General features: G+C 37.6%; 174 protein-coding genes, 12 tRNA genes, 1 rRNA gene, 4 riboswitches and 1 other annotated feature. Of the genes, 50 read left to right on the forward strand and 137 right to left on the reverse strand.

Translation table 11 applies throughout. The annotated features are described in order from the left end of the window. The 14 genes from JOC48_RS07560 to JOC48_RS07625 all read right to left on the reverse strand — a co-directional run. Positions 1 to 94, reverse strand: a 16S ribosomal RNA gene (locus JOC48_RS07560); the annotation flags it as partial. An 87-nt stretch (positions 95 to 181) separates the two neighbouring features. Further along, positions 182 to 258: transfer RNA gene (locus tag JOC48_RS07565), tRNA-Ile, on the reverse strand. A gap of 6 nt (positions 259 to 264) precedes the next feature. Further along, a tRNA-Gly gene (locus JOC48_RS07570) sits at positions 265 to 338 on the reverse strand. A 19-nt stretch (positions 339 to 357) separates the two neighbouring features. Beyond that, positions 358 to 434 (reverse strand) — tRNA-Pro (locus JOC48_RS07575). Positions 435 to 438: 4 nt separating this feature from the next. Beyond that, positions 439 to 512, reverse strand: a tRNA-Arg gene (locus tag JOC48_RS07580). Between the two features lie 58 nt (positions 513 to 570). Next, positions 571 to 657, reverse strand: a tRNA-Leu gene (locus JOC48_RS07585). A 38-nt stretch (positions 658 to 695) separates the two neighbouring features. Continuing rightward, a tRNA-Leu gene (locus JOC48_RS07590) sits at positions 696 to 780 on the reverse strand. Positions 781 to 815: 35 nt separating this feature from the next. Then, a tRNA-Lys gene (locus tag JOC48_RS07595) sits at positions 816 to 888 on the reverse strand. A 329-nt stretch (positions 889 to 1,217) separates the two neighbouring features. Next, positions 1,218 to 1,292, reverse strand: a tRNA-Gln gene (locus JOC48_RS07600). Positions 1,293 to 1,296: 4 nt separating this feature from the next. Beyond that, a tRNA-Asp gene (locus JOC48_RS07605) sits at positions 1,297 to 1,373 on the reverse strand. 48 nt (positions 1,374 to 1,421) lie between these two features. Continuing rightward, positions 1,422 to 1,493: transfer RNA gene (locus JOC48_RS07610), tRNA-Glu, on the reverse strand. A gap of 8 nt (positions 1,494 to 1,501) precedes the next feature. Then, positions 1,502 to 1,592 (reverse strand) — tRNA-Ser (locus JOC48_RS07615). 2 nt (positions 1,593 to 1,594) lie between these two features. Then, positions 1,595 to 1,669 (reverse strand) — tRNA-Asn (locus JOC48_RS07620). 273 nt (positions 1,670 to 1,942) lie between these two features. After that, a complete protein-coding gene (locus JOC48_RS07625) occupies positions 1,943 to 2,407 on the reverse strand; it encodes a SprT family protein (RefSeq protein WP_204498482.1) in 465 nt (154 codons plus the stop codon). Positions 2,408 to 2,496: 89 nt separating this feature from the next. On the opposite strand from JOC48_RS07625, the gene cmpA reads away from it, so the two are divergent. Next, the gene (cmpA, locus tag JOC48_RS07630) at positions 2,497 to 2,607 is read left to right on the forward strand and encodes a cortex morphogenetic protein CmpA (protein WP_204498483.1); all 111 of its coding nucleotides are present in this window, start codon (positions 2,497 to 2,499) and stop codon (positions 2,605 to 2,607) included. Between the two features lie 83 nt (positions 2,608 to 2,690). Here the strand turns inward: cmpA and JOC48_RS07635 are convergent, their stop codons facing one another. The 15 genes from JOC48_RS07635 to acpS form a co-directional block, all read right to left on the reverse strand. Further along, positions 2,691 to 4,829, reverse strand: coding sequence for a Tex family protein (locus tag JOC48_RS07635; protein WP_204498716.1), 2,139 nt, complete (start codon positions 4,827 to 4,829; stop codon positions 2,691 to 2,693). Between the two features lie 165 nt (positions 4,830 to 4,994). Next, a complete protein-coding gene (locus JOC48_RS07640) occupies positions 4,995 to 5,588 on the reverse strand; it encodes a PP2C family serine/threonine-protein phosphatase (protein WP_204498484.1) in 594 nt (197 codons plus the stop codon). Continuing rightward, a complete protein-coding gene (sigB, locus tag JOC48_RS07645) occupies positions 5,588 to 6,379 on the reverse strand; it encodes an RNA polymerase sigma factor SigB (RefSeq protein WP_204498485.1) in 792 nt (263 codons plus the stop codon). The genes JOC48_RS07640 and sigB overlap by 1 nt, the downstream gene beginning before the upstream one ends. Beyond that, positions 6,351 to 6,827: an anti-sigma B factor RsbW gene (gene rsbW / locus JOC48_RS07650; protein WP_204498486.1), complete on the reverse strand. Its 477-nt coding sequence runs from the start codon at positions 6,825 to 6,827 to the stop codon at positions 6,351 to 6,353. Before rsbW ends, sigB begins: the two co-directional genes overlap by 29 nt. A gap of 1 nt (position 6,828) precedes the next feature. After that, positions 6,829 to 7,161, reverse strand: coding sequence for an anti-sigma factor antagonist (locus JOC48_RS07655; protein ID WP_204498717.1), 333 nt, complete (start codon positions 7,159 to 7,161; stop codon positions 6,829 to 6,831). A gap of 59 nt (positions 7,162 to 7,220) precedes the next feature. After that, positions 7,221 to 8,231, reverse strand: a complete 1,011-nt coding sequence (locus JOC48_RS07660; RefSeq protein WP_204498487.1) for a PP2C family protein-serine/threonine phosphatase — start codon at positions 8,229 to 8,231, stop codon at positions 7,221 to 7,223. A gap of 16 nt (positions 8,232 to 8,247) precedes the next feature. Further along, positions 8,248 to 8,649: an anti-sigma regulatory factor gene (locus JOC48_RS07665; RefSeq protein WP_204498488.1), complete on the reverse strand. Its 402-nt coding sequence runs from the start codon at positions 8,647 to 8,649 to the stop codon at positions 8,248 to 8,250. 2 nt (positions 8,650 to 8,651) lie between these two features. Beyond that, entirely contained in the window at positions 8,652 to 9,008 is a 357-nt protein-coding gene (locus tag JOC48_RS07670) for an STAS domain-containing protein (RefSeq protein ID WP_239584249.1), read from the reverse strand. A 5-nt stretch (positions 9,009 to 9,013) separates the two neighbouring features. After that, positions 9,014 to 9,883, reverse strand: coding sequence for an RsbT co-antagonist protein RsbRA (locus JOC48_RS07675; protein WP_204498490.1), 870 nt, complete (start codon positions 9,881 to 9,883; stop codon positions 9,014 to 9,016). A gap of 168 nt (positions 9,884 to 10,051) precedes the next feature. After that, the gene (locus JOC48_RS07680; RefSeq protein WP_204498491.1) at positions 10,052 to 10,402 is read right to left on the reverse strand and encodes a type II toxin-antitoxin system PemK/MazF family toxin; all 351 of its coding nucleotides are present in this window, start codon (positions 10,400 to 10,402) and stop codon (positions 10,052 to 10,054) included. A gap of 4 nt (positions 10,403 to 10,406) precedes the next feature. Further along, complete coding sequence (locus JOC48_RS07685) at positions 10,407 to 10,682, reverse strand: CopG family ribbon-helix-helix protein (protein WP_275580726.1); 276 nt, start codon at positions 10,680 to 10,682, stop codon at positions 10,407 to 10,409. A 584-nt stretch (positions 10,683 to 11,266) separates the two neighbouring features. Next, positions 11,267 to 12,409 carry an alanine racemase gene (gene alr, locus JOC48_RS07690; RefSeq protein ID WP_204498493.1) on the reverse strand — a complete coding sequence of 381 codons (1,143 nt, stop codon included), beginning with the start codon at positions 12,407 to 12,409 and terminating at the stop codon, positions 11,267 to 11,269. Positions 12,410 to 12,619: 210 nt separating this feature from the next. After that, positions 12,620 to 13,642, reverse strand: coding sequence for a LolA family protein (locus JOC48_RS07695; protein ID WP_204498494.1), 1,023 nt, complete (start codon positions 13,640 to 13,642; stop codon positions 12,620 to 12,622). A gap of 57 nt (positions 13,643 to 13,699) precedes the next feature. Further along, positions 13,700 to 15,217: an NAD(P)H-hydrate dehydratase gene (locus JOC48_RS07700; RefSeq protein WP_204498495.1), complete on the reverse strand. Its 1,518-nt coding sequence runs from the start codon at positions 15,215 to 15,217 to the stop codon at positions 13,700 to 13,702. Positions 15,218 to 15,352: 135 nt separating this feature from the next. Beyond that, positions 15,353 to 15,709: a holo-ACP synthase gene (acpS, locus tag JOC48_RS07705; RefSeq protein WP_204498496.1), complete on the reverse strand. Its 357-nt coding sequence runs from the start codon at positions 15,707 to 15,709 to the stop codon at positions 15,353 to 15,355. A gap of 227 nt (positions 15,710 to 15,936) precedes the next feature. Between acpS and JOC48_RS07710 the strand changes: the two genes are divergently transcribed. After that, positions 15,937 to 16,731, forward strand: a complete 795-nt coding sequence (locus JOC48_RS07710; RefSeq protein WP_204498497.1) for a rhomboid family intramembrane serine protease — start codon at positions 15,937 to 15,939, stop codon at positions 16,729 to 16,731. 87 nt (positions 16,732 to 16,818) lie between these two features. Here JOC48_RS07710 and cshA read toward each other — a convergent pair whose 3' ends face one another. Continuing rightward, positions 16,819 to 18,285 (reverse strand): degradosome RNA helicase CshA, encoded by a 1,467-nt coding sequence (cshA, locus tag JOC48_RS07715; RefSeq protein ID WP_338024246.1) that lies wholly within the window; start codon positions 18,283 to 18,285, stop codon positions 16,819 to 16,821. Positions 18,286 to 18,606: 321 nt separating this feature from the next. Here cshA and JOC48_RS07720 point away from each other — a divergent pair, with 321 nt between their 5' ends. Next, positions 18,607 to 19,560: a DMT family transporter gene (locus tag JOC48_RS07720; protein ID WP_204498498.1), complete on the forward strand. Its 954-nt coding sequence runs from the start codon at positions 18,607 to 18,609 to the stop codon at positions 19,558 to 19,560. Here the strand turns inward: JOC48_RS07720 and JOC48_RS07725 are convergent. The 9 genes from JOC48_RS07725 to JOC48_RS07760 all read right to left on the reverse strand — a co-directional run bounded on the left by JOC48_RS07725 (position 19,533) and on the right by JOC48_RS07760 (position 25,253). Further along, complete coding sequence (locus tag JOC48_RS07725; protein WP_204498499.1) at positions 19,533 to 20,222, reverse strand: alpha/beta hydrolase; 690 nt, start codon at positions 20,220 to 20,222, stop codon at positions 19,533 to 19,535. The genes JOC48_RS07720 and JOC48_RS07725 overlap by 28 nt on opposite strands. A gap of 239 nt (positions 20,223 to 20,461) precedes the next feature. After that, positions 20,462 to 20,857: a YppG family protein gene (locus JOC48_RS07730; RefSeq protein ID WP_204498500.1), complete on the reverse strand. Its 396-nt coding sequence runs from the start codon at positions 20,855 to 20,857 to the stop codon at positions 20,462 to 20,464. A gap of 98 nt (positions 20,858 to 20,955) precedes the next feature. Beyond that, the gene (locus JOC48_RS07735) at positions 20,956 to 21,195 is read right to left on the reverse strand and encodes a glutaredoxin family protein (RefSeq protein ID WP_204498501.1); all 240 of its coding nucleotides are present in this window, start codon (positions 21,193 to 21,195) and stop codon (positions 20,956 to 20,958) included. A gap of 244 nt (positions 21,196 to 21,439) precedes the next feature. After that, the gene (locus tag JOC48_RS21755) at positions 21,440 to 21,529 is read right to left on the reverse strand and encodes an RAxF-45 family protein (RefSeq protein ID WP_420829213.1); all 90 of its coding nucleotides are present in this window, start codon (positions 21,527 to 21,529) and stop codon (positions 21,440 to 21,442) included. 85 nt (positions 21,530 to 21,614) lie between these two features. After that, entirely contained in the window at positions 21,615 to 22,076 is a 462-nt protein-coding gene (locus tag JOC48_RS07740; protein ID WP_204498502.1) for a MarR family winged helix-turn-helix transcriptional regulator, read from the reverse strand. A 96-nt stretch (positions 22,077 to 22,172) separates the two neighbouring features. After that, positions 22,173 to 22,553 carry a cupredoxin domain-containing protein gene (locus JOC48_RS07745; RefSeq protein WP_204498503.1) on the reverse strand — a complete coding sequence of 127 codons (381 nt, stop codon included), beginning with the start codon at positions 22,551 to 22,553 and terminating at the stop codon, positions 22,173 to 22,175. 221 nt (positions 22,554 to 22,774) lie between these two features. Continuing rightward, positions 22,775 to 23,095, reverse strand: coding sequence for a thioredoxin family protein (locus tag JOC48_RS07750; RefSeq protein ID WP_204498504.1), 321 nt, complete (start codon positions 23,093 to 23,095; stop codon positions 22,775 to 22,777). 109 nt (positions 23,096 to 23,204) lie between these two features. Continuing rightward, entirely contained in the window at positions 23,205 to 24,020 is an 816-nt protein-coding gene (locus tag JOC48_RS07755) for a DUF368 domain-containing protein (RefSeq protein ID WP_204498505.1), read from the reverse strand. A 24-nt stretch (positions 24,021 to 24,044) separates the two neighbouring features. Next, complete coding sequence (locus JOC48_RS07760) at positions 24,045 to 25,253, reverse strand: CapA family protein (protein WP_204498506.1); 1,209 nt, start codon at positions 25,251 to 25,253, stop codon at positions 24,045 to 24,047. A gap of 241 nt (positions 25,254 to 25,494) precedes the next feature. Here JOC48_RS07760 and JOC48_RS07765 point away from each other — a divergent pair, with 241 nt between their 5' ends. Both JOC48_RS07765 and JOC48_RS07770 read left to right on the forward strand, forming a co-directional pair. Continuing rightward, entirely contained in the window at positions 25,495 to 26,304 is an 810-nt protein-coding gene (locus tag JOC48_RS07765; protein ID WP_204498507.1) for a DUF2935 domain-containing protein, read from the forward strand. 146 nt (positions 26,305 to 26,450) lie between these two features. Then, a complete protein-coding gene (locus JOC48_RS07770) occupies positions 26,451 to 26,993 on the forward strand; it encodes an HD domain-containing protein (RefSeq protein WP_204498508.1) in 543 nt (180 codons plus the stop codon). A 26-nt stretch (positions 26,994 to 27,019) separates the two neighbouring features. On the opposite strand, the gene JOC48_RS07775 is transcribed toward JOC48_RS07770, so the two are convergent. Beyond that, on the reverse strand, positions 27,020 to 27,418 hold the full coding sequence (locus JOC48_RS07775; RefSeq protein ID WP_204498509.1) for a DUF4870 domain-containing protein: 399 nt from the start codon (positions 27,416 to 27,418) through the stop codon (positions 27,020 to 27,022). A gap of 100 nt (positions 27,419 to 27,518) precedes the next feature. On the opposite strand from JOC48_RS07775, the gene JOC48_RS07780 reads away from it, so the two are divergent. Next, entirely contained in the window at positions 27,519 to 28,022 is a 504-nt protein-coding gene (locus JOC48_RS07780; RefSeq protein WP_338024247.1) for a cupin domain-containing protein, read from the forward strand. Between the two features lie 25 nt (positions 28,023 to 28,047). Here the strand turns inward: JOC48_RS07780 and argS are convergent, their stop codons facing one another. Then, complete coding sequence (gene argS, locus JOC48_RS07785) at positions 28,048 to 29,739, reverse strand: arginine--tRNA ligase (protein WP_204498510.1); 1,692 nt, start codon at positions 29,737 to 29,739, stop codon at positions 28,048 to 28,050. A gap of 71 nt (positions 29,740 to 29,810) precedes the next feature. Next, positions 29,811 to 30,049 (reverse strand) — a binding site (T-box leader). 147 nt (positions 30,050 to 30,196) lie between these two features. Between argS and JOC48_RS07790 the strand changes: the two genes are divergently transcribed. Beyond that, positions 30,197 to 30,340, forward strand: coding sequence for a YfhE family protein (locus JOC48_RS07790; RefSeq protein ID WP_204498511.1), 144 nt, complete (start codon positions 30,197 to 30,199; stop codon positions 30,338 to 30,340). 316 nt (positions 30,341 to 30,656) lie between these two features. Here the strand turns inward: JOC48_RS07790 and JOC48_RS07795 are convergent, their stop codons facing one another. The 5 genes from JOC48_RS07795 to JOC48_RS07815 all read right to left on the reverse strand — a co-directional run bounded on the left by JOC48_RS07795 (position 30,657) and on the right by JOC48_RS07815 (position 36,236). Further along, entirely contained in the window at positions 30,657 to 30,947 is a 291-nt protein-coding gene (locus tag JOC48_RS07795; protein WP_204498512.1) for a YkvA family protein, read from the reverse strand. A 10-nt stretch (positions 30,948 to 30,957) separates the two neighbouring features. Continuing rightward, complete coding sequence (locus JOC48_RS07800; RefSeq protein WP_204498513.1) at positions 30,958 to 32,040, reverse strand: PQQ-dependent sugar dehydrogenase; 1,083 nt, start codon at positions 32,038 to 32,040, stop codon at positions 30,958 to 30,960. Positions 32,041 to 32,297: 257 nt separating this feature from the next. Next, positions 32,298 to 34,124 carry a translational GTPase TypA gene (gene typA, locus JOC48_RS07805; protein ID WP_204498514.1) on the reverse strand — a complete coding sequence of 609 codons (1,827 nt, stop codon included), beginning with the start codon at positions 34,122 to 34,124 and terminating at the stop codon, positions 32,298 to 32,300. A gap of 85 nt (positions 34,125 to 34,209) precedes the next feature. Beyond that, entirely contained in the window at positions 34,210 to 35,544 is a 1,335-nt protein-coding gene (locus tag JOC48_RS07810) for a sensor histidine kinase (RefSeq protein ID WP_204498515.1), read from the reverse strand. Beyond that, positions 35,541 to 36,236 (reverse strand): response regulator transcription factor, encoded by a 696-nt coding sequence (locus JOC48_RS07815; protein WP_204498516.1) that lies wholly within the window; start codon positions 36,234 to 36,236, stop codon positions 35,541 to 35,543. Before JOC48_RS07815 ends, JOC48_RS07810 begins: the two co-directional genes overlap by 4 nt. A gap of 207 nt (positions 36,237 to 36,443) precedes the next feature. Between JOC48_RS07815 and JOC48_RS07820 the strand changes: the two genes are divergently transcribed. After that, on the forward strand, positions 36,444 to 37,766 hold the full coding sequence (locus JOC48_RS07820; protein ID WP_204498519.1) for a S1C family serine protease: 1,323 nt from the start codon (positions 36,444 to 36,446) through the stop codon (positions 37,764 to 37,766). Between the two features lie 106 nt (positions 37,767 to 37,872). On the opposite strand, the gene JOC48_RS07825 is transcribed toward JOC48_RS07820, so the two are convergent. Then, on the reverse strand, positions 37,873 to 38,079 hold the full coding sequence (locus JOC48_RS07825) for a zinc ribbon domain-containing protein (protein WP_204498521.1): 207 nt from the start codon (positions 38,077 to 38,079) through the stop codon (positions 37,873 to 37,875). A gap of 140 nt (positions 38,080 to 38,219) precedes the next feature. Here JOC48_RS07825 and JOC48_RS07830 point away from each other — a divergent pair, with 140 nt between their 5' ends. The 3 genes from JOC48_RS07830 to JOC48_RS07840 are packed head-to-tail and all read left to right on the forward strand — an operon-like array spanning position 38,220 to position 40,741. Then, a complete protein-coding gene (locus JOC48_RS07830) occupies positions 38,220 to 39,104 on the forward strand; it encodes an ABC transporter ATP-binding protein (RefSeq protein WP_204498524.1) in 885 nt (294 codons plus the stop codon). 5 nt (positions 39,105 to 39,109) lie between these two features. Next, positions 39,110 to 39,907: an ABC transporter permease subunit gene (locus JOC48_RS07835; RefSeq protein WP_204498526.1), complete on the forward strand. Its 798-nt coding sequence runs from the start codon at positions 39,110 to 39,112 to the stop codon at positions 39,905 to 39,907. Positions 39,908 to 39,940: 33 nt separating this feature from the next. Next, positions 39,941 to 40,741, forward strand: coding sequence for an ABC transporter permease subunit (locus tag JOC48_RS07840; protein WP_204498527.1), 801 nt, complete (start codon positions 39,941 to 39,943; stop codon positions 40,739 to 40,741). Positions 40,742 to 40,783: 42 nt separating this feature from the next. On the opposite strand, the gene JOC48_RS07845 is transcribed toward JOC48_RS07840, so the two are convergent. The 4 genes from JOC48_RS07845 to JOC48_RS07860 all read right to left on the reverse strand — a co-directional run bounded on the left by JOC48_RS07845 (position 40,784) and on the right by JOC48_RS07860 (position 45,517). Beyond that, positions 40,784 to 41,485, reverse strand: coding sequence for a TraR/DksA C4-type zinc finger protein (locus tag JOC48_RS07845; RefSeq protein ID WP_204498528.1), 702 nt, complete (start codon positions 41,483 to 41,485; stop codon positions 40,784 to 40,786). Between the two features lie 137 nt (positions 41,486 to 41,622). Further along, positions 41,623 to 42,087, reverse strand: a complete 465-nt coding sequence (locus JOC48_RS07850) for a GNAT family N-acetyltransferase (RefSeq protein ID WP_204498722.1) — start codon at positions 42,085 to 42,087, stop codon at positions 41,623 to 41,625. 190 nt (positions 42,088 to 42,277) lie between these two features. Next, on the reverse strand, positions 42,278 to 43,321 hold the full coding sequence (locus JOC48_RS07855) for a ribonucleotide-diphosphate reductase subunit beta (RefSeq protein WP_204498529.1): 1,044 nt from the start codon (positions 43,319 to 43,321) through the stop codon (positions 42,278 to 42,280). An 18-nt stretch (positions 43,322 to 43,339) separates the two neighbouring features. Continuing rightward, positions 43,340 to 45,517, reverse strand: coding sequence for a ribonucleoside-diphosphate reductase subunit alpha (locus JOC48_RS07860; protein ID WP_420829214.1), 2,178 nt, complete (start codon positions 45,515 to 45,517; stop codon positions 43,340 to 43,342). A 497-nt stretch (positions 45,518 to 46,014) separates the two neighbouring features. Continuing rightward, a riboswitch (cobalamin riboswitch) is annotated at positions 46,015 to 46,226 on the reverse strand. A 178-nt stretch (positions 46,227 to 46,404) separates the two neighbouring features. On the opposite strand from JOC48_RS07860, the gene JOC48_RS07865 reads away from it, so the two are divergent. After that, on the forward strand, positions 46,405 to 47,283 hold the full coding sequence (locus JOC48_RS07865; RefSeq protein WP_204498531.1) for an NAD(P)-dependent oxidoreductase: 879 nt from the start codon (positions 46,405 to 46,407) through the stop codon (positions 47,281 to 47,283). A gap of 60 nt (positions 47,284 to 47,343) precedes the next feature. Here JOC48_RS07865 and uraH read toward each other — a convergent pair whose 3' ends face one another. From uraH to JOC48_RS07880, 3 genes are all read right to left on the reverse strand, one after another. Beyond that, positions 47,344 to 47,697, reverse strand: a complete 354-nt coding sequence (uraH, locus tag JOC48_RS07870; RefSeq protein WP_204498533.1) for a hydroxyisourate hydrolase — start codon at positions 47,695 to 47,697, stop codon at positions 47,344 to 47,346. A gap of 41 nt (positions 47,698 to 47,738) precedes the next feature. Next, positions 47,739 to 48,248, reverse strand: a complete 510-nt coding sequence (gene uraD / locus JOC48_RS07875) for a 2-oxo-4-hydroxy-4-carboxy-5-ureidoimidazoline decarboxylase (RefSeq protein WP_204498535.1) — start codon at positions 48,246 to 48,248, stop codon at positions 47,739 to 47,741. 155 nt (positions 48,249 to 48,403) lie between these two features. Beyond that, the gene (locus tag JOC48_RS07880; protein ID WP_204498538.1) at positions 48,404 to 50,017 is read right to left on the reverse strand and encodes a PucR family transcriptional regulator; all 1,614 of its coding nucleotides are present in this window, start codon (positions 50,015 to 50,017) and stop codon (positions 48,404 to 48,406) included. Positions 50,018 to 50,257: 240 nt separating this feature from the next. Between JOC48_RS07880 and allC the strand changes: the two genes are divergently transcribed. From allC to JOC48_RS07895, 3 genes are all read left to right on the forward strand, one after another. Then, positions 50,258 to 51,511, forward strand: coding sequence for an allantoate deiminase (gene allC / locus JOC48_RS07885; RefSeq protein ID WP_204498540.1), 1,254 nt, complete (start codon positions 50,258 to 50,260; stop codon positions 51,509 to 51,511). A gap of 57 nt (positions 51,512 to 51,568) precedes the next feature. After that, positions 51,569 to 52,831 (forward strand): pyridoxal-phosphate-dependent aminotransferase family protein, encoded by a 1,263-nt coding sequence (locus JOC48_RS07890; protein WP_204498542.1) that lies wholly within the window; start codon positions 51,569 to 51,571, stop codon positions 52,829 to 52,831. Positions 52,832 to 53,007: 176 nt separating this feature from the next. Next, the gene (locus tag JOC48_RS07895; protein WP_204498545.1) at positions 53,008 to 54,363 is read left to right on the forward strand and encodes an allantoinase; all 1,356 of its coding nucleotides are present in this window, start codon (positions 53,008 to 53,010) and stop codon (positions 54,361 to 54,363) included. Between the two features lie 51 nt (positions 54,364 to 54,414). On the opposite strand, the gene JOC48_RS07900 is transcribed toward JOC48_RS07895, so the two are convergent. The 11 genes from JOC48_RS07900 to JOC48_RS07950 all read right to left on the reverse strand — a co-directional run bounded on the left by JOC48_RS07900 (position 54,415) and on the right by JOC48_RS07950 (position 67,191). After that, positions 54,415 to 55,707 (reverse strand): D-alanyl-D-alanine carboxypeptidase family protein, encoded by a 1,293-nt coding sequence (locus JOC48_RS07900; RefSeq protein WP_204498547.1) that lies wholly within the window; start codon positions 55,705 to 55,707, stop codon positions 54,415 to 54,417. A gap of 247 nt (positions 55,708 to 55,954) precedes the next feature. Further along, complete coding sequence (locus JOC48_RS07905) at positions 55,955 to 57,151, reverse strand: amidase (protein WP_204498549.1); 1,197 nt, start codon at positions 57,149 to 57,151, stop codon at positions 55,955 to 55,957. A gap of 28 nt (positions 57,152 to 57,179) precedes the next feature. Continuing rightward, complete coding sequence (locus JOC48_RS07910; RefSeq protein ID WP_204498551.1) at positions 57,180 to 57,704, reverse strand: (2Fe-2S)-binding protein; 525 nt, start codon at positions 57,702 to 57,704, stop codon at positions 57,180 to 57,182. Next, positions 57,683 to 59,962 carry a xanthine dehydrogenase subunit D gene (gene pucD, locus JOC48_RS07915; protein WP_204498552.1) on the reverse strand — a complete coding sequence of 760 codons (2,280 nt, stop codon included), beginning with the start codon at positions 59,960 to 59,962 and terminating at the stop codon, positions 57,683 to 57,685. Before pucD ends, JOC48_RS07910 begins: the two co-directional genes overlap by 22 nt. A gap of 45 nt (positions 59,963 to 60,007) precedes the next feature. Beyond that, entirely contained in the window at positions 60,008 to 60,937 is a 930-nt protein-coding gene (locus JOC48_RS07920; protein ID WP_204498554.1) for an FAD binding domain-containing protein, read from the reverse strand. After that, entirely contained in the window at positions 60,904 to 61,539 is a 636-nt protein-coding gene (locus JOC48_RS07925) for a nucleotidyltransferase family protein (protein ID WP_204498556.1), read from the reverse strand. The genes JOC48_RS07920 and JOC48_RS07925 overlap by 34 nt, the downstream gene beginning before the upstream one ends. After that, the gene (locus tag JOC48_RS07930; protein WP_204498558.1) at positions 61,536 to 62,585 is read right to left on the reverse strand and encodes an XdhC family protein; all 1,050 of its coding nucleotides are present in this window, start codon (positions 62,583 to 62,585) and stop codon (positions 61,536 to 61,538) included. The genes JOC48_RS07925 and JOC48_RS07930 overlap by 4 nt, the downstream gene beginning before the upstream one ends. A gap of 208 nt (positions 62,586 to 62,793) precedes the next feature. After that, a complete protein-coding gene (locus JOC48_RS07935) occupies positions 62,794 to 63,858 on the reverse strand; it encodes an ABC transporter substrate-binding protein (RefSeq protein ID WP_204498559.1) in 1,065 nt (354 codons plus the stop codon). Positions 63,859 to 63,884: 26 nt separating this feature from the next. Beyond that, positions 63,885 to 64,745 (reverse strand): ABC transporter permease, encoded by an 861-nt coding sequence (locus JOC48_RS07940; RefSeq protein ID WP_204498560.1) that lies wholly within the window; start codon positions 64,743 to 64,745, stop codon positions 63,885 to 63,887. 1 nt (position 64,746) lies between these two features. Further along, positions 64,747 to 65,535 (reverse strand): ABC transporter ATP-binding protein, encoded by a 789-nt coding sequence (locus tag JOC48_RS07945; RefSeq protein WP_204498561.1) that lies wholly within the window; start codon positions 65,533 to 65,535, stop codon positions 64,747 to 64,749. Positions 65,536 to 65,772: 237 nt separating this feature from the next. Then, a complete protein-coding gene (locus JOC48_RS07950) occupies positions 65,773 to 67,191 on the reverse strand; it encodes an 8-oxoguanine deaminase (protein ID WP_204498562.1) in 1,419 nt (472 codons plus the stop codon). Between the two features lie 247 nt (positions 67,192 to 67,438). Between JOC48_RS07950 and trhO the strand changes: the two genes are divergently transcribed. After that, positions 67,439 to 68,413 (forward strand): oxygen-dependent tRNA uridine(34) hydroxylase TrhO, encoded by a 975-nt coding sequence (gene trhO / locus JOC48_RS07955; RefSeq protein WP_204498564.1) that lies wholly within the window; start codon positions 67,439 to 67,441, stop codon positions 68,411 to 68,413. A gap of 120 nt (positions 68,414 to 68,533) precedes the next feature. Then, entirely contained in the window at positions 68,534 to 69,073 is a 540-nt protein-coding gene (locus tag JOC48_RS07960) for a hypothetical protein (protein ID WP_204498566.1), read from the forward strand. 212 nt (positions 69,074 to 69,285) lie between these two features. Here the strand turns inward: JOC48_RS07960 and ribH are convergent, their stop codons facing one another. The 10 genes from ribH to JOC48_RS08010 form a co-directional block, all read right to left on the reverse strand. Then, positions 69,286 to 69,753 (reverse strand): 6,7-dimethyl-8-ribityllumazine synthase, encoded by a 468-nt coding sequence (gene ribH, locus JOC48_RS07965; RefSeq protein ID WP_204498568.1) that lies wholly within the window; start codon positions 69,751 to 69,753, stop codon positions 69,286 to 69,288. A 12-nt stretch (positions 69,754 to 69,765) separates the two neighbouring features. After that, complete coding sequence (locus JOC48_RS07970) at positions 69,766 to 70,959, reverse strand: bifunctional 3,4-dihydroxy-2-butanone-4-phosphate synthase/GTP cyclohydrolase II (RefSeq protein ID WP_204498571.1); 1,194 nt, start codon at positions 70,957 to 70,959, stop codon at positions 69,766 to 69,768. 18 nt (positions 70,960 to 70,977) lie between these two features. Beyond that, positions 70,978 to 71,628: a riboflavin synthase gene (gene ribE, locus JOC48_RS07975; RefSeq protein WP_204498573.1), complete on the reverse strand. Its 651-nt coding sequence runs from the start codon at positions 71,626 to 71,628 to the stop codon at positions 70,978 to 70,980. After that, positions 71,629 to 72,717 carry a bifunctional diaminohydroxyphosphoribosylaminopyrimidine deaminase/5-amino-6-(5-phosphoribosylamino)uracil reductase RibD gene (ribD, locus tag JOC48_RS07980; protein WP_204498575.1) on the reverse strand — a complete coding sequence of 363 codons (1,089 nt, stop codon included), beginning with the start codon at positions 72,715 to 72,717 and terminating at the stop codon, positions 71,629 to 71,631. Between the two features lie 110 nt (positions 72,718 to 72,827). Then, a riboswitch (FMN riboswitch) is annotated at positions 72,828 to 72,979 on the reverse strand. Positions 72,980 to 73,086: 107 nt separating this feature from the next. Further along, on the reverse strand, positions 73,087 to 74,010 hold the full coding sequence (gene murB / locus JOC48_RS07985) for a UDP-N-acetylmuramate dehydrogenase (protein WP_338024248.1): 924 nt from the start codon (positions 74,008 to 74,010) through the stop codon (positions 73,087 to 73,089). A 315-nt stretch (positions 74,011 to 74,325) separates the two neighbouring features. Further along, positions 74,326 to 75,285, reverse strand: coding sequence for an ornithine carbamoyltransferase (gene argF / locus JOC48_RS07990; protein ID WP_204498579.1), 960 nt, complete (start codon positions 75,283 to 75,285; stop codon positions 74,326 to 74,328). Beyond that, entirely contained in the window at positions 75,282 to 78,530 is a 3,249-nt protein-coding gene (carB, locus tag JOC48_RS07995) for a carbamoyl-phosphate synthase (glutamine-hydrolyzing) large subunit (protein WP_204498580.1), read from the reverse strand. Before carB ends, argF begins: the two co-directional genes overlap by 4 nt. Beyond that, positions 78,523 to 79,617 carry a carbamoyl phosphate synthase small subunit gene (locus tag JOC48_RS08000; protein WP_204498581.1) on the reverse strand — a complete coding sequence of 365 codons (1,095 nt, stop codon included), beginning with the start codon at positions 79,615 to 79,617 and terminating at the stop codon, positions 78,523 to 78,525. Before JOC48_RS08000 ends, carB begins: the two co-directional genes overlap by 8 nt. Before the next feature lie 172 nt (positions 79,618 to 79,789). Next, complete coding sequence (gene argH, locus JOC48_RS08005; protein WP_204498582.1) at positions 79,790 to 81,220, reverse strand: argininosuccinate lyase; 1,431 nt, start codon at positions 81,218 to 81,220, stop codon at positions 79,790 to 79,792. After that, positions 81,217 to 82,476 (reverse strand): argininosuccinate synthase, encoded by a 1,260-nt coding sequence (locus JOC48_RS08010; protein WP_204498583.1) that lies wholly within the window; start codon positions 82,474 to 82,476, stop codon positions 81,217 to 81,219. The genes argH and JOC48_RS08010 overlap by 4 nt, the downstream gene beginning before the upstream one ends. 252 nt (positions 82,477 to 82,728) lie before the next feature. Between JOC48_RS08010 and JOC48_RS08015 the strand changes: the two genes are divergently transcribed. Then, positions 82,729 to 83,658, forward strand: a complete 930-nt coding sequence (locus JOC48_RS08015) for a DUF4349 domain-containing protein (RefSeq protein ID WP_204498584.1) — start codon at positions 82,729 to 82,731, stop codon at positions 83,656 to 83,658. Positions 83,659 to 83,713: 55 nt separating this feature from the next. Here the strand turns inward: JOC48_RS08015 and JOC48_RS08020 are convergent, their stop codons facing one another. The 3 genes from JOC48_RS08020 to thiD (JOC48_RS08030) all read right to left on the reverse strand — a co-directional run bounded on the left by JOC48_RS08020 (position 83,714) and on the right by thiD (JOC48_RS08030) (position 86,362). Next, positions 83,714 to 83,911, reverse strand: coding sequence for a small, acid-soluble spore protein, alpha/beta type (locus tag JOC48_RS08020; RefSeq protein ID WP_204498586.1), 198 nt, complete (start codon positions 83,909 to 83,911; stop codon positions 83,714 to 83,716). A 106-nt stretch (positions 83,912 to 84,017) separates the two neighbouring features. Then, positions 84,018 to 85,121, reverse strand: a complete 1,104-nt coding sequence (gene ddlA / locus JOC48_RS08025) for a D-alanine--D-alanine ligase (RefSeq protein ID WP_204498588.1) — start codon at positions 85,119 to 85,121, stop codon at positions 84,018 to 84,020. Positions 85,122 to 85,558: 437 nt separating this feature from the next. After that, positions 85,559 to 86,362, reverse strand: coding sequence for a bifunctional hydroxymethylpyrimidine kinase/phosphomethylpyrimidine kinase (thiD, locus tag JOC48_RS08030; protein WP_204498590.1), 804 nt, complete (start codon positions 86,360 to 86,362; stop codon positions 85,559 to 85,561). 98 nt (positions 86,363 to 86,460) lie between these two features. Here thiD (JOC48_RS08030) and JOC48_RS08035 point away from each other — a divergent pair, with 98 nt between their 5' ends. Continuing rightward, positions 86,461 to 86,769 carry a DUF3817 domain-containing protein gene (locus tag JOC48_RS08035; protein WP_204498591.1) on the forward strand — a complete coding sequence of 103 codons (309 nt, stop codon included), beginning with the start codon at positions 86,461 to 86,463 and terminating at the stop codon, positions 86,767 to 86,769. Between the two features lie 25 nt (positions 86,770 to 86,794). Here the strand turns inward: JOC48_RS08035 and JOC48_RS08040 are convergent, their stop codons facing one another. From JOC48_RS08040 to lepB, 9 genes are all read right to left on the reverse strand, one after another. Further along, positions 86,795 to 87,268 carry a DUF456 domain-containing protein gene (locus JOC48_RS08040; RefSeq protein ID WP_204498592.1) on the reverse strand — a complete coding sequence of 158 codons (474 nt, stop codon included), beginning with the start codon at positions 87,266 to 87,268 and terminating at the stop codon, positions 86,795 to 86,797. 240 nt (positions 87,269 to 87,508) lie between these two features. Next, positions 87,509 to 88,033, reverse strand: a complete 525-nt coding sequence (locus tag JOC48_RS08045) for a type 1 glutamine amidotransferase domain-containing protein (RefSeq protein ID WP_204498593.1) — start codon at positions 88,031 to 88,033, stop codon at positions 87,509 to 87,511. Between the two features lie 117 nt (positions 88,034 to 88,150). Then, positions 88,151 to 88,699: a GNAT family N-acetyltransferase gene (locus JOC48_RS08050; RefSeq protein ID WP_204498594.1), complete on the reverse strand. Its 549-nt coding sequence runs from the start codon at positions 88,697 to 88,699 to the stop codon at positions 88,151 to 88,153. Between the two features lie 209 nt (positions 88,700 to 88,908). Further along, a complete protein-coding gene (thiE, locus tag JOC48_RS08055) occupies positions 88,909 to 89,550 on the reverse strand; it encodes a thiamine phosphate synthase (protein ID WP_204498595.1) in 642 nt (213 codons plus the stop codon). Beyond that, positions 89,551 to 90,363 (reverse strand): hydroxyethylthiazole kinase, encoded by an 813-nt coding sequence (gene thiM, locus JOC48_RS08060; protein WP_239584250.1) that lies wholly within the window; start codon positions 90,361 to 90,363, stop codon positions 89,551 to 89,553. Further along, positions 90,356 to 91,183: a bifunctional hydroxymethylpyrimidine kinase/phosphomethylpyrimidine kinase gene (gene thiD, locus JOC48_RS08065; RefSeq protein WP_204498596.1), complete on the reverse strand. Its 828-nt coding sequence runs from the start codon at positions 91,181 to 91,183 to the stop codon at positions 90,356 to 90,358. Before thiD (JOC48_RS08065) ends, thiM begins: the two co-directional genes overlap by 8 nt. A 3-nt stretch (positions 91,184 to 91,186) precedes the next feature. Then, positions 91,187 to 91,876, reverse strand: a complete 690-nt coding sequence (tenA, locus tag JOC48_RS08070; protein WP_204498598.1) for a thiaminase II — start codon at positions 91,874 to 91,876, stop codon at positions 91,187 to 91,189. A gap of 123 nt (positions 91,877 to 91,999) precedes the next feature. Next, positions 92,000 to 92,102, reverse strand: a riboswitch (TPP riboswitch). A 129-nt stretch (positions 92,103 to 92,231) separates the two neighbouring features. After that, positions 92,232 to 92,813, reverse strand: coding sequence for an LOG family protein (locus JOC48_RS08075; protein ID WP_204498728.1), 582 nt, complete (start codon positions 92,811 to 92,813; stop codon positions 92,232 to 92,234). A 211-nt stretch (positions 92,814 to 93,024) separates the two neighbouring features. Beyond that, positions 93,025 to 93,573, reverse strand: a complete 549-nt coding sequence (gene lepB, locus JOC48_RS08080; RefSeq protein ID WP_204498599.1) for a signal peptidase I — start codon at positions 93,571 to 93,573, stop codon at positions 93,025 to 93,027. A 169-nt stretch (positions 93,574 to 93,742) separates the two neighbouring features. On the opposite strand from lepB, the gene JOC48_RS08085 reads away from it, so the two are divergent. Next, a complete protein-coding gene (locus JOC48_RS08085) occupies positions 93,743 to 94,951 on the forward strand; it encodes a CynX/NimT family MFS transporter (protein ID WP_420829212.1) in 1,209 nt (402 codons plus the stop codon). A gap of 45 nt (positions 94,952 to 94,996) precedes the next feature. Here the strand turns inward: JOC48_RS08085 and JOC48_RS08090 are convergent, their stop codons facing one another. Beyond that, positions 94,997 to 96,166 (reverse strand): acyl-CoA dehydrogenase family protein, encoded by a 1,170-nt coding sequence (locus tag JOC48_RS08090; protein ID WP_204498600.1) that lies wholly within the window; start codon positions 96,164 to 96,166, stop codon positions 94,997 to 94,999. Between the two features lie 68 nt (positions 96,167 to 96,234). Then, positions 96,235 to 96,789 carry an NADPH-dependent FMN reductase gene (ssuE, locus tag JOC48_RS08095; RefSeq protein ID WP_204498601.1) on the reverse strand — a complete coding sequence of 185 codons (555 nt, stop codon included), beginning with the start codon at positions 96,787 to 96,789 and terminating at the stop codon, positions 96,235 to 96,237. 116 nt (positions 96,790 to 96,905) lie between these two features. Beyond that, positions 96,906 to 97,021: riboswitch (SAM riboswitch) on the reverse strand. Between the two features lie 413 nt (positions 97,022 to 97,434). Here ssuE and JOC48_RS08100 point away from each other — a divergent pair. Together JOC48_RS08100 and JOC48_RS08105 are read left to right on the forward strand one after the other, a co-directional pair. Further along, positions 97,435 to 97,932: an NfeD family membrane protein gene (locus JOC48_RS08100; RefSeq protein ID WP_476693105.1), complete on the forward strand. Its 498-nt coding sequence runs from the start codon at positions 97,435 to 97,437 to the stop codon at positions 97,930 to 97,932. Positions 97,933 to 97,948: 16 nt separating this feature from the next. Further along, entirely contained in the window at positions 97,949 to 99,394 is a 1,446-nt protein-coding gene (locus JOC48_RS08105) for a flotillin family protein (RefSeq protein ID WP_204498603.1), read from the forward strand. Between the two features lie 64 nt (positions 99,395 to 99,458). On the opposite strand, the gene proC is transcribed toward JOC48_RS08105, so the two are convergent. After that, a complete protein-coding gene (gene proC, locus JOC48_RS08110; RefSeq protein WP_204498605.1) occupies positions 99,459 to 100,259 on the reverse strand; it encodes a pyrroline-5-carboxylate reductase in 801 nt (266 codons plus the stop codon). A 227-nt stretch (positions 100,260 to 100,486) separates the two neighbouring features. Here proC and JOC48_RS08115 point away from each other — a divergent pair, with 227 nt between their 5' ends. After that, positions 100,487 to 101,272: an ion transporter gene (locus JOC48_RS08115; RefSeq protein WP_204498607.1), complete on the forward strand. Its 786-nt coding sequence runs from the start codon at positions 100,487 to 100,489 to the stop codon at positions 101,270 to 101,272. 164 nt (positions 101,273 to 101,436) lie between these two features. Here JOC48_RS08115 and JOC48_RS08120 read toward each other — a convergent pair whose 3' ends face one another. Then, positions 101,437 to 101,856 (reverse strand): organic hydroperoxide resistance protein, encoded by a 420-nt coding sequence (locus tag JOC48_RS08120; protein WP_204498609.1) that lies wholly within the window; start codon positions 101,854 to 101,856, stop codon positions 101,437 to 101,439. Between the two features lie 178 nt (positions 101,857 to 102,034). Between JOC48_RS08120 and JOC48_RS08125 the strand changes: the two genes are divergently transcribed. From JOC48_RS08125 to JOC48_RS08140, 4 genes are all read left to right on the forward strand, one after another. After that, positions 102,035 to 102,289 carry a DUF1292 domain-containing protein gene (locus JOC48_RS08125; RefSeq protein WP_204498611.1) on the forward strand — a complete coding sequence of 85 codons (255 nt, stop codon included), beginning with the start codon at positions 102,035 to 102,037 and terminating at the stop codon, positions 102,287 to 102,289. A gap of 1 nt (position 102,290) precedes the next feature. Next, the gene (locus tag JOC48_RS08130; protein WP_204498613.1) at positions 102,291 to 102,539 is read left to right on the forward strand and encodes a hypothetical protein; all 249 of its coding nucleotides are present in this window, start codon (positions 102,291 to 102,293) and stop codon (positions 102,537 to 102,539) included. 173 nt (positions 102,540 to 102,712) lie between these two features. After that, positions 102,713 to 103,345: a LysE family transporter gene (locus JOC48_RS08135; protein WP_204498615.1), complete on the forward strand. Its 633-nt coding sequence runs from the start codon at positions 102,713 to 102,715 to the stop codon at positions 103,343 to 103,345. Positions 103,346 to 103,436: 91 nt separating this feature from the next. Next, on the forward strand, positions 103,437 to 104,150 hold the full coding sequence (locus JOC48_RS08140; protein ID WP_204498617.1) for a YqcI/YcgG family protein: 714 nt from the start codon (positions 103,437 to 103,439) through the stop codon (positions 104,148 to 104,150). 30 nt (positions 104,151 to 104,180) lie between these two features. Here JOC48_RS08140 and JOC48_RS08145 read toward each other — a convergent pair whose 3' ends face one another. Beyond that, positions 104,181 to 105,551: an amino acid permease gene (locus JOC48_RS08145; protein ID WP_204498619.1), complete on the reverse strand. Its 1,371-nt coding sequence runs from the start codon at positions 105,549 to 105,551 to the stop codon at positions 104,181 to 104,183. A 221-nt stretch (positions 105,552 to 105,772) separates the two neighbouring features. On the opposite strand from JOC48_RS08145, the gene JOC48_RS08150 reads away from it, so the two are divergent. Continuing rightward, positions 105,773 to 106,939 carry an iron-containing alcohol dehydrogenase gene (locus JOC48_RS08150; protein WP_204498621.1) on the forward strand — a complete coding sequence of 389 codons (1,167 nt, stop codon included), beginning with the start codon at positions 105,773 to 105,775 and terminating at the stop codon, positions 106,937 to 106,939. Positions 106,940 to 106,991: 52 nt separating this feature from the next. Here JOC48_RS08150 and ytzI read toward each other — a convergent pair whose 3' ends face one another. The 13 genes from ytzI to JOC48_RS08215 all read right to left on the reverse strand — a co-directional run bounded on the left by ytzI (position 106,992) and on the right by JOC48_RS08215 (position 120,578). After that, positions 106,992 to 107,150 carry a YtzI protein gene (gene ytzI / locus JOC48_RS08155; protein WP_239584251.1) on the reverse strand — a complete coding sequence of 53 codons (159 nt, stop codon included), beginning with the start codon at positions 107,148 to 107,150 and terminating at the stop codon, positions 106,992 to 106,994. Positions 107,151 to 107,333: 183 nt separating this feature from the next. Beyond that, a complete protein-coding gene (ltaE, locus tag JOC48_RS08160; RefSeq protein WP_204498623.1) occupies positions 107,334 to 108,362 on the reverse strand; it encodes a low-specificity L-threonine aldolase in 1,029 nt (342 codons plus the stop codon). A gap of 187 nt (positions 108,363 to 108,549) precedes the next feature. Next, complete coding sequence (locus JOC48_RS08165; RefSeq protein WP_204498624.1) at positions 108,550 to 109,506, reverse strand: nucleoside hydrolase; 957 nt, start codon at positions 109,504 to 109,506, stop codon at positions 108,550 to 108,552. Then, the gene (locus JOC48_RS08170) at positions 109,503 to 110,447 is read right to left on the reverse strand and encodes a nucleoside hydrolase (protein WP_204498625.1); all 945 of its coding nucleotides are present in this window, start codon (positions 110,445 to 110,447) and stop codon (positions 109,503 to 109,505) included. Before JOC48_RS08170 ends, JOC48_RS08165 begins: the two co-directional genes overlap by 4 nt. Positions 110,448 to 110,517: 70 nt before the next feature. Continuing rightward, on the reverse strand, positions 110,518 to 111,465 hold the full coding sequence (locus JOC48_RS08175; RefSeq protein WP_204498626.1) for a threonine/serine dehydratase family protein: 948 nt from the start codon (positions 111,463 to 111,465) through the stop codon (positions 110,518 to 110,520). A gap of 172 nt (positions 111,466 to 111,637) precedes the next feature. After that, on the reverse strand, positions 111,638 to 113,251 hold the full coding sequence (locus JOC48_RS08180; protein WP_204498627.1) for a gamma-glutamyltransferase family protein: 1,614 nt from the start codon (positions 113,249 to 113,251) through the stop codon (positions 111,638 to 111,640). 31 nt (positions 113,252 to 113,282) lie between these two features. Continuing rightward, positions 113,283 to 114,254, reverse strand: coding sequence for an ABC transporter ATP-binding protein (locus JOC48_RS08185; protein WP_204498628.1), 972 nt, complete (start codon positions 114,252 to 114,254; stop codon positions 113,283 to 113,285). Next, on the reverse strand, positions 114,229 to 115,227 hold the full coding sequence (locus JOC48_RS08190; protein WP_204498630.1) for an ABC transporter ATP-binding protein: 999 nt from the start codon (positions 115,225 to 115,227) through the stop codon (positions 114,229 to 114,231). Before JOC48_RS08190 ends, JOC48_RS08185 begins: the two co-directional genes overlap by 26 nt. An 8-nt stretch (positions 115,228 to 115,235) precedes the next feature. Continuing rightward, on the reverse strand, positions 115,236 to 116,795 hold the full coding sequence (locus JOC48_RS08195; protein ID WP_239584253.1) for a glutathione ABC transporter substrate-binding protein: 1,560 nt from the start codon (positions 116,793 to 116,795) through the stop codon (positions 115,236 to 115,238). A gap of 50 nt (positions 116,796 to 116,845) precedes the next feature. Then, positions 116,846 to 117,736 carry an ABC transporter permease gene (locus JOC48_RS08200; RefSeq protein WP_204498631.1) on the reverse strand — a complete coding sequence of 297 codons (891 nt, stop codon included), beginning with the start codon at positions 117,734 to 117,736 and terminating at the stop codon, positions 116,846 to 116,848. A 16-nt stretch (positions 117,737 to 117,752) separates the two neighbouring features. Then, positions 117,753 to 118,694, reverse strand: a complete 942-nt coding sequence (nikB, locus tag JOC48_RS08205; protein WP_204498632.1) for a nickel ABC transporter permease — start codon at positions 118,692 to 118,694, stop codon at positions 117,753 to 117,755. 572 nt (positions 118,695 to 119,266) lie between these two features. Next, entirely contained in the window at positions 119,267 to 119,617 is a 351-nt protein-coding gene (locus JOC48_RS08210; RefSeq protein WP_204498633.1) for a DUF1360 domain-containing protein, read from the reverse strand. Positions 119,618 to 119,798: 181 nt separating this feature from the next. After that, complete coding sequence (locus JOC48_RS08215; protein ID WP_204498732.1) at positions 119,799 to 120,578, reverse strand: ATP-binding cassette domain-containing protein; 780 nt, start codon at positions 120,576 to 120,578, stop codon at positions 119,799 to 119,801. Positions 120,579 to 121,086: 508 nt separating this feature from the next. Here JOC48_RS08215 and katA point away from each other — a divergent pair. The 6 genes from katA to JOC48_RS08245 all read left to right on the forward strand — a co-directional run bounded on the left by katA (position 121,087) and on the right by JOC48_RS08245 (position 126,141). After that, on the forward strand, positions 121,087 to 122,547 hold the full coding sequence (katA, locus tag JOC48_RS08220; RefSeq protein WP_204498634.1) for a catalase: 1,461 nt from the start codon (positions 121,087 to 121,089) through the stop codon (positions 122,545 to 122,547). A gap of 141 nt (positions 122,548 to 122,688) precedes the next feature. Further along, a complete protein-coding gene (locus JOC48_RS08225) occupies positions 122,689 to 123,300 on the forward strand; it encodes a DNA-3-methyladenine glycosylase (RefSeq protein ID WP_204498635.1) in 612 nt (203 codons plus the stop codon). An 84-nt stretch (positions 123,301 to 123,384) separates the two neighbouring features. Beyond that, positions 123,385 to 123,528 (forward strand): YfhD family protein, encoded by a 144-nt coding sequence (locus JOC48_RS08230; protein ID WP_204498636.1) that lies wholly within the window; start codon positions 123,385 to 123,387, stop codon positions 123,526 to 123,528. 314 nt (positions 123,529 to 123,842) lie between these two features. Continuing rightward, positions 123,843 to 124,373: a diaminobutyrate acetyltransferase gene (gene ectA, locus JOC48_RS08235; RefSeq protein WP_204498638.1), complete on the forward strand. Its 531-nt coding sequence runs from the start codon at positions 123,843 to 123,845 to the stop codon at positions 124,371 to 124,373. Positions 124,374 to 124,467: 94 nt separating this feature from the next. Further along, positions 124,468 to 125,727, forward strand: coding sequence for a diaminobutyrate--2-oxoglutarate transaminase (gene ectB / locus JOC48_RS08240; protein ID WP_239584265.1), 1,260 nt, complete (start codon positions 124,468 to 124,470; stop codon positions 125,725 to 125,727). 27 nt (positions 125,728 to 125,754) lie between these two features. Then, complete coding sequence (locus tag JOC48_RS08245) at positions 125,755 to 126,141, forward strand: ectoine synthase (RefSeq protein ID WP_204498642.1); 387 nt, start codon at positions 125,755 to 125,757, stop codon at positions 126,139 to 126,141. A gap of 76 nt (positions 126,142 to 126,217) precedes the next feature. On the opposite strand, the gene JOC48_RS08250 is transcribed toward JOC48_RS08245, so the two are convergent. Then, positions 126,218 to 126,775 (reverse strand): CBO0543 family protein, encoded by a 558-nt coding sequence (locus tag JOC48_RS08250; protein ID WP_204498644.1) that lies wholly within the window; start codon positions 126,773 to 126,775, stop codon positions 126,218 to 126,220. A gap of 170 nt (positions 126,776 to 126,945) precedes the next feature. Continuing rightward, positions 126,946 to 127,449 (reverse strand): large conductance mechanosensitive channel protein MscL, encoded by a 504-nt coding sequence (gene mscL, locus JOC48_RS08255; RefSeq protein ID WP_204498733.1) that lies wholly within the window; start codon positions 127,447 to 127,449, stop codon positions 126,946 to 126,948. A gap of 154 nt (positions 127,450 to 127,603) precedes the next feature. Between mscL and JOC48_RS08260 the strand changes: the two genes are divergently transcribed. Next, positions 127,604 to 128,035, forward strand: coding sequence for a YueI family protein (locus tag JOC48_RS08260; protein WP_204498646.1), 432 nt, complete (start codon positions 127,604 to 127,606; stop codon positions 128,033 to 128,035). A gap of 388 nt (positions 128,036 to 128,423) precedes the next feature. On the opposite strand, the gene JOC48_RS08265 is transcribed toward JOC48_RS08260, so the two are convergent. The 9 genes from JOC48_RS08265 to JOC48_RS08300 all read right to left on the reverse strand — a co-directional run bounded on the left by JOC48_RS08265 (position 128,424) and on the right by JOC48_RS08300 (position 136,372). Further along, positions 128,424 to 128,903: a hypothetical protein gene (locus JOC48_RS08265; protein WP_204498648.1), complete on the reverse strand. Its 480-nt coding sequence runs from the start codon at positions 128,901 to 128,903 to the stop codon at positions 128,424 to 128,426. Positions 128,904 to 128,913: 10 nt separating this feature from the next. Beyond that, complete coding sequence (locus JOC48_RS08270) at positions 128,914 to 129,921, reverse strand: DUF3231 family protein (RefSeq protein ID WP_204498650.1); 1,008 nt, start codon at positions 129,919 to 129,921, stop codon at positions 128,914 to 128,916. 304 nt (positions 129,922 to 130,225) lie between these two features. Next, positions 130,226 to 131,590, reverse strand: coding sequence for an insertion element protein (locus JOC48_RS08275; RefSeq protein ID WP_239584255.1), 1,365 nt, complete (start codon positions 131,588 to 131,590; stop codon positions 130,226 to 130,228). A gap of 15 nt (positions 131,591 to 131,605) precedes the next feature. Further along, positions 131,606 to 132,178, reverse strand: coding sequence for a hypothetical protein (locus tag JOC48_RS21230; protein ID WP_239584256.1), 573 nt, complete (start codon positions 132,176 to 132,178; stop codon positions 131,606 to 131,608). Then, positions 132,165 to 132,419, reverse strand: coding sequence for a hypothetical protein (locus tag JOC48_RS08280; RefSeq protein ID WP_204498653.1), 255 nt, complete (start codon positions 132,417 to 132,419; stop codon positions 132,165 to 132,167). Before JOC48_RS08280 ends, JOC48_RS21230 begins: the two co-directional genes overlap by 14 nt. Before the next feature lie 286 nt (positions 132,420 to 132,705). Beyond that, a complete protein-coding gene (locus JOC48_RS08285) occupies positions 132,706 to 133,902 on the reverse strand; it encodes an aminotransferase class I/II-fold pyridoxal phosphate-dependent enzyme (RefSeq protein WP_204498655.1) in 1,197 nt (398 codons plus the stop codon). 201 nt (positions 133,903 to 134,103) lie between these two features. Further along, positions 134,104 to 134,850: an amino acid ABC transporter ATP-binding protein gene (locus tag JOC48_RS08290; RefSeq protein ID WP_204498657.1), complete on the reverse strand. Its 747-nt coding sequence runs from the start codon at positions 134,848 to 134,850 to the stop codon at positions 134,104 to 134,106. Positions 134,851 to 134,862: 12 nt separating this feature from the next. Beyond that, entirely contained in the window at positions 134,863 to 135,564 is a 702-nt protein-coding gene (locus tag JOC48_RS08295; RefSeq protein WP_204498659.1) for an amino acid ABC transporter permease, read from the reverse strand. Further along, positions 135,551 to 136,372: an amino acid ABC transporter substrate-binding protein gene (locus tag JOC48_RS08300; protein ID WP_204498660.1), complete on the reverse strand. Its 822-nt coding sequence runs from the start codon at positions 136,370 to 136,372 to the stop codon at positions 135,551 to 135,553. Before JOC48_RS08300 ends, JOC48_RS08295 begins: the two co-directional genes overlap by 14 nt. Positions 136,373 to 136,683: 311 nt before the next feature. On the opposite strand from JOC48_RS08300, the gene JOC48_RS08305 reads away from it, so the two are divergent. Further along, on the forward strand, positions 136,684 to 137,799 hold the full coding sequence (locus tag JOC48_RS08305; RefSeq protein WP_204498661.1) for an NAD(P)/FAD-dependent oxidoreductase: 1,116 nt from the start codon (positions 136,684 to 136,686) through the stop codon (positions 137,797 to 137,799). A gap of 50 nt (positions 137,800 to 137,849) precedes the next feature. Here the strand turns inward: JOC48_RS08305 and ilvD are convergent, their stop codons facing one another. Then, positions 137,850 to 139,532, reverse strand: coding sequence for a dihydroxy-acid dehydratase (ilvD, locus tag JOC48_RS08310; RefSeq protein ID WP_204498662.1), 1,683 nt, complete (start codon positions 139,530 to 139,532; stop codon positions 137,850 to 137,852). A gap of 202 nt (positions 139,533 to 139,734) precedes the next feature. Here ilvD and JOC48_RS08315 point away from each other — a divergent pair, with 202 nt between their 5' ends. Next, positions 139,735 to 140,295 (forward strand): M15 family metallopeptidase, encoded by a 561-nt coding sequence (locus JOC48_RS08315; protein WP_204498663.1) that lies wholly within the window; start codon positions 139,735 to 139,737, stop codon positions 140,293 to 140,295. Positions 140,296 to 140,339: 44 nt separating this feature from the next. Here the strand turns inward: JOC48_RS08315 and JOC48_RS08320 are convergent, their stop codons facing one another. The 4 genes from JOC48_RS08320 to JOC48_RS08335 all read right to left on the reverse strand — a co-directional run bounded on the left by JOC48_RS08320 (position 140,340) and on the right by JOC48_RS08335 (position 143,362). Beyond that, a complete protein-coding gene (locus JOC48_RS08320) occupies positions 140,340 to 140,918 on the reverse strand; it encodes a hypothetical protein (RefSeq protein WP_204498665.1) in 579 nt (192 codons plus the stop codon). Continuing rightward, entirely contained in the window at positions 140,915 to 141,853 is a 939-nt protein-coding gene (locus tag JOC48_RS08325; RefSeq protein ID WP_204498667.1) for a hypothetical protein, read from the reverse strand. Before JOC48_RS08325 ends, JOC48_RS08320 begins: the two co-directional genes overlap by 4 nt. A 121-nt stretch (positions 141,854 to 141,974) precedes the next feature. Continuing rightward, complete coding sequence (gene fni / locus JOC48_RS08330; RefSeq protein ID WP_204498669.1) at positions 141,975 to 143,006, reverse strand: type 2 isopentenyl-diphosphate Delta-isomerase; 1,032 nt, start codon at positions 143,004 to 143,006, stop codon at positions 141,975 to 141,977. Between the two features lie 149 nt (positions 143,007 to 143,155). Further along, complete coding sequence (locus JOC48_RS08335) at positions 143,156 to 143,362, reverse strand: hypothetical protein (RefSeq protein ID WP_239584257.1); 207 nt, start codon at positions 143,360 to 143,362, stop codon at positions 143,156 to 143,158. A 112-nt stretch (positions 143,363 to 143,474) separates the two neighbouring features. On the opposite strand from JOC48_RS08335, the gene pepT reads away from it, so the two are divergent. Together pepT and JOC48_RS08345 are read left to right on the forward strand one after the other, a co-directional pair. Next, positions 143,475 to 144,707 carry a peptidase T gene (gene pepT / locus JOC48_RS08340; protein ID WP_204498672.1) on the forward strand — a complete coding sequence of 411 codons (1,233 nt, stop codon included), beginning with the start codon at positions 143,475 to 143,477 and terminating at the stop codon, positions 144,705 to 144,707. A gap of 224 nt (positions 144,708 to 144,931) precedes the next feature. Next, positions 144,932 to 145,459: an HD domain-containing protein gene (locus JOC48_RS08345; protein ID WP_204498673.1), complete on the forward strand. Its 528-nt coding sequence runs from the start codon at positions 144,932 to 144,934 to the stop codon at positions 145,457 to 145,459. A 165-nt stretch (positions 145,460 to 145,624) separates the two neighbouring features. On the opposite strand, the gene JOC48_RS08350 is transcribed toward JOC48_RS08345, so the two are convergent. Further along, the gene (locus JOC48_RS08350; RefSeq protein WP_204498674.1) at positions 145,625 to 145,783 is read right to left on the reverse strand and encodes a hypothetical protein; all 159 of its coding nucleotides are present in this window, start codon (positions 145,781 to 145,783) and stop codon (positions 145,625 to 145,627) included. 284 nt (positions 145,784 to 146,067) lie between these two features. Here JOC48_RS08350 and JOC48_RS08355 point away from each other — a divergent pair, with 284 nt between their 5' ends. Further along, positions 146,068 to 146,523: a VOC family protein gene (locus JOC48_RS08355; protein ID WP_204498675.1), complete on the forward strand. Its 456-nt coding sequence runs from the start codon at positions 146,068 to 146,070 to the stop codon at positions 146,521 to 146,523. Positions 146,524 to 146,693: 170 nt separating this feature from the next. On the opposite strand, the gene JOC48_RS08360 is transcribed toward JOC48_RS08355, so the two are convergent. From JOC48_RS08360 to JOC48_RS08375, 4 genes are read right to left on the reverse strand one after another with little or no spacing between them, the layout of a single operon-like run. Continuing rightward, entirely contained in the window at positions 146,694 to 146,936 is a 243-nt protein-coding gene (locus tag JOC48_RS08360; protein ID WP_275580727.1) for a MerR family transcriptional regulator, read from the reverse strand. A gap of 28 nt (positions 146,937 to 146,964) precedes the next feature. Next, entirely contained in the window at positions 146,965 to 147,699 is a 735-nt protein-coding gene (locus JOC48_RS08365) for an exonuclease domain-containing protein (protein ID WP_204498679.1), read from the reverse strand. After that, positions 147,690 to 148,718: a DUF294 nucleotidyltransferase-like domain-containing protein gene (locus JOC48_RS08370; RefSeq protein ID WP_204498681.1), complete on the reverse strand. Its 1,029-nt coding sequence runs from the start codon at positions 148,716 to 148,718 to the stop codon at positions 147,690 to 147,692. The genes JOC48_RS08365 and JOC48_RS08370 overlap by 10 nt, the downstream gene beginning before the upstream one ends. Further along, positions 148,699 to 149,967 (reverse strand): ammonium transporter, encoded by a 1,269-nt coding sequence (locus JOC48_RS08375; protein WP_204498683.1) that lies wholly within the window; start codon positions 149,965 to 149,967, stop codon positions 148,699 to 148,701. Before JOC48_RS08375 ends, JOC48_RS08370 begins: the two co-directional genes overlap by 20 nt. A 380-nt stretch (positions 149,968 to 150,347) precedes the next feature. Here JOC48_RS08375 and JOC48_RS21660 point away from each other — a divergent pair, with 380 nt between their 5' ends. Further along, positions 150,348 to 151,832, forward strand: a complete 1,485-nt coding sequence (locus JOC48_RS21660) for a L,D-transpeptidase family protein (protein WP_204498684.1) — start codon at positions 150,348 to 150,350, stop codon at positions 151,830 to 151,832. Between the two features lie 63 nt (positions 151,833 to 151,895). Continuing rightward, complete coding sequence (locus JOC48_RS08385; protein ID WP_204498687.1) at positions 151,896 to 152,621, forward strand: hypothetical protein; 726 nt, start codon at positions 151,896 to 151,898, stop codon at positions 152,619 to 152,621. Positions 152,622 to 152,700: 79 nt separating this feature from the next. Here JOC48_RS08385 and JOC48_RS08390 read toward each other — a convergent pair whose 3' ends face one another. Next, the gene (locus JOC48_RS08390; RefSeq protein WP_204498689.1) at positions 152,701 to 152,913 is read right to left on the reverse strand and encodes a CDGSH iron-sulfur domain-containing protein; all 213 of its coding nucleotides are present in this window, start codon (positions 152,911 to 152,913) and stop codon (positions 152,701 to 152,703) included. Between the two features lie 213 nt (positions 152,914 to 153,126). Between JOC48_RS08390 and JOC48_RS08395 the strand changes: the two genes are divergently transcribed. Continuing rightward, complete coding sequence (locus JOC48_RS08395; RefSeq protein ID WP_204498738.1) at positions 153,127 to 153,495, forward strand: carboxymuconolactone decarboxylase family protein; 369 nt, start codon at positions 153,127 to 153,129, stop codon at positions 153,493 to 153,495. Positions 153,496 to 153,772: 277 nt separating this feature from the next. Here JOC48_RS08395 and metA read toward each other — a convergent pair whose 3' ends face one another. Beyond that, positions 153,773 to 154,678 carry a homoserine O-acetyltransferase MetA gene (gene metA, locus JOC48_RS08400; protein ID WP_204498691.1) on the reverse strand — a complete coding sequence of 302 codons (906 nt, stop codon included), beginning with the start codon at positions 154,676 to 154,678 and terminating at the stop codon, positions 153,773 to 153,775. A 196-nt stretch (positions 154,679 to 154,874) separates the two neighbouring features. Next, entirely contained in the window at positions 154,875 to 155,498 is a 624-nt protein-coding gene (locus JOC48_RS08405; RefSeq protein WP_204498694.1) for a YpjP family protein, read from the reverse strand. A 279-nt stretch (positions 155,499 to 155,777) separates the two neighbouring features. On the opposite strand from JOC48_RS08405, the gene JOC48_RS08410 reads away from it, so the two are divergent. Next, positions 155,778 to 156,611: an alpha/beta hydrolase gene (locus JOC48_RS08410; RefSeq protein WP_204498697.1), complete on the forward strand. Its 834-nt coding sequence runs from the start codon at positions 155,778 to 155,780 to the stop codon at positions 156,609 to 156,611. A 307-nt stretch (positions 156,612 to 156,918) separates the two neighbouring features. On the opposite strand, the gene JOC48_RS08415 is transcribed toward JOC48_RS08410, so the two are convergent. Further along, positions 156,919 to 157,842, reverse strand: a complete 924-nt coding sequence (locus JOC48_RS08415) for an AEC family transporter (RefSeq protein ID WP_204498698.1) — start codon at positions 157,840 to 157,842, stop codon at positions 156,919 to 156,921. Between the two features lie 84 nt (positions 157,843 to 157,926). Further along, positions 157,927 to 158,679 carry an HpcH/HpaI aldolase family protein gene (locus JOC48_RS08420; RefSeq protein ID WP_204498700.1) on the reverse strand — a complete coding sequence of 251 codons (753 nt, stop codon included), beginning with the start codon at positions 158,677 to 158,679 and terminating at the stop codon, positions 157,927 to 157,929. Positions 158,680 to 158,809: 130 nt separating this feature from the next. Here JOC48_RS08420 and JOC48_RS08425 point away from each other — a divergent pair, with 130 nt between their 5' ends. Then, entirely contained in the window at positions 158,810 to 159,634 is an 825-nt protein-coding gene (locus tag JOC48_RS08425; protein ID WP_338024250.1) for an MBL fold metallo-hydrolase, read from the forward strand. A gap of 53 nt (positions 159,635 to 159,687) precedes the next feature. Here the strand turns inward: JOC48_RS08425 and JOC48_RS08430 are convergent, their stop codons facing one another. After that, a complete protein-coding gene (locus JOC48_RS08430; protein ID WP_204498703.1) occupies positions 159,688 to 161,109 on the reverse strand; it encodes a DHA2 family efflux MFS transporter permease subunit in 1,422 nt (473 codons plus the stop codon). 420 nt (positions 161,110 to 161,529) lie between these two features. Between JOC48_RS08430 and JOC48_RS08435 the strand changes: the two genes are divergently transcribed. From JOC48_RS08435 to JOC48_RS08450, 4 genes are all read left to right on the forward strand, one after another. Next, positions 161,530 to 162,591 (forward strand): NAD(P)/FAD-dependent oxidoreductase, encoded by a 1,062-nt coding sequence (locus tag JOC48_RS08435; protein ID WP_204498704.1) that lies wholly within the window; start codon positions 161,530 to 161,532, stop codon positions 162,589 to 162,591. Between the two features lie 268 nt (positions 162,592 to 162,859). Further along, on the forward strand, positions 162,860 to 163,828 hold the full coding sequence (locus tag JOC48_RS08440; RefSeq protein WP_204498705.1) for a bile acid:sodium symporter family protein: 969 nt from the start codon (positions 162,860 to 162,862) through the stop codon (positions 163,826 to 163,828). A gap of 205 nt (positions 163,829 to 164,033) precedes the next feature. After that, positions 164,034 to 165,206: an MFS transporter gene (locus JOC48_RS08445; protein ID WP_338024251.1), complete on the forward strand. Its 1,173-nt coding sequence runs from the start codon at positions 164,034 to 164,036 to the stop codon at positions 165,204 to 165,206. 234 nt (positions 165,207 to 165,440) lie between these two features. Then, positions 165,441 to 165,587, forward strand: a complete 147-nt coding sequence (locus JOC48_RS08450) for a BH0509 family protein (protein WP_204498708.1) — start codon at positions 165,441 to 165,443, stop codon at positions 165,585 to 165,587. A 142-nt stretch (positions 165,588 to 165,729) separates the two neighbouring features. Here the strand turns inward: JOC48_RS08450 and JOC48_RS08455 are convergent, their stop codons facing one another. Next, positions 165,730 to 166,389, reverse strand: coding sequence for a DUF3889 domain-containing protein (locus JOC48_RS08455; protein WP_204498710.1), 660 nt, complete (start codon positions 166,387 to 166,389; stop codon positions 165,730 to 165,732). 113 nt (positions 166,390 to 166,502) lie between these two features. After that, positions 166,503 to 167,618, reverse strand: a complete 1,116-nt coding sequence (locus JOC48_RS08460) for an NAD(P)/FAD-dependent oxidoreductase (RefSeq protein ID WP_204498712.1) — start codon at positions 167,616 to 167,618, stop codon at positions 166,503 to 166,505. A 210-nt stretch (positions 167,619 to 167,828) separates the two neighbouring features. Here JOC48_RS08460 and JOC48_RS08465 point away from each other — a divergent pair, with 210 nt between their 5' ends. Beyond that, positions 167,829 to 169,091: a CYP152 family fatty-acid peroxygenase CypC gene (locus tag JOC48_RS08465; RefSeq protein ID WP_204498713.1), complete on the forward strand. Its 1,263-nt coding sequence runs from the start codon at positions 167,829 to 167,831 to the stop codon at positions 169,089 to 169,091. 16 nt (positions 169,092 to 169,107) lie between these two features. Here JOC48_RS08465 and JOC48_RS08470 read toward each other — a convergent pair whose 3' ends face one another. From JOC48_RS08470 to JOC48_RS08480, 3 genes are all read right to left on the reverse strand, one after another. Then, positions 169,108 to 169,794, reverse strand: coding sequence for an ABC transporter ATP-binding protein (locus JOC48_RS08470; protein WP_204498714.1), 687 nt, complete (start codon positions 169,792 to 169,794; stop codon positions 169,108 to 169,110). Continuing rightward, a complete protein-coding gene (locus JOC48_RS08475; protein WP_239584258.1) occupies positions 169,795 to 171,438 on the reverse strand; it encodes an ABC transporter permease in 1,644 nt (547 codons plus the stop codon). Between the two features lie 92 nt (positions 171,439 to 171,530). Further along, positions 171,531 to 172,667 carry a Fe(3+) ABC transporter substrate-binding protein gene (locus tag JOC48_RS08480; protein ID WP_204498715.1) on the reverse strand — a complete coding sequence of 379 codons (1,137 nt, stop codon included), beginning with the start codon at positions 172,665 to 172,667 and terminating at the stop codon, positions 171,531 to 171,533. Positions 172,668 to 172,914 lie beyond the last annotated feature (247 nt).

Below are 172,914 nucleotides of genomic sequence, written 5' to 3' on the forward strand. Positions count from 1 at the left end.
CCCGAAGGGCGATTGCTTGCTTCCCGCGCTCGACTTGCATGTATTAGGCACGCCGCCAGCGTTCGTCCTGAGCCAAGATCAAACTCTCCGATAAAGTTGAGTTTGCTTACTCAATAACTTGACTAGCTTTTCTTTCTTAACATACTGGTTGTTTTGTTCAGTTTTCAAAGATCAAATCTAATGGTGGGCCTGAGTGGACTCGAACCACCGACCTCACGCTTATCAGGCGTGCGCTCTAACCAGCTGAGCTACAGGCCCATTATTTGGAGCGGGTGAAGGGAATCGAACCCTCGACATCAGCTTGGAAGGCTGAGGTTTTACCACTAAACTACACCCGCATGATTTTATTAATTTAAATGGTCGGGAAGACAGGATTTGAACCTGCGACCCCTTGGTCCCAAACCAAGTGCTCTACCAAGCTGAGCTACTTCCCGGAAGCGCGCCCGAGAGGAGTCGAACCCCTAACCTTTTGATCCGTAGTCAAACGCTCTATCCAATTGAGCTACGGGCGCTTGTTAAAGCGACAATATTAAATATATCACATACAACGATTAATGTCAACACTTTTTTTGGTGCGGTCGAGAGGACTTGAACCTCCACGGGTTATTCACCCACTAGGCCCTCAACCTAGCGCGTCTGCCATTCCGCCACGACCGCATATATAATGATAGTTAATTTGCTACCACAAAAACCTTTGGTGCGGGTGGAGGGACTTGAACCCCCACGTCATAAGACACTAGATCCTAAGTCTAGCGCGTCTGCCAATTCCGCCACACCCGCTAATGATAGTTATTTTGCTATCGCAAATAACTTGATGAGCCATGGAGGATTCGAACCTCCGACCCTCTGATTAAAAGTCAGATGCTCTACCAACTGAGCTAATGGCTCCTGAAATGTATGCCCTTATTGTTTTGTAGCTTTTTCATTGGAGTGACCTCTGCATCTTCTAGCTTACTCGATGATGATTGATGCTTCGAGGTTACTCGTCGATTATTCATGGAAGCATCGCTCGTTGCTCTACCAACTGAGCTAATGGCTCCTAAAATGTATGTCCTTATTGTTGCGCTTATTCAGTAGAAGTATTGCTCGTTGTTCTACCAACTAAACAAAAAGTTAATAAAAACCCTATAAATAAGATAAAGCACATCAAAAGCTGTGCTTATCAGGTTTACTTTTATTCATGTGATTATGATTCGCATTTTGAATTGCATAAAAAATGGCTGGGCTAGCTGGATTCGAACCAGCGCATGACGGTACCAAAAACCGTTGCCTTACCGCTTGGCTATAGCCCAAAGATGGCGGTCCGGACGGGACTCGAACCCGCGACCTCCTGCGTGACAGGCAGGCATTCTAACCAACTGAACTACCGGACCAAAGATTTTTCGCAAAACGAAAATATCTTTCATTTTATGAAATAAAAGTGACCCGTACGGGATTCGAACCCGTGTTACCGCCGTGAAAGGGCGGTGTCTTAACCACTTGACCAACGGGCCATAAAAAATGGCGGAGGAGGAGGGATTTGAACCCTCGCGCCGCTTACACGACCTACACCCTTAGCAGGGGCGCCTCTTCAGCCACTTGAGTACTCCTCCACTGGCTCCACAGGTAGGATTCGAACCTACGACCGATCGGTTAACAGCCGATTGCTCTACCACTGAGCTACTGTGGAATAATAATTATTTAAGAGTTTGTCCATCTATCGACGCCACATTTATATCAGCGACGTTAAATATAATAACAAACAAACGAAAGTGTGTCAATAATTTTTTAAAACATTTTAGCAATCATTTTAACTAACAAATTTAATTAGCATAAGTACATGCATGAAAGACATAAATATAGTTTACAAATTCGCTTATGAATGGTCAAGTAACTATATTTTATTTCTTTTTTTCAAAGGCTTATTTAATTTAACATGGATAATAGTATTCGTCAATGCTTTTTACCCACTGTCTTTTTGCTTTAATTTTCCATTACACTTACCACATCTATATCGACTTACGTTAACAAATCGTTTCCTATTATATGCCTGTCCGCAACCTATACAAACATACGTATATTTGTATTTACCACGTGTCGACGGCAAAGGCTGACAATGCCTTGGCGATCCAGTTGCTTTTAGTAAATCCTTAAATGTTTTATCTCGATGATTATACCCTTTTCCTTCAATATGCAAGTGATAGTGACACAATTCATGTTTAATAATTCCTCGAAACTCTGCTTCACCTAACTCAACAAGATATTTTGGATTTAATTCTATTCTACGCTTTGCAGGTATGTACCTTCCACCAGTTGTTCGTAATCTGGGGTTAAATGCTACAGTATCCACAAACCTTTTTCCAAAGAATTCACTTGAAAGTTCATCGACTAATTGCTCTAGCTCTTCTTGGGTCATCAATACCGCCATTTTTCACACCAACCATTCTATTTGCATAAATTAAAATAGTCAAATAACATTCTGCAAAATCAAATATTTTGTCGAGGAGGACGGAAAAAATGCCTAGCTGGTTTAAAAATCAAATGTCCAAGGCCTTCCTTGCAAAAGATAAATATCAGATAAAAGTGTTGAATCAATGTTGGTTTTTTTATAGAGATAAAATTCTGTAAACTATCTAATCGCTAAGGACAGGGTGACAAAATAACCATACTTACCTTCCCTTTATTGTCGTTCCTTGTCACCCTTTTTTCTTTTATTCCTTAACCATGGATAAGGCTATTCTCTGCTTGTCAACATCAACATTCTCGACCCATACAGTTACCACGTCACCAACAGCAGCAATATCCATTGGATGTTTTACATACTGCTTTGACATTTTTGATATATGAACCAAACCATCCTGTTTTACCCCTATATCTACAAACACACCAAAATCAACAACGTTACGAACTGTTCCTTGTAGCTCCATACCTGGTTTTAAATCTTCCATTGCTATAACATCTTGCTTTAATAAAGGCTTTGGAAGGTCATCGCGAGGATCACGCCCAGGACTTATAAGTGATTTTAGAATATCCTTTAATGTTGGCTCACCAACGCCGATTCTCTCTGCTAAGTCGCTTACATTAATAGAAGATAATTGTTCCTTTAATGTATCAGAACCCAAATCAGCTGTAGTACAATCAATCATATTTAAAAGCTGTTTCGTCGCATCATAACTTTCCGGGTGAATCGGTGTGCGATCTAACGGTTCTTCTCCTTCTAACACTCTTAAGAAGCCTATACATTGCTCATACGTTTTTTCCCCTAATCTTGGGATTTTTTTTAGTTGCTTTCGATTCGTAAACCTACCTTCCTCGTTCCTTTGTTTAACGACATTGTTTGCAACAGTTTTACTTAAGCCCGATACATATTGAAGTAATGAAGGAGAAGCTGTGTTTACATTGACACCAACTTGGTTCACCGCTGTTTCCACTACAAATGTTAGAGACTCGTTTAAACTTTTCTGACTAACATCGTGCTGATATTGTCCAACCCCTATTGATTTTGGATCAATTTTTACTAACTCTGCCAATGGGTCCTGCACCCTTCTAGCAATCGATACAGCACTTCTTTCTTCTACTTGTAAATCAGGGAACTCTTCTCTTGCTAGCTTTGAAGCCGAGTAAACACTCGCCCCTGCTTCATTTACGATAAGGTAAGGTACATTTAATTTATGTTCATTGATCATATCAGCAACAAATTGCTCCGTCTCTCGTGAGGCAGTACCATTACCAATTGCGATAAGTTCAATGGAAAACTGTTCTAGGAATTTTAGAATAGTCGCTTCAGCACCCTTTTTATCATTTTTAGGAGCAGTTGGATAGATCACATCAATGGCATGGACTTTTCCAGTATCATCTATCACTGCAAGTTTACACCCTGTACGATAAGCCGGATCGACACCTAACACCGTTTTCCCCTTTAATGGCGGCTGTAACAATAAATTTTGTAAATTCTTTGAGAACACTTCAATTGCCTGCTGCTCTGCTTTTTCTGTTAGCGTATTTCTTATTTCTCGTTCAATAGAAGGTTGAATCAAGCGCTTATAGCTGTCTTCTATGGATTGCTGCAACAGCTCCTCCAATTCCTTACTACAATTTTTATCTATTACATTTTTATTTAAATAAGTAAGGATAATCTCCGTTGGTGGAAGTATAGCAACTTTTAAAGCATCTTCCTTTTCTCCACGGTTTAAGGCAAGGATACGATGGGCTACAATAGCACGAACAGGTTCTTCGTATGAATAGTACATTTCATAGACACCTTTTTCGTCCTTTTCCTTATTTTTAACCTCAGCCCGAATCGAACCTTCTTTAAAAGTCTTGTCTCTTATGTATTCACGATATTGCGGATCATCAGAGACCCATTCAGCAATAATATCATTGACGCCTGCAAGCACATCTTCAATTGTTGTTAGGTCGTGCTCCTCAGAAAGGTAGCCTTTTGCTTCTTCAACGATGGATGAAACACTCTGATCCCACACCAGCTTTGCAAGAGGTTCCAGTCCCTTTTCTTTAGCAATCGTTGCTCTCGTTCTTCGCTTTTGCTTGTAAGGCCGATAGAGATCTTCTACCTTCTGTAATTTATTCGCTTTTTGAATATCTGCTTTTAATTCCGGTGTTAATTTACCTTGATCGTCGATTAATCGAATTACCTCTTGCTTTCTTGCGGCTAATTGGAGTGCATAATCCCACTTATCCTGTATCGTTTTAATTTGCACTTCATCTAATGTACCTGTTTGTTCTTTTCTATATCTAGCAATAAAGGGGACCGTATTGCCCTTTTCTAACAAAGATATTACTTGTTTAATTGATGCAAAAGATATACCGGTTGACTGTGCGACTAACTGCATCAATTCATTTCTATTTATTTCTTCACTCACTGCTTGTCATCCTCCTAACTATTCATCCATTCATTTTACCAAACTATCCTTTACTTTCCCAACGACATAAAAAACTCGGCTTGTCCCAATAAGCAAGCCCCTACCGTATTTTTAGATAGGGGCCTTAGAAAAATTTCAAGAATATTTCATTGCAATTAAGGTCGTGTCGTCACTCTGTTTCGTGCCACCAGTTGAAGCAAATGTTTCTGTTATTTGATGCACATCTTTTCCAAAGAAGTATTTTTCCGATAATTCACTGGTTCGAACACCGTCTGAAAACATAATAAAAACCATACCTTCTTTCAAATCATCTCGTTGAACTTTAATCGGTCTTTGACAACCTCCGAGATAACCTGAATTCGGTATATTTCGCTTTTTCTCTAAATTGGATGAAATCGTCATTACGCCAATATTACCAATTGAAGTAAAGGTATATTTTTTATTAAGAAAGTCAATCTTCAATACACCTAATACCACTCCACGTTTCCCAACTAATGCTTTATTGCATAATTGGATAAGACGGTTTACAGATACATGCGTATTTTGTTCAATGATATCCATAACTGCCTGGGAAGACTCCTTGGCATACGGTCCACTCCCAAGCCCATCTGCTAATGCACAGACAAATTCCGAGTCATTTTCTTGAAAATAATAACTGTCACCACAACAATAGTTTCCTTGTTTTGCCTTTTGATAGACTGACACTTGGATACGTTTGTCTGCGTGCATTAATTTATTCCCTCCGAGCTGTCTGTTTGCAACGCTTCACGCAATTTCCTCAGCGCCCGTCTTTGTATTCGTGATACATGCATCTGGGAAATTCCTAATAAATCACCTGTTTCTTTTTGACTCATATTTTCATAATACGTGCATGTTAATATCTCTTGTTCACGATCCGTTAAAATTGGTAATACCTTTTCTAATAATAATTGTTGATCTATGTTTTCATATCCTTCATCCGGGTTACCAACTAGGTCAAGGATTGATACTGTGCTTCCATCTGAATCCGCTTCTATTTTTCGGTCGACAGATAAAGCTTTGTAGCTCCTACCCATCTCCATCGTTTCAAGTACATCCTCTTCACTAACTTCGAGATAATTTGCAATTTCTTTTATGGATGGAGATTTTTGTTTTTCTAATGTTAATTGTTCTGTTGCTTTCTTGATTTTTGGCCCAAGCTCCTTAATTCTTCTGGGAACGTGGACACTCCAGGTTTTATCTCTGATAAACCGTTTAATCTCACCAATTATGGTTGGGATGGCAAAAGATTCAAATGATTTACCGAGCGAAGGATCATATCTTTTAATTGCAGCTAATAAGCCCAGCATACCAACTTGAACAAGATCTTCATGAATCGAGCTGTTTTTAGAATATTTCCGCGCAATTGATTTAACTAGGTCCTGATATGCTAGTACTATCTTTTCTTGAATAATCTTATCTTGAGGATTCTCTTGTAGTTGTTCTATCCATCTGTAAACCTCATCCTCACGATTACTGTGTGGTTGAGATTTGGTCGTCATCGAACCCCACCTCATTCTTATGGAGAAACTTTGTCATCAATACAATTACTCCATAATCATTATTTATCTCAACCTTATCCATTAATGCATCAATTAAAAATAATCCAAAACCGCCTTCTCTTAACTCTTCAACTGATTCTGTCTGCCTATAGGGGCCGATATCAGCTTTTACTTTTGTTAAATCAAAACTCTCTCCTCGATCAGCAACCATTACTTCCAATCGATTTTTGTAAACACCAAACCCAACGGTAACCTCTCCGTCTTCCCTTTCATCATAGGCATGGGTTACTGCATTTGTCATCGCTTCTGAAATAGCAACCTTTAAATCCTCGATATCCTCATACGTAAACCCCATTCGGTTAGCAATCCCAGAAACACTTAAACGAACTACTCCTATATATTCAGCTTTGGCAGGAACTTTCAACTCTATGAAGTCAAAGTGTTTCATATCAATTTCCACCTCGTACTGTTGAGTCAATCGTAATAATGCTATCTAAACCTGTAATCTCGAATAATCTCAAAATTCTATCTTCTAAGTTCATGAGCTTTAGCTGGCTATTATTGGCTTTCGTAGACTTCAGTGCACTGATGAAAACTCCTAAACCAGTACTATCCATATAACTCACATTTTCTAAATTCACTTCAATTAATGTACCCTCTTTTTTAGTTAAAGGTAGCAAGTTTTCTTTTAATTTCGGAGCTGTGTAGGCATCGACTTCCCCAGTAAGTAAAACAAGAACAGTTGTTTTATTTTTTTCTGCCACTTCGACTTCCAGGTTCATATTCATGCGCTTACCTCCAAGATTATCGTTTGTGGTTTTTTTCCCCTATTTCCTTCTTATTAAACATTTTTACGAATGATAATCAACGTAAAATCATCTCTTAATTGGAATCCTTGTAATCGCTCAAAATGTTTATAAACCTGCTCTACAGCTTCTTGAGCAGGAAGATGTATGTATTTTTTAATAACCTCCAGCACTTCTTCACGTTCAATAAATCGGTTACCAACACGACATTCCGTTACTCCATCTGTCAGCAAAATAATCATGTCACCATGACTTATTTCTATTTCATATTGTTGATATGTTGTATCTTTTGAAACACCTAAAACAAGGCCTTTCGTTTTAATTTCTCTAAATTCGTTTGTTGATGCATGATAAAATAAGCCTGGCTCGTGTCCGGCTGAGGCGTAAGAAAAAGTTTCAGAATTCAAATTGTACAGCCCATAAAACATTGTAATAAACATTCCTTGATCAACGTTTCTTTCTACAACACGATTTAAATTTTCAAGGATTGAACATGGGTTTCGTTGGCTTTCAGAGAAACTATCCATTGAATATTTTATCATTGACATTGCTAACGCAGCAGGTATCCCTTTCCCTATCACATCAGCAATAGCAACCCCTATCGATTGCTGGTTATCCGACACAAAATGATAGTAATCACCATTCATCTGGTTAGCTGGAACACTTATAGCGCCAATATCTACTCCTTTTATGTTCGGTTTCTCCGTAGATAAAAGTGTTTGCTGCATGTTTGCTGCTACAGAAATTTCAGACTTTAATTCTAGTTGCTGCTCCCTTAATGATTGCATTTCCTGATAAGCTAATCCATAGGAAATCATCGTTTCAAGCAAGAAGTTAAGAGAATAATCCACTTCTTTTGGAAGATCTGGATATAACTCTTTTAATGCTTGAATATGAACATTTATTATTTCTTCAGGAGATATATTATGTTGAATAGATAACTTACTAAACTGTTCCGCTTGATAAAGCGCATTTTCATCTAAAAATTTAATATATTGCTTCAACAAGTTACGATAATTATCGATATCAAGCTTTAAGTTACGCAATCAAATCCCCCTCGCTTTATCGAACCCACTTTATGGCTCGTATCTCCGTCCCCTTTCCAGGATCAGAAATAATGTCAAATTCATCCATCAAACGCTTCACACCTGGGAGACCTGCACCAAGACCTCCAGATGTGGTATAACCATCTTCCATTACTTGACTAATATCTTTAATTCCCGGTCCATTATCAGTTGCAATCACTAACAAACCTTTTTGGTTTATATCGTTCATCATTTCAAAGCAAATTTTTCCGGTTCCTGCATATAAATATATATTCCTAGCAAGTTCGGATATAGCTGTAGCAATTCGTGCTTGATCAACGGTACCAAAACCAATTTCTTTTGCTCTGTCTCTACCTAATTGGCGAGCACCAACGATATCCCACTCTTTTTGTATGTTTACACAGGTTTGGAAGTTCATAGTTACTCCTCCAATTCCTGGCGCAGTTTAATCAATCCTTGTTCTAAGTCTAATGCAGTCGGGACATCCTGCAGATGGATACCTAGATCAATAAGTGTCATAGCTACAGCAGGCTGGATTCCAGTCAGAACAACCTTCGCCCCCATCAGGTCCGACATTGCAACAACATCACCAAGTACTTTAGCAATGAATGAATCAATAATCTCAACAGAAGTTAGATCAATAACTACTCCAGTAGCACCACTTTTATGAATCTTGCTAAGTAAATCTTCCTGAAACTGTATTGCAGTTTGATCATCCAAATCTATTTGTATCGTTATAAGCAAATAATTATGCAACTTTAGAATTGGAATCCTCAATATTATCACTCCTTATTTAGTGAGTCTAGTAGCTTTTCTACACCATCCTCTTTATTACCGGATTGAACAATTCTTCTATTCGTCAACTCTAATGCAGTCTGAACACCCTTCCGCAAAGAGCTTTTAGTAGGAAATTTCCTTAAATCTATTCCAAGGTTAACGATCGTTTGAGCAATTTCCGGACGTATTCCAACCAAGATACATGTAGCACCAATTAACCGAACAGCTTCAGCAGCCTGAATAATATGATGAGCTACCATTGTATCTACAACTGGAACTCCTGTAATATCAATGAGTACAACTTCAGCATTATGCTTAATTACACCGTCCAATAGGTTTTCCATAATTAATTTTGCCCGGTCCGTATCAATCGTCCCTATCAAAGGCATAACTGTGATATTATCCATAACCGGAATTAATGGGGCTGACAGTTCCTGCAAGGCTACTCTTTGCAAAGAAACCGTATGCTCCCAGCTTCCTGAGTATTCATTTACTAATTGATTAATAATCGGGTCCACCCAATTATCAACCATATCTAGTACGATAGCAAAATCCTCTGAATCTATTTTTTCAGATTGAGTAAGAATGAAATCAATGGTAACCCTTCGAAATGTTTGTAATCCATCTGTTATGTAGCTTAACGGCCAGCCGAGGTTAATCAGCCTTTCTGAAAAATCATCTAACTCACTTGTAATCCTTTGCTTGTCAACGCTAGTAAAAATGACATTAACAAATTCTCGATTGGTGCTTTCAAACAACTCCTCCGAAATAGTAGAAGTATATTCATTACTTCTGTTCTTTGAAATCTCTTCTAGCCATTTCTTAACAATTGAATCACTATTATTAAGAACAAGATTTTTTAATTGCTTATCCATATTCTCCCCTCCACGTTCCTAACGACAATATTATTTTCATTTTTACACGTTTACTTCATACAAGCAAATGTTTACACTCTTATCGATTACTTTTTAAAACGACAAAAAACCCTTGTCTATTATGGTGACAAGGGCGGCGAACAGTAGTCCATGAAAATTTTTAAATCATTAGAAATCAGCAAGTCCTAAACTTATTTCCAATGCTTTATTAATTTTTTCCATCATATTATTGTCCAACTGAGTGATTTTATCTGTTAAACGCTGTTTATCAATCGTTCTAATTTGTTCCAGCAAAATAACCGAATCACGTTCAAAACCATACTTTTCCGCATCTATTTCCACATGCGTTGGCAATTTTGCTTTTTGTATCTGCGCGGTTATCGCAGCTACAATAACCGTTGGACTAAAACGGTTACCAATATTATTTTGTAGGACCAACACTGGACGAACGCCCCCCTGCTCTGATCCAACTACAGGGGAAAGATCGGCGAAATAAACCTCGCCTCTTTTTACAATCAAACCTTTACACCCCGCTCACTAAGCGCTCAAGGGTGTTTTCGGCCTCCTCTTCAGCCTGGAAAGCTTCTGAAGCGATATTAAGATTAATTTTTGCCATTTCCATATAGCCTCTTTGCATGGATTCACGAATATGACGTTTTTTCTTTTCACGCAAATACGATTTTGTTGCCTGACAAATGAAGTCGCTTAGATCACTATTCTCACTTTTCATTAGACCGTCCACCTCATTGAGTAGGTTTTTTGGTAATCGTACTACAATCTCTTGTAAGCTTTCTGACAAAACCATACACCTCCACCATATATACAAGCCCAGTCTGTTTAAGTCCGTGTTCAAAAAGATAGCAAAGGCAAAACAAAAACAAGTCAAGGCGGGCAAACTTCTAAAAAACAAGGAAAGTCTCCTTGAATCTGCATTAACAATAAAAAAGCGATTTTTCTTTTATAGCGGAAGGCTATTTAAACTGGAAAATCCCTTCATTACCTTGCCTTGCACGAGGAATTCTGCTCCGTTCACTAAACTAGAGATACGCAAGTGTAACACACTTCTACTAGGGACGCAAAAACGAGCCAGTGAAGAGTGCCTCGCGTGTCACTTCATTCTTTTTGAACAACCTTTTTCATCCATTACTAATCATATCACTCAGTAAACTGCATTGCAAAGGCAATCCGCAATTTTTTTCAAGAAAAAAATATGGTATTTTCTCTTGTGCCTGATTTACGCTTTTTTAACGACTAAGAAATTATAACTGAACCTTTCTTAAATAATTAGGACACCTAAATATTAACTATTCGATAGAAAACGAAAAATTCCTCTTACCATTTTATACAATTATTATGTTTGTCATGCATTTTTTGTATATTTAATTACTCAATCTTTAAACCATTTTCAAAATAAAGTCTTGGAATACGATAACTAAGCATACAAGAAATTTCATAATTAATGGTATCCAGTTTTTCAGCCCAATCATCCATGGAAACTTCTGTATTATTTTGTTTACCAATTAATGTTACTTTTGTCCCAACTGGATATGGACTATCTAACCTTACCATTAACTGGTCCATGCAAATCCTACCAACGATTGGCATCAATTTCCCTTCGATCATTACATTTGAGCCTTGTAATTTTCTTTGAATTCCGTCTGCATAGCCAAGTGGGATTGTCCCTATCCATTCTTCCTCTTCAGTGGTATAGGTAGCCCCATAGCTTATGGATTCCCCAGGCGGCAGTCTTTTGACGTGTGTTAACCTGCTATATAAGGAGAGTGCAGGTTTTAAATCAATGGGTTTTTCTTTTTTTACATGTGGGGAAGGATATAATCCATACATACTAATCCCAAAACGAACATAGTGCCTCATGTGTTCAGGAAAACGCATACTAGCTGCACTATTACCAGTATGAACCTTAACATCGCTCTTTCCCCATCTGGATTCAAATGCCTGCATTAGGCGGTTAAAATGTTTTAATTGTTTTTGAAAATAAGATTCATCTTTCTCATCTGCAGTTGCGAAATGAGTAAAAATACCATCTAATTCAAAGCGTTCATCATCCAGTTCATCAAGTATTTCAAATAATTCCTGCTCTGTTCTTAGTCCGACTCTTCCCATTCCAGTATCCCATTTCATATGCAGCTTTAGATGATTGGTCCCTAAAACTTCTTTTACTTCTTTTAGCCATTCTTTTTGAAAAAATGTCACAGTAACATCATAGGACGCAGCAATCCCCGCGTCCTCAGGTCGAATCCACCCCATTACTAATATCGGAACAGTAATCCCAGCATGTCTTAGTTTTATAGCTTCATCCAGTATAGCAACTGCTAACCCGCTGGCCCCCGCTTCCATTGCCTTTTTTGCAACTTCCTTATCTCCGTGTCCATAGCCATTTGCTTTGACAACTGCATATATTTTCGTGTTTTTTGAAAGGCGAGTTTTCAATTGTCTAACGTTATAAGCGATGTGCTCTAATTCTATTTCAATCCAAGAATCTCTAAAAAATGTACGTTGCTTCATCTGGTTTACCTTCCCTTTTAATTATGAATAAAAGTTGGGACTACTATTTAACCCAATACTTTAACATCTATTTTCCGACTATTTTTCTCAATTATTTACTTGTAAAAGGGGAGTTGTCAAATAAAGAAGGCCAATAGGGGTCTGACCCCCCCTTTCGTTACAGGCAAAAAAATAAAAGCAGACCCTTCTGGCTGAGCCTGCTTGTTACGTTTATTTCTCTGATTGACCTGCTACGGAACTTGCTACATCAATCATTTCTTCTCTTGTTAACTCTTCACTTGCTAAATAGTAGTTCACTCCGTTATGTGTCCATTCTAGTGATTTATCTGTAAGTGCACCCATCGTAAAGTCAAGGCTTACTGGTTCACCACTTACTGTTTTCGGACTAGATGCGCTTGTAGGATAAACATCAACTCTTTCTTGAACAATCGTAAAATTCTTTTCCCCTTCATAGGTTAGAATTACTCGTTTCCCATTTTCCATTTCTACTTCTTTCGTTTCAACTAATTCTGAACCTATTGTTTCCGTAGGGTATAGAACAGTTAAATCTTTTGTTTCTACAGTTTCCTGATCTGCCATCACAGGTACACCTAGTAGACCACTAGTCATATTTTTTTCCATTTCAAAGGTGTCATCTGCTAATTCAGGGTTTAACTCAAAGTTAGAGAATTCCACTTCAACCACCGAATTGCTATCTTTATCTAACACCTTAACTAAAGCTGGGGTGAATGTTTTTTTGTCGAAATAAATTTCTTGGTAAGGTAAATTATTATTGTTTTGATAGTTCGTTTTTGTTTTAAACACATAGTAATTTTCCGTTGATTCAAATCCTGCCTCTGAATCATTTAACACGTCTTTCACTAAAGATTGATACAAATAAGGCTGACTACTATTGTTCGGCCAATCACTCTGAAATTTAAAGCTTTTATTTAATGCCGGAGTTAATACAAAGACCCCATCATCATTTCTTAAAATAACCTGACTACCTTCTTCATCTTTTTCATTTTTCAATACTACGCGATAATACTCTTTCTTTTTGTGCGCAATATCAATCTTATACGACTGACTTTCTTTTCCGGTGTTTAAACTCATACTGGCGTTTGCTTTATAACCGCTCATTTCTTCTACATTAGATTCTAGTTTTTTAATGACGTCTTCTTTAGATTTTTCCCCACAAGCCGCTAAAACCAACACCATTAAGACGATGATTCCGAAGCTGAAATATTTTCTCATGGTCACAACTCCTTTGTCTCATTTCAAAGGACAAAGGGAACGCACACACCTGCAAATCTAAGAAAATGTACGAAATACTGAAGCTAACCCTTGAATGACATCTGTCGCTAATAGATCTTGCTTAGAATGCTTGTTAACAATTAGATTGTCTGCAGCTTTCCCATGAATATAACAACCATTAGCCAATGCTTCTACTAATAATTGCGGCTGCATCACCATCGAAAGTAATATACCTGATAAAACATCACCGCTTCCACCCTTTGCTAACCCAGCGTTTCCAGAAGTATTCACCCACTGCTTACCTTTAGGGTCTGTAACAATGGTAAATGGCCCTTTCAGTATAAGGTGAACTTGATAGGTCTTGGAAAATTCCTCCGCTATACGAAACGGCTTTGATATAATTTCTTTCACTGGAATTCCAGTTAACCTCGACATTTCTCCTGGATGTGGCGTTAAGATTGAAGGGAATTCGCGTTGCTTTAAAAGTTCAAGGTCATCACTAATATGGTAAAGCCCATCTGCATCAACAATCACAGGGCAATTTGCTTCTTTGATTAATTGTCTCGTTAACTCAGCTGTATCTTCTGATCTTCCCATGCCCATACCGATGGCTATAGCATTGTAGACGGAGTAATCAAGGCATTGGGAACCTGTTATCACTCCCTTTTCACTATCCAAAGGAATAAAAGTTGCTTCCGCGCAATGGGAGACAATCGATGGTATAACCTCATTTACCGTTCCAACCGACACTAATCCTGCTCCTGACCTCAAGGAAGATAATGCTGTCATTGCAATAGAACCTGGCATTTCGCGACTTCCACCAACAATAAGGCCTTTTCCATGAGTACCCTTATGAGAATAATCATCTCTTTTTGGTAAGGTAAAATGCACTTGCTCCTCTGTCCAGACCTTACGTGCAGTTACTTGATCAAACGACGCTAGTGGTAAGCCAATTTTCACTACTTCCCACTTTCCATAATACTTAGCGGTGTGTTGTAAAAATGCACTCATTTTCGGCGCTTCGATAACAAAGGTATAATCGGCCCAAACCCCTGTATCAAAAGACACTCCCTCATCTGCAGGAATCCCACTTGGAATATCAACAGATAACTTTACCGTGTTTGATTGATTAACTGCTTCAATGATTTGATGAAAAGGTGGTCGCAATTTACCTTTTATGCCAATTCCAAAAATAGCATCAATAACCACAGTTGCCTCCTTCAAAAAGGCAGCTATTTCCTTTCCCTGATCGTCAACATGAACCTTACCACCAAAGTTTATATACAACTGTTTATGATACGCAGCATCACCTCTGATTTTCTCATCAGGAACGAGCTGTAAAACAGTTACATGAAACCTTTGATTACATAAAGTTCGTCCAATCACAAAGCCGTCTCCACCATTATTACCGGCACCAACTAAAATAAGAATCCGGCTGTTTTTGGCAAGCAGAGGAATCATACTTTCGGTAATTGATCTACCGGCATTTTCCATCAATATTCTTCCATCTATGCCCCCCTTTTCCATTGCAACACGATCCATTTCGTACATTTCATTTGCGGTGACTATGTGCACAATGTTCCCTCCTACCCGCACTAAAATATATGAGACAAACTATTCGAATATGCAGACTAGCCTGACAAGCTGCAAAAAGATTTCTAGGCAAGTACCATTTTTTTCACAATATCAACTCAAATAATGTCTATATTTCTATACCTCTATGACTACTTGTGCAACGGCATAGGCTTCACTATGAGAGATGGAGACAAACAGCTTATTCGAAGGATAATTTCTTATTACAATCTCTGGGGCACCCTTCTGATTAGGTAAAATTTCGATTTCCTGAAAACCTAGTGCTCCAATTCCAGTACCTGCTGCCTTAGCAAATGCTTCCTTTGCAGCAAACCTTCCAGCAATAAACTCCATTCTTCGCCTCTGGTTGGTAAAACCCTGTAAACATTCTCTTTCTTTTTGGGTTAGAATTCTTTCTGCTAACCGACTGTTTTTTTCCAGGCTTTTCTCTATTCGTTTCAGTTCTACAATATCGATTCCAATTCCTTTAATCATAATGAACCAACCCTTTATATGTTTATTGTACAAAAAGTCTTCCTCGAGGAGAACACGCACTTTTCAAAAACGACAAGTAAATATAGAACAAGTATAACGTAGAACATTTTTTACTTCTACGCTACATCCATACTCATACAATAGTGTTAGCAGAAATACTTGTTGTTTGTGAACCGTTAGTTAGATGAAGTATGATATAGAAAGAAAAAGTATAAAAGGAGTACATTATGTTTATTCGTACGGAAAGCTTGAGACAATTTATTCGCTTTTATCCAGTAGTCACTACAATCATAGCAATACAACTTGGGGTTTGGCTTATCGTTTTAATTTTTCCATTCATCCAAAGCCTATTGAGCCCATTTGGTGTAATCATCCCACCAATCGGAGATTTTTTATATCAGTGGGGAACAGGTGTAAACCTTTATATCAGTCAAGGGGAGTACTGGCGCCTAGTCACTTCCATCTTTCTACACAACCCATATGGTGTCATGCATGTATTGTTTAACTCTTTTTCCTTAGTATTATTTGGTCCGGCGTTAGAGCAAATGCTCGGGAAAGTGAAATTTATAACCGTTTACTTACTTGCTGGTATTATCGGAAATGTGTGTACTTGGCTAATGGATCCAAACGCCTTCTACTTTCATCTAGGGGCTTCAGGAGCTATTTATGGTTTATTTGGATTATATATGTTTATGATTTTCTTTGAAAAACATTTAATTGACCGTGCTAACGCTCAAATCATTATGATTATTTTAATAATAGGACTGGTAATGACGTTTCTGCGACCAGGTATTAATGTATATGCCCATGTGTTTGGATTTATTGGTGGTGTGGCATTAGGTCCAATCTTTTTACGGAACGCACAGCCCTTTTCTATTTGGAAAAATACAAGCAGTCCAAGAGATGACTCGATTCAATTTAATCCAAACCGTTGGAGGAAAAAGAGGTTTCCGCTAAAAAATGTTTTTTGGATCGTTATTATTATTTTGGTATTAATCGGCTTATTCGGCAGGTTCCTGTAATTGATTCAGGTTGCTGTTTCTTTGTAGACAGCAATTCTGAAAGAAAAAAAAGTGCTATCAGTTATATTGACAGCACTTCTAAGCATTTTAATAGCTCTGTTTTCGATTCGTGTTCGGATTTGCTCCCCGTTTATTTTTAAAATTACGATTTCGGGAAGGTTTTCCTTTTCTTGAAAAATTTCGGTTTTTGTCACCTCGGAAATTTTTCCCTTTATTGTTGGACGTCTTCTTGACGCTGACTGGCTGTACAGATGACAAGGTTACTGGAGCATTACGGCGCTCCTTCGTCATCATTTTTAATACTGCAGAAACAATGGTAATCGAATCGTATTGATCAAGTAATTCTACAGCTGTTTCTCTGTAATCACCCAAATCTTTTTTCTCAATCGTAGAGATAATATTATCAACGGTCACCTGCTGCTGACCTCGACGTGCTTCATCCACAGAAGGAGCCTGCATCCGTTTCACTTTACTTTTTGTTACCTTCTCAATTAAATGAAGATGTGGCATTTCTCTCGGTGTGATAAATGAAATTGCCTCTCCACCTTTACCTGCTCGACCTGTTCTTCCGATTCGGTGAACATAGCTTTCTGGATCCTGTGGAATATCGAAATTGTACACATGTGTAACCCCAGAAATATCAAGACCACGAGCAGCCACATCTGTCGCAACTAATATTTCAATTCGCCCGTTTTTAAATTTGTTTAACACAGACATCCTTTTTCCTTGTGTTAAATCACCATGGATCCCTTCAGCCCGAAAACCACGTGCATGAAGTCCTTCTGTTAATTCATCGACTCTTTTTTTCGTACGTCCAAAAATAATCGCTAATTCTGGTGCATGAACATCCAATAAATTTGTTAACGTATCAAACTTTTGTTTTTCATTTACCTCTACAAAAAATTGATCGATATTGGATACAGTCATTTCTTTTGATTTCACTTTGACTTCTTCCGGCTTTTTCATTAATGTTGTCGCAATATCCCTAATTTCCTTTGGCATTGTGGCTGAAAATAAAAGCGTCTGCCTTTGCTCAGGGATAGCCTTTAAAATATCTCTAATATCATCAATAAAGCCCATATTCAGCATTTCGTCCGCTTCATCCAGTACGGCTGTATGCACATTACTAGTATTAATTGTTTTCCTTCGAATATGGTCAAGAAGTCGCCCAGGCGTCGCAACAACAATGTGTGGACCATCCTTTAAAGCTCTTATTTGACGTTCCATGTGCTGGCCACCATAAACTGGAAGGGTTCGGACCCCTTTAAATTTACCGAGTCGATGAATTTCCTCAGACACTTGGATGGCAAGTTCTCTTGTAGGAGCAACCACCAATCCTTGAATTTTTTTCATGTCTTGATTTATCTTTTCTAACATAGGAATTCCAAAAGCAGCAGTTTTCCCCGTTCCAGTTTGGGCTTGTCCAATAACATCTTTTCCCTGTAATCCTAATGGAATTGTTTGTTCTTGAATCGGTGTTGCTTCTTCAAATCCCATCTTTTCTAAAGCCTTCATAATTGGTTTAGATATACCTAATGAATTAAAAGTTGTCACGTTCTTTTTCTACCCTTTCTTTTAAAAATCATGTATTTTACAATCGACACATGAATTTGCATTTATTCCAAAATCGAGCAATTAAACAAGAGTTATTATTTATTTTCAGTGATTTTGGTTTATACTATTCCCATTTAGGTTAGCTTTTTAAACATGAAAAAAGCCTTCCTCCACACCTTGGAAGAGGCCCTGTGCGAGCACTATAATGGATTCTCTCATGTTACCACACTCTAATTACTAATTCTACCTATATTAGAAATGATTTTCAAACAAATGAGTGTTAGAATAAGGTAAACAATTTTACAATGAAGGAGGAAAAGGATGAATAAACCTCCGTTAAATCCATATATAGCAATCATTATTGGTGTCATATCTGTTTCTACAGCTGCTGTTTTAGTTAAACTAGCAGCTGCAGCACCGGCCTCTATTATTGCCAATTATCGACTCTTATTTGCAGTAATTATAATGGCGCCCTATGTTCTGTGGAAATATCATAACGAATTTAAATGGATTTCTGCAAGAGATTGGTTATTTTCAATCCTCGCAGGAGTCTTTTTGGCTTTCCACTTTATTTTTTGGTTTGAGTCTTTAAATTATACATCAGTCGCCAGTTCCGTTGTATTAGTAACTCTACAGCCAATTTTTGCGTTTTTAGGAACTTATCTATTTTTTAAAGAGCGTTTTACTGCAGGCGCATTGATTAGTATGGTGATTGCACTTACCGGAAGTATTATTATCAGCTGGGGCGACTTTAAAATAAGTGGTCTAGCCCTGTTAGGTGACGTCCTTGCCGTTATTGGTGCTGTTATGATAACTGTATATTTTTTAATGGGACAAAACGTACGAAAAAGACTATCCCTAATGACTTATACATTTATCGTATATGCCATTAGCTCCATTACGTTAATTATTTACAATTTATTGCTTGGACATGCATTTACAGGCTACCCACTGGACAATTGGATTATCTTTCTTGCATTGGCAATTGTTCCAACCTTTCTCGGTCATACGTTGTTTAATTGGGCGATTCGATGGGTTAGTACATCAGTAATATCCATGAGTATTGTATTCGAGCCAGTTGGAGCTTCTATTCTTGCTTATTTTATTTTAGGTGAACTTATATCTTGGTCTCAATGGCTTGGCGGAATGATTGTAATGTTTGGTTTATTTTTATTTATTGTAAGTACATCAACAAAATCAAGGATCACATTAACGAAACGAAAAAAACATAAGGATTTACAAACGAATCACTTCTCATCCCTTAAAAAGGAATAAACAGCTTGATTTAGTGCATCCTTATCATCACCTAAGCAAATATGATGCTTAGAATCATGAAAAAACATCACTTGTGTATCGGAAGGTATTTCTTCCTCTAAAAAATAAGCGGCTTTATATGGAACCATTCCATCCTGAATACCTTGTGCAATTAATACAGGGCAAGAAACCTGTTGAAGATAAGGCTTCGTAAATTTCATACATTTTAAAAATTCAACTGTTGCTTTCACTGGAACAGAGCCTGTTTTCGAAATGTAGCGTTGAAATAATGGATTATCACTTAGCTGTTTGTTTAAACCATCTTTTACAAACTCAACAATATCTATCCCCATTTGTTTTATGCTGATGTATTTTCTTGATGGGGATAAGAGAACTAACCTGTTTATTTTATACTTTGCTGCAAGATAAGCAGCAATCATTCCCCCCATTGAAAAACCAATAATAAAGACCTTATCACATTTTTCATTTATTTTTAAAAATTCTTTTTCCGCTTTATCTATCCATTCTTCATAATGAACTGAGTCTAAAGCCAATTCTTTTCCATGACCAGGCAATGTTGGTGCTTCGATATACCAATTTGTACGTTGCAAAAGATATTCCTTCAATGGCTCAACTTCATAAGGTCCTCCTGTAAAGCCATGGATACATAAACATCCAATCATTTTAATGCTCCTTCAATTGGTAATTGGTTAATATGTATTTATACTTCCCTGAACAATGAAAGTGATGATGCTATAATCATATAGATAGGATCCTCTTTGGTCAAAGAAAAGACACTCGCTGACTTTCTTACAACTTTATTCCGTAAAATTTTTAACTGTATCGAATTACTTTTCGGCTAAAACTCCTAGCATACAAGTAAAAATCCTTGCCGATAAAAAGTCGACAAGGATTACAAGAATCATTTCATACCTTTAAGAAATGAACCAATCCCTTTAACGATAGGTGAAACCTGTTGATAGGTATTGGCCATTTGTCCAAAAGTAGATAGCATCTTATCAAGGTCAAGCTGACCATTATCATCATGGAAGTAGGATATTAATCCTTTAGGGATAGGCTGCCCAGGTGCACCGACCGGACCTCCCGCCCCCCATTGAGCTTGTTGATGGTAACCATTCCATTGCTGTGGATTTGGTGGTTGCGGTTGCTGCGGTTTTGCGAATTGTTGATAAGGAGTCATTGGCTGACTACTTAGCATGGAACCTTGTTGCATTTGAGTTGGTTGCTGAAACCCAAAAGGTGTTTGATAATAAGAACCTTGATTATACGAAAAATATGGCGCTCTCCAATTGTTCATGTGAACACCTCTTTCAACATTACTTAGTAATAACTTATGCTAAATATGCTGAACTGGTTAATTATCACGGAAATAATGTTGCCTTTCATGCTGAATACTTACGAAAATATTAGGGCATTGATTAATTTACTTTTTTGAAACCCCAAAATTTTATATTTTTTTGTGAAAATTGCCGGAGTGGCATAAACTCGCTCTTTTTGTAGCTCCTTTAAGTACTCTTTGTTTTTTGTTGTATTCTTTTTGGTATAAGAGATGTTCTGTTCATCTAACCAGGAGAGTACTTTTTCGCATTCCTTACACGAATCACTAACATATACGACTACTTCTTCTTGTTTCATAAAGTGCCCCCCCTTAGTTGGCTTCCTATACCATTTCCCATTGCTGTAACTTTTGAAACATATTTGTCATATTTTTGTGTTTTTATCGAAAATTAAAAGAATGTGCACCATTCTTTTTCATACGTTTTTCGGGAATTCTGAATCCCTTCCATAGTTTCTGACATACTAAAAATCCACACGAAAAGTGTGGATGATATTTTTTATAATATAAGTAAAGGGAGGGAAGATCCTACACGATTTTTCATTATTTAGTTGCTAAAAAGGGAATCCGTCTCCCATCAACAGCAAAATCATGAAAAATTGCACAATTAATACAAAGTAATTGCCTATATATTACCTACTATTTCACGTGTAGTATCTTCAAATCCTCCATCCAATCTATGAGTCCACTCCATTATAAATCAAATAGTAAAATTTGGCTACTTCAATTTTTCAGCATATGTACCCAATTTTTTCAGTAAATCAATTGCCTCCATTTTTTCTTCCTTTTCTAATCCACCCGTAATAGCTTCTATCTGCTCCCAATGGCTCGGGAAAATATCCGTTAGTAACTGCTGACCTTTTTCGGTAATCGATGCATACGTAATTCTTTTGTCACTTTCACACGGTACTCGCTTAACATAGCCTTTTTTTTCCAACTTATCGACTACATACGTAATACTACCACTTGCTAGTAATATTTTGTCTCCTATTTTTTGTAATGGCTGATCGCCTTGATGATATAATAACTCTAATACGCCGAATTCGGTCGTATTTAACCCCTTATTCCGTATATCTGCTGCAACTTGATCTGTTACTGATCGATAAGCTTTTGATAAGACAACAAACAATTTTAAAGAGGGGTCTTGCTTTTTTTGTTCGTATAAATCTCTATTATCCATCTCACTCACCCTCTCCTATGTACCTGAATTAAACGTATTATAGTTGAAGCGAGAATTGGATGTCAACTTAACCTTGTTACAAATAGTAGAGCTAAGTTACTGTACGATTAACGTTGCTACCATGTCAGAGTGACCGGCACCACACAGAACATTACAATAGATTTGATATTCCCCTGGTTCTTCCGGTGTAATAGTTGCACTACCATCTCCTTCAATATTCACGTTTAGTTCATTAATACTAATACCGTGGAGCCCTTCATCTGATGTGAAATTTAGCGTTACAGGTTCGCCAGCTTGTACAGTATATTCTTCTTGATTAAATTTGAAATTAGTAGCCACTATTTCAACACGATTACTAGATTCTGATGCCGAATGATCTAAATTATCCTGGGTTGTATCGTTATCCGTATCCGTACCGCATGCAGCCAGCAAAGCGAAGATACTTAATATAATAAAGATAGAAAATTGTTTTCTCATAATCTGTCACCCTCCTATTAATTGATTATTTATATAGTCTAACTGATTTTCTATTCGTCTAAACAAAGATTTTTTGACAGTTTATGAAACTTTTATATAGAAAAACTCCCAACTCATAATGAGCAGGGAGTTTTCTGATTGTCTGTTTTCTAAAAGGTTATTGCTTTATACAATAAGCCTAATTGTATAAAAAGTATATTGTGCAATAAAAGATAAATACGTTAACCTAATTGTTGTTGTAAAAAGGATTGTACGTCTTCTGGTGTTTTTGTATAAGCACTATGCTGATGTGCCAGCTTTTCTCCATTTTGGAAAATTAATAAACTTGGAATACCCATCACTTCATGTTCCTGAGCAATTCCTTCTACTTCATCACTGTTAATTTCATACCATTCATATTGACTATATTGCTCTAAAATATCCCCAATAAACATGTCCATACGCTTACAGTCTGGACACCAATCTGCGAAAAATTTAACAATCACTGGCTTTTCCGAATTTATCACTTCGTTAAATTGCTCTCTTGATTCGATTGGTTTCATTTTAATACATCCCTTCTTTATACTTCATCATTTTTAAGTTTAAGTCGATTGAAAGTATAAGTAAAAATCTATCATTCGTTGCTGATTCATTCAAGTAATTCGTCCTGCATTACTCCTTATACTCTACCCTTCCAAGTATGTAAGCTACAAATAGACCCAATGCAAACGTAAGTATGCTAACCATTACCTCTAGAGCCCCTGTTGGCCAGCCTGGAAAAATAACAACAGTGGAGCCGATAACAAGTCCAATGACCACAGCAAACGTTCCAGTTGTATAATTTTCTAAAAAGTAATGAATAATTTTACTCATTGTTATTAGACCTAAAACAACTCCAATAGCAACCACCAATATAATATCAAATTTAAATTCCGAAACGGCATTCAATATCGTTGTATAAGCGCCAATAATTAATAACAAAAATGATCCACTAATCCCCGGCAAGATCATCGCACTACTAGCTACAAACCCTGACATAAACAGCCAGGCATAGGAGGCTATCGTCAAGTTTTGAAGCGGTTCTGTCTCTCCAGAACGAAAAAATAGCATCGACGCAACAATCAAGGCACCAATTATCAATAGGAAAACATGCTGTGCTTTAAACGTATTTTTAGCATCAGACTGATGAAGCAGATATGGTAAAACACCGATGATTAATCCTAAAAATGCAAATTGTGTTGGACCAGGATAATGCTCAAATAACCATTCAATTAAATCCGCTAACAATATAATAGCTAGAACAACCCCGACACCTAAAGGAATTAAGAAGCCTAAATGCTTCTTCCAATCCTTCGTAAAAAAACCATTAATTGCTTCTATCAAACGATCGTAAATTCCTAATACAACAGCTATTGTTCCCCCACTAACGCCGGGAACAACATCACTTGCCCCCATGAGCATGCCACGGTAAATATTTTTCCACTCCATCCCCATTCTCCTTTTAACTATTTTTTAATGAGCTTCGATGAATTCTAAATCCGTTATCCATTGTGCCATATGCTCTTTCATTTCCTGATAATGCTTTTGAGCCCCTGGAAGCTGTTCATCTGTTAATTGGTACATCGGGATAATATCGTAGTTTCGCCAATTTTCATAGGACACATAAGTTGGTAAAAACGCAGGTGCCTTTACATTAATTGTTTCCTCTTTTCCTTTTACCGTTTTTTCGACTGTGAATCGAGCAATTCCACCTATTTGTCGATAAAACTTGTCCTGGCCAGACAAAAAATTTCCTAACGAATAAATGACAAGCGTTTGATTCCCGTCTTTTCCTTTAACCCAGTCCATTGGTTGTAGAACATGTGGGTGATGACCAATGACTGCATGTACTCCTAAATCAGCAGCATATTGAACAAGCTCCTTTTGTTCATTATTCGGCATTCGTTCATACTCATTACCAAAATGCAAACTCAAAACAACAACATCCGACTCTTGTTTCGCTCGTGTCACGTCGTTTGCCATTTTTTCTTTATCGATTAGATTAACTAGGTAATCTTTCCCCTGAGGGATTGGGATTCCATTTGTACCATACGTATAACTTAGGAAAGCAACGTCTATATCTTGATCTGTGTGAAAAATCGTAAGCTCTGCACTGGATGCTTCATCTTTATATGATCCCGTATATAACATACCTAACTCTTCCCAATGATTCAGCGCCCGTTGAACAGCTTCCTCCCCACGATCTATCGTATGATTGTTCGCTAACGATACTACATCCACGCCAGCATTATGTATTGCATCCCCTACTTCAAATGGGCTATTAAATCGAGGATATGAGGATAACCCTAACTCCTCTCCCCCTATCATTGTTTCTTGGTTTGCAAGTGTAATCGTTGCATCCCTTAAGAAAGGCTTAACCTTTTCAAACATCGGGGTAAAGTCATAGCCTTCATCTGTTTGTGCATCTTGATAAACACTACTATGGATTAATAGATCACCGATAGCAGCAATACTGATTTCCTTTGTAATTGTTTTTGATTCGATTAACTTCTCCGTATGTTCCGGAGGTTTTTGCAACATGCTTATCCCATCTTTATCTGGGTGATTTGCTGCAAAAAGATTGACATTATTAAGGGTACTTGCAGTCGTTACGTAGCTGCACGCCGTTAAAAGAAGGATAAATAACAGCAGGAAAACAAGCTTCATTTGATTGTTATTCATTGATTTTCTCCTTTTTTAGAAGATAATACAAATCTAGTATTCTATTTAATTTTACATGAAACGACATCGTTTTAAAACTTCTATTTCTCCATTTATGAGTAGGTTTATATATTGATAATAATTTGCGTTCATCTTGAATAAAATTGACTGGTATCACTCTTAAATATGCTATTTGTGTATGGATTTCAATGATTGTTTACATTCAAATAATGGATAAAAAGAGAAAAGGGGCTGATCAATTTTGGCTGATTTTATTAAAAGTGCTTCATTCGAGCATCAATTTTGGTTGCAAGTGTTGGGGGATCATTCTAGATTTATCCGAGATTCTTTGTACCCAAAAGAAACCGAGGATATTCAGTTAGCAAAAGAGTTTGTAAAAACATTTGATCAACTTCTTAAAAATTCCAAATCTATTAATAACTCTAATGCGATTGCCTTTACTAAACAAGCCGAATCAGCAACAGAGAAGATGAAGCAATTTAAACTCTCCCTTATCCAACGACAGTTAGTGGGGGCAATTGGTATTCACTTATCTCCTACCTTTATTAATCACATGGTAAATGAACTAGAAGAATACGAGCTTGTTTTGGAATATCTAAAGCAAGGAGAAGCTCCACCAATCTTTCATGAGCTTCACCACCACCTTCTTTGGTTGGCTGATGCTTCTGGCCATGCCGGGGCCATTAATGATCAATTAGATGGAGTGGAGAAGCGTTTAAAAAGGAAAAGTGATACGTTTGCCGATCACTTTGATGACTTCTATTTAAAAGCGGTTGAATTAACTGGCTATCTTCGTTCAAACATTCAATCGTTTCCAGCACTAAAGAGGTTTAACAAGGATGTTGAAGTAGAAATGAATCTATTTCGAACTTTTTTGCATGAGCTCGAGGAAATGGAATTATCTGAAACGGTTTTAGGTACTTTTTCCGGATTGATGGCTGATCACATGGCAAGGGAAGAATGCTATTACTTAATGAAACTTGCTCAGTCTACAAAAAACCCTCCTCCACAATGCGATCCAACAAAACCAAGGACAGAGGATCCCCATTAAGGATTAAGAATGGCTGATTAATCGATACTAGGCAGGTTTACTATACAGTCCAACTTTTATATCGAATTCAAAACCGTCTTATGATAACTAATCATCTAAGAAGCATCGTTCATCTGAAAAGTGTATAATAAAATAGAGGTGATGAAATGAAACTACTGGATGCAGTAACATATGCAGCAAAAAAACATGATGGACAAAGAAGAAAAGTCGACGGCCTGCCTTACATAACTCACCCTTATCGAGTAAGTATGCTCTTGTTGAATGATGGTTATAAAGAAGAGATTGTCATTGCTGGCTTGCTCCATGATGTAGTGGAGGATACAGACGGTACCTTAGAAGAAATAAATACCCTTTTTGGAGAAGAAGTTTCCAATCTTGTAAACTATGCGTCGGAGCCAGATAAATCACTGAGCTGGGAAGAGCGAAAAAAGCATACGATTGAAACGATCAAAACAGCCCCATTCGATGCAAAACTGGTCGTTTGTGCAGATAAAGTGGATAATTTAACTTCGATATTGGACAATGAACAGAAACTTGGTGCAAAAATCTGGGATTCCTTTAAAAAGGACAAAACTAGCCAACAATGGTACTATACAAGTGTTTATCAAAGCTTAATACACGGGGTGGATGAGAACAAGCACCCAACATTATTTAAGGACTTTAAAAATCTTATTGAACAATTCGCTTAGTCTATCAAGTAACATCGTTTAAAACATTATTTAATAAACCGTATCGTCAGCGGAAACCGGAATCGTTTCCCTAATACAGCACGTATGATAGCGATGATCATTGTGATGAACCAAAATAGTCCGGCAAAAATAATTAACCCAAACGCACCAAATAACACAATCACGTTAAACGGAATAGATGCCTCCGGTAAAATTGGAGCCAATTTTGAAAAGATATAGCCGATACCAAATAGTGAAAACAAATAAATCTGATAACTAATTTGGAAATTAACATTTTCCCTAGCGTGTTCATCAAAAAATATCGATTCTCCTCTAAATAGTAAATAATAGACTTGAATAGCAACAATGCTTAATAATGGTATTGGAAAAAAGATAGGTATCAGATAACCAAATACTGCCATTAATTTTTCTTTTGTTGAAACCATAAAATTAAATAACTCCCTTTGTAAAACAGATAAAATAAGTCTAACATTATTAAGCATAGATTGAGAAATGATAAACATGGTGCAAGTTAGGAGGTAAATTGTGAATTATAATTTGGAGCAAACATACTTGCTGAAAGATGATGGTCGGATACCAAATTCGGAGTTACCATTAATCATCTATCCAAAGGTATTGGAAAACCCGCGGAGCTGTACAGCTATATTCCAGCTCAATAACTGGAAAAATAATTGGACTGGCGGCGTATTTAGCTACCACCATTTTCATAGCAACTCTCATGAGGTTCTTGGTGTTGTTAGTGGCAATGCCATGATCATGTTCGGGGGTGAACATGGCTTGAACTTACGTGTATCTGCTGGAGATGTTGTTGTTATTCCTGCAGGAGTAGGTCACAAACATATCAAATCTAGTGAAGACTTTCTAGTTGCTGGTGGTTATCCAGATGGGATGGACTATGACATGAGAACGGGTGACCCGAAGGAACATGACAACGTTACAGAAAACATTGCTAACGTTCCTATGCCAAAACTGGATCCAATCTTTGGGGAAAATGGGCCGCTACAGGATATTTGGGGATCTGTTGACTAATTCAGCAAGAAGATCCCCTTTTTCATCACATTTCTTTTGGTGCACTAATTCCTAGCAAGCGTAACCCCTCTTTCAGCACAACCGATACAGCTTTTACTAGAGCCAACCGACTAAACTTCTGCTGTTCATCCTCCAAAATTCGAACATTCCCATAATATTTATTAAACGCTTGTGCTAAATCAATTACATATTTCGCCACCAGGGATGGATCATAAGATTTTACTGCCCGTTCGACAATTTCCGGGAACATCATTATTTCACTAATAACCGGCCAAGCTTCATCATCCTGTAACAAAATAGGTTGATTTACGTTTATCTTGGTCAATCCCTTGTCTAACAAGGAGGATGCTCTGGCATGCGTGTACTGGACATACGGACCTGTTGCTCCTTCTACACGGAGCATATCCTCCAAGGAAAATTCCACATCGTTGTTACGGTGATTTTTTAAATCGTGAAAAATCACTGCACCTACACCTACGGATTTAGCTACTTTGTTTTTATCCTCTATGTTTGGATTCTTCTGTTCAATATTTGTGTTTGCAAGTTCTATAGCTTCCTGAATAACCTCTTCTAACAAGACAACCTTTCCTTTTCTCGTCGACATTTTCTTTCCATCTTTTAAAATCATCCCGAAGGAAATATGATGCATTCCATCCGCCCAGTCATAACCAAGCTTTTTCAGCACTTTAATAAGTTGTTGAAAATGTAAGCTCTGTTCATTTCCAACCACATATAATGACTGTACAAAATGATATGTTTCTTTGCGATACAAAGCAGCTGCCAAATCTCTCGTTGCGTAAAGTGTTGCACCATCCGATTTTCGTATAAGGCACGGCGGCATTTCATCATCACTTAAATCAACAACCTGAGCTCCTTCTGATTCCGTTAGTAACTCATTACCCTCCAACAAATGAACCACTCGATCCATTTTGTCATTATAAAATGCCTCCCCTTGATTGGAATCAAAGGTAATCCCTAACAATTCGTAAATACGGTTAAATTCCTTTAACGACTCTTCTCGAAACCATTTCCAAAGCTCCATTGCTTCTGTATCTTGATCCTCTAATCTTTTAAACCATTGACGTCCTTCGTCCTCCAAAGAGGGGTTCTGATCCACTTTTTCATGAAAGGTAACATATAACTGTAGCAACTCTTTTATTGTATTTTTTCTGACTTTCTCTTCATTCCCCCACTTCTTGTAAGCAACAATTAACTTACCAAATTGTGTACCCCAATCTCCTAAATGATTGATTTTAACCGGCTTATAACCAGTTTTTTCTAATATTAATGCGATAGAATTTCCAATTACCGTTGAACGTAAATGCCCCATTGAAAAAGGCTTTGCAATGTTAGGAGAAGACATATCAATCGTAACTACCCCTCCATTTCCAATGTTCTGGCTGCCATAATTCTCTCGTTCATTTAACACATTTTTGATCACATCGGCAGCAACTTGTTGTTTATTTAAAAACACATTTAAATACGCACCATCTGCCTCTACTTTCACAAACAATGGATCATCAATGGCATTTGCCGTTTCCTCTGCTATTTTTTGTGGAGCTTTTCGGCGCAATTTCGCTAGAGCAAAACACGGAAAAGCCAAATCGCCATGACTCATTAGCTTCGGCTTTTCAATCATTTGATAAATCGTTTCTTCTTCTAACTGTTGGTCAAAAGCACCATACAAAATTGCTGCAAAGTGTTGTTTATATTCCATTTTCATTCTCCTTTAATTGATCTAATTCGACTTAACTGATGAAACTAAAAAAACTCTCATCCCTTCTATTATGAAGAGACGAGAGTTATCCCGCGTTGCCACTCTACTTGTTCCGAATTTGGAACCAGCTTTGTCTGCTATTAACGGTGCAGCGTCCGGCTAACCCTAATAAAAATTCGACAAACCTTTCGAAAATTGTTCAGGAAAGCATCGAGAAAGTCCGGTTCATTATCCTTTCCGTGTTAGGCTCTCACCAACCCCAACTCGCTTTGACTTCCAAGATAACTACTCTCTTTCTCATCGACGTTCGATATAAAGATTATCACCTATTATAGAGAATTTCTTCCGTTAGTCAAGTTTAATTTTTCATTTACGTTTTATTACGATTGTAACGGGTATACTGTAAACAAGTTGGAAAAATTGTTTCGTCAAAATAACAGTTGAAAGGATGTTTTTCATGGTAAAAAGAACTCAATATCAACCGACAAAACAACCCGGTGTTGATTTATCTGCTGCTCAGCAAGTCCGCTATAATAAAGAATTTAAACAAGCAGATATCGCTGGTGGATACCGTAAGCAACAAATAAACCGTAATTCATAAGCAAAAAGGTCAGATAACATAAGGCTGTCGAGAAAGTATCTCGACAGCTTTTTTGCGATTTTTTACTAGATTGGCGGATTCTCATTCCGTTATTTGCTCAAAAACCATCGTTTTGAGCATGGTTTAGGATCCTCTTTCCGTTATTTGCCTTTTTCAACCTCAAAAACTACTGATATTGTGCTATTAGCGGAACCAGGATCCGTTTCACCCCTCTTGTAACAGCCTTTTTTCGATTTAGCGGAATGAGGATCCGCTTTGTTAATCTAGCAAATTCTCATTCTGCTAATTTCTAACATTGATATATCAAATAACACATTTATCTGGCCTTTTTATCGTCTAATCCGTGCTTTAGTTTTAATGATTCGGGTGCGATTTTAACGATTTGTTGCAAAATGAAGCTAGCAATAGCAACATCATCTAAAACGCCGAAGATTAGAAAAAAATCTGGAATAATGTCGAACGGAAAAATAGCATACCCTACGATTAATAAAAGTGACAAAAGCTTCGTTGTTACTCGAACCTCAGTAGATAAGAAAAAATCCTTTAGAAATGGAATTGACTTATTAAATTGAAATAAAAACTTCACTCTTCTCCAAAATCGTATCATATAAATGCCCTCATTCATTGTTAAATTTTATGAACAGAAGCCGATCATCATCTGCTGATGGATTCCCTCTACCATCTGTATTATTGGTAATGAAGTACAACCCTTCTTCTGTAGCCAACACATCACGAATTCTACCATAGCCATCAAGCACTACCTCTTGTATTTGACCATCCGGATTAAACCGCCTAATCGATTCACCTCTTAAACTTGCAAAATAAAGATGATCTTGGTAGAAATCAGCGCCTGTTGGAGCCCACGTATTATCTCCCGAGTGAATAACCGGCTCTATTAGTCCTTCTTCCGTGTCATCTCCTTCAATTTCTGGCCAACCATAGTTGTTTCGCGGTTGAATGAAGTTAATCTCATCATGCGCACGGTTTCCATGCTCTGTCGCGTATAAGTTACCTTCTTCATCCCAAGCAAGGCCTTGTGGATTACGATGTCCGAGTGTGTAAATCGGCGAACCTTTTATTGGATTATCTTCAGGAATAGAGCCATCTAAGTTGATTCTTAAGATCTTCCCTGCTAAACTCTGTTGATCTTGTGCCAGTACTGGCTCCGTTGCATCTCCCGTTGTTATATATAATTTGTTGTCTGGTCCAATTTCAATTCTGCCACCTTGATGATACTGACCACCAGGAATACGATCGATAATAACGCCTGTTTCTATCCATTGTTCTGCTTCCTCTTTCATTGTAGCAACTCTCTGGAATACATCTTGTCCATCTATATAGGAATAATAGGCAAGGATGTCCCCTTCCTTTTCATAAGAGTCTGGAAAAGCAAGTCCCAGCAAACCAGCTTCCGGCCTTCCAGCTAGATCTTGATCAAAATCTACAGGCTTGCGCTTTGTGTCTTCCCTTGTTACTTCGACAATGGAACCATCACGTTCGCTTATAAAAATAGCATCGTCTGTTTTCACAATTTCCCAAGGTTCATTTAAATTAGTTGCAACTGTTTTTACTTCCATCGTTTTTTCAGTAGTGTCTAAGGATTCTTCTGTTTGACCTGTGTTTTGCTCTATTTGCGAATCACCGTTTGTACAAGCAGATAAGAACATAATCGATACGAAGGTACAAAAGTAAAATTTCATAGGAAGATTTCTCTCACCTCTTAATCAATAGTTAAGAAAATTTTACCATTCAAATGACTATATTTCCATTTGAACTAACCCTTATAACACTATGAATAACGAATCCTGTTGAGTTTCTGTCTCTTTGCCCTCTCCCAACAATTTAATCCCCTATTAGAGAATTTACTGAGTAGAATTCCTTCTTGGCCAACATTTATTAACGAAAAATAGAAAAACCGGTAAAATCACGTAAGATTTACCGGTTTCCACTTTATATTTTATACAGTTTTCTTCTTCGCTGCTTTTTCACGTTCGTTTTTATTTAAGATTTTCTTACGTAAACGAATCGTTTCTGGTGTTACCTCGCAATACTCATCATCATTTAAATATTCAATCGCTTCTTCTAACGATAATTTGCGCGTTTTTCTTATTGTTGCTGTTTGATCCTTCGTAGCTGAACGAACATTGGTAAGATGCTTTTCTTTTGTAATATTAACCGTTAAATCATTTTCACGGTTGTGTTCACCAACAATCATTCCTGCATACACTTCTGTACCTGGTTCAACAAAGATAATGCCTCGGTCCTCCAAGTTCATGATTCCATAAGTGGAAGCTTTTCCGTTTTCAAGCGCAACTAACACACCCTGTCTTCTTCCACCTACTTGACCTTGAACAAGTGGTTCATAGCTATCAAACGTATGATTAATAATTCCATACCCTCTTGTTTGGCTCATAAACTCGGTAGAATATCCGATTAGTCCTCGAGAAGGAACTTTAAATTCCATACGAACTTGGCCATTTCCATGGTTCACCATATCAATCATTTCACCTTTACGTGAGCCAAGTGATTCCATTACGGCACCAGTGTAATCCTCTGGAACATCGACTTGAACACGCTCCACCGGTTCACACTTAACACCATCAATTTCTTTAATAATGACCTGCGGCTTTGATAATTGCAGCTCGTATCCTTCTCGACGCATATTCTCAATTAGGATAGAAAGATGTAACTCTCCGCGACCAGAGACAATCCAAGCATCTGGAGAGTCTGTTGGATCTACTCGTAAGCTTACATCTGTTTCTAGTTGTGTCAACAAACGCTCTTCTATTTTTCTTGAAGTTACGTGTTTACCTTCTTTACCTGCAAACGGACTATTATTTACAACAAACGTCATTTGAAGCGTTGGTTCATCTATTCGTAAGATAGGAAGTGCTTCTTGGTGATCAGTAGGGCATACGGTCTCCCCTACGTTTATATCTTCCATTCCGGCTAAAGCAATAATATCTCCTGCTTTTGCCTCTTGGATTTCTATTCGCTTTAATCCAATAAAACCGAATAACTTCGTGACACGGAAGTTCTTCAATTCGCCATCTTTTTTCATTAAAGTTACCTGTTGACCAACTCTAATCGTTCCTCGGAAAACACGTCCTACACCAATTCTGCCAAGATAATCGTTGTAATCAAGTAAAGTAACCTGGAACTGTAACGGCTCCTCGGAGTTATCCTTTGGTGCTGGAATGTTTTCAATAATCGTTTCAAAAACAGGCTCCATCGTCTCATCTTGCTCCTCTGGCTCGTAACCAGAAGTTCCATTTAACGCGGATGTATAAACAACAGGAAATTCTAATTGCTCATCATCTGCTCCCAGCTCGATAAATAAATCAAGCACCTCGTCTATGACATGGCCAGGTCGAGCATTTGGGCGGTCGATTTTGTTTAGTACAACGACCGGATTTAATTTTTGTTCCAATGCTTTTTTAAGAACAAAACGTGTCTGTGGCATACATCCCTCGTAAGCGTCTACGACAAGAAGTACACCGTCAACCATTTTCATGATTCGTTCTACTTCTCCACCAAAGTCGGCGTGACCTGGAGTATCCATAATATTTATGTGTGTATCTTTGTAGTTAATGGCAGTATTTTTTGCTAAAATTGTAATTCCACGTTCTTTTTCTAAATCGTTCGAATCCATTGCACGCTCATCGACCTGTTCGTTTTCACGAAATGTACCTGAATAACGAAGTAGTTGATCGACTAACGTTGTTTTTCCATGGTCTACGTGGGCAATAATCGCTATGTTGCGAATGTCTTCTCTTAATTGCATATCATTTTCTCTCCTCTATCTAAGCGTTCTAACCGAACACAACTAGACTAGTATAGCATAAGGTGTGTACTTTCGTATATGTTTCTTATTGAAATTTAATTTTAAACAGTGCCCCACCTAGCGATGATTTGTCTACGGTTATCGTTCCACCAGATCGTTCAACGATTGCCCGTGCAATAGCCAATCCTAATCCCGTTTCACCGTCTTCACCTTTCACAAATCGTTGAAACAAATGGGGAATTAATTCCTCGGAAATACCTTTACCATCGTCTTCAACAATCAGATGAACCGTTCCCTCTTCTGTTTTTCTGGCAGAAATAACTACTGTAGAAGAAGCATGTCTAATGGCGTTTGTCGTTATATTCATCATCGCTTGTAGAAGTTTTTCTTTGTCCGCATATACATTTAATTCTTTCGAAGTTTGATTTTTCAAAAGTATTTTTTTCTGCTTCTCATTGGCTAGAGGTAAAGCACGATCTACGGTTAGTTTTAGTAATTCATCTATTTTTATTAACTCCTCTTGATATATATTTTCCTCACTATCTAGTTTGGCTAATAATATCATTTCATTAATAATTTTTTTCAACCGTTTAATCTCCTCGACAACGACGTCTAGTCCACGTTCAGATTCGTGGTTTGTAAAAATTCCATCGCGAATCCCTTCTGCATAACCTTGAATTGTCATTAAAGGGGTTTTTAATTCATGGCTCGCATTTTGAAAAAATTGTCGTTGTGACTGAATATACCGTTTTAACTCTGTTGCCATTTCAAGTACACTTCGCTCAACCTCTTTGATTTCCCCAGTTGCCTTAATTTCTTCTACTTCTTCAAACTTTCTTCTTTCTATTTTCTTCAATTGGTGCTGCAGTCTTGTTAGCGGCGTAACCAAACGTTTTGTTAAAAAATAGCTTAAAAGTACAGCGACAACAACACCTATAATTAGCACAAGTACTAATCGACCGAAAAATGTTTGTTGTACAGCTTGAAGATCATCTAAAGGAGTAACCAAAATTAATTCCGTCCCAGGTCGTTGTGAATAAAATGCAATACGGGATACAACATATTTTTCATCCCCAGCTTTCCAAAGTGGTTGCGTTGGGCTACTCAAGTCATACGTCTCCGCCCATTGCTGTACCATTGGTATAGGTAAAGTGGTAAATAGTAATTGGTTAGTGAAACGGTCATAAGCAAACACTTGTAAGTCCTGCTCATCGAACAACTGATATAATCGTTGGGCATTTGCTAAGTTATATTCCTCATTTAACAAGTTAACTAGAAGTTTACCATTATCCTGTAATTGCCGTTGTTCGTCTTGGATTAATAAATTTAAGATTAAAGAATAGATCGTTATTCCAGCAATGGTCATGATTACTACTAGTAGGGTGGTAAACGCAGCAGTTAATTGATACTGAAGTTTCATTTTTCATCCTCTTCTTGATGGCGTAATCGATAACCGTATCCCCAAACGGTTTCAATTGGTAATCCGTCTAATTTTTTTCGCAACCGTTTAATTAAATCATCAACAGCACGATCGCTTCCGAAATAATCGTCCCCCCAGACACGAGTTAGCAGTTCCTCTCGGGCAAACGCTCGGTTTTCATTACGGATAAGAATAGTTAACATATCAAACTCTTTGGCTGTTACTTCTACCTCTGTTCCCTGCCAAAATACACGACGATAGGATGGTTGAATGACTAAGCCACCTAACTTAAAATCTCCAGTCGTGTTAGAATCTGCTATTGGGGGTACTTTTACTCTTTTAAATAGCCGTTTCACCCTTGCTACAAGCTCTCTCGGGCTAAAAGGCTTCGTTAAATAGTCGTCACTTCCCAATTCTAATCCGAGTATTTTATCAACTTCATCATCTTTTGCAGAAATAATAATGATTGGAACTTCACTTTCTGTACGAATTTTTTTACAAAGCTCATAGCCATCCATTCCCGGTAGCATAATATCTAAAATCCACATATCAGGTGGAGTATTTTTTGCTAATTCCCAAGCATCCTCAGCATTGGTTGCCATCGACACATCGTAGCCCTCTTTTTTTAAATAGGCTGATACAATATCACTAATATTTGGATCATCCTCGACAATAAAGACACGATATTTCATGGTCGTACGCCTCCTTTATTCTACAACCATTTTCGCATAATAATTGAAAAGCGCAAGCAATAGAATAGTACAACTATAACTAGGAGTTTATTTGGAGCTATCACTCGTTATTACACACTTTTTACACAATTATACCGAAGTCCTGCCAAACCTACTGCGTACAATAAAATATGTAAACAAACTTCGTACAGAAAGGCGTGATATGAAATGACATATCATGATAATCAACATAATTATCATTCAACAGAAGAGAACGCTTTTGAAAAGAACAACACAGAAGTATCCTCTGAACGACATCAGGAAAATCAAACTATAACCCAACAACCACAAACAAGAAATAATCAACAAAAGCAAATCAACAAATTAGCACTATTTATTAGTGGATTAACAGGAGGACTTGTAGTTGCTGCTGTCGGTTGTCTTTTATTGTTCACTGGCATGCTTCCAACTCAGGTAGAAAATACGAGTCAGCCTGAATCAGAACCCGTCTCAGGTACTGGCGAAAATAATACGACACAAAGCGAAACCATTATTCCGACAGCAACCTCTCAAAATTACGGCAACACACTTACGAGTACACTGGAGAAGGTATCAGATGCTGTTGTCGGTGTTGCAAACATCCAACAAGCAGGTCTTTGGACAGAAGCACGAGAAGCTGGAGCAGGATCAGGGGTTATTTATAAAAAGGAAAATGGTAAAGCATATGTCGTTACCAACAATCATGTCGTAGAAGGAGCAAGTGAAGTAGAAGTTATTTTAGCTAATGGAGAGAAGGTTCCTGCAGAAGTATTAGGAGCAGATGAACTTAGTGACCTGGCTGTATTAGAGATGGATGGCAGTAAAGTAAATCAAGTTGCCACTTTAGGCTCCTCCAGTGAATTATCAGTTGGAGACACTGCGATTGCGATTGGAAATCCACTTGGGACCGAATTTGCTGGTTCTGTTACAAAAGGTATTATTAGTGGATTAGAAAGATCTGTAGAAATGGACCTTAACCGAGATGGTCAAGCGGACTGGACTACCGAAGTCATTCAAACAGATGCTGCCATTAACCCAGGAAACAGTGGTGGTGCTTTAATAAATAGTCGCGGGGAAGTTGTTGGAATTAATTCGATGAAAATCGCACAAGCAAATGTAGAAGGAATCGGATTTGCCATTCCAATCGATGAAGCCAAACCAATTATCGACCAGTTAGAAACAAATGGAGAAGTAGCTCGTCCATTTATGGGGATTAGTGCAGTAGGATTATCAACAGTTCCAGAAGTAAATAAAAGGCAAACATTAAAACTTGGGGATGAAGTAGATAATGGTGTAGTTATAGCAGAGGTTCAGAGTAACTCCCCAGCAAATCAGGCTGGCTTGCAGCGATACGATGTAATTACAACATTAAACGGGAAAGAGATTTCGTCTATGATCGACCTTAGACAAATACTTTATTCCGAAGTAAACATTGGCGATCAAGTAGATGTGACTTACTACCGAGAAGGAGAAAAACAAACTACTTCCATTACTCTCGGAGAGCAAGGCTGATGAATGACCTCCCTTAGATAAATAAATAGAATACAAAAACGAGGCTGTCCCAAGAGTAAAGGGTCAGCCTCGTTTTTGTAACGGAACAGTTGTCCGCTCCATATGTTTATCCAAAGAAGAAATCAAAAATATTGCTACCTGCGGAACTTTTCTTATTATAGAACTCAGAATAGCCGCAGTTTTTGCAAAACACAACAATAAATTGATTGTTCTGCACATCAAACATCTTAGATAAACCCGTTCCAGTCATCGCTACCTCTTTTTGATCCGCATCCGTACTTCCACACTTAATGCATCCCTTATTTTCAGCCAAATAAATCTCCTCCTCTTCATTCCTTTTCTTTTTATTACGATAAAACGCTTGATTATGTTTCAATTTTATATATAAAATTAGGTGACAGCCACCACCCGAATAAGCTCGAATTTTGTCGATAAGTAATTGGAGGGGATTGGATGAGTGTGATTGAGGTTAATGGTTTGACTAAGATGTATGGGCGTACGAAAGGGATTGAAAATGTTAGTTTTTCGGTGGAGGAAGGGGAAATATTTGGTTTCATTGGTCCAAATGGTGCGGGAAAGTCGACAACCATTCGCACACTGTTATCTCTTATTTATCCCACTAGTGGAAGCGCATCCATATTTGGAAAAGATTGTATGAAGCACGCACCAGAAATAAAAAAAGAAATAGGATACCTACCCTCTGAAGTTTTTTACTATGACAACATGAAGGTCATTGATTTACTGAACTATTCAGCTAGCTTTTATAAAAAGGATTGCAGTCATCGAATCCAAGAATTAGCAGATCGCATGGACCTTGATTTAAAAAAGAAAATAGACGATTTGTCCTTTGGCAATAAAAAGAAAGTTGGTATCGTTCAAGGTTTACTGCATAGTCCAAAACTTATCATTCTTGATGAACCTACAAGTGGATTAGATCCACTAATGCAACAAACCTTTTTTGAATTATTAAAAGAAGAAAATCAAAAAGGGGCAACCATCCTCTTCTCATCACATATTTTAAGTGAAGTTCAGCGACTGTGCGACCGCGTTGCAATTATTAAAGAAGGTTCATTAATCAAAGTGGAAAAGATAAGTACTTTAAAAGAAAATAATTACAAAAAGTTTAAAATAGAAACAAAAACGAAAATCGATCCCAATGTATTCTCAAAAGCAGGGATAAAAGAGTTAAAAACTGAAGGGAACGTTATAAGCTTTCTATTTAAAGGTAATTTAAATCCAATTCTGAAAGAAATCGCATCATTAGATGTGAACAATTTATGGATAGAAGAGCCAGATTTAGAGGAAATATTCATGCATTTTTATCAAAGGGAGAGTTGACGAAAATGAACATGTTTTGGCATGAAATGAAGGCAAATCAGCGGTCAAGCCTTCTTTGGACGTTAACATTAATGGTATTGATAAGTGTTTTCTTTTCCATGTTTCCTACTTTTTCCAAGGAAGTCGATAGCTTAAGAAAAGCACTAGAAGGGTTTCCAGATGCACTCCTTCGTTCACTCAATTTTGATGTGAACAATTTTTCATCGATTTTAGGTTTTTACGCCTATGTATTTGCGTATATCTCACTGTGTGGTGCGATTCAAGCGAGTAGTTTAGGTATTGGAATACTATCAAAGGAAACCCGAGAAAAAACAGCTGATTTTTTGTTAACTAAGCCGGTTACACGACAACAAGTCATCACAGCCAAATTATGTGCAGCCTTCTCTTCCATTCTTCTTACTAATATCGGGTTTATAGTAGCAGCAACCACTATGGCTCACATCGTTAAAAATAATCCTTTAAATGAGACTATATTTTTTATGATATCTATTTCATTATTTTTTATTCAGCTCATCTTTCTTGCCGTTGGTGCATTGGCAGCAACAATTATATCGAAAATTAAATCGGTCTTACCATATTCATTGGCGATTGTTTTTCTGTTTTTCATTATTAGTATGTTCGCATCCAGTACTGGAGATGACAAGCTACGCTATTTAACACCTTTTCAATATTTCGACGCGCTTTCGATTATAAAGCAGGAAGGGTACGATCTAACCTTTGTTCTTTTAAGTATTGTTGTCATAGCCTGTTCACTTACAGCTAGTTACGTGCTTTATCTGAAGAAGGACATACATGCCGTCTAAGAAGGAGCTGTTCAAAAAGGAGGGATAGAGAAGTTGAACATTATAAAAAGAGAGTTAAACGCGCATCGCAAGTCTTTCATTATTTGGTCAATCGGTGTATTTGTGTTGATTAGTACAGGGATGTCAAAATACGCTGGCATGGAAAATTCAACACAATCCATGAATCAAGTCATCGAAAGCCTACCTCGTATAATCAAAGTAATCTTAGGTACAGGATCATTAAATATAACAACTCCATTAGGATATTATGGGATGTTATACCTCTACTTATCAGTAATGTTATCGGTACATGCAGCAATGCTAGGAGCTACAATTGTTTCCAAAGAGGAACGGGATAAAACGGCTGAGTTTTTATTTTCTAAACCAATTACGAGAACCTATGTTATGACATCGAAGCTTATTGCTTCTAGTATTCAAATGATTCTTTTAAATATTATTTCTTTCATCTCCTCCTTCCTCTTCATTGAACCATATAATAATGAGACACAATCTTTAGGATCTGAAGTCTTTACTTTTACAGCGGGGTTATTGTTATTACAATTTATATTTTTGTCAATCGGCACAAGTACTGCTGCGATTAATAAAAAATCAAAAGCAGCACCTTCCATTGCAGCAGGTATTTTACTCTTTTGCTTTTTCTTATCTGTTTTTATTGATATAACAGGAAAATTAGACTTCTTCAGATACTTCACTCCTTTTAAGTATGTTGTTGCGGAAGAAATACTTAATACAGGTAGGATAGATACAATCTATGTCATTCTTTCCGTTGTGATTATGGTTTTGATGACAAGTATGACTTACGTGTTTTACCAAAGGCGAGACATTAACACATAATAAATAGGATGACACCAGCTAAGGGTGTCATCCAACATCCATTTACTCATATAGAATAGAACTTATATCATTTTCATCTAAATAAGCTTCATAATCTTCATGGTTTCCATTTACCCCGATATAATTTCCATCCATATCTGTTAATAGAAAGCCTTCAATTTCTTCGACGGATCCTACCAATTCATCAGAGTTGAAATACATATCTTGGTAATCCTTTTCTGTATCATAAAAATCAGATGGTCCATCCGAAGAACCAAATTGTTCTACTCGCTGCCAAGAATCCTCCGCATCAAAAATCGTTGATTCTTCCTCATCTATTTCTGTTTCCATTTCATTCACACTTGGGTGAATAACATCCTCTTCCACAGGTCTAATTTTGTTAATATCATGTTCCGCATGGTCCATACACCTTCGTGTGGTTGGCAATGCTTCCAATCTTTCACTAGGAATTTCAACACCACATACTTCACACGTTCCATACGTCCCATTTTCAATTGCACCTAATGCTTGTGTTATTTCTTTCATTTCATTTTCTGCATGTTCATTCAAAGCGATATCTTTTTCTCTTTCATATAATTCCGTCCCATGATCCCCTGGATGGTTATCATAATTGGATAATTCGCCCACTGATTCTTTGATTAATTCATAATGCAAGCCATAATGATCGTCTAAATGAGCTGCCAGCGCCAACTTTTGACTTAGTAATTCTGTTTTAATTGCTTGCATTTGCTGTTCAGATAACACGGATACTCGCCTCCTCCTTTTTTTATATAGGGGCTTTAGAACACTTGCTCAAAGGTGTGAAACCTTTTGAACGAGTACTCTTAGTATATCCGTTAAAATCCGCACAACTAGATAAGTTTTTGGAAGTACAGGAAACGTTACTTAGTCAAGTTTAATTTTTTGCATTCCAAAATCATATCGACATGTGGAATATTGTCTTCTAGATAAACTTCAGATATTTCTTTAAATCCAAAGGAGCCATAAAAATTTCGCAAATACTCCTGCCCATGAATTTTAATTTTTTCAACATGCCATTCCTGTTTAAGAATATCTATGGATTTATTCATTAACGTGCGGGCATATCCTTGGCTACGGTATTTTTCATTGACCAAAACTCGGCCAATCGAAGCTTCCTCATAAATGTTATTTTCTGGAATCAACCGAGCATAGGCAATAATTTCGCCGTTTTCTTCTAAGAATAAGTGAGAAGATGCTTGATCGTGATTATCTACTTCCGGATAAGGGCAATGCTGTTCCACTACAAAAACATCAACTCGTGCTTTTAGTATTTTATATAGTTCAATTGTTGATAATTCATCAAATGTTTTTAAATGCCATTCCATCTTTTTCACCTTCATTTTTCAAAATTACTTTTCATTTTAATTGAAATTCATCAATTTCACAAAAAGATTGCTTTTATAAAAGGCCGTTTTCTAAAGAATTGTTGTTTTTAATACAAAACAACGAACAATACGAAAAGATCCTAATTAAAAATGTCCTGCTCCTTATTATTGGGAACAGGACATTTTTTACTTACAAGTCGTCAAAGCCATTATCGGTATAATTTACCTTTGTATATTGTCTTGATTTCTGCTCAAAGAAGTCTGATTTACCCAAATCCACTTCTTCGTACGCTTTAATCCAGCGCAGTGGGTTTTTCTGTACATCCGGATACGGCTTTTCATATCCAAGCTGCTTACAACGTGTATTTGCCGTGAATCGAATATAGTACTCTACATCCTGTAAAAGGATACCATCAATTTTATTACCAATAATATGTCGGGCCCAATCAATTTCTAACTCGGTTGCTTTTATAAAAGTATCATATACGAATACCTCTAGGTCTTCTGTTTGGTATTCCGGGTTTTCAGCGAGAACTTCCTTAAAAATACGAACGAATAAATCAACATGGATTTGCTCATCACGATTTATGTAGTTAATCATCGTTGAGGTACCAACCATTTTTTGATTCCGAGCTAGATGGTAGAAGAACGCAAAGCCAGAATAAAAGAATAAACCTTCCAAAATCACATCATAAACCACTGATTTCAATAAATTTTCTACGGTAGGATTTTCCGCAAATTCCTGATAACCATCCGTCACAAAATCATTTCTCTTTTGTAAAATTGGTTCTGTTCTCCAAAAGTCGAATACTTCGTCCTGTTTTTGTTTAGAAACCAATGTAGATAAAATGTAGGAATACGAATGGTTATGGATAACCTCTTGCTGTGCCAAAATAATCATCAGTGCATTCAAACTGGAATCCGTTAAATAGTCTGCTACTTTTCCAGCGTAATCCGTTTGAATACTGTCTAATAAAGCTAATAAACCAATAATTTTTAAGAAAGCATCTTTTTCATCATCGCTTAGTTCAGGAAACTGCTTCATATCCTGAGACATGTTTATTTCAAAAGGTGTCCAAAAATTCGACAACATTTTTTTATACTTTGGATATGCCCAAGCAAACCGAACATCGTCCCAATTTAAAATATTGGAGCTCCGTCCATTGACGATATTCGTTGATTTGTTTGGAGCTGTTTGATCCATTAATTCACGTTTATTTAGTGTAGAAGCCATAACTAACCTCTCCCTTCATTAGCTTGAACACGATTCACATTCAATAAGGTCTGAAGATGTTGATCGCAAATAATACGTTGTTTTTAACCCTGATTTCCAAGCATTCAAATGGAGGCTTAATAATTCTTTAGCTTGAACCGTATTTGGAACATAAAGGTTAAAGGAAATACTTTGGTCAACGTGCTTTTGTCTTGCCGCATTTTGCTTAATACTCCAGTGCTGATCAATAAAATAAGCTGATTTATAATACCACGTAGTTTCTGAGTTTAAATCTGGTGCTGTTACCGGTATTTTATAATCCTTTTTCTCCTCCGCGTAAAACTTTTGAAAAATGGGATCAATACTTGCTGTACTGCCTGCAATAAGTGATGTAGAGGCATTAGGAGCAACAGCCATTAGATAGCTATTACGAATCCCGTTGTCTTGTATATCTTGCTTTAATCGATTCCAAGGAAGCTGGGTCTCTTCATTTGCTGTATAACCTTTTCGTTCAAAATATTCACCTGTTTGCCAATCAGATCCTTCAAACGCTTCATAAGCACCTTTTTCTTTTGCAAGCTCCATACTTGATTCAATCGTCAAATATGCTATTTTTTCATACAATTTGTCTGCATAATCAACAGCTTCATCACTTTCCCATTTCATTTTCTTCCGTGCAAGTAAATGGTGCCAGCCAAATGTGCCTAAACCAACGGCACGGTATTTTTTATTCGTTAACTGTGCCTGTAAAACAGGAATACTATTTAAATCAATGACATTATCTAGCATACGAACTTGAATAGGAATTAACCGATCTAACACATCATCAATTACTGCTCTTCCTAAGTTAACAGAAGAAAGGTTACAGACAACAAAGTCACCTGGCTGCTTCGTGATAACAATTTTTCCGTCAACGGTTACTTGCTCCTCTAACAATGTAGGACTTTGGTTTTGTGTAATTTCTGTACACAAATTACTGGAATAAACCATTCCTAAGTGACTATTCGGATTTTGACGGTTCACTTCATCACGATAGAACATAAAAGGACCACCGGTTTCGAGTTGACTTTTAAGAATTCGTTTCATAATTTCGATAGCCGGAACTTCTTCCTTGCTTAAATCCGGGTGATTCACACAATCCCAATACTTCTCTCTAAATGATCCATCACCTTTCGTCTCATCATAAAAGTCTTCCAGTGAATAACCCATAACAGTACGAACTTCATGTGGGTCAAACAAATACCAATTTTCACGAGCCTCAACTTGCTCCATAAATATATCTGGTAAGCAAATACCTGTAAATAAATCGTGTGTTCGATAACGCTCGTCCCCGTTATTTAATTTTGCATCTAAGAACGGAAATATATCTTTGTGCCAAATATCCAAGTAAGCACAAATTGCCCCTTTTCGTTGACCAAGCTGGTCGACACTAACTGCTGTATTATTCAGTTGCTTCATCCAAGGAAGCACGCCTGAAGATGCGCCTTTAAATCCTTTGATCGCACTACCTCTGCTTCTAATTTTTCCTAAATAAACGCCGATTCCGCCACCGTTTTTTGATAAGTTGGCAATATCGGTATTACTATCAAAAATTCCCTGCAGACTGTCATCAATCGTATCAATAAAACAGCTCGATAATTGTCCATAGCTCTTCCCTGCATTGGAAAGTGTTGGAGTAGCTACTGTCATATACAAATTACTTAATGCCCAATAGGCTTCTTTTGCGAGGTCGACACGATTTTCCTCAGGCTCCTTTTGCATCAGAGTCATTGCAATAATCATAAATCGCTCTTGAGGAAGTTCTTGTACACGCTTTTCATAATCCTTTGCAATATAACGATCTGCTAAAGTACGAATACCTATATAGGTGAATAATAAGTCTTTACTAGGGTCAATTGCTTTTCCTAATTCATTAATTTCTTTCTTACTGTAGGATTCAAGAACTGACGGATTATAAATCCCAATTTCTGTCAGTGACTGAATAAGATCAAAAAAGGACCCATATTTATTTTTATAGTTAAAATTTCTGTTATCTGCTGCATCTTTATAAAGCATTTCCAAGTACAAAGAGGAAGCTACATAAGTCCAATCTGGTTGGTTCTCATCTAAATAAGCTAAAGCCTCCAAAATCAACTGATATACCCACTCTTTTTCTTCTAACCATGGTTTTTGTTCTGAAAGCGTTTCCCCGAAGCTCAACAATGCCTGTACATCCATGTCAGGAAAATGTTTAACCATCTCATCCATAACATAACTTTTCCAGTCACTTGTTTTTGATTGTATCTCTATCACTTTCTCTTCCTCCCTTTATTTTTTAAAAATTTCAAAGATGTTAATTCCATATATATGTATATAAAGTGAAACTTCAATCAGTGGGGGTTTTCTTCATCCCCCACTGATTGTTAGTTGAACCAATCGGGCTTTTACGGGCAGTTTATCCCCCACCTATACTTCTCGTTTCTCTTAAGCCTTGAGGCGGGGGGTATTACTGCCCGTTAATGCGCGATAAAAATTAAAAACCGCTCATGAGGCGACATGAGCGGACAAAAAACGACAGATTTTGGATAATATAAAATCCCCTAACAGTTAGCGGATTCTTCATACTTATTATACTTTCACTGATTGTATTCAATATTTTTAAACATTTGAATACTACTTGAAAAGTAAATAATAAGCTCCATCTATCGTTTCCATGTCTCAATCCCCGAAGAAAAGAAACTATGACAAGTTAGGCAGGTCTACTGACTTATGCATCTTCCTACTAGAGGCCTTCCCAAATTGTAGTATTATGTATCAACTCAGACATGATATACTAAAATTCAGTGGCGTTCCCGTTCGTCCACAAATACAGTTGCGGGGACAGTCTCGGATTCTAACCGAGTTCCCTTTTAAGACTAAGGTGTCACCTAAACTCGTAAAAATTCTCAATATATAGTATTGATTTTTATTAATATTATCAATATCTTGAATTTAGCATAAATATAATGTTGTTGCAATGGATTTGAACTAACTTTTTATAATTTAATTTTGATTCATTAAATCGGAAGGAATCGTCCAACTATTCGCGAATATTCTATATAAAACAGAAAAGAGGAGGTCTACCATTGGCTTTTCATGTTAAAGATACACAAATAGGTTTTATCGGTACAGGGGTTATGGGAAAAAGTATGGCTGAAAATTTAATAAAAGCAGGATATCGAGTAAATACATATACAAGAACTAAAGCAAAAGCAAGTGAATTAATCGAACAAGGTGCCATTTGGAAAAATTCCGTGGCCGAACTAGCGGCGAGTTCTGATGTCATTATTACGATCGTCGGGTATCCAAAAGATGTTGAAGAAGTTTATTTAAGTGATTCTGGAATCCTTCAAAACGCTAAGTCAGGTTCTTATGTTATCGATATGACAACATCTAGTCCATTACTTGCAGAAAAGATATCTTCTGAAGCAAAAGAAAGAGAAATTCATGCACTGGATGCCCCAGTATCTGGTGGCGATGTCGGTGCAAAAAACGGAAAATTGGCGATTATGGTCGGCGGAGAAAAACAAGCGTTTGATCAAGTACTCCCACTTTTTGAAGCGATGGGGGAAAACATTGTTTTACAAGGGGATGCTGGTGCTGGTCAACATACAAAAATGTGTAACCAAATTACAATCGCCTCGAATATGATTGGCGTTTGTGAAGCAATCGTTTATGCCGAAAAAGCTGGATTAAACCCAGAGCGTGTGCTTGATAGTATTACAACAGGAGCCGCAGGTAGTTGGTCTCTTTCAAACCTGGCGCCTAGAATGATTGATGAAAATTATGATCCTGGATTTTATGTGAAACACTTTATTAAGGATATGACTATTGCTCTTGAATCAGCCAAAGAAATTGGATTAACGACACCTGGGCTGGAATTATCTTTATCCCTTTATAAGCAGCTAGCAGAACAAGGGGATGAAAATAGTGGTACACAAGCATTAATCAAGCTTTTTAAATAATTACTTAAAGCTAAAAAACCCATTACGAAAAAATTTGTTTGGGTTTTTTAGCTTTTATCCTTAGCTACCTCTATATACCTGATATCCCCATGGCGAGACTAAAAGAGGAACATGATAATGGGAATCTGTCTCACTTATTCCAAAACGAACAGGGACTTCTTCTAAGAAGTGAGGATCCTTCATCAGAACCTCTTTCCCTCGAAAATATTCACCAATATGGAATAATAGCTCATATTGTCCGTCAGCTATCTCTTCTTTTGTTAATAGTGGTGAATCTAATCGACCATCACTATTCGTAACACTAGTTTTTACGAATCGTTTTGTAACACCTTCAAAAGAAAATAACTCTACCTTCACATTAGCAGCAGGCTTTCCATGAGCCAAATCTAATATATGAGTAGTCAATCCTGCCATCTTTTACCTCCTCATCCTATAGCAAACAACCCTACTTACCTTCAAATCCGTTCCAATGTATCTTCCACCTTTTCCTCTAATCGAAAGCCAGCAATTTTATAAATTTCTGTTAGTGCTGTCTCAAATTCCTCTTCATACGTGCTATTTACTCGTTCTTTCAAGGATTGGTAGATATCATCTTTGTTTTTTCCTTTAACCGCAAAAATAAATGGAAATCCAAATTTTTGCATGTAAGTTTGATTCAAAGATTTAAAGCTTTCAAATTCATCCGCCGTTAAGTTCTGCAAACCCGCACCCTGTTGCTCCTTTGTTGAATCTGAACTCATCTTCAATTTTGCACCTAAATTTGGATGAGCACGTATTAACTCCAGCTTCTCTTCTTGAGGTGTGTTTGCTACAATCTCAGTCATTCGTTGATGAAGTGCTTGTCTTGAAGGGAAAGGTCTATATTCGGCTGCTTTTTTGGCAATCCATGGAGAATGTTCAAATACTTCTCCAAGTGTAGATACAAATTCTTGTTCGCTTATTTGATTTAATTCGGCTAATTCCATGATAATCTCTCCCTTTCATTACGTATTAGAATCGTGAACCAGGAAATATACTTACAATAATAAAGACTATTCTGACAATTGTCATTATAGATAATGCACAATTCCAACAATGAAAGTTTAGCCGTTTTGCATAATGGTTTACTAGCTTTCTAACCTTAAAGCTGCAGTATGGTTTTAATCTGTAATGCAATCCTTAATTGAAGAGTTGTTTCCGGATCATGTAGTTTTCTTCCTAGCAATTCTTCACATTTTTCAAGACGATATACGACAGTATTTCGGTGAACATATAACCGTTTTGCTGTTTCTGAAATTTGACAGTGTGATTCTAAATAAACAAATAATGTTTGTAAGAGTGCTTTGTCTTCCTTAAATTCTAATGATGCTAACTGATTTAATGCATGTTGATAAAAATCCTTTAAATCCTCCACAGGGATAATTCGAAGCAGCTCCATAATTCCTTTAGTGCGATAGCTTTGGATAAAGTTTTCTTTACCGGATAATAAACCTGCTTGTAAAGAGTCTTTCGCTTCTTTATATGCATTTTTCACATGAAGCAGGTTGGTGGATATATTACTTAAACCAAAGGAAATAGAAGTGTTAAATTGTCGTCTGATTTTCGATTGAATTTGTTCCAATGCAGGGATAACGGGACTATTTATTTGTGAAGCGTCCGTTATTTTCATCAAAAGAAAACACCCGTCTCCTTTCGTAAAAAAATGGGTCCGAACCGGAAAAACCTTCAATTCATCTTCTATATATTCAAAGATAGACTCGTTTTTTCGTTGATTTTTCACATAGCTGTCAAACGGATCGCCTTCGACCAACTTCCCTGCAATACAAAGGTAGGTTTGCTCGTTTTCCAACGAAAATTCTTTTGCTCTACTAACAATCTCTTCTTCGGATGAAAAGGCACCTTCAACAAAATTGAAAAAAAATTCATTTCGAACTCTCCGATCATACTGCTTCAATGCATGCTCTTTCATCAATTCGAACGAAATAACATTTGTAGCCTGTTCGATCGTTAATGTTGTTGAGTGGTCAATTGGCAAAACTTCACCTACAAGAACAAGAAATCCTGCCCTTTTTTGATGGGTATAAACGGAAAAAACGGAATAAGTTTGCTTTGTTTGGCGATCAGAAAACTGAAAGACGGCTGTATCAGGAAAATAAAAGTGTATATCACTCTTTTGCCACACTTCCATCTGTTGAATGTAGCTATCCTGAAATTCAGAATAGAAGATTGGTTTCGCATATTGGTCAATTAAAATGACTGGGTATCCAACTAAACTCGATAGACGCTTTATTAATTGGTTAATTCCTTTCCCACTCATAATATGATTCGTAAATTGCTTGTGGATATCAATCGCATGCTGTAATTCATTCGTTCTTTTATCCAATATACAGTTCAACGTATGATTTACAATATCGCCCAGGGAAGTATCTATTGAAAGTTCAATAATGGGGAATGACAATTTATCTGCAAGCTCCAGTACATCAGAAGGTATTTCCTGTAAAAACCTTTTTGTTTTAATTCCGAGCGCTGCACACCCCTGCTTATCCATTGCTTTTACTAAGTCAATCAACAAATGTGGTTGATCTTTTAAATGGTAAGCCGTTGTTACGAGCAATTCATTCTCTTTTAAAAAGGAGATGATGTCTGGTGCATCCATCATATTCACATGCAAAACTTCTCGGTTTAGCCCCAAATGACCAGCAACAATTTGACAGTTTTTCAACGCGTCAATTTGTAATACTTCAGCTACTTTCATCTACATCCACCCTTAGTTTTTTTATCTTTTATTTTATCACAATTTTTCGACTCTTTAGTTAAAAAGCACAAAAAATTGTTAGAATTATTACATTTCTGCCAATGAAGTAAAGCTAGCCAATTGATACACTTGTGTTAATAGACATTCGCAATTTAAACCATTCATTCGTGCATGTAACGGCGGACTTAAAACCTTCCCCCACATGCACTGACACAAACTCTCAACAAACAGATCGGAGGAATGACATTGACAACAGAATCACATTCTTTAATGAAAGAAATAGATCAAGTTGATTCAATGGTAAAGTGGCTAGCCTCCTTCGGCCAGTCAGACAGCGGTGGCGTAAACCGATTATTATACTCCCCTTCATGGGTCCAAGCACAACATGCTTTGGAAAATAAAATGAAATCATATGGATTCATCACTCACTTTGATAGTGTTGGTAATCTATTTGGCAAGTTACAAGGGAGCACCCCTAATACGAAGACGATTTTAACTGGGTCCCATATTGATTCTGTACTTAATGGCGGTATTTACGATGGTGTTTATGGCATTATTGCAAGTTTATTAGCTGTTAAAAAACTGCACGAAACATATGGTACGCCTAAAAAATCGATCGAGGTTGTTTCATTGTGTGAAGAGGAAGGAAGCAGATTCCCTTTAACGTTTTGGGGGTCCGGAAATATTACTGGAAAATATACTTTGGAGGATATAGAAGGAATAAAAGATACAGATGGTGTTCTTTTTTCAGAAGCTATGAAAAATGCCGGTTTTGACCCTGTGCAATATTCTTCCCCACAACGCAATGATATTGATTGCTTTATTGAACTTCATGTAGAACAAGGGATTGTGTTAGAGAAAAAAGGAAGCTCGATAGGAACTGTCAGTCACATCGTTGGGCAGCGCAGATATACCGTTACTATAACAGGTGAAAGCAACCACGCTGGCACTACTCCGATGCCCTACCGAAAGGATGCACTAGCAACAGCAGGCCATTTCATTTCATATATATCTGAAAAAGCAATCCAAACAGACCCACAGCTTGTTGCAACAGTTGGAAAAATTAACGCAAGTCCAAATGTACCGAATGTAATTGCTGGTGAGGCCCAATTTACATTAGATGTTCGCCATTTCAAAGAAGATGTTTTAGATGAGTTTTGCGATCACCTAGCTAATTATTTTAAACAGGTCGCACAAAAACGAGAAATGGAAATTACGATCGACCAATGGATGAACGTCCAAGCCGTTAAGATGGATCCATCATTAACCGAACTATCCAAATTAGCAGCGACTGAAAAAAACATTACCTTTGAACCGTTAATTAGTGGAGCGGGACATGACGCACAAGTATTCGGAACCTTTTGCCCTACTTCTTTACTATTTGTCCCTAGTGAAAAAGGGATTAGTCATTCCCCAAAAGAATCTACGAAAAAAGAAGATCTAGAAAAGGGGATAGAGCTTTTAACAGAGTTATTGTATCGATTAGCTTACTAAAAAACAGAGGAAAAAGATTCTTACATGAACTTTTACAAAGAGTGAAGGAGGAAGGTTATGACAACCTATACAGATTTAAATACACCACTACGGACAATTATGACACCAGGGCCCGTAGAAGTTGACCCACGTGTGCTGCGGGCAATGAGCACACCAATCGTAGGTCAGTTTGATCCGGCCTTTACACATATCATGAATGAAGTGATGGAAATGCTTCGTCATCTCTTTGAGACAAAAAATAAGTGGGCATTCCCCATTGATGGAACTTCCAGATCTGGTATTGAAGCATTACTTTGCAGCGTTATAGAACCAGGGGACAAAGTATTGGTACCCATCTTTGGTAGGTTTGGTCACTTACTAACAGAGATATGTGAAAGATATGGTGCAGAGGTACACACGATGGAATGCCGATGGGGGGAAGTATTTGACCAAGAAGACGTAATAAAGGAAATAAAACGAATTCAACCAAAAATAACTGCCATCGTTCATGGTGAAACATCTACTGGATGTATGCAGCCTTTAGATCAAATAGGTAAAGCTTGCCGCGACCAAGATGTCTTATTAATCGTTGATGCAGTTGCCTCTACAGGTGGAACCCCTGTCAAAGTTGATGAATGGTATATTGATGGTATTGTGGCCGGTACACAAAAGTGTTTATCCGTCCCATCTGGTATGGCACCACTTACCTACAATGATCGTATAGAAAAGGTGGTTCATGCTCGAAAAAAAGTAGAACGGGGTATTTCTACAGAGGAAGATCGTATAAATGAACAAACGAACAATCACCCCACCATCAAAAGCAACTACTTTGATATCAGCATGCTTCAAGATTATTGGGGACCCAGAAGATTAAACCACCATACAGAAGCAACATCGATGTTATACGCCTTACGAGAAGGATTAAGAATTGTCATTGAGGAAGGACTAGAAAACCGGTTTACTCGACATAAATACCACGAAAAAGCATTGATTGCTGGTCTAGAAGCAATGGGATTAAGTCTATTCGGAAACAGAGAATGTAAACTTCCGACTGTCACATGTGTGTCGATTCCTAATGGCGTTGATCCTGAATCAGTAAGAAGGATGCTTCTACAGCAGTTTGGAATTGAAATTGCCAGTTCTTTCGGACCACTACAAGGAAAAATTTGGCGGATTGGTTCGATGGGTTATAGCTGCCGAAAAGAAAACATCTTATTTGTCTTAGGAGCATTAGAAGCTGTCCTGATAAGACATGGCGTTGATATCAATATCGGAAAGGGACTTCAAGCTGCGTTAGAAGTCTATATCAATCAGCCCGCAACAGCATTAGTAACCCAATAACTGTGCTAAAGTGTGATGTCGATTTTGGCTGATTGTGTGATGTATCACTACGGTCCTTTAAGGGAGCCAACCTAATTAACAGGCCTATCGGTAAAGGGCCTTCCGTGCATCACCCAAAAGGTGGCTTGAGAACAAGAGCCACCTCTACTTATTCAAACAAAACAGGAGGCTCTTTCATGAATAAATATGACCTCATTATTAAAAATGGAAATGTCGTTTTTACAGATAAAATAGAACAGACAAGCCTTGGAATAAAAGACGGAAAAATCATAGCAATAGACAATAATATCACCAATGAAGCAAGTGAAATCTACGATGCAGAGGGGAATTATATTTTTCCCGGAATGATTGATGTTCATGTACACTTCAATGAACCAGGAAGATCCGATTGGGAAGGGTTTTCTACTGGTTCTTTTATGATAGCTGCCGGAGGGGGAACCGTATATTTTGATATGCCTTTAAACGGCGTTCCATCCACAACCAATCAAGATGCACTACAACAAAAAGTGAAACTCGGAAAAGAAAAATCATTTGTAGATTTTGGTTTATGGGGCGGATTAGTACCGGGTAATGTGGATGAACTAGCTAGCTTAGCTGCAAATGGAGTCGTAGGATTTAAAGCTTTTATATCTGATTCTGGTAATGAAGAATTTGAAGCCGCTGATGACATTACGCTTTTACAAGGGATGGAAGAAATTGCGAAGCTCAATAAAGTACTTGCCCTTCATTGTGAAAGCAAATCAATCACCAACTTTTTAACCGAACAAAAACAAAAACAAAAAGCCTATAGTCCAGATGATTATGCACAAACTCGACCGATCATCGCCGAAGTTGAAGCAGTAGAACGTGCCCTTGCTTTCGCTGAAATCACCGGTTGTCCACTACACTTTGTTCACATTAGCAGTGCACGAGCAATTGAAAAAATAGAAGAGGCTAAGCAAAATGGATTAGACGTAACGGTCGAAACATGTGCACATTACCTACTGTTCAACCATCAACACCTGATAGAAAAAGGGGCAGTTGCTAAGTGCGCACCACCTCTACGGGACAAAAACGAGCAAGAGAAACTAATTAAAATGCTAATCGATAATCGTATAGACATGATAACTTCTGATCACTCTCCATCTCCATATGATTTAAAAGACCCAAGTAAGTACCACTTGCTCGAAGCTTGGGGAGGGATAAGCAGTGGGCAATTTACGTTAATGTCCACGATTGAAGTAGCGATTAATCACGATATGCCATTAACTAAAGTTGCACAACTAACTGCGGAAGCTCCTGCAAAGAGATTTGGTCTATCTAAATCGAAAGGAAAAATTGACCTTGGATACGATGCAGATTTAGCAATTATTAGTCTTGATCAATCCTTTACAGTCGATGAAACAAACTATTTTGCTAAGCATAAACAAAGCTTATTCATTGACCATACTTTTCCTTGCCGAGTTGTTAAAACACTTAGTCGTGGCCAGCAGGTGTTTGAAGCAGCAGACCCTACTCCTAATAATCCAACAGGTCAATGGTTAAATGTATGATAAAAAATTAGAGGGAGAATCATCCCCCTCTAATTTTTAGATGAACAATGGTCAAGGTATTAAACACGATTGTCTCGTATCTATTGTACCAACTTTTCCCAAGTATTCTTCTAACGTTATATCATTACTCATCATTTGTTGAGCAGCACGGGAACCGACATACCGTATATGCCAAGGTTCATACTCATAACCAGTAATATGCTCTTTCCCTTTTAAATAGTGAATAATAAAGCCAAATTTCGCTGCATTTTTTTCTAACCACTTTCCTTCCCTTGTTCCCCCAAACCCTTGTGTTAATTGAAAATTCGCACTCTCACTTGTTACATCCATTGTTAATCCGGTTTGGTGTTCACTTTCGCCAGCTTTTGCACTTAACGTATTAGCTTGCCACATCCCTATATCCATCGCTTTAGAAGAAAAAATCCAGTGTTGCCGCTCAAAAGAACGATAACCGGAAACCGCGAACAATTGAATGCCTTCTCTTTGTGCTTGGTTAAATAACAATTCTAGTGCATCGGCTGCAACCTTTCGCATCAATTTTTTAGGATGATATTCATTAAAAAGAAATTTAACGTTTGGAACAACAAGGTTATTTGGTACATAATCCTTTGGTAGTCCATATTCCTTATTTACTAATACCAATGTATCATTGGGATTTGAAACAATGTATTTGTCCGTCAATATTTCCTGTTGAAGTACCTTCTTGGTATTTGGTCCATAAACTCCATCATTAACCAACGTTCCATGTTGGGATTGGAAGTCTTTGATCGCCTTTGTTGTTCGCCATCCATATATTCCATCTTCACTTAATGCGTAGCCATAATGATTCAACGCTTGCTGGACCAATTGAATATTTCGATTGTCAGCCCCGTTTTTATATAGCCCAATCGGTAATTGATTGATAATAGCAACCGTTTCCCTATCTGGGATATACAGCGTTTGCCCCACAAAGATATTGTTACTTGTTAATTTGTTCACTAACTTTAATTGACTGACGCTCAAATTAAACCAACCCGCAATCAAATATAACGTGTCATTTGGCTGAACAAGATAATATCTTCCTTTTTCATTAGGTATTTTTAATGGTTGTCCAACCATTAATAAGCTGTTTTTTAAATGATTAACCCTCATTAATTCTTCAATCGATGTATCGAATTTTTGCGCAATAAGATATAGTGTGTCTCCAGGATTTACATGGTACATACTATACAATTGCACTTCATTAATATCACTATTTTCCGCGGAGACTTTATCTTCATTTAATATATTTATATTTACTAAGACAAGCAAAACGACCAAGCACTTAACTATCTTCTGAAGTCCTATTTTCATATAGTTTTGCAAAGCAATACACTCTCCTTCATTCATAGAATGTGTAACTTTGCTCAATTATATATAACCAAATATAACTAAAGAAAACTTAGCTAGCGCCAAGCCTTTAGGCGCAGGTGATCGCCTAGTTGCGCTTATACTTAGTTCCTAAAAATTTTACTACGTCGATTAGCTCCAGCGCTAAAATTTTATACTTTCCTAACGTGCAATAAAAGACCGGGCAAAGAGCACCCGGTTATCGCGAATGTATTATTGCTTATCATTTTAATACTGATGAATGATTGCCTACTACTTTCACTGCAAAATCGATTAATTTTTTATCCATATGATGATTTGCTAGGAAGGATAACCCTATAGGTTTACCATTAACCTCAGCAACCGGAATCGTTACTTGAGGTAAACCACTTAGTCCGGCAATACAAGTTAATCTCATTGCCCTTGCTCGATAATCATCTAGCTCTTTCGACGGTAACCCTCTTAATGGGGCAATACCAGGAGCAGTAGGAATTACTAGAATACCACCTTTACCAAGCATAGAAGAAATTCGACTGCGTATCTTTTTTCGCAAATCGCATTTTTCTTCAAAACCTTGTTTTTCTACTTTACTCGCCATTTCAAAACGCTCGGCTATACCTGGTCCAAATGAAGGTTTTTCAACCTCTACCCACTGACCATGCTCCCTCCATATTTCTGCACCTTGTATAACACGGAATGCTTCCGCCCACACTGCTAATCCCTCTTCAGAAATCGTCACGGATTCGATTTCCATCTCACTATTTTTCAGTAGTGAATGGACCTCCGAAAATACATGCTTCGTTTCATCATCAAGAAGTTGAGACCAAGCATCTTCGGCATAAAGTATTTTAGTAAAAGAAGCCGATGTATCTGCTTGGTTTGTTAAAACTACGTCCCCAACTTGTTTTAATAAATCTGGTGAATTAGTCATCCACCCAACTGTATCAAAACTCTTCGCTAAAGGTATAACCCCATCAATCGATACATCCCCATGTGTTGGACGAATTCCATACAACCCACAATAAGATGAAGGGATTCGTACCGAACCACCAGTATCCGTACCTAAAGCAAAGTCAACTAACCCAGCCGATACAGCGACCGCTGAACCACTAGAAGATCCTCCAGGAATATGATCCGGAGCCTTTGGATTAATCGGTGTCCCGTAATGGTGGTTTTCTCCATTCAAACTATACATCAATTCATCTGTATGTGTTGTACCAATCATACGTGCTCCTGTTTTGATTAGTTGATCAATAACAGCAGCATTTACCTCAGATGGCTTGTGAGTACGAAGCCAGTCTGGATTACCAGCTGTGTTAGTATGTCCTTCAATAGCAAAAACATCCTTAACTGCAAAAGTTAAGTTATCTAACTTCCCTGATCCAGTTGGATTTAATGTAAGATGATCATCCATAAATGCATCGTATTTATCATGTAGCATGAAATACCCCCAGCTTTTTATCGAATCATTAATTTTTGTTCATTCCCTCTTTTATCGCTCTCTGAACCGACCGAATAATCCCTCCATAACCTGTACATCGGCACAAGTTACCAGATAATGCTTCTTTAATCTCCTCTTCCGTAGGATTACTATTTTCATAAATTAATGCCTTAACAGCCATGACCATCCCCGGGGTACAATATCCGCACTGAAAACCACCTTCCTCTAAAAAGGCCTTTTGTATGGTGTGTAATTGATTATTTGTATTTATTCCTTCAATTGTTGTTATCTGCGATTGATCTACTTGATAAGCCATAACAAGACATGCATTAACTAAGTGACCATCCATCATCACAGAACACGCTCCACATCGTCCAATACCACAAGAAATTTTTGTCCCTGTTAAGTCTAGCTGTCCCCTAATAATATCTATTAATCGCATGGTTGGCTCGACACTCAATTCAAGCATCCTACCATTCATATGAAAAGAAATTAAAATATGTCGATCGGTTGATTTATTTGTCAAAATATCTATTGTCCTACTTTCATCCATGATGTTACACTCCTTTTACCAGAAGCATTCAAAATTTCTTCTGATGAAATTGGCAATTTGTTTGCCCAATATCCGATCGCGTTATGAACAGCCTTTGTTATTGCTGGTGCAACGGCAACAGAGCCAATCTCACCAACTCCTCTAGGACCGTAAACATCACCATCATCCAACGACTCAATCGCTTCTACTCCTAAGGCAAACGGAACATCCTGTATGCTAGGTATTAAATAGGAATCTAAATTTTCGGTTATATACTTCCCTTCTTGCATGAAGGCCTCTTCCATCAGCGTATAACCTAATGACATGACCCCACCGCCTTCTATCTGGCCGCGGTACCCTATTTTATTAACAACAGGTCCAGCAGCTATCACTTGATCTAAATCAATCACTTTTACCTTTCCAGTTAATAAATCTATTTCAACCTGCGCCATTACACCACTAAACGTATAAAGAAAGTGGCCACCATCAACCTCATCTGGTGTCGTTGGAAAATCAAAGCTAGTATTCGTTACGATTGCACTAGACGTATGCTTCACTAGCTGTTTATAGGTTAATAAAGGTTTAGAATGGTATTGGTCAGAATATATGCCACCCTTCCCCATCCTTAAATGTTTTTGTGAAATATTTAATTGCTTTGCTGCGCTTTGAATAATCTCTTCTGTAAAGTGTGTTTTCATTCGTTGAACCGCGTGCCACACCATACTTGTACCTCGAGAAGCAGTTGTTGAACCGGATGGCGGTACTAGGGATGTATCCCCAATGACAATGGATAAATCATCGGCACTAACACCTAGTTCTTCCGTAACAATCATTTCAATCACAGCCAAAATACCTTGACCAAATTCCTCAAATCCAAAAGCAATTTCAATTTTTCCATCCTCATTTAATGAAAGTCGACCACCTGCAGGATCTAATCGACCATAGCCTAAGCCGCCACCATGCATGGTAATAGCTATTCCCGTTCCACGTTTTTTCCACCTCTCAGGCTCTTGATTCGTCTTTTTATCTTGATAGAGTGAAGCAATACCTTCAAGAACTTCAGAGGCTCCATTCGTTTTCGCAATCCGATGTCCTAACGGGCCGACATCATCACGTTTTCTTAAGTTCATTCTCCGAAAATCGATCGGGTCCATTTGAAGCTTTTCTGCCAAACGATCAATCTGACCCTCTAAAGCAAATGCCACTTGGTTTCCGCCAAAACCTCTAAATTCTCCGGATACTCCATTATTTGTAAAGACGGAAACTCCTTCTGTATTTACATTTTCAATCACATATGGTCCAGTTGCGTGTTCAACGGCAAAATCTAACACCGCTGGCCCTAGTGTAGAATACGCTCCGGTATCAGCAATTATTTTAACCTGGTGCGCAATAATTTTTCCATGTTCATCTACTCCAGTTTTCATCGTGATTTTCATTGGATGCCGCTTGATACCTGAAATAACGGATTCTTTTCTCGTTTGGTGAATTTTTACAGGCCGAGCCGTTTTAAGTGCTAGTATAGCTGCATACGGTTGTATATTTAGCTCATCTTTACCTCCAAATGATCCCCCTATCGGACTGGATACAATTCTGATTTTCTCTTCCGGTATATTTAAAATTCGAGATAATTGAAATCTATCTTTATATCCATGTTGTGTACCAACTAATACAGTAATTGCTCCATTTGCTTCAGGAACAATCACTCCACCCTCTGTTTCCATATACGTATGCATTTGCCGAGGAACATGATAGGTTTGTTCGACGATGTCTATACATTTTTCAAATCCTTTTTCCACATCCCCTTTTTGATAGGAAGCCTGATGAAGGATATTCCCCTTTTGGTGCAGTAAAGGAGCATCTACTTCTAAAGCTTTCTCTGGAGAATCCAACGTAGGTAGAGGGTCATATTCCACACGAATTAATTTCACGGCTCTTTCAGCTATTTCCGGAGATTTTGCAGCAACTGCAGCAACCGCATCCCCAACATAACGAACTTTATCTTGACAGAGTACGGGTTGATCAGGCATAACTATACCAAAACCGTTTAAGCCAGGTACGTCCTTATAAGTAATTACCGCTTCAACTCCAGGTAGTTGTTCAGCATCCTTTGTGTTAATCGATAAAATATTCGCATGCGGATAAGCACTTCTTACTATTTTTCCGTAAAGCATATGTTCACGTTTGAGGTCGGTTAAATATTTTAACTCTCCCGTTACCTTAGCAGCACCATCCGGCCGCACCCGATGGTTTCGTGTATATTTATTTGCTTGTTGACTCACGGACAGATAACTCCTTTCTGCAAATAATTAAACAATCGATTTTTCTTATCTATTCGCTTGCATTGTAAGTAATTCTGAAACGATAACATTGGCTGCAACTGTCCTTCTGTACTCACCAGAAACGAACGGATCTGAAATTGGATGAAATTCAGCATTGATAGCTTCATAAGCTTCTAACAGTAAATGATCTGTTATTTTAGAACCATATAATATATCTTCACATATTTTTAATCGTTGAGGATGATGGCTCCCTCCGCCTACCGCCAATTTAATATCGACAACCATTTGATCGTAATCACAAACACAATAACCAGCTATCGTAATTAGGGAAGGAATAAATGACTCTCGACGTCCCACCTTTTTAAACCAGCTTTTTTCCTGAATCGAAACTGATTTTTCTGGTAATAAAAGGCTTGTGATTATATGCTGGTTTGAAGCAAAGTTTTTCAAGTAACTCCACAGGGAATCGACTTGTAATTTCGTACCATCAAACCAAGATACCTTGGCATCGAGTACCAATAAAGCAGGAATAGAATCACCAACCCCGTAGACAATGTTGCCACCTATCGTTCCTCGATTTCTCACAGCAGGAGAAGCAATATCGCTGATAGACTCTGCGAGTAATTGCCATCCCTCTTGAATAAGAGGATCTTTTTTACAGACAGCCAGACTCGTCAATGCCCCAACCCGCAAATAGGCGTCGGAGCAGTTATCTTCCAGCTTACTAATTCCATTCATTTCTTGTATGTTTTCTAAACTTATTAAATGACCCGGAAAAGGAGTGCCCTGCTCACGTTGCATTTGCAGTAGCGTACCTCCCGAAATATATTTGGCATCATCACCAAAGCGTTTTTTCAGTTCCCACGCTTCTTCGACTTGCTTTGGCTTCCAGACCATTATGGATGTTTGTTCCTCTCCAGTAGTCGGCGGATCGGAATGACTTAACCTACTTCCATTACCTGTTGTTTTATCCATTGGTAATCTTCCTCTGTATCAATGTCATAAAAATATCGCTCCTTATCAAAGTCGATAGCTATCCCATTATTTTTCATTTGCGATCTTAAAATTTGTCGTGCTCCTTGATCTCCTTTTAGGCGTAATAATTGAGAGAACAAATGTTTAGAAAATAATATTGGAGGCTGGAATCTACCTTTATTATTAGAGGCTACAAACGAAATCCTATTATGATTCACTGATGCTTGAATAAAGCATTCAATCAACTGATCTAGCATCCCCTTTGTCACAAATGGTTGATCCGCTAATTGAACAAGAACCCCGTCAGCACTCATCTTAATAGCTCTCTTAACACCAGCTTGTAGAGAATATGCCTGCCCAAGATGTGCGTTTACACACGGTATGATTGATAATCTAGTTTCAGACGACGGAAAATCAATCCACGGATAAGAATGTTGAGGATTAGTAACTACTAGTATATGATCAAGCCTTGAGGCCAACGCCGATTGAAGTGACAGACTTCCAATTGCCGTTTCCCCAATGGAAAGCGACAATTTGTCTCTGCCCATCCGCTCACTTTTACCAGCAGCCAGTATAACTCCTATTAATTTCGGTGGATTCATAGACTTATAGCCCCTCTTAACTGTGCTTTATTAGAAAGTTGAATCAATTCTGCCACTACACTAATCGCGATTTGTTCTGCTCCAATTGCATCGATATTCAATCCGATTGGTGACGTTATTTTTGAAGGAATTTCTTCTCCTCCAAGTAATCTTTTTGTTCTTTGTCGAGATCCCAGTATTCCTAGATAACGTAATTCCAGATTTAGTAAAAAAGAAACAATTTGTTTATCCCTGTTGAAGTTATGGGTTAATATGACGACGAAATCATGAGAGGATATAGAAAGCTGGTTCATCACTTCATCCGGAAAACCTATCGTTATGTTGTCTGCAGTAGGAAAATATTTTTTATTACACAATGCTGGCCTCCAATCAATGACATGCACAGAAAAACCCGCTTTTGATGCAAAATCAACTAATGGCCTTGCATCAGTACCTGCCCCAAAAACAAACAGACGCGGCTTTGGTTGAATTTGATGAATATAAATAGTAGAGGATAACTCATTTATTTTTCTTATACCACTTTTAAAGAAAGGGGATGGAGTGTTTGAAGCTAATTGCTTTAATTCTGCTGGTATGTCGCCAATCCATTCTCCAAAGACTTCTTGACTGTCAACAAAAAATAAATATTCATTTTCATTTGTTTGACACTTAATCTTTTTAATGGATGTCACTGCTTTACCCAATTCCAGGTAATGTTTCAATTTCATCAGGTGCGACTTTAATGGAGCATCTACAACTTCCATGAGTACTCGAATAACGCCATTACATCCAGACCCTTCTCCCCATGACAACTCGTCAACACTTTTCATATTATAGGTAACAAGTGGGTCTGTATGATGTAACCCAACTTCAATCCTGGCGGCCAAATCTTCTTCAAGGCAACCCGCACTTAACATACCTACATGAGCACCATCCTGTTTAAACAACATAGATGCTCCTTCTTTTTTATAGGCAGATCCTTCTACATCAACGATTGTCGCTAAAACATGACCATCATTATCCGAAGAGACACAAACTTCATTTATAATGTCATACATATCTTCCATAACCCGAATCTCCCTTATCTTAAATCCAATAAAACAGCCAACTATTTTGGTTGTTCATTGCATGTTTCTAATCATCGTAAAATATTCTCACTTTAATCTCTATTACTTTGTAAGTTTTTCCTACATAGTAGTTGTAGGAAAGACCTTAGTTCCTAATTAAAACTAAGGTCTTTTCCATCGAACTGGTAAATGAATACTAATTATTAAACTAGTTTTCTGGTAAATATTCAGTTGTAAAGATTTCATTTGCATCAAACGTTTCTTCTAATAATCCAAGCTCTGCTAGCTGATCAATTAACGTTTGCCAGCGCTCTTCAGACATATACCCAACACCATGTTCAGCAGCATCGCCTCCATAAATAAATTCCTCTTGTGTTTCTTGCTCAAATTTGAAAGCCTCAAACGAAATATCAGGATTCGCTTCATTAATGACTTCCGTAATTTCATCTGGAGAATCTTTATAGCTGTTCCAACCCTTTACAAAGGAAGTAACCATTTTTTGTACAGTTTCCTCATTACTCTCTAAGTAATCTCTTGTAACATATAACACAATATTATACGGGTCATATCCAGCTTCAGAAATTAATAGTGTTTCTGTTTCAATACCTTCCTCACCCAAAAAGTATGGTTCTGACGTCACAAAGGCTTGGCTTACTGATGAAGGATCATTAATAAAATTAGCGTGATCACCTGTGTAGGATATCTCTTCTACACCACTCAAGTCATATTTGCTTTTGAGATAATCCCAATAAGTAATCCCAGGTTGAATATACGCTGTTCTGCCATTCAATTCTTCAAAGTCTGTTACACCTTCACCTTCATGGAACATGAATGCTTGCGGACTTCCTTGCATTGCTGTCGCAACTGCAACTAAATCAATTCCTTGGTTTTTTGCAATTACCATTTGGTCCGCATGGGCTAAACCAAATTCCGAACTACCGGATGCTACCATTTGAATAGAAGAAACTTGTGGACCACCAGGCTCAATCTCCACCTCTAAACCATTTTCTTCAAAAATCCCTCGCTCTCTTGCAGCATAAACACCACCATGCTGGGCCTTAGAAAACCAGTTTAAAACAATTTTAACCGACTCCAAGGATACCTCTTCAGAACCTTCTTGCGCTTCAGAATCGGAAGACGAGCTAGTATCTGTACCTTCTGATTCAGAAGAATCCGGTGAGCTGCTTTCAGCTTCACCGCTACAAGCTGCTAACAATAAAGCGAAAAGAATACTAACTAACAACAAATAAGACTTTTTAACCGTCACTTTCATACATAAATCCCCCTAATATTTATTTTCTATTTTTCAACTTTCATCGCAGACTCATGCCAAGACCTCAACATGAGATGCGAAAATAAACTAACGAGTAGATAGAAACTAATTCCTAATATTGCTGCTGCAATACCACAGGCAAATAAGTAAGGTGTTTTCACTTGAATTGCCGCTACCGTTATTGCATAACCCAATCCACCTTTTCCTCCACCAATACCTGCTACATATTCACCAACAATCGCCCCAACGATCGATAATGTACAAGATATCTTTAAACCCGCCATAATAAACGGTAAAGCGGCAGGTATTCTTAATTTCCACATTCGCTGCCATTTAGAAGCATTGTATAGGGTAAATAGCTCATCCATATTTTTATCAACGGAATTCAATCCCATTAATGTGTTTGAAATAATAGGGAAAAATCCAATCAAAAATGAGATTACGACAATCGCATTGAATCCAGCTCCAAACCAAATGACGACAATTGGTGCTACTGCAACTACAGGAATCGTTTGTAGAATAATAGCATAAGGATAGATACTTCTTTCTAAAATCTTAGAGCTTGCCAACAAAATTGAAATAAAAATACCTACAACTGCACTAACAAGGAATCCAGTGACAGACTCTATTACTGTTATCTGGACTGCCGGCCATAGTAAATCCCAATCTTTAATTGTCGCTTCAACGACATCTGTTGGCTTTGGCAATATATAGTGCTTTAAACCGAGTAAAACTGGAATTGCTTGCCACAGTGCAATAAAGATGATAAAGGCAACAATTGGCCCCAGATATACATTTTTAAACGTCATCCATATTTTTCTTTCCTTTGGTTTCTTTACTTTTGATACAACATTTTGTTTTGAGACTTGTAAGGAAGGTGACTCCATCTTAACCAATCTCCTTTCGATCTGAACTTGTTTCCAGATGATCAGAAGCTAAATCAACGTACTCCGTAAACGTTGGATTTGTTCTTACAGATAACTCCCTAGGATACGGAAGGTCAATATCGATCAACGATGACAAACGCCCCGGACGAGCGGACATAACTGCAATTCTCGATGAGAGAAATACCGCTTCGTACACGTTATGTGTGACGAATAAAACAGTCATATTTTCCTGTTGCCAAATATCTAAAAGCTCCATTTGCAATGTTTGTCGTGTAATTTCATCTAATGCACCAAAAGGCTCATCCATTAATAGCATTCTAGGCTTTGCGGCTAACGCACGAGCAATCGACACTCTCATCTTCATTCCACCTGATAATTGCCTAGGGTACGATTTTAGATGATCCTTCAGCCCCACCATCTCTAACACTCGTAATGCCGTTTGCTTACTTTCCTTTTTATTTCCTCCTCTTAGCTCCAGCGGAAGAAGCACATTATCTAGAACGTTTCGCCAAGGTAAAAGGTTAGCATCTTGAAAGACAAAGGCAATATCATTTGTCTGTTGAATCATTTCTTTTGGTTTCTTGTTAAAAACACTTACATCTCCATCAGTTGCTTCACCTAAACCCGCAACCATTCTTAATGCCGTAGATTTACCACACCCAGAGGGCCCGAGAAAACTTAGGAACTCCCCTTCCTTAACGGATAAATGAAAATCACTTAATGCAACTGTCCCACCAGTATATGTCTTACCAACATGATTAAAAGAAACTACTTCATTGGCAACACCCAATGTGATCCCTCCTAATAATTTCTGAAAAAATAGTCTTTTATTAATATTCAGATAATTTTAGTTATAAACATGAATATGTTATATTTCATAACATTTTTTGTTAGTTATTATTACTTAAATACCATCGTAATTTATTTCTAGTTTTTTGTCATTAGTTAAAATAAATGAATCGAAGGAAACTATTTAGACAACTTGACTAAAAATTCTTCCTTAAAACAAAAAAATAAAACGAAACTCCTAATTGAAGTTTCGCTTGATCCTAGACTTTCTATAATTTATTTTTGAGTGTTTCATAGCAGTTTCAACCATTCGGCTTGCTGAAGCTTGTGCTTGCCTAGCAATAAGCTGTTCATCAATCGTAACTAACTGCCCATCCTTTACAGCAACTTTTCCTCCAACGATGGTCATATCTACTTGCGGAGTACCAGTTAGTATCGGTAAAGAAACATCATCAAATAAGGCACCAGCAAATTCTAACCTGTTGGAATCAATGAAAAACATATCTGCTGCTTTTCCAACCTCCAAGGAACCGATCGCATCATCCCACCCTAATACTTTTGCCGATCCGTTAGTAGCTACAGCTAGACAATCCTCTGCACTAAGCGCTTTCGTACCATGTTGAAGATTATGAAGCAAATTCATTACTTTTGTCTCCATTAAAAGATTTGAGGAATCATTCGATGCAGACCCATCCACACCAAGACCAACTTTTACATTCGATTGGAGCATTTTCATGATTGGCATCGTTCCAGATTTCATTTTCATGTTACTACTTGGACAATGAGCAACACCACATCCGCATGAACCTAACTTCACAATCTCATCATCATTAAACCATATTCCGTGTGCGTACCAAACATCATCTCCTACCCAACCAGTACTTTCCATTAAATCCAAGGGCCGCATGGCTAATTTCTCCACGCAATATTCCTCTTCATCTCTTGTCTCAGCTAGGTGTGTGTGCATGCGAACACCATAACTCCTTGCTAATGCAGCAGATTCTTTTAGTAAATCAGGGCTAACAGAAAAAGGCGAGCATGGTGCTACACCAACCCTTAGCATCGAAAAACGACTTGAATCATGATATTGTTCAATCACTCTCATTGTATCCTTAAGAATGGTGTCTTCGGTTTGAACTACTTCATCTGGTGGTAGTCCCCCTTTTGATTTACCTAAACTCATTGACCCCCTTGTCGGGAAAAAACGAATACCTAGCTCCTGAGCAGCTTTTATTTCCTCATCAATAAGCTCACCGCTAACCCCATTTGGAAAAACATAAAAATGATCTGCTGCAGTTGTACATCCACTTTTCAATAATTCACCTAACCCTACCATAGCACTGAAATAAATATCCTCGGGCTTAAGATGACGCCATATATCATAAAGGGTGATCAACCAGTCAAACAACTCACAATTTTGTACGAATGGAATATTCCTAGTAAATGTTTGATACAAGTGATGATGTGTATTAATGAGGCCCGGATAAACAATTTTACCTCGAGCATCAATGACTGTATCTGCTGTTTCATATGGAAGGTCTGCTCCAATCGCTTTTATCTCCTGACCTTCGATGTAAATGCTACCACCAGGAAATTTCTCTTCCTTATCATTCATCGTAATTATGTTTCTTGCATTTTTAATAAGCATCGTTTTCATGAACATCACCTATTCTTTACATAATGGAATTGTTTAAGCGCAACTTAATAATAACTTCTATCTTATCGCAGTTTTCAGAAAATTCAATATGTAAGGTAGATTCTCCTTTAACGTTTTACCAATTATTCTCATGTTGTTTTTTACATGGGTTTTTGATAAAATATTAGCTTGCAAGAGAGATGTAAATAAATATCCGACCTAAACACATTTGTATCTTGCAAATATAAATTGATAGGTGGTAATAATAATGGAAAAGAAAGAAAAATATCAAGTATTACTTTATTACAACTATGTACCAATTGAGGATCCTGAAGCGTTTGCAGATGAACATTTGAAGTTTTGTAAAGACCTTGAATTGAAAGGTCGAGTGCTTGTCGCAGAAGAAGGGATCAACGGTACTGTATCTGGTACAGTAGAACAAACGAATAAGTATATGGAAGCAATGCACAATGATCCACGATTTGCTGACATGGTATTTAAGGTGGATGAATCGGATGGTCATGCATTCAAAAAAATGCACGTTCGACCTCGTCCTGAGCTTGTAACACTTCGCTTAGAAGATGATGTTAACCCGAAAGATACAACTGGAAAATATTTGAGTCCTAAAGAATTTTATGAAGCGATGCAAGATGAGGATACAGTTGTATTAGATGCAAGAAATGATTATGAATATGACCTAGGTCATTTCAGAGGTGCTATTCGTCCTGAAATTGAAACATTCCGTGAACTGCCTGAATGGGTAGAAGAAAATAAAGATAAACTAGAAGGAAAAAAAATATTAACGTATTGTACTGGTGGAATCCGCTGCGAAAAATTTTCTGGATGGCTTGTTGAAAAAGGATTTGAAGATGTAGGCCAATTGCACGGTGGTATCGTAACCTACGGAAAAGATCCAGAGGTTCAAGGAGAGCTTTGGGACGGACAGCTTTACGTGTTTGATGAACGAATTGCTGTTCCTGTAAATAAAAAAGAACATGTAGTCGTTGGTAAGGATTACTTTGACGGACAGCCATGTGAGCGTTATATCAATTGTGCAAATCCTGAGTGTAACAAACAGATTCTTTGTTCTGAAGAAAATGAACATAAATATATGCGCGGATGCTCACACGAGTGCCGCGTCTCTCCACGAAATATGTATGTAGAAGAACACAATCTTTCTCAGGAAGAAATTGATGAAAGACTAAAACGAATTGAACAAGAAGATAGGATTCCAGCTAAATAGGATTAAAAGGCAGCCAATTTGGCTGCCTTTTAATATATATATAAAATACATTTTTTTGGTTATGATTGTCCACTTACTAAAATATATTTTATCATACGCAACGATAGTAGGTGGGATTAAATGATTCAATTCATTATCGATCATAAATGGTATATACTTGTTTTATCAGAAGTAGGATTTTGGATAGCGTTCTTACTTTTTTTATGGCTTCGTTATTGGTTTGAGGCTAGAGGCCAGTTACTATGCCTGTATATTGCCATCATTAACCAACTACTCACTATTCCTCTTGCAGTAGTTGATTATATGTATTTCGGACAAGCTACATGGTTTCACCTGATTGTTATTGCTATTTACATATATGCTATTTTTCGTGGACCAATAGATATGCGTAAAATTGATAAATATATACAAAAGGTTGCATGGGAAATAAAAAATAAAACACCATTTCGATACTCTAGAAGCTCACAAACTAACTCCTCCACTTATTACAGGTATTTCAAGCGCAAAAAGTTTTACATGCATGTTACTTTGTTTATTAGCGTCTCAACTACATGCATCATAACACCCTATCACTACCCAGTTCATCTCATCTTCCTGTGGGCCATTCTGTTATTCATTGAAGGCAGTAAATCGATATCAAAATACACGCGGAGGCATTAGGGATATTCGTGTCGGAACAGGAAGAGATTATGCGGATGTAAATCCTCTACAATGGTTTATCAAGGTGGAAATCACAAGCTGGAAGTCAAGGTTTTTGACAAATTATTGGCACAGTAAAGGAAAAGACCGGACATTTGCCCGGTCTTTTTCAATAGAGAATCGAAATGATAGAGGTAAAAAGGTAAATCCGCTTTAAGACGTTACCAACCCTATTAACCAATATTCCTCAACAGGTTAGCCATTTCAATCGCTGATACAGCCGCTTCTGCACCTTTATTACCCGCTTTTGTACCTGCTCTTTCAATGGCTTGCTCAATTGTATCTGTTGTTAATACTCCAAAAATTACCGGTAAACCTTCATCCATTGATGCATTTGCTACACCTTTTGAAACTTCACTGCTAACATAATCAAAATGTGGAGTAGAGCCTCTTATAACCGTACCAAGTGTAATCACTGCATCATACTTGCCTGATGCTGCCATTTTTTTTGCAACTAATGGGATTTCAAATGCACCCGGAACCCATGCAATCGAAACATCCTCTTCCTTTACGCCATGACGTCTTAGTGTATCTTGAGCACCGCCTAATAATTTGCTCGTAATAAACTCGTTAAATCTACCAACTACGATACCTACTTTTAAGTCTGTGCCAACTAAATTTCCTTCAAAAACGTTACTCATTTTCGTTTCCCCCTAAAATTTTAATAAATGGTCTAATTTTGCAACTTTTGTTTTTAAATACTTTTCATTATCTTTATTTGCAGGTATTTGAATTGTTTCCCGTTTAACAACCTCTAATCCATAATCACCCATACTCGATATCTTTCGAGGATTATTTGTCAATAACCGAACCTTTTTAACTCCTAGGTCTTTAAGTATTTGCGCACTGACCGCATAATCACGTAAATCATCCGGGAATCCCAGCTGGTGATTGGCTTCTACAGTATCAAACCCTTGTTCTTGAAGCTTATAAGCCCGAAGCTTATTCAACAAGCCAATTCCTCTACCCTCCTGCCTCATATAAACGAGCACACCTTTTCCATCTGCTTCGATTTGATGTAGTGCTTTTGCTAATTGCGGACCGCAATCACATCGATAGGAACCAAACACATCCCCTGTTAAACATTCGGAATGAACCCTAACTAACACTGGATCATTCGGTTTGATTTCTCCTTTATATAAAGCAAGGTGTTCTAGACCGGTCACTTTTTCTGTATAAGCAGCAAGCTTAAAATCACCATATTCCGTTGGTAAGTTAATTTCAATTTCTTTATTTATTAACTTATCATGCTTCTTTCGATATGCAATTAAATCTTTAATCGTAATGATAGAAAGGTTATGTTTTTCAGCGAATTTTTCTAGTTGTGGTAATCGAGCCATTGTTCCATCTTCATTCATAATTTCACAAATGACACCAATTGGAGCAGATCCTGCTAATCGAGCTAAATCAACCGCCGCTTCCGTATGTCCTTGTCTTTCCAGGACTCCTGCATCTTTTGCAACTAACGGAAACACGTGTCCCGGTCTTTTAAAATCAGCGCCTGTTGTTTCTGGATCTAAAAACTTCTGAATCGTTAACGCACGTTCATAAGCGCTAATTCCAGTTTCTGTCAATTTATGATCAACACTTACCGTAAATGCTGTTCCATGTGCATCTGTATTATTTGTTACCATCGCATTTAATTCAAACATTTGAGCCATATTAGTTGACATCGGAGTACAGATTAATCCTTTTCCTTCAGAAGCCATAAAATTAATCGATTCCGGAGTTGCATGCTCAGCCAAAAGCACAAAGTCACCTTCATTTTCCCGATCTTCATCATCAACGACAATAATCATTTTTCCTGCTTTCAACTCTTCAATTGCCTTTTCGATTGTCTGTATCACTTGTGGTCCCTCCTATTCTTAGAAGCCGAACTGCTTAAGCTTTTCCTCCGTCAAGCCTTCCTTAGTCTCTTGAGAATCAGCTTTAGCAGTGAGTAACCGATCCATATATTTCGCTAACATATCGTATTCGACATTAACGACATCACCTAATTTTTTATTGCCTATCACCGTCGCTCTTCTTGTCTCCGGGATAAGCGAGATAACGAAACCATCCTCTTCCACTCCAAATACCGTAAGTGAAGTTCCATCCACACAAATTGAACCTTTGAGTGCGACAAATGGTAATCCTTCCGTTGGTATCGCAATAAAAATGTACTGAGCATTATCTTCTGTCCACGTTCTATCAATCGTACCTACTGCATCCACATGTCCTGATACAAAATGACCGCCAAACCTACCGGATGCGGACATCGCTCTTTCTAAATTCACTTCCGAACCAACTGTAACTTTGGCTAAAGAAGAACCTCGAAATGTTTCCGGAATCACATCAACTAAAAAACGGTCTTTATCATATGAAGTTACCGTTAAGCAAACACCATTTACCGAGATACTGTCACCAACCGCTACACCACTCGTTACTTTTGCAGCTTCAATCGTTAAGGATAAGGAACTTTTATTTCTAGCTATACTTATAACTTTCCCTTTTTCTTCTACAATACCAGTAAACATCTACACTTTCTCCTTTCTAGGATGCGCGGTAACCTTAATATCCGGACCAATTTGTTCAAGGGAAGTCACTTCAAGACTCACGGCTTCATTCATGAAAGCTGGAGAAGATCCTCCAATAGGCGTGAATGCATCACTACCGCCAAGTAGTTTCGGTGCGATATACCAATGGATGACTTGGAATAAACGATTATCTATAAACGACCGGTGAACTGCACTTCCACCCTCTACATACAACGATTGAATCTTCCGCTCTCCTAAAAGACTAAGCACATCATCAAGATTAATTTGTTTGGAGGTCATCTGAATAATATCTACGTGCGGGTATTGCTTCGAAAATTCAGTCGCATCCGCTTCTAAACCGCAAATAATCCAAGTCGGCGCTTCTTGATTTAAGACATGAACGTTCTCATTTATCTTTAAATGTGTATCTAAAACAATTCGAATGGGATTTTTTCCACCTTGGGGCAATCTGGTGGTTAACTGGGGATTATCCTGTAAAACCGTATTGATCCCAACTAGGATAGCATCATGGATGGAACGCTGGTAATGAACATCTTCTCTCGCTTGCTCCGACGTTACCCACTTACTATCTCCAGATGAGGTAGCAATTTTACCATCCAATGTCATCGCTGCTTTCAGCGTGACAAAAGGCTGCTTCCTTTGAATAAAATGGAAAAATTTACGGTTCAACTCTAAAGCTCTTGCTTCTTGAATACCAATTTCAACATCAATTCCAGCTTTTTGCAGCTTTTCTACTCCTTTTCCAGCGACATCTGGATTTGGATCTAAGCAGGCAATATAGGCTTTCTTTACCTTTCGTTCGATAATCAAATCTGCACAGGGTGGTGTTTTACCATGATGAGCACATGGCTCAAGCGTGACGTAGATATCTGCACCTTCTGCGTCTTCCCCTGCTTGCTCTAGCGCATGAACCTCCGCATGAGCTTTACCAGCTTGTAAGTGTGTACCGATTCCTAGAATCCTACCATCTTTTACAACTACCGCTCCTACAGATGGATTTGGACTTGTTTGACCAATTGTTTTTTCGGCCATTGTTAAAGCTAAATCCATATATTCTTCTTTTTTCAAGTAAACACATCCTTTCCATGGTTGGAAAGAAGCAAGAAGCCCCGGAATTCATATCCCGGGGCAATTTTTAGCAAATGGAAAAAACGTAACAAAGATAGATACGCCTCATTCATTTCCTTTTCCCATCCAGACTTTAACTGTCGGCTTTGGATTCACACCAAATCCACCATCGCATAAACATGCTCCGGGTCACGGACTTAAGGTACATACGATCATACCCATCACCGTCGGTCGGGATTTTCACCCTGCCCCAAAGGAAATCCTTATATTCGATTGTAATTATCATACCATTTTGCGAATGAAATTGCACATAAATAAACTAATTTTTTTGAAAAAAACTGTAACTGTGACCTGCATTAAGGTCCCAGCTTAATCTGATACATCCTCACCAATAATCCGAACTTCTCTTTCTAAGTCTACGCCAAACTTCTCTTTTACGGTTTTCTGCACCATTTCAATTACTGCAATATAATCCGATGCTGTTGCATTCCCTTTGTTTATAATAAATCCGGCGTGCTTTGTAGATACTTCCGCGTCACCGACCCCTTTTCCTTGCAGGTTACTATCCTGAATTAACTTCCCTGCAAAATAACCTGGTGGTCGCTTAAACACACTACCACATGATGGGTACTCTAATGGCTGCTTTGATTCACGTTTATAAGTTAAATCATCCATCACATCTTTAATTTCATGATAATTTCCTGGTTGTAAATCAAAGTGAGCTTCTAATACGATGTAGCCTTTATCTGGGATGTTACTCGTGCGGTAATCTAAATCTAAATCCTCCGCAACTAATTGAAGTAACTCTCCATTTCGATCAACTACAATGGTGTGCCGCAAAACATCCTTCACTTCGCCACCGTAGGCTCCAGCGTTCATATATAAGGCACCACCTACCGTCCCAGGAATCCCACATGCAAATTCCAACCCAGTCAAGTTTTCCTGTAGTGCTCTCCGAGATACATCGATAATTCGTGCTCCACTTTCCGCAATAAGACTATTCCCTTCTCGTTTGATGGCAGTAAACCGTTTTGGGCTTAATACGATACCACGAATACCACCATCTCTGACGATAAGGTTAGATCCATTTCCTAGCAATGTAAAAGGAACCTGTTCGTTATTTGCAAGCTTTACAATTTGTTGCACTTCCTCAATAGAAGAAGGTGTAACAAAAAAGTCTGCTTTTCCTCCAAGCCGTGTGTACATATGATTTCTCAACAGCTCATCAACCATCACATTTTCCTCAGATGTAATGGATATTAATTTATTGTATATATGATGGTTATTTCCCACTGCAATCATCCTTTTTCATCTACATAAGCAAACATCACAATTTTAATTATAGCAGTTGGATTAGCCCTGCTTCAACAAACATCTCTCTTGGTATAATATGCCCAATCATTAATCCAAGTTACCGGTCTAAAAGCTCCCCTACAGGAAGCACTTCGATGTTCTATTTACTTTTCCCATTCTAATAGTTGGTCAATTTTTTTAACAGCCTTTCCATCTCCGTCAAGAATCATTACGGAGACCAACATACGCTTTAAGTCTATAAAGAAAAAAGCACATGGTAATGAAATTAATAATTACCATGTGCTTCGTTTATTGTTATTCTCCCATCAAAGCCGTCATCAATGCCTTCTGAGCATGCAAGCGATTTTCTGCTTCTTGGAATACAACGGAATGTTTGCCATCAATAATTTCCGCTGTCACTTCCTCTTCCCGATGAGCTGGTAAGCAATGCATAAAAATATAATCAGATTTTGCATGGCTGACAAGCGCTTGATTCACTTGAAATGCTTCGAAAGCTTTCTCACGTTCCTTTTGCTCACTTTCCTGCCCCATACTAGCCCAAACATCTGTGTAAATGACATCAGCATCCTTAACCGCTTCGTACGGGTCTTCGGTAATTTGAATTTCTGAACCTTTTGCAAAGGATTTTGCTTTTTCCGTAGCTGCTGGATCAGGGTGATACCCAGCTGGTGCAGCAACACTTATGTTCATTCCAGTTTTCGCAGCACCAATCATAAGCGAATTGGCCATATTATTTCCATCACCAATGTAAGCCATTTTCAAACCAGCTAGCTGTCGCTTTTCTTCCTTGATTGTTTGCAGGTCAGCTAATACCTGGCACGGATGGTAAAGATCCGTTAACCCATTAATAACTGGGATAGACGCATTTTCAGCCAACTCCTCAACATCATCCTGCGAAAACGTACGAATCATAATACCATCTAGGTATCCAGATAACACCTTGGCCGTATCAGCTATCGGCTCTCCTCTTCCAATTTGAATATCTTTCGAGCTTAGAAAAAGACCAGTTCCACCTAACTGATAAATCCCTACTTCAAAGGATACGCGTGTACGAGTCGATGATTTCTCAAAAATCATTCCAAGTGTCTTCCCTTTTAACGGCTCATAAACAATTCCTTTTTTACGCTGTTCTTTTAAATAATTTGCTAAATCTAAAAGGTACTCTATTTCTTCCGTTGTATAATCAGCTAAAGTTAAAAAATCCTTACCATTAAGCTGGCCCTTCAAATTAGCTGAAGTCACTACTGTACTCATCGTAACACACGCTCCTTTTTATTCAGTGTATTCGCTTCTGCCCGATACTCATTCATGGAAAGCGGCTGGTCTTGTGTTTCGTTTGTCGCTTGCAAATAGACGAGTAATGTTTCTACCGAAGTTAGGCAATTCGTATCCGATTTAAGTGCATTTTCTCTTAAAATCACATGCTCATCGGCATCGCCACTTTGCTTCGTACTACAAACAAAAGCAAAATCGCCTTCCACACAAGCGTTTTGAGCATCCTCCAAAGTCATCGTATGACCAAGCTGAATACCATTTTCTTGTAACAATGCGACCGTAGATTCATCGGCTGTCACTTTTGCTTGGCAGTTTGACAATAATTCGATCAACTCTGATTTTTTATCTAATTCCAAATCCTGTAACGACAGATAAATCGTGTCTTCTCCTGACAACTGCTTCAGACCTTTTTCCTTCCAGCCAAAAGCTTTTGCCATTGCAGTCTCGACTGTCTTTCCAAGCCCGATTACTTCACCAGTAGATTTCATTTCAGGTCCAAGTAAAGGGTCCACACCAGGAAGCTTATTCGTGGAAAAGACAGGCAGTTTAACAGCATAAAACGGCACATCTTTATGAAGACCTAAGTCCCATTCCTGTTGTTCTAATGACTCACCCATCTGCACGCGTGTAGCCAAATCAACCATTGGAACACCAGTTACCTTGCTGGCAATCGGTACAGTCCTTGAAGCACGAGGATTTACCTCTAATACGTATATCGTTTGTCTATCCTCGCTAATAACAAATTGAATGTTCATAATTCCTTTTACACCTAACTGAGCGGAAATTTGTTGTGCATACTTCTCAATCAGCTGTTTCTGTTCCTCTGTTAAGTCAGGCGAAGGAAAGATTGCCGTACTGTCTCCAGAGTGAACACCCGCGCGCTCGACATGCTGGAATATTCCCGGAATCAGAATATCTTTCCCATCACATACAGCATCAATTTCGACTTCGTAACCAGAAATATAACGATCAATTAATAATGGGAAGATACGAGATTCTGGTGAAGTTTGCTCCAAGTTACTCAAATAATTTAGCAGCTGGGCTTCATTACGGACAATGACCATTCCACGTCCACCAATAACATAGGAAGGGCGAATTAACACAGGATAACCAATCTTTTCTGCTACATCCTTAGCATCCTTCGTGTCCATTACCGTTTCTCCAGGTATATGCGGAATATTTAATTGTTTTAATAACTGATAGAATTGATCACGATCTTCAACTGCTTCGATTGCAGTTAATGGCGTACCTGAAATAGAAACGCCTGCTTTCTCTAGTCCATCTGCCAAGTTAATTGCTGTTTGCCCGCCAAATTGAACGAGTACACCATCAGCATTTTCTTTGTCTACAACATGCAAGACATCTTCAACAGTTAATGGTTCAAAATATAAATGATCTGCTGTGTTAAAATCTGTACTGACTGTTTCCGGATTATTGTTAACAACAACAGCGTCTATCCCTTGATCCTGTAGAGACATTGCTGCATGAACGGAGCAATAATCGAATTCTACTCCTTGCCCAATCCGGATTGGTCCTGAGCCTAATACTACCATTCGTTTGTTGTCTGGTAAGGCTTCAACCTCATCTATTTCATTCCAAGAGCTATAAAAATATGGCGTATCCGCAGAAAACTCAGCTGCACACGTATCTACCATCTTGTAAGCAGGTGCAATATTGTTTGCTGTTAACTTGGTACGAACTTCCTCAACCTTGATATGAAATAGATTTGCTAATGTGTTATCTGAAAAACCAAATAATTTCGTTTTCTTTAAATCGTTAGCAGAAACATCTTGCCAGTCTTTTCGTTTTAATTCCATTTCCATTCCAATAATCAGTGCAATTTCATTCAAGAAGTATTTATTAATCGCAGTGATTTCATGGATCTGTTCAATTGTATAACCTCGGCGAAAAGCTTCTCCGACAACAAATAAGCGCTCATCTGTTGCTTGGTCTAATGCGAGATTAATCTCTTCATTTGATAGGTCATGTAATGACGGTAACTCCAAATGTTCTAAGCCAATCTCCAATGAGCGAATCGCTTTATGAATGGCTGCAGGGAAATTTCTTGCTAAAGCCATCACTTCACCCGTTGCCTTCATCTGTGTTCCTAACAACCGATCTGCATTGGCGAATTTATCAAACGGCCAACGAGGGATTTTTAACGCAATATAGTCAATTGCTGGCTCAAAACTCGCATACGTATCTCCCGTAATAGGGTTTAAAACTTCATCTAAATGATATCCTAATGCCAGTTTAGCAGCGATACGCGCAATTGGATAACCAGTAGCTTTGGAAGCTAGTGCACTCGATCGACTTACTCGTGGATTTACTTCAATAATGATATAGTCATTGCTTTCTGGGTTTAAAGCAAACTGAATGTTACAGCCACCAATGACCCCTAATTCACGAATCACTTTACAGGATGAAGTACGAAGCATTTGATATTGACGATCATTCAAGGTTTGAGAAGGTGCGACAACAATGCTGTCCCCTGTATGTACGCCAACAGGATCAACATTTTCCATGTTACACACAATGATACAAGTATCATTGGCGTCCCGCATCACTTCATACTCAACTTCTTTCCAACCTTTTACACTTTGTTCGATCAAAACTTGATTGATTGGACTAGCATCCAACCCATTTTTTACGATTCTGCGAAGCTCCTGTTCATCATTGGCAATCCCTCCACCAGCTCCACCTAACGTATATGCTGGACGAACAATTAACGGATATCCAACCACACTTGCAAATTGTAGAGCTTCAGCAAAAGAGCTAGTAGAGATACTTTCCGCTACCGGCTCATTCAAGTCCTTCATCATCGATTTAAAGATTTCACGGTCTTCTCCCTTTTGAATCGTATCCAACTGCGTACCAAGTAACTCTACATTATATTTTTGAAGAACTCCTTCGTTCGATAATAACATCGCCAAGTTTAAGCCCGTTTGTCCTCCAAGTGTTGGCAACAAGCCATCAGGCTGTTCTTTTTCGATAATTTTTGTGACGGACTCACAGGTTAATGGCTCCATATATACTTTGTCCGCAATATTTTCATCGGTCATGATGGTTGCTGGGTTATTGTTAACGAGAACAACTTCGATTCCTTCTTCTTTTAACGCCAGACAAGCTTGTGTTCCTGCATAGTCAAATTCGGCTGCTTGCCCAATGATGATTGGGCCAGAGCCGATAACTAATACTTTTTCTATACGAGTTAATTTAGGCATGTTGCTTCGCTCCCTTTGTCGCTATCTCGCCTACAAATTGTTCAAAAATGTTATGTGTATCGATTGGACCCGGATGTGCTTCAGGGTGGAATTGTACCGTTTTTATATGCTTCGAATGATGGACTAGCCCTTCGACAGAGCGATCATTCACATTCACATGAGATACTTTCCAATTTTTTTCATCCACCGAGTCCATATCCACGACATAACCGTGGTTTTGTGAAGTAATTAAAACTTTACCTGTTAAAAGATCTTTTACTGGATGATTGCTGCCTCTGTGACCATACGGCAGCTTCTTTGTCTTCGCACCATGCGCCAATGCAACCAGCTGATGGCCAAGACAAATGCCTAATGTATGGAACGATTCAGTAATTTCTTTAATATTGGTTGCTAAATGATTTAAGTCTTCAGGATTTCCTGGTCCATTTGATAATAAAATTCCATCCGGATCTATTTTTCTAATGGCTTCGACAGACGTATTATATGGAACAACTGTCACATCACAACCAAGATTTAATAGAGAATTCGTTATTGAATGTTTATATCCAAAGTCCATCAGTACCACATGCGGCTTCGGATAACTAGTTGGCATGGTAGTTTTATATTGTTTCATTTCCGTTACCGAAACTTGCGCTACGATATCTTGATCAACCGATTGTTTTTGAGGTAAATCTTTGGGGTCCGATGTTATTTTTCCGTACACTTCTCCTTTATCACGGATAATACGCGTTAATGCTCGTGTATCTATACCATATAATGTTGGAATCTGGTATTTTTTTACCATTTCTAATATCGTGAACGTAGATTGATAGTGTTCTGGTGTATGGCAAGGATATGAAATGATTAAACCTGAAAGTGATGGTTTGATACTTTCTGAATCAAACTCATTAAATCCATAATTTCCAATTAAAGGGTATGTCATCGTTACAATTTGTCCTGCATACGATGGATCTGTCATTACTTCTTGATAGCCAGTCATCGCCGTATTAAAAACCATTTCTCCTTCAACGGCGTTCAACGGCCCTAACCATTTTCCTTCTAATACATCCCCCGTATTCAGCACGAGATATCCTGTTTTTTCCATCATGTTTGCCCTCCCAAAACCAGATAAATATTTATACTCAATAATTAATAAATATACAAGTCCTTGTAAAAAAATGCTTAGCTTCTTTTCAAAGAAACCAAGTACATCCTTTTCCTTTTTACTTTATATTAGTAGTTGAGGATGTTCAAAAAGGCTGAACATCCTCCCATTGTGATTATTCTACTACAGAAAGCTCTTCTATTTTAGCTGCATGCTCTTTTATCCAGCCTATATTTTTTTCAAATAACATTTCAGCTTTGTTTATTTGCTCTTCAACGCGATTTTTAGCTGTACCACCTGCCACGTTTCGTGCATTGACAACTGCTTTTGGAGAAAGAACATCAAAGATATCTTCTTCGATTAATGACGAAAACTCTTGAAACTCTTCTAACGATAAATCTAATAAATATTTATTTTCATTAATACAAGATAAAACGACTTGCCCTACTACCGCATGTGCTTCTCTAAACGGAAGGTCTTTACCAACAAGATAATCTGCTAAATCCGTTGCATTCGAGTAATCTTTCGCAACAGCTTGATACATCGTGTCTTTTTTCACTTCCATTGTTTCAATCATCGGAGCAAATAGTCCCAATGCCCCTTTCAATGTTTCAACTGTATCAAACATGCCTTCCTTATCTTCTTGCATATCTTTGTTGTAAGCAAGTGGTAATCCTTTTAACGTCGTCAACATACCCATTAAATGGCCATATACACGTCCGGTTTTACCTCGAACTAATTCTGCCACATCTGGGTTTTTCTTTTGTGGCATCATGCTGCTTCCGGTACAAAACGCATCATCTAACTCAACGAAATTAAATTCTGCACTCGACCACTGGACAAGCTCTTCACAAAGACGAGACAAATGGGCAGTAACTAGAGAAGAATTGGATAGAAATTCAACAACAAAGTCTCGATCACTGACCGCATCCAAGCTATTATCACATATGCCATCAAAGTTTAATTTTTCTGCTACATAGTGCCGATCAATTGGAAAAGATGTCCCTGCAAGCGCGCCAGCTCCAAGTGGTGATTGGTTTACACGCTTCCAGCTATCTGCTAAACGTTCAACATCTCGTTGAAACATAAAAACATACGCCATCATATGATGAGCAAAGAGTACAGGTTGTGCACGCTGTAAATGCGTATAACCCGGTAACACTGTATCTAGATTAGCCTTTGCTTGTGTGTGCAATGCCTGTTGTAGTTCCACAAGCTGTTGACTAATCGTCACAAGCGCCTCACGCAAATACAAACGCATATCTAGTGCAACTTGGTCATTACGACTCCTGCCGGTGTGTAATTTCCCACCGACAGAGCCGACCTCATCAATTAAAAGTTTTTCCACATTCATATGAATGTCTTCGTTATCTTCTGTTAATTCCGCTTCACCAGAAGCAATCTTTTTAGCAACAGCCTTTAATCCTTCCGCGATTGTCGCAGCATCACTTTCTGAAATAATCTCACACTTTGCAAGCATTTCAACATGGGCTAGACTTCCTTGGATATCGTATTTAGCTAATTTTTGATCAAAACGGATCGAAGCCGTATATTCATCCACTAATTCATTGGTTGGTTTAGTGAATCGTCCGCCCCATAATTTCATTGTTTGACAGCTTCCTTTATATCAACATTTGCTTTCTCAATCGAATCAGACTTTTGTTCATGCACTTTATTAACTGTTGAGTGTACTTGTGTTGGCAAGCCCCAAAGCTTAATAAATCCAAGTGCAGCTTCATGATCAAACGCATCTTCTTTATTGTACGTTGCAAGATCAAAATCATATAGTGAATGTGCAGATTCACGGCCTATAACCTGTGCATGACCTTTGTATAATTTCACTTTAACCGTTCCAGATACATACGCTTGTGTCTGCTCAATAAACGCTTTTAATGCATCTGTTAACTGAGAATACCACAGGCCATTGTAAACTGTTTCAGCTAATTTATGCTCAATCATTGGCTTGAATGATGCAATCTCCCTTGGTAACGTAAGGGCTTCAAGCTCTTGGTGTGCAGCAATTAAAGTTAAAGCTGCTGGACACTCATAAATTTCACGAGATTTAATTCCTACTAAACGATTTTCTACGTGATCAATTCGACCAACACCATGCTTCCCTGCAACTTTATTCAATTCAAGGATAAGTTCTTCTAATGGATAAGACTTTCCATCAAGAGAAACTGGTTTACCTTGATCAAATGTAATTTGAATCGTTTGTGGCTCATCCGGTGCATCCTGTGGATCTACAGTTAGGTCAAACGCTTCTTTTGGTGCTTCTGCCCAAGGATCCTCTAGAATTCCACACTCATTACTACGTCCCCATAGGTTTTGGTCAACACTGTATGGATTATCATGGTCAACCGGTACAGGAATACCATTTTCTTTTGCATATGCAATTTCTTCATCTCTTGTCATTTTCCACTCACGCACTGGTGCAACAATCTTCAGGTGAGGGTTTAATGCAGTAAATGCAACATCAAAACGAACCTGATCATTTCCTTTCCCAGTACAGCCGTGTGCAACTGCAACCGCGCCTTCTTTTTCTGCAATATCAACTAGTACCTTTGCAATTAACGGACGAGATAGTGCAGATACTAAAGGATATTTCCCTTCATATAGAAGGTTCGCTTGAAGCGCCGGTAACACATATTCATTCGCATAAAGTGCTTTTGCATCTACTGTGTAAGATTTAATTGCACCAACGTCTAATGCCTTATTTTTTACAAATTCTAAATCCTTTCCTTCACCAACATCAAGACCTACAGCAATTACGTCATAATTATACTGATCTTGTAGCCATTTAATCGCAACAGAGGTATCTAATCCTCCAGAATAAGCTAATACAATCTTTTCTTTACTCATTTATTTTCTCCCCTTAAGCATTTATATTTGAATCTTTCCATTGTTTACTATTATCGTATGAATTATTATGCACTATTAAGTATATTAATTCAACCTTAAACAGTGATTTTTTTTTTATTTTTTTAAAAAAATTATTACCTAAACACTTAATAGTCCAAAACAATAAGATTCTATCTGTTTATTGTTACATTTTTGTAACATTATTATCCATGCAAACGACTATGTTAATAGAAAATAAAAAAGGGTGGTTAAATGAGAAGATGGTTCATTTATATAATGATGGTGATAAGCTTATTAACTGCATGCAGTAACAACAATGATACAAGTGAATCGGCGGATGCAGGAAACAACCAAGCTACTTATGACCAAAACGAGGAAGCTTCGACAGGTGAAATGAAGATGGAGATGGAGATGAGGTCCAATTCCGATGAAGCTGCAGACGATGCAGATGTAGAACAAGCTGCAGATTCCTCAACTGATTTATCCAATGCTATAGAAAGAAAGATTATTTACAATGCTCAACTACGAGTGGAAGTGAAAAATTACAGCCAAGCATTAAATGATATACAAACAGAAGTTAATAAAACAGGGGGTTATATTGTTCAATCCCAAACCTATGGCGGTTCTAGTGAAGAGCTTCAAGAAGGTATGATCAAAGTGCGGATTCCCCAAGAACAGTTTGATCAGTTCCTTGCTATTGTTGAAGAAGGAAGCGTAAAAGTAATCCAAAGGGACATCAATGGAAAAGATGTCACGGAGGAATACGTTGATTTAGAATCTCGCTTAACATCGAAGAGAGTAGTAGAGGAGAGACTCCTTTCCTTTATGGAAGCTGCAGAAGAAACAGAGGACCTATTAAAAATATCCAATGATCTTGCTGAAGTTCAAGCAGAAATTGAAGAAATCACAGGTAGGATGAATTATTTACAAAATCGGGCAAATTTAGCAACAGTTACGATTCACATTCACGAAAATCGAGTAACGATTCCAAATGTAAACGAAAATGAATTAAACACATGGGAAAAAACAAAACAACAGTTTATGGAAAGTATAAATTTCCTATTATTAACCGCTTCTGGATTATTTATATTTATTGGCGGAAACCTCCCAATTATCATTCTTTTAACGATTATCGGTTTGATTACTTATACAATTTACAAAAAGAAAAAACAAAGCGAATAAATAATAAGGGGTCAGACCCCAACTTAAAAGGGAACTCAAGTGAGTTCCCTTTTATTTATTGATTTTTATTTTGCATGCTTTGTTCAGCGATTCGAATCATTCGCTTCACCATTTCTCCACCCACGGATCCGTTTGCTCGTGCAGTGGTATCTGCTCCTAGCTCGACACCAAACTCATTTGCGATTTCTTCTTTCATGTTATCCATCGCTCTGTCTGCACCTGGCACTAACAATTTATTATTATTATTTGCCACAACTGATCACTCCTCGTGGGAAAGTTGAACAGCAAAAACTGTTCAATAGATAATTTGTGTAAAGTAAGCTGTTTCTAGTCTGGTAAAGTTAAGCAATTACTACCTATTAATCATCCCACACTGCACTTTTTAGTTGCTGATCTCGCTCATGGCGTTCCATCGCTAGCTCAATCAGTTTATTGATTAGTTCAGGATAAGAGATGCCACTAATTTCCCACAACTTCGGGTACATACTAATTCTTGTAAAACCAGGAAGTGTATTTACTTCATTAACTACTAACTCCCCATTCTTTTTTAAAAAGAAATCGACACGAGCCATTCCTTCACAATCAAGTGTTTGGAATATTTTAACCGAAGCCTCCTGCACTTTTTTTGTAAGGTCCTCGGACAAATCAGCAGGAATTGCTAAGTCAGCACCCTTTTCATCAATATACTTGGATTCATAGGAATAAAAATCAGTTTGCGGCAATATTTCTCCAGGCAATGAAGCGATAGGCTCCTCATTTCCAAGGACCGAGCACTCGATTTCACGTCCTTCAACGGCTTCTTCAACCAAAATTTTGTGGTCATATTGGAAAGCAGACTTTACACCATCGTAAAATTCACTTTCCGTTCTTACTTTACTAACACCAACAGACGAACCTTGGTTGGCAGGTTTAATGAACAAAGGCAACCCAAGTTTCTCCTTGACTTCTTCAAAACGAATCTTACTCATTGCTTGTTTTCTATAAGAAACAGCTTCAGCTACTTGAATGCCGGCTTCACGTAACAATCTTTTCGCAATATCTTTATCCATGCTAACAGCCGAACCCAGTACACTAGTACCTACAAATGGAAGATTCGCTATCCGCAACATCCCTTGAAGACTTCCATCTTCTCCTAATGTCCCATGAACAATCGGGAATACTACATCTAATTGGTCCAACCCACTAGAACCACTCAAGCTAACGAGTTGTTTCGAACTTTCACCAGGAACAACCGCTATACTTTTATTCGTTTTATTTAATTGAATTAACTTTGGATTTTCTTCATTAAGTAAATAGGAAGACTGGTCATTTAAATGCCACTTCCCTTCTTTATCAATCCCAAGTAATACAACATCATATTTATCCTTATCAATTGCATCAACAATGTTTTTTGCTGATTGCAAAGAAACTTCATGCTCAGCTGATTTACCACCGAAAATGATACCAACCTTTGCTTTCGTCATCTTATCTCCCTCTCCTAAGTATGGTTGCTCAAAAGGTTTCAAAAGCTAACAGATAAAGCCATTACTTTTGAACATATCTATGATGTTCTTTATTTTACGATAACAGATTAGTGCTTGTATATACTATGAAAAAATTACTTCTTAATAAAATTTAGCGATACGATGCACTGTGCAGGCGGAGCCTTTTCTTTTTTAGTCACTAACTGACTGAAAAGTATAAAAGTTCTTAAAAAACACTTGATATTTTACCCAATTCAGCATATGATAGTAAACATAACTTGTAATGTAAACAAAACTAACACGCAGTTCTGTTTTGTTAGGTTTTTTGTAAACTCCTAGAAGTAGAGGTTACACTTCTATTTCTAGTTAGTTTAATATTTCAATGTGTTTCCCACCTATTTCTTTTGGCGATTGCAAGAAGAGCAATCGCCCCTTTTTTAATCTTCACCGTACCGCCTCAAAGCACTATGATTCGTTGATCCAATTCCTTTTCCAAAAGACAATGCATGCTTAATGGAACTATTAATAAACAACTTCCCTATCTTAACCGCTTCTTCTACACTTTGTCCTTTTGCTAACTCAGCTGCAATCGCAGCCGAAAAACTACAACCAGCACCACTTGTATGAATGGTGTCCACCCTTTCCCCTTTCAACTCAAGCATTGTTTCTCCATCATACAAAATATCCGTTGCTTCTTTTGTCAAAGCCCCACCCTTTAACAGCACAAATCCAGGACCTAACTGATACAAAGCTTTTGCAGCATCCTTCATTTGTTCAACCGTGTTAATTTGCTGTCTACGCAATAACCTAGAAGCCTCATGTAAGTTAGGAGTAATTACTGTTGCTAGTGGAATTAATTTTTCTTTTACCGCATCAATCGCTTCATCCCTTAAGAGCTGAGAACCCATTTTACCAATCATCACAGGGTCAACAACAATATTTTTTGTTGGTGCTTGTTGAAAAAGGTCTACGACTAATTCAATTATCTCTTGAGAAAAAAGCATACCTGTCTTCATTGCATCGACACCAACATGTTCAATAGCTGCATAATACTGTGCTTGAATCTCATCAAGTGAGTGTATAAATATACCCTTTCCAGTAACCGGGTTATTCGCAACAATAGCTGTAATCGCAGCCATTCCATATACGTCACGCTCTTGAAATGTTTTAAGGTCTGCTTGAATGCCTGCACTTCCTTGAGCTGCAGATCCGGCAATTGTTAATACTCTTGGAATTTGCACTCAAAAACCTCCTTACATTTTTCAACGATAGAATATAAAAATTAAAATCATCTAGATACAAGCCGTGTTATAATAAAAGGAAAAAGGAGGAATTTGTCTTGTTCACATCCCCAATTCAGTTGTTTCGAGTAACAGGCTTTTTAGAAGGAACATCCTTAATTTTGTTACTTTTTATCGCAATGCCATTAAAATATATGGCTGGCCACCATGAAGTAGTTACAATTGTAGGATCCATTCACGGTGCACTTTTTTGCGTGTACATACTTGTGATTGGCTATACTACTCTTGCAACAAAATGGACATTAAAGTGGATTGCAGGATCGGTTATCGTCGCCTTCATTCCTTTTGGAAACTACTTTTTGGACAGCCGACTACAAAAATCACCTCTAGTAAAAAGCAGTACTTAGGGGCTGAACGGAAAAGCACTCCTATTTAAGCGGCTATAAAAAACCAAACAATCATAATGGTTTGAATAACTACTTTGGCTATTGAACCACCTAGAAATCCAAGCAACGAACCAATTGCTGCCCGAACAGACTCTTGCGGAGACCTTTTTTGAAGGAGTTCAGTAATTAACACAGCTACAAATGGAACAACAATAATTCCAAATGGGGGAACAATAAAAGAACCAACAATAACACCTACAGCCGCAATCCGCTCTCCCCATTTACTGCCGCCATATTTTTTCACAAAATAACTATTCGCTATGATATCGGAAACCACTAATATAATGGTTAGAATTACCATCGCACCCCAAAACAGTCCCGAAAGATTTCCTTCCAGAAAGAAAAAGTGCAACAGAAAACCAATCCACAGTACTAGTGGTGATGGAACTAGCGGGAAAATAATCCCTACAAAGCTTAAAATGAAACAAGCAATGATTAATAACCAAATGATTACATCCAAACAATCACTTCCTTTTTATTAATTCAAGTATTCCCTGTCACTGACTACAGTAATCCCTATCGAATATTAAGCGCTTAGAAAAACTCGACATTCGTCTCGTCCTATAACGAGTGTCGAAGTTTTCTTATACTTAGTTCCTAAAAATTTTACTACGTCGATTAACTTCAGCGCTAAAATTTTATACTTTCCTAGCGTGGAAAAAATAAGTCCCGTCCTATAGTCAGGAGGGACTTATGATCATTATTGTTCTGCTAATTTATCAGCAAACACTTTTACATATGGAGGCAAATCCGGCGGACGTCGACTAGAAACTAAGTGTCCATCAACTACTACCGCTTCATCACTCCATGATGCACCCGCATTTGTCATATCATCCTTGATACCCGGTGTACTTGTTACTTTTTTCCCTTGTAAAATGTCTGCAGAAATAAGCACCCAACCGGCATGACAAATTTGTCCAATCAGTTTTTGATGATCATTCATATGACGAACGAAGTCTAGTACTTCCGGGAAGCGTCTTAATTTATCCGGCGCCCATCCCCCTGGTACAAGAATCGCATCATAATCACTTGGGTCAACATCAGAGAATGCTTTATCCGACGTTGCAGGGACTCCATATTTCCCTATGTACTTTTGATTTGCTTCTTTGCCAACTAAATCAACTTCAGCACCCTCTTCTCTTAGTCGAAGAACTGGGTACCATAGCTCTAAATCTTCAAAGTCTTCATCCACTAAGGCAATTACCTTTTTATCTTCTAAACGCATCAAATACCCTCCTTATTTATTCATTTTAGTTTACGAAAGAAAACTTGGCAATCACCAAGGTTTTAGGTGAAGGTAATTGCCATCGTTGCACTATTACTTGGGATTTTGCCATAGCAATTATCCTTTCACTTTCCATTCATTCGCTAACATTCCATATACGGCGTGGTCAACATAATGATCGTACAACCATTCAGATTGACGGATGCAACCTTCGTATTTAAAACCAAGCCTCTCTGGTACAGCTCTACTTTTCATATTTTCAAATGCAGCTCTTATATCAACACGGTTGATTTCCAATTCTCGGATAGCGTAATCTGTCAAGGCTTCAGCTACCTTTGTCATAATACCATTCCCTTGATATTCCTCGGCTAGCCAGTAACCAATATAAGCTACTTTATTCGACCAATCTAACTCGTTATAGCCAGCTACCCCAACAATTTCCCCCTTAAACTGAACAGCTGTTGTAATAGATTTATTATTAGCAAAACCCTCTAAACAGGATTGAATGAATACTTCTGTGTCCTCTACTTTCCTTGTCTCGTCAACCCAAGGCAACCATTTTCTTAAGTAACTTCTATTACTCTCTGTTAATTCAAATATGCGTTTAGCATCTTTCTTTTCTATTAGTTTTAATGAGATTCCCTGGTCAACTTTGTGTTCAAACATCATATTCCTCCCCCCCATGATTGAATTACTATGTATATTAGCATATTTTTTGTTCATTAAGAAAAAGAGACAATACATTACACAATCATTTTCTAGATTATCTTAAACCGACCTAGCGACGTAGAGTTCTTCCTTAATCGCTGTTTCGTGTTCCTTGAAAGTGTAAAAAAATGTTTGGATAACTCCTCTGTTATCCAAACATTTTTCATTCATTCACCTATTTTTTCTTTTATTTCCCGAGCTGCCGCTTCCGGAGATGCAGCTGCACTTATCGCTGTAATAACAGATACTCCATCTGCGCCAGCATCAATAATATCTGAAGCATGTACGGCCTTAATCCCACCAATCGCCACCATTGGTATATCGCCAACAAGCTTTCTAATGCGGGAGACCCCCTCCAAACCAATTGGCTTCTTCGCATCAACTTTTGTATCTGTTGAAAAAATTGGCCCTACACCTATATAATCAGCACCATCTTTAACAGCTTCCACCGCTTCTTGACCATTAGTAGCGGAAACTCCGATAATCATACGTTCCGGGCACTTTTCCTTTATTTCACTCACAGGTTCATCGTCTTGTCCAACATGAATTCCATCTGCTTCTATTTCCAATGCTAAGGAAACATCATCATTCACCACAAACGGAACTTCATAACGGTGGCAGAGCTCTTTCATTTTTAATGCTAACTCTTTCTTTTTCTTCCCAGTCTTAGCATTTGCACCCTTTTCTCTCAACTGAAAAAGAGTTATTCCACCTTTTAACGCTGATTCTAACACTTCTAAAGGATCACCTGTGCAATTATTACTACCCATAATAAAATATACACGGAGCATTTCACTGATTTTCATCATTCACTCTTCCTTTTTCGTTATATCTAAGTGTTCAATTTTTGCCGTCTCACTTACAACATTACTTTTCAGTTGATATAGTGCATCCAAAAATGCTACTTGAAAGCTTCCAGGGGCACTCGTATGTTCAGCCGCAATTTCAGCTGCTATATTATAAAAACTAACAGCGCCTGCAGCGGCTTTTACGATAGAATCACTAGTCGATAGAAATGCTGCAATAACAGAGCTGAGTAAGCAACCCGTACCAGTCACTTTCGTCAACAATGGGTGACCATTATCCAATACAAACATCTGATTTCCATCCGTAATGACATCTTGTTTTCCCGTAACAATTACGGGTACTTGAAGTTGTTTAACTGCTGCTAAGGCAATTTCTTTGAAGTCTTCATCAGATGTACCATCTACACCTTTCATATTCGACTCCAGACCTGCTAAACTACTAATTTCTCCGGCATTTCCTCGAACAACTGATATCTTCACATTTTCCAGAATTTTTTTGGCAGCTTCTGTTCGAAAAGAAGTTGCACCTACTCCTACTGGATCTAGAACAACAGGAATTCCTTTTTCATTGGCTGATTTTCCCGCCAAAACCATCGCTTCCACTTGTGCAGTGGTCAATGTTCCGATATTCAGCAATAATGCATCTGCATTTTGAGCCATTTCTTTCGCCTCTTCAACCGCATTTGCCATTACCGGAGCAGCACCTAATGCATATAAACCATTAGCTGTGAAGTTAATAACTACTTGATTCGTGATGTTATGGACTAGCGGTTGCTTTGTTCTTACCGAATCAATTAATGCTGTAATGTCACTCAACTTTTTCCCCTCCTAGATTAGGTAGGCCTTGTAATCGATGGCCCCAATGATTCGTTGGACCATTTCCTTTCCCAACACCTAACGTATACTTAATCGCATCCGTTATAAACGCTTTACCAGTCGCAACTGCATCAGCCATTGACTTACCCTTGGCTAGCTCCGCAGTAATAACAGCGGAAAATGTACAACCAGTTCCGTGTGTATGCTTCGTGTTCGTCCGCTCCGATTTAAAATAATGATATCCACTTTTATCATATAAAACATCCACCGCTTCACCGGTCAAATGTCCTCCTTTAACAACTGCCGCACCTGCACCAAGCTCCTCCACTATGGTTCTGGCTGCTTTTTTAGCATCGTCTGTACTCGAAATCTCAAAATCTACTAGAATTTCTGCTTCAGGTACATTTGGTGTTACTAATGAAGCCAATGGAACTAATGTGTCTCGAATAACTTTTCTTGAAGATTCCTCCATTAATGGATCGCCACTTTTAGCTACCATAACAGGGTCGATAACGTAGTGAGTGGATTTACCTTTTAACACACTCGCAACTAATTCCATCATTTCAATCGTTGCAATCATCCCTGTCTTTACTGCATCTGGTTCAATATCTTGAAAAACCGCATGTAACTGTTGTTCGATAAAAGATACCGGCAAATGATGCACGCCATTTACCCCAAACGTATTTTGAGCAACAACAGATGTTACAACACTCATTCCATAAACTTCTCGTTCTTGAAAAGATTTTAAATCAGCTTGGATACCTGCACCACCAGTCGGATCCGTACCTGCAATCGTTAGTGCACTTGCTACTTTTGACATAAATTAAACCTCCTCAGTAACCAGATTGAACGGCCATTCTTCTAGTGTATAACTCATCTCCCAAAAATTATATTCTAGTTGACAGCTCTTAATAAAAGCTTGACGCGCCTTATCTTTTTCAGTTTCCCCGACTGTTTCAGCCCATTGATCTAATTTTCTACGTAGCTCTGTTGTTACAGAATCCGTCTCTTCCTTTGCATAGAAAGTAATCCACTCATAAAAAGGGTGATTAGGATCTGGTTTAATTGTGTCCTGTAAGTAGTGACCAATTTCTAAATACGTCCATGGACAAGGAAGTAGAGCTGCTAATAGTTCTCCCATACTCCCCTGTTGCGCAGTACTTTTCATATGGCTGACATAATGATCCGCTGTTGGAGGTAAAGGGAAACCTTTTAGGTCGTCATAATCCACTCCAGCAACTTGACAAAGATTGTTGTGTGGATGAATTTCACTATTTAATATGAAACCAATCTTATCTTGAAAATATGCCATATCTTCCCGGTTTGAACTTTTCGCAATAGCAAGTCCATAAATATTAATAAATGCATTTAAATATTCAAAATCAGCTTTTACATAGTGAATCAGAGCTTCCTTTTTGAGATCTCCTTTTCCAAGACCCACTACAAATGGATGTTTAAAAATGCCTTCAAAAATAGTGTCTGCTTCCTTTCTTAATTGCAATGAAAATGACATACGAACTCCTCCTTAAAATTTTTAAAGAAGTCCAAAAGCAGCACAGGATAATTAGATAAAATCAAAAAAACGCTCCAGAAAACTGGAGCGGTTTTGTACATTACAAATAAAGTATATCCCTATACTATCCCGTCTCCACTTTCCTACGCTGGTACTAACCAGTTCAGGTTCAAAGGGACAAAGGCAAAAACCTTATCTCAGCCATTGGGCGCCCCTAGTGGACTTCCTATTTACTTACTTCTAATAAAACACTATATGCTTTTATTGTCAAACAAAGAACATGAATTGGATGACACGCACTTATAGTGGAATATTCCAACATCACGACTCAATGATGAACGGTACAGCTCTGATTTTATTTCTCCGTTAAATTCCACTTTTGATCGCCACCCTTTGGCTTATACGATTTAAGCATTTGAAGCAATGCTTGAGGTTCTGCAGATGATTGAATCAAGTCTCGATTGGAAGCTTTCGAAAACTGTTCTTCAATGCTATATTCCACCAACCTTAATAGTGGGTCGTAATATCCGTTTACATTTAGTACACCGATTGGTTTATCATGAATACCAATTTGAGCCCAGCATAAAACTTCAAATAATTCTTCAAAAGTGCCCAATCCACCAGGAAGGGCAATATAGCCATCAGCCAATTCACTCATTTTAGCCTTTCGTTCATGCATCGATTCAACTTCTATCAATTTCGTTAACTTATTATGTACAATTTCACCCTTGAACAAGCCTTTTGGCATGACACCAATTACTTCTCCACCAGATTCTAATACACTATTCGCTAAACTACCCATCAGTCCTGTGTTTGAACCACCATAAACCAACGTGTATCCATTATTCCCTAATTCTTTTCCTAGTTTCTTGGCATATAAATCATATTCTGGATGTTTACCAAAGCTAGATCCAGCAAATACACAAATAGACTTCATTTGGAACACCGTCACTTTCTAATGTTTTCACTAATTAATTAAGCAATATATTTATTACAAAATTACTAGAAAAATCACTTGCAAATTAGTATGCTTTTCTACCTTATATTCTTTCTTTATAGGCTTTACATGATTTTCCCCTGCATTCATTTAGTTTCAAAAATTTTTACACGTCTATTCAATAAAATTAGAAAAGCTTGTTTATTTTTTATCATTCAGGTATTCCAATACTATCTAACGGCCAAATGCGCATTTTCACATCTCCGATTATCGCATCCTCAGATACAAAGCCAAACGATCGACTGTCCTTACTAATTGTACGGTTGTCACCAAGTACAAAATAGTGTCCTTCTGGAACAACTGACTCACTAGTAACCTGCTCCAAAGTAAAATCTTCTGTTAATCTATCATTAGACTTTAACTTTCTTTTATAGCTGTCTAAATATGGTTCTTCAAATGGTTTACCATTTATAAAAAGAATATCTTCCTTTACTTTAATCGTATCTCCAGGTACACCAATCACTCTCTTCACGTAATTTTCACTTGAATCGGGAGCCTTAAAAGCAATCTCATCAAAGCGATCAATGGAGCTTATTTTGCTTAAAATAATTCGGTCCCCATCCTTAAGATTTGGCATCATTGACTCCCCTTGGACGATTGAAGGTGTCACTAAGAAATGTCTGCAAACCATAACAATTAACAAAGCTATAATTAATGCTTTTATCCAAGATAATACTTCCTCTAAAAAACCATTTTTCATTATTCACAATCCTTTTTTACTCTCATTTTATTAACATAATCATTATTTATTCTATCAAGTTATTGAACTCCACCTTCTATTATAACCAGACAAATATTTGATAGTACTATTTTGTTATTTTATACTTTGTAGATGGGAATGAAAACATTTTAACACAGGAGTCTTAAATGTGAATAAAATAAATGGTAGAAATAACCAAAAATTTACAAAAATCATTTTAATTGTAAGTATTATTCTTGTAGCATTTAATTTAAGACCAGCAATAACTTCCGTTGGCCCACTAATTGGAATAATTAAAGATGATCTTCATTTAGCCAACTGGAACGCCGGATTAATTACTAGCTTACCTCTATTGGCTTTTGCAACAATGTCTCCGATTGCACCTAAAATTGCAAATCGTTTTGGAAATGAACGAACATTGCTATTGGGGTTAATGATTTTATTTTTAGGAATTGTTACTCGTTCTATCGCTTTAACAATCACACTCTATATCGGAACAACACTCGTCGGCTTAGGTATTGCAATTTGTAATGTGTTGTTACCTGGATTAATCAAAGGAAAGTATCCCGAAAAAATAGGATTAATGACTTCTGTTTACACGACAAGCATGTCTATCTTGGCTGCGGCCGGATCAGGACTAAGTGTACCATTAGCAAAAGGTTTAGATTTGGGCTGGCAAAAATCGTTATTAAGTTGGGCATTACTTACGGGTATTAGTATTATCGTGTGGATCATTTTGATCAAAATACAAACAAACGAGGAAACAAAGAGAATTTATGAACCTTCTGCTACAAAGCTCTTATCATCTATGGTGGCATGGCAGGTTACATTGTTTATGGGGCTTCAATCCTTTTTATTCTATGTAACAATTGCCTGGTTACCAGAAATACTGCATCATTCAGGTTTTTCTATTGTTACTGGGGGATGGCTTCTTTCCTATATGCAGTTCATTAGTTTACCCGCAACCTTTCTAACTCCTATTCTGGCTGGTCGTGTTAAAAACCAACAAGGGATAGTAATAGGTATTGGTGTACTTGCAATTACGGGTTATAGTGGACTTTTAATTGGTGGAACACTAAGCATAATGTTCCTGTGGATTACATTAATTGGCTGTGCCTTAGGATCCAGTATTAGTTTGTCACTTGTATTATTGGGCCTACGTTCTACAAATTCCAGACAAGCCGCTGAGCTTTCAGGAATGGCTCAGTCGTTCGGCTATTTACTAGCTTCCATAGGACCGATATCTATCGGTTTTATTTATGATGTTACGAGTAATTGGTCTATTCCTCTTATTACTATTATTATCCTTGCTGTCTGCCTGATTATTTTCGGTCTTGGAGCGGGCAGAAACAAATATGTACTTAAAGCCGATAGTTAAGATGAATATACAATTAGTAGAACCGGGCAAAATATGCCCGGTTCTTTATACTTTGTATGTATATTCATCATTAAGTAACCAATTACCAATATTTTTCCGTTTATGATCAAGCGGATTTTGAAGGGTATAGGTTCGAACGTTTCTCCAAAAACGATCCAAGCCATATCGCTTATCAGCTGACCCTTCCCCCATCACTTCAAAAATATCATTGGTTATATCTAAACCTACTGTAGTGGCCGCAACATGGGCAGCATCCGTTTGCAGCAAACATTGCCCTCTTTCCTCTTCTGATAACGCGTGCTCTTTTTCCCATGCCACATCAATTAATCTACTAGCTTTCTCAACAATGCTTATGACACCTTGAAGCTTTATCCACAAATCCCCATATTTTCTTAATACAAAAGGGTCTCTATCATTTGATTCTGCTTCAGAAAGTGGATAAGGATGTGAAATTGATTTCGTATAAACCGCAGCATCAGTGAGTGATCCTTCAGCAGTTCCAGTAATAACGTTAGCTAATAGCAATTCATTAAGAACATCACCGATTGTAGAAAATGGTGAAATAGATGCATAATTACGATCGAGAATTTCATTTTTTTCCACTATTACATTAGTAAATGTAACAGTACCACTTTCTGTTTGCTTTTGTCCTATTCCATCCCAGTCATCATTTACGGTTACTCCCTCACGGTCGATGGGAATTACCGCTCCACCTATCCCAGCTTCATCCGATAACTCAAGCCATGATATTAATACTCGATCTGCATCTTGACTACCAACACTATACGTTTTCTTTCCATTTAAAATGACACGGTTACCTTCACTTATTCCTATAAGCTCCTTATTAAAGGGATAAAAACACCCGCCCCAAAACCAATCATTTTTCACAGATTCCTTATAAAAGTGCGCTTTTTGCTTGGAAGAACAAGTTAGATGTGGATTAACCAGCTGCAAAAAATGGTTGCCATATAAGTAAGCAATAGAAGGATCTGTTTTTGCAAATTCACGAACTAATCGAAAAACGGTGGACCAGCTTTCACCCTCACCACCGTACATTTGTGGCACAATCAAATGTAATAGGCCACTTTCACGGATTGCATCTTTTTCCTTCTTTGGTATTCCACCAATTCTATCACGCTCAACAGCATCCTCAGAAAAAATTCCCGCTAAAGCAGAGGCTTTTTCTAAGTAACATGTATTTGTTGCTATATTCATTCTTAGACTCCCCCCTTGACCAACATTGATTTTTCTATTTTTATCAATGTGTTCGTACCACCTTAAAATTAAGTCAAATATTCTGTCAGTGCTTTTTGTTTGTTTATAAACTGTACAAAGTAATCTAATTGCTTTTCTAATCGTTCAGCTGCTTCTGGATCAGTCACTGGATGCAGTGTATTTGCCTTATCAATTTGATTGTCAAGCAAATAAACCCCTTTTAAATTTTGTCCCTTCAATGAAGCTAACAATGGTTTTAGCGCATACTCAATTGCAAGCAAATGGGCTCCGCTACCACCAGTCATTATCGGAAAAACTGGCGTATCCTGTAAAACATCTTGAGGAAGCAAATCAATCAATGCCTTTAACACACCAGAATAGGAAGCCTTGTAAACTGGTGATCCTATAATGATACCTTTTGCATTCTGTAATGATTGTGCGATATGTTGAATATCCGGACTATCAAATCGGGCATAAAATAAATCCTCCGGCGAAAAATCTCTAACAGATATATTTATCGTTGAGAAACCTTCCTTTTCTAATAAGTCGCTTAAATACCTTAGTACTGATTCCGATCTTGACGGATATGTTGGACTTCCTGACAATAATACAATTTCACTCATTTGAAGTTCTCCCCTCGATTTTAAAAATTAAGTTAATCCAATGATGAAGCCTTATTTTCAGGCACTAAAAAACCTCTTTTCGTCCTTAGGAGAAAAGAGGTAACTGTATTTATCCATTCTTATCTCCCAAGAATATTACTCTATTCTTGCTGGAAGTAGCACCTTTCTGATCCACGTCAGAGGTTGCTGAAGCTTTCATCAGGCCAGTTCCCTCAGCTTCTCTTGATAAGACTCTATTCAATTGTGAATAAGCATAAATCCCTTTTATGGATAAGTCAACAAAAAATTCATCTTACGTGTTCAAGTTTTATTTAAAAATTCTAATTACTTTTCATAATAATAGCAATAGTTATTACTGTCAATGAAAAATTTTAAAGTGCCTTTTAAAAAGGGTCACTCTTGGCTCGTACAATAAAGTGCTATACACCATAAAAGCGTGGTTTATCTGATATAAAATGGTCATCTATTTAAATACCTTCTCGATGAAAAAACATTTCATTTTACTTGATAATACGTCAAATTACTACATTTTTTGCACCTATTTTATTTTATTTACAAAAAAATGGGAACTTTTTAATCGATAAGACGTATACATTACTGTGAACAAATAATGAAAGGGGTTGTGTTTGTATTGTAGCATTAGAAATTTATTGGTGGTTGTTATTTGGAAGCCTGGGTTTCGCAATCATTTCCATCTTTTTAGGAGATATTTTGGAAAGTGTTTTTGATGGCTTATCCGAGTTCCTCAATCCTTTATTATTATTTGGAACATTATCTGTTATTGGTGGATCAGGTGTACTATTAACAAAATATTCCGAATTAAACGGATTGATTGTGTTGCTCTCAAGCGTACTTATTGGAGGAGCTGCCTACTTTCTCATCTATTATTTCATGGTTATACCTATGGCAAATGCTGAATCTTCCACCTCTATTTCCATTAATGATTTAGAAGGAGCAATCGGCGAAGTAATTACAACTATTCCTGCTGATGGAATGGGTGAAGTGTTTATCCAATCACCCAATGGTAGTCGAAATGAAATTGCAAAAAGCTTTGATAAACAGGAGATTAAACAAGGAACAAAGATCCTAGTCATTCAAGTAGAGGATCAAATTTTGTTTGTATCTGAGTTAACAGAATTATAAATTTAGGAGGAGAAAGATGGATTTTCTTATTGTGATAGGTGTAGTGGTCGCTGTACTAGTAGCGTTCGGTATTCTTTTTGCTGCACGTTACAAAACAGTTGGCGCAGATGATGCAATGATTGTGACAGGTAGTTTTTTAGGAAACAAAAATGTACATAAGACGGATGACGGAAGTGGAATAAAAATCGTCCGTGGCGGTGGGGCATTTATTCTACCAATCTTTCAACAAGCGGAGATGATCAGTCTACGTTCTCATAGTTTAGATATCTCTACTCCAAATGTGTACACCGAAAACGGCGTTCCAGTTATGGCTGATGGAACAGCAATTATTAAAGTGCAAAGTACAACAGAAGGAATAGCTACTGCAGGGGAACAGTTTTTAGGGAAGGATAATTCTGAGTTACGTAAAGAAGCACAGGAAGTATTGGAAGGACACCTACGTGCAATCTTAGGTACGATGACAGTCGAAGAGATTTACAAAAATAGAGAAAGATTTGCTCAAGAAGTTCAAACACAAGCAGCCGTTGATTTAAAAAAGATGGGGCTGCAAATTGTTTCATTTACAATCAAAGATGTCCAAGATGAAAATGGTTATTTAGAAGCATTAGGGAAACCTCGAATCGCGGAAGTAAAACGCGATGCTCAAATCGCAGAAGCTAATGCTATGCGTGATGCTCGGATCCAAAAAGCACAAGCAGAACGCGAGAGCCAAGGTGCCGAGTTACTTAGTGAAACTCAAATTGCTGAGTCAACCAAAGATAAGGAATTAAAGGTTGCCGATTATAAACGCGAACAAGATACTGCAAAAGCAGAAGCAGACATGGCATACAAGTTACAAGGTGCCAAGTCGGAGCAGCAAGTTAAACAAGAAGAAATGCAAATCCAATTAGTTGAAAAGAATAAACAAATTGAGATTGACGAAAAAGAAGTGCTTCGTAAGCAACGTCAATATGAAGCAGAGATTTCGAAAAAGGCAGAAGCGGAACGTTATGCAGCTGAGCAACAAGCAGAGGCAGATAAAGTTACTCGTGTGAAAAAAGCAGAGGCAGAAGCAGCACAAATCCGTTTAGACGGGGAAGCAGAAGCAGAAGCAATCCGTCAAAAAGGTTTAGCAGAAGCGGAAGCAAAAGAGAAATTAGCCGATGCAATGGAAAAATACGGAGAAGCAGCAATCTTAGAAATGATTATCAAAATGCTTCCTGAATTTGCTGGTAAAATTGCAGAGCCAATTCAGTCTATTGATAAAGTAACCGTAGTGGATAATGGCAATGGTGAAGGTGATGGTGCTGCAAGAATGAGTAATTACGTCACAAAATTAATGAGCCAGTTGCCAGAAACATTAAAGGATGTATCCGGTGTTGACTTGAAAGGTATGCTAGATCGAGTGGCAGCAAATAGTGAGACAAAAATAAATGATAATTTATCAGTCTCCCAAACCAATAAAACAGAAACAAGTGAGTAGTAAATAAAAGAGGCTGACCCTTTGCTTTTGGGACGGCCTCTTTTCGCTTTCCCTGGGACCTAGTTTATTCATTAACATCCTTGCTCGCTTTTTTGCGACAGGCCTCAACAGCTTCACTTATAACCTCAGTAAAATGATGATAATCCAATACCTGTAAGCCAGCAGCAGTCGATCCTCCAGGTGTCGCCACCTCATCGATTAATTTTTGCGGGCTCTCACCTGTTTTTAGCATGGAAGCTGCACCTAAAATCATTTGGGCTACCATTCTTTTCGCTTGTTCTTCTGTAACACCAGATTGCTTTGCTGAGCTGACCAGTCCTTCTGCTAATTGATAAACAAACGCTGGAGAGCTGCCAGTAATTGCAGTTAGCTGGTGAACCTGGTGTTCCGAAACGATTTCATAGGATCCAATGTTTGTTAACAGTGATTTAATCATTTCCAGCTGTAGTTCGTCCACATGTTGACCAAGAGCACATAAGGTAGAGGATTGTCCAACTTTAGCAGCTGTATTAGGCATCAACCACACAACGGATGTTTGATGAGGCAACCTTTCTTCTAACCAACTAGGCCCAATGCCTGCAGCTACCGTAACAACCAACTGACTTTTTATCCATGGATTCATTTCCGCTATTATGGAAGCATGTACATCTGGAGGTGCTGCCAAAACAATTAAATCCACATTTTCAATAGATTCTTTCCAATTTTCGACTACCCTTACACCGTATGTCTCTTGAACATCCTTTAACCGCTGCTTGTTACCGCTGTTCGTAACAGTAATATTAAAACGCGAGTCGCCCATAAGACTACCAATAATCGCCTGAGCCATCCTTCCAGCACCAACAAATAAAATATTATTTTTCTTCATACAATCACCTTTCCTGCAGTTCAGTTTGCCATCCCCTGTTTCATCTGGATTATCTCATCGTCCCATGGCGGTAATACTATCTCCAATGAAAACTATTTTTTACTCAGCCAATTCTTCCCTCTTCTATCTTTTTGCTTTTCATATTATTATTAAGATTATATGCTTGTAATAACCAATGCAAGCATTTAAAAACTAGTGAAGATAGAGTTAGAAAGGGGAAACAACTAGTGAATGGAATACAATCTAGGTGCTCCAAAATCTCTGAACATCCATTATTTACCAATATTATTATAGGATTTATCTTAATCAACGCTATTATTGTAGGTTTGGAAACCTATTCTTATATTGCAGAGCGCTATGCTCCATGGTTGTATATAGCTGATCGACTTTTACTTTGGATATTTACGATAGAAATAATCATCCGCTTGGTTGGTAGTAAATCTATCGTATCTTTTTTCAAAGATCCATGGAATATCTTTGATTTTATCATCGTTGTTAGCGGTCATATACTCGTAGGAGCATACTATGTTACAGTGCTGCGGATTCTTAGAGTTTTGCGTGTGTTAAGAGCAATCTCAGTAATTCCTTCCCTGCGAAAAATCGTTAATGCACTCTTATCAACGATTCCATCTATGGGAACAATAATGTTACTGTTATGTATCTTTTTTTATATTTACGGTGTCATCGGGACGATGTTATTTCATTCGATCGCACCTGAGTATTTTGGTACATTACACGACTCTTTACTCACGCTATTTCAAGTCGTGACATTGGAATCCTGGGCAAGTGGAGTGATGAGGCCGATCTTAATAGAAAGTCCTGGGACTTGGTGGTTCTTTGTTAGCTTTATCCTGATTGGAACTTTTGTTATTTTTAACTTATTTGTGGGGGTAATTGTTAACAATGTGGAAGATGCCCATAAAGAGGACACTCCTTCACCAACAGACATTAAGCTTGCAGAAGTACAAACAGAGTTACAAGAGATAAAAAGATTACTTGACAAAAACAAGTGATCGACAATTTTAATGAATTTTAAGTCTTGATTGGTTATCTATTCAAACGAGCCATAGCATCCGTTATTTCTTTTATTACGCTGAATGACTTGTTAGTTGAAATTTTATCATTTCTTGACATGTAAAAGACGTGCCCTTCCTTATAAGGAAGGGCACGTCTTTTTTTATACTGCGGCAACTTTCAAATCAACATCAATGTTGCCTCGTGTAGCTTTGGAATAAGGGCAAAAATCATGGGCAGCTTTTGCTAACGATTCTGCTTCTTCCTGGCTAACACCTTTCACTTCCACGTTGAGTGTTACACCAATTTTAAAGCCGTTGTCCGCACTATCCTTAAGTAAGCTTACGTCTGCGGTTACCGAGGAATCAATTTCTTTTTTCTGTCTAGAAGCCATTAAGTTTAGTGCACCATCATAGCATGCTGAATATCCCGCAGCAAATAATTGCTCTGGATTCGAACCCTTTCCGTCTGAATCGCCTGCAGGATTTACTAATTTTAAGTCAATTAAACCATCATCCGATTTAACTTGTCCATCACGGCCACCTTTTGCTGTCGCATGAGATGTGAAAATTACATCACTCATTACTATCACTCCTTCTATAGAAAATTATTCCACTCGCACCTATCTTATATAACTATTCCTTAATATGACAAGGTATAAACCTTATAATCGAAAGTTTTTTCCGAAAAATAAGGAAAGAATAATCTTTAAAAAAACACGAATGCTAAGGTATGTTTAAAAATAGACGAGAGGTGAAAAAATGGAACATAATAATGCTTATGACATCGAGGATACAATTATCTTTGAAGAAGAAGATGGAACAGAAACGGAGTATAATGTAGATGCAATCATTGAGATGAATCAAAAAGAATATGTGCTCTATTCCAATGATGATGAAATGTTAATCAGTGAAGTAGTTAGCGAGAACGACGAAACGTTTTTACAAGAAATAAGTGAGAATGAAGTAGAGCAATTAATTGAAGCTTACGAGAAAGCAATTTCGGAGGATCAATAAATTGCCTGAACAATATTCCGTTGAAGATGCTTTCCAAGCAATGGATCATGCAAAAAGATGGGTAGCAAGGGCTCGTTTTGAACCAAATTATTTTACAGATGCTGAATTCTATTTAAATAAGGCAGAGAATATCTTAATCAATACGCAAACGGAATATGGAAATTTAGAAGAAAAGCATGATTTACAACAGGCTGCAGATTTTTTGCAAACACTGCAAGCCACATACCAATCCATTCAACATAAGTTATAAATAGAAGCAAAACGCATTATCTGTACCAGATAATGCGTTTTCTTTTTTTCATTTATGCTGTTTTTTTAATAATTTTTTAATAAGCATTGAGTCGGGTAAAAGTACAAATTTTTGTTTTATTGGACAACTGTACTGAATACAATGTACAAGCTGTTTAAAAAGGAGAGAGAAATGTGGGAGTATTTTTTAGCTATATTTTTTTAGGATTATCTTTAGCAGCACCCATTGGACCAATCAATGCTGCTCAACTAGATAGAGGGATTAAAAATGGATTTGTACATGCTTGGTTTATTGGCTTAGGGTCTGTTACGGCAGATATTCTACTTATGTTAGCGGTCTTCTTTGGAGTCGTTCACTTTTTAGAAATCCCTTTCATGCAAACCTTCCTTTGGTGTTTTGGCTGTTTTGTTCTTATCTATACTGGTGTAGAAAGCTTATTCAGTGCAAAATACGCGGCTGATACAAATTCAAGAAATATAAATGATTCGTTGGCCAAAACCTTTTTTACAGGCTTTTTCTTAGCGTTATCAAACCCTCTATCTATTCTTTTTTGGTTAGGTATTTATGGATCAGTATTAGCAAAAACAGTAGTAGAATACGATGTAACACATATTGCCCTTTATAGCTGTGCTGTAATTATCGGTCTAGTCATATGGGATTTTACGATGGCTATTGTTGCGAGTAGTTTTCGCAAAATTTTAACAAACAAAGTATTGGTACTTATCTCCGCTTTATCTGGTGTTTCACTGATAGGCTTTGGCTTTTATTTCGGCTATCATGCAACGAAGCTTTTGTTTCACTTTTAGTGCGTAATCAAAATGGAGTTCATTAGCTGCACTAGACTGTCACCCATTATCCCTTTCCCTAATACGCTATAAGGAAAGGGGAAAGATATAGATGCAGCTATTTCAATTAAAAGATTTTAATCCTCCGAATCCGAAACTAAGTAGTTGGATGATCGATGCCTATCATTGCTTTAATGAAAAGCTTACGAATAAAGAAAACAAATTCCCTTGTATTCCCGCAATAGCAGGTTACCAATTAGATCAATTCCGATATGGATTTACAGATGAACTAACAAAAGATACTACATGCAAAGATGTAGCTTCTCTTCTAAGCCATTTTGGGAAAGTTTATAAAGACATAGGAAAATATCCTTCACTTATTTTATTTTTCAACAATGAAAACAAATTAAAAATAAGTGATTATGAAAAGAAATTTTGGAATCTTTTAATTAAAGTAAGTGAACGCGATACGATTGCTTGGCCTAAAGAAATCCCTGAAAACCCGACTCATTCATTATGGGAATTTTGCTTTGAAGGAGAACGATATTTTGTATATACCGCTACTCCAAGTCACCAAAAACGGCAAAGCAGGAGTTTTCCTTATTTTATGCTTGGCATCACGCCACGGTGGGTATTTGATCAATTTCAACTGACAAAAACAGCTCCATCCCTAAAAAAAAGAATAAGGCAGCGGTTAAAAGAATATGATTCGATTGAACCTCATCCGGCTTTAAAATTATACGGGGATTCAGATAACTTTGAGGCAAAGCAATATTTCCTTCGAGATGACCAATCTTCTTTTTCTCAATGTCCATTCCACAAATAGAGGGACTATCCCTGAGCCCCTTTTCTACACCTAAACATCTTCATGTTTTTTAAACAAGGAAGTAGGACCATGTTTTTCTTCTTTTCCCTTCCACTTATTGCGCATCATATAAGTGACTAAAGCAATTAAAACAAGGAAAGCCAAGCTAACGAAAAATCCAGGTCTGCTAGATTTGTCGAATAACGTGCCTGAAACAGCTGCGATAATTAATAATACACCAACCCATTGTTTTAGATGTCCAAAGGCATGAGATTTTATAAGTTTTCCAAACGAAAATAAAATAAATAACCAAGTATAAAGTAACATTAAACCTGCTGCAGTAGTAAAGTATTCAAATATTTTGTCTGGAACTAACAAAGAAACAACAATCGAAATCACTAGTCCGGTAACAGTAAGACCCAATGCTCGAAAAGGAATATTATGTTTGCTTGTTCTTGAAAAAAACCCAGGTGCATCCCCATCTTTTGATAAGGTAACTAAAATCGTTGTAATTGCATAAAGAGAGGCAACCATTGTTGAGAAACCAGCAATCACCAATGCTCCATTAAAAAGATGTGGGACAAAATTCAATTGATAGCCGGCTAAAGCTGTTATAAATGGACTGTCTTCCGTAGTAAATTTATTCCATGGCACTAAATAAACAGCCAGTGCTAATGAAAGAACATAAATAGTAGCTAACGTAAATAACATAGCACTTCCAGCTTTAGGAGCTTGTTTTGGGTCTTTAAGGTCATTAGCCATAATACCCATCACTTCAATCCCTCCAAAAGCGTAAAAGGCATAAATCATTGCAGTCCAAAAGCCTAGCCAACCATTTGGGAAAATATCACCATAATGAAGGGCAAAGGATCGGTCTGGCGCTTTACCATCTAACACTCCGAAAATAGCTAACGTAGCAATGATAATAAACATTAAAATAGCAGCTACTTTAACAACAGCAGACACGTTTTCAAATTTTTCAAACCCACTAATACCAGTTAATAAAACAATAATTCCTAATACCCCATAAATAGATGCAAAAATCCAAAGTTCAATATTCGGAAACCAAAATTTTGAAAAAAGTCCTAGTGCAGTTAATTGACTCCCCATTATAAGTAGTTCTGATGACCAGTACACCCAGCCATTACTAAAACCAGCCCATCGTCCGAATGCTTTTTTCGCATACGACCGAAAAGAACCTTGCTCTGGATGCTTAGCGGTCATTTTTGCAAGAGAATCAAATACAATATAGGTACTTAAGGCAGCTAATAAAAAAGCAAAAATTGCCGATGGTCCAGCTTGCTTAAATGCAATACTTGATCCTAAAAAGAACCCCGTACCAATAATGGAGCCAATACCAACAAGTGAAAGCTGCCACCAGGATAAATGTTTATCTGATGCACTCTCTTGTTTATTAGCCATACAAATTCCTCCCTGATTAATCTCGGTTAGTCTGAGAAAAATAGCAGGAATTTATACTTTTTTCATGCCTATCTATAGTTATTTTCCCCTTCTTTCATCTATACGAAAAAGATATTTTTATCTACATAACCGCTATATTATAAACTCATCCTATAAGGAGTGTTAATTGCTTTACAATATGATAGAAACTTGCCATATTAAAAAGAGGAGGTTGATAATACATGCAAAATTTTACATATTATAATCCAACAAAATTAATTTTTGGAAAAGGCCAGCTTGATCAGCTAGTAGAAGAGGTACCAAAATACGGGAACAAAGTATTGATGGTATATGGTGGCGGTAGTATTAAACGAAATGGTTTATATGATGACGTTCAATCCATATTAAAAAAGATTGGCGCTGAAGTATTTGAACTCGGTGGTGTAGAACCAAACCCTCGTGTTACAACAGCAAGGAAAGGTATAGACATCTGTAAAACGGAAGGTATCGAATTCATCCTTGCTGTTGGCGGCGGTAGTACAATAGACTGCACAAAAGCGATAGCTGCTGGTGCAAAGTCTGAGCATGATATATGGGACATCGTTACGAAAAAAGCATCCGCTGAAGATGCACTGCCCTTCGGAACGGTGCTCACGTTAGCTGCTACAGGATCTGAAATGAATCCTGGCTCTGTCATAACCAATTGGGAAACGAACGAAAAACATGGATGGGGTAGCCCTCATACATATCCTCGTTTTTCCATTTTAGATCCAGTAAACACATTTACGGTTCCACGTGATCAAACAGTGTACGGAATCGTTGATATGATGTCACATGCATTCGAACATTATTTCCATCATGAAACAAATACCTTGCTTCAGGATCGCATGGTAGAAGCAATTTTGCGCACAGTTATCGAAACCGCACCAAAGCTCTTAGAGAATCTGGACAGCTATGATCATAGAGCAACTATTCTTTACAATGGCACCATGGCATTAAACGGAATGGTAAGCATGGGCTATCATGGAGATTGGGCAACACATAATCTTGAACATGCAGTTTCTGCCGTCCATGATATTCCTCATGGCGGAGGCCTTGCGATTATTTTCCCACATTGGATGGAATATTCAATTGACGAAAACGTGAATCGCTTTAAGCAATTGGCAGTACGTGTCTTTGATGTAAATCCAGAAGGAAAATCTGATCGCGAGGTAGGCCTAGAAGGTATCAAGAAGCTACGCGAATTTTGGAATAGCATTGGGGCACCTTCACGTTTGGCTGACTATCATATCGATGAAACGACTGTTGATTTGATGGCTGAAAAAACTGTTGTTGCGAATCCTTCCTTTGGTAATTTTAAAAAATTAGAAAAAGAAGATGCCGCCGCAATTTTCAAGGCTAGTTTGTAATAGGAAAGAAGGCAATCTCAAGCATGTGCGAGATTGCCTCTTTTTATATGTTCTACTCTTGTCTTTCCTTCTGATTTGAACCCTCATCGTCTTTCGGCAAAGGATCAACCGTTTGCTTATATGCATAGCCTTTATTTATAGTCATGATAGACAGGCCTAATACGAGTAAAGTAATTACTACACAAACGACAATAACAACAAACATAACCATTGATTTTACTCCTCATCTATCCTAATTCTTTGTTCATACATTTAAATGGCATATCAATAGGATAACGGTTAATCGTCCATGAAACAAGCACCTTTATCACCACAATCCTTGAAGGTGTATATGTTATATTCTTTTTTCTTGAAAAAAAACATGAGCTTGAACATAAGCTCATGTTTTCTACTATTATATTTCATTAACTAGTTGCTGTACTGCCAGCAACGCTTGATCGATATCATCCTTTGTTACACCATAATTTGTAACAAATCGAACCGTTGATGGTCCAAATGGAACAGCAAGTACCCCTTTATTTTTTAGTTCCTTTAAGAATGAGTCAGAAGTAAATCCAGCTTTTTCCACATTAACTAAAAGGATATTTGTTTCTACGTTATTTTCCACCACTAAACCACTAATGTTAGCTAGTCCTTCGGCTAAATAGTTAGCATTATGATGATCGTCTGCTAACCTTTCTACGTTTTCCTGTAAAGCGATTAACCCTGGAGCTGCAATAACACCAGCTTGTCTTAGACCTCCACCAAGTCGTTTTCTCCACTTTCTAGCCTTTTTAATAAACGGTTTCGATCCTGCAATAATTGATCCAACTGGTGCACCTAATCCTTTGGATAGACAAAACTGAACAGTGTCTGTATAACTTGCATATTCCTTTAAAGAAATACCAGAGGCTACTGATGCATTAAATAACCTCGCTCCATCAAGATGAACTGCAATATCTTTTTCTTTTGCAAGTTTATAAATTTCCTGCATATTCTCTAATGGTAATATTGCTCCTCCTGCCTTGTTATGCGTGTTTTCAAAACAAATCATCGTCGTATCAGGGAAATGGATATCTTCCGTGCGTATAGCTGCAGCTACATCCTGAGGATCCATCGCCCCTCTCACACCCTGTATTGGTCGAGGCTGAACGCCTGCAAAAGCAGAGATGGCAGCACCTTCAAAAAGATAAATGTGTGCATTTGCTTCTAAAATCACCTCATCACCAGGTCTGCAATGGGTTAAAGCAGCTATTTGGTTGCCTTGAGTTCCGCTAGTTACAAATAATGCCGCTTCTTTTCCTAGCATTTCAGCAGCTGTTTCTTCTAGTTTATTAACTGTTGGATCTTCACCATATACGTCATCACCAACCTCTGCTTCATAAGCTGCCTTTCTCATAGCTTCTGTTGGCTTTGTTACTGTATCACTTCGTAAGTCTATCACGTGTTGTCCCCCCAAAAAAATAAGATAAATTAATTCTACTATAAAAGAAAACATAGGAACACTAACTAGTTTAATTGCCATTTTTTACAATTATCGTAAAAAATAAGAATTTTATGGTTTGTTAACGTGCAAGAAAGTAAAAATCGACCCGCACCTCTCATCCTCGTGGGGTCGATTCCCTAAAACTCTATTCAATCGCCTTCAACACTTCTAATAAAGTCTGTTTAAATCCGTCTCGATCGACTTTCTCACATACTCTTACATTCGGTTCTTTCTCAAACCTACCATTCATATCAACAACACTGTACCCTCTTGTCCATTTACCTTTCGTCTCCACGTCAACAAAATACTTTCCTGACTCAAGCATGAGCTCTTCCCTTGATGCAACAGCCATTAACAACGCATCTGGATGTGTCGTTCCATTTAGTTTATGTACGTTTTTGTTAAATTCTTTTACGACTTTATTCACAGCCATAAAAAACTGTGATCCAGCTGTATCCAGCGCTCGTATATCTTGGTGGTCACTGTCATCCATCACTGAATATTGCACACACATTTCCCATCCGACCATTGTAATAGGAATACCTGAATTTAATACAATGGTTGCTGCCTCTGGATCTACATAAAAGTTGTATTCGGCTGCGGGGGTTATATTTCCCAGGTAATTGTTCGTACCTCCCATGATAAAAAGGTGGGGAATCTTTGGTACAATAGTCGGATCTTTTTTAATCGCCATCGCAATATTCGTTAGTGGAGCAATCGCAAGCAGGTTGATTTCTCCTGGATTTTCATGGACTTTTTCAATCAAAAAATCTATTGCATGCTTGGATTCAGGTCGCTGTTTAGACTTTGGGAAATTTGCCCCTCCCATGCCATCAGACCCATGGACATCCTCAACCGTACGATGAGTAGAGGTTCCCACTTGCATGATAGGACCTTCATACCCTTTAAAAATAGGAACTTGTCCACCTTTACCAGCAACCTGAACCGTATATAGTGCATTCTCCACCTGCTGATCAAACTGGACATTTCCTCCTGTTATCATAATTCCTTCTACATCGAAAAAATGCAGCGCAGTTAAAATGGCGATTGTATCATCCCCAGCCGTGTCCGTATCAATGATTACCCGCTTTTTCTCTGTCATTTTCTTTCCACCTTTTGAGCAAGATTCGTAATGTAATCGAAAAATGCTTCTGCTTTTACATCATACACAACACTTACTTCTCGCCCATTTTCTGAAAGAGCCGTTTTTCCTTGGCTCGGTACTTCTGTTATTACAGAGCTTTTGACTGTTTTAGATGTAACAAGCTCTGGCTTTCCAACGGATGCAGTTGTTAAGACATCCCAAAGAAAATAAGTGGAATTGGTTTCCATATGAACAAGCGGTGGAACCGCCGCATAGCATTGTCCGAGGAAATCAACCCCTTCATGTTTTCGTAAAGACGCCCAGCGATTTCGCACATCAAGGGTTAACGGTACCTGTTGTGTACTTTCGAGTGCAACCATCTCAATCGTAAGGCCACTAGCCCAAACCCGTTGAACAGCAGCCGGGTCCCAAAACGCATTCCACTCAGCTGTACCGTCATGTTCTGGCTCCTGTACATTTCCAACCTCTTGAAACGTACCGCCCATCCAGATTAGCTTCTCTATGTTGTCTTCAATTTCTGGCGCTTCATCTAAAGCCCTTGCTAAATCGGTTAATGGTCCCGTAAAAAGAAGTGTAACTTTTTCATCACTGTTTCTTAACTTTTCAATCATATGTTTGTGTGCGAATAAATCACTTAATGGTGCATCCATTTTTCCACTCTCATTAAGTATTGGTAGTGCATCCACAACAAATGTGTGCAATCTCCAATCACTAGGGAACGGATTTTCCCCGCGAGAATTAGACTTAGCCACTTCAATTGGATAGGAACTAAATCGATCAATAATTTTTCTGCTTGCGTTGGCTCCTGGCTCTAAATAGCCATCTGCAGGTAAAACAGATACACCAATCACTTCAATATCTTCCATTTGTGTTAATAAAAATAACGAAACTAAATCATCGATTCCTGCGTCATGATTAAAATAAACCTTTTTTGTCATTATGTAGTCTCCTTCACGTAATTAACTATTTACATCCTATTACATATAAAGAGTAAAATTCAAACGAGTTTTACTGAATCAAATCCTGTAAAGCTTTTAAATCAACATTTCCTCCCGATACAACTGCTACCACCTTTTTATTCTGTACTGCTAGCTTCCTTGATAAAACAGCAGCAATGGAAACAGCACTTGATGGCTCGATTACTTGCTTCATTCTTTCCATCACAAACCTGCATGCAGCTTTTATTTCTTCCTCTGATACTAACACAAGGTCATCCAAATGCTTCAACAAGATAGGAAATGTGACATCTCCTGGTTGTGAGGTACGCAGCCCATCAGCGATTGTTAACGTAGGTGGGATAGCTGTAATCTGCTTGTTTTGAAGAGATAAATAGGTGTCATTTGCTGTTTCCGGCTCAACTCCAATCACTTTTACTTTTGGATTTAGTTGTTTTACGGCAGATAGTATCCCAGATATTAGTCCACCACCGCCCACCGGAACTATAATAACGTCTACATCTGGTAATTGCTCGATAATTTCTAACCCAACAGTTCCTTGTCCAGCAATGATGTAAGAATCATCATACGGTGGGATATATGTACCTCCTGCCTCTTCTGCAAGTGCTATTGCTTTTGGAATACGCTCAGCTGAAGTTGTCCCACATTTTACAATTTTTCCGTTGTATGCTTCGATAGCATCAAGCTTGGCCGGATTCGCATCTTCCGGGACCACGATTGTTGCTGGTACATTTAATTGATTGGCAATGTAAGCAACTGCCTGGCCATGATTTCCGGATGAGGCAGCCGTTATATACTTTGCACCATCCAGTACTGCTTGCTTTACTTTATTCGTTGCTCCACGGATTTTAAATGCACCCGTTTTCTGCAAATGCTCTGATTTTAGTGAAACACGATTGCCACTTCTTTCATTTAATTGCTCAGAGGTTAGTAGAGGTGTTCGGTGAGCAATGTCCTTTATTGCTTCGCTGGCTTTCTTTATATCGGTTAATGGTATCATGTTCAAATTCGCTCCTTTTTACTATTCGACCACACTTTGAAACTTTAGCCTATAACTTCTGAAATTACAATAAAAAGACTGCCCCAGCAGTCAGTATTCACCAACTTATGGGACAGCCTTTTTTCAACTCATGAAAAAATTCTTTCTATGATATAGATTAAATTTCAAATCATCAATAAGATGCTATTGTTCCATCCGTTCGAGCTTCGGTTCCTCCATATAGAGTACCAGTTTGATTATCTCTAATAATCATTTGCCCTCTGCCGAAATGGCCTGATTCTAACTCCACTTGGATTTGATGACCTTTTCGAACTAGCGCCTCAGCTATATGGGTAGGAAAATGGGGTTCAACCATTATTTTCTTATCTTTTACCCATTGCCATCTAGGCGCATCTAAAGAAGCTTGTGGGTTTAAGCCAAAATCAATTAAATTAGATACGACCTGTAAATGCCCTTGTGGTTGCATGAACCCGCCCATCACTCCAAATGGACCAACAGCTTGATCATCTTTCGTCAAAAAGCCTGGGATAATTGTGTGGTACGTTCGCTTTCCACCTTCAAGAGCGTTATCGTGTTCTCGGTCAAGGGAGAAATTGTGGCCTCTATTTTGAAGAGCAATTCCTGTACCTGGTACAACCAAACCAGAGCCGAATCCCATGTAGTTACTTTGAATAAAAGAAACCATATTGCCTTCATTATCTGCAGTAGCTAAATATACCGTGCCACCTTTAGGAGGATTACCTGGTTCAGGAGAAATTGCTTGATCACCAATTAACGTTCTGCGTTGCTCTGCATAATCGTCTGATAACAGATTTTCTACCGAATGGGACATATGTTTCTCTTCGGTAATATATTTTTTACCATCTTCAAAGGCTAACTTCATCGCTTCCATTTGTTTATGGTACGTTGCTACGGATTCTTTTTCTGTTAGCTGATAACCTTTTAATGTGTTTAATGCCATTAACGCAATAAGACCCTGACCATTCGGAGGAATCTCCCACACATCATAACCACGATAATTAACGGAAATTGGATCGACCCATTCAGGCTTAAACTTAGTTAAATCTTCTTTTTTCAAAAACCCGTTATACTTCTCGGAAAAGTCAGCGATTTTATCTGCTATTTCTCCTTTATAAAAGGATTCTGCTTTTGTTTCCGCAATGGATCGAAGTGTTTGTGCATGGCCTGGTGACTTCCATACTTCTCCTACCTTTGGTGCTTCTCCATTTGGAGCAAAGGTTTCAAACCAATGCTTAAATTCATCATCTGTTAAAATTTCTTTGAATTTTTTTACAGCTCCATTCCAAAACTTACTTAAAACTGGAGATAATGGATAACCGTTTTCTGCATAATCAATAGCCGGTTGAAGAACCTCTGTTAATGGAAGTTTTCCAAATTGCTCTGACAATTCTGCCCATGTACCCGGAGCTCCCGGTACAGTTACTGGAATCCAACCGAACTTTGGGATTTCCTCATAGCCTTGCTCTTTTACCTTTTCAATCGAAATATCTTGTGGAGATGGACCACTACCGTTAAGTCCATGCAATTTACCCTTCGTCCAAACAAGCGCAAATGCATCTCCACCAATACCATTAGAAGTTGGCTCAACAACCGTTAATGCCGCTGCAGTTGCAATTGCAGCATCAATCGCATTTCCACCTTTTTTTAAAATATCCAACCCAGCTTGTGCTGCAAGTGGTTGAGAGGTAGCAACCATCCCTTTGTTTGCAACTGACGTCATCCGCTGGGACGGATATGGATAACTCAAGTTGTCAAAATCTATCATACTGGCGACTCCTTTCTACTAAAACCATCACTTACACTTCATGACAAGCAACAAAATGGCCATCTTCCACTTCACGCCATTCCGGTCTCTCTTGTTTACATTGCTCTGTTGCTAATGGGCACCGAGTATGAAATGGACAACCCTTCGGATAGTTCGATGGGTTAGGTAAATCTCCTTCTAATCGAATGCGCTCTTTTTTTCTGCCAGGAATAGGTCGTGGAATAGCAGATAACAATGCTTTCGTATAAGGATGTAACGGATTTTTATAAAGTTGATCGGATGTTGCTAATTCAGCAGTTGCACCTAAATACATTACTAAAACCCGATCGCAAACGTGCCTTACTACACCTAAGTCATGGGAAATAAATAAATAAGTCAGCTGATGTGATTGTTGTAATTTTTTCAGCAATTTAATAATTTGTGCTTGAACAGATACATCCAATGCAGATACAGCTTCATCACACACAATAAAAGATGGATTTAAAGCTATCGCACGTGCTATTCCAATACGTTGACGTTGTCCGCCACTAAATTCATGCGGGTATCTTTCATAGTACTCTTCTTTAAGTCCTACTTCGTTTAGCAATGCCTTTACTCGCTTGACTCTCTCTTTCTTCGACAAGTCTGTGTGAATAATGAATGCTTCTTCCAACGCATCTCCTATTCGTTGACGGGGATTCAGGGATGCATAAGGATCCTGAAAAATCATCTGCATTTCCCTCTTGAATTTTTTCAATTTCCGTTCAGATAATCCACCAATTTCTTCTCCCCGAAACGAAATGGATCCATCCGTTAAATCTTCTAATCCAAGCACAGTTCGTCCAAAAGTGGACTTACCACAACCAGATTCACCTACAACACCCAATGTTTCCCCTTCATATACATCGATACTAACATTTTCTACTGCTTGAACATTTCCTATTGTTCGTTTTAATAGACCACTTTTAATAGGAAAATATTTTTTTACGTTTTTTACTTCAAGAAGTGGCTGTTGATTTGTCATTTTCAGTCACCTCCTGTTGTAGCCAACATTTTGATTGATGCGTCTCTGAAACAGAAAATATCGGTGGTGATTGCTCCCGACACTGGTCTGTTGCTAATGGGCACCTTTTATGGAATCTACATCCATCTATTTTTTCATTAATATTTGGCAGGGATCCAGAAATAGACTCTAATTGATGGAATTCATCGTCTACATTCGGAACGGACGCAAGTAATCCCTTCGTATACGGGTGCTTTGGTGCATTAAAAACTTCTTCAACCTCACCAACTTCCACCACTTCTCCTGCATACATGACCATTACACGATCTGCTATTTCAGCTACTACTCCCATATCATGCGTAACAAAAATAACACCCATGTCCAATTCCTGCTTTAAATCATCAATTAAATCTAGTATTTGAGCTTGGATCGTTACATCTAGTGCTGTTGTTGGCTCATCAGCAATTAATAAGGAAGGTTTACATGCTAATGCCATTGCAATCATAACGCGTTGACGCATTCCCCCACTGAGTTCATGAGGATATTGTTTAAGCCTTTTTTTAGGATCCGGTATACCTACTTGGTTTAATAGGTCAAGTGCTTTCACATCTGCTTCACGCTTAGACATGTTTCTATGAATCATCAATGGCTCACGTAATTGATAACCAATCGTGAAAACTGGATTTAATGCTGTCATCGGTTCTTGGAAAATCATCGACATTTTATTTCCACGTAAACGTCGTAATTCTTCCTCCGTTTTTGATGTTAATTCTTCATCGTTAAGTTTAATAGACCCACTTGAGATACTGCCATTGGAAGGAAGCAGTCCCATTAACGATAGCGATGTAATACTTTTACCACACCCAGATTCTCCTACGATACAAAGTGTTTCTCCTTTATTAACCGAAAATGATATCCCCCGAACAGCGGTGAGATTATCCTCAGCTGTTCGGAATTGGGTTACCAAATTATTTACTTGAAGTAACTGTTCCATTTCATTACCTACTCTCTACTAACATTATAGAGTGACCATTTTCCTGTTGGGTCCATTTCTAAGCCTTTCACACTGCTATCAAATGCTGCTGATACTACACCGTGATTCATTGGAATCCATACCGCATCTTGAACGGCGATCATGTTTGCTTCATGAAGCTTTTCAAGACGTACTTCCTGATCTACGATATTACGAGATTCATTTACAAGTTTATCAAATTCAGGATTGTTGTAACCCATTCTGTTAGATGCTCCGATGTTATCTGAATGAAGGTTTGGATATAGTAGCTCACTACCGTCACCAGTACTGTTAGTCCAACCTAAGAATGTCATGTCAAAGTTACCCTCGAGCGTTGTATCTAAGAATGTACCCCATTCCATTGATTCAATCTCAACATTAAGACCCACTTCTGTAAGCTGTGCTTGTACAATTTCAGCCATCTTCATGTAGCTTCCTGTGTTAGCTGCTAATAACGTAATTGTTTCATCTGCAAATCCATTTTCTTCGATAATTTGCTTCGCTTTTTCTACATCTAAATCATAGCCAGCATCTGCTGCTTCTTCTTTATATCCGAATACTTTTGGACCAATGATACTATCGTTTTGTACTCCTAAACCTTTTAACTGATCTACATATGCTTGTGTATCTACCGCATGTGCTACAGCTTTACGGAATTCCAGGTTGCTGAATGGTTCTTTAGCCATGTTAAATCCAAGATAATAAACAGGAGTTCCTTCTTTTTTCTGAATGTCCACATTCTGAATCGATTCAAGTCTGGATAAATGTTCAGATGGAATTTTATCAATAAACTGTACTTCACCAGTTTCTAACATAGAAACAGCTGTTGAATATTCAGGAACAACTTTTAGTGTAACTGTTTCAAGTGTTGGTGCTCCCTGCCAATAATCTTCATTTCTCTTCAATGTTACGTGATCACCTTGAACCCACTCTTCAAATACGAATGGTCCAGTACCTGTAGGGTTTTCAGTGTTAATGTCACCTTCTTGGTCTGCTGTCGGACTAACAATGGCAGCATTGTTATGAGATAACGCAGCTAATAGTGGACCATAAGGATATTTCGTATTAATAACTACTGTGTATTCGTCTTGTACTTCAACAGATTCAATTGGCTCTAATAAAGATGCGCGAGGTGCAGCTCTTTCTGGATCAATAAATTGTTCGAATGTATATTTTACAGCTTCTGCGTTAAAATCTGTTCCATCGTGGAATTTAATACCTTCTTTTAACTTGATTACCCAAGTAGTTTCATCTGGTGTTTCATAAGATTCTGCTAAGTGTGGAACAACTTCCATCGTTTCTGAATCTCTAACAAACAACGTTTCATAGATTTGACCAATCATACTAGTTGAAACATTATCATTCGTATCAATTGGAGACAACCCTACGATATCTGACACGGAAGCGTAAGTAAGCTCTTGAGCTACATCACTTTCTCCATTACCTTCACCATCAGTAGTTTCTCCATCTGCTGTATTACTGCTACAACCAGCTACAACGATTACTAGAAGTAGTAGTGAACTTAACCAAAGTTTCATTTTGTTATTCATTGTAGTAAATTCCCCTTTATTAAAGTTATTTTTAGTTTGTTTTCATTATCTTATTTACCTAAATCCATATTTGGATCTAAAGCATCTCTTAAGCCATCACCAACAACGTTAAAAGCAAAAACAACAAGCATAATGGCAATACCAGGTACAATCGTCATATGTGGAGCTGACCACATAAAATCCTGACCTGCAGCAATCATTGCACCCCATTCAGCTGTAGGTGGTTGGGCACCTAACCCTAAGAAACTTAGAGCAGATGTTGATAAAATAGAAGTTGCCATCCGCATTGTCGCAAAAACGATAATTGGAGCGGTACAGTTAGGCAAAATGTGCTTCAATAGGATCCGGCTGTTACTGGCGCCTAGTGATTTCATCGCAAGGACGTATTCTTGCTTTTTGACGGAAAGAACACTCCCTCGAACAATTCTGGCACAACCAGGAATGGACCAGATACTAATTGCAATCACTACATTTACTAAGCTTGTACCTAACATTGCAATAATTAACATGGCTAGCAGAATTCCCGGGAAAGCGAACAGTAAATCAACAATCCGCATAATAATGCCATCTAGTTTTCTATAGTATCCTGCTAATAACCCTAGTGCTACACCACCGACTAAGCCGATTACCACGGAGGTTATACCAACAACTAAGGAAACTCTAGCACCATATACTAACCTAGACCACATATCTCGGCCGTAGTTATCTGTTCCCAACCAATGCCCCTCTGAACCTAACCCTAATTCAGCACTCGTTAAATCTTGTTCGATAGGGTCATACGTAGCGATAATCGGAGCAAATACTGCCATAATCGTTAGTAGGACGATGATAACCAATCCAAAAACAGCTAGTTTGTTTTTAACAAGTCGTCGAAATGTACGAAAGAACGCTATGTCTTTCTTCTTTTTTTGAACTTGATTATCTACTACGGCTTCAGCCATTTAACTCACCTTCTTTCTAATCATAACTAATCCGTGGATCAATTAATGCATAAATAATGTCAACAATTAGATTTACTATGACAAACAATGCAGCAACCAGTAGAACTGTTCCTTGTACAACCGGGAAATCTCTTGCTGCGATAGCGTCGATCATTAATCTACCAACACCGTTAATGGCAAAAACCTGTTCTGTAATAATCGTACCGCCAAGTAAAGCACCGAAGTTAACACCAATCACGGTAATCACTGGAATCATTGCATTACGTAAGGCATGAATCCAAATCACTGATTTTTGTTTGACTCCTTTCGCCTTCGCTGTACGAATATAATCAGCACGTATAACCTCAAGCATTGTTGAACGTGCCATTCTTGCAATCATTGCTGCAGAAGCAGTCCCAAGCGTGATTGCTGGTAATATCAGTTGTTTCATTCCTTCAATCGTATAAAACGGTGCACTCAACCCACCAACAGGTAACCACTTTAAGGTTACAGAGAACAAAAGAATCAACATTGTTCCTAGCCAGAAGTTTGGAATTGATATTCCTGCTAGAGCAAAAGTGGTGCTTGATACGTCAAACCAAGAATTTTGCTTAATAGCTGAAATTATCCCCGCAGCAACTCCGATAATAACCGCTACAATCATACTTGCAACTGCAAGATTGAGCGTGTTAGGGAATCTCGTAATGATGGCTTCAGTTACTGATTGATTATTTTGATAGGAAAAGCCAAGATTTCCCTGAAAAACACCTTTCATATAATCAATATACTGAACTAGCACTGGTTCATTTAGTCCCAAATCTTCTCTAATAGCTTCCAGGTCTGATTCACTGGCTGTTGGGCCACCGATAATTGACGCTGGATCTCCTGGTGCAATGTGCATACTCATAAAGACTAAAAATGATATACCAACTAGTAATAATAATAGTTGAAGCATCCGCTGAATAATTAAGCTGACCATTTAACCCCTCCTCTCAACAGGAAAAACGAATATTAATCGTTTTGTACACCCTTAAGTCTAATGGAATATTTTCCATAATTTTCTGAAACATTTGTTAATTATATTTTGTCGAATTATTAACAAACGATATTCACAGTTTCATATTATATAAAAACATTCACAAAATATAAAGGTTTTTTAAATAATTAATAATCTTTTGTTTTTTCAGAATAATAAAATATTTTATCTATTTTGTAATGAAGAATGTGAGGGAAAAGCATTTTAGTAAGGGGGATTTGCGTCGTCGTTTTGTTAAAATACGGAATCCGCCCTTGCAAGAAAGTCGCAACTCGCATATAAAGTATTAGTGATGGTATTGACTTCATAATGGGGTGATTTACATGACAAATGAAACAGTAAAGCGTAAACCAAAAAGAAGAAGAGCTGGCTGCAAATGCGGCACAGGCAGACGTAGGAAAAAGAAAGAATAAATGTGGATTATACGCATTATTCAAATCTAATGAAAGGGTCTTGTTCCCTCTTTTAACCTAAATAAGAGGGCTGACCCTTTGCTTTTGGGACAGCCCTCTTGCTTAATCAATGATACGAAGGAGAACTACTTCTATGAACGAAGCGACTCCTGCAACTGCTAAAATCACAATCAGTGGGATAAAAATCGATGGAATGTACATAAATCCAAAATATAAAAAACACGCACACCAAACACCGGTACACCAATGACAACTTAATAATTCACCGATAAACCTTCGTAGTCCCTCTCCTTTTATAGAGATGACTTCTTCAACTCTTCCGTCATCTAGTACCTCTTCCTTTATTTCATGGAATGGCGCACGGATAAAGCTTGTAATTTCATCAAATACCAATAAATGCGTAAGCCGAAATGTCGCGATACCTAATAGTATAAAACTAAACCAAGACAGCATATTCTCACCTCTTGTTTGTTCTTAATACAATGTATTCACTCGATTTGATATTGTATTAAATAAATAAACAATTGGTGTTAAATTATGCTAAAAGTATAGAAGAAAGGGGCTTAGCCTTCATTCTTAAGATACACCATATCTTTCTTCAACAATCTTACACTAAATCGGTATTTCTATTGCATCACCTTTGTTTTACTAAGGAAGGCCTTTCGGTGTACCACCGCACATCAACAGGTAACCCGAAGAAGTCGGAAAGAACCTGATTCGTAATGATTTTTGTAGTATCGTCGGCTGCAAACACTTCCCCCTCCTTTAAAAGAAGTGTCTTTTTAAAGCATGGTAGAATTTCCTCAACATGATGAGTAACATAGATAACCGTAGGTGCAGTCGGACTTAATGTAACCTGTTCAATCGACTCCAATAAACGTTCCCTCGCTAGAAAGTCCAAGCCATTCGTCGGTTCATCTAAAATAAGAAGCTCAGGATCTGCCATCAAAGATCTTGCAATTAATACACGCTGTCGCTCCCCCTGCGATAACGTGCGATAGCTTCGATCAGCATATTCAAAGCAACCAAGATCTCTTAACAATTGCTTTGCTTTTGCTCTCATTTCATCCGTAGGTGTCTCATATAAACCAATCGAAGCAAACCCGCCACTTAAAACAATCTGATAGGCACTATCTGAATCATAAATTCTGTTTTGTAAAGTTGAAGAAACTAATCCTATTTTTTGGCGAAGCTTCTCCCCCAAAGGATCTTTGCCAAACTCACGATTTAAAACAGTAACCTTTCCTTTCGTTGGAAAATAGAAGGCATAGAGCATATGTAATAGAGCTGTTTTTCCTGCTCCATTAAGTCCTAACAGTACCCAGTGTTCGCCTTTTTCAATTTTCCAATCAATGTTCTTTAATATCCAGTTTCCTTCTCGTATCAATGAAACATTTCGCAAATCCAGAACCACACTGATCCCCCCTAACAATCCTCTTCCATATTGATTAAAATCATTATCGCTCATTTTAAACAAAATTTCGAGTACGACAGATTTCTTTGTTTCTCACAAAAAAATAAACGCACCTCTTTATTTATCCAAATTCTCACTTAATTCCTCTTAAATAATAATCATAATACAAAATTTTATTTCAATTTTTATATTGAAAATGATTCTCATTATCATGTATAATGAGAATGTAATTTAATACTTACGAAACACCATCCGCCATACGTAACGTTTTGTTACCCCCAAAACCGTTTACTATTAAATGAGGTGTTTCCATATAAAGAGAGGACATTATTTTGTTCTCTCTCTTTTTTTATTCATAAAGGTTGTCTTTAAGGCATATAGTTTTATGACCAGAATAAGTTAGTTTAAAATAATTATAAATAAATATTGATTTTTATAAAGTTTGTATTATAATAAGACATGTATTATTTTCTAAGTTTAAAATTAAAAAGGGAGAGGTGTTAACATAGTGAGCAAAGAAAAAAAGTACTTAACAACGGCTTCAGGAGCACCAGTTGGAGATAACCAAAATTCAATAACTGCAGGCTACCGAGGACCTACATTAATTCAAGATGTTCACCTATTAGAAAAACTTGCACATTTTAACAGAGAAAGAGTACCAGAGCGTGTCGTACACGCCAAAGGGGCAGGGGCACATGGTTATTTTGAAGTTACAAATGATGTATCAAAATATACAAAAGCAGACTTTTTATCTGAAATAGGAAAACGCACACCGCTATTTATTCGGTTTTCAACGGTAGCTGGAGAGCTAGGATCTGCTGATACCGTTCGTGATCCACGAGGATTTGCGGTTAAGTTTTATACGGATGAAGGTAACTATGACCTAGTAGGGAACAATACACCGGTATTCTTTATCCGTGATGCGATTAAATTCCCTGATTTCATCCATACGCAAAAACGTAATCCGAAAACGCATCGCAAGGATGTTAATGCTGTGTGGGATTTCTGGTCATTATCACCTGAATCGTTGCACCAAGTTACCATTCTGCACTCCGACCGTGGTATCCCAGCCACATTACGTCATATGAATGGTTATGGAAGTCATACCTTCAAGTGGACAAACACAGACGGGGAATCTGTATGGGTAAAGTATCACTTCAAAACGGATCAGGGTATTAAAAACTTAGATGTTGATTTAGCAGCAAAATTAGCAGGAGAAAATCCTGATTATCATCTAGAAGATTTATATAACTCCATTGAAGATGGAGCCTATCCAACTTGGACACTTTACGTTCAAATCATGCCAGAAGAAGATGCTAATACGTATCGTTTCGATCCATTTGATGTAACTAAAGTTTGGTCTCAAAAAGATTATCCTTTAATTGAAGTAGGTCGCATGGTACTAGACCGTAACCCTGAAAACTATTTTGCTGAAGTAGAGCAAGCAGCGTTTTCTCCTGGACATTTCGTTCCAGGAATAGAAGCTTCTCCAGATAAAATGCTTCAAGGTCGTTTGTTTGCCTATTCAGACGCACACCGTTACCGAGTAGGTGCAAACCATGAGTTGTTACCAATAAATCGTCCAAAATCACAAGCGAACACATACCAGCGTGATGGGTCTATGCGTTTTGATGACAATGGTGGAGGTTCAGTAAACTACGAACCAAATAGCTTCGATGGGCCAAAAGAAACACCAGAAAACAAAACCAATCCATTTGAAGTTTCAGGTTTTGCAGACAGCGTTTCGTATGACCACGACGATCACTATACACAACCTGGGTATTTATATCGCCTGATGAGTGAAGATGAGCGCAAACGACTTGTTCAAAATGTGGTTGACCATATGAAGGATGTAGAAAAAGAAGAAATTAAGCTACGTCAAATTGAACATTTCTATAAAGCAGACCCTGAATACGGAACACGTGTAGCAGAAGGTTTAGGTTTGTCTGTACCTGAAACAGCAGAATAATAACGATTATCTAATCCATTCCATTATTTGATGGCCGTTCTTTGAGCGGCCATTTTTTTACATTTAAAGTATAAATACAAAACCTTTCTACTGCACAATATAGTTATATCTTTAACTATTCACTTTTCAGGAGATAACACTATGGTAGAAAAAATAAAAATTAATCAATTAAAACCAATTGAACGAGCTTTCTATAAACAGCCAACGCTACAGCTAGCTAAAGCTTTACTCGGCTGCATATTGATAAAGCGTACCGAAGAAGGAACGGCTGCGGGAATTATTACGGAGACAGAAGGATATATCGGACCAAATGACCGAGCAGCACATAGTTACAGAAACCGAAGAACGAAGCGTACGGAAATCATGTATGGTGAAGCTGGTCACGCCTATATATACACCATGCATACCCATAACCTTTTCAATGTAGTAAGTGGTGAACGCGATAAACCAGAAGCGGTCCTTGTACGGGGATTAGAACCTTTCTATAATAAGACATTAATGACCAAGAGGCGTCCAAAAGCACACAGTGACATTCAATTATGTAATGGCCCAGGCAAACTAACGAAAGCATTAGGAATTACCTTGGCAGACTACGGACACCTTCTTACAGAGGAACCGCTATGGCTTGCTTATGGAAACGATTCTTCGTTTCAGGTCGCCTCAGGTCCTCGAATAGGAATTGATAATGCTGGTGAAGCAAAGGATTACCCATGGCGGTTTTGGATTGAAGGCAACCGTTACATTTCTAAATAACCTTATAAGGTGAATACCTTTTCTTGAATGAAAACATACTAAAAGTGCTTTAAGTCAACTAAAAATAAAGAAAGGGTGGCATCAATGGCAAAAAAACGAGATCCAAAAGAAAAGTATGATGGAAAAGTAGAAGATGTGGAATTTTCCTATGAACTTGCCGACTCAGAAGATTTAGAGGCAATGGAACGAATGCAAGAAGCGGATAAGCGAGCGGAAAAGAAAAAATAACGAATTTTTAATTTGGTGTTTAATCCTTTGTATATAAGGGTTAGACACCTTTTTTATGTTGACAACAAATGCTTACTGACATGTATTCAAATTCAGATAAAATTGACTCTTTTGCATATTAAAAAATATCCAAATTTTTTATAATTGACAGAATTATTAACAAAACAGTAGCATTTATTAAATTCTAGAACCTTAACTCGTTTAATCGGGACTAACAACAATTAATGCTTGATTATCGAAGCAAAGCTCGTTTGCTAAAATTCCCAGTCCCCCTTATTATTAGAAATGGAAATAATACGTAAGCAAAAAAGCAATTGAAGGGAGAAATTACCATTAATAGTCAAATTGCAACTGTTCCTACAGAAACGGTTTCGTTCGAGCTACCAACTTTAGAAGATGGATCAGCGATGTGGGAGCTTGTAAACAACTCAACCTTAGATCAAAATTCCGCGTACAAGTACATTATGATGTGTGAGTATTTTGCAGAAACTTGTGTCGTAGCTAAGGAAAATGGCAAACTTGTTGGGTTTGTTACCGCATTTATCCCTCCAAAACGTCAGGATGTAATATTCGTTTGGCAGGTTGGTGTTGATCCTTCCCAAAGAGGAAAAGGGATAGCATCCAAGCTACTGAATGAATTAATCAACCGAAAAGCTTGTGAAAACATTCGCTTCGTGGAAGCAACTGTTACCCCATCAAACAAAGCGTCTCAATCATTATTTCGTAAGCTTGCACGAGAGTACAATACAAAATGTAGTGTGAGCGACTTATTTACAGAAGATCTATTTCCAAGTGATGATCACGAAGCAGAATTAAACTTTCGTGTTGGACCCATTCAAAAATAAATGGTTTAAATAGTTAAACATTAGGGAATAAATCACCATGCCAAAAATCTGGTATGCAAACAATTAAGGAGGAAATTATAACGTGACCCAAGATATGAAAGTTATTGAAACGTTAGAATCAGAAGTACGTAGTTATGTACGCAGCTTCCCTACAGTATTTACGAAAGCTAAGGGCTATAAAATGTGGGATAAAGCGGGTAAAGAGTATATTGATTTCTTTTCTGGTGCTGGTGCACTTAACTATGGTCACAATGATCCTAAAATGAAGGAAAAACTAGTTGAATATATAATGAGTGATGGTATTACTCACTCACTTGATATGGCATCAACAGCAAAAGCTGAATTTTTAAATACGTTTAATGAGGTTATACTAAAACCGCGTAACCTTGACTATAAAATTATGTTCCCTGGACCAACAGGAACAAATACAGTAGAAAGTGCGCTAAAACTTGCGCGTAAAGTGACAGGCAGAACAGATATTATTAGTTTTACAAATGGATTCCACGGTATGACCATTGGTTCACTTTCAGTCACAGGTAATGCTATGAAAAGAAAAGGCGCAGGAATTCCATTACAGAATACTGTTACAATGCCTTACGATAATTATGTAGACGATCATGACACATTGGAATATTTAGAGCGATTCCTTGAAGATAGTGGTAGTGGTGTTGATATTCCAGCTGCTATTATTGCAGAAACAGTCCAGGGTGAGGGTGGAATTAACGCTGCACGCTTTGAATGGCTAAAGAAACTAGAACAAATCTGTAAGCGTTGGGACATTCTACTCATAATTGATGATGTTCAAGCTGGTGTTGGACGTACAGGAACTTTCTTTAGTTTTGAACCGGCTGGACTTAAGCCAGACATTGTCTGTATGTCTAAATCACTTAGTGGATATGGAATCCCATTTGCTATCACACTTATTCGTCCGGACTTAGATATTTGGACACCAGGTGAGCATAATGGTACATTCCGTGGAAATAACCACGCATTTGTAACAGCTACCGCTTCGTTAGACTATTGGAAAGACGACACATTCGAAAAAGAAATTAAAGAGAAATCACAAATAATTTATGAATCACTTGAGAAAATTGTGAAAAACTATCCAGAGATCAAAGGTGAAGTTCGTGGGCGCGGCTTCATGGTTGGTATCGCATCAGAAGTTGAAGGACTGTCTGACAAAGTTGCCGCAAAAGCATTTGAACTTGGATTGATCATGGAAACTTCTGGACCTAAAGATGAAGTATTTAAACTATTCCCACCGTTAAATATCGATGAGGAAGGTTTAAAGAAAGGTTTAGCGATCATCGAAGAAAGCGTAAAAAGCTTAGTAAAAGAACCAATAACTAATTAATTCAATCTAACAGGAGGATCCGTAGTAATGAAAGTAATTTCTTTAAAAGACGTACAAGGAACAGAGCATGATGTAGATGGAGGAAATTGGGTCAGCAGAAGACTTATCTTAAAAAAAGATAACATGGGCTATTCTGTGCATGACACAATTATTAAAGCAGGTACAGAAACACATATTTGGTACCAAAATCATTTAGAGTCCGTTTATTGTATCGAAGGTGAAGGTGAAGTTGTTACCTTAAAAGACAATAAAGTATGGCCAATTTCAAAAGACACACTTTATGCACTAGATGAGAATGATGAACATCTTCTTCGTGCAAAAACAGATATGCGTATGATTTGCGTATTTAACCCTGCTATTACCGGTAAAGAGGTACATGATGAAAACGGCGTATATCCAGTAGTGGAAGAATAATATAGAACGAAAAAAAGAGCTTGGAGTTTCCAAGCTCTTTTTTCATTTATAGCAACGGACGAACCAGGTTAGTACTTTACGTAACCATCTTGAAATTTCTTTGCTTACTAAGGAAATGACTAATTAAATAAATAAGAAAAAAAATTGGAAAAGAGTAATAATGTCTCCAAGTTACTGGTTGATATAGACTTATCCATACAAATAAAGGTTCGACTACAAAAGCAATTACCACACTAAATATGAATGCTTTTATAATGGGATTTATTTGTGGTCTATACTCAATTAAAAACATAACAGATAAAGGAATAAGGGTTATATCCCAAGGCATAAACGCAGGTATAAAAGGAATCAAATCATAATAATAATACCATAACCCTAATTTTGTCCCTAGAAAATCCAAGATTATAGAGAGAATCATTACAAAAAAACCGACAAATAATAATCGGTTTGTACTTTCCTTTTTACGAAAGAATATCCACAAAATCCATGGTACAATGGTAAGTATAACACCAATCCACCAATGTCCAGTAAATACAACATGCTCTTTCCAAACATCCAATTTTAAATTATGAGCATGATTATTTAAGTCAATGATTTGATTTAATTCCTCTTTGTACTCTTTAGATGGATTCATAACAACACTCTCATTTCTTCCTTTTGCTAAGGATAACCTTTAACAATATCTTTTACAATAATGAACTTAATTATTAGATAGACATATTTCTTTTAGAAAAATCGGCTTGTGTTAAGCACATAAATAAACACATAGCAACTTTTTTCATTGCCATGTGTTTGAGGATTTTATTATTTAATTTTCAACCGTAAATTGGGACTGGTCTTTTTCCTTGAACGATTTTCTTTCCAATCATCTAAATCGGATGAGCAGTTCGGACATTTTATCGCTTTTGACGGTATAGCCGTTTTACAATAAGGGCATTCTTTTTTTGTCATAGCATCCATTGGGTGTTGATCCGGTTTCTTCCACCGATTCATTTGTCTAATGACGAGAAATATAACAAATACAATAATAAGAAAGCGAATAAATGATGTAATGAATAACCCATAGTTTATTGTTGCTGCACCAGCTTCCTGTGCTTCCGATAAAGAAGTGTAGTGACCCCCACCTAACGTAATAAATAAGTTAGAAAAGTTCATTTTAGCCAGAAATACCCCTACTGGTGGCAACAACATATCAGTAACTAATGAGTCGATAAGGCTGCTGAACGCAGCACCTAATACAATACCGATTCCAACCTCTGCCGCACTGCCTTTAAGAATAAACTGTTTGAACTCACGTATTATGCCGATTTTTCCTCATTCCTTTTTAAAATATAATCTTTATTTTTAGACACTACCCATTTATCATTTAATTGCTATATACTATGTCTATATTAGACATGCTATGATTAATTAGTACTGATAATTATGGATAATGAATGAGATCAGCTGGGGAGGTAATCACATGAAAAAAGATGTAGGGGATTATCTACAAGAAGGTATATATGGAGCAAAAGAAGTCAATCCATCAGAAAGAAAACTGTACTTGGGATCGCTACGCGAGAGAGTTATTTTGGCTTTGACAAAAGGACAGGTCATGAAATCAAAAGGACTAAAAGAATTAAATCAATGTATGAGAGAGAACAAAAGGGCAAAAATTTTATTCAATGGATCGATTCACTTTCGATATTTTAAAAAATATAAAAAGCTTGCAAATAAGCATAATATACGATATACATCTGTAGATAATAATAACGCTTATTCAAAATATGGGTTAATTTTCACTTATGACCATGCCATTGATAAAGAAAATATCTTATTGGAGGAAACAAACCATTCTGGGTTTGACAAAAAAGAAAAAACTCCATTTTTCAAGAGATTTTTTCAGTGGAAATAATATTGAAGCAACAGCGGGCTACCTTGTGATTTATTTTCTACCTATTTAAACGCGCTCATTAATAAAAAGAGCACCTTTCAAAAGTAACAGGTTCACTTTTGGGAGGGAAAATCTAAATTGACAGGTGAAATAGCAGTGCATTTAGCGTTCCAATCCTAAAAATATTATCACTTAAATTAGCATACAAAAACGCACAGAAACTAAAATCTGTGCGTTTTTACTCATATTTTCTTTCCTTATTGAACTAATGCTTCTATAGTTAAATAAGGATGATTAAAAATTTACTGAACAGTATCTTTGTACTGCGCAACAAAGGAAGCCTTTTAAAATCATTCCTTCTTCAACTAAAGCTCTCTTAGTTGAAAAGGCAGAAGTAACCTTTTAATGTCTAATGTCTTCTATAGTTCATTGTTAGAACAATGTGATAAATGATAAATCCTATCATTAGACCTGGTACTAAAGAAAGTATAGGTAGAATTACTGGACCTAATACGACACCCATTATTTTTAGTTTTGTTGAAAAAATCAACCCAATAGTTATAAAAAAAGCACCAAATACAAAGGGGATATACGAATATGGATTTATTTCTCCTTCTGCATCCCTATATGCATCCCACATGGCAAACATATACAAACAAGGATAGAACATAAGCCATTGAAAATTTGTAACATCAATGGCTTTTTGTATTTCTCCAGTAAATGAATATATAATCGCTAAGTTGAAGTTACTTAGTACATTTACAAGAAATTCTAAAAGAATGAATATACTCCCTTTAAAAAACCTTCTATTTAAGAACTGACCAAAACCTGGTAATGCTATGCTCCATAATAAAGCCTCATGTTTTTTAGGTTTCTTATAGTAGCTCACCCAATATCACTCAATTCATCTTTTGTTTACGGTCCTCCATTTGAGGTGGCTCTTCCATCCAACCATTTTTAATCATGATTTTCGCTCCCTTATGAGCATATTCAAAAATATCTTTCATAAAAATCGTATTTTTTGCGGGCAAGTCATTTCGTAAACTAAAAGCAGTTCCGAGTGAATTGCTTCCCATTGAAAAACTACAAAAAAGACTTGTACAATACATCATTAGCTTATCAGAAAATGGAGCCACTGTTGAATTAGTCGCATTCCCTCCTGGGGTTTGAGGAATTGAAAGGTTTGTTTGAATCATGACTTCACTTATTTCTTTTATAATACTTTTAGCAATCTCTGCACCTTCATTAAAGAACTTTTTCACCTCAGTATCATTAGCACACTGACCAAAACCTAAGATCATCTGCAATCCTGAAAGATTTGATTCAATAGCTTTATGAAGGTGAGCGACCTCTACCGTATTCAATGTTCTTTTTTGACTAAATGGATTGAGAGCTATCCCACCTAAATAACTATTATTTTTAATAAACTCAACTGATTTTGGCATCGATACATAAGGTGTTCTAACAAGTAATCCTTTTTCTAACAAATATTGAGAGCAAATCCTGAAATACTTTTGGGTGAGAGCAGTAAGGTCTTCAAAAAGCATGTTTATATCTTCTCGAAACGTCATTGTTAAATTTAATGAATGTAAACCCATACTGATTTCTTTTAAAAGGCGAACCAACATAATGTCAAAACCATTATCATATAGTTTCGGGACATCTTTATTTACATCTTGTGCTGTATATCCAACTGGTATAGCAGCACCTTCCTGTTCAAATATCTGAACTATTTTGCCAACATATATTTCAAGATCTTCATGCAAATCAGTCATAATACCCTTGGCTTTTTCATCATCTGCTTTCGCTATAAAATACTCTAACATTCGTAAAATCATTGTTTTTTCTTGATAGGTAAGCCATAACGTTCCTAATTCTGATGATGTAATTGATGCTTTTTCTGGCATAATTAACCCTCCCTAAAATGATTATTTTTAGGTCGTGTAAGTTATGGAAGATTTATACTATTGATACTCTTATTGAAAAATAATCTACCTCTTTTAGCTTCAGTACATTCTTTCACAAAGTCATCTAAAACAGAAATTGTTTATTACGCAGCAGTCTACTACGAAGTAGAGAATGACGGTTCTTATTCCACATTAGGATGCTCGTTAGTTAAAGAACATAATTTTTAAAATCTTTTAATTAATTTCAACAAAAAAACCCAAAACCTCTATAAAAAGAGATAACCCAAGTACAATATTGCGAGGGTTATCTTAAATAAATAATATCATTAAGGCTAAATTCTTTTTCAGTAAGCCCAAGTCGCTGTGCTGGTGTAGCAATAATCTCGCTCTTGCCGTTCTTTGTTTTAAACGGAACACAAAAGTTGTAGAACGTTCTCAAGATGGTTAAGGACATTTGGGCATATTTAGGATTAAAGTTTGAGTAAATATAACTTTTACCGTCTCCACGAGCTGTCATTAAAGGTCTTTCAAGGATAGAGAGTCTTCTACGAATGTTTTGGATAAACGTATTTACGGCATTATCGTTCACATTTAAGATCATATTAGCGACTTCATTTGGTTCCAAGGAGGACAAATTTGTGGTGCAATCAACTTGTCGAAACCCTCTATCGGGTGTAGCCAAAGGATGTTGAATAGGATTATCACCATAGATGTTATAAGAATTTGCTTTAGTAGTTACTTCCTTGTGAAACTTATGGGTTTTAAACTTCTCGGTGAGATAACGAAATGCCAATCGTTTAAGGGACCTTGTAGCGTGACCATTCCACAATCCCCAATCGAGTAGTTCTTTTTGGGCTTCTTTGAATTCTTCATACGCTTGTCTGCGAGTTTTAGCCTTATCTGTTTGACATAAGAAATGATGTGCATCGGTCAGTTGAAATTCCTTCGAGAAAACACGATAACAAGCCGTCATAAGTGAATGATCGTTGTCGGTCACAAAACGCCACTCTGAAGCTTTTACAAGCTTTTTAATAAGCCAAAACTGTGCCATAGCCGTATAAGTTGAATTAACGTGTAATCCTTGTATGTATTTATCCCGACGGCTAATCTCTGCAAGTTCTCGTTTATACTCTTCCTTAGCCTGGGTATCATTCTCAGAAGGCAGCTGCGGATAGTGAGAGAAACGCAATCTCGCGTGACGTTTAGCAAATTCGTTTAAGTGATCGTCTTTGAATAAACGGGTATCTAAATCCAGGTCATCTAAAGAAGCGTTCCAATCATAAGCAACATCCGAACGAAATACAAAACGTGAAAAAACATCAGCAGTGATCACAACATTAGTTGGAAAATGGAGATCTTCTAATTCACCATATCCACCTCCACCCATGCCTTTCCGTCGGACATTATTTAGAAGGTAGGTCATTTTGTCTGTATTTAACCACATTTCTTTAAAGGACATTTCCTTTAAAGGTCTCGTTTCGTGAATTTCTAAGAATTCCAGGCAATGGCGGTACAGCCACTCAAGATTTTTGTAATAGGTACCGTTCGCTATGCCTAATATCTCACAGGTCCGCTTAACAGGTGTTCGGTTAAGGATAAGCTTAGCAAAACTAGGAACAATTTCATTTCGTTTTTGATGGTAAACAACCGATTGCTTGGTTGTTGGCATCAAATTCGTTTTTTTCTAACAACTTTTACATTGCAAAACCGGTGCCCCGACTTTGCTTTTTCCTTGTTTGTAAAATGATTTTGGATCGCTAAAAGGTGTGAGCTCCTCTAATATACATCCCTCCTTATGAAATTCATACTCAGGTTCAATATTTTTTACAAATTCAATTTTAACTAGCCTCGAAATTTCCTCTGCAACTGACCAATTCGAAAATGGTCTTGTATGGCAACCTAATGTCATTCCGTAATTAGGATTAACGGGGTCAGAGTTACAATATATGGTTTTTGATTTCCCAGATCCGCTTAGTTTATATCGACTTGGTTTGCCTTTAGTTTCGTATTTCAATTGATCTAAACCAAACGATTTACAGTAAGGGTTTGTACAAAAATTCATTTGGATGTGATAGGTTTTATCGCCCCAAATAATATGAATTGGTTTAAATAAGGAATCGCTGAACTTAGTTGCAAAACGTTTGGGGTTCATAAGGGGATACTGTATTACCCTTTCTTTGATTTCGTTGTCTGAGATTGGAATAGGAACTTCAACAATTGAATCATCTGCAGTCGCCAAACGTTTAAGCTGTGCCATTTTCCTTCGCCACCTTATCTTCAATTTCTAATTGTTTAACAATTCGTTTGTTATTTCGACGACTTTCTATCCATTCAATAAACTTTTTATCTTCTAAGAGGTTGGATAAGAAAACCTCGACAACTTCACTCTCGCTGTATTCAGTGTACTCCGAATAATATTTAACAGTTGATCGGACCTTTTCGGAGATTTCCCAATCAACCTTTTCCGCATTTTTATTCTTGGGTTTAATAAACTGCAATTAAATCACCTCTCTAACCCTAGTATTGCCAAATTAGCACTGTTATCAACATACAAATTAACATAAAAATTAGCACATCCGTTAGCATAAGTACAAAATTTATTGTACCTATGCTAATTAATGTGCTAAATAGTATGCTAATTAGGTTGTTAAAAACTCAAAAACTTGATATATCAATAAAAATAGGGATACCAATCACTATGTGAAAAGTATCCCTAATTAGTATGTTATTTTAAGTTTTCTCTCCCAAAAGTGAACCTGTTATTTCAAAAGGAGCTCTTTTTATTTAGACCATAACAGTCTCATATTCGTGTTGATTAATTACCTTTACGAGCCTTTCCATTCCATCCCTAATCAAGTCTGGGGATGCATTGGTAAAGTTTAAACGCATTGTGTTCTGCTGGGGATCAGATACATAGAATGGTGTACCCGGTACAAATGCTACACCCTCTTCTACCGCAACTTCTAATAGATCCGTTGTATTGATTTGCTTAGGCATGTTAACCCAGAAAAACATACCGCCTTTAGGCGTGATATACGTTAATTCCTCGTTTTTCACACCATCTAGAAGGCCCTTCATGATATGCATTCGTTCTAAATACGTATTTCTTATCGTTTGGATATGTCCGTCCAGATCAAAGTCATTGAGTAAATGCACTAAAGCATGTTGACTTATCGAATTTGTATGCAAATCGGATGCTTGCTTTGCTTGTGCCATCAGTCGAATTATTTGATGTGGTCCTACAATCCATCCAATACGCATAGCTGGTACTACTGTTTTCGAAAAGGTACTTGTATAAAGTACAAATTTATTATCATCCATTGACGCAATCGGTGGCGGTGTTGACGACTGATCAAACTGGATATCTCCATATGGATCATCCTCAAATATAACAACATGATATTTTCTTGCTAAATCCAACAATTTCTTACGACGATCCAGTGACCATACCTTTCCACCTGGATTTGAAAATGTTGGAACCACATAAATACATTTTGGCTTTAAACGAGCAATTTTATCTTCTAAATCCTCTTCTATCATTCCATCATCATCTGAATCTACACCTACTACCTTCACCTCATAAGATTCAAATACTTGAAGTGCTGCTAAGTAAGTAGGATTTTCTGTTAATACAATGTCACCTGGATTAAACATGACCCTTGCAAACAAATCGATTGCTTGTTGAGAGCCTGAAGTTACAAGGATATTATCTGGTTTACGACGAATCCCTTTTACTGCCATACGTTCAGCGAGCTGTTCTCTTAAGTCGAATACACCTTCTGTTTCTCCATATTGTAATGCTTTATTTCCAGAACCAATCGCTTTGCTAAAAGCATCTTGCACTGCTTCAACCGGAAATAACTTTTCATCAGGTAGACCACCTGCAAAGGATATAACATCTCCTTTATTCACTACCTTTAATATGTCTCTAACTGCAGACGACTTTAAATAACGAACACGCTGTGAAAAACCATATTTCACGATGTTCCCACCTTTTCCTATCTATTTTTATTTATTTAAATTATTATGAAAAGTCAGATATTTATTAATGTTCATATATTATAACACGAAATGTATGCTTTACAAGAGGAAGTATCCTGGTAATTTTTAAAAAAGATTAAAATTATAAAACAGGACTATAGCAGAAATTCCTCCTCTAGCCCTGTTATCTCAAATCCTTCATCAAGGATTTATAATACGCTGAATAAATTGACGTGTTCTTTCTTCTTTTGGATTTTTTAAGACTTGCTCAGGTGGCCCCTGTTCTACTACATATCCATTTTCCATAAACAATACTATGTCAGAAACTTGTTCTGCAAATTTCAATTCATGGGTAACGATCGCCATCGTCCAACCTTCCTTCGCCAAGTCTTTAATTACTTTTAATACTTCGCCTACTAATTCTGGATCCAAAGCAGAAGTAGGTTCATCAAACAGCATTAACTCCGGCTGAATTGCTAAAGCCCGGGCAATACCTACACGTTGTTGCTGTCCCCCTGAAAGTTGATGTGGGTAAAGATCCATCTTGTCTTCTAAACCAACTTTTTGTAATAATGATTCTGCAAATGGGATTACTTCTTGTTTTGTTCTTTTTTGAACAATTATCGGTCCTTCTGTTACATTTTCCAGAGCAGTTTTATGCGGGAATAAATGATATGCTTGAAAAACCATCCCTGATTTGCGTCGCAATTCGGCAATTTTATTCTTACTTACTTTTTGCTCAAAATCAACAGTAAAACCATCTTCAAATGAAAAAACACCTTTATTCGGAATTTCTAAAGCATTTAAACAGCGTAACAGTGTTGTTTTCCCTGAACCCGACGGACCTATTATTGTAACAATATTTCCCTTTTTAATTGTTAAGTCTATATGCTTAAGTACTTCTAATTCACCGAATGCTTTTGCTAATCCTTTAACAGATAAAAACATACCATTCTCCCCTTACCTAGAAACATGTCGGTCAAGCCGATTTTCAATTCTATCTTGTACAATGGAAAGTAAAAAACAAATCGTCCAATATAGTAATGCTGCCTCAACATAAAGCAACATGAAATCATAGGTTCTTGCAGCAATTTCCTGGGCCTTCCTGAACAATTCTGTAACTAATATAAGTGATGCTAGTGACGTATCTTTCACCAAACTGATAAATGTATTCGATAAAGGAGGTATGGAAACTCTTGTTGCTTGCGGCAAAATGATTCGCCTTAACGCTTGACTGTAGGACATGCCAATTGTTTGAGCAGCTTCCCATTGTCCTTTAGGAACCGATAAAATGGAAGCACGGATAATTTCTGATGCATAAGCTCCTACGTTAAGTGAAAAGGCAATAACGGCACTTGGAAAGGGATCAATGGTTAAACCAATATCACCTAAACCGAAAAAGACAATATACAACTGTACTAGCAGTGGCGTACCTCTAATTGCCGATACATAAATCCGAGCTGGTATCGTTAGAATCTTCTGGTTAGAAAGCCTCATTAGAGCTACGAGCAACGCAATGGTCAATCCTATAATAAAAGATATAAAAGTAAGAGGAATCGTATATTTGATTCCTCCTAGCATCATTGGCCAGAGGGAGTTTTTGAATAACTCCCATCCACCCATATCGCCTGTAATGGTTAACAACAGATTATTCGGAAACATTTTCCCCAAACCATTTCTCAGAGATTTCCGCCAGTGTTCCATCTTCCTTCATTGCTTCTAACTGTTCATTAAAGGCTTCCACTAACTCTTCGTTGCCTTTTCTAAAAGCAAAAGCTGTTTCTGATACTTCGTCCTGTTGCGCGGCAATTTTTATTCCTGAATCCGGTTGTTGCTGGATAAAATCAAGAACAGCTAATCGATCATTAACTGTCACATCTACACGCCCTTGTTTAATCAACTCAATCGATTGCGCCAGTCCTTCTACTCCAATTAACTCTGCACCATGCTCTTCTGCAATCGCACCAAAGTTACTTGTTAACGATTGTGCAGATTCTTTTCCTTCTAAATCATCAAAGCTTGTGATGTCTTCGTTATCTTCAGGAACTACTACAACTGCACCAGAAACGGTATATGGAATGGAAAAATCATAGTTTTCCAAGCGGTCCTCATTAATACCAACCTGATTTGCAATTACATCAAAACGTTCTGAGTTAAGTCCAGCAAACATGGAATCCCATTGTGTTTCTTGAAAATCAACTTCTATGCCTATTCGATTTGCAACTTCTCTCATTACCTCTACATCATAACCAGTTAATTCATCCTCCTCGTTATGAAAAGTAAATGGAGCGTACGTACCCTCGGTACCGACAGAAATTACTCCCTCTTCCATTATCTGATCATAAAGACTAGATGTCTCTTCCGAAGTATCAGTTTCATTTTCATTTGTTTCTTCTTCCTCTTGGTTGGTTCCACATGCTGCTAATAATAGAATAAGTCCAAGCATGAATATCCAATATTGTTTTTTCATCGTTGATAACCCCCATCTAATTACTTGGATTAATTTTTTGTCACAAACGCGATTATAACCTTGAACGAAACAGTTTGTAAATATGTTGTAGATAGTTTAACCACTGTTTCTCTGTTTTATGAAAAGTTATATAGAAAAATCGTCCGGCAATTACTCCTTTTGTCATTTGAGCGAACATAACTTTAACAGAGGTTGGGACACATCTTTATTAAACATTTACACCTATTACCTTTACATGCCAGCAAACTTGTCTAACATCTTCTTTTCATGCAAACTAGAAAGAAACTAATCGTAATAAGTGAGGGGTTAATTTGAGCAAAATTGTCGTTATTGGTGCAGGAATCTTAGGAGCATCCGCCGCTTACCAATTAGCTAAATCGGGGGTAGAAGTAGTAATGGTTGACCAATTCCATGAAGGACAAGCAACTGATGCTGCTGCAGGAATCGTGTGTCCATGGCTATCACAACGGAGAAATCAAGCATGGTACCAACTGGCAAAAAGCGGTGCTAAATTTTATCCAGAACTAATTAATGCACTTGAAAAAGATGGCGAAATAAATACAGGTTATAAGCAAGTCGGTGCTATTAGCATTCGAAAGGACAATAACAAACTAGATGCAATGGAAGAAAGAGTGAAAAGAAGAAGGGAACACGCTCCAGAAATCGGGACAATAACCAGACTTAACCAAGAAGAAACAAAGGCTGTGTTTCCACCATTGGATGAAGGCTTTAGTTCTATCCATATTAGTGGTGCAGCACGGGTTAACGGACGCGCATTACGTAATGCACTACAACGAGCAGCAGTAAACCTCGGTGCTGAAAGAATACATGGCAAGGCTGAGCTTCTTACTGACAACGAAAATGTGAACCGAATAAAAGTTGGCAAAACTTTGATAGAAGCGGACAAAATTATTGTAACAGCAGGTGTTTGGGCCAAAGAAATTTTAAAGCCACTTGGAGTAAACTTCTTAGTTGAAGCCCAAAAGGCACAAATTGCTCACTTAAAATTACCGGGTGTTGATACAAGTACTTGGCCTGTCGTTATGCCCCCTAGTGATCAATATTTATTAGCGTTCGATGATAGCCGGATTATTGCTGGCGCTACACACGAAGATGAAATAGGCTTGGATTTCCGAGTTACTCCAGGCGGATTACTAGAAATATTTGAAAAAGCATTGAAAATTGCTCCAGAGCTAGCCGATAGTACTCTCTTTGAAACACGTGTTGGTTTTCGACCTGTAACACCAGGATTCCTCCCTGTAATAGGGCCACTACCCAATTTTCCGAACATATTAGTGGCCAATGGGTTAGGCTCTTCTGGACTAACGACCGGTCCATATCTTGGTTTTCAGCTTGCAAAATTAGCGCTCAATCAAGAGGTCGAAATAAATTTAGAGGACTACCCAATTAAAGGGGCTATTGGTTAATAGAAAATGAACAAAAGAGGCTGACCCTTATGGGACAGCCTCTTTTAGAATTATTCATCAAATTTATCTGTTACTGCACCTAAAGATGAACAGGAAACATTATGTGCATATTTTCCTAAAACACCTTTTGAATACAATGGTGGTGCGGTCCAGTTTTTACGTCTTGTTTTTAATTCTTCTTCAGAAACATCCATTGAAATTTGTTGAAGATCCGAATCAATTGTGACAAGGTCGCCTTCCTCTAACAAAGCAATCGGTCCACCGACTTGTGCTTCAGGAGCAATGTGACCAACAACTAATCCGTGAGTACCACCAGAAAATCTTCCATCTGTTAACAATGCTACTTTTTCTCCAAGTCCCTTACCAACAAGGATAGCAGAGATTGATAGCATTTCTGGCATACCTGGTCCACCCTTTGGACCTTCATAACGGATAACTAGCACATCACCTTCATTAATTTCATTATTCATAACAGCTTCTGTTGCTTCCTCTTCCGTATCGAATACTCTTGCAGGTCCTGTGTGTCGTTTTACTTTTACACCAGAAACCTTCGCAACCGCACCTCTAGGGGCTAAGTTACCCTTCAAAATAACAAGCGGTCCAGTTTCTCGATATGGTTTCTCAAATGGTAAAATAATTTCTTGCCCTTCTTCTAAGGAAGATGCCTCTGCCAAATTCTCTGCTAGCGTTTTGCCTGTTACAGTTAGGCAATCACCATGTAAGTATTCCGCTTCTAATAGAAGCTTCATTACAGCTGGTACACCACCAACATTATGCAAGTCCTGCATGACATATTTACCGCTTGGTTTCAAGTCAGCAATATGAGGAACTTCCTTTTGAATACGGTTAAAGTCATCCAACGATACATCGACACCAATCGAATGGGCAATGGCTAGTAAGTGCAACACAGCATTTGTTGATCCACCTAGAGCCATTACAACTGTAATCGCATTTTCAAAAGCTTCTTTCGTCATGATATCTTTTGGATAGATACCTTTTTCTAACAATTGATAAACAGCCTGTCCAGCTTTTCTGCAATCCTCTTCTTTATACGTTGATTCTGCAGGGTTAGAAGAGCTTCCTGGTAAACTCATACCAAGCGCTTCTACTGCAGTTGCCATTGTATTTGCCGTGTACATACCACCACAAGAACCGGCACCTGGACACGCATGACACTCAATTCCGTGCAATTCATCATCACTGATATCTCCGTTATTATGTTTTCCAACACCCTCAAAAACGGAAACGATATCCAGTTTATCTCCATTTCTAAATCCAGGAGAAATCGTACCACCGTAAACAAATACTGCAGGAACTTCTGAACGTGCAATCGAAATCATACAGCCTGGGATATTTTTGTCACATCCCCCGATAGCGACATATCCATCCAGGTTTTCAGCACCAACAACCGTCTCAATGGAATCAGCGATAACATCACGACTTGGCAAGGAAAAACGCATTCCCTCCGTCCCCATTGAAATCCCATCCGATACTGTGATCGTGTTAAAAATTAGAGGTACTGCACCAGCTTCCTGTGCTCCCTCTTTTGCACTTCTAGCTAGACCATCAATATGCATGTTACAAGGAGTTACCTCACTCCATGTACTAGCAATCCCTACCATTGGTTTTTTAAAATCTTCATCAGTTACCCCTACAGCACGCAGCATCGCACGGTTTGGAGCTCTTTTTGGATCATCAAACACTTGGCTTTTTATACGTAAGTCTTTCTTCATCTAGCTCTCCTCCTGTTCCTTCTTTCTATTAACTATAATCGTTATCGAAATAGACTTCAATATTTTTGATATTTTCTGAAATTTTCATTTCAAAAATTACCTTATGCTTGTTCCTCAATAAAAATACAATACCTGTGTTATACTGCGTGTGTCAATATCCATCAGACATATTTTAGATACAAGTACAAGGAGATATAGGATGATGAGAATAAATCCGATCTTAACAATTGCCTTCTTATCAATCATAGTAATGATCGGCTACCTATTATGGCAAGATCGTGAACAATTAAATTTGGAAAATAATCCACCACCAACAACCTTACACCTTACTGTTGAAAAATATAAAGATATACTGATAGAGCGAGCGGAAGAGCAAGGAATTACCATCATAATCACGGATGACATCCGCACAATAGAGGAACAAGACGCTATCTATGCAAGAGGAAGGACCGAACCAGGGAGCATTGTCACCTATGCAGAAGGAGGTGAGTCCTATCATAATTATGGATTAGCAATTGATTTTGCACTTCTTTCAGAAAGTGGGGAAATTATTTGGGACATCAACTATGATGGAAATCAAAACGGCAAGGCAGATTGGACAGAAGTCGCAGTTATTGCAAAAGAACTAGGATTTCAATGGGGTGGGGATTGGGAAAGATTTAAGGATTACCCTCATTTACAAATGACATTCGGGTATAGTATTTGGCAGTTAAAGTTCGGCTTTCGCCCTGATCCAGACGAAGAACCTGTCATACGTGATTAATCCCCCTACTATGAAAAAAGCAGGGAAACTAAAAATCCCTACTTTCACTTCTTACGGTAAATAACGGTACTGTCTAATTTCCGGTAGCTCCATAGCAATACGAGAAAAATGATTTGCATTACAAGTGGAAGGATAACAAATAGAATAGAAATGCCTATCATGAAATCTGGAGAAAGGTTCACTGAAAATGGGTTGAAGATTTCGATGACTAGCATGATTAAAATATATGCTTTAAAGATACGCGATGTTCGGATAATTAAAGCCTCATCACCGTACTTTCTAACAATCTCTACTAATAATTGAAAAATAAAGAATACAAGCACGATATTGGCGATACTTACTATCCATGCATAGATGGACCATCCTGATAAAAGAGAAAAGGTTTGAACCGACTGCCCAGCATTTGTTTGTTGAACAAACACCGTTGGAATGGATAAAAATAATAAAACCATCGCCAGATTACTAGCTTTTTTCTCGGAAGGAAACTCTTTTGATAAAGATGTTAGGCCATAATAAATAAGAAAATAACCGATCGGATCAGGAAGAACATCAATCACAACAATATGAATCTCTAATAATACAAAAATAAATCCCCAAAAAATTCTTGTAAAAGCAAATCTCATTCCACTTCCCCTCCCTCTACCTTACCAATGATCTGATCAACGGACTCTTGTGTTAAATAAGGAGAATCAATAAACGGCGTTTGATATATAAAGTCCTGTCCATCCCCTGTCTTCCCTTTTATGTGAATGGAAAAATCAAAATAACTCGTACGGTTCGGATTAAACGCAAGGTACAAACGAATTCGATCACTCTCCTCTATGTAAATCGGAAAAAGTCCCTCAACTATATCATCTCCAGGAAGCCTCTCCCAATCATCATTGTCCTTACCTTGTACCCAATCTGGTGAACTTCCCTCTGTCGTAATCCCATCCGGCCTAGGCCGCTGCAGATGAACCTTCATTGACACATCATTGGCAACTTCTTCAAAAGGAACATCCATTTCCTCTATCGTTACTGGTTGTCTAGCAACTATCGATTTTTGTGCACGATGCTGATTACTTCCAGAGCTTACAGGATTATCAAAGATAGGATCATCATTACGATTTTTATAAATAATGACCTCTCCAATGTCTGCAGTTATATCCGTTTGATCCTGAAAGAAAACGTCCATTTCTTTAAAAGCATATGACTCTTTCCCATCTGCAAATAACTCACTCATTCTCAAATTGAAACGAATCGTAACCGATCTTAAATAGTGGTGCCTAAACGCTTGCTCATACTGGACTTGATTTTGATTATCCTGCCATATCCAATTCCCAGCAGGCTGATGGGGGTAACCTTCAACATCATCGATTCGAACATAACTCACATCTGCAGGATTTTTTTTATTCGTTAAGTAGTAAAAGGTTAATTGAACTTCATCTTCCCCATAAGCCTCATAATAATGATCCAAAAAAATCGGTGCAGCTAACTGTTTTGATTGAAAATACAAGTAGTTTCCAACCCAGCTAATCATGATTAATGCCATTCCAATCCATAAATATCTTTGCTTCATTATTTCCCCTCTTCCTTCATATCTTTTACCATTTTACCATAATAAGGATACGGGATTGTTGTGTTTAGGCTGTGTTAAAAATGCGTATAAAAAAATCAGAAACAGGAATTCCCATTTCTGATTACTCTATTTTGCTTATACGGTTGGTATCCTTCAACTCTGAAATTGTACTCGTACCAATTCCAAACATCGCCATTCTTAACTCCAGCTCTCTCGTTTCAAACACTTCCAGTAAACTCTCTACAGAATGTGTTGCTTCTTTAAGAATAGACCGACCAAACCCAACCAAATCCGCACCTAATGCAATTGCCTTTGCCGCTTGAACGCCATTCGTCATCCCACCACTAGCAACGATAGGTTGATTTACTTTCTCTTCTCGAATCGAGACAACACAATCTGCTGTTGGGATCCCCCATTCCGTAAAGGCTTCAGCAGCAACCTTTTTTATTGGTTGGTTAGAACGCAGCTTTTCAACCTGACTCCATGAAGTACCACCTGCTCCAGCAACATCAAGAAATGCTATACCTACATCGCCAAGCTTTTTAGCAATACTTCCATCAATCCCCCAACCAACTTCCTTCACTCCGACTGGTACTTCCAGCTGCTGACACAGTTTCTCGATCTTTACTAAAAGGGATTTAAAATTTGTATTTCCATCTGCCTGTACAACCTCTTGAATACTATTTAAATGCAGAACCAATGCATCTGCATCCGTTATATCAATAATTTGTTTACATTCGTCCACACTAAACCCATAATTCAATTGCACTGCACCTAAGTTTGCAATAACCATTGTATTTGGTGCATATTTTCGAACCTGGAAGGAAGGGCGATACTCCTTGCTTTCAATTAATGCTCTCGTTGATCCTAACGCAAATGTCCACCCTTTTTCCTCTGCAGCAGTTGCTAAATTACGGTTAATGGTTTCAGCTAGCTCTGCACCTCCAGTCATGGAGCTGATTAAAAACGGTGTGCGAAGTTCTCTATTCAAAAATGCTGTATTTAACTTAATTTCATCAAAATCAATCTCTGGTAAAGCATTGTGAATAAAACGAAATTTTTCAAATCCAGTTGTAATGTTTTCACCAGTGACCTTCTCATTCAGGTTTATCCGAATATGTTCCGATTTACGTTTGTTAATAGAATCTGCCATGTTATATCTCCTTAAAGGTTTCCAATTGTGTAATCCTAATGGTACGTGCTATTTCTATTATGTACCTCTTATCTTTATTCTATATTATATAGTGAGTCAACAGAAATAAGAGGCATGGTGCTCTCCCCCATGCCTCTTATCAGATTAAATTATGAATTATTATCTACTTGCTCAATTTCTTTATCTGCTATAAACTCGTTCGCTTCCTCCATTACTTTATGCTCGTTAACCGAGTCTCCGGTATAACGATCCACCGTTTCTAAGGGATGCTCTGGATCAACCTCCGTTTGGATGCCCATTCCCTCAATGGAGTTTCTTTTTGTTTTCGACTTGAAGCTACTTTTCTCTTTTCCCAACATAATCACCTCATTGCTAGCTTTTGTTATTTGCACATTTTCATTCGATACTTTTTGCTTTCTAAATATGCTAAGATTAACGCAAGAACCCTATAATGGAGTTGAGTGACAAATGAAAAATGACATGATTAAACGATTTACTACTTATGTAAAAGTTGATACACAATCGAACGAAAATAACGAAGCTTGCCCTTCCACTCCTGGACAGCTGACACTGGCAAAAATGCTAGTGGAGGAATTAAAGGAAATTGGCATGAAAGAGGTAACGATTGATGAAAATGGATATGTTTTTGCAACACTTCCCGCTAACACCGATAAAGAAGTGCCAACAATTGGTTTTTTAGCGCACGTCGATACAGCCACAGACTTCACCGGGAAAAATGTCCAACCACAGATTATCAATCGTTATGACGGGGGCGACATTACTTTGAATGAAAAGCTTAAGGTCGTATTGTCGCCAAAAGATTACCCAGAGCTATCTAACTATGAGGGACAGACGTTAATAACAACTGACGGTACTACCTTATTAGGCGCAGATAACAAAGCCGGAATTACAGAGATTATGACAGCTATGATTTATTTAATCAATCATCCAGAAATCAAGCACGGAAAAATACGTGTCGCCTTTACTCCTGATGAAGAAATTGGACGAGGTCCTCATAAATTTGATGTAAATGCATTTGACGCAGCCTTTGCCTATACTGTTGACGGTGGTCCTCTTGGCGAGCTTCAATACGAAAGCTTTCATGCAGCAGCTGCAAAAATTACGATAAAAGGTAACAATGTACATCCAGGTACTGCAAAGAATAAGATGGTAAACTCCACGAAAATCGCCATGAAATTACATAACAAACTACCTGTTGAAGCAGCACCAGAGTACACAGAGAAGTATGAAGGATTTTACCATTTACTCTCATTTGAAGGTGATGTGGAACAAACAAATTTATATTATATTATTCGTGATCATGATCGTGAAAAGTTTAATGCAAAAAAAGCCAAGATGGAAGGAATCGTTGATGAGCTTCAACAAATTCACGGGAAAGAAAATATTGTTTTAGAGATGAAGGACCAATATTATAATATGAAAGAGAAAATTGAGCCAGTAAAGGAGATTGTCGATATAGCATATGATGCAATGAAAACCTTAGGAATTGAGCCACTCGTAAAACCGATTCGCGGAGGCACCGATGGTTCTCAGCTGTCATTTATGGGATTACCAACTCCTAACCTATTTACTGGAGGAGAAAACTTTCACGGAAAATACGAGTATATTTCTGTTGACCATATGATGTTGGCAGTTAAAACGATTGTTGAAATCGCAAGCTTATTTGAAAAACGTGCATAATATATAAACCCACAATGACTTGTATAGTTGCTGTGGGTTTTCGTTTTATGGGGGTTATCACTATCAAAGTGTCATTAAGAATGAAAGGAAAAAAGGGCATTAGCAATCATTCACTTTCATTTTATTATCATATAATCTTACAAAGACCTTGCGCTACTCCCAATCGTGTGGTAATTTATTGAACAATATACCTTTTTAAAAATAACATCAAGGAGGTGCCCACTGTGCGAAAAGTTACATTAGAAGAACTGTTTGTCCACCCAATTACACAAAAGTATGTTGGAAGATCCGGAATTGCCCATGCCATTGCTGTTGCGGAAAAGGCATTTGATATTTCAAGCAAAGCAAACGTAGACCCTGATCTTGCAGCAAAAGCAGGTTTTTTACACGACATTGGTCACTATAAATGGTACCGTAATGGTGAATGGGATTATCAACGATATAAAGAAAACGATATTCACGCTATTAAAGGCGCCGCTCGAGCGCATAAGTTGCTTGTTCGTTGCGGTGAAGACATGCAAAATGCTAAAGCAATTGCACTTGCTATCCTTCTTCATACGGATTCATATCTACCTGAAGGGCAGCTTCAGCTCAATCCTCTTCAACAAGTTGTTTTAGAGGCGGATGAAGCAGACGAAGAACCTGGTGGTGGCCACCATTACCGAAAAATTGATTATCAGGAGGCATTAAACCGAATCAGAGAACTAGATACGAAGATTGACAATATTGAAAACCTTGAACAAACGAGTTAAAGCCCTGTGGTAAAGTTACTATACCACAGGGCTCTTTATTATTATTGATAATAAATCACAATGCTTTCTTAACCAAAAACAAAAACGCCTTTCTAGAAATTATACTTTCTCAAAAGGCGTTAAAAATCTAACTTATCTATTTTAAAGTTAGTTCGTTTGATTTGATTAAAATCGTTTACCGAAAACGATCGCTGGTCGAGGTCGACGATTCGCGCCAAAACGTATCTTTTTCTTGTTAAAAGAAGTTCTGATTTTTTCTACACAAGTTAAAACAAGAAAAGTTAATAATACAGTTAATGACACAAGATATAGAGATGTTACCATACTCTACCAGCTCCTTTCCTACATAATATTTTATTGTTTATTATTGAATTCCACTATATAATACCAAATATTTTTATTTTGTAAACATATAATTTGAAATTCTTTTAAATTCATTTAAATACTTATCTATATTTTCTTATCCTCCAATTTTACATTATTCATTTTAAGGGAGATTTGTTCATTTTCTCCAATTAAAAATCAACATTTCGCCACTCTTACACACCGATTTTTTTATGTTTTAATTGTGTTAAGATAGTAATTAATGAATGACAAGGAGAGATAACTTGGATAAATATTTAGACCATATCGGTGTGGCAGTCCGTGATATCAAACAAAGTATCATTTTTTATGAAAAAGTATTAGGTGGTAAGTTAATTGATCATTACCGCAGTGAAGCTTCAGGAGTTGAAAGTGAGATAGCCATTATTGAAATCAATGGGACTCGTACTGAATTATTAGCTCCTACGAATAATTCAACCTCGCCAATTGCACGGTTTTTAAAGCAGAAAGGAAAAGGAGTTCATCACATAGCCTATCGGGTGGCTGATTTAAACACCGCGATAACAGAGCTGCAAAACAAAGGGATTCGAGTATTAGAGGAATCTTTAAGAACCAATAAACATGGCAGACGACTCATTTATCTAAATCCCGCTGATACAGAAGGAACAATTATCGAATACTGCGATTACCCTGGGGAAAGTACGGACAATACAAGAGCCTCTTCCTTTACTCAAGAATAAAACGGCTGCACCACAATGGTCAGCCGTTTATTTCTATTACCTTATTCATCATCGTCTTCGTCTTCTTCCTCATCATCCTCGTGTTCTTCTTCCACTTTTACTTTTGTACCATTCACTTAAACACGAAAGAGACACACTATAGAAGTATGTCTCATGATTTAATAACCCCTTCATTTATCCTTTAACATTGCTTTTATTCCTGCAATATTAATCCCTTGGTCAATTAATGATTTAATTTTTTTTAAACGGTTAATATCATTTAAGGAGAATACACGACGGTTTCCTTCATTTCTCGCAGGCTTAACCAAGCCTTGTTCCTCATAATAGCGGATTTGCCGTCCTGTTAACTGTGTCAATTCCTTTACTACACTCATAGGAAAAGTTGCTACATCATCAGGAATGTCTTTGTTCAATCCCCCTTCCCCCCTCTATGTGCCTACATTATTTTAAAGTAGCGATATAGGTGTAGACATCTTTCAAATTAGAAAATCCCATTTTTTGAATCGAACGGACACTCTCAGCCCAAAGTTTCGCTGTAGCGATTGCATCGTGCAATGCATGATGGCGTTGTTCTATATCAATACCATAATGCGCACAACAATCATCTAGTGTAACTAATCCTGTCTCTGGTTCTACTACCTTCGTTAAAAAAGAGGTATCAATAATTCGATGCTGAAAACTTGTTCTTAACGCCAACCAGGTAGCGTGCTGCATAAATTGTTTTTCATGACTGGCATGGTGAGCTACAAGCGTATCACTATTAACAAAATGGTAAAAATCTCGTAGAACTTTATTAATGGAGGGAGCATTGACCAAATCTTCTAATGTTATGCCAGTTAGTTTCTGAATTTCTTCAGATGGAGCTTCATCGCTATGAATTGGCGAATAAAACGTCTCGTTATCTAAAACCTTATCCCCTTGCATTTTTATTGCTCCAATAGATAGCATCCGGTCCCCTTTATAAGGATAAAAACCCGTTGTTTCCACATCAAACACAACAACCTTTAACTCACTGAACGGAACATCGAGTACATCTTTATTCTTAAGCTCACGCTGAAGCTCCCTCATAAAGGCTATTTTATTTGGATCTGTTTGATTCGGTAGAGACGTATAAACATCTGTACCAAATTTTCCTGACAGCTGTTTAACAAACTGAATCATTTGATTCATGACCATGTTGAACACTCTTTTTCTATTATTTTTTTCGTTTCAGAAAAAAGCTTGTTACCCCTTTTGATGATTACCTTTAGTTCCTGTTTTTCCTCTCTCGTCAACTCCTGAATTGGGATGAGGTGAACCTCGTGATAATCCCTTGCATTTTTTCGTAGATGCAAGCGAACGGAGAGTAGATTGCTAAAATCATGTTCAAACTGTTTAATCGAATCATACGGAGTTGAAAGCTTCTTAAACCTTGATAGAGTAGAAGGTTCATAGATTTTTTCTTTTAATGCTAATAATCTTAAGGAATTTACATACGGAAAAAATGCCGTCTGCTTCAATGGAATACTCCCTGATTTTTCTCCGTAAGTTTCTGGTAACAATTGACCAAATACTCCAATTCCTTTTTTAATAAAATCTACATTATCAATTAACCTCATGTAGAGACGAGGCTCTTGATCCAAGATAGACAACGCACTTTTCTTCACACAATCAAGCAATAACTTCTTTCCGCTTAACACTCTAGAATCAAAAAATGTTAAGAAATGCCGGAGTGATTGCCAACTTTCTTCTCCTAACCAATCAGACACTTGCTTCTTCCAATCCTTCAGTGATAGACACCACATTGGGTTGGAGGCCATTACATTCCCGTCACAAAGTTCATAACCAACTTCAAACAACCCATTTTTGACCTCTTCACCTAACGTTAAAAAGTATGGTTCACATTCTTTATCACCTTCATAAATAATGCCGTGGTCTTGGTCACTCCAGATCGATTGTTCAAATCGACCAGCACTACCCATTAAAAAGAAAGCAAAGGGAGCAGGAGGATCCCCCCACTCACTTTGCACCTTTTTTATGGCTAATTGAAATGTTCTTTTCATTACATCATCATGAAACTCATTCAGCTTTTGATGATCAGTCGCTACATTTCTTATTTGTTCAGATCGCCGAATCTTTAATTCCTTATAGCTATTCAAATTGGAATCAATCCTTTTTGAGTCAACAGTTGCCTTATTAAGCACCTGCTTTTTCATTTGGATTTGGAATATTTTCTGGGTATCCATATCCACCATGTTCACTCATATCAAGACCAATAATCTCTTCTTCTTCTGTAACACGAATACCACCCATAACTTTATCCATTACCTTTAAGATGATAAAGGCTACAACGAATGCGTAAATACCACTAGCTACAACACCCATGATTTGAACACCTAACTGGGTGAAGCCGCCGCCGTAGAATAAACCAGCTTGCCCCCAGCCGATATCAGTAGAGAATGCAGGTACTGCAAAGAATCCGTTAGCAATTGTACCCCAAACACCAACTGTACCGTGAACAGATAGTGCAAAGATCGGATCATCAATTTTCGCTTTATCAAACATTTTCATACTAAATACTACAATAATACCACCAATAATACCGATAATAACTGCTGCCCAAGGCTCAACGAAACCAGCAGGTGCTGTAATTGCTACTAGACCAGCTAATGCACCATTCAATGTTGTTGGAACATCTGCTTTTCCTGTTAAAGCCCATGCAACAAACATCGCAGCGATTGCACCGGCACCAGCAGCTAACTGTGTATTTAAAATGACAAATCCAAAGAATGAATCCGCTACTCCAAACGTACTAGCTCCGTTAAATCCAAACCAACCTACCCATAGCAGTAAAACACCTAACGCAGTAAATACTTGGTTGTGACCTGCAAGATCATTAGATGAACCATCTTTGTTATATTTTCCAATACGAGGCTTCAAGATGATTGTTGCCGCTAAAGCAGCCATCGCACCAGTTAAGTGTACAACGGTTGAACCAGCAAAGTCTTGTTTACCATGGTCAGCTAACCAGCCGCCACCCCAAATCCAGTGTGCAACTACCGGATATACAAGTGCAGAGAATAATACCGCAAACACCACATACGCGGATAATTTTGCACGTTCAGCAAAACCACCAAATGCGATTGTTAAAGCGATCAAAGCAAATACCATTTGAAACATAAAGTCTACTGCTGGAGCTAATCCTTCTCCCGCAAATGAAGAATCCCCATAGAAGAAGTCCGACATTCCAATGAACCCGTTACCTTCTCCATAAATAAATCCCCAACCGACAGCCCAGAAAACTAGTGATCCAATACTTATCGTGAAGATTGTTTTGCCAGCTATATGACCAGCGTTCTTCATTCTGGTTGAACCAGCTTCAAGTAGAATAAAACCACCTTGCATAAGTAAAACTAAAAATGTACCAATAATGACCCAAAGATTATCCATTAGTGCTACTTCCATTTTTTCCATCTCCCATCTTGTGTAATTTGAGTTAACATCTCTTGTTAATTAACAATTTACCAGCGTCTAAATATTCATACAATTGATTTGTAAGATAATCTAACATAGTAATTTTTAAGCATGTTAGTTTTGGATTCGCTTACACATGCATGGATACAAGTGTGAAGGCATTTTTATTTTTATAAAATTTTTTTAGGTAAATTGACTTGCTTTCCTGTTTGTTATGAAAATATTGAACTACTTTTTACGATAAAACGTGGTTCTAAATACCTTTTTACTAATCATCTGTTAATGTTAAAGATTCCTCGTCATTTTTATAGTTCTAGATTTTGACTTCACAAATACACTATATTAATAGATTTAGCTAAAGGAGGGATAGTGTGAAGCGCTTTGAAAATCACTTGAAGAAACATCTGGTTAGAATCAATCAAAATTTATTTATTTCTAAGAGTGATTCACAGTACTACGAAAAGATTTTGCGCTATGGCAACCCAAATTCTCCAGAAGCACATTATGAACTTGGACAACAATTAGAAAAGGAAGGGGCAGTTGATAAAGCGCTCATCCATTATCACGAAGCAATAAAAGATTATTCCCCATACTATAGTAAAGCAAAACAAGGGATTAAACGTTTGGAGCAACAAAATCGTATCCCCGATTATTTCCATCATTCAACATCTTATAACAAACGTTCTGTTCCACTTTTCTTTCAAGCGCTGATTGTTTTTCTTTTATTCCTAAATCTATGTTTATTATTGCTGTTATTTGGGACAAACTCTATTCCTTCTATTGTATCAAATGTAAAACAGTGGGGTACTGGAATAGAGGTAGTACATGAAACGATGGACACACCTTATGTGATGTATATACCGAACCAAGCTTCCACAAATGAGATAGAAAAGATGTTATATGATACAACATTAAAATTAGGAAAGGATTCTCCTAATGATACCGTCTTACTATATGGAATAAAAACAACAAAACAGGAATTATTTCAACAGGTGTTTCCTCTTAAAGAAAATCGATTGACTGATTTAGCATTTGTCACTGCCGAATATCATCCAACGTTGTCTAAATCAGTGAACATCCGCTTCTTACATAAACAATATAAACCGGACGATACAGATCGTTTTTCTTTACTATACATTGGAACAAACATTGTTCGGACCGCCTTACAAAACTACATAGACATAAATGGTCAACCACCAGCTCAGCTGACGGATTTAGTGAACGATTACCCTAATAACTATTTAAGTTACATTCCTAATGAGGTACTAACTGGATCAAAACGAATCTCGAACCAATATAATGAAAAAGGTGGGTGGGTGTATAACAAGGATGCAAAAGAAATTGCTTCTATGTTTCACCCAAATGTTCCACAGTACTCACCAGGTCATTCCTCACCTATTCCCTTTCAACCAGTTGAAGTTTTTGTTGAAAAAGAAACATACTCCCTTTTTGTAAAAAGCTTTCCCTATATAATCCTTCAAAAACAAGTTGGGTTAGGCATTAATAACTCTACCCCAAAGGGCACCTTTACCATTGAAGAACGCGTGCTGAATCCAAATGGAAAAACGGAGGATATGTTTGGAGAAGCTGGCTTAGGAATGGGGGAAATTGCTATCCATGGCACTTATGACGTCAAATCGATAAACAACCAGGAATCATTAGGGTGTATCCGTCTATTAAATCCCGATATATTAGATGTGTTTAATTTCGTTCCAAAAGGGACAGCTGTCCACATAGATAATAAAACCCCTTCTATAACAGGCCTTATTCCAATAAAGAATAGGGAATTACTTATACCTAGTGTACAACAGCGAACCATCCAAACAACGGATACTACATTTGATTGGGCCGGATAAGGCTATATCCCATATTTTCTTATTTAGCATAGGATAATAAAAAAGTGAAGAGGATGTGATTATATGGGATTATTTATTAACAAAGACGACCATCCAGAAGTGTACAAAAATAAAGGCAACATTAAGGAACCAAATCAAAGTCAATTTAAGGTTGATTATTTCGCTGAAATGATTAATCACCAAAAGGAAGTAAACCAGTCACTTTTGAATTCCTTTCACCATCTAAATTCGCTATATCAACAACAGGAAAATAAACAGATCACTCAATGGAATCAAATTGGAGAACAGCTACATGAACTAAAGGAGTTTCAGTCAGAAAATGAATCGTTTAATCAGAAGGCTTTAGACTGGTTATCCCTGTTACAACAAGATCAGAAAAATCTAAGTGAAAAGTTATCAGATGAAGAAAACACCAGTCATGATATTATTGGTGAAATCAATACGTTACGCGAATCAATTGAAGAATATCAACTAGAAAATGAAAAGGTTGCTTCACAATTACAAGAGCTGTCAGAACAGAACCAACAAGTGACAGAACATATTTCAAACCATGAACAGCAACAAAAGCAAATGGATCAACGTTTAGAAAATCAAGAAGCATTAATGGAAAAAACACTTCGTCAAATGAACCATTTTCGATCCATTATTTTTGAACGCACAAATGATCTTGCAGAAAAAATAGAGGAAAACTATAACAAAACCTCTACCTATGTATATGAACTTTTAACTGGTTCAAACTTGTTAATGCTGAAAAATAAAAAGGACGAAAGCCAAAAAAGCTCCAAATAAAAGATGTCATTGAATGAATTAACGAAGTTTAAAGGGTGCTAAGTTATCGTATCGATAGCTTAGCACCCTTTTTTAGTCCTTATCCTTCTGCTCTTGGTTGACTTTCAAAACCTGTTTTCTTATGTGTGCCATCACAGAATGGCTTGTTATTGGAATGCCCACAGCGACATAATGAAAAAGCCGGCTTCGTTTCGTACACATTCCCTTCAGCATCTAATAATTCCACATCGCCTTTGACAAGAATGGAACCATTATCTCTGATTTGCATGGTTGCTTTTTTGCTTTCACTCATGTCCTCTCACCCCTTTATATAAAAGTTTACCTGCTGAATAATATCGTGTCCAGCCACACGAAAGATTCTTCTTTCATCGATGTATTTCTTACACTAAGAACTGCTAATCATTAGATCTTTTTGAACAACCCACTAATATAGGTATATTTATTCGGGCCATAAAAGATACTAGAACCGTTAAAACTTTAGATAATGAGGTGGATTCCTTTGGAGATGAACAATGAAGAAATGTACAATTACTTCGATGCATCAATTTTAGATTACAAAGAAGGAAGTAGTCGGTTTCGTGAAAAGTTACCTGAGCTAACTCAAGGTTATTTTGATTTTACCGAAGCGTGTTTTCAAGAAGGTGCTATGAATCAAAAGCAAAAACAACTAACAGCATTAGGAATTAGCATATACGCGCAAGATGAATATTGTATTATGTACCATACAAAAGGTGCAGCTGAGCATGGTGCAACAGAAGAAGAAATCATGGAAACTGTCGCAATTAGTGCGGCATTAGGCGGCGGTGCAGCCTTCTCACAAGGAGTTACACTCGTAATGGATACCTTTGATTATTATAAAAATGTTAAACATTAATTACGAAAAGGGTGCTTGTCCAAATGGAATCAAGCACCCTTATTCTAACGTCCAACGTCCGGGGTGAAACACGAATTAAAGGGAAAATACGGATAACGAAGTATCTCCAATTTCTATTGTAAATTGATATGGGGGTTAGAACGGACAATTATCCGCTATTCATCAAAAACAAGTCGTTTTACTACGATTCCAGCAAATAACGTAATAGATGTCCGCGAAAAGTTTACAAACGAAATGAAATTTCTCCATCGAAACTGAACCCATAAATTTTTAAGCCTTATAAATCATAAGGCGTTTCTTGATAGACATAATAATTCAGCCAATTGGAAATCAATAAATTAGCATGCGAACGCCAACGTAGTAACGGTCGATATTGATTATTATTGTCTGGGAAATAATTCTCAGGTAATTGTGTTGATATACCTTTATCCCGATCACGGTTATATTCATCTAATAAGGTACATGCATCGTATTCTGGATGACCCGTAACAAAAACGTGTTTCCCATCTTTTGATGCGGCCATATATACTCCCCCATCTTTTGACTCACATATGATTTCAAGTTCAGGATGAGCAGCTAATTCTTCTCGATTTAAATCAGCATACCTAGAGTGTGGAACTAAAAACTCCTCATCAAAGCCGCTTACTAATTTCACTTCTGGTTTGACTACTCGATGAGCAAACACCCCGTATTTTTTTTCAGGTAAATAACATTTGGAAATATTATAGTGATAATATAATCCAGCTAACGCTCCCCAGCAAATATAGAGCGTTGAAGTTACATTCGTAACAGACCAATCCATAATGCGGTTTAACTCTTCCCAATACGTAACCTCTTCAAACGCAAGCTTTTCAATAGGTGCTCCTGTAATAATTAAACCATCAAATTTTTTGTCCTGTACATCTTCAATCGTCTTATAAAAAAGTTTCAAGTGTTCATGAGGTGTATTTCTGGAGATATGGGTACTTGGATGTAAGAACGTCACCTCTATTTGTAAAGGGCTGTTACCAAGCAATCGCAATAACTGTGTTTCTGTTTGCTCCTTTAATGGCATTAAATTTAAAATAATAATTCGAAGTGGACGAATATCCTGAGTAAAAGCACGACTTTCATCCATCACGAAGATATTTTCTTCTTTTAACTTCTCTTTTGCCGGAAGATTATCAGGAATTTTAATAGGCATCGAACACATTCTCCCTTAACCATCGTTTAATTAAATGAACATCTATTATCTTAACATAAATTAATTAGAAAAACCGAGGAAACAACGCCCAGTCACTGCTAACATTAGTGCGAAAAAAATCAGGTGCTAGTCACTAACCACAATATTTCTCCTTAGCAACTACACCTGATTATTTTCTTATAATTATAAGCCTTTTTCACGACATCCACTTTGGAGGAGTATTTTTGTTCCAATAGATTTCCCCAATCGTATGATGATCCTCAAAGCCATCCTCGTTTAAATGGTAGTGAAAATTAAACCAATACCCTTCACCCGGACGGTTATCTCGTCTAACATGAAATTTTGCTATGTCATTTTTAGTACGAAAATCATATAAATGAAATATTCTCTCACCATACCCCGGGGTAGGTTGTTCCGTTATCCCGTAGTAGTGAAGCTCCTCATCACCAGCATCCACTAATAATGTTTCCAGTACTTCTTCGAGTGTTGGCAAGATATTTGTGATGACTTCATCTTCCACCTGATCAAGAATTCTAGGACCTAATTTAGAAATAGCTTGCTCTTTTGCTTGATTTGTAATGACATGCATCAAACTAGCATGGTCATCAACTATTTTTTCACTATCTGGATGTAGCTTGTCCTCCGTCTCCAAACGATTAATGGATACTGGAGGTGTTGAATGCTCAACATCCTCCTTTGATTTTTCAGAAACAACGGAATCGCTATCTGCAACTGTATTTACATGTGTCGTTGGAATGTACATCCCCAACGTCATGACTGCTACTAGAAAAACAAATATTTTTCTCATCCATAACTTCATAGTTCTATCTCCTCTATATATGTACACATCGGTTACTTAATCATCTTATAATAGCCTTTAAATAAATTTTACCACGTTCATGAAAAATGTCTATAAGGGTAATCGTTTTTTAATGAAAGCGTAATATTTCTTAGTAATACAAGAATCATTTTAACTTCACTTCGTTTTGCACCAAAAAAATTTACATTCATGATGATTGTCACAAATATTTAATCTTTATATGTTGTAAAATATGGGTTAGAAAATATATAGGAAAACTATTTTTCAGGGAGTAAAAACATGTATCATACACTTCACTTAGTAAAGTCAAAGAAAATTCTCATTCCCTTTATCATACTTGCTAGCTTTTTATTTTTTTTCTTTTCCAAGCCAATTGTTTCTAAAGACATGACAGAAATTACCCCAACACTGTTTGTTCATGGATATAAAGGTGGTAATGGTTCCTTTAAGACGATGATGAAGCGTTTTGAGAAAAAGGCTTGGGGTTCAAAACGAATGGTATATCACGTTTCAGCTACTGGTAAGCTCTTTGTATTTGGAGACATTGGGGAAGAAGAAAACCCATTTATTCAAGTTATTTTTGAAAACAACCGGGCAACGATCGCTAGCCAATCCGTTTGGTTACAGCAAGTAATGAAAGATCTTTATCAAACGTATAGTATCCAGCAAGTGAACTTGGTTGGCCATTCCATGGGGGGACTAGCCTCGACCAATTTTATCGTTACAAATCAGGGAGGGATACTTCCTCATGTAGAGAAGCTTGTTGTTATCGGAAGTCCCTTTTTAGGAATTGATAACGACGATTACTTTTCAAAAAACTATGGAGAAGCAACGACAGACTTAAAAGCAGGATCCCATGCTTTGCGAGCCATGATGGCACAGAAGAGTGAATTTAACAGCGATACTGACGTTCTAGCCATTGCAGGTGTTATTAACGACGGTTTCAATTCGGATGGTCTTGTCAGTTTGTCTAGTGCACTTGGAATACGAGACTATGTACTAGCAGAAAAGTATAATCAAAAAATATTTTATGACCCTAACGCAACACACTCTGGACTGCATGAGCACAAAGGTGTTGATCAACAGATTGCCTCATTTTTATGGGGATATTAAAAATTAAAAAGTCCTGTCGACCATTAATGATCAACAAGATTTTTTGGCACGTTATTTAATCGCAAAAAGCTATAATGTGCAACAAACGATTTAATACACAGTATACGATTAATGCGTAGTAAAAACAATTATCTAAAAAATGCTTATCCGACGCTGTGGAAAAATACTCGCTTTCCGCGGGAGGTCACCAGCCGCCCGCGGAAAGCGAAGTGTATTTCCGGAGCGCGTATCTAAGCTCACCTTTTGTTGCGCATTATGGGTCAACTGTGTAATAGAAAACAACAAAGAATACGACAAGAGCCTTGACTTAGAATAAAAGTTTTGCTGCATAAATAACAATTGTAACCGTGATAGCACTTAGAAGTGTCGAAAACATCACAACTTGTGCTGCAAAGTTCGGATGGTTATCATACTCTTGAGCAATCACAGCACTATTTACAGATGTCGGCATCGCTGAGGAAATCAACAAAGCTTGCGCAAATATACCATCGAGCTTAAAGATTAAAATAATTCCTAAAGCAAGAATCGGCCCAATAACAAGACGAGTTGCTAAACTTAAATAAACAGAAAGCAGACCAGATTTGAATCTTAGCTCCGCAACTTGTGCGCCCAACATCACTAACGCCATTGCTACCATTGCATCAGCTATATAATTGGCTGGTACCCAAATAAATGAAGGAATAGAAACACTGGCTACATTTAATAGGATTCCTGCTAACATTGCGTATAATACAGGCATTTTAAAATAACCGAGTGCTGCCCTTAATTTGCCTTTGTTTAGTGATTGAAGTGAAAATATACCATATGAAAATAGGAAGATATTTTGTAAGGTGAGTACGATTACTTGAATAGACATCGCAAATGGATCACTTTTGAACACAAGATCGTTAACCGGTACACCATAATTTCCAGAATTATAAAACATGATGCTATTCGAAAATGCTGTCTTCTTACCACCTTCTAATTTAAAAATCTTCGCTATGAGAATAGAGATAACATAAAGAATCAAAACAAACAGCGCAAAAAAGAAAAAGACATTACGAAACAGTTGAAACGAAATATCAGTACTGTATAATTTCACGAAAATAAAGCCCGGAACAAGAAAGTAAATATTCATTTTTGCCAATGTTGAAATATTCAAGGTGAATTTTTTATGTAGTACAAACCCGATACTCATTAGTATAAAAACTGGCAAAATTATATCTCGCACGATAGTAAGTAATTCAGTCAAACTAAAACTCCCCTTATAGATCCCTCTTAATTACAACGTTGTTATTATTATAATTGATAGGAAGCTATTTTGCTATTGATGAAATTAACGCGGAAGAATTGCATCAAATGCTGTTCGCATAACCTCTGTGGCTACAACAGGTATAAATAACGTGCCCTTTTCAATTTTTTCTTGTACAGCTTCCCTTGTATTGGCAATCGTTCCTACTGGAATCTTATTTTTCTTTGCCTTTTCATAAACATAATCGATTGTCTGAACAACCTTAGGATGATTGATTCCTTCTTTATATCCCATATTTACAGATAAATCAAATGGTCCAACAAAGGCAATATCAATACCTGGAACTTGAAGGATTTCCTCCAGATTATCTACAGCCTCAGGTGTTTCTATATGTGCCGAAATGATAATATTATCATCTGAAGCATCCATAAACGCTTTCCCTCCAAAATAACCTAAACCAGCAGCACGAGTCATAAATGCAGTACCTCTTGTGCCGATTGGCGGATACTTTGCTCTTCGCACCACATTTTCCGCATCCTCTTTTGAATTTACCATTGGAACCTGAATCCCTAATGCTCCAAGATCTAATACCTTTTGGATACTTGAAGGATCATAATCAACCCGGACAATTGGAACCAAATCAACAAGATGTGCTGCGCGAATCATATTTTCCATTTCCGTCCAGCCATAAACGCCATGCTCATGGTCAATAATAATAAAATCATAACCTGCATGACCAAACATCTCTACAAGTGAAGGAGAATATATTCCAATAATCACACCAACCGATGGCTTACCTTCATTCATGTTTTGCTTTACTTTATTTTTAAGTAACATCTTGAAACACCCCTTTATCCCTATACATTCTATTGCCTTTATTTTAACATAAGGAAAAAATTCTAATTCTGTTTATGCATAAGACACTTCCTCTAGATTAAAACTAATGGAAAAGGAGGGGAAGAAAAACGTGGATAAAAATCAAGAAAATAATCAAAACGAACAGCTTTATATGGATCATGCGGATCCTGTGGAAGTATTGGAAGACTTAGCGTACTATCGAACAGTATTAGTGAATGTGTGTATGATTGGACATCCTGACTCTGATAACTGGGTGCTGATAGATACCGCAATAGAACATTATAGCAAACGAATTATTGCTGCATGCGAAAAACGGTTCGGCTCAAAGCCTCCAAGTGCAATCATTCTCACACACGGACACTTTGATCATGTTGGTTCTGCAAAAGAATTAGCAAAATACTGGGATGTTCCTATTTATATTCATAAAGAGGAACTAGCGTATGTAACCGGAGAAAAACAGTACCCTCCAGCGGACCCTACAATGGGAGGAGGAATGTTATCAATACTATCTCCATTCATTCCAAAAAAACCAGAAAATATAAAAGGATTCGTACAACCCCTTCCTGAAAATGGAGAATTGCCCTATCTAAATGATTGGAAATACATTCACACTCCAGGACATTCCCCAGGCCACATCTCACTTTTCCGGGAGAGTGATCGGACATTAATTACTGGTGACGCCATACTAACGGAAAAACCAGAATCAACCATTGCACTTTTTCTTCCTATTCAAAAAGTTTACGGTCCTCCAGGTTATATGACACATGAATGGGAAAAAGCAGAGGAATCCGTCAAAAAATTAGCAGATCTCGAGCCTGAAACCCTGTTAACTGCACACGGGCTACCAATGGAAGGAGAAACTTTGCGAAAACAGCTACATAAGCTAGCTGATAATTTTATAGAGCTAGCAGTTCCCGAGCATAAGCGCAATTAGAAAAAACCGGGCAAAATCCCGCCCGGTTCTTGTATCAATAATAGTGATGAACTTCACCAGATTTGGTCTTTCTCCTTTTTCGATTGTTCGGATGGCTTTTTGTCCTGAACGAAGAAAGCAATAATCACTCCAATTAAAGATAAAACAGACACAACAATGAAAGCAACATTTGCTCCATAGATAGCAGGATTAGGGACTTCTAATCGTTCAGCAGCAAGTGACTCCGTATTTGTCATCACTGTAACAAGAAGAGCAGTACCTACAGATGCAGCAATCATTCTCATTGTATTATCCATCGCAGCTCCATGCGGAAGCAGATGTTTCGGCAACTGATTTAATGCCGCTGTAGCAACCGGCATTAACACCATAGACAATCCGAACATTCTTACTCCATACATTGTTGCAAGGTAAGCTAATGAAGTAGATGTGTCTAACCTTGTAAAGGCAAAAGAAGCAATAGTTATTATCGATAACCCTGTTATAACTAACTTCCTCGCACCTATTTTATCAAAAATTCGACCCGTAATCGGTGACATGAAACCCGTTATCAGTGCCCCTGGCAATATTGCTAGTCCAGCTTCCATAGCTGAAAAATCCCGCATGTGCTGCATATAAAGCGGAACAAGTGTTTCAACTCCAATTAGTCCCATAAATGTAATCATTCCAATAGCAACAGCTAACGGAAAAATAGAGTACGTAAACACACGAAATTCAAGCATTGGATGCTTTAAACGCAACTGTCTTAGAATAAAGATGATTAGTGCTATTACTCCAACTATTAAGGAAAGAACCGTACTGACATCCGTCCATCCATAGTTACCAGCACTAGTAAAGCCATAAAGCAGTCCACCAAATCCAAAGGAAGATAAGATAATCGATAATATATCAACTTTTGGCTTACGCAGCTCCGTAACGTTCTTTAGTGCAAATACTGCAATAAGTATATCTACTAATGCGATTGGAAGGATAATAAAGAACAATAACCGCCACGAGTATTGGTCAGTAATCCATCCAGAAAATGTAGGACCTATCGCTGGAGCAAAAGAGATGACAAGTCCGATTAATCCCATTGCTGCGCCTCGTCTATGTATAGGAAAAATCATTAAAAATGCTGTTTGCATGAGCGGTAGCATTACACCCGCCCCACTTGATTGAATCACTCTACCGAGTAAAAGGACTTCAAAGTTTGGTGCAATTCCTGCAACCAACGTCCCAAACGCGAAGACGCTCATTGCTGTAATAAATAACTGTCTTGTTGTAAAACGCTCGATCAAAAATGCACTTATTGGAATCATAATACCATTGACCAGCATAAACACGGTTGTTAACCACTGTCCGGTATTTTCAGTAATGTTCATTTCCTCCATAATTGGAGTAATTGCCGTTATCATCAATGTTTGATTTAAAATTGCAATAAAAGCCCCAGCTAAAAGTAATGCAACGATAGCTGACTTATTAGAGCTAGGTGATCCCATCTGATTTGTTCCCCCCCCATTCGTATCTATCTGGTCGATTTCATTATTACAATCTCAAGCCATATCCCGACTATATGTTGATCCTAATGGCGCGATAAATAGGTATTTGGAAATTGATTCATCTGTAAACGTTTTAAATATTTCAAGTAGATGAAATACAATAAATGGATAATCCAACAACCAGATTACACGATTCTCCGTTTTTTATCTATTAATTAGTTTTGGTTCATTACGAATAGGTTATTTAAAGAGACTGTTAAACAAATTTGGTGAAAATTAAACCAATAGACAATTACGCTCCAATTCGCCTTTTATTTCATTTATTATGGTTTTTTTCGTTTGTTTTTGTTAGTCTTTAAGATGGATGAAATCAGAACGATGTCTCCCTAATGGCAGACAGCAAAAGGTAGGGTGGAATGAATGAAAAGATTAGTGATTTTAGGTGGCGGCTATGGTGGTCTAAAGGCATTGAACGATTTGATTGATAGCGGATTACCTAATAATCTCCATATTACACTTATCGACCGGAATCCATATAACTCTTTAAAAACGGAATTTTATGCACTAGCAGCAGGAACCACTTCTGATAAAGATGTTCGAACCGAATTCCCCATTCATAAACAAGTCGATTTAGTATTCGGTGAGATTATACACATCGATACTGAAAAGGAACAGGTAAAGTTGTATGACTCCGAAGAAGCAATTAACTATGACTATTTAATTATTGGTCTTGGTTGTGAAGATAATTACCATGGAGTTCCGGGAGCAGATGAATATACAGAGAGTGTTCAATCGATTTCAAGAGCAAGACATACTGGGTTGGCCGTAGGAGAACTAAAAGCTTATGGAAAAGTTTCTGTTGTTGGAGCTGGTCTAAGCGGTATCGAAGTAGCTTCGGAAATAAGAGAAAGTAGACCTGACTTAAATATTCGTTTACTTGACCGAGGTGCATCTGTGTTAAGCGCCTTTGATGAAAAGATACAACAGTATGTGGAAGATTGGTTTGTTGAAAAGGATGTTGAAGTCATGCATCACGCAAACGTTGAACAAGTGGAAGTCGACGGCTTAATTAATAACGGTATAGATTTGACAACGGATGTAACGATTTGGACTGCCGGAGTCAGACCACACCATTTAGTTCGAGAACTACCGTTCGAAAAGGATAGTCACGATAAAATTGTATTGAATGATTTATGTCAAGTGCCATCCCACCCCAATGTTTACGTAGTAGGGGACTGCGCCTCCTCTCATCATTCACCAAGTGCACAACTAGCAGGAAAACAAGGGGAACAAGTAGCTGAGGTGCTTTCTGCTGTATTAAACGACAGAGAACCGAAAAAACCCAAACCAGTTAAATTGAAGGGGCAATTAGGTTCGCTCGGAAAGATGGACGGCTTCGGTAACATGTACAATCAACCGGTAACAGGTTTGCTTCCAAGGTTAGCTAAAACAGGAGTGCTGTGGTTAAATAAACGCCACTAAGTCCATTACCTTCCTTTGTTAAAGGTAATGTGCTGCCAAATAATATCCAACAATATAATCAGTCCAACTCTATTTCGATGAGTTGGGCTTTTTTGATAGCTTTTCAAGTACGGGAAGCCGTTAATGCACTCCTTAATCCTTGTAACGACAGCTTTTCCACGCCGGAATTATTTCGTGTTTCTTCACCCTCTATTAAATGTTTTGGTTTTAAATTTTCTGAATATATTGTATAATTTTTAAGGCCTAAAATAAACAAGGAGTTGAGCAAATGAAAACACTTGAGAGAATTAGTAGTTTTGTAGGAAGCACCTTTGCTATCTGGGTTTTACTTTTTGCGGTCTTATCTTTTCTTATCCCGTCTGGTTTTACTTGGATTGTTCCCTACATCGTCCCGTTATTAGGAATTATTATGTTTGGAATGGGATTAACTCTATCTGCAAGCGATTTTAAAGAAGTTTTTAAACGACCAAAAGATGTAGCAATTGGAGTAGGTGCACAGTTTACAATTATGCCATTACTTGCATTTGCATTGGCATCACTATTACCTGTCTCACCAGAAGTCGCCGTAGGGGTTATTCTTGTTGGGTGTTGTCCGGGGGGAACTTCATCTAACGTCATGACCTATCTATCAAAAGGGGACACAGCATTATCTGTATCAATTACAGCGGTTTCTACTGTACTTGCACCTCTTTTAACACCTTTACTTGTTTTACTTTTTGCAAGTCAATGGTTACCGGTATCTGCAGGCGCTTTATTTATGTCGATTGTTAAAATTGTATTAATACCAATTGTTTTAGGTTTTGTTGTTAAATCATTATTAGGTAGTAAAATTGAGCCAGGAATTAAGGCACTTCCACTCGTTTCCGTAGTTGGTATTGTTGCCATAGTAGCTGCAGTAGTTAGTGTGAACCAAACACAAATTGCTGAAACAGGTGCACTTATTTTTGCGATTGTCGTTTTGCATAACGTGTTGGGTTATATAATTGGCTATTCGCTAGGAAAATTATTAAAAATGGAGCCTTCCAAACGAAGAGCTGTATCCATTGAAGTTGGTATGCAAAATTCCGGACTTGGTGCCACATTAGCAACTGCTCACTTTAATCCGCTAGCTGCGGTTCCAAGTGCAATCTTTAGTGTATGGCACAACATTTCCGGGCCTATTATTGCGACTATTTACCGTAAACAACAAGAAAAAGATAAATCAGAAAATAACGGCGGTAATAAACGTTCCGCATAATAGACGTTGCTGATCGCTCACTGGTTGAGGAAATGTTATGTTAAAAAACCAGTAATATCAACCACCTGCTCACCTGTTGTTAATAGACAGGTCGGCGGGTGTTTTTTATTTCGGTTTTGAGCCTTTTACTTAATCAATCATAAAATCTGTGTTATATTGATACAATTAACATCAAGTTTAAAAAGTCAGGTGATTTCATTTGGAAGTGAACAAACAAATTACTTTTTTAAAAGCGCTTTCTTTTATGCACTTTGGTGGGAAGGCTATCATTTTGCCATTTTTACCGCTATTTTTACATTATCAAAACTTTAATTCTATTGAAATTGGTACGATTATGGGTGTTTCACCACTGATCAGTATTTTCGCTCAACCATTCATAGGATTTGTCAGTGACAAATACAAAACAATAAAGCGATTGTTAATTCTATTGTACTTTGCTGTCATTGCGGCTAGCTTTGGAATTTTCTTTTTTGGCGATTTCTGGATTGTCTTTTTATCCTTCATTGTATTCCATTTTGCTTTATCGCCATGTACTCCATTAATAGACAGCATGTGTATTCAAAGTTTAGGGACAAAACGTAAACATGATTATGGCAAAATAAGACTTTGGGGATCAGTTGGTTTCGCTCTTACCGCAATTATCTCGGGGCCCATTTTATCATGGGTTGGCATTGATAAAATTTATATTCTACTCTGGTTAATAACACTATTAACTATTTTCCTAATTTCATTTCTAAAGGATCAAAACCAGTCAACGACACCTGTTCATTTAAAGGGTGTGGCTGAAGTGATTAATAATAAAAAGTTTGTTGTCTTTTTATTGTTGTGTCTTTTAGTCATGATTCCCCATAGAACGAATGACACGATGATTGTATTGCATCTTGAAAATCTGGGAGCAACAACTTTATTAGTTGGTTTAGCATTTGGTTTGGCAGCTGCTAGTGAAGTTCCTGTCTTTTATTTTTTAACGAAAAAAATGTCTGAATATAACCCGTTGCTTTTACTTGGGATTGTTGCGACGATTTATACGGTTCGGTGGGCTTTATACGGGCTTATTACTTCTCCCTTTATAATCGCATTATTCCAACTCTCACAAGGGATTACCTTTGGTCTGTTTTGGTTAATTGCTCTTCAAACAGCTGTAAGTTTTGTTCCGAATCACCTTAGAAGTACAGGGCAAGCACTATTAACCTCCACTTGTTTTGGGCTTGGTGGTGCCATAGGCGGAACGGTAGGTGGATGGATTCTCGATCATCTAGGTTCCATGGTCATGTATCGAGTAATGGCACTCCTTACATTAATAGCAGTCATAGCTATTTTTCTAACATACCGTTCCTCGTTACAAAAAGAAGCATTAGCTAAAGTAAAAACTAGTTAAGTCTTAATCTAGCGTCTGCAGTACTTCTGCAGGCGCTTATTTTAATTTATAAACGCTTGATCTACAGCACCTTTTTTCATGTGTATTACATTTCCGTATCACTTTTTGCTAAAACGTTCTCAAAATGATATTTGTTTAATCTCAATTCGAGATATATAATAGAACTAATAAAGGAAAGCGTTTACAAATTGACAGATAAGCACTTCTTTATAGAAGGCTAAGGAGGATTTTAATATGAGCCAAACAGAGAGAAATTATAAAGTGAATCACTTACTAGAGAAAAACAAATTTAAAACAGAAGATGTAACTCATATGTCTGATGAGCAAATTGAGTATTTTCACTGGCTCTACTTTGAAGAATCCGTTTATGATTTGATGTAATCGTATTGTTAATAGTCTGTGTTCAAAAAGTCGACGAATTAGATTCGCCGTTTATCATTTGACGACTTTTTGAACATCCTCTAATAGTAAAAACACCAGCTTTCTCATTTTTCACATGAGCAAGTTGGTGTTTTTTTGTATATTATGAATTTTGTTCCTTTAGGTTAAATGAAACGACCCTGTTTGTATTTGGATTATAAACTACTGTACCTCGAACGTTAATCGTTTCTGCCGGAGATTTTAATATAAAATCATATGTTTCTTTTGTTTGATTTGCAGATAATTGTGTTTTTTCAACTACACTATAATCTGTTACATTATAGTTTGGATATGCTGATTGTGTGACCTCTAACAAATATTTCCCCCATTGTTGTTCCTCTAATTCAGGGGAAGGTGTAATCTCAATGTTTATGACACCTGCATCTAGACTTGCACCAAGTGCCCCAAATACTCTACGATGCACGTTTATTTTGTTTGGTGGAAAGCCCGGTACTCGATCAACGACTGTTACAATGACCTCCCGTTGGGTAGTTGGGTATTTAATTTTTAGAGTTTGGCCACATTGGTAAGGTGAATTTCCACCGACTGCAGCAGTCATATATTGATTAGCAGACCATGGGATACCACACTGGGTAACCTGACCACCCTCAGTCCACGTCGCTTGACCTTTAACCGGTTGCTGTCGACTTATATTTTGAGGATATGTTGGATATCCAAATTGATAGGCTTGCTGATAATATGGATAATATGGCACCTGACTAAACGTGTGGTTTCGCATATAAGGATGATAATAATTAGACATGTTATTTCCCTCCTGGTTCATTTTACCTCTGACATATCTTATGCCTAGGGGCTGTGACCAGTGACAGGAAATCCGATATTGATTTTTAATAGAACAATCACCAAAAATAACCTCTAGCCAAGTGCATGGTTCGTATGATAATTGTTTAAATCCAATGTTGTTGGAAACTGTAGTGCAGATCTAGCAAGCTCCAACCCGAGAAAGGGTCCGCTTGTTAACCCCGAAGCTCCAAGTCCATTTGCAACAATGAGTCCTTCCAAGTTTGGAATACGACCAACAATTGGTAAATATCCTGGTGTAAATGGCCTAAATCCAACTTTCGTTTCCACATATGTACTAGAAGCAAGACCAGGAGCTACCCTTAATGCCTTGTCGATTATTTGATGGACACCACCCATTGTTACACGGTGATCCAACCCAGCATCATCTTCCTGTGTTGCGCCAACAACAAACTTCCCTTGATCAAACGTTAACATATACTGATTATAAGGAGGCATTAGGACAGGCCAGTTACTTGTATCCGTATCAGGTATGTGCAGATGAACGATTTGGGCCTTTTGTGAATGAACTAAAAACTTTATACCACAAGGTTCTAACAGTTTTCCAGCCCATACACCTCCAGTCACAATGGTCTGATTTGCTTCAAATTTTTCTCCTTCTATTTGAACTCCCATCACCTTAGACCCCTTTACGACAAGAGACGCATCACCATGAATGAAGTTCACCCCGTTCTTTACCGCATTCCGAATCAACGCATTTCGTAAAGCAGCTCCATTAACACGGGCCCCTCCACTCACATGAACAGCACCATATTGATCGGATAAGGGCGGAAACACTTTTTTCGTTTCTTTCGGTGATAGTTTCGTAATCTCACCCATTTCAGGTGTTGATTGTCTTCGTTTCAACGCCATTTGCATTTTATGATCTAGCTTCTCTTCTGTATCAAAAATATTAATGGCTCCTACGGCTTTGTAGCCAGTTTCTTTTTCTCCACCAGCTTCTAATTCGTTTATTAACTTCGGGTAATATTTAGCTCCTTCTTTTACTAGCTGATACCACGCTTTGTTCCTTCGATTCGTCAACCAAGGACAGATTATACCAGCAGCCGCCTCTGTTGCTTGTCCGGAATCTTGGCGATCTATTAATAGCACTTCCGCTCCAAGCTTAACTAAATGATAGGCTGTCGATGCACCTAAAATCCCTGCACCAATCACAATAAACCGTTGCATATAAACACCTTTTTATACCTTCCTGAATGATACTTGACTACTTATACTATAGTATTGCACGACTTTCAATGCAAAGGATCCTTTTCTTGAATGTCCTCAGCCTGATAAAACAGATTATTTTTAAATTAGAAATAAGTGGCTCATGAATTAACTTCGTCTGGGTAAGCTATTTTACAGAAATAGAACGACAAACAAAAAGGAGACGAGACAATGTCAACAAATGAGATACCACATGATAAAAGTCTTGATAACAGTCTAACTTTATTACAAGAAGGGTATTTATTTATTAGTAATCGTATGGAACGATATAAATCAGATATCTTTGAAGCACGACTGTTAGGACAAAAAGCGATTTGCATTAGTGGAGAAGAAGCTGCTCAGTTATTTTATGACAATGAACGATTTCAACGATTCGGTGCCGCACCTAAGCGTGTTCAAAAAACGTTATTTGGGGAAAATGCCATACAATCCATGGATGACGAACCTCACATTCACCGTAAAAAACTTTTTATGTCTTTGATGACACCTTCTTATCAAAACCAATTAACGGACCGCTTAACTGATGAGTTAAATGCATCTATTAGTAAATGGGAAAATGCCGACAAAGTTATTTTATTAGGTGAATCAAAAGATATTTTAACTAAAGTTGCTTGTGATTGGGCTGGAGTGCCATTATCAGATACTGAATTAACACAAAGGGCAGACGACTTTATTACGATGGTCTATACGTTTGGTACAGTAGGACCAGATCATTGGAAAGGGCGAAGAGCACGAAATAGAGCTGAGCAATGGATAAAGGGGGTTATTGAGGATGTACGAGCTGGCAGGCTAATGGTTGAGGAAGAATCCGCGCTTTATGCTATGGCGTATCATAAACAGCTAGACGGAAAACCTTTAGATGCCCATATGGCAGCAGTCGAACTGATTAATGTATTACGACCTATTGTAGCTATTGCAACATTTATTACATACGCAGCATTAGCTTTACACGAGCATCCTGAATATAAAGAGAAGCTTCAAAATGACAACAGCAAATTTACAGAAATGTTTGTACAAGAGGTTCGTCGTTATTATCCTTTTGGTCCGTTTGTCGGCGCAAGGGTACGTAAAGATTTTCATTGGAAAAATTGTGAGTTCAAAACAGGCAGGCTCGTCTTGCTTGATATATATGGAATTAACCACGATGAACGGATATGGAAAAATCCTAATCAATTTCAACCGGAACGATTCAAGGATTGGAATAGTAATCCATTTACTTTTATTCCACAAGGTGGCGGTGATCCAGCCAAAGGGCATCGGTGTCCAGGTGAAGGAATCACTGTAGAAGTAATGAAAACAATACTAGATTTTCTAGTTAACAGCATTGAATATGACATTCCGAATCAAGACTTAAATTACAGTCTTTCAGAAATGCCGACAATCCCTAAAAGCGGATTTATTATGAGTAATGTAAGAAGAAAAAATAATTTGTAGAAAGTTTTTATATCACTCAGTAATGTACAAGCATATCACAAGGCTTCCCTATTTTTTCAATTTTACCTTTACGCAGAAAAATCATTCGATCTGCTAATGCTCTCGCATCATTTTGATCATGGGTAACAAAAATAGAGGTAGTCCCTGTCTTTTTTAGTATTTTTCTTAGATCTTCGCGAATTTTATATTGCAAATTAGCATCCAGGTTACTAAATGGCTCATCAAACAAAAGCAACGATGGATTAGGTGCTAAAGCCCTTGCTAACGCAACCCTTTGTTGCTGTCCACCACTTAATTCATACGGATAGCGATTCCGATATTCAGATAAATTTACTAATACCAGCATCTCATCCATTCTACTTTGCTTTTGTTGTCGAGTCATTTTTCTTAAGCCAAATTTAATATTTTTTTCCACCGTCATATGAGGAAAGAGCGCATAATCTTGGAAAACCAACCCCACCTCTCTTTTTTCTGGAGCAATAAAGTGACGATTATCAACAATTTGCTTGCCATCAATGGAAATGTTCCCAGAGAGAGGAACTTCCAACCCTGCTAGTAGTCTCAAAATCGTACTTTTTCCACTTCCACTCTCACCAAGAATAGAAATAATCTCTCCTTTCCCAATATCCAAAGAGAAATCCTTAATGGTAAGTTCATTCGCATTTTTGTACTGATAATTTAAGTTCTCTATACATACAAACATTTAGTAATTACTCTCCTTTTCTAAAACTTTATGAAAGAAAAAGATACAGATACTACTCATAAAAATAATTAACAATGATGCGGACGCTGCTTCATTCACCATTTCATCACTCGCATATCTAAATGCTTTTGTAGCTAAAGTAGAGAAATTAAAAGGTTGCAGTAGCATAGTTAGTGGTAGTTCTTTTAAGATATCTACAAAAACAAGAATGAACCCTCCAAAAATAGCACCCTTGACCATCAGGACATCTACTTGTAAAAAAGTTTTCATTGTGGATACTCCAAGCGTCCTGGAAGCTTCCGTAAATGTATTTCCAACCTTTTCAAACCCTGCTTCTATGCTGTTATATCCAACAGCTAAAAATCGAATCACATATGCGGTAATCAACATAACAATACTCGTTCGAAAGATAATAATTGGATCGATATGAAAAGTTGCAAAAATGGCATATAAAAATTTATCTAATGCTATAAAAACGGTAATCACTGAAATAGCGATAACTGCTCCAGGAATAGAGTAACCTAAAACAGTAATTTTCGAAATGAGCTTAGCAAACAATCCTTGATAGATTCTTGTATGATTGGCAATGATGACACCGACTAAAACAATGATTACCGCAGCAATGGCTGCTACCAAAAATGAGTTTTTAATAAGGGTGAGAAACTCTTTATCTACGACTTTATCATAAGTCATTGTTGCCCAAATAAGTAATTGAATAAATGGAATAAAAAATGCAAATCCAAAAACAGTTAAGCAATAGCCAAATGCCAAATAGGATTTCATCCCCTTTAACAGCTTCGGTTGAATTGGTGAAATTTTGGAAGTGGAATAGCTGTACCGCTTCCTTCCTCTTACTAACTTTTCAAGCAACAAAATGATAATCACAAGCACCATTAATGTTCCTGCAAGTTTAAATGCTGAATCAAGATCACTCATTCCCGACCATGTTTGAAAAATAGCTGTTATAAATGTTTGAATCCCAAAATACTTTACAACTCCATAATCATTGATAACCTCCAGCATAATAATGCTAACCCCACCAATGATTGCAGCTCTAGATATAGGCAAGACTACTTTGAAAAACACTCCGAAAGAACTTGCTCCGAGTAAACGAGCATTTTCGATAATGGACGCAGACTGGTTTTCTAAAAAACTTTTGGTAATTACATACATATATGGGTATAGAAACATCGTAAAAATGAAAATAGTTCCTTCCATATTCATGATGTTAAAATACTTTTGTTCTACATAAACATCAAAATTGTTGCGTAGTGTTGCTTGGATAATCCCTGTATAATCCAAGATCCCTTGATACGTGTACGCACCAATAAACGGTGGGATAGCTAGTGGTAAAACCAACCCCCATTTAAAAAAATTGCGAAAAGGAAAGGTATAAACAGTTATTATCCACGCAAGACTAATCCCTATTGCTGTCGTAAAGATTCCTGTTGCGACCATTAATAGAACTGTGTTGGAAACAATATCAAGTAACAAATATTCTTTAATATGGAACCAATTGTCGTTAGGTTCAGCAAAAAAATACCTAGCTACTAACACGCTTGGAAGCAAAATGATTACAATAAACATCGTACTAAGAAGCGCCCATATATTTAATTGATGCTTCGCCTGTTGGATTAACCTCATCATTAAACACCTAAATTCCTATCGGGGTCAGACCCCTTAACTAAAACAATTGTAACCGTACCACTTAATCGTGGTACGGCAAATTGCATTTATTACTTCCAGCCAACCTCATTGTAAATTTGGATAGCCCTTGTATTATTGGTACCAAGGATGGTTAAATCAATATCCTGCTCCTTGAACTCTCCCCATGACTGTAATAGTTCGGATGTTTCTGCATTAGGATTTACAGGATACTCATTGTTACCTTCCGCAAATACGGCTTGTGCATCTGTACCAGATAAGAATTCAATAAACCGAATTGCATTTTCTACATTTTTAGCGTGTTTTGTTACCGCAGCTCCACTAATATTCACGTGAGCACCTGTTGTTTCTTGGTTCGGGAAAAAGACACCTACTTGCTCAGCAATCTTTACATCTTCTGGATCTTCAGAGTTTGCTAGTCTTCCAACATAGTAAGTGTTAGCAATAGCAACATCACCCTCACCTGCAACAACAGCTTTCACTTGGTCTGTATCGCCACCTTGAGGATCTCTAGCCATGTTATTCACAATACCTTGGGCCCACGCTTTCGCCGCTTCTTCACCATTCAGTTCAATCAGTGATGCTAGTAGAGACTGATTGTAAATATTTTCAGATGAACGTATTAAAACTCTTCCTTGCCACTCTGGCTCTGCTAAAGCCTCATAGGTTGATAGTTCACTTGGGTCTACACGATCCAGTGAATACACAATGACACGTCCTCTTTTAGTTAAACCAAACCACTCATTATCGACATCACGTAGTTTTTCTGGGATATGATTAAACAACGTGTCACTTTCAACTGCTTGTGTTAATCTCTTTTCTTTTAGACGAGCTAAATTACCAGCATCAGCAGTGATGAATACATCTGCTTCTGTTGCTTCTCCTTCGAGATTTAGACGCTCCATTAATTCATCGCCTTCTCCTTGTACAACATTTACTTCAATTCCAGTTTGCTCAGTAAACTGCTTGTAAAGCACGTCATCTGTATCATAGTGCCTACTTGTATAAAGATTAACTACACCTTTGTCTTCGTTTTCTCCATTTTCTGTACTTTCCTCATTCGAAGTATCCGATGAACTTTCTACGTTCTCTACATCAGTTCCCTCGTCATCTCCAGCGCTTGCATCTTGACTCGAACAAGCAGCCAATGTCACAACAGCGAAAATTAGTATTAAACCTAAAATCCATGAATATTGAATTATTTTCATTTTCTTCCTCTCCTTTTATGTAAAATTTCCCTTTATTGAAAATGATTCTCATTGCCATTATCATTGATAATCATTATCAAGTCAATAGTTTTTTCAAAAAGGGGTCTGACCCAATGTCATCAAGCTAAGATACCAATATATGTAAATCGATAAAGTTATCATAAAAACATCGCAAAAATAGGTCAAAAAGCGCTTGAATTTTCCAAATCACCACAAAAATCGACTTGAATACCTTTTTTGGTATATC

It is taken from the genome of Aquibacillus albus, assembly GCF_016908325.1.
Classification (GTDB): domain Bacteria; phylum Bacillota; class Bacilli; order Bacillales; family Amphibacillaceae; genus Aquibacillus_A; species Aquibacillus_A albus.

What these genes read in the sequence shown, in the direction of transcription:
- JOC48_RS08405 (WP_204498694.1), bottom strand. Translation starts at nt 155,498, where the DNA reads ATGAAGTTATGGATGAGAAAAATATTTGTTTTTCTAGTAGCAGTCATG.
- ectB (WP_239584265.1), top strand. Translation starts at nt 124,468, where the DNA reads ATGAAAGTTATTGAAACGTTAGAATCAGAAGTACGTAGTTATGTACGC.
- JOC48_RS08200 (WP_204498631.1), bottom strand. Translation starts at nt 117,736, where the DNA reads ATGGCTGAAGCCGTAGTAGATAATCAAGTTCAAAAAAAGAAGAAAGAC.
- JOC48_RS08395 (WP_204498738.1), top strand. Translation starts at nt 153,127, where the DNA reads ATGAACAATGAAGAAATGTACAATTACTTCGATGCATCAATTTTAGAT.
- ssuE (WP_204498601.1), bottom strand. Translation starts at nt 96,789, where the DNA reads ATGAGTGAAATTGTATTATTGTCAGGAAGTCCAACATATCCGTCAAGA.
- JOC48_RS07675 (WP_204498490.1), bottom strand. Translation starts at nt 9,883, where the DNA reads ATGGATAAGCAATTAAAAAATCTTGTTCTTAATAATAGTGATTCAATT.
- JOC48_RS07635 (WP_204498716.1), bottom strand. Translation starts at nt 4,829, where the DNA reads ATGCAGTTAGTCGCACAGTCAACCGGTATATCTTTTGCATCAATTAAA.
- JOC48_RS07770 (WP_204498508.1), top strand. Translation starts at nt 26,451, where the DNA reads ATGAAACTACTGGATGCAGTAACATATGCAGCAAAAAAACATGATGGA.
- JOC48_RS07740 (WP_204498502.1), bottom strand. Translation starts at nt 22,076, where the DNA reads ATGGATAATAGAGATTTATACGAACAAAAAAAGCAAGACCCCTCTTTA.
- thiE (WP_204498595.1), bottom strand. Translation starts at nt 89,550, where the DNA reads ATGATGAAAATCAGTGAAATGCTCCGTGTATATTTTATTATGGGTAGT.
- JOC48_RS07960 (WP_204498566.1), top strand. Translation starts at nt 68,534, where the DNA reads ATGATTCAATTCATTATCGATCATAAATGGTATATACTTGTTTTATCA.
- JOC48_RS08375 (WP_204498683.1), bottom strand. Translation starts at nt 149,967, where the DNA reads ATGGAAGTAGCACTAATGGATAATCTTTGGGTCATTATTGGTACATTT.
- JOC48_RS08000 (WP_204498581.1), bottom strand. Translation starts at nt 79,617, where the DNA reads ATGATGGAAAAAACAGGATATCTCGTGCTGAATACGGGGGATGTATTA.
- JOC48_RS08175 (WP_204498626.1), bottom strand. Translation starts at nt 111,465, where the DNA reads ATGATACCATTAACCGATATAAAGAAAGCCAGCGAAGCAATAAAGGAC.
- JOC48_RS07730 (WP_204498500.1), bottom strand. Translation starts at nt 20,857, where the DNA reads ATGAACAATTGGAGAGCGCCATATTTTTCGTATAATCAAGGTTCTTAT.
- JOC48_RS07815 (WP_204498516.1), bottom strand. Translation starts at nt 36,236, where the DNA reads ATGAAATATCGTGTCTTTATTGTCGAGGATGATCCAAATATTAGTGAT.
- JOC48_RS08045 (WP_204498593.1), bottom strand. Translation starts at nt 88,033, where the DNA reads ATGCGTTTAGAAGATAAAAAGGTAATTGCCTTAGTGGATGAAGACTTT.
- uraH (WP_204498533.1), bottom strand. Translation starts at nt 47,697, where the DNA reads ATGGCAGGATTGACTACTCATATATTAGATTTGGCTCATGGAAAGCCT.
- proC (WP_204498605.1), bottom strand. Translation starts at nt 100,259, where the DNA reads ATGAAGAAAAATAATATTTTATTTGTTGGTGCTGGAAGGATGGCTCAG.
- JOC48_RS07735 (WP_204498501.1), bottom strand. Translation starts at nt 21,195, where the DNA reads ATGAAACAAGAAGAAGTAGTCGTATATGTTAGTGATTCGTGTAAGGAA.
- JOC48_RS07640 (WP_204498484.1), bottom strand. Translation starts at nt 5,588, where the DNA reads ATGCACGCAGACAAACGTATCCAAGTGTCAGTCTATCAAAAGGCAAAA.
- JOC48_RS07940 (WP_204498560.1), bottom strand. Translation starts at nt 64,745, where the DNA reads ATGGAGTCACCTTCCTTACAAGTCTCAAAACAAAATGTTGTATCAAAA.
- JOC48_RS07720 (WP_204498498.1), top strand. Translation starts at nt 18,607, where the DNA reads ATGAATAAACCTCCGTTAAATCCATATATAGCAATCATTATTGGTGTC.
- JOC48_RS08050 (WP_204498594.1), bottom strand. Translation starts at nt 88,699, where the DNA reads ATGTTTGAACACAAAGTTGACCAGGGAATCTCATTAAAACTAATAGAA.
- JOC48_RS08145 (WP_204498619.1), bottom strand. Translation starts at nt 105,551, where the DNA reads ATGGCTAATAAACAAGAGAGTGCATCAGATAAACATTTATCCTGGTGG.
- alr (WP_204498493.1), bottom strand. Translation starts at nt 12,409, where the DNA reads ATGAAGCAACGTACATTTTTTAGAGATTCTTGGATTGAAATAGAATTA.
- JOC48_RS08350 (WP_204498674.1), bottom strand. Translation starts at nt 145,783, where the DNA reads ATGGTAACATCTCTATATCTTGTGTCATTAACTGTATTATTAACTTTT.
- fni (WP_204498669.1), bottom strand. Translation starts at nt 143,006, where the DNA reads ATGGCAGATTCTATTAACAAACGTAAATCGGAACATATTCGGATAAAC.
- JOC48_RS08230 (WP_204498636.1), top strand. Translation starts at nt 123,385, where the DNA reads ATGGCAAAAAAACGAGATCCAAAAGAAAAGTATGATGGAAAAGTAGAA.
- JOC48_RS08150 (WP_204498621.1), top strand. Translation starts at nt 105,773, where the DNA reads ATGCAAAATTTTACATATTATAATCCAACAAAATTAATTTTTGGAAAA.
- rsbW (WP_204498486.1), bottom strand. Translation starts at nt 6,827, where the DNA reads ATGAAACACTTTGACTTCATAGAGTTGAAAGTTCCTGCCAAAGCTGAA.
- JOC48_RS08460 (WP_204498712.1), bottom strand. Translation starts at nt 167,618, where the DNA reads ATGCAACGGTTTATTGTGATTGGTGCAGGGATTTTAGGTGCATCGACA.
- JOC48_RS07725 (WP_204498499.1), bottom strand. Translation starts at nt 20,222, where the DNA reads ATGATTGGATGTTTATGTATCCATGGCTTTACAGGAGGACCTTATGAA.
- JOC48_RS08435 (WP_204498704.1), top strand. Translation starts at nt 161,530, where the DNA reads ATGAAAAGATTAGTGATTTTAGGTGGCGGCTATGGTGGTCTAAAGGCA.
- JOC48_RS08270 (WP_204498650.1), bottom strand. Translation starts at nt 129,921, where the DNA reads ATGCCAGAAAAAGCATCAATTACATCATCAGAATTAGGAACGTTATGG.
- JOC48_RS07710 (WP_204498497.1), top strand. Translation starts at nt 15,937, where the DNA reads ATGTTTATTCGTACGGAAAGCTTGAGACAATTTATTCGCTTTTATCCA.
- JOC48_RS07775 (WP_204498509.1), bottom strand. Translation starts at nt 27,418, where the DNA reads ATGGTTTCAACAAAAGAAAAATTAATGGCAGTATTTGGTTATCTGATA.
- pepT (WP_204498672.1), top strand. Translation starts at nt 143,475, where the DNA reads ATGAAAAATGACATGATTAAACGATTTACTACTTATGTAAAAGTTGAT.
- JOC48_RS08320 (WP_204498665.1), bottom strand. Translation starts at nt 140,918, where the DNA reads ATGAGATTTGCTTTTACAAGAATTTTTTGGGGATTTATTTTTGTATTA.
- ribH (WP_204498568.1), bottom strand. Translation starts at nt 69,753, where the DNA reads ATGAGTAACGTTTTTGAAGGAAATTTAGTTGGCACAGACTTAAAAGTA.
- JOC48_RS08440 (WP_204498705.1), top strand. Translation starts at nt 162,860, where the DNA reads ATGAAAACACTTGAGAGAATTAGTAGTTTTGTAGGAAGCACCTTTGCT.
- JOC48_RS08260 (WP_204498646.1), top strand. Translation starts at nt 127,604, where the DNA reads ATGAAAAAAGATGTAGGGGATTATCTACAAGAAGGTATATATGGAGCA.
- JOC48_RS07950 (WP_204498562.1), bottom strand. Translation starts at nt 67,191, where the DNA reads ATGAAAACGATGCTTATTAAAAATGCAAGAAACATAATTACGATGAAT.
- JOC48_RS07850 (WP_204498722.1), bottom strand. Translation starts at nt 42,087, where the DNA reads ATGGAATGGCATTTAAAAACATTTGATGAATTATCAACAATTGAACTA.
- JOC48_RS07625 (WP_204498482.1), bottom strand. Translation starts at nt 2,407, where the DNA reads ATGGCGGTATTGATGACCCAAGAAGAGCTAGAGCAATTAGTCGATGAA.
- ddlA (WP_204498588.1), bottom strand. Translation starts at nt 85,121, where the DNA reads ATGACGAAAGCAAAGGTTGGTATCATTTTCGGTGGTAAATCAGCTGAG.
- JOC48_RS08180 (WP_204498627.1), bottom strand. Translation starts at nt 113,251, where the DNA reads ATGATAGATTTTGACAACTTGAGTTATCCATATCCGTCCCAGCGGATG.
- JOC48_RS08250 (WP_204498644.1), bottom strand. Translation starts at nt 126,775, where the DNA reads ATGAATCCATCTAAAGAGTACAAAGAGGAATTAAATCAAATCATTGAC.
- carB (WP_204498580.1), bottom strand. Translation starts at nt 78,530, where the DNA reads ATGCCTAAATTAACTCGTATAGAAAAAGTATTAGTTATCGGCTCTGGC.
- JOC48_RS08170 (WP_204498625.1), bottom strand. Translation starts at nt 110,447, where the DNA reads ATGACAAAAAAGGTTTATTTTAATCATGACGCAGGAATCGATGATTTA.
- trhO (WP_204498564.1), top strand. Translation starts at nt 67,439, where the DNA reads ATGGAAAAGAAAGAAAAATATCAAGTATTACTTTATTACAACTATGTA.
- JOC48_RS08190 (WP_204498630.1), bottom strand. Translation starts at nt 115,227, where the DNA reads ATGGAACAGTTACTTCAAGTAAATAATTTGGTAACCCAATTCCGAACA.
- JOC48_RS08370 (WP_204498681.1), bottom strand. Translation starts at nt 148,718, where the DNA reads ATGAAAAAGCAGGTGCTTAATAAGGCAACTGTTGACTCAAAAAGGATT.
- JOC48_RS07810 (WP_204498515.1), bottom strand. Translation starts at nt 35,544, where the DNA reads ATGAAACTTCAGTATCAATTAACTGCTGCGTTTACCACCCTACTAGTA.
- JOC48_RS07790 (WP_204498511.1), top strand. Translation starts at nt 30,197, where the DNA reads ATGGTAAAAAGAACTCAATATCAACCGACAAAACAACCCGGTGTTGAT.
- JOC48_RS08275 (WP_239584255.1), bottom strand. Translation starts at nt 131,590, where the DNA reads ATGCCAACAACCAAGCAATCGGTTGTTTACCATCAAAAACGAAATGAA.
- JOC48_RS08480 (WP_204498715.1), bottom strand. Translation starts at nt 172,667, where the DNA reads ATGAAAATAATTCAATATTCATGGATTTTAGGTTTAATACTAATTTTC.
- JOC48_RS08365 (WP_204498679.1), bottom strand. Translation starts at nt 147,699, where the DNA reads ATGGTCATGAATCAAATGATTCAGTTTGTTAAACAGCTGTCAGGAAAA.
- ytzI (WP_239584251.1), bottom strand. Translation starts at nt 107,150, where the DNA reads ATGGTTATGTTTGTTGTTATTGTCGTTTGTGTAGTAATTACTTTACTC.
- ribE (WP_204498573.1), bottom strand. Translation starts at nt 71,628, where the DNA reads ATGTTTACTGGTATTGTAGAAGAAAAAGGGAAAGTTATAAGTATAGCT.
- JOC48_RS08290 (WP_204498657.1), bottom strand. Translation starts at nt 134,850, where the DNA reads ATGTTTTTATCTGTTAAAGGATTAGCAAAAGCATTCGGTGAATTAGAA.
- JOC48_RS08450 (WP_204498708.1), top strand. Translation starts at nt 165,441, where the DNA reads ATGAGCCAAACAGAGAGAAATTATAAAGTGAATCACTTACTAGAGAAA.
- JOC48_RS07920 (WP_204498554.1), bottom strand. Translation starts at nt 60,937, where the DNA reads ATGGATAAAACAACAGGTAATGGAAGTAGGTTAAGTCATTCCGATCCG.
- cmpA (WP_204498483.1), top strand. Translation starts at nt 2,497, where the DNA reads ATGCCTAGCTGGTTTAAAAATCAAATGTCCAAGGCCTTCCTTGCAAAA.
- JOC48_RS07760 (WP_204498506.1), bottom strand. Translation starts at nt 25,253, where the DNA reads ATGAATAACAATCAAATGAAGCTTGTTTTCCTGCTGTTATTTATCCTT.
- JOC48_RS07745 (WP_204498503.1), bottom strand. Translation starts at nt 22,553, where the DNA reads ATGAGAAAACAATTTTCTATCTTTATTATATTAAGTATCTTCGCTTTG.
- JOC48_RS08300 (WP_204498660.1), bottom strand. Translation starts at nt 136,372, where the DNA reads ATGAAAAAACAATATTGGATATTCATGCTTGGACTTATTCTATTATTA.
- JOC48_RS07930 (WP_204498558.1), bottom strand. Translation starts at nt 62,585, where the DNA reads ATGGAAGATATGTATGACATTATAAATGAAGTTTGTGTCTCTTCGGAT.
- JOC48_RS07905 (WP_204498549.1), bottom strand. Translation starts at nt 57,151, where the DNA reads ATGCTACATGATAAATACGATGCATTTATGGATGATCATCTTACATTA.
- ilvD (WP_204498662.1), bottom strand. Translation starts at nt 139,532, where the DNA reads ATGAAGAAAGACTTACGTATAAAAAGCCAAGTGTTTGATGATCCAAAA.
- JOC48_RS08125 (WP_204498611.1), top strand. Translation starts at nt 102,035, where the DNA reads ATGGAACATAATAATGCTTATGACATCGAGGATACAATTATCTTTGAA.
- JOC48_RS08105 (WP_204498603.1), top strand. Translation starts at nt 97,949, where the DNA reads ATGGATTTTCTTATTGTGATAGGTGTAGTGGTCGCTGTACTAGTAGCG.
- JOC48_RS08315 (WP_204498663.1), top strand. Translation starts at nt 139,735, where the DNA reads ATGAGAATAAATCCGATCTTAACAATTGCCTTCTTATCAATCATAGTA.
- JOC48_RS08325 (WP_204498667.1), bottom strand. Translation starts at nt 141,853, where the DNA reads ATGAAGCAAAGATATTTATGGATTGGAATGGCATTAATCATGATTAGC.
- JOC48_RS08015 (WP_204498584.1), top strand. Translation starts at nt 82,729, where the DNA reads ATGAGAAGATGGTTCATTTATATAATGATGGTGATAAGCTTATTAACT.
- lepB (WP_204498599.1), bottom strand. Translation starts at nt 93,573, where the DNA reads ATGAAAAATGGTTTTTTAGAGGAAGTATTATCTTGGATAAAAGCATTA.
- JOC48_RS07695 (WP_204498494.1), bottom strand. Translation starts at nt 13,642, where the DNA reads ATGAGAAAATATTTCAGCTTCGGAATCATCGTCTTAATGGTGTTGGTT.
- JOC48_RS21230 (WP_239584256.1), bottom strand. Translation starts at nt 132,178, where the DNA reads ATGGCACAGCTTAAACGTTTGGCGACTGCAGATGATTCAATTGTTGAA.
- JOC48_RS08410 (WP_204498697.1), top strand. Translation starts at nt 155,778, where the DNA reads ATGTATCATACACTTCACTTAGTAAAGTCAAAGAAAATTCTCATTCCC.
- JOC48_RS08120 (WP_204498609.1), bottom strand. Translation starts at nt 101,856, where the DNA reads ATGAGTGATGTAATTTTCACATCTCATGCGACAGCAAAAGGTGGCCGT.
- argS (WP_204498510.1), bottom strand. Translation starts at nt 29,739, where the DNA reads ATGGAATATAAACAACACTTTGCAGCAATTTTGTATGGTGCTTTTGAC.
- thiD (WP_204498596.1), bottom strand. Translation starts at nt 91,183, where the DNA reads ATGTCAAAAGTAGCAAGTGCACTAACGATTGCAGGTACGGATCCGACT.
- JOC48_RS07820 (WP_204498519.1), top strand. Translation starts at nt 36,444, where the DNA reads ATGACATATCATGATAATCAACATAATTATCATTCAACAGAAGAGAAC.
- JOC48_RS08465 (WP_204498713.1), top strand. Translation starts at nt 167,829, where the DNA reads ATGTCAACAAATGAGATACCACATGATAAAAGTCTTGATAACAGTCTA.
- JOC48_RS08195 (WP_239584253.1), bottom strand. Translation starts at nt 116,795, where the DNA reads ATGAATAACAAAATGAAACTTTGGTTAAGTTCACTACTACTTCTAGTA.
- tenA (WP_204498598.1), bottom strand. Translation starts at nt 91,876, where the DNA reads ATGTCATTTTCATTGCAATTAAGAAAGGAAGCAGACACTATTTTTGAA.
- acpS (WP_204498496.1), bottom strand. Translation starts at nt 15,709, where the DNA reads ATGATTAAAGGAATTGGAATCGATATTGTAGAACTGAAACGAATAGAG.
- JOC48_RS07890 (WP_204498542.1), top strand. Translation starts at nt 51,569, where the DNA reads ATGACAACCTATACAGATTTAAATACACCACTACGGACAATTATGACA.
- JOC48_RS08470 (WP_204498714.1), bottom strand. Translation starts at nt 169,794, where the DNA reads ATGTTTGTATGTATAGAGAACTTAAATTATCAGTACAAAAATGCGAAT.
- JOC48_RS08140 (WP_204498617.1), top strand. Translation starts at nt 103,437, where the DNA reads ATGCAGCTATTTCAATTAAAAGATTTTAATCCTCCGAATCCGAAACTA.
- JOC48_RS08390 (WP_204498689.1), bottom strand. Translation starts at nt 152,913, where the DNA reads ATGAGTGAAAGCAAAAAAGCAACCATGCAAATCAGAGATAATGGTTCC.
- JOC48_RS07750 (WP_204498504.1), bottom strand. Translation starts at nt 23,095, where the DNA reads ATGAAACCAATCGAATCAAGAGAGCAATTTAACGAAGTGATAAATTCG.
- JOC48_RS08165 (WP_204498624.1), bottom strand. Translation starts at nt 109,506, where the DNA reads ATGACAGAGAAAAAGCGGGTAATCATTGATACGGACACGGCTGGGGAT.
- JOC48_RS08385 (WP_204498687.1), top strand. Translation starts at nt 151,896, where the DNA reads ATGGGATTATTTATTAACAAAGACGACCATCCAGAAGTGTACAAAAAT.
- JOC48_RS08210 (WP_204498633.1), bottom strand. Translation starts at nt 119,617, where the DNA reads ATGCTGTCTTGGTTTAGTTTTATACTATTAGGTATCGCGACATTTCGG.
- JOC48_RS08075 (WP_204498728.1), bottom strand. Translation starts at nt 92,813, where the DNA reads ATGAAGTCTATTTGTGTATTTGCTGGATCTAGCTTTGGTAAACATCCA.
- JOC48_RS08090 (WP_204498600.1), bottom strand. Translation starts at nt 96,166, where the DNA reads ATGAATATAGCAACAAATACATGTTACTTAGAAAAAGCCTCTGCTTTA.
- sigB (WP_204498485.1), bottom strand. Translation starts at nt 6,379, where the DNA reads ATGACGACCAAATCTCAACCACACAGTAATCGTGAGGATGAGGTTTAC.
- JOC48_RS08245 (WP_204498642.1), top strand. Translation starts at nt 125,755, where the DNA reads ATGAAAGTAATTTCTTTAAAAGACGTACAAGGAACAGAGCATGATGTA.
- metA (WP_204498691.1), bottom strand. Translation starts at nt 154,678, where the DNA reads ATGCCTATTAAAATTCCTGATAATCTTCCGGCAAAAGAGAAGTTAAAA.
- JOC48_RS07665 (WP_204498488.1), bottom strand. Translation starts at nt 8,649, where the DNA reads ATGAACTTCCAAACCTGTGTAAACATACAAAAAGAGTGGGATATCGTT.
- JOC48_RS08295 (WP_204498659.1), bottom strand. Translation starts at nt 135,564, where the DNA reads ATGTTTCCGAATAATCTGTTGTTAACCATTACAGGCGATATGGGTGGA.
- JOC48_RS07855 (WP_204498529.1), bottom strand. Translation starts at nt 43,321, where the DNA reads ATGGCTTCTACACTAAATAAACGTGAATTAATGGATCAAACAGCTCCA.
- JOC48_RS07755 (WP_204498505.1), bottom strand. Translation starts at nt 24,020, where the DNA reads ATGGAGTGGAAAAATATTTACCGTGGCATGCTCATGGGGGCAAGTGAT.
- uraD (WP_204498535.1), bottom strand. Translation starts at nt 48,248, where the DNA reads ATGGAATTAGCCGAATTAAATCAAATAAGCGAACAAGAATTTGTATCT.
- JOC48_RS07895 (WP_204498545.1), top strand. Translation starts at nt 53,008, where the DNA reads ATGAATAAATATGACCTCATTATTAAAAATGGAAATGTCGTTTTTACA.
- JOC48_RS08010 (WP_204498583.1), bottom strand. Translation starts at nt 82,476, where the DNA reads ATGAGTAAAGAAAAGATTGTATTAGCTTATTCTGGAGGATTAGATACC.
- JOC48_RS08420 (WP_204498700.1), bottom strand. Translation starts at nt 158,679, where the DNA reads ATGTTACTTAAAAATAAAGTAAAGCAAAACATGAATGAAGGTAAGCCA.
- JOC48_RS07880 (WP_204498538.1), bottom strand. Translation starts at nt 50,017, where the DNA reads ATGAAAGTAGCTGAAGTATTACAAATTGACGCGTTGAAAAACTGTCAA.
- JOC48_RS08185 (WP_204498628.1), bottom strand. Translation starts at nt 114,254, where the DNA reads ATGACAAATCAACAGCCACTTCTTGAAGTAAAAAACGTAAAAAAATAT.
- JOC48_RS08430 (WP_204498703.1), bottom strand. Translation starts at nt 161,109, where the DNA reads ATGGGATCACCTAGCTCTAATAAGTCAGCTATCGTTGCATTACTTTTA.
- JOC48_RS07795 (WP_204498512.1), bottom strand. Translation starts at nt 30,947, where the DNA reads ATGATACGATTTTGGAGAAGAGTGAAGTTTTTATTTCAATTTAATAAG.
- JOC48_RS08475 (WP_239584258.1), bottom strand. Translation starts at nt 171,438, where the DNA reads ATGAGGTTAATCCAACAGGCGAAGCATCAATTAAATATATGGGCGCTT.
- JOC48_RS07830 (WP_204498524.1), top strand. Translation starts at nt 38,220, where the DNA reads ATGAGTGTGATTGAGGTTAATGGTTTGACTAAGATGTATGGGCGTACG.
- JOC48_RS07835 (WP_204498526.1), top strand. Translation starts at nt 39,110, where the DNA reads ATGAACATGTTTTGGCATGAAATGAAGGCAAATCAGCGGTCAAGCCTT.
- JOC48_RS08225 (WP_204498635.1), top strand. Translation starts at nt 122,689, where the DNA reads ATGGTAGAAAAAATAAAAATTAATCAATTAAAACCAATTGAACGAGCT.
- JOC48_RS08455 (WP_204498710.1), bottom strand. Translation starts at nt 166,389, where the DNA reads ATGTCTAATTATTATCATCCTTATATGCGAAACCACACGTTTAGTCAG.
- JOC48_RS07910 (WP_204498551.1), bottom strand. Translation starts at nt 57,704, where the DNA reads ATGGATGAAAGTAGGACAATAGATATTTTGACAAATAAATCAACCGAT.
- JOC48_RS07655 (WP_204498717.1), bottom strand. Translation starts at nt 7,161, where the DNA reads ATGAACCTGGAAGTCGAAGTGGCAGAAAAAAATAAAACAACTGTTCTT.
- JOC48_RS07860 (WP_420829214.1), bottom strand. Translation starts at nt 45,517, where the DNA reads ATGGATGTACAGGCATTGTTGAGCTTCGGGGAAACGCTTTCAGAACAA.
- argF (WP_204498579.1), bottom strand. Translation starts at nt 75,285, where the DNA reads ATGAGTACAGTAGTGACTTCAGCTAATTTGAAGGGCCAGCTTAATGGT.
- JOC48_RS07925 (WP_204498556.1), bottom strand. Translation starts at nt 61,539, where the DNA reads ATGAATCCACCGAAATTAATAGGAGTTATACTGGCTGCTGGTAAAAGT.
- allC (WP_204498540.1), top strand. Translation starts at nt 50,258, where the DNA reads ATGACATTGACAACAGAATCACATTCTTTAATGAAAGAAATAGATCAA.
- typA (WP_204498514.1), bottom strand. Translation starts at nt 34,124, where the DNA reads ATGCAATTAAGAGAAGACATTCGCAACATAGCGATTATTGCCCACGTA.
- JOC48_RS07935 (WP_204498559.1), bottom strand. Translation starts at nt 63,858, where the DNA reads ATGAAAGTGACGGTTAAAAAGTCTTATTTGTTGTTAGTTAGTATTCTT.
- JOC48_RS07800 (WP_204498513.1), bottom strand. Translation starts at nt 32,040, where the DNA reads ATGAAATTTTACTTTTGTACCTTCGTATCGATTATGTTCTTATCTGCT.
- nikB (WP_204498632.1), bottom strand. Translation starts at nt 118,694, where the DNA reads ATGGTCAGCTTAATTATTCAGCGGATGCTTCAACTATTATTATTACTA.
- argH (WP_204498582.1), bottom strand. Translation starts at nt 81,220, where the DNA reads ATGAAATTATGGGGCGGACGATTCACTAAACCAACCAATGAATTAGTG.